Raw genomic sequence first — 230,686 nt, 5'->3', positions numbered from 1 at the left:
AACTGATGCTGGCCGGTCAGGACCTTGGGCAAATCAGCAACGCACAAATCCCGTTTCTGCGTCGTCAGATCGGCGTGGTGTTCCAGAATCACCAGTTGCTGTTCGATCGCACGGTGTTCAACAACATCGCGTTGCCCTTGCAGATCCTCGGCCTGTCCAAGCCCGAGATCGCCAAGCGGGTCGACTCGGCGCTTGAGCGGGTGGCGTTGTCCGACAAGGCCGAGCTGTACCCGGGTGACCTCTCTACCGGTCAGCAGCAGCGTGTCGGCATTGCCCGCGCCATTGTTCACCGTCCGGCCCTGCTGCTTGCCGATGAACCGACCGGTAACCTCGACCCACGCCTGGCGGCGGAGATCATGGGGGTGTTTGAAGATATCAACCGACTGGGGACCAGCGTGCTGATTGCCAGTCACGACCTTGCATTGATCGCCCGCATGCGCCATCGCATGCTGACCCTGCAGCGCGGTCGTCTGATCGGTGACGGGGAGGCCGGAGTATGAGTGCCACACGCAGCCCCAAGGTTTCAGAGCGCGTCGCGCCAAAAGCCGCCGATCCGGTGCCGCCTAAACAGAAAAAGCAGCGCCATGACCACGATGACGACGGCCCTGATTTCAGCGCGCTGCTGTCCGCCTGGCTGGAAAGCCATCGCTCCAGTCTGCTGGACAGCCTGCGACGTCTGGGCAAGCAACCGATTGGCAGCTTCTTTACCTGTCTGGTGATGGCGATTGCCTTGAGCCTGCCGATGGGCTTGTCGTTGCTGCTGAGCAATGTCGAGCGTCTGGGTGGTTCGTGGCAGCGCGCGGCGCAGATTTCGATCTACCTGAATCTGGATGCCAGCACCGCTGATGGCACCCGCCTGCGCGATGAAATCAAAGCGATGCCCGGTGTGGCAGATGCCGAATACATCAGCAGCGAACAAGCGTTGGGTGAGTTCAAGCAGCAGTCCGGGTTGGGCGAGGCGCTCAAGGAATTGCCGGAGAACCCGCTTCCGGGCGTGGTGCTGGTGACGCCGGACGAAGTGGACAAACCTGCGCTGGAAGCCTTGCGTACGCGACTGGCCGAATTGCCTAAAGTAGAGCAGGCGCAACTGGACCTGGTCTGGGTTGAAAGGCTGGCCGCGATCCTCAAACTGGGTGACCGTTTCGTTTTCGGCTTGACGGTTTTGCTGGTCTCGGCTTTGCTATTAGTAATTGGTAACACAATTCGTCTACACATTGAAAACCGCCGCATCGAAATTGAAGTCATCAAGCTGGTCGGCGGTACCGACAGCTACGTGCGCAGGCCTTTCCTTTATATGGGCGCGCTGTACGGCTTCGGGGCAGGCATCCTGTCCTGGGGCGTTCTGGCTTACGGCCTGAACTGGCTGAACGGCGCGGTTGTCGGACTGGCAGGTCTCTATGGAAGTGACTTTGCGCTGGCCGGTGTGCCGATGGGTGATGGTCTTTCCCTCTTGCTTGGAGCGGTTCTGTTAGGGTATATCGGTGCCTGGATTGCGGTGGCCCGACATCTTCGTGAACTGGCGCCCCGGTAGAGCCACATTATTGTTTCACCAGACTGGCCTCCGAATATCAAGGAACTTGGTTAGCGGTTCCGGGTCAATCTGGCTAATGCTGAACTGCACATTACCTGTGCGCTGGAGGTTTTTTCGTATGACCACTTCTTTGCAACCTGCTTATGCTCTAGTCCCGGGTGCGAACCTCGAGGCCTATGTGCACACGGTCAACAGCATTCCCTTGCTGACGCCCGAGCAGGAGCGTGAACTGGCTGAGAGTCTCTACTATGAGCAGGATCTGGACGCGGCCCGTCAAATGGTCCTCGCCCACCTGCGATTCGTCGTGCACATCGCGCGCAGTTATTCGGGTTACGGTCTGGCTCAGGCCGATCTGATCCAGGAAGGTAACGTCGGTCTGATGAAGGCCGTGAAGCGTTTCAACCCGGAAATGGGCGTGCGTCTGGTGTCTTTTGCTGTGCACTGGATCAAGGCCGAAATTCACGAGTTCATCCTGCGTAACTGGCGCATCGTCAAGGTCGCCACGACCAAGGCGCAACGCAAGCTGTTCTTCAACCTGCGCAGCCAGAAAAAGCGTCTGGCCTGGCTGAACAATGATGAAGTGCATCGTGTCGCAGAAAGCCTGGGCGTCGAGCCGCGTGAGGTGCGTGAGATGGAAAGCCGTCTGACGGGCCACGATATGGCGTTCGACCCGGCAGCCGAAGCGGACGACGACAGCGCCTTTCAGTCGCCGGCCAACTACCTGGAAGACCACCGCTACGACCCGGCGCGTCAATTGGAAGACTCCGATTGGACCGACAACTCCACCGCCAACCTGCATCAGGCGCTGGACGTGCTGGACGAACGCAGCCGTGACATCCTCTACCAGCGCTGGCTGGCAGAAGAAAAAGCCACGCTGCACGACCTGGCGCAGAAGTACAACGTCTCTGCCGAGCGTATTCGTCAGCTGGAAAAAAGCGCGATGAACAAGCTCAAGACGTCGATCGCCGCGTAAGGCTGAACGGCAACGAAAACGCCCCGAGATGATCGGGGCGTTTTTGTTTCTGGTGACAGCTATCGTGCGACTGCATAGTTTTGTAGGAGCGAACTTGTTCGCGAAAGGGCCCGTACAGTCGCAGAAGATTTGGTGTTGAAAACAAAGCCTTCAAGAACAAGTTCGCTCCTACAAAAGCCATCCGGCTCCCATGCCCAAACGTAGGAGCGAACTTGTTCGCGAAAGGGCCCGTACAGGCGCAGAAGATTTGCCGTTTGAAACAAAGCCTTCGCGAACAAGTTCGCTCCTACAAAAGCCATCCGGCTCCCATGCCCAAACGTAGGAGCGAACCTGTTCGCGAAAGGGCCCGTATAGTCGCAGAAGATTTGTCGTTCGAGACAATGCCTTCGCGAACAAGTTCGCTCCTACAAAGGCCCGTTCTCATGCTCGAACGTAGGTAGCGAGAGGCCATTGAAACCGAGCGCAAACATCACCACCGACGGCTGCTGTTCAGCCCCTGCAAATACTCATCCCCACCCAACTGACGCATCTGCTGACGAATCCAGCCTGCGCGGCGAGAGACGTAGCTGCTCGGGTGACTGGCGCTCCACTGGCGCGGGTTGGGCAGGACGGCGGCGAGGTAGCTGGCCTGCTGCGCCGAAAGCGCGCTGGCGTTGGTGCGGAAGTGATGTTGCGCCGCAGCCTGGGCGCCGAATACACCTTCGTCCCACTCGACACTGTTGAGGTACACCTCAAGGATGCGCTCCTTGGACCAGAGCAGCTCGATCAGCAGGGTGAACCAGGCTTCCAGCCCCTTGCGCAGGTAGCTGCGGCCGGACCACAGGAACAGGTTTTTCGACACCTGCTGGCTGAGGGTGCTGGCGCCGCGTATCGAGCCGCCACGCTCGTTATGCAGAATGGCCGCTTGAATCGCGTCGACATCGAAACCCCAGTGCTCGGCGAATTTCTGGTCTTCGCCGGCAATGACTGCGATTTTCAGGTTGTCGGAGATTTTGTCCAACGGTTCCCAGTCGCGTTGCAGGTCGATAGGCTCGCCGTCGAACCAGGATTCGACTTTGCGCTCGACCATCAGCGCGGTGCCCGGTGGCGGCACCCAGCGCAAAACCAGGACCACGAGAACACTGCCTGCGGCGAACCACAGCAGGGCTTTGAAGAGGCGACGAAGAATAGACTGCAGCATAGAGATGGCTTGGCCGAACCCGTTGAGCGGGCCATTATACAGACCGTGCGCCGTCCGACGATTTTTCACTGGAGTTCCTGATGTTTCGTAGCTTTTTGATGCTGGCCGCTTTCTTCGGCTTCACCGGTGTGGCCCTGGGCGCATTTGCCGCCCACGGCCTCAAGGAACGCCTGAGTGCCGAGTACCTGGCGGTGTTCCACACCGGTGTGCTTTATCAACTGATTCACGCGCTGGCCCTGCTCGGCGTGGCGATCCTGGCAACGCACATCCCCGGACGCCTGATAACCTGGGCCGGATTCTCCTTCGCGGTCGGCATTCTGCTGTTTTCCGGCAGCCTCTACGCCCTGACCCTCACCGGGTTCAGCAAGCTGGGCATCATCACGCCGTTCGGTGGTCTGGCATTTCTGTTCGGCTGGTCGATGCTGGGTCTGGCGGCCTGGAGGCTGGGTTCGCCTCCTTGAGTGTCTGCTCCCCGCAAAGCAAGCGCGCTTGAGACGAATGGCGTGGCTTTGCCTTGGTCATACAGGCTGATCGGGCTAGAATGCTGGCCCCCCAAAAATGATGGCTGCTCTCGCATGCACATTCAGTTGAACGGCGAACCCCATGAATTGCCCGATGGCGAAACCGTCGCGGCATTGCTGACCCGTCTGGACCTTGCAGGGCGCCGGGTCGCGGTAGAACTGAACCTGGATATCGTGCCGCGCAGTCAGCATGCGACGACCGTCTTGAGCGAAGGCGATCAGGTCGAAGTGGTTCATGCCATTGGCGGTGGCTAGTTCGCAATCCGCACTGCGCCCAACCCAATCTGCACGTTATGAGGATTTCCGATGAGCAATGTTCGCAGCGACAAGCCCTTCGTCCTGGCCGGTCGGACTTTCGAGTCGCGCCTGCTGGTAGGCACCGGCAAGTACATCGATATGGAACAGACCCGTCTGGCCATCGAAGCCTCGGGCGCCGAGATCGTGACCGTTGCCGTGCGCCGCACCAACCTGGGCCAGAACCCCGGCGAGCCGAACCTGCTGGACGTGCTGCCGCCTGATCGCTACACCATATTGCCGAACACCGCTGGCTGCTTCGATGCGACCGAGGCCGTACGCACTTGCCGCCTGTCCCGCGAATTGCTCGACGGCCGCAATCTGGTCAAGCTCGAAGTGCTGGCCGATCAGAAGACCCTGTTCCCGAATGTGATCGAAACCCTCAAGGCCGCCGAGATCCTGGTCAAGGACGGCTTCGACGTAATGGTCTACACCAGTGATGACCCGATCATCGCCCGCCAGCTGGCCGAAATCGGCTGTATCGCGATCATGCCGCTGGCCGGCCTGATCGGCAGCGGCCTGGGGATCTGCAACCCGTACAACCTGCAGATCATTCTTGAAGAAACCAAAGTGCCGGTGCTGGTCGATGCCGGTGTTGGTACCGCCTCCGATGCCACCATCGCGATGGAACTGGGCTGTGAAGCCGTATTGATGAACTCGGCCATCGCCCACGCCCAGCAGCCGGTGATGATGGCTGAAGCCATGAAGCACGCCGTAATTGCCGGCCGTCTGGCCTACCTCGCCGGGCGCATGCCACGAAAACTCTATGCCAGCGCGTCTTCGCCGCTGGATGGCCTGATCAAGTAAGAGCCCGTTGATGACTGATTCGCACGTTCCGCACCCAGAGTCGCCTGCTGTCGAAGAAGGCGAAGAGCGCCCACACCGCCGCATCAAGAGTTTCGTGATGCGAGCTGGCCGTATGACCGAAGGTCAGCAGCGCGGCCTCGATCAAGGCCTCCCGTTGTATGGCCTGTCGCTGACCGACACGCCGGTGGATTTCGATCAGGTGTTCGGTCGCTCTGCGCCGCGTACGCTGGAAATCGGCTTCGGCATGGGCCACTCGCTGCTGGAAATGGCCGCTGCGGCCCCCGAACACGATTTCATCGGTGTCGAGGTGCATTCTCCAGGCGTAGGCGCGCTGCTTAACGGCGTCCTGACCCAGGGGCTGACCAATGTGCGCGTCTATGATTGCGACGCCATCGAAGTGCTGAACCGCTGCGTCGCGGATAACAGCCTGGATCGCCTGATGCTGTTCTTCCCGGACCCGTGGCACAAGAGTCGTCACCACAAGCGCCGCATCGTGCAGCCTGAATTCGCCGCACTGGTGCGCAGCAAGCTGAAGGTCGGCGGGGTGTTCCACATGGCTACTGATTGGGGGCCTTACGCGGAATACATGCTGGAAGTGATGAGCGTTGCGCCCGGTTATCGCAACCAGGCTGAAGACAACCAGTACGTCCCGCGCCCTGCGGAAAGGCCGATCACCAAGTTCGAGCGCCGTGGCGAGAAGCTCGGGCACGGCGTTTGGGACCTGAAGTTCGAGAAAGTCGACTGACTGTGCTTGCGGGTTGCTGGCAACCCGCAATGTTGTGTCGCTTACTGAATCTCGTCCGGCTTTACGATCACCCAGTTCTTGTCGGCCGTGACCGGCAGCTTCTCTTTTGCCTGAGCTGCGGCATTGTCCTTGATCATGCCGTTCAGCTGGGTCATGTACTTGTCCTTGCGGTTGATCCACAAGTGCACGCCGCCCTTGCTCACGTCGACGCTGTGAAACAGCATGTAGCCGTCGCTGGTCGGGGTATCGCCGCCGACCAGGACCGGTTTTTTCCACTGATCGATGTAGGTCAGAATGGCCGCCTGCTTGCCCGCCATCCAGGTTGCCGGCGTCCACAGGTATGGCGTCAGCTCCAGACCCATGTTGCTTTTTGGATCGTATTTGCCCGCCGTGATCTGCTTGCGCGCGGTGGTCAGTTCGCCTGTCTTGCGGTCCTTGAGCAGCGTGCTCACGCCGATCACATTCTGTGGTTTGACGTTGTAGCCGTACTTCGGATCGGCAGCGACCATGCGTACCAGCTCTTCGGACGCCGCGGTCATCACATACACCTCGATGCCGTTTTCCATCAGCTTGTTGTACAGCTCGGTCTGCCCGGTGAATACCCGCGGCGGTTCGACATTGAGCTGCTTGACGGTGTCGCCTTCGTAGTAGGTCGCAGGGATCGGCTTTTTCAGGGCCATCAGCTCATCGACGTAACCCTTGAGCTCCTGAAGCGTAAAGCCGGAAAACACCTGCGCGACCCACGGGTAGCAGACCATGTCGTCTATTTCGCAAAGACGATAGTAGTAACTGAACAGGCTTTCCTTGTGCTCGGCGTTGTCTTTGAAGGGGATCAGCTTCAGCGAGGGATCGAGTTTTTCGCGGGTGATCAGGCCTTTGTTTTCCATGAACGGCAGCAGCGCCTCTTCGAGGTCGAAGCGGTAGCTGGTGTTGTCCATGTCGAAGACGGCGTAATTGCCCTTGTTGGCATTCGCCGCAATCATCGCGTCGAGCGCCTTGGCGGCAGGCTCGGGCCAATGCTTCAGTTCGGTGGCCGCGATAGCCTGGCTGGCAAGCCCGAAGCAGACGGCCGCGGCCAACAGTTTTGGCACGAGTTTCATAGGCGATTTCCCCTTGTCGAAAAAACGAAGGGGCAGACCGTAACAAATTATTGTGAAGGCAAAAGTACGTCAGCGACCCGAAAAAGGCCAAATGACGCCGTTTGCCCCTTTATTTGCGACAGTGAAACCAAAAACGACACTTTTGTTGCAGTTTTTCGTCAGCGGCCGCAATTGCTCCAGAAATTGCTGATCAGACCCGTTCCCACACTTCGAAGTTGTAAGCCGGTTTGTCATCGACGGCGGCGTTTTCGGTGTTGGATACCAGCGCCCACTGCGCCGTATTGAATTCCGGAAACCACGCGTCGCCATCAGGGCTCAGCGCCACGCGAGTCAGGTACAGGCGATCTGCCTGAGGGAGGCCTTGAGCGTAAAGCTGCGCGCCGCCGATCAGCATCACCTCGTCGACACCCTGTTCCTGCGCCCACTGCTCGGCCCGCACGACGGCGGCGTCCAGCGAAGCGAAGACTTCTGCGCCTTCAAGCTGCAGGTCGGTCTGGCGGCTGACCACCAGATTGAGGCGGCCGGGTAGCGGGCGGCCCAACGAATCCCAGGTCTTGCGACCCATGATGATCGGCTTGCCGAGCGTCGTTGCCTTGAAATATTTGAAATCCCCCGGCAAATGCCAGGGCATGGAATTGTCGACGCCAATCACTCGGTTTTCACCGAGGGCGGCAATCAGGCTGAGGGGCAGATGAGTTTTCATGTCGCGAGGATATCAGAGGTCGCAGGGCAGGCGAATGAACTGACATGCGCCGTGCTCAGTCCCATGACTGCGGTTATGCTCACCGCTGAATTCAATCAAGAGACACTGTGTGACTGCACTGACCCCCCTCGATACCCTTTGGCTGACCGAAGCCGTGCGCCTGCGTGAACAGCAGGCTGGCGTGCTGGATGATCTGGAAGCCAATCGCCGTGCCCGCGCTGCCGGAGGCGACCTGACTGCGCGCATTACCCACCGCGCCCTCGGCCTGGCGCAGCGCGACGGCATGCTTGGCGCACTGCACCACTGGAAGCAGGGCGCGCGGCTGGCGTTGATTGCGCTGGCGGTGCTCTCGGTCATCAGTGGCGCGGGCCTGGCGTTCGCCGCAATGGGCGACGGGCAGGCACCGGTCAATGTGTTCTGGGCGCTGGGCAGCCTGCTGGGGCTGAACCTCGTGCTGTTGCTGACCTGGGCGCTGGGCCTGATCTTCGCCGGGCGCAGTAATACCGGGCTGGGTCGAGTGTGGTTGTGGCTGAGTGAAAAGCTCGCCCGTGATGCCCAGGCCGCGCAGCTCGCCCCGGCGCTGGTTTTGCTGCTGCAACGCCAGCGCCTGAATCGCTGGGCGCTCGGTTTGGTGGTTCACAGCCTGTGGCTGCTGGCGTTACTCACTGCGCTGGTGCTGTTGTTGATGCTGATGGCGACCCGACGCTACGGGTTTGTCTGGGAAACCACCATTCTGAGCAGCGACACGTTCGTCAGCCTTACCCAGACGCTCAGTACGATCCCGGCGTGGCTGGGGTTCAGCGTGCCGGACGAAACCATGATTCGTGCCAGCGGCAATGGCGCGTTGAGTATCGAGAACGCGCGTCAGGCCTGGGCGGCCTGGCTGGTGGGTGTGTTGCTGGTGTACGGCATCGTGCCGCGGCTGTTGCTGGCCGGGTTCTGCCTGTGGCGCTGGAAGCAGGGCAGGGCAGCGCTGCGCCTCGATCTGGATTTACCCGAATACCTTGAATTGCGTGAGCGCCTGATGCCCAGCAGCGAGCGCCTGGGTGTCAACGATGCCGAGCCTGCTGCGCTGCATCAGGTGCAGTCCGGGGCAGGAGCAACCGAAAGCAACGGCGCGCTGCTGGTGGCCATCGAGCTGGATGATCAGCAGGTCTGGCCGCCAGCGCTGCCGTCGGGTGTGGCCGATGCAGGCATTCTCGACAGCCGTGAGTCGCGCCACAAACTGCTGGAGCAACTGACCCAGTATCCGCCTGCGCGCATGGTGATCGCCTGCGACCCGCGCCGCTCGCCGGACCGTGGCAGTCTGGCGTTGATCGCCGAACTGGCACGCTGCGCCGGTGCAGCGCGCATCTGGCTGCTGCCCGCGCCTGCCGGGCAGAGGCTTGACCCTGAGCGCCTCGGCGACTGGCACGTCGCGCTGGATCAATTGCAGTTGCCGCACGCCGACAGTGCGCCTTTGAACTGGCTGGAGACAGGCCATGACTGAAGCAGACAGCGTTCGTGCGATCAGGCTGGCGGTGGTCGGTCATACCAACGTTGGCAAGACCTCGCTGCTGCGTACCCTGACGGGTGATGTCAGCTTTGGCGAAGTGTCCCATCGCCCCAGCACGACTCGCCATGTCGAGGGCGCACGCCTTTCTGTGGACGGCGAGGCGCTGGTCGAGCTGTACGACACGCCTGGCCTGGAGGACGCTATCGCGCTGCTCGATTATCTGGAGCGCCTGGACCGTCCCGGCGAGCGTCTGGACGGACCAGCGCGACTGACGCGTTTTCTGGAGGGCAGCGAGGCACGCCAGCGTTTTGAGCAAGAGGCCAAGGTCATGCGCCAGTTGCTCGACTCGGACGCGGGTCTTTATGTGATCGATGCGCGTGAGCCGGTGCTGGCCAAATACCGTGACGAGCTGGCGGTTTTGGCAAGCTGCGGCAAGCCACTGCTGCCGGTGCTGAATTTCGTCAGTGCGCAGCAGCACCGCGAGCCTGAGTGGCGCGAAGCGCTTTCACGGTTGGGCCTGCATGCGCTGGTGCGTTTCGACAGCGTGGCGCCCCCGGAAGACGGCGGCCGTCGTCTGTATGAAAGCCTGGCACTGTTGCTGGAAAGCGCGCGGCCGCGGCTCGAACGTTTGATTGATGATCAGGAAAAACAGCGCACAGCCAAACGCCACAGCGCCGCTCGCCTGATCGCCGAACTGCTGATTGATTGCGCAGCTTGCCGGCGCAGTGTCGAAACCACCGCCGACCAGGAGCAGCAGGCGGTGGAAGCGCTGCGCAAGGCGGTTCGGCAGCGCGAGCAGCAATGTGTCGAGGCGCTGCTCAAGCTGTATGCGTTTCGCAAGGATGACGTGTCCAGCAGCGATTTGCCGTTGATGGACGGCCGTTGGGGCGATGACCTTTTCAACCCGGAAACCCTGAAGTTGATGGGCGTGCGCGTTGGCGGCGGTGTAGCGGCTGGTGCGGCGGCTGGAGCAGGTGTCGACCTGATGGTCGGCGGTGTGACGCTGGGTGCGGCGGCGCTGGTCGGGGCGATTGCCGGTGGTGCGTTATCCACAGCGCGCAGTTACGGAGGCCGGTTGCTCGGCAAGCTCAAGGGGCGCAGAGAACTGACCGTCGACGATGCGGTACTGCGCCTGCTCGCCCTGCGTCAGCGCCACTTGCTGCTGGCGCTGGGTGTCAGGGGCCACGCTGCCCTGCACAGCATCGAACTGACCACGCCGCAGGACAAGACCTGGCGCAAAGGCAAAATCCCCGAGCCCTTGTCACGCGCCCGCGCCCACCCGCAGTGGTCGACACTCAACCCGCAGCCCAAACCGAATCAGGCTGAGCGGCAGGAAGCGATTGATGAGCTGGCGGCTGTGGTTTTGCAGGATTGAACTGTTCCGGCGCTGAAGACCGGACGCAGAGCGTCCAGAACGGCATGCGACGCGCAGCGTCGCACGATAGTTGAAGAGCACGATAGTTGAGGTCATCGCTCCTCACGCTCCAGCGTGGCAATGCCTGTCGTGACGCTCCGCGTCACACATATGCGCCTTGACGCATCCTCCAGCACACCCGCATTCAGGCGCTTTTCAACGTGTCGCTTGCCGCTAAAACTGGGCACGGATTTTTTATTGATTGATCGTTCAATAAAAAATCTTTAGACTGGTCTCGTCTTTTCGTTACAACGATCACTGCAGACACCCGGGAGAACCGCGCCAATGCCCAAGGTCGGAATGCAACCCATCCGCCGCCAACAGTTGATCCAGGCCACGCTGACTGCGGTCGATCAGGTCGGTATGGGCGATGCCAGCATTGCGCTGATCGCGCGACTGGCAGGCGTATCAAACGGCATCATCAGTCATTATTTTCAGGACAAGAACGGCCTGATCGCCGCCACGATGCGGCATCTGATGAACGCCTTGATCCAGAACGTCCGCGAACGCCGTCAGGCGCTGACCGAAGACAGCCCCAGGGCTCACCTGCAAGTGATCATCGAAGGCAACTTCGACGCCAGTCAGGTCAGCGGCCCGGCCATGAAAACCTGGCTGGCCTTCTGGGCGACCAGCATGCATCACCCTTCGCTGCACCGATTGCAGCGTATCAACGACCACCGTTTGTATTCGAACCTGTGCTGTCAGTTCCGCCGCACCTTGCCACTGGAACAGGCACGCAGCGCCGCCCGCGGGCTGGCAGCCCTGATAGACGGGTTGTGGCTGAGAGGCGCGCTGTCAGGCGATGCATTCGACACCGAGCAAGCGCAACGGATCGCTTACGAGTACATGGACTTTCAATTGGCGAAATCGGCGAGCTGACGCTTTCGAAGCGCCTCACCGAACGACTGTATAAGCCCGTGCCGAACCACCCCGGCACACTGAAAACAGTCATCGTCCCCCACTGAATTTGCGAGGACTTTATGGCCCGTTTTGAACTGCAGAAACTCTACATCGATGGCGGTTATGTCGATGCCAGCAACCCTGAAACTTTCGACGCCATCAATCCGGCGAACGGCGAAGTCCTGGCGCAGATCCAGCGTGCAGGCAAGGACGATGTCGAGCGCGCCGTCGTCGCGGCCGAAAAGGGTCAGAAAATCTGGGCCGCCATGACTGCGGTCGAGCGTTCGCGCATCCTGCGCCGTGCCGTCGACATCCTGCGTGAGCGCAACGATGAACTGGCTGCTCTGGAAACGCTGGACACCGGCAAGGCCATCTCCGAAACCCGCTACGTGGATATCGTGACCGGCGCCGACGTGCTGGAATACTACGCAGGTCTGGTGCCCGCCATCGAAGGCGAGCAGATCCCGTTGCGCGATTCTTCCTTCGTGTACACCCGTCGCGAGCCGCTGGGTGTGGTAGCCGGTATCGGCGCCTGGAACTACCCGATCCAGATCGCACTGTGGAAATCCGCCCCGGCACTGGCGGCAGGCAATGCGATGATCTTCAAGCCGAGTGAAGTCACTTCGCTGACCACCCTGAAGCTGGCAGAAATCTACACCGAAGCAGGCGTACCGAACGGCGTATTCAACGTGCTGACCGGCAGCGGCCGTGAAGTCGGCACCTGGATCACCGAGCACCCGCGCATCGAGAAAGTCTCCTTCACCGGCGGCACCGACACCGGCAAGAAAGTCATGGCCAGCGCCTCGAGCTCGTCGCTCAAGGAAGTGACCATGGAGCTGGGCGGCAAGTCACCGCTGATCGTGTTTGATGACGCCGATCTGGACCGCGCCGCTGACATCGCGATGATGGCCAACTTCTACAGTTCCGGCCAGGTCTGCACCAACGGCACCCGCGTGTTCGTGCCGAACGCCCTGAAGGCCGAGTTCGAAGCGAAAATCCTCGAGCGTGTGAAGCGCATCCGCGCTGGCAACCCGGAAGACGAAAACATCAATTTCGGCCCGCTGGTCAGCTTCGAGCACATGGAAAGCGTGCTGGGCTATATCGCCAAGGGCAAAGAGCAGGGCGCACGTCTGTTGTGCGGCGGCGATCGCCTGACTGGCGGTGTGTTCGACAAGGGCGCGTTCGTTGCGCCGACCGTGTTCACCGACTGCACCGACGAGATGACCATCGTGCGTGAAGAAATCTTCGGCCCGGTGATGAGCATCCTCGGTTACGACACCGAAGATGAAGTGGTGCGCCGCGCCAACGACACCGACTTCGGTCTGGCCGCTGGCATCGTGACCCGCGACCTGAACCGCGCCCACCGCGTGATTCATCTGCTGGAAGCCGGTATCTGCTGGATCAACGCCTGGGGCGAGTCGGCGGCACAAATGCCGGTCGGCGGTTACAAACAGTCGGGCGTTGGTCGTGAGAACGGCATCAGCTCGCTGGCCCAGTACACGCGCATCAAGTCGGTACAGATCGAGCTGGGCGATTACGCCTCGGTTTTCTAAACACGTTTTCAGTGGCACGCGGCAGGCCTCAAGCAGACGCACTCAAAAGCTGCCTGCCGCACCCCATTTTCACGAGTATCGCCTGGCTGCTTCTGCTTGCGGCCAAGGCTTGAAACTCGCAGCTCTATGAGGGAGCCTCTATGACAACTCAATCCGAATACGACTACATCATCATTGGTGCCGGCTCGGCCGGTAACACCCTGGCAGCCCGTCTCACCGAAGACGCAGGCGTCACTGTTCTGCTGCTCGAAGCCGGTGGTCCAGACTACCGTCTGGATTTCCGTACCCAGATGCCTGCCGCCCTGGCATTCCCGCTGCAGGGCCGTCGCTACAACTGGGCCTACGAGACCGAGCCAGAGCCGCACATGAACAACCGCCGGATGGAATGCGGTCGTGGTAAAGGCCTGGGCGGCTCATCGCTGATCAACGGCATGTGCTATATCCGCGGCAACGCGATGGACTACGATGGCTGGGCCAAGGAGCCGGGTCTCGAAGACTGGAGCTACCTCGATTGCCTGCCGTACTTCCGCAAGGCGGAAACCCGCGACATCGGCCCGAATGACTACCACGGTGGTGAAGGTCCGGTCAGCGTGGCCACACCCAAGGCGGGCAACAATCCGCTGTTCCACGCGATGGTCGAGGCAGGCGTACAAGCCGGTTTCCCGCGCACTGACGACCTCAACGGTTACCAGCAGGAAGGTTTTGGTCCAATGGACCGCACCGTGACGCCTAATGGCCGTCGCGCCAGTACCGCCCGTGGTTATCTGGACGAGGCCAAGAAGCGCTCGACCCTGACTATCGTCACTCACGCGCTGACCGATCGCATCCTGTTCGAAGGCAAGCGTGCCGTCGGCGTGGCGTACCTGGTGGGCGACAGCGACACGCGCATCCAGGCCCGTGCCCGCAAGGAAGTGCTGCTGTGTGGCGGCGCAATCGCTTCGCCACAGATTCTCCAGCGTTCCGGCGTCGGCCCGGCCGAAGTGCTGAACAAGCTGGATATTCCGGTGGTTCATGACCTGCCGGGCGTTGGCCAGAACCTTCAGGATCACCTGGAGATGTACCTGCAGTACGCCTGCACCCAGCCGGTGTCGCTGTATCCTTCGCTGAAGTGGTGGAACCAGCCTGCTATCGGTGCCGAGTGGATGTTCCTCGGTACAGGTATCGGTGCGAGCAACCAGTTTGAAGCCGGTGGTTTCATTCGCTCCAGTGAAGCGTTCGAATGGCCGAACATTCAGTACCACTTCCTGCCGGTCGCGATTAACTACAACGGCACCAAGGGCGTTCAGGAACACGGTTTCCAGGCTCACGTCGGCTCCATGCGTTCGCCGAGCCGTGGTCGTGTGCAGGTCAAATCCAAAGACCCGCGCGAGTACCCGAGCATCCTGTTCAACTACATGGCCAGCGAGCAGGACTGGCAGGAGTTCCGCGACGGCATCCGCCTGACTCGCGAGATCATGCAGCAACCGGCACTGGACCCGTACCGTGGCCGCGAAATCAGCCCCGGCATCGACGTGCAGTCCGACGAGGCGCTGGATCAGTTCGTGCGTGAGCATGCCGAAACGGCTTATCACCCGTCCTGCTCGTGCAAGATGGGCACCGACGAGATGGCGGTTGTCGATGGACAGGGTCGCGTGCATGGCCTGCAAAGCCTGCGTGTGGTCGATGCCTCGATCATGCCGATCATCACCACCGGTAACCTGAATGCACCGACGATCATGATCGCCGAGAAAATCGCCGACAAGATTCGTGGTCGCCAGCCTCTGCCACGCAGCACGGCCGACTACTTCGTAGCAGGCGACAAGCCGGCACGCGGCAAGCCGCTGCGCGAGATCAGCCACCAGGCCTGATCTAACGCCCAGGCGTCCTTCCGGGACGCCTTTGATTGTGCATGCTCCAGCGTGGAATGTATTTCACACTGGAGCATTGGCACGATAGTTACGAGATTCTCGTTCCTCACGCTCCAGCAATGCATTTTCCTACGCTCCGCGTCGCAATGGGCGCGGAGCATAGTTACGAGCGCCGACTCGATTCAGACCCTCCTCCCGACAGACGCGAATTGCCACTACCCCTCCGCTCTGCCACAATCGCGAATGATTCTCTTTAGTTAGAACTTTCTCATCGAGGCCATTCGTGTCGTCAGTCCCAAGCACTCATAGCGAGATCGTTGGTGCGCTGTATCGCGATCATCGCGGCTGGCTGCTGGCCTGGCTCAGACGCAATGTCGCCTGCCCGCAACGTGCTCAGGATTTGAGTCAGGACACGTTCTTGCGTTTGCTGGGGCGCCATGAATTGCTTGCGCCCAGAGAGCCGCGTGCTTTCCTGGCAACCGTCGCCAAAGGGTTGATGTTCGATCACTTCAGGCGCGCTGCGCTGGAGCAGGCCTATCTCGGGGAACTGATGCTGGTGCCTGAGGCCGAGCAGCCCTCTCCGGAAAAGCAGATTCTTATTCTGGAAGACCTCAAGGCCATCGACCGCATGCTCGGCACGCTGTCCAGCAAGGCGCGGGCGGCCTTTCTGTACAGTCGCCTCGACGGCATGAGTCACGCCGAGATTGCCGAGAAGCTGGGCGTTTCGGTCTCGCGCGTCAGGCAGTACCTGGCTCAGGCCATGCGGCAGTGCTACGTGGCGCTCTACGGTGAGCCGACGTGAACACCAGACCGGTCTCTGCCCGTGTGCTCGATGCGGCCATCGAGTGGCAGTTGACCATGGACAGCAACGGCGGCAATGACGCCGAGCTGGCGCGCTGGCTGGCCGCCGACGAAGAGCATGCCCGGGCCTGGAGCCAGTTGGGCATGGTCAATCAGCGCTTTGCTTTGCCCGCAGGTCCGGCACGCAAGGCGTTGCAACAGTCACCGGGTGCCCTGCGACACAGTTTGCGCAAGCTCGGTGGCGGTCTGGCCGGAGTGTTCATGGCCTTGGGCCTGGCATTGTTCGTCGGCGACCGCTATCTACCGATAGATTACTGGCTTGCCGACCAGCGCACTGCCACCGGTGAACAGCGCGACGTGCGTCTGGCGGACAACACCCTGATTCGTCTGAACACCCACAGCGCAATCGATGTGCGCTTCGATGCGCAGCAACGTCGGGTCATTCTGCAGGACGGTGAAATACTGGTGCAGACCGGCGATCATGACGACCCGCGGCCCTTCATCGTCGAGACGGCGGATGGAAAGATGCGCGCCCTGGGAACGCGTTTTCTGGTCCGGCGTGAGTCTGATGGAACCCTGCTCAGCGTGTTGCAATCGGCGGTTGTCGCCCACCCGCGCAATGCTCCCGGTGAACAGGTTCTGCGCGAAGGCCAACAGGTGCTGCTGAGCCGCAACGGACTTGGCCCGTTGCTTGGCATGCCTTCCGGCGCCGATGCCTGGACGCACGGCATGCTGGTGGTGGACAACGCGCGGCTGGCGGACATGCTCGCTGAACTGGGGCGCTACCGGACAGGACATCTGGGCGTCGATCCGAAGGTGGCTGATCTGCGGGTGACCGGCACCTTCCCGTTGAATGACACAGACCTGGCGCTCACGGCGCTGCTGCCGACCTTGCCTGTGCAGATAGAACAACACACAGCGTGGTGGGTGTCCGTGCTGCCCAGGGATCAACAGCCCGGTAATCCTCCGGCAAAACTCTGAAACATACCTGTTCATGCAGACAGCGTATCGCCCTGACACTTTTTCGGTTTCGAGCGGCTTAGTCTTACAAGTCATTTCGGGGACGCGCTCAGCGCTGCGTCTCTTCGTCTGTGGATAAACCATGAAAAGCCAAACCGTGCGCCGCTGGTCCATCGTGCATACCTGGAGCAGCCTGATTTGCACCCTGTTCCTGTTGATGCTGGCTGTCACCGGCCTGCCGCTGATCTTTCATCATGAAATCGATCATCTGCTCGGCGACGCTCCGCATTACAAAGAGATGCCTGCCGATACGCCACGCCTGGACCTGGAGCAACTGGCCAGGGCTGCCGAAGCGCATCGCCCCGGCGAGGTGATGCAGTATTTTGGCTGGGACGACGAAGACCCCAATGGCGTAATGGCAATCACCGCTGCAACCGCCGGCACCGAGCCCAACTCGTCGCACACCTTCGCCCTCGATGCGCGCACCGGTGAGGCACTGGAGATGCCTTCTGCCAACGGCGGCTTCATGATGGTCATGCTGCGTCTGCATGTAGACCTGTACGCCAACCTGCCCGGCAAACTGTTGCTGGCGTTCATGGGCTTGCTGTTTGTGGTGGCGATCGTTTCCGGGACCGTGTTGTATGCGCCGTTCATGCGCAAGCTGGAGTTCGGCCAGGTGCGGGTCAATAAATCCAGGCGTACGCGTTGGCTGGACCTGCACAACCTGATCGGCGTAGTGACACTGACCTGGGCGCTGGTGGTCGGCGTGACCGGGGTGATCAGCGCCTGTGCCGATCTGCTGATTGCCTCCTGGCGCAATGACGAGCTGGCCACCATGATCGCTCCTTACAAAGACGCGCCGCCATTGAGCCAGCGCGCCCCGGCGACACGATTGCTGGAGATTGCCGAATCCGCTGCGCCCGGCATGCAGGCCGATTTCATTGCCTTCCCCGGCACGCGCTTCTCCAGCGAGCATCATTACGCGGTGTTCCTCAAAGGCAATACGCACCTGACTGCGCACCTCGCCACCCCGGTGCTGATCGACGCCCGGACCCTGCAAGTCACCGCCGTGGTCGAACGTCCCTGGTACATGGACGCACTGGGCATGTCGCAACCTCTGCATTTCGGTGATTACGGCGGCATGCCTATGAAGATTCTCTGGGCCGTGCTGGACGTGCTGACCATCATCGTGCTCGGCAGCGGCGTTTATCTGTGGTGGGTAAGGCGTCGTGCCGCGCGCTCGGTGAGCACTGTTCAGGCTCAGGTGGCGCAATGAGCTCCAGGCCATCGCGATTCTGGAAGACCTTTGCGATACCCACCGTGATAGCGCTGCTTATCGGCGTCGGCTTGTTCGCCGCGCTGCTGGGTGACGGCTGGTGGGATACGCTGGCGTGGCTGGGCATGGGGACGGCAGCCCTGTTGAGTATCAAGGGCTTGCTGGTGCGGCGGGGCTGATTGAAACGCTGATTGCAGACGCGTCACAGGCTGACTAGTCTAGGATCCTGTCTCATTCGAGGAATACCCATGTCAGCGCCCACGATGACGTTGTACTTCAACGCGGCTTCACCCTTCGCCCGCAAGGTGATGGTGATGCTGCATGAAACGGCTCAGCTCGATCGCGTCGAGTTACAGACCACAGTACTGACACCGGTCAGCCCGTCTGCCGAGCTCAACGAAGACAACCCGGCCGGCAAGCTTCCCGCGTTAAGGCTGGCCGACGGTAATGTCATTCATGACAGCCGGGTGATTCTTGATTATCTCGACCATCAGCACGTTGGCCTGCCACTGATCCCCCGGGAAGGCTCGGCCCGCTGGAGGCGCCTGACCCTGGCTTCGCTGGCCGATGCGTTGCTGGATGCGGCGGTGCTGATCCGCTACGAAACCGCCTTGCGTCCGCAGGAAAAACACTGGGACCAGTGGCTGGACAACCAGCAGCAGAAGATTGAACGCTCGCTGCATTACTTCGAAAGCGACGCGATCACCGAGCTCAGCACTTGCTTCGATGTCGCATCGATCAGCGTTGCCGTTGCACTTGGATATCTGGATTTTCGCCAGCCGGATCTCAACTGGCGCAGTACTTATCCGCGACTGTCCGCCTGGTACCTGGACGTCAGTCAACGGCCATCGATGATCGCGACCCAGCCGCCGGTTTGAGTCAATCTGCGCCGCGCCCTATGTTCAGGATAGGACGCAGAGCGTCCTGAACGGCATACCCACGCGGAGCATGGGCACGATGGTGTTCTTACGGTCACCTATCGTTCCTCACTCCAGCGTGGGAATGCCGTGGGTGACGCTCTGCGTCACAGATCTGCGGAGCGTCGTATGATCGCTGGGACTCTGAACAACCTCAGCAATCAGGCTCGTCAGCGGTGTAGCGACGGGCCGGATTGACCGCGGCGTCGAATTCACGCAGTGCCTTGGCACCGATCAACAGCGGGAAGTTGAAGTGGCTGCGGTCCACCAGATTGACCTCGACCGTGCGCTTCTTGTCGCCCAGGCACAGTTCCAGGTCAACGACAGGACGCTTGGCAGGGTTGATGCCTTCGTCATCATCGTCATCACCTTCGGCGCGTCCCTTGATCTTGCTGATCCGCGAGACCTTGTGCTCATACACCTTGTCGTCCGCACCCTTGGTTGCCAGGCGGAAACGTACCCAGTCATCACCATCGCGCTTGAACAACTCGATGTCCTTTGCCGACAGCGAGGCGGTCAGTGCGCCGGTGTCCATCTTGGCCTTGAAGGTCTGGCCTATTTCCGCAACCTTGATGTTCTCGTAGCGACCATACAACGTCGGTTCAGCAGCCATGACCGGCAGGGCCAGCAAAGACAATAGCGCCAGGATCGGTTTCACGTGAGAGGTTCCTCGCAATAGTCAGCGCCTGATTGGCGCCCGGGTTTAGACAGCGAACCTGCTGTAGGTTCGTCAGGATAAATATGACGTCAGCATAAAGGCCGAGACGTGAAACATTTGTAAGCACCTGTGTAATTGGCGTAAAACGCGTGGGTCTTTATTATTGCCGCCCCTGAACCTTCAAGAGTCCGTTATGCGCCGTCTGCTCACCGGCTGTTTTGTTGCCTTGCTGTTACTGATCAATACGCTGGTGCTGATCGGTCCGCTATTGGTTTTTGCGCTGCTCAAGCTGCTGTTCAGAGGCCGGATGCGCGATCGCTGTTCGGCTGCGGTGATGTGGATCGCCGAAACCTGGGCCGAGATCGACAAGGTCATCTTCGCCACCTGCATACCGACGCAGTGGGACATTCGTGGCGATGAAGGGCTGCGTGGTGACACCTCCTACCTGGTCATCAGCAATCATCAGTCGTGGGTGGATATTCCCGCGCTGGTCCAGGCACTCAACCGGCGCACACCGTTCTTCAAGTTCTTCCTGAAAAAAGAACTGATCTGGGTACCGTTGCTGGGCCTCGCGTGGTGGGGGCTGGACTACCCGTTCATGAAGCGCTACAGCAAGGCGTTCCTGGCGAAGCATCCGCAGCTCAAGGGCAAGGACCTGGAAATCACCAAGGCCGCCTGTGAGCTGTTCAAGCGCCAGCCGGTGACCATCGTCAATTACCTGGAAGGCACGCGCTTCACCGCGGCCAAACATGCGGCCCAGGGCTCGCCGTATACCCATCTGCTCAAACCCAAGGCCGGCGGCGTTGCCTTCGTGCTGGCGGCAATGGGCGAGCAACTCGATGCCATCCTGGACGTCACGGTCGTGTATCCCGAATCAGGCATTCCCGGTTTCTGGGACATGCTCTGCGGCCGGGTTTCCAACGTGATCGTCGACATCCGGACCCGCGAGCTGGACCCGGCGCTGTGGCAGGGCGATTACGAAAACGACCCTGTGTTTCGCGAGAAAGTGCAGGGTTGGGTCAATCAGCTCTGGGTCGAGAAAGATGCACGCATTGCGGCGTTGCGGCTGGAGTTGCCTGGGCACTGACAGTTCTGACAGGTAGACGAGGCGAAACTGGCGGGTGAGACTGGCCTTTAATATTGCCGGAATCCGCTCTCATGTCATCGCCCGACGTTTCGCTGATCGGCTCATACCGTTACGACGCACTGGACCGACTGGCAAGCCTGGCCCCTGCGCCGCCATGCGTTTGTCTAAAGGGCATGCTATCCCTGCAAACATCCGCACTGGGCGTACCCGGTTTTACAGGGCAGACGATTGATCCGATCACTGGATATTACTTGCTCGGCAATTACCTGAAGACCGCAGCACCGCCATGGTTGGCGCGGCCTTCAATTCAGCGGGTGCGTTGATCTCAGGCGCTATGCAAAAAAAGCAGTACAAAAGCGGAGATATATTGAGGGCGGCTACGCGTATAAGGTCCGGTTCAGCTCCCGGCACCCCATAACCCACTCAAACTCTGCAACGCCGAACCGCTGGCACCTTGCTGCCCCAGGTACTGCAGAATCAGCGGGGCAAACTGGCTGACCATTGTGCTGTCCATGCCCAACGCCTTGAAGGCGTTATTCACATCACCCATGCTCTGCACGTTGCCCAGCGCGCTGTTGAGCATCGAGCTATTGCCCGATTTGCCGCCCAGCAGGCTGCCCAGCCCGTTGGCGCCGCCCAGGCTTTCCAGCGCGGACGTTCCGGACATTTGCTCCAGTCCCGGAACCGATTTGGCCAACTGCGAATAATCGGTGCTGGTCAGTTTGTTTTTCGCCAGCCCCAGCAATGCGCCCGTCCCGCCAACCGCCTGTTCCGGGGTGACATTGAGCTGCGTACCGAGGGTATTGAGCAGCCCCGCGACTTCGGGTGCCGCCGTGGCTTTCTGATTGCCATTGGTGGCATTGGAGACCGCGTTCGCGGCGTCATTCAGATTGAAGGCGAATGCAGGGCTTGCACCCACCGCCATCAACGTTGCCAAAGCCATTGCGCGTGCAGTTTTCATTGCGTCACCTTTATCGAACCGGAACCGCCCGTGAGTGGGCGATGAAGCAGAGGGTTTGACTGGAGGAACAGAAGCTTGTTCCCGGTGTGCCCGGCGTTGTCATAGAACATCTATGTATTACCCGGCTTTTTCCGCGAAACAGCATGGTGTCGGTCATTTGGAATGCACGGAGCATCAGCAATGACCGACACCTACACCGCATCACTTCCTTCCATATCAGCTGCCGGCCGGGAAAGTCTTCAGCACATGCTGACAACTGAGGGTAGCGAGCAGCTGGCCGCCATTCTCCAACGGCCCCGGCCTGAAGGTTTCACGCTTCTGGACGAGATCCAGGTACTCGGAGCAGCCAGCTCGTTCGGGCGATGGGCCGACGACATCGAACTCCTGAATACCCTGAAATCAGTGCTGTTTGACGATGAGCTTAACGCGCTTGGCGACAGCACCGAACGTGTTGCCCGTTCCGTCGATTCGCCAGTATCGGATGCGGGCCCCGAGCACGAACTGGCCAAGGCGGTGTTCGATATTGCGCAGAGTCATCAGCGCGAGTCCCATTCGCCGAGCGTCCGAGCCGAGCGCATCGATCGCGCCCGGGGCGATTACCCCAGGTTGCTGAATACGCTGCGCGCACGCCTGCGGGACGTGAAGACCGGCACCTGTATGACCAACAGCGTGTTCATGGCCGTAGCTGACGACTCGCCGCTGTTTGCCGGCGTCGCTTTTGGCAGTTCGATATTGCAGCAGTTCAAGACGTTGCTGCGGGTTATCGCCCGCGTGGATCCGGCTGGCGATATCGATGAAGATCTGTTGCCCGGGGTACGCCGTAAAGACCTGCGCTACGTTCTTGATCTGGTCGACAAGACTCAGATGGATTTCAGACAGCCTTTCACCTGTGTGCTGCATGTCAGGATGAATGAAGGCAGGCCGGTTCACTTGCTGCAACTGCAGGGCGTCTCCAGAGGGCGGCAACCTGCGTATGCCACGCTGTCAGACCTGCACCTGCGGGTCATCCGTTTCACGGACAGCCTGACCCCGTTGGCGCCGCATCTGGAGTCGGCGGATGCCAGGTGCATTCTGGCCATTCGCGACGATCAAGCCGTTTCACTGCATGGTCTGCTCGATTACTACGGTGTCGACATTCCCTTGGCTGCCACACGAGACGATCTGCTGCAGGTGATCACTGCGCTGTTGCCCGGAGAGCGCGAAGCCCATCTCGCGATGCTTGCGCGCGCGTTGCCTTTCACCCTCGCAGAACACCAGCATTTTATGCTCGATACGTCGCAGGTCTACACCTTTCGGCAGCACAAGGTCCAGGCGCATGGAACTGACGATTACGGTGTCATCGACCTTGAGCTGGAGAAGGAGATGCGGTGGCATCTTGATCGATGTCGCACTTTGCTGAACAGCTACCGGCATTTCGGTGCATCGCTGCAAGACAACGAAAACGCGCTGCTGGCAATGTTCCAGCAAGCCGGTGGCATCACCCTGAAACTGGTTGTCTACGACAGCGACGGCCACCACGATGTCTACCGCGAGCAGCACACCGTCAATCCCTGGCGCGCGAAGGATCTTGCCGGATACTTCGACGCGGCGCGCCAGGAACTGTCGTCTTACATGATCAACACCATTCGCTATGGCGAAGCCGAGGGGGCGATCAATATCGAACGGCTGATCGTGGAAGTGATCGTGCCCAATCCTGTCCAGCGTAGCCATTCGCTGAGCGATATCGACATCGAAGCCTTCGATATCCGCAGCAAAGAACCTCCGTTTCTGTACGTGGATCCCCTTGCGCTTGGGGCTTATGACGTCATCAGGTCGCGGTTCGTGGAACTGACCGAGGAGTTGCGCGAGGTGCAATGGGACGTCGGCCACTCGGTGACATTGCAGCGCGCGGTCCGTTATCTGCTGGCCCATTACCAGGAGGACCTGCCGGCTTTGCCGCACGCGCAGCGTCAGGCGGCCTATGCGCGGCGCTTGAATGACGCAGTCAACACCTACTACAGAGTGATTGCGCAGAACCTCGAGGATCAACAGCGACTGCAAGTCGTTCTGCAGCCTACCCAGCCGGAGTTCGTGGCGCGTGAACTGTGTCGTTATCTGGGGCTGAACGAATCCTGTTGGCCGGTGATTGCGCGGTCTTCGTTCGATATCAGCTACCAGGCCGGCTGGATCAATACCGGCACGTTTTTCAAGCATGAAGAGTCGGCCGGTTATCGAACACTGCTGAGTGTGGTGTATGACGAAGACCTGCGCCGCGAGCTGGCGCTTGCCGACAATCGTGATGAACGGCTCGGGCGACTGGCTCAGGCGCTCGCCGATAAAACCCGTTACACAGCAAGTCTGGACGCCCTGCAAGCGAAGCTGACCGGCTTATTCGACGCGAACATTGCCTTCGTCAACAACGGCCAGCTGCCTGCTCGACTGACCGCGCCACAGGCAGCGTTCAAACTTGAGGCCGAGAATTACGCGATCCGGGCGACCGAAACCTACCGGGCGCTGGAGGCCGAGCGGCTCGTGCTGGTTTCAGGTACGGCCGCCTTGCGCCTGCAGACTCTGGAAGGGACTGCGCTGTCGGACAGTGACAGACCGGTTCATTGCATCGAGTTATTGAACGCCGACGAGAAGGTCCGGCTTGAAGCCAGTGCTCTGGCGTTCAGGCAGATGTTGAGCGCCCGGGCGAACGACGATGACATTCAGAACATGTCGACCAGCGCACAGCATGTGCTGCAACTGGTGCATCAGGTCGGCGGACTGATTCCTGTGCTGGGCAACTTCATCAACCTGGGATTCGATATTTACGACGGCAATGATGAAGGCATCGCGATGGATGCAGTCAACATCATTGCCGAGTTGGTGCTGTGCAAAATGCGCACGGTCCCTCCCAGGGTGCTGGGTGTACTGATGCTGCAAGGCACCAATATCTGGACGATGAGCCAGCAGGTCCAGGCCCTCGGCGAGTCGATCAAGGCCAACGACTACGAGGAGTCTGTGAAGAACTTCGGCTTTATGCTGGTCGGTCTGCATTCGGCGCTGCATTGCGGCATATCAGCGGTGAAGGGGCTCCGGTCCGCGAGACCGCATGATCAACCGACCGTCAGCCAGCACGCCGTGTCTGACCGGTCTGATCTGACCGAAACGGTTCGACACCCTGAGCACAGCGATGCCATCGAGGGCGAACACCTCGCGCGGCGTCGGCCGTCCACAAGCAGCTCTCACTGGCGGGTTTCCGAGGATGGGCAGATATCCGAGCGGCCGACGGGCAGAAAGGTCACGCGCCTCGACTGGAACGGCAACGCGATGGTCGAAGGTGGCGCTCGGGCGGTGCTGCTGGGTGGCATCAGCGAGAAGATCTACATGCTCAACGGCTTTGCCTGCCGGGCGGTCAGCGGGGTGGCAGGAACGGAATTGCGACCTCTGCATGCGCTGGACCTGGAAGCAGGGCAATGGCGCAGGCATCCGCAGTCAACGGTCGACGCCCCGCAGCTTTCACGTTTTGCCCACACCGAAGATTTTCCGCTTGGCTTCAGCGGTCGCCCGGAACGTTTTCTGGCTCCCGCTAACACGGTCAGCTGGTATGACAACTGCGTGGCGACGCTTGAAACAGTCTCCGTGCGGGTCATCGACGCAGATAGCAGGGTAAGCCAGCAGACCATGGCGCTTGGTGTGATCGAGCACAAATACGTCACCGAGCGTAATGGTCATGTCGAAGTACTCGAACATGCGGGCACCGATGTCGAGACGACCGCCTTCATTCGCGCTGACGGCAGCCGCATGGAAGTCGCCAGAATGTTGCCTGCCATACCGGCCTACAAGCCTGAAATCCAGGCAGAGATCGTCGCGGCTCAAGGCATGTTCGTGACCGTCCGGCTAAGCGACACGCTGCAAGGTCTGGTCGGCAGAAAGACCGTGGCGGGTGTCCTGGCGACGCTCAGTGATGGCAGCGGACAGGAACTGGTGATCGAAGCGGATCGCGGTGTTCACTACCGCGGCACTGTGCCCATCGAGAACTTCCTGGCGCTGGCGCCGGGCGAGACGTTGCACGACCAGCCACCTGTTGCTCTGACTTTGCAGAAAATCAGTCCGAAAGCAGATCCCAAGCGAGCGTTGCCCCACCTGTGGCGCGACCAGTCGGATTATCGCAACGGGATTGCCCATGATGACTTTGCGCTGGAGCTGTTCTACGGTTCGAAGGCAGCGAACGAAGCCTACGCACGCAACCCTCAGTGGGTTGCCAGGAACATCGACGCTGTGGCCAAAATCAAATCGCGGCTGCCCTCGTCCATTACCACGGTGGAAAATCCCTTTTATGTACTCGATACCCCCGCGGAACTGGCCATTCTTTTTGCTGCGCGTAACCAGGCGGCGCTGGCCAACACCTTGCTGGGCCATACCATTGAGTGGGGGGCGGCATCGAGATCTCGGGAGTTGAGCCTGGGGGAAAATATCCTCAAACAGCTTCGTTTGAACGAGCCGCTTCTGGCTGCACAGGAAAACATTCCGCCGCTCGCCAGCGAGCGGAGCGGCTTCGTCAGTCAGCTTCAGGAGAAGCTGGCCCGGAACAACCTGATGATGGCAGAAGTCAGCCTGAAGTCAGGCGAGAAAGCCTGGTTCGCCCATTCGCCTGCCAGGCATCTCGGCATGCTGGCGGGGCATCTCCACGACGAGTTTTACCTGAGTCATTCGGGGTCTGTCATCGATGATATCGAAGCCTGTTTTACCGACCCGTCGAGAATCGAAAGTATCGCGGTGCTGTCCCTTGATGATGTCTCGGAAACCGATGCGCGACGCATTTTTCTCTCCTCGCAGCGCGGCTATACCTATGAGTCGGTCACCAGCCTGGAGCAGCCGGCCGAGCATGCACATCTGAGCGGTGCGCAACTGCAACTGCACATCGACGACGCCCTTTATCCCGAGCGCACCCGAGGTGTGGGGATTGCCAGCGCGGCTGTCGACCTGACCGGTGCCGAGGCGATCAGCAGCGGGCCAAAGCGCGGCAGTTACTCGATTGAAGGGCGTGACTACATCAAGCTGGATAATGGCAGGATCTACCGGGCCGACTGGGATGAGCGCAACGGGGTGTTTCTGCTGGTGCCGCCGCAAGGCCGGTCGCGCGCCGAGACCCTGGCACTGCCCTGGGTGCGTCACATCGGCGGGCATGAGTTCACGCTGATCAACCGGCCAGCGCTCAAGGGCGGCAATGTCATCGATCAGATGATCTGCAGCATCCGCACCCGGCGGCCGGCCGGTAGTTTGGCAACCCACGAAACCCATTCCGCTCATGACACGGCGAGCGGAACGCTTCAGGTTCACCATGAAGACCTGCACATCATGAACGACGACGTTCTGGTGCCCGGCAAGCTCAATGTGCCATTGAGTCTGTTCCACTCCATCGCAGCGGATCGTGACGGTTATGTGAGGCTTGAAGCCAAGGCAGCGGTGCCTGAAAGCTGCATCTCCAGCACCGAATTTCTGGTCTCGAAATATGCCGGTGGGCAAGTCGCGTTCGATTACCGGGGCGAGAGCCTGGGCGATCCGACGCCCCTGGTGCCCAATGTCGAGGTCGTCGCCCTGCAGGATGGCCAGCCGGTGAGCCTGAATATCACGACAACAGCGCTCGATGACTGGATAAGTGCACGCGACCACTCTGACTACTTTGTCGGCGAGCAGTCATTTCCCGAGATCGGCGAAGGTATCGGTTTCATCGAGCGAGGTGGGCTGGAGGGCAGCCCGTCCTCTGACTACCCGTTTCATTTCATGTTCGTGGCCGGGAAAGTGCTGGACCAGAACGGGCAGATTACCGGCGTGCTGGCCTCGGATTTGTCCGAGCCTGCACGTGAGCCTGATCAAAATGGAGTCACGCCGCAATTGCCCGCCAGACGGAACTGGAACCTTGGTCTTTTCCCGTCAATCGACAGCATGCGCGGGTCGCCGGAACCTGACAGCAACGCCTACGTGCAGGAGCATTATTATTCGGTATGGGTGAGGGCTGTGCGGGAGTAGGGCGCGTCCCCGGCGTTTTTCGTCCTGCAGGCGGAACGGCCTAGTAGTTCTGCTAGCTGCGCGCAAGCAGGGAGTCAGCCCAGACTGGCTGCCATGGGTGACTTCAAAGGAGTGAAACCATGGCTTCGTCCGGGCAATCCGTGCTCTGCGTCTATCGCTACGACGGGTTGGATCGTCTGGCCGATTGTTCGCCTGCGGGGCAGGGCAGCACTCGCCTTTTTTATCAGAAGACACTCTTGGCTACGCAGATTCAGGGGCAGATCCAGCACACGCTTATGCGCACGGATGAGCATTTGCTGGCGTGCCTGAGCGCAGAAAATAATCAGCGCGACGGCGCGTTGTTGGCGACGGATCAACAGCATTCCGCGACCGCCGCTCAGGGGTTGGAATTTGCCTACACACCTTACGGACATCGTCATCCTTCAGGCTCCGCAAGCCTGCCGGGCTTTACTGGCCAGCGGGTTGACCCGGTGACGGGGCACTATTTGCTGGGGAATGGGTATCGGGCGTTTAACCCGGTGCTAATGCGGTTCAACAGCCCGGACAGTCTGAGCCCGTTTGGTGAGGGTGGGGTGAATGCGTATGGGTATTGTGGGGGGGATCCGGTTAATCGGGTTGATCCGAGCGGGCATATGTTCTCGCTTTTCAGGCCACTGGTGAACGTTATGCGTTTTTTCAAACCTAAACCGTTAAAAAATATGAAAATTGTCTCAGAGGGTTTAATAAGTTTTGAAGACACCGCCAACGGTGCGAAAAGAATTAATTTCTACGCGCACGGCTACAAAGTACCAATCAAAGAACATGGATATCATCAGATGAGAGCAGCGAACCAAGGCTTAGGTCCTGAGCAACTATACAACTCAGTGGTGGCGTCTGGTGTGAATTTTGATAAGTATAAGCAAATAAGGTTGGTTATGTGTTATTCAGCTACAGGGGGAGATAACTCCTTTGCGGCCTCTTTTTCGAAAATTACAAAAAAGCCTGTTAAAGGCTATATTTCAGAGGTGTTTGCCTATCCGGATCCGGAAAAAATTTCATCCATGATTGTTGGGAAGTCTGCCTCTATTCGCTGGCTGGGTAGCGGTAAAAATCGGTATGATCAAGGGCTGTTGCTTCTTAAAAGTAATATTCACGTGCCTGGCTCTTCCGAATATTCCAGCTTTAGTTATAATCCTGTTATCTATAAGCCTACTAAGCTTCGAAATAAGTAGCGTGAATGTTGTTGCGTATTGCTGCGTTGTGATAGGGGCGGGTAGCTATAGGTTACCCATACTGCAGGTGGTCAAGTTGTACCAAAAAACCAGGCAGATTAATAACAAAATTCTTCGTCACGTCCGCATCAAGCTCCACGATGGCGGGCGCTTCGGTCTGAGCGCCGGCGTGGCTGTGCCCAGCGCCTTTCGGCCTGGCACCTAGTAGTTCTGCTAGCTGGGCGCAAGCACGGAGTCAGCCCAGACTTGCTGCCATGGGTGATTTCAAAGGAATGAGACCATGGCTTCGTCCGGGCAATCCGTGCTCTGCGTCTATCGCTACGACGGGTTGGATCGTCTGGCCGATTGTTCGCCTGCGGGGCAGGGCAGCACTCGCCTTTTTTATCAGAAGACACTCTTGGCTACGCAGATTCAGGGGCAGATCCAGCACACGTTTATGCGCACGGATGAGCATTTGCTGGCGTGCCTGAGCGCAGAAAATAATCAGCGCGACGGCGCGTTGTTGGCGACGGATCAGCAGCAGTCCGTGATTGTGGCTCAGGGGGCGGCGTTTGCTTATACGCCTTACGGGCATCGTCATCCGTCAGCAGGGCCGATGAGCCTGCCTGGCTACGCTGGCCAGCGGGTTGACCCGGTGACGGGGCACTATTTGCTGGGCAATGGGTATCGGGCGTTTAACCCGGTGTTCATGAGGTTTAACAGCCCGGACAGTCTGAGCCCGTTTGGTGAGGGTGGGGTGAATGCGTATGGGTATTGTGGGGGGGATCCGGTTAATCGGGTTGATCCGAGCGGGCATTGGCCAACGGTTTTAGTGAAGTTTTTGAAAAGAGCAAGCAGTGTAAAAAAGCGTTTACTTGGTCGAAGAGGTAGCCAAGATTCTATGTCTTCCCCGTTGGTTACTTCTGCGGAGAGTTCCGGGTCCACACAGGTTGCTACTTCAACTAAGTCGGTGAGCGTACCTTTGTCTGCATCTGGTGTTATTGATGCGTCACACCTTGTTGTCCCACCACCCCGCCCTCCCAAGACAGGGCAGCTGAACGGCATTCCGCCGGCCCTTCCTCCCAAGCAAGGGCAACTGAGCGATATCACGCCGCCTGTTCCTCGTCGATATAACTACGTGGATGCGCATGGTAATGCAATAGACATTCACGGAGCTAATGAACTGCTTATTAAGCAGGTCCGAGATAATCAAGCAGTTGTTCGAAGAGATGGTCGGGTGCCGTATGTTATGGATAATGATCAAAAATATTATGAGAGGGTGGTTGGAAAACATCGGGGTGGCAATAAATCGTCCTAGAAGCCGATAGACGTGCCAAGTCGATTCCGATAAAGGCCAACCACCCAGTTGGTTAGAGGGTAGGTGGGGGCTTTTAATCATGAAGGTGATAATAAGGTGGCAGTGTTCAAGTCATACCCAACAACCCACACGGATCAATTACAAATTTCTTCGTCACGTCTGCATCAGGCTCCACGATGGCGGGCGTTTCGGTCTGAGTGCCAGCGTGACTGTGCCCAGCGCCTTTCGGCCTGGCACCTAGTAGTTCTGCTAGCTGGGCGCAAGCACGGAGTCAGCCCAGACTTGCTGCCATGGGTGATTTCAAAGGAGTGACAACATGGCTTCGTCCGGGCAGTCCGTGCTCTGTGTCTATCGCTACGATCCATTGGATCGCCTGGCCGATTGCGCGCCTGCGGGGCAGGATAGCACTCGCCTTTTTTATCAGAAGACACACCTGGCTACGCAGATTCAGGGGCAGGTCCAGCACACGCTTATGCGCACGGATGAGCATTTGCTGGCGTGCCTGAGTGCAGAAAATAATCAGCGCGACGGCGTGTTGTTGGCGACGGATCAACAGCAGTCAGTGACCGCCGCTCAGGGGTTGGAATTTGCCTACACGCCTTACGGACATCGTCATCCTTCAGGCCCCGCAAGCCTGCCGGGCTTTACCGGCCAGCGGGTTGACCCGGTGACGGGGCACTATTTGCTGGGTAACGGGTATCGGGCGTTTAACCCGGTGTTGATGAGGTTTAACAGCCCGGACAGTCTGAGCCCGTTTGGTGAGGGTGGGGTGAATGCGTATGGGTACTGTGAGGGGGATCCGGTTAATCGAGAGGATAAAAATGGACATATACCTAATATTTTTAAACCTATATTGAGAGCAGTGAGGGTGATTAAAAACCCGAGGCGCGTGTTGAATAATCACTATGAAAAAATAATTGCTGCCCGGAAAAATGTAGATCGTGCGAGCCAAGTCATAGCAAAGTATGATCAGAAAGGTTTGACCGTTCCCGGTGAGTTGAAAGAAGTTTACAAGGCACGGTTAGATCGACTTTCAAGCTCGGTCTATAAAGAAGATGTACCTCCGCCGAACTATTATTGGGCTATCGAAAATAAGCCCGTTCATGCGCCGGAAGCGATTCTTCCGACCTTTGAGCGGGCTATGAACAGCCTGCCAGGTAATGACTTGCTCGTTTGGCTACCTACTTATGGGAAAGATTTAAAAAATAAAACAATTAGCGAGTCTATTGAGTCTATACGTCGCTAGGGTGCAGAGTGGAATAATCCACATTGCACCCTAGGATTGATGAGGTAGATCAATGTTGCCAGTGCGAGACTAACTCCCGCCAAACAACCCATGCGGATCAATCACAAACTTCTTCGGCACGCCCGAATCGAACTCTCCATACCCCCGCGGAGCATCATCCAGACTGATCACCTCGACACCCACTATGTCGGCGATTTTGATGCGGTCCCACATGATCGCCTGCATCAACTGGCGGTTGTATTTCATGACCGGGGTCTGGCCGGTGTGGAAGCTGTGGGATTTGGCCCAGCCCAGACCGAAGCGGATGCTCAGGCTGCCCATTTTTGCGGCGGCGTCCACGGCTCCCGGGTCTTCGGTGACGTACAGGCCGGGGATGCCGATCTTGCCTGCGACGCGCACTACGCCCATCAACGAGTTGAGAACGGTGGCGGGTGCTTCGGCCTGAGCGCCAGCATGACCGTGACCGCGTGCTTCGAAGCCTACGGCGTCGATGGCGCAATCCACTTCAGGCTCGCCGAGCAAGGCAGCGATCTGTTCGTGCAAGGGAGTGTCCTGGGAAAGGTCGGCAATTTCGAAGCCCTGGGCCTTGGCATGAACCAGACGCGTCGGGTTCACGTCGCCGACGATCACCACGGCAGCGCCCAGCAAGCGTGCTGACGCCGCCGCAGCCAGGCCGACCGGGCCGGCGCCTGCAACATAAACCGTGCTGCCAGGGCCAACCCCGGCAGTCACTGCGCCGTGGTAGCCGGTGGGCAGGATGTCGGACAGGCAGGTCAGGTCGCGAATTTTCTCCATCGCCGCGTCGCGGTCCGGGAGTTTGAGCAGGTTGAAGTCCGCGTAAGGCACCAGCACGTATTCAGCCTGGCCGCCAACCCAGTCACCCATGTCGACATAGCCATAGGCACCACCGGGACGCGCCGGATTGACCGTCAGGCAGACGCCGGTGTTCTGTTCCTTGCAACTGCGGCAGCGACCGCACGCCACGTTGAATGGCACAGAAACCAGATCACCGACTTTCAGATGTTCCACGTCACGACCGGCTTCCAGCACCTCGCCAGTGATTTCATGACCGAGCACCAGCCCGGTTTGCGCCGTGGTGCGGCCGCGTACCATGTGCTGGTCGGAGCCGCAGATGTTGGTGGAGACCACGCGCAGAATCACGCCGTGTTCGATGCGCTTGCCGCGTGGATCTTCCATTTTCGGGAAAGGAATTGATTGCACTTCGACCTTGCCAGCGCCGAGATACACTACACCGCGATTACCAGACATACATGTCACCTCGCTTTTATTGTGGTGAAACAGATTTAGAGCAGAGAAGAACAGTTGCAAGCTTCAAGCGGCAAGAAATACGGATCGCTTGCAGCTTGCAGCTTGCAGCTTGCGCCTATAAAACCACCGTCCTGTTGGCGTTGAGGAACACCCGCCGTTCGATGTGATAACCCACCGCGCGGGCCAGTGTCAGTCCTTCGATGTCTCGACCCTTGGCGATCAGGTCTTCGGGATAGTGGCTGTGATCGACCACTTCCACGCCCTGGGCAATGATCGGACCTTCGTCCAGATCGTTGTTAATGTAATGCGCCGTGGCACCGACCAGCTTCACCCCCTTGTTGTAAGCCTGATGGTAAGGCTTGGCGCCTTTGAAACCGGGCAGTAACGAGTGGTGGATATTGATCGCCTTGCCGTCCAGCTTGCGACACAGGTCCGGAGACAGGACCTGCATGTAGCGGGCAAGAATCACCAGTTCTGCACCAGACTCTTCGATGACCTGCCAGACTTTGGCTTCCTGCGCGGGCTTGTCGTTGGGGTCCAGTGGGAAATGGTAGTACGCAATGCCGTGCCAGCCAGCCAGTGGCTCAAGATCAGGGTGATTGGACACCACCGCGACCACGTCCATGGACAGTTGATTGATACGCTGGCGATAGAGCAGGTCATTGAGGCAGTGATCGGCTTTCGAGACCATGATCACGACTTTTGGCCGGTAGTTGGGCGCCGTGAGTTCGAAGATCATGCCGAACGTTTCGCCGCGCTCACTCAGCCCGGCCCTGAATCCCTGTTCGTCGAAAGCCTCGGGCTGACGAAACTCCACACGGATGAAGAAGCGTCCCGAGAGGCGGTCATCGAAGGAGTGGTGTTCTGTGACGTAGCAACCCAGCTCGAACAGAAAGCGCGTCACTGCGTCTACCGTGCCCAGCATGCTGGGGCAGTCGGCGGTCAAAATCCATGTGTCGGGCGCGCGGCTCATTAAATGAATGCTCCAGAGTATTCGTTATCCGCAAATCTGACTGACAGTGTCAGCCAGCATGCTCAAGCAGGACGCAGAGCGTCCGGAACTGCATTCCCACGCGGAGCGTGGGGACGATAATCACCGTATCGGCTATCGTGCCAATGCTCCAGCAGGAGTCCTCATTAAGACTGACGCTAAGGTTTCAGCCCAGGTCCCCGGCGCTTCACGCCTGAATACTCAGCCCGTACTCGGCACTCGCATCCTGCAGCCACAGCCACCAGTAATCCGAGAAGCTGCGGCGGACCAGCAGCTCCCAGGTTTCTTCACCGGTCCGGCGGATCACCAGTTGCGACTTGGCGAACACAGTGCCGACTGCCTTGCCCACCGGGAAGTTGTCCGGGTGCACGTCGTAGCTGGTTGACTTCATCAGTACCTGGCGTACCTTCGGCCCGCTCAGTTCAAGGATTGACTGCCCGCCGCTGACATTGACGATCGCGATGTGCTGCCCGCTCAGTTCTTCACGCAGCTTTTGTTCTGCCGCGAACTCTTCGCCGCTCGGCACGATCAGCAGCCATTCATCCGGGCCAAGCCATTGCAGTGAGCTTTCGCCGTTGATGACCAGCATCAGCGCGGCGGGCAGCTCCATGCCCAGCGCCTTGTGTACGCCAGCGGCGAAGGCCGGATCGTGGGCATTGCCACGAATCGTCAGGTGCCCCAGCAGCTTTTTCTCGCGCAGGAAAACCCCCGGGCTGGCGCGCCCCTTGCCAATCAGGCTGTCGAGGTTTGCATGGAACAGCGGCGACTCGGCTTTGACGTCGGTGGTCGGGCGCTGCTGGTAAACGTTGGCTGTGCTCATGATTCACCTGCTTGAATTCTGTGTGCTGCGGATGATCGACTCATCGCGTGCTACTCGATGTTCTGCCGCTCGCCCTTCGGATCGAAGAACACCGAAGAAACGATCTCGGCTTCGATCACGCTGCCATCGGCCAAGGGTGCGAAGACCCGCTCGCCCATACGCGCCAGGCCGCCTTTGACCACGCCCATCGCGAACGAATAGCCCAGCGAGTTGTGCGCGTAACTGGAGGTCACGTGGCCGACCATGCTCATCGGAATCGTCTGTTTGGTATCGAACACCAGTTGCGCACCTTCCGGCAGCCATTTGGCAGGGTCCACCGGCTTGAGGCCGACCAGTTGCTTGCGCTGTTCGCGGACGCAGTCTTCGCGATTCATGCCGCGCCAGCCGATCCAGGAGAACGGTTTGGTACGGCCCACACACCAGCCCATATTCAGATCGTCGGGCGTCATCGAGCCGTCAGTATCCTGACCGACGATGATGAAACCCTTCTCTGCGCGCAGCACGTGCATGGTCTCGGTGCCGTAAGGCGTCAGGTTGTACTGCTTGCCTGCCTCGGCGATCTTTTCCAGAACGCCCATGGCGTAGTCGGCCTGAATGTTGACCTCGTAGGACAGCTCGCCGGTAAACGAGATACGGAATACCCGGGCCGGCACACCGGCGACCAGACCTTCCTTCCAGGTCATGAACGGGAAGGCTTCACGGCCCAGATCAATATCGGTGACTTCGCTGAGCAGCTTGCGGCTGTTGGGGCCGGACAGTGTCAGGGTCGCCCAGTGATCGGTCACTGAGGTGAAATACACTTTCAGGTCCGGCCATTCGGTCTGTTGATAGATTTCCAGCCATTGCAGGACACGCGCTGCGCCGCCCGTGGTGGTGGTCATCAGGAAGTGGTTGTCAGCGAGACAGGCAGTGACCCCGTCATCGAAGACCATGCCGTCTTCCTTGCACATCAGGCCATAGCGGGCCTTGCCGACGTCCAGTTTGGTCCAGGCGTTGGTGTAGATGCGGTTGAGGAACTCGCGTGCATCCGGGCCTTGAATATCGATCTTGCCCAGCGTCGAAGCGTCCAGCAGGCCAACGCTGTCGCGCACCGCCTTGCATTCGCGAGCGACGGCTGCGGGCAGGTCTTCGCCGTTTTTCGGGAAGTACCACGGCCGTTTCCATTGGCCGACGTCCTCGAACTCGGCGCCGTTTTTGACATGCCAGGCGTGCAGCGCGGTGAACCGCACGGGTTCGAAGATGTGTTTGCAATGACGCCCGGCTATCGCGCCGAAGGTCACCGGCGTGTAGTTGGGGCGGAACATAGTGGTGCCCATTTCCGGGATCGTCACGTTCAGTGAACGGGCGGCGATGGCCAGACCGTTGACGTTGCCCAGCTTGCCCTGATCGGTGCCGAAACCCAACGCGGTGTAGCGCTTGACGTGCTCGACCGACTCGAAACCCTCGCGGGTTGCCAGTTCGATGGCGGCGGCGGTGACGTCGTTCTGGAAGTCCACGAACTGCTTGGGGGCGCGTGCGGTGCCTTTTTCGTGCGGCACCTGGAACAGTGCCAGCGTCGGTTCTTCAGCACGGCTGAGGGCTTTGGGCATCACGCCTTCGACCACCTTGAAGCCCGCTTCACTGGCAGCGCGCACGCCGCCTTCGAAGCCATCGGCCAGGCTGTCAGCCAGGCTGTAGACGCCGTTGACTCCGCCTACGCAGATACGTTTCTGTGGTGCTTCGCCCGGTACGAAGCCGAGGATGTCCTCGCGCCAGACCGGCTTGCCGCCCAGGTGCGAGGCCAGATGCACGATCGGGCTGTAGCCGCCGGAGCTGGCAACCACGTCGCATTCAAGCCATTCGCCTGGGCTGGTCACGCTGTGCGTCTTGAGGTCGATGGCGGCAACGCGGGCAGCCGTCACGCGCTTGCTGCCGCGGACCTCTATGACCGCGCTGCCGGTCAGGATGCGAATGCCTTTGGCCCGCGCTTCTTCAACCAGCGGCCCGCGCGGGTTATGCCGTGCATCCGCAATCGCGACCACGTGCAGGCTGGCGTCGAGCCAGTCCAGAGCGACGCGATAAGCGTGATCGTTGTTGGTGGAAAGCACCAGTTTCTTGCCCGGCGCCACGCCATAACGACGAACGTAAGTCGATACGGCACCGGCCAGCATGTTGCCGGGCACATCGTTGTTGCCGTAGACCAGCGGACGCTCGTGAGTACCCGCGGCCAGCACCACACGTTTGGCACGTACCCGGTGCATGCGCTGGCGGACCATGCCGATCGGCGCGCGATCACCCAGGTGGTCGGTGAGGCGCTCGTGGATGGTCAGGAAATTGTGATCGTGATAGCCATTGACCGTGGCACGCGGCAGCAGGGTGACGTTGCGCAGGCTTTTCAGCTCGGCGACGACCGTCGACACCCATTCAGTGGCGGGTTTGCCGTCGAGGCTTTCACGGCTGTCGAGCAGGCTGCCGCCGAACTCTTCCTGTTCATCGGCAATGATCACTCGGGCACCGCTGCGACCTGCTGCCAGGGCAGCGGCCAGACCGGCCGGGCCCGCACCGACGATCAACACGTCGCAGTGCTGGTTCATTGCATCGTAGCTGTCCGGGTCGTTCTCGGTCGGCGAGCGACCGAGGCCTGCAGCCTTGCGGATGTACTTCTCGTAAGTCATCCAGAACGATTGCGGGTACATGAAGGTTTTGTAGTAGAAACCCGGCGGCATCAGCTTGCCGCCGACCTTGCCCAGAATGCCCATGACATCGGTATTCACGCTCGGCCAGCCGTTGGTGCTGGTCGCCACCAGTCCGGCATAGAGCGCCTGTTGCGTGGCACGCACGTTGGGGATCTGCGTCGCTTCGGTCGCGCCGATCTGCAGCACGGCATTGGGCTCTTCCGAACCCGCTGCGAAGATGCCGCGCGGGCGGGAGTATTTGAAGCTGCGGCCGATGATATCGACGCCGTTGGCGAGCAGGGCAGAGGCCAGCGAGTCACCTTCAAAGCCCTGGTAGGTCTGGCCGTTGAAGGTAAAGTTGAGCACCTTGCTGCGATTGATACGGCCGCCGTTGGGCAGGCGATGGGTCTGGCTCATACCTTGTCTCCCTGATCCGTGAACTGCGGCCTGGTACCGATCGGATAGGTCTCGAGAATCTCGTAGGTCACGGTATTACGCGTCATGTTGAAATACTGGCGGCAACCGGCGGCGTGTATCCACAGTTCGTGATGCAGGCCGCGCGGGTTATCGCGAAAGAACATGTAGTCGCCCCATTGCTCATCGGTGCAGGCACCGGGGTCCAGCGGGCGCGGGATGTGCGCCTGACCGGACGGGTGGAATTCCTCTTCGGAGCGCAGTTCGCCACAGTGAGGACAGAAGATATGCAGCATGGTCGGGTTCTCCTGTTAGTGGGCTACGGCTGCAGCGCCGTGTTCGTCGATGAGTGCGCCGTTGTGGAAACGGTCGATGGAGAACGGCTTGGCCAGCGGATGCATCTCGCCCTTGGCCAGACTGGCGGCAAATACGTTGCCCGAGCCCGGCGTGGCCTTGAAGCCGCCTGTGCCCCAGCCGCAGTTGAAGAACATGTTCGGCACCGGGGTCTTTGAAATGATCGGGCAGGCGTCCGGCGTGGTGTCGACGATACCGCCCCATTGACGATTCATGCGCACGCGGGACAGCACCGGGAACATCTCGACGATGGCCTGGACGGTGTGTTCGATCACCGGGTACGAGCCGCGCTGGCCGTAACCGACCCAACTGTCGATACCGGCGCCGATCACCAGGTCGCCCTTGTCGGACTGGCTGATGTAGCCGTGTACCGCGTTGGACATGATGACGCTGTCGATAATCGGCTTGATCGGCTCGGAAACCAGTGCCTGCAACGGGTGTGATTCGATAGGCAGACGGAAGCCTGCCAGCTTGGCCATCTGCCCGGAATTACCGGCGGTTACCACACCGACACGTTTTGCACCGATGAAGCCCTTGTTGGTTTCCACTCCGATGCACACGCCGTTTTCCTTGCGAAAGCCGATGACTTCGGTCTGCTGAATCAGGTCGACGCCCAGCGCGTCGGCCGCGCGGGCGAAGCCCCAGGCCACCGCATCGTGGCGGGCGACGCCGCCACGGCGTTGGACCGTTGCGCCGATGATCGGGTAACGGGTGTTTTTCGAGCAGTCCAGGTACGGGATTTCCTCGGCGACCTGCTGGCCGTTGAGCAATTCACCGTCCACGCCGTTAAGCCGGTTGGCGCTGACGCGGCGCTCGGAGTCGCGCATGTCCTGCAGGGTGTGGCACAGGTTGTAAACGCCGCGCTGGGAGAACATGACGTTGTAGTTAAGGTCCTGGGACAGGCCTTCCCACAGTTTCATCGCGTGTTCATAGAGGTGGGCCGACTCGTCCCACAGGTAGTTGGAGCGCACGATGGTGGTGTTGCGCGCAGTGTTGCCGCCGCCCAGCCAGCCTTTCTCGACCACGGCCACATTGGTGATGCCATGCTCCTTGGCCAGATAATAGGCCGTGGCCAGACCGTGCCCGCCGCCGCCGACGATGACCACGTCATAGACCTTTTTCGGGGTGGGCGTGCGCCACATGCGCTGCCAGTTTTCATGGTGGCTGAGGGAATGCTTGAGAAGGCCGAAGCCTGAGTAATGCTGCATGTGAGGCTACTCCTGACTCAGCGATAAACCGGAAAATCGGCGCACAGGGCGGCGACCTGGCTGGCGACGTCGGCCTCGACATCGGCATCACCGAGGTTGTCGAGGATGTCGCAGATCCAGCCTGCCAGCTCGACGCACTGGGTCACCTTGAAGCCGCGGGTGGTAACAGCTGGTGTACCGATGCGCAGGCCGGACGTCACGAACGGCGACTGCGGGTCGTTGGGCACCGAGTTCTTGTTGACGGTAATGTGCGCACGCCCGAGCGCTGCGTCGGCGTCCTTGCCGGTCAGACCCTGACGGATCAGGCTGACCAGAAACAGATGGTTGTCGGTGCCGCCGGAGACCACGTCGAAGCCCCGATCGATGAACACCTGCGCCATCGCTTGCGCGTTGTCGATGACCTGCTGTTGATAGACCTTGAAGGCGGGCTCCATGGCTTCTTTGAAACACACGGCCTTGGCGGCGATGACGTGCATCAACGGGCCGCCCTGACCACCAGGGAAGACGGCGGAATTGAATTTCTTCTCCAGCTCTTCGTTGGCCTTGGCCAGGATCAGGCCGCCGCGTGGACCGCGCAGGGTCTTGTGGGTCGTGGTGGTGACTACGTCTGCGTAGGGCAGCGGATTCGGGTAAAGACCGGCGGCAACCAGACCGGCGACGTGCGCCATGTCGACGAACAGGTAAGCGCCCACCTTGTCGGCGATTTCACGGAAGCGCGGGAAGTCGAGGGTCTTGGAATAGGCCGAAAACCCGGCAATGATCATTTTCGGCTGGCATTCGACGGCAATGCGCTCGACTTCGTCGTAATCGATCAGCCCGGTCGCGGTGTCGATGCCGTACTGCACGGCGTTATAGAGCTTGCCCGAGAAGCTGACCTTGGCACCGTGGGTCAGGTGGCCGCCGTGCGCCAGGCTCATGCCCAACACGGTATCGCCGGCCTGGAGCAGCGCCAGATAGACCGCTGCGTTGGCCTGACTGCCGGAGTGTGGCTGAACGTTGGCGTAGTCGGCACCAAACAGCTGTCTGGCGCGCTCGATGGCCAGCTGCTCGACCTTGTCGACGTGCTCGCAACCGCCGTAGTAACGCTTGCCGGGATAGCCCTCTGCGTACTTGTTGGTCAGACCGCTGCCCTGCGCCTGCATCACGCGTTTGCTGGTGTAGTTCTCCGAGGCGATCAGCTCGATATGGTCTTCCTGACGCTGCTCCTCGGCGTTCATCGCCGACAGCAGTGCATCGTCATAACCCTGGATCTGGTCTTGCTTGCTGAACATCGCGGATCTCCCAGCGGCGGCGCGGCGCCTGACTTGTCGTTCGGGCGGAACAGAGCCCTCTGAGAGCGATGGTAGGGCCGCACCGAAGACGCCAAATGCCTATGGACGCCACACAAAGGTGCGTTTACGACATGGGGGCTGAGGGAGCAGAAATAGCGGTAGGGGGAGTTGCCCGGGGGACAAGGCTGTGGACGAAAAAAAGCCCGCTCCCGGCTGGATGAGTCCAGCGCGGTGGAGCGGGCTTGTCGGTTACAGGCCTTGTCAGCCGTGGTTTTTGCCCAGCAACGCGTGATACAGCTCGGTATCACCCAGAATGCCGACCACTTTATTGCCTTCCTGCAGGACCAGTTTGTTACCGGTCTGGTAGCGGATCTGCAGCGCGTCGCGCATGCCGATGTTGGAATGCACAAGTGTAGGGCGTCGATCCAGAGTGGCGACGTCCTGACCGGGGGCCCAGTTCTGCAGATCGAGGGCCGTAGCACCTTGCCGCGCGCCTTTGATTACGTTGCCGTCGGCCAGATCGAGCCATGAGTCGCCGCTCGGGTCCAGGCACACCGAACCGTTGACGTGGGTGCACTCGTCGACGGTGCGCATCAGACTGCGCCCGCACAGCACGTTGAGCGGGTTGGTGTGTGCAACGAAGGTGCGCACGTATTCATCTGCCGGATTGAGCACGATCTGCTCCGGCACGCTGTATTGCACGATACGGCCGTCTTTCATGATAGCGATCCGGCTGCCGAGCTTCAGTGCTTCATCCAGATCGTGGCTGACGAACACAATGGTCTTGCTCAGCTTGCTTTGCAGGGCGAGCAGTTCGTCCTGCAACCCCTGGCGGATCAGGGGGTCGAGCGCCGAGAACGGTTCGTCCATCAGCAGGATGTCGGCATCCATCGCCAGTGCCCGCGCCAGGCCCACTCGTTGCTGCATGCCGCCAGACAGTTCGTCGGGCTTCTTGTTGCGCCATTGGGTCAGGCCCACCAGCTCGAGCTTTTCATCCACCAGCTTGCGCCGTTCCTTTTCGGGGCGACCCTGCATCTCCAGGCCGAAGCTGATGTTCTCGCGCACCGTCAGCCAGGGCATCAGGGCGAACTTCTGGAAGACCATGGCAATGCGCTTGGTGCGCATCATTTTCAGTTCGGCTGCGCTGCAGTTGGCGATGTTGATCTGCGAGCCTTCATGCTCGACGAACAGTGAGCCACGGCTGACGGTGTTGAGGCCGTTGATACAGCGCAACAGGCTGGATTTGCCGGAGCCCGACAGGCCCATCAGGACGCAGATTTCGCCTTTTTCGATGTCCAGACTGGCGTTCTCGACGCCGACGATCTGTCCGGTTTTCTTGAGGATCTGGTCACGCGTGAGGCCTTCGTCGAGCAGCTTGAGGGCTTCACGCGGGTCCTTGGAGAAGATGACGTCTACCTTGTCGAACTTGATGATACTCATGCGTCGGACCCTACCTTGGCTTCGGGTTGTTTGCAGATGCGGTCGAGCATGATGGCCAGCAATACGATTGCCAGACCGGCTTCGAAACCGAGCGCGATGTCGGCCGTGTTCAGCGCGTTGACCACTGGTTTGCCCAGGCCGTCGGCACCGACCAGGGCCGCGATGACCACCATCGACAGCGACAGCATGATGCACTGGGTAATCCCGGCTGCAATGCTGGGCATCGCGTAGGGCAGTTCAATGCGCGTCAGCAACTGGCGACGTGACGAACCGAAGGCCTTGCCGGCATCCAGCAACTCCTGAGGCACATCGCGAATACCCAGGTAGGTCAGGCGAATCGGCGCGGCAATGGCGAAAACCACCGTCGAGATCAGGCCGGGTACCACGCCCAGACCAAACAGCGTGAGCGTCGGAATCAGGTAGACGAAAGTAGGCACGGTCTGCATCAGGTCGAGTATCGGCCGGATGATGGTGTAGAACAGCGGCTTGTGCGCGGCAATGATGCCCAGCGGCACGCCGATGACGACACACACCAGCGTGGCGAAGAGCACCTGCGCCAGGGTTTCCATGGTTTCCTGCCAGTAATGCAGGTTGAGGATCAGCAGAAACGAAAGGATGACGAAAACCGTCAGGCCCCACTTGCGCTGGATGAAGTGCGCGAGGGCTGCGATAAGGCCGATCAGTACGAATGGATTGAACCAGGTCAGCGCGAAAGTGAACCCGTGGATCATCATTTCCAGTGTCGAGGCTATTGCGTCGAAGTAATCGGCGCCGTTGGCCGTCAACCAATCGACAAATGCGGCGATGTACTCGCCCAGAGGGATTTTATGGTCAGTCAGCATGATTTCGGGTGTCCGCTTGCGGAAGGTGAAGAGGGCAGCAGGCGGGTCAGCCCCGCCTGCTGTCGGCTTACTGGGTCAACTTGGCTTTGGCGGCCTCCAGGCCTGGCTTGCCATCGACGGTGGTCACGCCTGCGAGCCAGGTGTCGAGTACTTGAGGGTTTTTCTTGATCCACGCCTTGGCGGCGGCATCAGGCTTCATTTTGTCGTCCAGCACGTTACCCATCAGGGTGCTTTCCATGTTCAGCGTGAAGGACAGATTCTTGAGCAGCTGACCTACGTTGCTGCACTCCTGACTGTAGCCTTTGCGGGTGTTGGTGTAGATCGTCGCCTGGCCATAGTTGGGGCCGAAGAAGTCATCGCCACCAGTCAGATATTTCATCTTGAAACGGGTGTTCATCGGGTGCGGTTCCCAGCCGAGGAACACCACATCGTTTTTGCGTTTCACGGCGCGGTCGACCTGCGACAGCATTGCGGCTTCGCTGGACTCCACGACCTTGAAACCTGCGTCTTTGAGGCGGAAGGCGTTCTTGTCGATCATGCTCTGGATCAGGCGATTGCCGTCATTGCCAGGCTCGATGCCGTAGATCTTGCCGCCCAGTTCCTTCTTGAATTTGGCGATGTCGGCGAAGTCATGCAGACCTTTGTCGTAAAGCGCTTCCGGCACCGCGAGGGTGTACTTGGCGTTCTCCAGATTGGCACGCACGGTTTCGACGGTCCCTGCTTCGCGATAGGGCTTGATGTCGTTTTCCATGGTCGGCATCCAGTTGCCGAGGAACACGTCCATGTTCTTGCCGTCGGCCAGCGACTTGTAGGTCACCGGTACGGAAATCATGGTGGTTTTGGTCTTGTAACCCAGTGACTCGAGTACGGCGCTGGTTACCGCAGTGGTGACGGTAATGTCAGTCCAGCCGACATCGGAGAAGTTGACCGTATGACAGGCCTCTGGCTCGGCTGCCTGGGCTAGCACCGGCATACAGAGCGTAGCGGCCAACAGCAACGATTTGGAACCTTTCATGGGGTGGACTCCTGTGAGTTTCTTTTAGTCATCAGCAGGTGAACGCTGACGCGGCTTATGGGTTGGCGAGGCTTTTCGCGAAGCTCCATCACTGCGCCGGGCGATCGAGTCGGAACCGATCATGTAACAGGGAAAATCAAACGCCTACAGGGGGCGTCGTATCCAGTGCAGGAGGCGTCGTATCCAGTGCGCGCAAGGTCGCTTACAGATTCGTTGCATCGTACGCACGCCCGGTTGCAGTGTCGGAACTGCGAAAAAACGGCCAGTACGTTACACAGTCGCTGCGCAGATCGGCAGCGGTCGGTTGGCAGGTCGGTGCCTGCGCGAACGCGGTGTTTTGGAGGGGAGTAACGCCGACAAGTTCATTATCGGGTCGGATCCGGCAGTGGTCACGCCATGTAGGGTGTCATTTTTGGTGGCTGCGCGCTTTTCGATCACGCGCCCTGCAGGCCGCCACTTTTTAGCGCGAGCGTCTACCCTGCGCAGCGTTTCCTCGAGGTGTGCCTTGAGTAGCACTCGGCGTGACAAGACCCTTTGGTCGTTTCCGTCAAGTGCTACCGAACTGCTCATCGAGCTGCGCGATCCGCGGCCTCGCTGTCGCAAACAGGTAAGTGGGTCGCAGCCGGTTAGACGCTTCGCGACGTCGCTTTCGGGTGTTCTTGAATGAGCGATCAAATTCCGGCATGGGATTTGCGATGTCATCACAGCGCCTTCAGTGACGAGGGCTACAACAAGAGCCTGTACTGGGGCCAACCGTATGCCATATGAGAGGAGATAGTGTGATGACATCGTTCAATCAAGGGACTCAACCCCAGAATCGCGCGCCACAGTCCATCGGCTTTCTGCTGCTGGATAACTTCACCCTGATCTCCCTCGCATCGGCGGTAGAACCCCTTCGCATGGCCAACCAGCTGTCGGGCCGCGAGTTGTATCGCTGGACCACGCTGAGTGTCGACGGCGGCCAGGTCTGGGCCAGCGATGGTCTGCAGATCACGCCGGATGCGGCGATGCACAAGGCTCCTTTGCTCGATACCGTCATCGTCTGCGGCGGTGTCGGTATTCAACGCTCCGTCACGCGTGAACATGTCAGCTGGCTACAGGGCCAGGCGCGTCAGTCGCGTCGTCTGGGCGCCGTGTGCACCGGCAGTTGGGCGCTGGCGTGTGCGGGTTTGCTGGATGGTTTCGAGTGCAGCGTGCATTGGGAATGTCTGGCCTCGATGCAGGAAGCCTTTCCGCGCGTGTCGATGAGCACCCGGCTGTTTACGCTGGACCGCAATCGTTTCACCAGCTCGGGCGGCACCGCACCGCTGGACATGATGCTGCACCTGATCAGTCGTGATCATGGGCGCGAGTTGTCGGCAGCCATTTCCGAGATGTTCGTCTACGAGCGCATTCGCAACGAACAGGACCATCAACGCGTGCCGCTCAAGCACATGCTGGGCACCAATCAGCCGAAGCTGCAGGAAATCGTGGCGCTGATGGAAGCCAATCTTGAAGAGCCGATCGATCTTGACGAACTGGCTGTGTATGTCGCCGTTTCGCGCAGGCAGCTGGAGCGGTTGTTCCAGAAATACCTGCACTGTTCGCCTTCGCGCTACTACCTGAAACTGCGCCTGATTCGCGCCCGACAGCTGCTCAAGCAGACACCGATGTCGATCATCGAAGTGGCGTCGGTGTGCGGCTTCGTGTCGACACCGCACTTCTCCAAATGCTACCGCGAATACTTCGGCATCCCGCCACGTGACGAGCGCGTAGGGTCCAACACCGCACAGCAGGTCGCGATGATGCCAATCCCGCAGGCCCTGGTGCTCGCTCCGTTGTCCGGGCCGATGTCGGCTCTGAGTCAGGCGCGTAATGAGTCGACGTTTGCGAGTGTGAGGCTTTAAAAAAGTCCGGTTTGCAAATGCCCACGACGAGAAAGCATCTCTCACAGGCTGTAAAACATTCGCTCTGCTCATCGCCCTACAGACGCTAAGGTTCAACGTTGAACCGGTTCTGGAGGGCGATGGAATGCCTGATTGCGCAACGACACGACACCTGCGCAAAGGCAGATACTCGGCAGTCGGTCAGATTTACATGGTCACTTCAGTGACGAAGGGCCGTGTACCTGTGTTCGCCGAAATGCAGCTGGGACGGCTGCTCGTACGAGAAATGAAGCGTTGCGAAGAGCAGGGGCTGGTCAAGTCTATGGCATGGGTAGTCATGCCTGACCATCTCCACTGGCTTTTTGAACTCAAGGCCGGTGATTTGCCCAGCTTGATGAAATAATTAAAGGCCCGAAGCTCGATTGCAGTTGGAAAACGGTGTGTCCGTCGTCACGCTTTGTGGCAATCCGGGTACCACGACAGAGCAATCCGCGACGAAAAGGATATTGCGCCGATAGCCCGTTATATCGTGGCCAATCCTTTACGTGCGGGCTTGGTTAAAAAGCTTGAGGATTACCCGCTGTGGGATGCTATCTGGGTTTGAGGCACGGGCAGCTTTCGCGAACAAGTTCGCTCCTACGGCCTGCGGCCAGAAGCTGGGGATCACGGTTTGCTTCTGCCGTAGGGCGTGAGTGTTTTTCGCGAACAAGTTCGCTCCTACGGCCTGCGGCCAGAAGCTGAGGGATCACGGTTTGCTTCTGCCGCAGGGCGTGAGAGTGTTTTTCGCGAACAAGTTCGCTTGTATGGTAAGACTTGAAGGGAGGAGGAGGGACTTAGTTCGCTTCTGACTGTTCGCGCAGTACAGACCCGTAGGAGATTTCACCCCTCCTCCTTTCACCCAAGCGCCGATAAAGAATGCTTAAGGCTCACAACCTACGATAGAAACAAGCCTGCGCCTCTGGGTGGCCCCTTCAAGTCTGTAAACCTTATCCCCGAGGAGGCGTTATGGCAATGCGGGTTACTCTGCAAAAACCGATCATCGGTGTAGATGTCGCCAAGAATGAGCTGGTGATCTACCACGATCAATATGATCGACTTGAGGCAATCCCCAATACCAAAGTCGCCATCACCCAATGGCTGAAGGCCTTGGCGAGCAGCTGCGCCATCGCCATCGAAGCCACTAACGTCTATCACGTCCTGTTCGCGGATGCGGCCCACGAAGCAGGCTGTGACATTTATATGGTGGATGGCTATCAGCTCAGTCATTACCGTAAAGGCGTCAACATACGCGCCAAAACCGATGCCCAAGATGCTCGTTTGTTGGCCCGATACCTGAAAAACGAGCTTGATGAGTTGCGGCCCTGGATACCTGCGAGCCCGCTTTATCGGCAGCTTCTGAGCCTGTTCCGACGTCGTGCAGCCTTGGTTCAGGCTCGTACTGGCCTGGTACAAAGCTGGACCAACGAGCCTTTTCTGAGAACAGCGTTCGCCAATCAGGTCAACTCGATGAAACGATTTGAGGCGCTCGTTGAAAAGAAGATTCGCGATGTACTGCAGGAAGCCGGGCTGATGAGGCAGGTCAACCGCTGTATGAAAGTAGAAGGGATCGGCTTTCTGACTGCAGCTCGCTTGGTCACTTCTTTTCAGCGAGGCGAGTTCAGCGGAGCGAACGCCTTTATCGCGTTTCTTGGGCTGGACCTGAGAGTATCCAAATCAGGGCAAAGTGATGGACCTCGTCGATTGACCAAACGCGGCGATCCAGAAGCCCGACGGTTGCTGCACAACGCGGCTATGTCCGGGAGCCGTACGCCGGCCTGGAAGCCTTTTTATGAAGAGCAGAGAAAGCGTGGCTTTAGTACAACTCAAGCGCTGGTCATGCTCTCCCGAAAGTTGGCTCGAGTAGTCTTCGCTCTGTTAAAGAACCAGAGCGAATATCAAACAAAAGTGGCTTGAGGGCTTTGCCAAAACCATAGAATCTCCTACGGCCTGCGGCCAGAAGCTGGGGGATCACGGTTTGCTTCTGCCGCAGGACGTGAGAGTGTTTTTCGCGAACAAGTTCGCTCCTACGGCCTGCGGCCAGAAGCTGAGGGGTCACGGTTTGCTTCTGCCGTAGGGCGTGAGAGTGTTTTTCGCGAACAAGTTCGCTCCTACGGCCTGCGGCCAGAAGCTGAGGGCTCACGGTCTGCTTCTGCCCGAAGGGCGTAGGAGCGAACTTGTTCGCGAAGACTGGCTTTCACACAACATAGCTTCCGGAAATAAAACGCCCGTTTTCAAGCATCAAAGCGCGAAGCGCGCCACCATGCCATTGAGGTCGATTGCCAGGCGTGACAGCTCGGTGCTGGCTGCGCTGGTCTGGTTGGCGCCGTTGGTGGATTGTGCCGACAGGTCGCGGATGTTGACCAGGTTGCGGTCCACTTCGCGGGCGACCTGTGCCTGTTCTTCGGCGGCGCTGGCGATGACCATGTTACGTTCGTTGATCTCTTCGACCGCGCTGTTGATGGTGTTCAGTGCCTGGCCCGCGCCCTTGGCGATGTTCAGGGTCGATTCGGCGCGTTCAGTGCTGTTGCGCATCGAGCTGACAGCCTGTTCCGTGCCGGTCTGAATGCTGCTGATCATGCGTTCGATTTCGCTGGTCGATTGCTGGGTGCGGTGTGCCAGGGCACGCACTTCGTCGGCGACGACGGCAAAACCACGTCCAGCTTCACCGGCACGTGCGGCTTCGATGGCGGCGTTTAATGCCAGCAGGTTGGTCTGGTCGGCCAGGCCGCGAATCACGTCGAGCACCTTGCCGATGTCACGCGACTCATTGGCCAGGCTGATGATCAGCTCGGCAGTGCCTTGCACGTCGCCACTCATGCGCTCGATGGCGCTGACGGTTTCCTGAACCAGGTCGCGGCCATCGCCTGCAGAGGTCGCCGCGCTGCGCGAGGCCTGCGAGGTGCTGGTGGCGTTGCGCGCCACTTCTTCCACGGCGCTGGTCATCTGGTTGACCGCAGTGGCAGCCTGTTCTATTTCATCGTTCTGCTGCACCAGCCCGCGTGCGCTTTCGTCAGTGACGGCGTTCAGCTCCTCGGCTGCCGAGGCCAGTTGCGTGGCCGAGCCGGAAATACCCTGCAAGGTATCGCGCAGCTTGTCCTGCATGGTTTTCATGGCCAGCAGCAGACGACCGGCTTCATCGCTGCCGTCGATACTGATCGGCTTGGTCAGGTTGCCTTGCGCAATGGTCTCCGCTGCTAGCAGTGCGGTGGCGATCGGTGTGGTAATGCTCTTGATCAGCATCCAGGCAAACACGATCGTCAGCAGTGTGGCGGCGATCAGCAACCCGATCACCATGTTGAATGCCGAGTCATACTCGACGGAGGCCTGTTCTTTGACCGCATTCAACTGCGTTGTATTGATCTCCACCAGTTTGCGCAGCACAACGTTCATCTGGTCGGAGTTGCTGACCATTTCGTTGTTGAGCAAGCCCTGCAGTTCGTCGATGTTGTTGGCACGGGTCAGCGTTTTCAGGCGCTCTTCAAGCTGGCGATACTGGCCCAGCAGCTGCACGTACTGGCTATAGAGGTCGCGCTCGTCGGGGCCACTGATCAGCTTCTCGTAAACGGCCTGAGCGTCAGTGATCTGCTTGTTGCGCATCGCCATGAGTTCGATGGTTTTCTGCTGGGTTTCCGGATCGCGGTTGACCAGCAATCGGTAGGACAGCACCCGCAGACGAATACTGACTTCAGCGAAGCGATCGAGGCTCTTGATGCTGGGCACATTGCTGTCGGCCAGCACCTCGGTGGCGCTGCGAATCTTGCTCATCTGTGACAGCGCAAAGACGCCCAGAATCAGCATGAGGGTGCCGATCATGGCAAATCCAAGAAACGCTCGGGGCGCGATGTTCATATTTCGCAGGGACATAGAAAGCTTCCAGGGTCATTGACGCGTTCCATGCGATTTAGAGACGGGGATAAAGCCGTAAGTGGGGTGCCTATCGGACGTGCGACTAAAGTCTTGAGCCGATAGGCACGTATTGGGCGTGACTTAATCGTGACGATTTCTTCATTTCTCTCCCGGGTCGGGCGCAAGCCCTTGAAAAAACGGGGCGTAGGCTTTTTCCGAGATGGCAGTCTGCCCATAGCCTGCGCGCACTTGTCGCAGTTTCAGACGGTCTGACGAACAGCAGGAACCGGATACCGAATAAGGAGTCACAAGCCCCCTACGCGTCTACGTTATCGATGTGTCGATGTGATGACAGAGCGGTGAGCGCTGGTATGCGCAGCGACTTTTCTTTATCGTACGCGCCCGTTGAAATTTGCTCGAGAAATCAAAATGTTGGAAGCCTCCCTTAGCCAATTGGAACAACTTGTCGGCGATCTGGTGCAGCAGAACCAGGCCCTTCAGGAAACAAATGCACAGCTCAGTGCCGAGCTGGCAAAAGCCAAGGACGAGAACGAGAACTTGCAACTGAGTCTGATGGAGCAGGAAGAGAAGCATGGCAGCACTGCCGCGCGCATCCAGGCACTGGTTGATCGCGCGACCAGCGCAAGTGCTGTCGGCGCATGAACGTCGATGGCAGCGGTGTAACCGTTCTCACCATTCTGGGCAATGAGTACTCGGTCAAGGCGCCGGCTGGCGAAGACCTGACGCTCATGAAGGCCGCTGCGATGCTCAATGCATCGCTGGCCGACACCAAGCGCAAATACCCGACGTTGATCGGTGACCGTCTGCTGGTCCTTGCTGCGCTGAACCTTTGTTCGCAGCAGATCGAGCTTGAGCAACTGCACAAGGTCGAGCTCAAGCGCTACCGGGAGCAGGTCGAAGCGACGGTGGATGTGATCGCCAAGACCATCGCCCCGAACTGAACGTGAGGCGCTGACGCAGTCGCAGTCAGAACGAATGCGACTGTCTGCGCCTGCGCCACTGCCCGAGTGCTTCCTCCAGCCGCAAGGGGCTGTCGATCTGCTGACGACGGGCGTGGCTGAACAGGATCAGCGCCAGTTCTGCGGTGACCAGCGCATCGGCGCTGGCATGGTGACGCTCTTCGGCATGCAGACCAAAGAAACGAGTCCAGTCATCCAGCCCGGCATGACGCAGGTTGGCGTGTTCGCACAGCATCGGGGCTATTTCGGCGACGTCGAAAAACGCATGCTGCAAGCGATAGCCCAGGCTTTCCTTCAAGGCGCGTGACAGCATGTGCTGATCGAATGGCGCATGAAAGCCGAGAATCGGGCTGTCACCGACGAACTCCATGAAGTCCAGCAAGGCTTCGACCGGCTCACTGCCAGCGGCAATCGCGCTAGGCGCCAGCCCATGAATCAGAACGGCCGGACTGATCTTGTGGTCGACGCGCAATAGCGTGCGCTCGAACTGCTGGCCCAGATCGATGGCGCCGTCTTCAATCACTACCGCACCAATGGACAGCACCTGATCACGGTTCATATTCAGGCCGCTGGTTTCCAGGTCGAGCACGACCCAGCGCTGTTCACGCAGTGACCTGTCGCTGAGGTTCGCGCACACCGGCAGCCGCTCCAGGCGATCCAGTTGATGCGCGTGCAAGGGTGTCTTTTTCGGCCGTGGTTTGAGCCATTCGAACAGGTTCATAGTTGATAACGCAGGGTCAGGCTGGTTTGCAATCGCTGCGCCTGGCGAAACGATTCGCGCAGAATACGCCGGTCCAGATGGTTGAGTGTGTCCGGGTCGATGCGGTTGGAATACGCCAGGTTCTGGCGGCTTTGCAGTTGGTGCTGCTGCATGCGAGTCTGCTGAATGAAGTGATAAGCCTCTTCATACGCGGCACCGTCAAGCGGGTCGATGACTTCGCGCTCGACCAGTTGGCGCAAGCGTTCCTGCGTGTTGCTCACGCCGATACCGTTGGCCAGCGCCAGCAGGCGCGCACCGTCGACGAAGGGCGTCAGGCCTTCGACCTTGAGGTCCAGCGTGTCCTTTTCACTGCCTTTGCGGGCCAACACGAAATCCTTGAAACGACCCACTGGCGGACGCTGGCGCAATGCGTTGTCAGCCATCATGCGCTGGAACAGCCGGTTATCTGCGACCTGATCGAGAATGCTGCGGCGCAGTTGCTCGCCGCTGCTTTCATCACCCCAGACCACGCGCAGATCGAAATAGATACTCGAGGCCAGCAGGTTCTCCGGCGTCGCCTCGCGAATAAACGTCGAGAAGCGCTGCGACCATTCGAGTCGGGACAGGCACAGTTCGGGGTTGCCGGCCATGATGTTGCCCTTGCACAGGGTAAAACCGCACTGCGCGAGGTTCTGATTGATGCGTTCGGCAATCGGCAGCAGTACGTTGCGAATCTGCTCTGCCTCGGCTGCATCACGCGCTTCGAACAGAATGCCGTTGTCCTGATCGGTATGCAGCGTCTGCTCGCGACGGCCTTCGCTGCCAAAGCACAGCCAGCTGAAGGCAATGCCAGGGTCGCCTTTCTCTGCAAGCGTCAGCTCGATCACCCGGCATACGGTGTGGTCGTTGAGCAGGGTGATGATCTGGGTTATCTGGGTTGAAGACGCGCCGTGGGCGAGCATGCGATCGACCAACTGGACGATATCGCCCCGCAAGCCGGCGAGCGCTTCAATACGTGGCGCGTTGCGGATGGTCCGCGCCAGGTGCACCAGGTCGACCCGTTGCAGGGAAAACAGATCCCGCTCCGACACCACGCCGCACAATCGCCCGTCGCGGACCAGGCACACGTGGGCGATGTGCCGACCGGTCATGGCGATGGCGGCGTCGAAGGCACTGGCGTCCGGGCTCAGGTGGAAAGGCGACAGGCTCATGGTGTGCCTGACCGGCGCGCTGAAGTCGGCATTCACATCGGCAACCGCCTCACGCAGGTCGCGCAGGGTAAAGATCCCCAGCGGCGACTGCCGCTCGTCGACAATCACGATGCTGCCTACTTGCTGCTCGTGCATCAGCCGCACGGCGTCGCGCATGGGCGTTTCCGGGCTGCACATCACCGGATGGCGCATGGCAAGTTCACCCAGCCGGGTGTTCAAAGAGTACTGCGTGCCGAGGGTTTCGACAGCGCGCTGCTGGACCTGTTGATTGACTTGGTCCAGCAAGCTGCTGACACCGCGCAGGGCAAAGTCGCGAAAGGTTGTGGAAAGCGCGAACAGTTTGATGAACGCCTGCTTGTTCAGCTGTAGGCAGAAGGTGTCCTCGGCAGCCAGATGCTCGGTGCGCGTGGCGCGCTCGCCGAGCAGGGCGGCGAGCGGAAAACACTCGCCTGTGGTTATTTCAAATGTCGTTTCCGTACCGCCTTTGGCAGAATGCGGACGCTCGCCGACGATGCGACCCTGCTTGACGATGTAAAAGTGCTCCACCGGCCCGTCGCCAGGCTTGATGATGCTTTCACCTGCAGCGTAGAAGCGCAGATGACACTGCTCGACCAGATACGCCAGATGAGCGTTTTCCATCTGATTGAACGGCGGGAATTTTTGCAGAAACTGCATGGTGCCGTGTATGTTCTGCAGCACGGCTGTCTTGCCTGCCTGGGTGAAAGCATCTGCCTTGCTCATGGCCTGTTCCGCGTTCTTGTTATTGGTGCTCATGGTCGGCCGCTTGCAGCCAGGTGCCCATTGGACGTAAGTCTTACCTTGAACCCCGTGACACCGCCGTGCTGCTTGCGACATAACTGATTTGACGAGCGCAATGGATTGCGAGCGAAGACTGGCCAGGATGCCGACGAAATGCATCGCAGATTGACCCGTATCTGCTGTCGGATTAGTTCAGGGAATGATGAGACTGCAATGATTGACCACGATATTCTGAGCGACGATGAGCGCGATGCCCTCCATGAGGTCATGCTCACGCCCGACCGCAGCGCCCCGCAACGGGTCCTGATCGTCGATGACGACAGCGACGCGCGCGAACTGCTGGCCGAAATTCTGAGCCTCAATGACATCAGCTGCATGACCGCGCCCGGTGGCGATACTGCGCTGCAGATGATCCACTCGCGTCAGTCCATCGGACTGCTGATCACCGACCTGCGGATGGCTCCTTTTGACGGGCTGGATCTGATTCGCAAGGTTCGTGAGTCGGACCGCGCCGAACTGCCGATCATCATTGTTTCCGGCGACGCCAACGTGCGCGATGCCATCGATGCCATGCACCTGAACGTGGTGGACTTCCTTCTCAAACCGCTCAATACCAGGCAGTTGGTGAAGCTGGTCAAGCGGGAGTTGGGGATAAGTTGAGGCGGTGAGCCGTTGCAGGTTCTGGTCCGGTGAGCACCAGAACCTGCAAGGAAGGTGTGCGACGCGTTACAGGCCGTTGATGGCCTTGAACTCCCGACGGCGACGATGCAGTACCGGCTCGGTATAGCCATTAGGCTGTCGCGTGCCTTCGATCACCAGTTCGACCGCCGCCTGGAAGGCGATGTTGTTGTCGAAGTCGGGTGCCAGCGGGTGATACAGCGGGTCGTTGGCGTTCTGGCGATCCACCACCGGGGCCATGCGCTTGAGGCTTTCCAGAACCTGAGCTTCGCTGACGACACCATGACGCAGCCAGTTGGCCATATGCTGGCTGGAGATGCGCAGCGTGGCGCGGTCTTCCATCAGGCCGATGTCGTTGATGTCCGGTACTTTCGAACACCCCACGCCTTGATCGATCCAGCGCACAACATAACCAAGAATGCCTTGTGCGTTGTTGTCCAGTTCGTTCTGGATTTCTTCCGGGGTCCAGTCAGCGTTCGGTGCCAGCGGAATGGTCAGAATGTCATCCACCGAGGCTTGCTCGCGTTGCGCCAGTTCGGCCTGCCGGGCGAACACGTCGACCTTGTGATAATGCAGGGCGTGCAGCGCAGCCGCGGTAGGCGAGGGGACCCAGGCTGTGTTCGCACCCGCCAGTGGATGAGCGATTTTCTGCTCCAGCATCGCCGCCATCAGGTCCGGCATGGCCCACATGCCTTTGCCGATCTGTGCGCGACCTTGCAGGCCGCATTTCAGGCCGATGTCGACGTTGGAGTTCTCGTAAGCAGCGATCCACTTCTCGGCTTTCATCTGTGCCTTGCGCACCACCGGACCCGCTTCCATGGAGGTATGGATTTCGTCACCGGTGCGGTCGAGGAAACCGGTGTTGATGAACACCACGCGCTCGCTGGCGGCCTGAATGCAGGCTTTGAGGTTGACCGTAGTGCGGCGCTCCTCGTCCATGATCCCGACCTTCAAGGTGTTACGCGGCAAACCCAGCACCTGCTCGATACGCTCGAACAGTTCGTTGGTGAATGCCGCTTCTTCCGGGCCGTGCATCTTCGGTTTGACGATGTACATCGAGCCGCTGCGGCTGTTGCTGCGCGAGGTGTTGCCGTTGAGGTTGTGGATGGCGGCGAGGCTGGTCAGCAGCCCATCGAGAATGCCTTCCGGCACTTCGTTGCCGTGTTTGTCGAGAATCGCATCGATGGTCATCAAGTGGCCCACGTTGCGAATGAACAACAGCGAGCGACCGTGCAGGGTGACTTCGCCGCCCTCTGGCGTGGTGTAGACGCGGTCCGGGTTCATGGTGCGGGTGAAGGTTTCTCCGCCCTTGGACACCGACTCGGCCAGATCGCCCTTCATCAGGCCCAGCCAGTTGCGGTAGACAACCACTTTGTCGTCGGCATCCACAGCGGCGATGGAGTCTTCGCAGTCCATGATGGTGGTCAGCGCAGCTTCCATGAGGATGTCTTTCACGCCCGCCGGATCGGTCTGACCGACCGGGCTGGCGGCGTCGATCTGCAGTTCGAAGTGCAGGCCGTTGTGCTTGAGCAGCAAGGCAAACGGCGCCAGGGCATCGCCTTGAAAACCGACCAGTTGAGCGTCATCGTGCAGGCCGGTATTGCTGCCACCCTTGAGACTGACGACCAGCTTGCCGTCGATCAGCTTGTAAGCCGTCGAGTCGGCATGTGAACCTGCTGACAGAGGCGCTGCCTGATCGAGAAAGGCACGAGCGAAAGCAATCACCTTGTCGCCACGCACCTTGTTGTAGCCTTTACCCTTTTCCGCGCCACCTGTTTCGCTGATGGCGTCGGTGCCGTAGAGCGCGTCATACAGCGAACCCCAGCGGGCGTTTGACGCATTGAGCGCAAACCGGGCGTTCATCACCGGCACGACCAGTTGCGGACCCGCCATGGTGGCGATTTCTTCATCGACGTTTTGCGTGGTGATCTGGAAGTCCGCTGCTTCTGGCAGCAGGTAGCCAATCTCTTGAAGGAAGGCTTTGTAGGCCGAGGCGTCGTGAGCCTGCCCTGCATGCGACTGGTGCCAGGCGTCGATTTTCGCCTGTAACTCATCACGTTTGGCGAGCAGTGCCTTGTTCTTCGGCGCAAGGTCATGGATCAGTTTGTCTGCACCGGCCCAGAACGCAGTGGCGTCGACGCCGGTTCCGGGGGTGGCTTCGTTCTGCACGAAGTCGAACAGGACTCTGGCGACTTGCAGGTCACCGACTTGAACGTACTCAGTCATTGCACTTGCCTCACTCTGCTCAGCAGGGTCGAGCACACTCGGGGAGCGCTCTGTTATTGATCCGGGTGTCATGTAGTGCGCGATTCGGGATACTACATGAGCCGTCGTCGCGTGAAAACGTCGCTGAATATGTCACTAAACGACTGGATATTCATATCGGGTCACGATGATTATTCAGCGTGTTCCCAAAAGCATTCAGGATTGTTCCATAAAGCGTGGCAAACGGTACACGATTTACCGTGTGCGAGCTGCCCCCAGGGCATGCCTATACTGGTATGACCGACGCTGTCTCCAAACCATCTGTGCAGAAAGAGGAATTGACCGTGGATCATCTCGTCGTAACGCTGGTTGCCCCCGATAAACCGGGCCAGGTCGAACGCATCGCGCGGTGCATTGCCGAGCATGGCGGCAACTGGCTGGAAAGCCGCATGTCGCGCATGGCCGGGCAATTTGCCGGGATCCTCAAGGTAGGTGTCGAGGCCGAAAAGTATGACGACCTGATCAAGGCGCTGAACGGCCTGTCAGCCCATGGCATCCGCATGTTGCTGGCCGAGAGCGTGGTCGAGACGTCCGATACCACCCGCCTGATCAGCATGGAACTGGTCGGCAACGACCGCCCCGGCATCGTGCGCGACATCACCCGTTTGCTGGCCGGGCAGGGCGTCAACGTCGAACACCTGATCACCGACGTGTCCCCCGCGCCCATGAGCAGCGAACTGCTGTTCCAGGCCAAAGCAGTGCTGGGCGTCCCGCAGGAATTGTCCCTGGATGACCTGCAAACGGCGCTCGAGACCCTGGCGGATGATTTGATGGTGGAGTTGGTGCTGGGAGCCAAGGAGTAAGCGGTTTCTGGTTATCCAAGTTAATCGTGCACCTGCCTGTGGATAACCTGGGGGAATAGCCTTGCGCGCCACACCCGCCGTGGCCTGGCGTGTATTGATCAAAAATTCAACAGTTTCAATGGCTTGTGCACAGATAAGGTCAGTCTGCCTGTGGATAACCTTTGGAGAACCTCTTGCAGCCCACGTGCTGCGTGGTCTGCGAGGTGTTGACTGTTTTTTGATCAGTGACGGCTGCGGGATTTCAGCCAGATATCCACACTGTAGATGGCCAGCCCCGTCCAGATGAAGGCGAAGGTGATGATGGTGCTGGTGGTCAGGTGTTCGCCATACAGCAGCACGGCCAACAGCAGTACCAGTGTGGGCGCGATGTACTGCAGGAAGCCCAGGGTGGTGAAAGGCAAATGGCGTGCGGCGGCGTTGAAGCACACCAGCGGTACCAGCGTGACCGGGCCGGCAGCGGCGAGCCAGATCGCTTGGGTCGTTGTCCAGAATTCTGGCTGGGCGCTCACGGCCGTCGGGTTGAGCGTCAGCCAGATCAGCGCCAGCGGCACAAGCATCCAGGTTTCCACCACCAGGCCGGGGAGGGCGGCGACCGGGGCTTTTTTACGGATCAGCCCGTAGAACGCGAAGGTCAGCGCCAGCGCCAGTGACACCCACGGCAGGCTGCCAACGTGCCAGACATGCTGGGCAACACCAATGGCGGCGAAGGCGACCGCCAGCATTTGCAGGCGTCTGAGGCGCTCGCCCAGCAGCAACATGGCGAGCAGCACATTGACCAATGGGTTGATGTAATAGCCCAGGCTGGCCTCAAGCATGCGTCCGTTGTTCACCGCCCAGACATAGACGATCCAGTTCGCAGCGATCAGCGTACCGCTCAATGCCAGCACCGCCAGGCGTTGCGGATTGTTGCGCAGGTCGCGCCACCAGCCGGGATGCTTCCAGAGCATCAGCACAATCGAGCCGAACAGCGCCGACCAGAGCGCGCGATGGATGATGATCTCGATGGCCGGAACCGCGGCGATGGCTTTGAAGTAGATGGGGAACAGGCCCCAGATGATGTAAGCACTCAGGCCCAGAATATATCCACGGCGTGGATTGGCAGCTTGCATGGAGCGTCGTCCCTTTAATACAGAAAATTCCGGTTTTATTATGGGGTGATGCGGTGGATGGTTTTGATTGTACTGACGCTGGAGCGCTCGATGTTATACACAGGTTCGACTGATTCTCGATATTTGTGCCGCGCCGCTTGCTCAGGATCGGACGCAGAGCGTCCAGAACTGCATGCGACGCACGATAGTCGGGGTTATCGTTCTGCACGCTCATCAGGTCAAAACAGTTTCAACGGCTCTTCATTCAGTGCGGCCATCTGCTCGCGCAGGGCCAGGATATGGTCGCCCCAGTAACGCTCCGTGCCGAACCACGGAAAGCTGTGCGGAAAGGCCGGGTCATCCCAGCGACGGGCCAGCCAGGCGCTGTAGTGCATCAGGCGCAGGGCCCGCAGCGGTTCGATCAGGGCCAGTTCGCGAGGGTCGAAATCATGGAATTCGTTGTAGCCGTCCATCAGCTCCGATAGCTGACCCAGACGTTCCTGGCGGTCGCCGGCCAGCATCATCCAGATATCCTGAACGGCAGGGCCAAGGCGGCAATCGTCCAGATCGACGATGTGGAACATCTCGTCGCGGCACATCATGTTGCCGGGGTGGCAGTCGCCATGCATGCGGATGTTGGTGTGCGGTGTGGCTGCGTAAACGTCTTCGACACGTTTGAGCAGGTCGCGGGCCACCGACTCGTAAGCCGGCAGCAGGCTGCGCGGGATGCAGTCGTTTTCCAACAGAAAATTGACCGAGTCATGACCAAAGTTCTTCACGCCCAGGGCTTCACGGTGGGCGAACGGTTTGGTCGAGCCGACGGCATGCAGACGCCCCAATAACTGGCCCAGGCGATACAGCTGATCAAGGTTGCCCGGCTCTGGCGCTCGTCCACCGCGACGCGGGAACAGCGTGAAACGAAAACCGGCGTGCTCGAACAGGGTTGCGCCGTTGTGCACCATGGGTGCGACCACCGGCACTTCGACCTCGACCAGTTCAGCGGTGAAGCTGTGCTCTTCAAGGATGGCTTCGTTGCTCCAGCGCTGTGGGCGATAGAACTTGGCGATCAGCGGTTGGCCGTCTTCGATACCGACCTGATACACGCGGTTTTCGTAACTGTTGAGCGCCAGGATGCGGGCATCGCTGAGAAAACCGATGCTTTCGACAGCATCCAGAACCAGATCGGGAGTAAGTGTTGCAAACGGGTGAGCCATGACTACTCCTGCGCGCAGCAGGTTGCCGCGTCGGAACGCTGATGGTAACGCAGACCGGTCCCGCTTCGCCAAACCCCGTCCGTTTAATCTGCCTTGGTTCTCTTTTGTCATCAAAAAGTCATGAGTCGTTAGCGAGATAGCCATGTTCGGCGCCTAGAGTCGCCGTCAATGAGATCGATCTCAAGCGAGTGACAATGACTGATCTGAAAGAGGTAGCGCATCTGGCCGGGGTTTCCCGAGCCACGGCGGCACGTGCCTTCGCAAGCCCCGACGTCGTGCGCTTGGAGACCCGCGAGCGGGTATTCGCCGCGGCCCGCGCCTTGGGTTTTCGTCCCAACCGGCTGGGCCGCCAGTTGCGTCTGCAAACCACCAATCTGATTGGCGTGGTGGTGCCCAACCTGCTCAACCCGGTGTTTGCCGAGCAGTTTCAGGCCATGGAGCGGGCGGCTCGGGCGCGGGGTTATAACCTGCTGCTGGCAACCACCGACTACACCGCAGAGCGTGAAAGCGCCGTGGTTGAGGAATTGTTACGTCAACGGGTCGACGGGCTGGTGCTGACGGTGACCGACGCCGAGCACAACCGAGTGCTGCAAGACCTGATCAGTGAAGACACCCCGTTCGTGCTGGCCTATCACCAGACCGACAATCCTGATTACAGCTCGGTGTCTGTGGATAACCGCGCGGGGATGGCGCTGGCTACTCGATACCTGATCGATGCAGGCCATCAGCGAGTCGCCATGGTCGCAGGCCCGGCCATGCAGTCCGACCGCGCCCGACTGCGTTATGAAGGTTATCGCGACGCCATGGCCGAGTGTGGGCTTGAAGCTCGCCCGGTGATTGAAATGCCTGCTCATACCAGCGCCGATTTCGCTGCACTCGAACCGCTGCTACGTGGGTCGGACGCGCCCAGCGCGCTGGTCTGTTCCAACGATCTGCTGGCCATCAGCCTGATTGCCGAATTGCGCCGCAACGGCTGGGGCGTTCCCGAGCGCCTGTCGGTGATCGGCTTCGACGGTATCGCCCTCGGCACGCAGATGCACCCGACCTTGTGCAGCGTGGTTCAGCCCATCGCCGAGCTGGCGCACATCGTCATCGACCAATTACTGGCACGGATTGCTGGCGCAGTACCTGTTTCTCATTGTCTGCCGTGCCACATCCGGCCCGGCGAAAGCACCCAGCCCTACCAGGAGATGCTTCATGCTCAGCCTCAGTAAAACCCTCGCGGCACTGCTGTTATGCGGTGCGGCCAGCCTCGCCCAGGCCGCCGAAACCGCCATCTGCTACAACTGCCCGCCCGAATGGGCCGACTGGGGAACGCAGCTCAAGGCGATTGCCGACAGCACCGGTGTGCAGGTGCCGCTGGATAACAAGAACTCCGGCCAGGCGCTGGCGCAGATCGTTGCCGAGCAAGCCGCACCAGTCGCTGACGTGGTCTATTACGGCGTGACATTCGGCTTGCAGGCGCAGAAGGCCGGCGTGGTCGACACCTACAAACCCAAGCACTGGGACGAGATTCCGGCAGGCCTGAAAGACCCCGAAGGACACTGGTTCGCCATTCACTCCGGGACCCTCGGCATCATGGTCAACGTCGACGCACTGGGCGGTCTGCCGGTGCCGCAAAGCTGGGCGGACCTGCTCAAGCCCGAGTACAAGGGCATGGTCGGTTATCTCGACCCGTCCAGTGCGTTCGTCGGTTACGTTTCTGCTGTGGCGATCAACCAGGCCATGGGCGGCACGCTGGACAATTTCGGTCCGGCCATCGACTACTTCCAGAAACTGGCGAAAAACTCGCCCATCGTGCCCAAGCAAACCGCTTATGCACGCGTGCTGTCCGGCGAGCTACCGATTCTGGTCGACTATGACTTCAATGCCTATCGTGCTCGCTACAAGGACAAGGCCAACGTCGCCTTCGTGATTCCCAAGGAAGGCACCATCGGCGTTCCGTATGTGATGAGCCTGGTGGCCAAGGCACCGCATCGTGCCAACGCCGAGAAGGTGCTGGACTTCGTATTGTCCGACGAAGGGCAGGCGCTGTGGGCCAAGGCCTATCTGCGTCCAGTGCGCTCGAAAATGCCTGCCGAAGTGGCTGCACAGTTCCTGCCGGACAGCGATTACGCCCGCGCCGGTGTGGTGGACTACCAGCACATGGCCGCGGTTCAGGAAGCTTTCGCTGCCCGTTATCTGCGTGAGGTGAAGTAATGTCGGCCTCGCCGGAACAAGCGCTGCCTCTGCGCAAGGGCGGATTTTTCAGGCTGCGGCTGCGCCCGACCGCTGCGGTGGCGTTGGCCCCGGCGATGGCCGTATTGCTGGCATTCTGGCTGCTGCCGCTGACCCACCTGATCATGCTCGGTACGCAAGGGTCTGATGGCAATGGCAGCGGTTACTGGCAGGTCCTGAGCAGTGCTCAGTACCTCGGCAGTCTGCTGCAAACCTGCCTGCTGGCGCTGGTGGTAACGCTCGCGGCGTTGCTGGTCGGCGGCATCAGCGGTGTGTTTCTGGCCCGCAACCACTTTTTCGGACGCTCTGCGCTGGTGGCCTTGCTGACCTTCCCGCTGGCGTTTCCCGGTGTGGTGGTCGGCTTTCTGGTGATTCTGCTGGCCGGTCGACAGGGCATCTTCGCCGCGCTCGGGCTGCACCTGGCGGGCGAGCGCTGGGTGTTCGCCTACTCGCTGACCGGGCTGTTCATCGGCTATCTGTATTTCTCGATTCCGCGCGTGATTCTGACAGTCATGGCCGCTTGCGAAAGCCTGGACCGCAGCCTTGAAGAAGCTGCGCATTCGCTGGGTGCCGGTCATTGGCGGGTGGTGTGCGATGTGATCATTCCGGGGCTGGCGCCCGCGCTGGTGTCCTGCGGCGCGATCTGCTTCGCCACGTCGATGGGCGCCTTCGGCACGGCCTTTACCCTGGGCACGCGTCTGAACGTCACGCCGGTAGCGATCTACAACGTGTTCACCAATTACGCCAACTTCACGGTGGCCGCTGCGCTGTCAGTCATCCTCGGGCTGGTTACGTGGGCAGTGCTGTTGCTGGCGCGTCGTATGGTCGGTAAATCGGGAGTTGTCCTGTGAAACGTTCACCGTTGTTCGTGGCGCAACTGGCGTTCACCCTGTTGGTCTGTGCGTTCATGCTGGTGCCTGTGGTGCTGTCGCTGCTGGCCGGCCTGACGCGCAATTATTTTCTCGGTCTGTCGAGCGGTCTGACCTTCGACTGGCTGGTACAGGTCTGGCAGGCCTATTCACCCACCGTCTGGCTGTCGTTGCAACTGGCCGTGGCCTGCGCAATCTGCGTGTGCCTGGTAGGGGTTCCGGCTGCGTATGCACTGGTGCGCATGAACAATCGCTTCAGCCGGGCCTTCGAGGAATTGATGGTCTTGCCCGTCGCCATGCCCGGTCTGGCCAGCGCCCTCGCGTTACTCCTGACCTACGGCCAGTTCGGCGGCTTTCGCAGCAGCTGGTTGTTCATTCTGGTCGGCCACGTGTTGTTCACCCTGCCGTTCCTGGTGCGTCCGGTCATGGCGGTGATGCAGCGTCAGCAACTGCCGGTGCTTGAAGAGGCGGCCGCCAGTCTGGGCGCCGGGCCGATCAAGCGTTTCTTCAGTGTGGTGGTGCCTAACTGCCGAGCCGGCATTCTTGCCGGTGTGCTGATGGTTGTGACCCTGTCGCTGGGCGAATTCAACCTGACCTGGATGCTGCACACGCCGATGACCAAAACCCTGCCGGTCGGTCTGGCCGACAGCTACGCCTCGGCGCGACTGGAAGTCGCCAGTGCCTACACCCTTCTTTTTCTGTTGCTGATTGTGCCGCTGCTGATTGCGTTGCAGGCCATCAGCGCGCGTCTTGCCCGTGGAGAGAGCCGATGAGCGGAACCACCATTCGCCTGAAAGGCTGCCGCAAGGCATTTGCCGACGGCACCGTTGCTGTAAAGGATCTGCACCTGACCATCGAGCCCGGCGAAACGCTGGCGATTCTCGGTCCGTCCGGTTGCGGCAAGACCACCACCTTGCGGCTGATTGCCGGGCTTGAACGTCCGGACGTCGGGCAGGTGTTGTTCGATGATCAGGACGTGACACGTCTGCCCATCGAGCGGCGCGACGTGGGCATGGTGTTTCAGAACTACGCGTTGTTTCCCAACCTCGATGTGGCCGGCAATATCGTTTACGGCCTGAAGATTCGTGGTCTGTCGGCTGCCGAGCGCAACAAGCGTTGCGATGAGTTGCTGGAACTGGTCGGTTTGACCGGCCACGGCAATCGCCGCGTCAACGAGCTGTCTGGCGGGCAGCGCCAACGGGTCGCTCTGGCCCGTGCGTTGGCGCCGCGTCCTAGGGTGCTGTTGCTCGACGAACCGCTGGCGGCACTGGACGCGCAGTTGCGCGAGCGCTTGCGCAGTGAGCTGGACCAGTTGCTGCGTGGGCTGGGCATCACCTCGGTGTTCGTCACCCACGATCAGGGCGAGGCAATGGCTCTGGGCGACCGGATTCTGGTCATGGAAAAAGGCTGCGTCTCGCAATTGGCGACGCCGAGGGAAATCTATCAACAACCTGCCAATGCGTTCGTCGCCGGGTTTGTCGGCAATCTGAACGCGTTCAGCGTGGTCGAGCGCACCCCGTCAGGCCTCAAGGTGAGCGGTGGCGAGCTGCCGTGGCACGGGCCTGACGTACCGGGCACGGTCTACTGCCGCCCCGAGCACCTGCGTTTGATGTCTGGAAACGGCCATCTTCATGGGCGTCTGGTCGGGCAGTTTTTTCAGGGCGCGCAAAGTCGCTTGCTGGTCGATGTCGGTGGCCCGCAGCCGCTGCTGGTGGACAGCACCGACAACGTGATTTACGCCGCCAACGCAGTCATTGCCCTGAGTGTCGACCCGCAAGTGCTGTTTACCCTGCATTCGTGAACTCGTTTTTCGTAGAGAGATTATTTTGAATCGTTCGTTTCTCATTGCTCAGATCAGTGACCTGCACCTCAAAGCCGACGGCCGCCTGACTTATGGCGTGGTCGACACTCTGAGTGCGTTGCGCCGCGCTGTCGCGCACATCAATGCCAGCAAGCAGCGCCCCGACATCGTGGTGATCAGCGGTGACCTGGTGGACTTCGGTCGCGAAGACGAATACGCCGTACTCAAGCCAGAGCTGGAACGTCTGCAGATGCCGTTTTATCTGGTGCCCGGCAATCATGACGATCGGCACAACCTGCTGGCTGCGTTTGCCGAGCAGGTGTACCTGCCGTTGTCGGCCAGCGGACCTCTGGACTGGGTGGTGGAGAAATACCCGGTGCGCCTGATCGGCATGGACACGACCATTCCCGGCGAGCATGGCGGGCAACTGGATTACTGTCAGCTGGACTGGTTGCACGCGCAGCTGTCCCGTCGTCCTTACGTGCCGACCGTGATCGTCATGCACCATCCGCCGTTCATTACCGGCATAGGGCACATGGACCGCGAACCCTTCGGCAACGCGTCGGCGCTTGAGCGCGTGATCGCCCAGCATCCGCAAGTGGAGCGTTTGCTGTGCGGACATTTGCATCGACCGATGCAACGACGTTTCGGAGGCAGCCTGGCAAGCATCTGTCCTGGCACCTCACATCAGATTGTCCTCGACCTCGACGAAGCCGCGCCTGCGCATTTCAATCTGGAACCGGCAGGCTACGTGCTGCACCGCTGGCATTCGGAGCAGGGGTTTGTCAGCCATAACGCCGTGTTCGGCGACTATGAAGGGCCGTACCCGTTCTACGATGTGAACGGGTTGATTGATTAATTGATTACTCATCGCTCCCACGCTCTGCGCCCGGCGTGATACTCGAGTCTTGATGAGCCCGGAAAGCGGGGCTCGACGCGCAGTATCAGGCGGAGTAAAGATCCTTGTGGGAGTGAGCTTGCTCACGAAGACGGTGTTTCAGTCGATGCATTTTCGACGATCATACAGCCCTCTTCGCGAACAAGTTCGCTCCCACGGCCTCCGGCCAGAATCAATAGCAGACCTTTATATAACGATGAGCGATCTGCGTCCTTTTCCTGATTGCCGATCAGGCGCCGATAACGCCGCCATCTTCCCGGGTGATGACCATCACCGATGAGCGCGGTTTGCCGTTGGGCAAATGCTCGGGGAAGGTAGAGCCGCCGTTCTCACCAGGATGCTGGATGCCGATAAACATCGTCCGGTAGTCAGGCGCAAAGCTGATACCGGTGATTTCGCAACCGACCGGGCCGACCAGGAAGCGACGAATCTCGCCGCTGGCAGGGTCGGCACAGAGCATCTGGTTGTTGCCCATGCCAGCGAAGTCGCCCTTGTTGCTGGAATCGCCATCGGTCTGAATCCACAGGCGACCGGCCTGATCGAAACTCAGGCCGTCCGGACTGTTGAACATGTTCTGCGCGTTGATATTGCTCGACCCGGCTTGTGGGGTGCCAGCATGCACAGTCGGGTTACCCGCGACCACGAACAGGTCCCATTCGAACTCCATCGCCGAGGGGTTACTGCCTTCTTCACGCCAGCGCAGGATCTGACCGTACTGATTCTTGGCACGAGGATTCGGCCCGCCAACCGGCTGACCTTCATCGCCGCGCTTGATGTTGTTGGTCAGGGTGCAATACACCTGGCCATCCTTGGGGCTGACCACGATCCATTCCGGGCGGTCCATGCGCGTGGCCTTGACCACGCTGGCCGCCAGGCGCGCATGAATCAACACTTCGGCCTGATTGTTGAAACCGGCAGCGGCATCCAGGCCGTTCTTGCCGTGGGTCAGCTCAACCCACTGGCCTTTGCCTTTCGGATGGTCGGGGTTGTTGTCGCCAGCGTCGAATTGCGCCACGTACAGCGTGCCATGATCGAGCAGGTCGCGATTGGCTTTCGGGTTCTGGTGATCGATTTTGTCACGGCTGATGAACTTGTAGATGAATTCGCCACGCTCGTCGTCGCCCATGTACACCACGGCGCGACCGCCCTTGGTTTGGGTGAACGCCGCATTCTCATGCTTGAAGCGGCCGAGCGCGGTGCGCTTGACCGGCGTCGATTTGGGATCGAATGGATCGATCTCGACCACCCAGCCATGCCGGTTGATCTCGTTGGGGTTCTTCGCCACGTCGAAGCGCGGGTCGTGCGGGTGCCAGTTGATCTCCTTGCTGGCGGCGACAACGCCATAGCGCTTCATGCCCGCATCGAATTTCTGCTCCGCATTGCTGCTGCCGAAGCAGTCAGTGAAGTTCTCCTCGCACGTCAGGTACGTGCCCCACGGTGTTTGCCCGCTGGAGCAGTTCTGGAAAGTCCCGAGCGCATGCGTGCCGGTCTTGTCGGCCTCGGTCTTGAGCCAATCGTGACCGGCTGCCGGGCCACTCAGGTCGATCGGCGTGTTGCCGTGCACGCGACGGTTGTATGGCGAGTCCTGCACGAACTGCCATTTGCCGTTTTTCTGCTGGACTTCGATGACCGACACGCCTTCGGCTGCCAGCGCCTTTTGCACTTCTTCAGCCGATTGCGGCTCTTTGCCGTGATCAAAGAGGTAGCGGTAATTGGTGTACTCGTTGTTGATCGCCATCAGCGCGCGGTCTTTGTGACCTGGCATCGGGAACAGGCACATGCCGTCGTTGTTGTCGCCGAACTGCACTTCCTGGGCCTTGGCGGTGCCTTTGCCGATCGGGTCGAATGCCGGGCCGCCGGCCTGCAACGGCTGGCCCCAACTGATCAGTACCGAGGATGTGTAACCTGCCGGCAGGTTGATGCTGTCGGCGGTGGCAGCAGGAATGCTCTGAAAGCCGAGCAATGTGCCAGACGCCGCGCTGACGCTGTCCGCCAGGACGGTGCGGCTGAGCAGGTTGCCGCCCAGAAACATCGCTGCGCCACACAGGGCACCGGCGCTGATGAAACCGCGGCGGGTGAGGCCGACCTTGTCTGCGCCGACCATGTTTTCCAGATCGGTGGTTTGGTTTTCTTCTAATAGTTTCATCATCACGGCTCCCTCGAATATGGCAGCCACCTTAGTGCGCGCATATGACGAAAATGTGTCGCGGTGATGACCTGCCAGCGCTTACAACGGTATACCCAGCAACACCAGTGAAGCTGCGAATCTTGCCTGCACCGTGGCGCCGGTTTTCAGCTGCTGTGCATGCAGGTGCTCAGGTGTCGCCAGGGCGCACAGCGTCTGGCCGCCGGGCAGTGTGATGCGTACTTCGCTTGGGCCATCTTCAGCGTCGGTCACGCTGTCGATTCGGCCGATCAGGCAATTGTTTCCATTTGTTTCTTTGCTGTTGTCTGCATGCAGTTCCAGCCAGCCGGCCTTGATCAGTGCAACCACCTCCGTGCCGTTTTCCAGCTCCATACGCAGGGTGCTGTCATGGGTGACCTGCGCTTCGATAAACACCTCGTCAGCCAGTTGCAGGCGAACCTGATCGTTGTGCCCCTGACGGGTGATGCTGACGATCCGCCCCAGCAGCTGGTTGCGCGCGCTGGTGCGCAGGGTCAGGCGATTGAGCAAGTCCAGATCGCTGCTGTCTTCGGCGGCTTCCAGCACCTGGGCCTGCAATGCCTGGACGCGCTGATAGAGACGCAGCACTCGCTGGCCCTCGACCGACAACTTCGCGCCGCCACCGCCGCGCCCGCCGACACTGCGCTCTACCAGCGGTTTTTGCGCCAGATTGTTCAGCTCGTCGATGGCGTCCCAGGCCGCTTTGTAACTCAGCCCTGCGCTTTTCGCCGCACGGGTGATCGAGCCCTGTTCGGCAATATGCTGCAACAGCGCAATGCGTTGCGGGCGGCGGACCATGTGTTGCGTCAGCAAGGTGGGTAGGGACATGGTCATCCAGAGCGGTCGAGTGGGAGAGGGCAGTATGATCGCTCACGTGCATGACGTCGAAAACCGGACGCGGAGCGTCCCGAAAGGCATTACCACGCTGGAGCGTGGGAGCGATATTAAAGCAGGCGCGCAGGGGCCATTAGTCACCCGGCTTTGGCGTTCGTGCCAGGCAATACACGTCGACCCGCCGCGCACCGGCGTTGCTCAATAGACGTGCAATGACGTCGGCTGTCGAGCCCGTGGTGAGCACGTCATCGACCAGCGCCAGATGCCTGCCTTGTACCCAATCGGGATCAATCAGAGTGAAGGCGCCGCGCAGGTTGCGTTTGCGGGCTTTGGCGTCCAGGCCCTGTTGTGCGGTTGTTTCCCGGCTGCGCAATACGTGCTCTTCGTCGACGGGGAGTTGCAGCTGTTTACCCAGCCAGCCGGCCAGCATTGCCGCCTGGTTGTAGCCGCGCTGGCGTAAGCGTTTGATGGCCAGCGGCACCGGAATGAGGCAGTCGGGACGTGGCAGGTCTTCCTCGAAACGGTGCTGCAGATAGTGCGCGCACAGTTCCGCCAGCAGTCGTCCCATGGGCCATTTACCGTTATGTTTGAAGCGGGTGATCAAGCCGTCGACCGGGAAATCGTACAGCCAGGGCGCGATGACCTGAGTAAAGCCAGGCGGTTGCTTGCAGCATTGCGCGCAGCTCATGCCTGAACGGGGTAACGGCAGGGCACAGCACACACAGGCGTTGCCCAGCCACGGCAGCTCTGCTTCGCACGGCACGCAGATAGGCGTGGGCACCTCACTGCGTTCATCACATAACAAACAAGATTGTTTGTTTTTTAACCAGATGTAAACCTCGTGCGGGTAGTTGGGTTGACAGCGCATGGCTCTTCCTTAAATATGCCCGACATCCGTGTAGCGCCTGGGGTCTTTCCCGCCCTCGCGCATTGCCCAGAAACACCAAGGAGCCGCCCGATGAGCGCCAGCACCACCGCCACTTTGCGTCACGACTGGACTTTAGCCGAGGTCAGGGCGCTGTTCGTACAGCCATTCAATGACCTGCTGTTTCAGGCGCAAACGGTGCACCGCGCTCATTTCGACGCCAACCGCGTGCAAGTCTCCACGCTGCTGTCGATCAAGACTGGCGCCTGCCCGGAAGACTGCAAGTACTGTCCGCAGTCCGGCCACTACAACACCGGTCTTGAGAAAGAAAAACTGCTGGAAGTGCAGAAGGTGCTTGAAGAAGCCGCGCGTGCCAAGGCCATTGGTTCGACCCGCTTCTGCATGGGCGCAGCCTGGAAGCACCCCTCCGCCAAGGATATGCCTTACGTGCTGGAGATGGTCAAAGGCGTGAAAGCCATGGGCATGGAAACCTGCATGACCCTGGGCCGCCTCGATCAGGAACAGACCGAAGCGCTGGCCACTGCCGGGCTGGATTACTACAACCATAACCTCGACACCTCGCCGGAGTTCTACGGCAGCATCATCACCACCCGTACCTACGCCGAACGCCTGCAAACCCTGGCGTACGTGCGCGATGCGGGGATGAAGATCTGCTCCGGTGGCATTCTGGGCATGGGCGAGTCCCTCGATGACCGCGCAGGTCTGCTGATTCAACTGGCCAACCTGCCAGAGCACCCGGAGTCGGTGCCGATCAACATGTTGGTCAAGGTCGCCGGCACGCCGCTGGAAAACGCCGAAGATGTCGACCCGTTCGATTTCATTCGCATGCTCGCCGTGGCACGGATTCTCATGCCGAAATCCCACGTGCGCCTGTCCGCCGGTCGCGAAGCGATGAACGAGCAAATGCAGGCACTGGCGTTTTTCGCCGGGGCCAACTCGATTTTCTACGGCGACAAGCTGCTGACCACCGCCAACCCGCAAGCCGACAAGGACATGCTGCTGTTCTCGCGTCTGGGCATCAAGCCCGAAGCGGGCGAAGGGCATGCCGACGAAGTGCACCAGGCCGCTATCGAACAGGCGCTGGTCGAACAGCAAAGCAGCTCGATGTTCTACGACGCCGCCTCTGCCTGATTCGTTGCACGGGCCGGACTGTTCCGGCCCGTTTTGAATTGTCATTTTCCGGACCGGGGCCTGCATGTCTTTCGATCTCCGCACGCGCCTCGATGCCCGTCGCGCCGCCCACCTCTATCGTCAGCGTCCGCTGCTGCAAAGTCCGCAAGGGCCGCAGGTCATCGTCGACGGCCAGCCTTTGCTGGCGTTCTGCAACAACGATTACATGGGGCTGGCCAATCATCCCGAGGTGATCGCTGCCTGGCAGGCGGGTGCCGAGCGCTGGGGCGTGGGCGGCGGGGCTTCGCATCTGGTGATCGGCCACAGCGCGCCACACCACGAACTGGAAGAAGCGCTGGCCGAGCTGACCGGCCGTCCGCGCGCACTGTTGTTCTCCAATGGCTACATGGCCAACCTCGGCGCGGTGACGGCGTTGGTCGGACAGGGCGATACGGTGCTGGAAGACCGTCTCAACCACGCCTCGCTGCTGGATGCCGGTCTGCTCAGCGGCGCACGGTTTTCGCGCTATCTGCACAACGATGTGAGCAGCCTGGAAGCCCGCCTGGAAAAATCCGTGGGCGATACCCTGGTGGTGACCGACGGGGTGTTCAGCATGGACGGCGACATCGCCGATCTGCCCGCGCTGGCCCGGGCGACGAGGGCCAAAGGGGCCTGGCTGATGGTGGATGATGCCCACGGCTTCGGCCCTTTGGGTGCCAACGGCGCCGGTATCATCGAGCATTTTGGCCTGAGCATGGATGACGTGCCCGTGCTGGTCGGCACCCTGGGCAAGTCGTTCGGCACTTCCGGGGCGTTCGTGGCCGGCAGTGAAGAACTGATCGAAACCCTGATCCAGTTCGCCCGGCCTTACATTTACACCACCAGCCAGCCCCCCGCGCTGGCCTGCGCCACCTTGAAAAGCCTGCAGCTGCTGCGTACCGAGCATTGGCGTCGCGAGCATCTGACCCGGCTGATCCAGCAGTTTCGGCGCGGTGCCGAGCAGATCGGGCTGCAACTGATGGACAGCTTTACCCCGATCCAGCCGATCATGATCGGTGATGCCGGTCGCGCCTTGCGCCTCTCGCAATTGCTTCGCGAGCGCGGCCTGCTGGTCACCGCCATTCGCCCGCCCACCGTGCCTGCGGGCAGCGCGCGACTTCGTGTGACGTTGTCTGCCGCGCACAGCGAAGCCGACGTGCAGCTATTATTGAACGCTCTGGAGCAGTGCTACCCGCTGCTGGATGCCAGCCACTCCTCGGAGCCTGTTCATGCGTGATCGTCTGATTCTGTTGCCAGGCTGGGGCCTTGGCGTTTCGCCGCTGGAGCCGCTTGCCGCTGCGTTGCGCGGGCTGGATGAGCACCTGCGGGTTGAAGTCGAGCCATTGCCGGATATCGACAGCTGCGATTTGCCAGACTGGCTCGACGAACTGGACACCAACCTGCCAGACGACGCCTGGCTGGGCGGCTGGTCATTGGGTGGCATGCTCGCGGCTGAACTGGCAGCGCGTCGCGGCGACCGTTGCTGCGGGTTGCTGACGCTGGCCAGTAACGCCTGCTTCGTCACCCAGGGGGCGTGGCCGAATGCGATGCCCGCGCAGGATTTCGAGGCGTTTCTGGCTGGCTGTGCCGATGATCCGGACCTGACCCTCAAGCGCTTCAGCCTGTTATGCACGCAAGGCGCAGAGGACCCGCGCGGTCTGGCGCGGCTGCTCAAGGCCAGCGCACCGCACCTGTCGAAAACGGCGTTGATCGACGGCCTGAAAATACTCCGGCAACTCGACACCCGCAGTGCGCTGCAAACCTATCGTGGCCCGCAACTGCACCTGTTCGCCGGGCTGGATGCCTTCGTGCCCGCCGAGGCCGCAGGTGATCTGCTGGCCTTGTTGCCGGATGTCGAAGTGGGTTTGATCGAGCAGGCCAGTCATGCATTCCTGCTGGAAAACCCTCATGGGGTGGCGGCCGCGATCCACGCCTTTCTGCACGAGCTGGACGATGACTGATCTTTCAATCCCCAAACCACCTTCTGCCTTGCCTGACAAACGTCAGGTCGCCGCATCGTTTTCCCGCGCGGCAGACAGCTATGACAGCGTTGCCGAACTGCAGCGCAACGTCGGTAATGAGCTGCTGGCGCGTTTGCCTGCGCAATGCAAGCCGTCCCGCTGGCTGGATCTGGGCAGCGGCACCGGCTATTTCAGCCGGGCGCTGGCGCAGACGTTCACTGGCAGCGAAGGTATTGCACTGGATATCGCCGAAGGCATGTTGCGTCATGCCCGACCCTTGGGTGGCGCACAGCACTTCATTGCGGGTGACGCCGAGCACCTGCCGCTGCGTGACCAGAGCTGCGGGCTGATTTTCTCCAGCCTCGCGGTGCAGTGGTGCGCCGATTTCGCCTCCGTACTCAGTGAAGCTCAGCGCGTATTGCAGCCAGGCGGCGTATTCGCCTTTGCCAGCCTGTGTGTCGGTACGTTGTACGAGCTGCGCTACAGTTGGCAGGCTGTGGACGGCCGGGTGCATGTGAACCGTTTTCGTCATGAGGACGACTATCGCCAGCTGTGCGCGGCGAGCGGCTTGCAAGTACGCAGCCTCGATGTTTGCCCGCAGGTTCTGCATTACCCGGATGTGCGCAGCCTGACGCACGAGTTGAAGGCGCTCGGTGCGCACAATCTCAACCCCGGACGGCCAAATGGCCTGACCGGGCGCGAGCGGATCATGGGCATGGTTAAGGCCTATGAAGGCTTCCGCCAGGACGCCGGACTGCCCGCCACCTATCAAGTGCTGTACGCGGTGCTTGAAAAAAACTGATGGACTGACAGGAAAGACTGCTGAGATGACTGCCGCCTACTTCATCACCGGAACCGATACCGACGCTGGCAAGACCACGGTGGCTGCCGGTTTGCTGCATGCCGCCCGTTCGTCCGGCCTGAGCACGGCGGCCGGCAAGCCCGTTGCGTCCGGTTGTTTTGTCACGCCACACGGGCTGCGCAACCCGGATGCCCTGGCGTTGCTGGCCGAGTGTTCTGTCGAGCTGGATTACGCTGAAGTCAATCCGCTGGCCTTCGAGCCGGCCATCGCTCCGCACCTGGCAGCACGCGAAGCTGGCGTCGCGTTGACGGTCGACTCGGTGCTGCACCCCATGCGGCATATGCTCGCCAGACAGGCCGACTTCACCCTGATCGAAGGGGCGGGCGGTTGGCGCGTGCCGCTGTCCGGACAGAGCACGCTGTCCGATCTGGCCATTGCTCTGGATCTGCCGGTGATTCTGGTGGTGGGCGTGCGCCTGGGCTGTATCAATCATGCGGTGCTGACTGCTGAAGCCATTGCCCGTGACGGTTTACGGCTGGCAGGCTGGGTGGCCAACATCGTGGATGCCGACACCTCGCGGCTTGAAGAAAACCTCGCCACGCTGGTGGAGCGTCTGCCTGCACCTTGTCTTGGGCAGGTGCCGCGCTTGAACGAGGCAAGTGCCGAAAATGTGGCGCAGTATCTCGATTTAAAGGTACTGAGCTGACAGCGCCGCTATGTCGCTGACCGGTAAGACAGTTTCGGATTTTCAAGAGTCAGTCTATCGTGCGGCCTAGTGCCATTAGTCTGTTTGTCGAGTATTTCCGGGCAAATGCTGCTTCAATGGGCGTGTTCGTTTTTTGAACTGAGGATCGGCTTATGCAAATCACCATGAACAACACCCTCTACCCAGGCCTTAGCGCAATGCAGGTCGGGCAAAGTCGTGTGGATCAGGCGGCCACCCAGATTGCCAGCTCCAATATCGAAGTGTCGGGCAGAAGCCAGTCTTCTGACTTTCAGCTCGAGAACCTGCGCTCTGTTGATCGCAGCCAGCGTTCCGACTTGCCGTCCAACATCGTCGAACTCGAGGCTGGAAAGGATCAGTTTGCAGCCGGACTGGCTGCGCAGAAAGCCAGCAATGAAATGCTCGGCACGCTGATCGATACCTACGCCTGATTTTCGCGTCAAATCCCGCCGTGCCATCCGCGCACGGCGTTGCTTCCTGAATTTCTCCGCATCATTGTCCTGTATCTCACCTGCACCCGGTTTCGCCCTCCACTAGACTTTTGCTTACGCTTCTCTCGCCCCCGCACGACGTACGCCTGCGTGGCTTATGCATGGGCCGTGGACGAATGGTGCGTGCTTCGCTATTGACAAGGTTTGGGCGTAAACGTATGTTTCAAACACCTGTTTGACCGCGAGGCATACGAGATTGTCTGGCGCTTGAGGGTATCTCTCCAGCGACCGCCCGGTCATTCGTTCCAGGATTCATCAGCAGAGGTTATCGCTATGCCTGACTACAAGGCCCCCTTGCGTGATATTCGTTTTGTTCGTGATGAACTGCTCGGCTATGAAGCGCACTATCAGAGTCTGCCAGCCTGTCATGACGCCACTCCGGACATGGTCGACGCCATTCTGGAAGAGGGTGCCAAGTTCTGTGAGCAGGTGCTGGCTCCACTGAACCGCGTGGGCGATACCGAGGGTTGCACCTGGAGCGAGTCGGGCGTGAAGACGCCGACCGGCTTCAAACAGGCTTACAAACAGTTCGTCGAAGGCGGCTGGCCGAGTCTGGCGCATGACGTCGCGCACGGCGGTCAGGGGCTGCCCGAGTCGCTGGGCCTGGCGGTCAGCGAGATGATCGGCGAAGCCAACTGGTCGTGGGGCATGTACCCGGGCCTGTCGCATGGCGCGATGAACACGATCTCCGAGCACGGCACGCCCGAGCAGCAGGACGCGTACCTGACCAAGCTGGTATCCGGCGAATGGACCGGCACCATGTGCCTGACCGAGTCGCATTGCGGCACCGACCTGGGCATGCTGCGTACCCGCGCAGAGCCTCAGGCTGACGGGACCTATAAGGTTACCGGCACCAAGATCTTCATTTCTGCTGGCGAACACGACATGGCCGATAACATCGTCCACATCGTGCTGGCCCGCCTGCCGGACGCACCGGCTGGCACCAAAGGCATTTCGCTGTTCATCGTGCCCAAGTTCCTCTCGGCTGCCGATGGCGGCATCGGTGAGCGTAACGCGGTGAATTGTGGCTCCATCGAGCACAAGATGGGCATTCACGGCAATGCCACCTGTGTGATGAACTTCGACGGCGCTACCGGCTACCTGATCGGCCCGGCCAACAAGGGCCTGAACTGCATGTTCACGTTCATGAACACCGCGCGTCTGGGCACGGCACTGCAAGGTCTGGCGCACGCCGAAGTCGCCTTTCAGGGTGGTCTGCAATATGCCCGTGACCGTCTGCAAATGCGTTCGCTGACCGGTCCCAAGGCACCGGAAAAAGCCGCTGACCCGATCATCGTTCACCCTGATGTGCGTCGCATGCTGCTGACCATGAAGGCGTTCGCCGAAGGCACACGTGCCATGGTGTACTTCACGGCCAAACAGGTCGACATCGTCAAGTACAGCGAAGACCCGGAGCAAAAGAAAGCCGCTGACGCATTGCTGGCGTTCATGACCCCGATCGCCAAGGCGTTCATGACGGAGGTGGGCTTCGAAGCTGCCAACCACGGCGTGCAGGTTTACGGCGGCCACGGCTTCATTGCCGAGTGGGGCATGGAGCAGAACGTTCGCGACAGCCGGATTTCGATGCTGTACGAAGGCACTACCGGTATCCAGGCGCTCGACCTGCTGGGCCGCAAGGTGCTGATGACCCAGGGCGAAGCGCTCAAGGGCTTCACCAAGATCGTTCACAAGTTCTGCCAGAGCAACGAAGGCAACGAAGTTGTGCAGGAGTTTGTGACGCCACTGGCTGCGCTGAACAAGGAGTGGGGCGACCTGACCTTGAAAGTGGGCATGGCGGCGATGAAGGATCGCGAAGAAGTGGGTGCTGCATCGGTGGATTACATCATGTTCTCCGGCTATGCCTGCCTGGCGTATTTCTGGGCCGACATGGCGCGTGTTGCGGCCGAGAAGCTGGCGGCCGGTGCGTCGGACGAGGCGTTCTATCGCGCCAAGATCCAGACCGCGCGTTTTTACTTCCAGCGCATCCTGCCGCGTACTCGTACCCACGTGGCGGCCATTCTGTCGGGTGCTGCCAACCTGATGGACATGAAAGAAGAAGACTTCGGCCTGGCTTACTAAGCTTCGCTGGCGTCATGAAAACCGCCTGATCGCTGATCAGGCGGTTTTTTTATGGGTGCGTTTTAGCGCATGGCTGTATTCGAATTCCCGGCGAGACCTGAGAAGGCGCTCAGGCCCCGCGCATAGTCACGATGTTCTCCAGGACACCTCTCGTTCCTCACGCACGCGTGGGAATGCAGTTCGTGACGCTCTGCGTCATACGGCGGTTCTGCGATGTCAGTGATGTTTGTTTCTGGCTTGAGCTTCCTTTTCGCCCCTCGGCGACCTACTTTGATGGGGACAAAGTAGGCAAAGCCCGCAGCTCCGTTTCCGGCCCGACTTCGTCGGGTTCCTTCGCCCTGTCACTGATCCGGGGGTCGCCGCAACGGGCCCTCCATGGCCCGGTGCGGCTAGCCTGGCGTCCTGCCAGGCTACCCCCGGATCAGCGCCAGGACTCAGCCGTCACTTACGTCGCAATTTGCGTCGTCAGTAACATCGCGATAAAAAAGCGCTTTTAGGTGCAGTGATGACAGGCAAAGCATGACGTTGCAGCACGACGCGGAGCGTTACCCAATGCATGCCAACGCATGGGCGCTAGACGCCCGCAATAAACATTTCCCACTTCCTGCCGTTACAGAAATTAAGTTGTTTGTTGATCCTGCCGATGCATTGTTTGCTGGGGAGGGGCACAATGCCATCAGCCCAGCCAGTCATCCAGATGCCGGGTAGGAGATAACCCCTTTTGTTGCGTCCATCAGCTGCACGCTTGAGTCATTTTCTGCCTTCACTGGGTTTGCTGGTGGCGGGGCTCGCGGCTGCGTACGTAAAAGACCTGAACGTCTTCTTCACTTCGTTGTTCAATGTGCTTCCGACCCTGGTTCTGCTGTTGGGCGGGGCGTACTGCTTTGTTTATCGACGTCAGCGCGAGCTGTTTCTGATGCTCACGGTGTATATCGCCTACTACCTGCTAGACACTCAGACCGATTACTACCGTGACCATGGCAAGGTCCGCGAAGATGCGGCGGTGATCTTTCACTTGGTCTGCCTGCTGCTGCCGGTGCTGTTCGGGCTGTATGCGGCATGGGAGGAACGAACCCATCTGTTCCAGGACATGGTCGCGCGGCTCGCGGTGCTTGTAGCGCTGGGAGGCGTGGCGGTGGGACTGGAGCAAAGTTATCCGGTCGAGCTGCAAGTCTGGCTGGCGGACATCCGCTGGCCTGCCCTGCATGGCGCATGGATGAGCCTGATTCAACTTTCTTATGCGATGTTTCTGGTGTCCTTCGCGGTGCTGATCTGGCAATACCTGGAAAAACCGCGACCGCTGCATGCGGCGCAGATTGTCGGCCTGCTGGGTTTGTTCTGGGCATTGCCGAAAACCTTTATCCTGCCGTTCACGCTGAACATCCTCTGCAGTCAGGTGATGCTGATGATTGCTGCTGCGGTCGCTCACGAGGCCTATCAGATGGCCTTCCGTGACGAGCTCACCGGGTTACCTGGGCGTCGGGCGCTCAATGAGCGCATGCAGCGTCTGGGTCGCAACTATGTGCTGGCGATGAGTGACGTGGATCACTTCAAGAAATTCAACGATACCCACGGCCACGATGTGGGCGATCAGGTGCTGCGTCTGGTGGCCAGCAAGCTGTCGAAAATCACCAATGGTGGCGGCAAGGCCTATCGCTACGGTGGTGAAGAGTTCGCCATCGTGTTCGCTGCCAAGAGTATCGATGAGTGCATGCCGCACCTGGAAGCCATCCGCGAGACCATCGCCAGCTACGAGATTCAGCTGCGCAACAAGAACGATCGTCCCCAGGACGATCAGCAAGGCCGGCAGCGTCGCAGTGGCGCGCAGGCTGGCAGCGTGTCGGTGACGGTGAGTATCGGCGTTGCCGAACGCCAGCCGGAGCATCGCACGCCTGAAGAAGTGCTCAAGAGCGCCGACCAGGCGCTGTATGCGGCCAAGGGTGCCGGGCGCAATTGTGTGGTGGCTTACGGGCAGTTGAACCGACGCGGCGCTGTGCGCACAACTGAAGCCGCAACCTGATCAAACCCTGGCACTTCCCGTGACCTGTTATGACTATTCAGTCATGACACGACCCTATGTCTCTGAAATGTTGTTCGGTTAGACTCGTGGAACTCGACTGCTGATCTGCGTCGCTGGATGTATCGATCGGCTTCCCAAAGCATTTCGATCCGTGTTCACGAGGTTTGCCATGGCTGACTATAAAGCGCCACTGCGCGATATGCGCTTCGTCCTCAATGAAGTCTTCGAGGTGTCCAAGCTCTGGGCTCAACTGCCCGAGCTGGCCGAAACCGTCGACGCTGAAACGGTCGAAGCCATTCTCGAAGAAGCCGGTAAAGTGACCAGCAAGACCATTGCGCCGCTGAGCCGCAACGGTGACGAGGAGGGCTGCCACTGGAAGGACACCGTCGTCACCACACCTGCAGGTTTTCCCGAGGCCTATAAGATCTACGCCGAAGGCGGCTGGGTCGGTGTGGGCGGTAACCCCGAATTTGGCGGCATGGGCATGCCCAAGGTGGTGTCGGCTCAGGTCGAAGAGATGCTCAACTCTGCCAGCCTGGCGTTCGGTCTGTACGCGATGCTCACCTCCGGCGCCTGCGTGTCGATAGACACCCACGCGACCGAAGCGCTCAAGACCAAATTTCTGCCCAATATGTATTCAGGCGTCTGGGCCGGGTCGATGTGCCTGACCGAGGCTCACGCCGGTACGGATCTGGGCATCATTCGCACCCGCGCCGAACCCCAGGCGGACGGCGCTTACCAGATCACCGGCAGCAAGATTTTCATCACCGGTGGCGAACACGACCTGACCGAAAACATCATCCATCTGGTGCTGGCCAAGTTACCGGATGCACCGCCCGGCCCGAAAGGCATCTCGTTGTTTCTGGTGCCCAAGTTCATGGTTGGCGACGACGGCAGCATCGGCGAGCGCAACACCGTCAGTTGTGGCTCGATCGAGCACAAGATGGGCATCCAGGCGTCGGCGACGTGCGTGATGAACTTCGATGCCGCCACCGGTTACCTGATCGGTGAGCCGAACAAGGGCCTGGCGGCGATGTTCACGATGATGAACTACGAGCGCCTCGGCGTGGGTATCCAAGGGCTTGCGTCTGGCGTGCGTTCTTATCAGGCCGCCGTTGAGTATGCGCAGGACCGTCTGCAGAGCCGTGCCCCGACCGGTGCGCAGAACAAGGACAAAGCCGCTGACCCGATCATCGTCCACCCTGACGTGCGTCGCATGCTGTTGACCATGAAAGCCTTCAACGAAGGCGGCCGGGCCTTTTCCAGCTATGTCGCTCTGCAACTGGATATTGCCAAGTTCAGCGAAGACGATACCGCGCGCAAGCGTGCCGATGATCTGGCCGCGCTGCTGACACCGGTCTCCAAGGCGTTCCTGAGTGATATCGGTCTGGAAACCACCATCCATGGCCAGCAGGTATTCGGCGGCCATGGCTACATCCGCGAGTGGGGCCAGGAACAACTGGTGCGTGACGTGCGTATCACGCAGATCTACGAAGGCACCAACGGCATTCAGGCGCTGGACTTGGTCGGGCGCAAGATCGTCGGTTCGAATGGCGCGCTCTATCAGTTGTTCTCCGATGAAGTCCGCCAGTTCATCAACGGCTCAAGCAACGCGCTCAGCGAGTTCACTCAGCCGCTGAGCAAAGCCTTGAACATGCTCGATGAACTGACCGGCTGGGTGCTGGATCGCTCGCGCAACAACCCCAATGAAATTGGCGCAGCCTCTGTGGAATATCTGCATCTGTTCGGTTACACGGCGTATGCCTACATGTGGGCCATGATGGCCAAGGCAGCACTGGGTAAAGAGCAGCAGGAGGAGTTCTACGCAAGCAAACTGGGGACCGCACGCTTCTACTTCGCACGTCTGCTGCCGCGTATTCACTCGCTGGATGCCTCGGTGCGCGCGGGCAGCGAGTCGCTGTACCTGTTGAAGGCGTCACAATTCTGACCCGGAAAAGTCTTGTAAGCATTTGCTTACACTACGTGACGCCAATTGGCCTCTTCCCAAGAAAGGGATCCAAAGTTAATCTTTGCTCATGGACGTAGCGCAGGAAGCGCAACAAGACATAACAGGGACACGTAGGGAAGCCTGCCAGGATGGCGGGGTGAAAGGGAAATCAGGGAAACAGTCTGGAAAGCCCCGCTTCGGCGGGGTTTTCTTTGTTTGCGTTTTGACGATTCTGTTTTCTTTCCGCTCGCAGCACACGCTGCTGTGTCCGCATTGCAACGCTTGTCCTGAGCCCCTCCCGCTAAAGAATAATGGCGCGGTGCCAGAGCCGGTTGAACCCTCACCGCCGGCCAGGGTCGATTAGCTGTATGGCCAATCAGAGCCAATCAATCAGGAGCTTTTCATGGACATCATTCGTATCATTTTCGCCATTCTGCTGCCTCCGGTAGGCGTGTTCATGCAAGTAGGCTTTGCTGGCGCTTTTTGGCTGAATATCCTGCTGACCCTGCTGGGTTATATCCCGGGCATCATCCACGCGATCTACATCATCGTTTCGCGTAAGTAATACCTCGTCGCACTCGCTGATCGTTCCCTGATGCGGGAACGATCACACGGCCTGATCAGGCATCCAGCACATCCCTATAGAAACGCCATTCCTTCTCCAGCGCATCTGCCAGGTTATTTGCCTTGCGGAACCCATGATGCTCGTCCGCATAGAAGTGCGCTTCGGTCTTGATACCGTTGTCCTGCAAGGCCTTGAGCATGGACCGGGTCTGTTCCGGAACCACCACGGCATCCAGTTCGCCCTGAAAGAAAATGACCGGCACGCTGATGCTGTCGGCGTGCAGCAGGGGCGTACGAGCCTGATAGCGCTCTATGTCCTTGTCGGGATCGCCGATCAACCAGTCCAGATAATCACCCTCGAACTTATGGGTCGCCCTGGCCAGTGCCACCGGGTCGCTGACCCCGTACAGACTGGCACCTGCGCGGAATACGTCGTGGAAGGCCAGCGCGCAGAGCGTGGTGTAGCCACCTGCACTGCCGCCGCGAATAAAAGCCTGTCGTTCGTCAATCAGGCCGCGCTCGGCCAGATGTTTCACGACTGCACAGGCGTCTTCGACATCCGCCACGCCCCAGGTGAGGTGCAGGCCTTGCCGGTACACGCGACCGTAGCCGCTGCTGCCGCGATAATTGAGGTCTGCGACGGCGAAGCCTCGGTGTGTCCAGTACTGAATGCGCGGGTCCAGCACCGGGTAGCAGGCAGATGTCGGGCCACCATGGATGAACACCACCAGCGGCGGTTTTTCTGCGCCGGTCATGGCCGGATAGAAGTAGCCATAAGCCTCGGCCCCGCCACTGGGGTAACGCAACGTCTGAGGACGGCTGATCTGGTCGGCCGGCAGCGGCGACCCGCCTCCGGCAAGTACGTGAACACTGGCGTCGTGGCGAGAAATGGCCAGTACCGCAGAGGTGCGTATGGCCGAGGCCGCAATGCAATAGACGAACTCTTCATCAATGGCGAGGCTGCGAAAGCGACTGTAGCCTGCGCTGAAATCCTCGACGCTGCCGTCGGCCTGGCACAGCCCCAGAACACTTGAACCGTCTGCAAACCAGCTCGCCAGGTAACCATCGTTGATCGGCAGCCAGGTGCAGCTGCCCATTTGCCAAGGCGCTGACGCATGATCCGCCGGACGGGCGGGAAGTGGCGCAAACCCGGAAGGCGATTCGCCCCACGGCTGCCAGTAACCTGCACGATCAGTCAGGCAATACAGACGCCCATGGGCATCGAAGCGCGGTTGTTGCAGAGACTCTTGCGCACCGTCACCTGCGATGCACTGCGCAGTGGCCCAACTGCCGTTGTCCTGTTTCGTCGCACACATCAAGCGAGTGCTGGTCCACGGCTGATGCGGGCGCTGCCATTCGATCCAGGCCAAGCGTCCGCCGTCGGCACTGACAATCGGCGATGAGTAGAAATCAGCGCCTTCGGCCAGCAACTGGCGCTTGCCGTCAGCCAGCCCGATAGCCACCAGTCGATGCGTGTTGCGGTCCTCTTCAACGGCCAGAATCTGGCCGCCGCTGAAGAACACGCCGCCGTAGCGCTTGTCGCCCTCGGTCAGCGCCACCGGCTCGCTGGCGTCCAGTGCCTGTCGATACAGTTGCTGGTCGCGCTCATTGACGAACACGACGGCGTCGTCGGCGAGGCAGAACGAACCACCGCCATACTCATACACCCGGCTGCGTACGCTGAAGCCTTGTGGCGTCAGGCAGCGCTTGCTGTTGGCGTACCAGTGCCAGATGCGGCTGGCGCCGTCTTCGGGGCGGTATTCGTTCCAGAACAGGCCCGCCGAGCTGACATCCAGTTCGGCGAAGTCAACGCCTGCCGCGACCGCTTGGGCGGCGCTCAGGCGTTCAGGAGGATTTTGCGATGAGTCGTGAGTTTCGGTCATTGCGAAAGGCCAGCTCTTCAATGGTTTGAGTAGCGGTTTCGGACTCGTCACGAGCCTGAGTGATGATCCCGTGGTGATAGGATTTGCTGCACACCGGGTCGGCATTGGCGGCGTCGCCGGTCAGCATGAAGGCCTGGCAGCGACAGCCGCCGAAGTCCTTTTCCTTCTCGTCACACGAACGGCACGGCTCGGGCATCCAGTCGTAACCGCGAAAGCGATTGAAGCCGAACGAGTCATACCAGATGTGCTGCATGCTGTGATCGCGCACATTGGGGAACTGGATCGGCATCTGCCGCGCCCCGTGGCAGGGCAGCGCCGTGCCATCCGGTGTCACGGTCAGGAAGATATTGCCCCAGCCGTTCATACAGGCTTTGGGACGCTCTTCGTAATAATCAGGAGTGACGAAAATCAGTTTGCATGGATGATTCTCTGCCTCTAGCCGGACGCGGTATTCGTTGGTGACGGCTTCGGCGCGGACCAGTTGATCTTTGGTCGGCAGCAGGCCGAGGCGATTCAGGTGCGCCCAGCCATAGAACTGACAGGTCGCCAGTTCGACGAAGTCCGCTTCCAGCGCGAGACACAGCTCGATGATCTTGTCGATGCGATCAATGTTGTGCCGGTGGGTGACGAAGTTCAGCACCATCGGGTAGCCGTGCTTTTTAACCGCCTTGGCCATCTCCAGCTTCTGCGCGAAGGCTTTTTTCGAGCCGGCGAGCATGTTGTTGACCTGCTCGTCGCTGGCCTGAAAGCTGATCTGGATGTGGTCCAGGCCTGCTTCCTTGAAGGCGATGATCTTCTCTTCGGTAAGGCCGATGCCCGAGGTGATCAGGTTGGTGTAGAAGCCCAGACGCCGCGCCTCGGCGATCAGTTCGGCGAGGTCCTGGCGTACCAGCGGCTCGCCGCCGGAAAAGCCGATCTGCGCCGCACCCATTTCCCGCGCTTCCTGCATGACCTTGAACCACTGCTCGGTGCTCAGCTCCTGGCCCTGTTTGGCAAAATCCAGGGGGTTTGAGCAATACGGGCACTGCAGCGGGCAGCGATAGGTCAGCTCGGCGAGCAGCCACAGTGGCAGGCCGACCTCGGGAGTGGGCGGTATGTACGGGGTGTTAGTGACGGGTGCTATGTCAGACAAGATCGATCCAGTTTTTCTTTTTGGCGCCTTCCATGAACTCGTCGACGTCCATGCCCAGTTCGGGAACATTGGGGAACTGCTGATGAAGCTCGTGAATGATGGCGGCGATGCTGCGCTTGCCATCGATCAACCCGCCAATCAGGGCCGCGCTGTCATTGAGTTTGATCATGCCCTCAGGGTAAAGCACCACATGAGCCTTTTGCGCAGGCTCGTACTGGAAGCGATAGCCCTGATGCCATTTGGGTGTCAACGCTCGGAACTGCGGATCGTGCTTCATAGCGTAATCCCCTTATGCCAGACCCTTTGGTCTGTGACGCTGTGATACGGCGGGCGGTTCAGCTCATAGGCCATGGACATCGCATCGAGCATGCTCCACAGGATATCGAGTTTGAACTGCAGGATTTCCAGCATACGCTGCTGACCTTCGTACGTAGTGTAGTGCTGTAACGTGATGGCGAGGCCGTGCTCTACATCGCGTCGGGCCTGACCCAGGCGAGTGCGGAAATATTCGTAGCCGACCGGATCGATCCACGGGTAGTGCTGCGGCCAGCTGTCCAGACGCGACTGGTGGATCTGCGGTGCGAACAGTTCGGTCAGCGAGCTGCTGGCGGCTTCCTGCCAATTGGCGCGGCGGGCGAAGTTCACGTAGGCGTCGACGGCAAACCGCACGCCTGGCAGCACCAGTTCCTGCGAGCGCAGCTGGTCCGGGTCCAGTCCCACGGCCTGGCCCAGGCGCAGCCAGGCTTCGATGCCGCCGTCTTCGCCGGGCGCACCGTCATGATCGAGCAGGCGCTGAATCCACTCGCGACGGATCTCGCGATCCGGGCAGTTGGCCAGAATCGCCGCGTCCTTGAGTGGAATGTTCACTTGATAGTAGAAACGGTTGGCGACCCAGCCCTGAATCTGCTCGCGGGTCGCTCGGCCCTCGTACATCGCCACATGGAACGGGTGATAGATGTGGTAATAGGTACCCTTGGCGCGCAAGGCCTGTTCGAATTCGGCGGGGGACAGCGCAGTCGCGTCGCTCATGTCAGCTCCTAAAGCTCGATGCTCATGCCATCGAAGGCCACTTCGACGTTGCGACGAACCAGCTCCGCACGTTCCGGGGAGTCTTCGTCGAGAATCGGGTTGGTGTTATTGATGTGGATAAGCACCTTGCGCTGCTCGGGGAAGCCTTCGAGGACTTCCAGCATGCCGCCGGGGCCGTTCTGTGCCAGATGGCCCATCTCCCGGCCGGTACGCGTGCCCACGCCACGGCGTTGCATTTCGTCGTCGTCCCACATGGTGCCGTCGACCAGCAGGCAGTCGGCGTCACGCATCTTCTCGGCCAGTGCTTCATCGACCTTGCCCAGGCCTGGGGCATAGAACAGCTTGCCGCCAGTGCGGGTGTCTTCGACCAGCAGGCCGATGTTGTCGCCCGGGTGCGGGTCGAAACGGTGTGGCGAGTAGGGCGGGGCGGCGCTGCGCAGCGGGAAGGGCGTAAAGCGCAGGTTCGGGCAGGCCGGAATCACGAAGCTGCCCTGCAACTCGATGCGGTTCCAGGTCAGGCCGCCGTTCCAGTGCTTGAGCATTTCGAACAGCGGGAAGCCGGTGCTCAGGTCCTCATGAACCATGTCGGTACACCACACCTGATGCGGGCAGCCTTCACGCAGGCTGAGCAGGCCGGTGGTGTGGTCGATCTGGCTGTCCATCAACACGATCGCGCTGATGCCGGTATCGCGCAATGCGCGCCCGGGCTGCATCGGCGCAAAGCCCTGCAATTGCGCGCGAATATCTGGTGAAGCGTTGCACAGCACCCAGTTGATACCGTCGTCGGACAGCGCAATGGACGACTGGGTCCGCGCATGGGCACGCAGGCTGCCGTCGCGAAAACCTGCGCAATTGACGCAGTTGCAGTTCCACTGGGGGAATCCACCGCCAGCAGCAGAACCTAGAATCTGGATGTACATGACAGCTCCCGGGACACGCTCTGAAATAAAAAACAGCCATAACCATAAAAAAAGCCCCGGCGAACCGAGGCTTCACAGCGCACTGAAATCAACGGCTTGCGAAGTACATGGTGACTTCAAAACCGATACGCAGATCAGTGTAAGCAGGTTTAGTCCACGACATAAAAATCTCCTCGGATAAGTGCAGCGTTGGGTGACTACATCTTAGTGCATCGCTGGAGGCATACGTTCAGATGCTTAGGGAGCTATGTTACTCAATTTCACAATTGGACAGGTTCGGAATCTGCAGAAAAGACCGTTACTGTTCAGGTAAGGATTGCGGAACGGCCGCGCTGGCAGGGCGATTGGCCACGATCAGCCAGCCCCCTTTGGCGCTGATCAACTGATCCGCAGAGGCCAGCAACGAGTGTGTATCCAGATTTGACAGAGCCCCCTGCAAGGTCTGCGCATGGTCACCCCGGTGCCCGGCAAGTTGAGCCTGCCACTGAAGGTCGGCACGCTGTTGCTGCGGCAGGCTCGACGGCTCGAACTGCGCTGCAAGGGCGCTTGCCTGTTCAGGCAAATCTGCATCGCGAATCAGTTGCGGCAATTTGCCGATAAAGGCCTCGATGTGCGCAAACAGCTGTTGGGCACTGCTGGTGGGTGATTGCACGCCGAACAGCAAACCGGTCCGTCCGTCGATCTGCCTGAGGCCACTGAACACCGCGTAGCCCAATTGCAGTTCGACCCGCAGCCGCTGATAGAACGGCGCTTGGGCCAGGTGCGCGAGCAGACGCCAGGCGGCTTCATCTTCGATGGAAGTCGTGGGCGCGGGGCAGAACACCAGCACGGCGTCTTCCGAGGAGGACGATGCTTGCGTCGCCCAGTGCTTGCCAGCGCGAATGGTCGGCAGATCGGGCGGGGAGGTTTGCCGAACGCCGGGTGCCGCATTCAACACCGCGTCCAGCATTGACTGGCGGGCCGGGTCGAAACCGCTGGTTAAACTGATCCAGCGCGAAGCCGCCCATACGTCTGGCAGGTCGCTTATGGCCACCTCCGGGTCACTGCGCAGGTAGTGATCGGCAAGCTGCTTGAGCAACTGACGAATCGGGATCAATACCGGCTCGTCGTGTTCCAGCGTGTGTGCATCGGGGTGCTGCAAGCGCTGCAGGCTTTGTTGCAGGACCGCCACCATCGGTTCGCGCAAGCCGTTCAATTGAAGCTGCCAATAAGGGCCGTACGCAGTGAAGGTCAGGGTGACCCCGGCCTGACGTGCGTCTTCGGCCAGTGGTTTGAGCGCCGCATCGAGTATCCGCCAAAAAGCGGGCTGCGGGGACGGCAGTTGCCAGCGCAGGTACAGCGCGGCTTCAGCGGGGTCGTCCGCTGCCCTGTCAAGAAACGGATTCGGCGCTGGCAGGCGCCAAGTGAGCGGCTCTGGATCGAGGTTCTCCACATCAGCGGTGAGTTTCGACAGTAATACGCTTAAGGCTTTTTGGCCTTGCTCGCTCCACTGCGCGGGCGTTTCGCGACAGTGATGGTTTGCCAGAGCCAGTGCTCCGCACATCTGCAGACGGCGTTGTTCGAGACGGTGGTATTCCTCGATTCGCGTTGGCCAGTGAGCCTTGAAAAAGCCGAGCCAGCTGAAAAGCAGGCTGCTGATAGCGGTCGCGTTCGCCGGGTCGCCCGTAAACTCTATATCCAGCAAAAGCTGCCCGCCGAACTGGTAAAGCGGTGCGGCGTGCAGCGAGGTGCAAAGGCCCCTGCGGATCAGCTCGGCAACCAATCCGCCAGGCTGCGCTGCATTGAGCCAGTGACAGAAGAAGGCCACCGCTTCGTCAGCCTTGTCCGGCAAGTCCTCAACAGCAAACAGCAGATGGTTTCGCTCGCCAGCCTGTCGAGCGCCGGCCATCAATGCTGGAGGCGGGCGCTGTTTGAGCTTCACCCCGCTGGCGAAAACTGCGCCGTGGTTTGTCGCCAGCGCCTGTAATTCAGCCATTGGCAGCGGGCCAGTCAGGCACAGGGTCATCTGTCCGGCTTGATAGAAGCCTCGATAAAAGTCTTTCAACGCTTGCTGAAAAGCCGGGTTGGGCACTGGCAGGCTGTAGCGATTGCCGGCGTGAAAGCCACGCAACGGATGCTGTGGGTTGATCGCTGTCAGCAGGCGCGCCTGATCGCGGGATGCGCTATCGCCGAGCCAGGCGATGAATTCGGCGTGCAGCACTTCGCGTTCGCGCAATTGATCTGCGATGTCCATGCGCGGCTTGGCAAGCATGTCGCACAGGCGCTCCAGCCCTTGGGCGAAGTCGGCTTGCGGCAGTTCGAAGAAGAAGTCAGTGGTGCGCTCGCGGGTGCTGGCATTGACCTGCCCGCCATGAAGCTGCACGAAGGTCATCAGGTTATCCCCGGCCGGGAAGCGTTCGGTGCCGAGGAAAAACAGATGCTCCAGAAAATGCGCCAGCCCAGGCCAAGCCCGAGGCGCGTCGTGACTGCCCGCTGCCACACGCAACGAGGCCGCACAGCGCTTGAGCCGTGGCTCGTGACACAGCACCACATTCAGACCGTTGGCCAGCGTGAGGCGTTGAGTGTCAGTGGCGTGTGCGGCAGGCATGAGGGGCGTCCGGAAAGCTGTGCGAGGCGAAGCGTCATGCTAGCGGATTAGCTGACCTGATCGCGAGCCTGCTGCTCAAAGCTGCGAAATAGAGGACGCAAAGGGGCCGCCAGGCTTTCCGAAAATGCATCGCTTGAAAGACCGTCTTCGCGAACAAGTTCGCTCCTACCCCTCAGGCAGAAGGCTGTTTTTGATTCTGCCCAACGGGCGTAGGAGCGGACTTGTCCGCGAAGGGGCCGTTAAGCTTCCCGACAATGCATCGCTTGAAAGACCGTCTTCGCGAACAAGTTCGCTCCTACCCCTCGGGCAGGAGGCCGTTTTGATTCTGCCCAACGGGCGTAGGAGCGGACTTGTCCGCGAAGGGGCCGTCAAGCTTTCCGAAAATGCATCGCCTGAACGACCGTCTTCGCGAACACGTTCGCTCCTACCCCTCAGGCAGAAGGCTGTTTTTGATTCTGCCCAACGGGCGTAGGAGCGGACTTGTCCGCGAAGGGGCCGCCAAGCCTTCCGAACATGCATCGCCTGAACGACCGTCTTCGCGAACACGTTCGCTCCTACCCCTCGGGCAGGAGGCCGTTTTTGATTCTGCCCAACGGGCGTAGGGAGCGGACTTGTCCGCGAAGGGGCCGCCAAGCCTTCGAACATGCATCGCCTGAACGACCGTCTTCGCGAACAAGTTCGCTCCTACCCCTCGGGCAGGAGGCCGTTTTTGATTCTGCCCAACGGGCGTAGGAGCGGACTTGTCCGCGAAGGGGCCGTTAAGCTTTCCGAACATGCATCGCTTGAGCGAGCGTCTTCGCGAACAAGTTCGCTTGTATGGTAAGACTTGAAGGGAGGAGGAGGGACTTAGTTCGCTTCTGACTGTTCGCGCAGTACAGACCCGTAGGAGATTTCACCCCTCCTCCTTTCACCCAAGCGCCGATAAAGAATGCTTAAGGCTCACAACCTACGATAGAAACAAGCCTGCGCCTCTGGGTGGCCCCTTCAAGTCTGTAAACCTTATCCCCGAGGAGGCGTTATGGCAATGCGGGTTACTCTGCAAAAACCGATCATCGGTGTAGATGTCGCCAAGAATGAGCTGGTGATCTACCACGATCAATATGATCGACTTGAGGCAATCCCCAATACCAAAGTCGCCATCACCCAATGGCTGAAGGCCTTGGCGAGCAGCTGCGCCATCGCCATCGAAGCCACTAACGTCTATCACGTCCTGTTCGCGGATGCGGCCCACGAAGCAGGCTGTGACATTTATATGGTGGATGGCTATCAGCTCAGTCATTACCGTAAAGGCGTCAACATACGCGCCAAAACCGATGCCCAAGATGCTCGTTTGTTGGCCCGATACCTGAAAAACGAGCTTGATGAGTTGCGGCCCTGGATACCTGCGAGCCCGCTTTATCGGCAGCTTCTGAGCCTGTTCCGACGTCGTGCAGCCTTGGTTCAGGCTCGTACTGGCCTGGTACAAAGCTGGACCAACGAGCCTTTTCTGAGAACAGCGTTCGCCAATCAGGTCAACTCGATGAAACGATTTGAGGCGCTCGTTGAAAAGAAGATTCGCGATGTACTGCAGGAAGCCGGGCTGATGAGGCAGGTCAACCGCTGTATGAAAGTAGAGGGGATCGGCTTTCTGACTGCAGCTCGTTTGGTCACTTCTTTTCAGCGAGGCGAGTTCAGCGGAGCGAACGCCTTTATCGCGTTTCTTGGGCTGGACCTGAGAGTATCCAAATCAGGGCAAAGTGATGGACCTCGTCGATTGACCAAACGCGGCGATCCAGAAGCCCGACGGTTGCTGCACAACGCGGCTATGTCCGGGAGCCGTACGCCGGCCTGGAAGCCTTTTTATGAAGAGCAGAGAAAGCGTGGCTTTAGTACAACTCAAGCGCTGGTCATGCTCTCCCGAAAGTTGGCTCGAGTAGTCTTCGCTCTGTTAAAGAACCAGAGCGAATATCAAACAAAAGTGGCTTGAGGGCTTTCCCAAAACCATAGAATCTCCTACGCCCCTCGGGCAGGAGGCCGTTTTGATTCTGCCCAACGGGCGTAGGAGCGGACTTGTCCGCGAAGGTGCCGTTAAGGTTTCCAAAAATCTATCGCCTGAGCGAGCGTCTTCGCGAACAAGTTCGCTACGGGCTCCGGCCAGAATCAAAAGCGGGCTTGTGTATGACGATGGTCGCGGAGCGTGGGCACGATAGTTATAGGATTATTCCGCACGCTCCTGCGTGGGAATTATCCATCCGGCTAATCTGATCAAGTCAGCGACGTATAAAGCGCCGGGCGGCGATCCATGAAGTAGTCGTTCGCGGTTCTGGCCTGGGCCAGCAGTGACTTGTCCAGCGTGCCGACCAGCAGCGCTTCGTCCTGACCTGCCAGCAATGGGCGGCTGCCATCCGGCGCGCAGAGGCTGCTGAGCCCGCAGTAACGAATCGCGCCCTCGCTGCCGCAGTAGTTGGCATACACCACGTAGCAGTGATTCTCGAAGGCCCGCGCCCGAACCGTCACGTCGCAGACGAAATCGTAAGGCAGCATGTTTGCGGTGGGGACCAGAATCAACTCGGCCCCTGCCAGGGCCAGCCGACGGGTGTTTTCAGGGAATTCCACGTCGTAGCAAATCAGCAGGCCCAAGCGCCAGCCATTCAATTCGACCACCGGGTAATGATCGTCGCCTGCGGCGAACATCGACTTGTCCAGATCGCTGAACAGATGCGTCTTGCGGTAGTTGCACAGGCGTGTGCCCTGGCTGTCGATCAACTGCACAGCGTTGTAGATCTGCCGATCGGCAGCGCGTTCCGGATAGCCGTAGAGGATCGCAATGCCGCTGGCCTGTGCGATGGCGGCAATGCGCGTCGCTGCCGGACCGTCCTGCGCCTGCGCCAGCTCACCAACAGCCTGAGCGCCGATGTTGTAGCCGCTGAGGAACATTTCCGGACAAATCAGCACCTGTGCCCCTTGCTCGGCGGCGGCCTGAGCCTGCTGTTCCAGGCGAGTCAGGTTGCCGCTGACATCCAGCGGCAATGGCGGGCATTGATACAGCGCAACGCGCATGGGGTTTTCCTTCTGTCAGTCGCCCAGTGCAATCGGACCGATTTCGTGGAACACATCACCGGGGCCGGGGTTCTCGGCGTGAGTCTTGCCGCCGAAGTGGTTCATGATCCCCCACACGGCGTTCAGTGAAGTCTGCACAGCGCCTTCGACCCACGCCGGTGTCCAGGACACATCGTCGCCGGCGATGAACATGCCGCGCTGCTCGCTGGGCATATCCTGCTGCATGAAGTGTGCGTACATGCGCTGGTTATAGCGGTAATGGCCCGGCAGCGCACCCTTGAACGCACCCAGGAAGTGCGGATCGGCTTCCCATGACACGGTAATCGGATCACCGATGATCCGCGCTGCGATGTCCACTTTCGGGTAGATCTTCTTCAAGGCGTCCAGCGCCAGCTTCACCCGCTTCTCGATGGGCTGCGGGAGCATCTTCAGAGCATCGCCCATCCAGGAGTAGGACAGGCAGATCACGCCGGGTTTGTCGTCGCCGTTATCGAACAGGTAAGTGCCACGGGTCAGCCGGTCGGTGAGGGTCATGCTCATCAGGTCGCGGCCGGTTTCCGGGTCCTTGTCCTTCCAGAATGGGCGGTCAACCATCACGAAGGTCTTCGAGGACTGCATGTAGCGGGTGCGGTCCAGGGCCATCCACATTTTCTGCGAAAACAGCGACTCTTCGCACTCGATCTGCGTGGTCAGCAGCCAGCTCTGGCAGGTGGTCAGCACGGCCGCGTACTGCCGGGTGTCGCCCCAATTGTCAGTCACCGCAAAACTGCCATCCTCGGCGCGTGCAATGCGCTTCACGCCGGGACGTGGTGCGCCGCGGTGCAACGACGACAGGCTGGTGCCCTTGGGCCAGTGCGCGCAATGCTCGGGTACATGGCTCCACAAGCCAACCGGCACTTGCTGCACGCCGCCGACGATCAGATGCTGGTGCTCATCGCAGTTGGTCATCACCACGCGGAAGATTTCCAGCATCGAGTTGGGGAAGTCCGAGTCCCAGCCGCCCGTGCCGAAGCCCACTTGGCCGAATACTTCGCGGTGAAAGAAAGACAGCTTGGCGAAGGCCTTGGAGGTCGCGACAAAGTCATAGAACGTGCGGTCGTCCCATAACGGCACCAGCTTGTTCCACAGTTCTTTGAGGCGCGGCACATCGCGATCGCGGATGGCCTGCTGGATGTCACCGAACTGCGAGCCGCTTTCCAGGGCGTCGGCCCAGGCGTCGGCGACTTCCTGAAAAAGCGCCGGCAGGTCCGAGAGCATCTGTGCGTAGTAGGTGGTGCCTTCCAGGTCGATAACGGTGCTGCCGGACGCCGCAGTCAGCGGGTTGGGGAAGGGCCTGGACTCAAGGCCCAGCTTGTCGACGTAATGGAAGAACGCTGTCGAGGACACCGGAAAGCGCATGCCGCCCAGTTCGGCAATGATGCCTTTGGCGCCTTCGAACTCCTGCGAGCGCAGGCGGCCACCCATTTTCGAGGCTTCGTACACCACCGGCTTGAGGCCCATCTTCATCAATTCGTAGGCCGCCACCAGACCGGCTATCCCGGCACCGATAATTGCCACCTCAGCGCCGTGGTTCTCCACAGGGATGCTGCCCAAGCCTTTCGGGTGCTCAATCCAGTCATCGAAGGCGAAGGGGAAATCGGGGCCGAACATGGTGATTGGCTTTTTGCCGTTGGCGGGGTGACGGTTGTTCTTCATGACGGACCTTGATGGGCAACGGCGAAAAACAACAGTCTAGAGAAGGGCGGACACGTTAATAAGACGCAAAGTGTCGTCGATATGCTGTTTGTTTTGGCTAAGTGACGAATCTGCTGGTCGGTTTGTATGGTTGATCGATCGAGGCGTTCAGTTACACCGGCTGGCCGCGGTCGATCTTGCTGCTGAGGATGATCGAGGTCGTGGTCTTCTCGACACCATCCACGCTGCCGATCAGGTCCAGTAACTGGTCCAGTTGCTCGGGAGAATCCGTGCGCAGCCAGGCGACATAATCGAACTCGCCACTCACCGCACAGAGTTGCTGAACCTGCGCCATGGCACTGAGGCGCCGCACCACTTCCTTGCCCGAGCGGGGTTGCACGGTGATGCCGACATACGCCTGCAACCCGCCACTGACCACGCGCTGGCCAAGGCGCACGCCGTAACCGGTAATCACTTTGCTGCTTTCCAGGCGTGCGAGCCGCGATGTGACGGTGGTGCGGGCGATGCCCAGTTGCCGGGCGAGCATGGCGACGCTTTCGCGCGCGTTGATTTGCAGCGCGGCAATCAGCTGGCGATCGATTTCATCCAGCACAGGCGGGCGGGTATCGGGCACGGGCGGTTCCTTAAAACTTCCAGCGTTTGGCGGTCTTGGCCAGACGCGCCTGCAGGCCGTCGAGGTTGAGCGCCAACTGCTGGGTCATCAAGTGGTAGCCCTTCAGCTCGGTAGGGATGACGGCCTTCACTGCAGGTGTCGCTGGTGTCTCTGGTGTTTCCGTCGTACGTTCCAGACGCTCGGTGGCCCCGGTTTGCAGGGCGCGCGCCATGCCGATCAGTTGCCGGCGAATCTGGCGGTAGTCAGCGTCCAACGAGGCCTTGAGTGGCTCGTCAGCAAGCTGATTCAGGTTCGCCGGGCGAATATTGGCGAGAATCTCCAGGGTGCTCAGACACATGCGGAAGTGACCCTGAATGGCGTCCAGTTCGACCATGGACATCTTCACTTCCTTGGACACCGACGGCAGCAGCGAGCGCAATTGCAGCATCGTGCCGTTGAGCCTGGCGGTCAGTTTCAAATGCTCGTCAGCGGTAACCGGCTGGCCCTGCACGATGCGCCCGTAGACCTTGGCGCAGTCACGCAAACCACTGGCCAGGTTGTAGCGCCATGAAAACACCGCATACAGCGGCAGGGCGAAGGAGAACGCCAGGGCCAACGCGATACCAATCAGGATATCGACGGTACGCCACAGGCCGTCACTGATCGGGTTGTAACCATGACCGGCAACGATGAACAGCGTGATCGCCGACAGCAGCGCGGTGTAACCGCCTTTGCCAATGGCGTGATAGGCGAAGAAACCGCACATCACCGACATCATTGCGTAGGTCAGCAACGGCATTTCCAGATAGCCCTGCTGGACCACCACGATCAGACCGAGGCCGGCACCGATCAACGTTCCATAGGCCCGTTCGACCGACTTCTTGCCGATATTGCCGTGATGCTGCAAACCGCCGATCACGATCAGCATGGTCACCGACGCCCACTCGCCATGGGGCAGGTTGAGGCCAGTGGTCAGCAGAATAGTCACCAGCAGGCCCACCGCAATCCGCGCCGCGTGGATCAGCCGCGCATGCCGATAACGGCGATACGGGTCCAGCAAAGGACGCAGAACAGGGCGAAGCCAGGAGGGTATGAAAGCAGAGCGCGAATTCGTCATGCGTTAAGAGACCGCGAGGGTAGGGAAGAGATTCCCTGATTGGATGATGGCAGTCCTCAGTAAGCCACATTTTGATGGGGGATGGGTGGGGTATGTCGATGATCAGTGACGTGGCATTGCGCACTTAAGGTGTAGGAATGAAGCGCTGAGGGCAGTGATCACGATTTTTATGTGTAATTAAGATGTCACTTAATGGCACTTTATGAGGGTTAATGTGTTCTTTCGTGATCTATTATTTTCGGGTCCACGTAGCTATCCGTGTTACTTTGTTTTTTCTCGAACTCCTGCGCCTGCCCGCTGGTAACTGCTCATGAAGGCTTTTTTCCCCGTTCAGTGCACCGACACGCTTTTGCGCATTGCCCTGCTGGTAAAGCAGACCAGATTGCAGCAAGGCATCCGCCAGGTCGATCTTGCCGAAAGGCTGGGCATCTCGCTTCGTACGTTTCGACGTATCGAGGCAGGCAATGCCGAAGGCGTATCGCTGCGTGACTTTATGCTGGTGGTCTGGGGGCTGGGGGTGTCGGAGCGATTGTTTCAAGGGCTTCGGGATGACGAGTCGTTCAGTGTCGAGCAGCTTGAAGCTGCCGACCGAAAGCGTGTCCGCCTGCCTCGACACAAGCCGGAGGACTTCTGATGGCCCAGGCTTATATCTACATGGAATGCCCTGTCAGCGGAGAGACACTGACGCTGGGCAAGCTGACGATTCAGGCTGGCGTCGGAACATTCCAATATGCACCGGATGCGGTGCAGGAAAACATCTGGGTGCCGGATCCTTTCAGGTATCCACTGTCCACGCGATCCTACACCGTGACTAAAAATGGTGGCGTCCCGGGTTTTATCGATGATGCCATGCCCGATGGTTGGGGAGAGCGGTTGCTGCATCGGGTTGAAAAAGGCCCGTTGGACTCGATACAGCTGCTGCTCAAATCGCCCAACAGCGACAGAGCGGGCAATATCATGGCCGGCCTGTCGCGTGTCGCGCAGGACGGGCTGGGCCAGACGCCTCCCAAGGCCTTTCGTGCCAAAGGGCTCGATCATTTCATCGATGCCTGTGAAGCGATCTATGACAGCCAGCTCAGTGCCGAGCAGCTGGAGGTTCTGAAGGTAAGGGATCAGCGATCTTCCGCTGGCGGCGCACGCCCCAAGCGAACTTATCTGGGCGACAGAAAACTGATTCTGGCCAAGCCTCGCGACAAATTCGATCACTATGACCTGCCCTCCGTTGAGCACGCCTGCATGACCTTCGCAGGGCTTAAAGGGTTGCAGGCGGCCAACACCTCTCTGTATCGCGGCGAGCGGATCAATACACTGTTGGTCGAGCGTTTCGACCGCGCTTTTGATGAGCAAACCCATCGCTTCCGCCGACTGCCGATGCTCAGCGGCTTGACCTTGCTGGACGCCGAGTGGAAGGCCCGTACGCACCTCGACTGGCAATATGCGGCACTCGCCGATGAGCTGTATCGTCGTGGTGCGCCTGACGTTGATCGGCATGAGCTGTATCGGCGCATGGCCTACAACGTGCTGGTCGGCAATGCCGATGACCATCCCCGTAACCATGCAGTCATCTGGAAAGAAGGTGGCTGGAGGTTATCGCCGATGTACGACGTACTGCCCATTCTGGACGAAGGGCCTGCTCAGGCACTTGCCATGTCAGTCGGCATCGAAGGGTCGCGGCTCAACCGAGGCAATCTGCTCAGTCAGCACGCTCACTTTGCCTTGAGCAAGGAACAAGCCGAGGCGGCGCTGGACGAGGTGGCCGGTTGGGAAACCGAACTGCATGATTACTACAGCCAGTTTCTGTCCGGTGCGGAACTGGATGCTACAGTCGATGCGACCAGTGGCTCACGTCTGAAGCGCTAGCAGCTCCTTCTGCTGTGTAGGGTTCTACGGCAAGGGCAGATTGATCTGGTAGCGAGTGCTTCGGCCTCCACCGGGTAGGCGAACCAGGCAGTTTTTGGCAAGCAGATCACTTAAGTGGCGGGTAGCAGTGGCCTTTGAGACCTTAGCCACTGCCTGATACTGCGCTGCGCTCAGACCGTTTTCAAAGCCACGCTCGCCGCCATCCAGCAGTCGATTCAGCACCTTGACCTGTTCGGCGCTCAGGTCGTTGTCGCGATGTAATTGCCAAAATCGCGTTTTGCCCAGTACTCGTTCTATATGAACCAAGGCGTTTTCAATGCTTTTCAACAATGTGCGCAGGAACCATTCCAGCCACTCGGTGATATCGGTCGTGCTTTTCTGACTGGTCTCCAGAACGTGGTAATAGCCGGCGCGGTCAGCAAGGATGCTGGCGGACATGGCAAACAGTCGTATGGCTTGCTGATCGCCCTGAGTCAGCGCCAGGTCTGTAATGGCCCGAGTCAGGCGACCATTGCCGTCGTCAAACGGATGCAGGGTTACAAACCAGAAATGCGCGATACCTGCCCGCACGAATGGATCGAGCGTCGGATCACTTTGACTGCTGGCAAACCAGTCGAGAAAATCCTCCAGCTGCCGCTCAAGTCCAGCCCGCGGTGGCGCTTCAAAATGCACGATGGGTCGATCAAGTCTCCCTGAGACCACTTGCATAGGTTCGTCGCTACGCAATTGACCAACCAGGATGCGAGCAGACACAAAGCTGTCCTCTTCCGGGAACAGCCAGCGATGCCAGGTACACAGACGTTGCAAGTCAAGTGGCTGATCATGACCACGTGTGGCGTCCAGCATCAGCTCGGCCAACCCCTCGCTGCGAGGGCTATGCTTGCCGTCATCGGCGATCCCCAGGCGGCGTGCCAGCGACGACCTGACAGAATCTGCATTCAGTCGCTCGCCTTCGATGGCGGACGAAGTGACGATATTCTGCAGCAGGGCATTCAAGCCCTCGCACATTTGCGCATCGCCACCCACTGCACCGCTCATACCCAGCAAGCGACCTTGAGCCTTGGCGCACGCTCGTATCAACGGTGCAAGGCGTTCTTCGCGCCAATGGAAGAGCGGCCAGTTCGGCTGTTGCCAGATCCAGAGATGTTCGGACATCGTATCCGCCTATGCAGTGAGCCGAATAAAAAGTTAATCGGCTCATGGAGTGAGCCGATTGTGGTGATTATTCGGCTCACCGTCTAGATGTGCTCATCGAGGCGGCACGGATTACGTGAGAGCTCATCACGGTCTGTGAGTCATTGAACCCGAAGTGTGAGGCGTCTGCTGTAACTCGCGCAGCAATGTGGCGGGTGACTCTCACATCGCATTCCTGCTGGATCAACCGGACCGGCGTATAGCTGTAGCCCCGGACCAGGGCGCCGTTCAACGACCTCTGCTTTTTTGCAAGTCCGACACATGAACACCTGGTGGGCAATCCGCCACCTTCGTTTTGTTGTTCAAGATTCGTACAGCCAGCCTTTGCCATATTCGCCTTGCCAGCCTGTTCTCTTGCCTCGGTGAGAGCTGCAGCGCTCCAGCCAAAATGTATCAAAACGGACATATTCCGGACACGTAACCACCACAGAATTCGCGCCAATCGCTGACGGACCGGCTCATAACCAGAAAATCTCAGGCACCTCCTTCAGACGAGCTAATACCTGCTGCCATGAATAACCTGAACCTGTCGACGCTAGGCCAGAACGAACAATCGCTGGACGTGATTTACGGTCCTATTCAACCTGAGCTGCTACGTGAGGAAGTGCTGGCCGATCTGCTGGAAGCCAGTGCCCGGCGCAATCCGCAGCATGTGGCATTGATCTTCGGCGAGCGTCAGATCAGTTATGGCGAGCTGGACCAGCAGGCCGATCAGGTGGCTTCTGCGCTGATCAGCGCGGGTCTTCGTCCGGGGGATATCGTCGGTCTGTGGCTGCCACGCGGCATCGAGCTGTTGGTCATGCAGGCCGGTATTGCCAAGGCGGGCGCTGCCTGGCTGCCCTTGGATCAGGACACGCCGGTGGAGCGCCTGCAGATTTGCCTGGACGACGCCAGCGCAGTCGGGCTGGTTTCCTGTGATGCGTTGATGCCGGTGTTGGCCGATACCGGCTTGAAGGTGTGGACTGCCGAACACCTGCTGACGCCGACCGACGCAGCGTTGGTGCGCCGCAGTGGTGTGCTTCCCGACCATCCTGCCTATGTCATCTATACCTCCGGCTCTACGGGCAAGCCCAAGGGCATTGTGATTTCCCAGCGCAGCATCTGCCATTTTCTGCGCAGCGAGAACGCGATACTCGGCATTCGGGCAAGCGACCGGGTTTACCAGGGCTTTTCCGTGGCCTTCGACATGTCCTTCGAAGAAATCTGGATTGCCTATCTGGTGGGCGCGACGCTGTGGATAGGTCCGAAGGAAACCAGCGGTGACCCGGAAACCCTGCCGCGTTTGCTGAATGAGCAGCGCATCAGCGTTTTGCATGCGGTGCCCACTTTGCTGGCGCTGTTCAGCGAAGACGTTCCCGGCCTGCGCCTGATCAATCTGGGCGGCGAGATGTGCCCTGAATCGCTGGTCGATCGCTGGGCAACGCCGAACCGGCAGATGTTCAACACCTACGGCCCTACCGAAGCCACTGTATCGGCCAGCCTGGCGCGTCTGTCGCGTGGTCGCCCGGTGTCGATTGGCACACCGTTACCCAATTACGGGCTGTTGGTCATCGCCAACGACCCTGCGGTCGGGAGCACCCTGGCGCCCAGCCTGCTGCCGCGTGGCGAAGTCGGCGAGCTGTGCATCATCGGCCCCGGCCTGGCTGAGGGATATCTCGGTCGGCCGGACCTGACCCAGGAAAAATTCCTGCCGAACCCATGGTCCACCGGCTATCACGATGCGCGCTTGTATCGAACCGGCGATCTTGCCCGGATCGACGATGACGGGCAGGTGCAGTGCCTCGGGCGGGCCGACGATCAGGTAAAAATTCGGGGCTTTCGCGTCGAACTGGGCGAGATTGAATCGCTGTTGGCGCAACAGCCTGGCGTGGGCACCGTTGCCGTCCTGTTGCGCAACGAGGCGGGCGTTGATCAGCTGATTGCCTACCTGGTGAGCGACACCTCGACGCCTTCCGCATTCACGAGTCAGTTGCGCAAAACCCTGCAGGCGCAGTTGCCGCCGTACATGGTCCCGGGACACTTCGAACTGCTCGACAGCATGCCGCGCCTCACGTCCGGCAAAATCGATCGCAAAACGCTCAAGGCCCGGCCGTTGACGGTCGATGCCAAGGCCGCCAGCGCAGAGTCCGATGTGGCGCAAACCGAAGGTGAGATTGCACTGTTTGCCGCGCTGAGCACGCTGTTCCCCGGCATGCCGATCCGCCGCGATGCGGACTTTTTCACCGATCTGGGTGGGCATTCCTTCTTTGCTGCGCGTCTGGCCTCGGCACTGCGGGCCAATCCTCGTTTCGCTCAAGTCACGGTGCGCGACATTTACCAGCATCGGCGTATCGGTGCGATTGCCGAAGTGCTGGACCAGGCGCCACAAGAGATGGACGCGCCGGTGGACTGGACGCCTCCGTCAGCCTGGCGTCGCTGGCGCTGCGGCGTGGCCCAGGCGCTGGCATTGCCGGTCATGGTCAGCCTGCGCATGACCCAATGGCTCGCACCGTTCTTTACCTACCACTTGCTCACCGGCTCGCCTGACGACTCTGTCGCGTTGGCGACGCTGGCGTCGATCTCGGTGTTTCTGATTGCCACCGTTCTGCAGTTTTTCATCGCGCTGGCAGCCAAGTGGCTGATCGTCGGCCGCCTGAAGCCTGGGATCTATCCGCTGTGGGGCGTTACTTACTTTCGCTGGTGGGCCGCAGACCGCATGGTCGAGTCGGCGCCGACTTATCTGCTGAGCGGTTCTTCACTTTATCCTCTGTGGCTGCGCGCACTGGGCGCGAAAATCGGGCAGGACGTGATTATCGGCGGGGCTACAGTACGGGCTCACGACCTGCTGGAAATCGGCGACGGGGTCAGCGTCGGCAACGGTGTCAGCTTCGAAAGTGCGCGCGTTGAACGGGGCCAGTTGCATTTGGGGCGTATCGCCTTGCAGGACAATGCTTGTGTCGGCTCTTACGTGATCATGGAAGGCAATACGGCTGTAGGCCCGTGGGGACATCTGGAAGCCCAATCGGCCATGGCCGACGGTCGGGAAGTTCCCGCTGGGCGCATCTGGCAGGGCTCGCCAGCGCGTGATGTCGGCGCGTTCGATACGCTCGGTCAACCGGCGCGGCCTGTGACCAGCCCTGCGCGTTTGCGGGCAGAAAAACTGTTCTTCGTCTTCGGCGTACTGCTGATCGCGACGTTATTCTTTATCCCGGTCTTCCCGACCTTCTTCCTGATCGACTGGTTCGACACGCAGAACGTCTTGCCATGGTTCGAGGGCAGCGGACCACTGGGACAACTGGCGCGCTATTTCCTGATCGCCTTCCCGGCCAGTGCGTTGCTGATTGTCGCGACCGTCCTGGCGTCGGCGGCATTGCGCTGGCTCGTTTTCCCGCGCCTCAAACCGGGCCGTTATGAGGTACACAGCAATACCTACTGCGCCAAATGGCTGATCAGCCAGATTCAGGAAGCGAGCCTCAACGTGCTGTCCGGCATCTACGCCACGGTGTATTCGCCCTTCTGGTATCGGCTGTTGGGCGCGAAAGTAGGGCGCGACGCCGAGATCTCCAGTGCACAGGGCGTCATCCCGGACATGCTGACCCTGGGCGATGAAACCTTTATCGCCGATGCGGTGATGCTTGGTGATGAGCGCATCGACGGCGGCTGGATGACCATGCAACCCACTGTCGTGTCCCATCGCAGCTTTGTCGGCAACGGCGGATACATCGCTGATGGCACGGTGCTGCCGGAAAACGTCCTGATCGGCGTCCATTCCTGCGCACCGCACAACAGCAAAATAGTCGACGGCGACACCTGGCTGGGCTCCCCACCGATCCACCTGCCGGCCCGCGAGCAGGTCAGTGGCGCTCCTGAATCGCTGACGTTCAAGCCATCACGGCTGCGCCGCCTGGCCCGCGGCCTTGTCGAAGGCGTGCGCATTGTCACGCCGCACGCGGTGGTGATCGCCGTTGGCTACACGGTGATGCTTGACCTGATGCCACTCGCTGACAACGATCGCTGGGGCGCCGTGCTGGCCTACCTCGCCGTCATCGGCATGGCGTACAGCGTGGGTAACTTTCTGCTGATCGTTGCCTTGAAGTGGTTGGTCATGGGCCGCTATCGCAAACGCGCTGACCTGATGTGGACGCCCTTCGTATGGCTTTCAGAGGGCATCACCAGTCTGTATGAAGGCATGGCCGCGCCAAACTTCATGCGCTACCTGCGCGGCACACCGTGGTTGCCACTGGCGTTCAATGTGCTCGGCTGCAAGATTGGTCGCGGGGTTTACATGGACACGACCGACATCACCGAATTCGACTGCGTCAGTATCGGCGCAGACAGCGAATTGAACGCCGGCGCTTGCCCACAGACCCACCTGTTCGAAGACCGAGTCATGAAAATCGACCACGTCAGCATCGGCGAACGCGTGTACATGGGCCCGCGCAGCGCCGTGCTCTATAGCGCGGTCGTCGGCAACGATGCGCACCTTGGCGCACTGACCCTGGTCATGAAGGGCGAACACATCCCTGCCGGCAGCCGCTGGGCCGGTTGCCCCGCGTCACCTGACAGGGCATGAAACGCGGGGCGAGCTGGGCATTCGATGAAGATGGCCGGCTTGCCCCGCCAAAGCCTTTCCCTCGGCAGAACGTATTACTGGTCAGCTGCGTCACCCGACCGGGCGGTGCAAGGGATGAAGCCAGAAAACGCATTCGGGCTTGTGTGCGTACCGCCGTGGAACAGTGGCTCGAATTGCCATCCGGGGCGATCACGTTCATCAGCGCCCCAGGTGTCGCGCCGCGATTGCTTATCGACGGGCTGCCGGTGCCAGGGTTTTCCATCAGCCACGAGGCTGGATTCTCTCTGGCTGCCATCAATCTTCAAGGCGCAGTGGGCGTGGACTTGATGCAGGTTCAGACGGTGCCGGACTGGCATGCTGTCGCGCAGGATTATCTGGGGGCTGAGGTTGCTACCGGCCTGTCAGGCTTGCCCGAGTCGGTTCGCACGATTGCGTTCGCCAAGGCATGGTGCAGGCGCGAAGCGTTTTTGAAGTTGCACGGGTTGGCGCTTGAGGAATGGACGGCAGTGGGCGGGTTGCGGGGTATGGGGGTCGAGGTTGAATTGGGGGAGGGGATGGTGGGTGTGGTGGCGTTGAGTCAGGTTTCGATGGAATACATGAATCAGGCTGAGCGGCGTACGGCACCTTGATTGATCTCGTCCTCTGAGCTCAGGCGGTGCTCTCCGCTATTGGGGTTTGCGGCCTGTTGAGGCGCATTGATACTCACCCCCGCAGAACCTGCGGTCGTCATCTCTTATGACCGCAGCGTCTGTATGGAGTAGGACCGGATTATTCCGATGTTTGCGCGCCGCTGGTCCTGGACATTTCAACAGGCTTGGTCGCCGCGTTGAAGAAGGCCAAGTGATAAGCCAGGCCGACGAACACCGCGCCGCCCACCGCGTTGCCCAAAAATACCGGAACGAAGTTGTCGCCGAACTGCGCCCAGCTCAAGGCGCCGGCAAAGATCGCTGCAGGAATGACGAACATGTTGGCGACGATGTGCTGAAAGCCGATCGCTACGAATGCCATCACCGGAAACCACATGCCGACCACTTTACCGATCACGTCCTTGCTCGCGTAGCTGAGCCACACCGCCAGGCACACCAGCCAATTGCAGCCAATACCCGAGATGAAAGCCTGTTCGAAGCTGGCCCCCACCTTGGCATTGGCGATGGCCACAGTCTTGGCCATGAAGGCGCCTTCAGTCAGCCCCACCACATGGCCGAAACAATAGGCGACGAACAGCGCGCCGATCAGATTGGCCAGCGTCACCAGCACCCAGTTGCGCACCAACTGACCCAGACCGATACGCCCGGCGAACAGCGCCATGGGCAGGCTCATCATGTTGCCGGTCAGCAACTCACCGCCAGCCAGCACCACCAGAATCAGCCCGACCGGAAACACCACAGCGCCAAGCAGATTGCCCAGCGACGCCCACTCGTGAGGGATCATGGTGCTGACATGAATATCGAGAAGAAACCCGAGGGCGATGAAAGCCCCTGCCAGAAAGCCCAGGATCATCAACGACGGCAGGCCCAAGTGGGCTTTCTTGACGCCGCTTTCGACGGCAATTTCAGCGATTTGCTGCGGGGTGTTCAAAGACATGGTGTGCTCGTGCGTGGTCGTGGGCTGAGCGGGGGGATTAAAAGCTCAAGCGGTGCGCGCATCTGTCGCACCGGGAAACAACGTTACGGAATGTTTCGGAGGATGGCTAATCGGATGTTTTGATCGGGTGATTGAGAGGGTCGATGAGTGGGCAGGTTTGCGCGGGGATTGGGCTTATAGTTGTTTGGTTGGCAGGTTTGTAGTGGGTCAACTAAACCCGATTACTGAGTTGTCAGCGACCGAGCCACCTTGGAAACGCTGACTCAAGCGCTCAAGCCAGCGGAGTCTGACGCAACTGCAGGCAACGGAGCAAGGCGCCAAGGCTTCTGTAAAACGTTTACTCGTTCCGCAACACGATCCTGTTTTTTACTTCATCCGGCTTGGTATTGCCCGGCATCACCCCATAACTATCCCTGTCTCCATAAACCGCAAGGACAGACCATGACCAACCCAACCGAAACCGCCATCCTTGCCGGCGGCTGCTTCTGGGGCATGCAAGATTTGTTGCGACGCTACCCCGGCGTGCTGCATACGCGAGTCGGCTACACCGGTGGTGACGTACCGAACGCCACCTACCGCAACCACGGCAACCATGCCGAAGCGATTGAGATCGTGTTTGACCCGGCGGTAATCAGCTACCGGCAGATTCTTGAGTTCTTTTTCCAGATCCATGACCCGAGCACGCCTAATCGGCAGGGCAATGATCTTGGGCCAAGCTATCGTTCGGCGATTTACTACCTGAGCGAACAGCAAAGGGATATTGCCGAAGATACCGCGGCTGACGTGGACGCCTCCAAGCTGTGGCCGGGGCGTGTGGTTACGCAAATCGAGCCCGCGAGGGAGTTCTGGGAGGCGGAGCCGGAGCATCAGGATTATCTGGAGCGGATACCGAACGGGTATACCTGCCACTTCATCCGGCCGAACTGGAAGTTGCCGAAGCGGGCTTGAACCTGAATCGCACCGGGAAAGGCCGCGATAGGGGAGAGCGCAAAAGCTGACCTGCCCCTGTCATGCAGGCAGCTGTAGTGGTAATCAGACACTTCTATCTGGCGATATTCTCGCCTGAATGAGTGTCTGGAGTTAGACCACTACAGGACTGTATCTGAGAGGACCTCACCAAAAACACAAAAGCCGCGCAATGCGCGGCTTTGAGTATGGTGGGCCCACACGGACTCGAACCTTTATGTGGTGCGTAAATTTCCGGTTTAAGTACTGTCCGTCCGGTCTTGGGGCATGTAATCTCTAGAGAAATGGGCGTTTTTTGTAAGCTGACAGACTCGGTGGAAGCGTATTTTAAATACCACCTGGGTGTCGCATTTGAATAGCCGCCACCTCATCCCGGATTTCAGTTATCTGTTGCACCGACAACGCGAGGTATTCGATTTTTGCCCAGCAGGCGCCCTTCGGAGCGTATTGGGAATATCCTAGTATTGTCAGGGGAGGCGCCGCCTGAATTCCTCAGACGCAGCCGAATGGAACCCAGCGCTTCATCGCCGATGTCGCCAACCATGCACTGGAACCCAAGTGGTCATACAAAAATCCCGACCTTAACCAATGACTGGTAGCCAGCGGATAAATCATGAGCATGGCGTCTGCACCCAGGTCAATTGATCTCTGTACTGGTCTCCAAACGCTGCACGCAACCTTTAAAAAATGATCGCGTTGGTCACAGCTACCCTGCTGGCATCCAGCATAGGCTTTTCGGATAAGCTTAGAAGGTGGTTTTGCTCTTTGGCTACCTCTCGGAGGAGACTGTCCATTGCTACGGATAGATGCAGCAAGCCATTGAATTTGTCCTCGGTATTAAAGATAAAGCGGGAGCCATCAGGTACTACTATTCGCCTCGCTTCTTCCTTATTGTTCCACAAATAATCCAGATATCTTTGGGTCTCGGCCAATATCGCTAGTTCATAGTAGGCGCCAGCGGAGAGGCTATGCATGTTGGCATGGTACATTATTGAGGCAATATCAAAGCTTGAGATCGTTACAGGTTTTCCCTCTGCTTCGAGCTCTGCCCTTATGTTTTTACATAATCTTATTGACTTGCGGAGCCCACCACCCGTGGTTTCACATCGTTCTCGTACCTTTTTGATGTGCAGGAAAGGCCAGTTTTCAATCGTGGTACTTTTATGCGAATCTAGGATAGTGACCGCGCGGTCATATTTCTGACCAGAGGCTTGATAAGTGATGGTGTCATGCCAGTGGGAAGGCACGACATCTACTGGACGTGCTAATGACCCTCCTTGCAATTTGATGGCTTTAGAGCCAGAGGTGTCAATTGTCGCAGCGGGAAACGCATCACGAAGAGCTTTACTAATTTCCCCCCTGCGAGCGGTTAACACTCCAACTGAAGTGCGTGAGGTCGGTGAGCGGTACTGACCCGATGTACTCATGTTCCCACGGGCATCATAGGTATGAAAGTCAGCTTCTATCGCTAGAAGATCGACATCACTGACCCCTCGAATATGGACATTCAGTGGTACTGATCCCTGAAGCTCGAATTCGAGATTGCCGCTTGTCCTCTTCGACAACTGGTTGCTAACCCGTTCTGCGGTTTCGATGCTGATGCGGGTGTAGGTAGGATCTACCTCCTGCATCGCTCCTAAAGCAAACGTTGTATTCGGCTTGTCTTTAACCCTATGTTCCCACGCCTCTTTTGTGAGGCTTCGGTTCACGATGAAATCCTTCGCATCCATCGCGATCACAGAGGATCTATCAAGGCCCGAGCGTCTGGAGCGTAGACGGCTAATTCGTTCATTAATTGATGTGTTCATTCTTTCTCCTTAGCTCCATTCGCCCATAGGTGGGCCGACCGTAACCGTTAAAATAGTCACCCTGTGCGCAATCTAGTGATTTAGTAAACAAAAGGTTTGCGCTGCCAACATGTCCCCGAAGCTCAGGTTCGCCGGGATTAGGATCATTCCGATAGTTATAAAGAAGGCGGTATCCGTCAGCTTCGTCGTGAACCAACGCCGCAGTGATACTGTTGGAGCCTGATTGATCTGTCTTCAAACGCACTCTAATCTTGTCCCAAGTTTGACAAATATATACATCAGCTTTCCAGGAGCGAAACGGATTTCCTTCGGTGTCCAGCGTGGTTCCAGTGCACTGCCACTCTCCCGACAGGTCTGGAACTTTTAGATATTTAACTGCCCAGCGCCATTTCCAAATTGTCTTATTGAACAGAGCATATAACAAGGCAAAGACTATACCTGCGCCAATGAGCGACAGGGCTGTCGGTGGAAGATTTACAGGTAGGTTATACTTTTCAGCCAGGTCTGCAGCTGATAGCAGCAAAAATACCGCAATGCCGGAAATCGCGCTTGCCAGGATTGTCAAATATCTGCCAATAAGAGCTCGATTGATTCCTCCCAACAAGCTGTATTCGTGATCATGAATCATGAGACGCAACCTTCAATAGACTTAATGTCCCGGAACCCCATCAACCTGAAAAGATGGGCAGCAGTAAAGCCGCCCAGAGCCCCTGATGAGACTTCAAAAATTACTGGGTATGACATACCAAGGAACACGTCCGACAGCCGTTCGATTGTCGGTAGGTGTTGCGAGCCTGGCGAACAGCGGTCGCACAGGTGGTGTGATAGCCAAGATCAAGGCGATTGTGAACTGCCGGCAAATAGATGCACGTACTGGTATGCACCTCGTGGTCACCGTTGGTCTGTGCGTTGCGGTTGACGAAATATTGAGCCATTTTACTTACCCCGCTCTTTGTTCGATTGGGCGAGTACCGAGGCAGCTAAGGTCTTGGTGGTGGCGTTGTACTTGTTGCTGTCGAGAACATGACTGGCTTTAGTCTCCATATCGGAACCGGTTTGCTTGCCGGTCGAAGCTTGAGCCATGGCCGACCCTGCCAATTCCTTCTGGATGGCCGAGGAGCTGTCACTACGCAGGATTTTGGAGGCCAAGCTGGCCACGGGAGACGAAGTTTGTTTAGGATTTTTCGGCACGTTTAGGTGCTCCTGTATCTAGAAAAAATCGAGTAGGCAGGAGCGACTCTTGAGCGGAAAACCGAGCTGAATGGTTGACATCCAAAGTCGGGTTTTCTCTAATGCGCGTCCCACCAGTGTCCGCATTGGCTCAGGGATTGGCGGGTATGTGTGCTCGGCGTCCAAACTTTGCACGCATATCCGCTGTGTTCACTGAAACCTCAGCCTCTCGCAAAAACACAACATGTAGTGCTGATGTCGAGATGACCTACAAGATAATGGGGTCAAAATGACATTGCAAGATAACAACCCTGTGGATAACTTGTGCGCAAATCGTTGCTTGGATCCATTTTACCCCTGTATGTATGCCCAGCCCTTCTAGATCGGGGGTAGGACGTTTCGTCATTGAAACAATTTGAAACACACTCTACTCGCATGCCGGTGTTGCGTTGTTGAACAGCCATCCTAAGTATTCAAAAGTGACAATTTAGTGGCGTCATTTCTCCATTAGCTCTAGTTTGGTTTTACCGTCAGTTGCTGTTCCTGAACTCTTTCCACGGCCAGTGGGCGATGCCAAAAAACGTCCATTGAAACATTCGGGCGGGGTATTGCGGGGCTATTTCCTCTGTCATATGATCACGCTAGGCGGTGATGGTCGCCTGGCGCCTGTTTCGCGAAGCAATAGCCCATCTGTGACACCTTCAGTTTTACATCGGCATGTCCCTAACCAGACGCTGCCCGGTGAACAGGCAATCGGACACCTAAGCGTCGTTGATTTAGGAACCTTTGCCATGTCTGATTTTTCCCCGCTAAACATCTTCAAATCCCAAGCTAAACAGCTTGCTCGTGATCAGGGCCTGAAGCTTTCTATCGCTCAAGAAACCCTTGTGCAAAAAGCGGGCTTCGCTGATTACCATGAGCTTTCTGTCGTCGCTCAACGGAATCCCAAGGATCCGCGTCTGATGTTGGCCGTTTTTGGGATCAAAGACTTTTCCCAAGCGATCCATGAGGATGATGTCTACGCCGACCTGGATCTAGAGCTGGAGGATCAGCTCTCCGGTGCGATTGCGGATACTAATGCAAGTGGATTCACGATTGATGCTCTTGAAGTGGAAGCCGCCGACTATAGCGATACAACCGGGAAGCTCACATTGGGGCTCTCCCTTACGTACCAGGGGCAGCAAGATCAGGAAAGGATGTATCACGGTGCAGCGTTCTTCCTCAATGCAACGGTTGAGCTACTGCGCCGCCAAGGTAAGTGGCTGCTGGCTGAGGAGGGCGTTTCCATCATCAGCGGTGAATCTGATGCTAATCGCGACCGTAGATCTGAGCAGGAGTATTGGGCAACAGTGGAAGAAGCCCAGAGTAGTAACCGGATGTCCATGGCTCAAGCCCTTGCGATTGAACTCGGGATATCTGCCGACGACGCCGAGCTCTTGTCCGGAGCAGAGATCACGACCAACGAATCGGATGACGGACTCGTATATAGCTACTGGATCAATCTCGAACCGGAAGCTGAAGGCGAACTGAGAGCAGACCTGCTGGCGCGATTCGGCTCTTTGGAGTACGAGCTAGGCCCGAACTTCTTCGACGATATTGAGCACGAGTTCTGAGATTGATGAGGTGGTGGCCAGATGAAAGCTGGCCATTCAAAACAATAACCCTCATCTCCCTGTTCACAAAACTGGCCCCTATTAACAGGATTTCCCTATCTTCTGGCCGGCAGCTATCAGATCGACCTTTCGTTAACGTCCCGCCAAGCAGATATGCCCGGGGGAACGTGCAGCCGGCTTCCGTTACCCTTGCTCAAAAAATTGCGGACGGCTCTGCCATCGCTGTCTTCATCGGCGCCGGCGCGTATCGGCGGAAAGTGACATTCTTATTCGGGGATGCGCTGAAGGGCTGTGTGAGGGCTTCGATCCCGTCAACTGGAGACACCAGCGACACTTTCCCGCTGGAGCAAGAAACCGGCCCGGTAGACCGGCTTTCTTAGTCATCTAAACTTTACGAACTGGGGATGAGCTTGCTGAAGGTAGTCTTTGACAAGCCCCGTGATGAACTGGTGGCCTTCATCAATCGTCATCGATATGCGTCCGGCCAACACGCCTTCAAAATTTATTAACTGGGATTATGGTGGCTGCGTATAGCCGAGCTGCTGTCGTCTAACCGGAACCGCTCGGCGAAGGTAGAAGCGCACGCTTACACAGCCTATCCGGGCATAAACATGGCTCATGGGGTGACAAGGGCAGCCCTGTCGCTCGGGCTCTACCTGCAATGCCGCTTGACCTCCACAAATGCGCGGAAATCACCGTAGGGGATGGGCAGTTTACCGTGGAAGAAAATGGACGATGCATGGTTGTAAAAGCCGTGCGGTGATTTCACATACGCTTTTGCTTTAGCTCGGGCTGCACGAATCATTTCACGATTACGGTACCCGGCTTTCGCAACCTGGTCAGTGACGATCTGCTCTACGACCTCAGCACGCCCTGCGGCATTGAAGCTGTTTACCATAAAGGTGGCCAGGGTTTGGTAAAACCATTCTCCGCAGTGGAATAGCTTCAGAGGGGTAGCTAACAGGGCAAGCCCTGCCTGCAAATCGCCAGACTGAACGACGGACTTGTAGAAATCTGGAATGACGTCCCGAAGGTAGCCAGCTTGTACCTCATCAGGTGCGGCGATGAGATAGTTGAATGGGCAAGGTGCCGTGATGCTCGCAAACTTCGAAATCTCAAACCCGTGGCACACAGCTAACACCACGCCCGTGTTATTGCGGGTCGCCCGGTTGATTGCCGCAATCTCTTGGACAAGCTCTTCCCATCCGACATATTCCTTGCTGGCGTGGAGGAAGATCCCTTTCGCCGGGTCTCCATGGCACTCGAAATGGAGCACGGGAAAGAGGACGCCTGATCTGCATTCAGCGTGCACCAGCCTCAGGGCTGCAATCAGCATCTGCTTGCTTTTGATCTTGTGGAAACTGCAGTACCCAGCCCGGCCAATGGCAGTGGAGTGGTCGAGCAAGTCCTCATAAAGCCGGCGCCCAGTCTGCATTTCGCCTTCACCGAGCGCATCGAAAATGATCAAGCCGTTGTTTTGACATATCGAGGTGTAAACCAGCTCTTCCATAGTCACCATTATCCAGATGGGACGGGTTGCCTATCATTGCTTCTGCGCCCTAGCGAAGCACGCAACACGTCTGCCACATTTACGAAGTATCGAAAGTCGGTACCTTGATCGAAACACCGAAACTTGTGTATTCGTCTTCGACATCGCCATTGCGACCTACCGGTAGTAGTACGCAGATGAGCCTCTGGGGCCGTTATGAACTCCATCTGTATTGAGTTAGATACCTGACTCCTAACACTGTGCTGTCCCTTTGTACAAGCCCCGTTCGATTCCGACGGTCTCCACGGGCTGAATGCCGCCGACATCGAGGTTGCGTACCAGAGATGCAATGCGGCCCAGGCGGGCTCTTGGATTCAAAACGGGCCTGCAGTATTTCAAAGGTAACGAGATTAAGGAGCCGGCTTCACCAATGGCGTGCAGCGGTCGATTTTGCAATCCCCATCAGCCGGGAGATCTCTGCCTTGGTGTGCCCAAGCGCTTTCAGGCGCTGTACTTCATCGCGCACTTTTTCCGCCTCAATGATCCGAGGATGTGTAGCAGGCTGGCCATCGAGAACGATTGGCTGAAAAAGCCCATCGAGAGATTCGAGCTCCTGACGGACGCGCTCCAGCAGCTCTGCCGGCGGAATCTGCTCACTAGCTCCCCATGTAAGAGTAACCAAAGTAAGTGGGTGCACGTTCAGGTGCGCGGCGATCTCTTCTAGTCTCTCCAGCGTGACACTAGATTCACCTCTTTCCAGGCGACTGATGTGGGATTGCGAAACCCCGCCTTCAAAGTCAGCCTGGAGGACGGAGCTGTGGCGGCGCATGAACCGCAATGTTGAGGCAAGCGCTATTCGGAGCATGAGCGACCGATACCAGGAAATCGGACTATATGCCGCGTTTGCATGGTTCGACTCAAACCCGTATATTCATATACGAAAGCAGAGCTGTCCGCTCATGAGTCCACGGTAGGCCGCTGAGGCACGGCGAGCCTGTCCGCACCGGGTCAATATTCCGGTAAAGCCTTGCATGCATTGGCTTGGTGGACGAACGCCCCTGCCTGCAGCATCAATATATCGGGAAAGTCTTCTAGACCCCCTCAACCATGAGTTGGAGACCTGCTGTTGAAAGCCCGCATCTACTCCGACCTCCATCTAGAGATCGAAGCGCAACTTGGCTTGATCCCAAGGAACGCGAGCAACGATGCTGATCTTGTGATCCTTGCTGGCGACATCCACACCAAAGGGCGAGGGGTGACCTGGGCCCAGGAAGTATTTGATGTCCCGGTAGCCTATGTATGTGGAAACCACGAATTCTACAAAGGCCACATCGACCGCACCCTTCAATCGATGAAGCAGTTGGCGGCAGGCAGCAATGTGCATGTTCTTGAAAATGAGTCTCTCGTGATAGGTAACGCGCGCATTTTGGGTGCTACAGCTTGGACAGACTTCGCGACGGGTGAAAGCGTGTACCAAGCATCGCAGGAGGCTAGGCGAGGCATGAACGACTTCCGCCTGATTCGTGCAGGCGAGGGATACCGCGCATTGAGTATCAGTGACGTTATCAGTCGAAATCATCGAACCTACGAGTGGCTCAAGGAAGAGCTAGCCAAGGAGTTTGATGGGCAGACCATTGTCATCACTCATCATTGCCCACTGGTCAACTACTGCGGGCCAGAGCAGGGCTCACCCCTAATGCCGGCCTATTCAAATGACTGGCCAGAACTCGTTCGTCAGGCCGATGTATGGGTCTTTGGGCACACGCATAGCCATGTTGACGTGATGGTGGAAGGATGCCGGCTCATTAGTAACCCAAAAGGTTATCCGGGTGAGCAGTGCGGTTTTAGTGGCGACTTTATGATCGATATTAACTAGTTGGCTGGATTTATATGCGTAATTTTCTAGAGCTGCTGGCTGAAGCTGCTCAGCAAGATTTCAAGCGAGTAGTGACCGGTTTTTTACTGGACGCACGGCCTAAGGGTGATGGAGTTCGAGCGGCGATATTTAACGACCGTCTGAATCGCTTTGAAGATGGTGAAGCGTTTACTACAAGCCAGATCGTTGAAACATATCAGGAAGCCGGATACACGCTGTTGTTGACGGAAAGCGGTTCCTGCTACGTGATCGTCAGCCACCTAATGTTCATTGAGGATGTTATAGGTGGTGTGCCACAGACTATGATCCTTCGAGCCAGTTGATACAGGACTGTCGAGTGCTCAGTCAGCCGAAAGTGAAACTATCGCGATATCGCCAGATATTAGTCCAGCAATGCTCAAGGAAAATGCATGTCTGATCTTAAGAAAATGACAGTGGTTGTGAAGAATTTCAACTTGCGGGCCTCTGGAGATATTGATGCGCTTTACAGCCGTGTGCGGCTTGAGGATGAGGAGGGCAAGACGTTTTATTTTAAAGAAGTAGTAGTGCCAAAGTATCTATCTGATAAAGGAGCGCTCCGTACAGATACGCCGAGAACTTGGTATTTTAAACACCTTGGGAAGAAGTCGATCATTGTTGTTGCGTTCGAGAACATGCACGGCAAGGTTGAGTACGACCTCGGTGATATGCGACTCATTGTCAGGTCGACTGTAATCAAAGGAGTGCTGTATTCACTTGGGTCAATTCCTGGAGGCTTCATTGCGGCGACTGCTACCTTCGGCTTAGGCCTTGCGCTAATTCCTTGGGGGGTATGGTACGGCTATCAAAATATCTTCAAGGTTCCGGCCATGCTAAGTCGCAAGCGGTTGCTGGAGGACTTTTCTAAACATGGAATTGTCGTTAAATAACGTGGGGGCTAATGGGTTGCGTTCACCTGTTGATGGCAAAACACCCCAAGAAGTGATCGAGGCATCCCGGATTGATTTTGGGGTAGCGATCACTGCGTATCTGGATCAGCCTGAGATAATGGGTTTTTCGCTGGTAGGGCAAATTTACTTTGATCACAAAGATCGATTCGCCAGTGGGCGGCTGATCAGGACGTCCGACGTTTCAGAGTTCCTGGAGCGCTCAGGCTATCTCCTGGCATTCACTCTGACCCAAAGCGCATACGTCCTGATCTGCCCGAGCTCTGAATTGTCGAGGGTGCTCAAAGATGAAGATCGTGCGCATGTGGCCCATTGCTAAGGTGCCCATTGTGAGGATGAAATGAGTAGCTGGGTCGACGTACTGCAGCCAACATTCAGACGCTACGCGCCCCGCAAGTAGCGTTGTGAAGCAGCGTCGCTCTCAGGCCAGAAGCGCAGAAATTCCCTTGGCTTGAATCTGAATCGTGCCTCTTTTGGATATGAATCGATGAACTATCGAGCAGTGCTAGTTGATGCGTTCGGAACGATCGTTCGAATTCGATCTGCCACGCATCCATACCGCATGCTTCTGAAAGAGGGGCTGCGGGCCGGTAGGCTTCCCAGGCCAGGTGACGTTCGAACGCTCATGACGTTCGATGGCGACCTTGCTCAGGCTGCCGAGCTTCTGCAAATCACGGTTCTGCCAGAGCGGCTTGCTCAGATCCAAGATGCCCTTGATCGCGAGATTCACAGCATTGAGGCTTTCTCTGATGCCGTTGAAGGCATTCAAGCCTTACAGGCACAGAAGGTGCGGCTAGGCATTTGCAGCAATCTTGCAGCGCCATATGGCTCTGCCGTAAAGCGTCTTTTTCCAACCCTGGACGCATATGCACTGAGTTATGAGATCGGAGCGCTCAAGCCGGATCCAGTGATGTACCGCAGCGCCTGCAAACTGCTCGGAGTGAGCGTTGGCGATAGGTTTGGCGAGGAGCGCGTGGCGATGGTGGGGGACTCCCTGCGCTGTGACTGCCACGGGCCTAGAGCGGTTGGCATCAATGGGCTGCACCTTGACCGATCAGGCGCTGGAAAGATCACGAATCTGATGGGTTTTGCTTCGCTGATACTTGCCGATTAGGTCTCAACGATTGACCTTGGATCGAGCTTTCGTAGGATGTAAACCCTGTTTCTGACTTGTTAACCTCACGGGTTTACAACACAAAAAAGTGGTTAACACGTCTTGCTCGCTGACAGAAGGGTTCGAAGTCCTTAACTGGGTCAAGGATAAGCGCAGCTGTGGTAACTGAGCAGTCACATGCCATGCCTTGTTCGCATGCGGGCGGATGACATATTCGTGCACCTGTATTGGCCTCATCCTAGTGGCCATCACCTCTCAGATGTTATTCAGGGGTTTAGACATCCAATACGCAGAGGCGGCTGTCCTGGGACGGTCTTACTCTTGCGAAGCCGGGTTCATTTCTCAGAGGTAGTACAGACACGGGGCCGGGTGCCGTGAAGCGTGGTGATTTCGTCACCAAAAACTATTCCATGGATAGATCTTAGGTTGTCAATTCGTTTCTTCGTCATGTTTGGCATTCGACCAAATCAGCCGTCCCTACTATCCCCAGCGTGGCGAAGATGAGTCGACCATTGGTGAGAACGAAGAGGTTTTGGCTATGCGCCGGCACTTAGACTTCCTGTTCAATAAGACCGCTGCACAGAAGGACTTACAGGTGCTGCTCATCGAGCACGCATTTTTCGGTGATGATCGCCCTTTGGATAGCTAGTACGCTTGATACATCGAAGATGCCATAAGCCAACAAACGGCGTGATTACATTTCCGTAAGCTGGGCGGCATCAGCAATGGTGCTTCTGCTTTTCAGTCGTGGGCTTTTCCTGTGCAACATCTTCTTGCGCTTCAGAGGCTGATTTGCGGTTCTCCAGTGCGGCCACACGAGCTTTCTCCGTGCGCTCATAGGTGCGATCGCCGCCGCCCTCGGCAAGGGCCAGTGACGACATAGCCAAACTGAGTGTAATAACCACAACGTTGATAGCTTTCATGATGCATCTCCTCAAAGGGACTGACTCTCGATGAATCTAGAGAGTTTGAGCGTCGGCTCGGTGCGGATGATGAAGGGGAGCACCTGTCAGCCCGCTTAGCGGGTGATTACACTTTTGAAAGCAACTTAAGGGAACTGGTATCTCCATTCCGTCCCCAAGTAGGCGGCGAGCATCGGCAAACCGTTACGCTCAAAGCAGATACCAATTGACTTCTTGGAACACCTAATTGCCCGGATTTGATCACTCCTAAGCACTGACCTGGCCCGTGAGCCCCAGAGTGATCGTTAGGTTTTGGTAGCAAAAATGAAGAGTGGTATTTCAACAGGCACTTAGCCCACCTGTCTCAGTTTTGGTCACAACGATCGGTGTTACGCCTGTGGCTTGGTTCTCAGGAAAAAGTCGTTCGACAATCACGCAGTCAATCCAACGACCGTCAAGGCAGGCGTGTTTCTCATACACCCCCACCTCACGGAAACCGCACGCCTCACACAATGCTAGGCTGGCACGGTTGAAGGTAAATACGCGGGAGAGGACTTTCCAGAAACCCCGTGCTTGCGCCTCTTTAAGCAGTGCTTGAAGCAGATGCTTGCCCAGCCCTTGGCCTCGAACCTCACGGCTCAAGTAAATAGAAAAGTCAGCGATGCCGTCATAGCATGCGCGAGCGCGATAGCCGCTCAGGCTTGCCCACCCTACAACCTGATCGTGCTCGTCAAGCATTACCAGCACAGGATAACGATCACCTCCTTGGAGTCGTTCAAGCATGTCAGCTGGGTTTCGAGGCGCGGTTTCAAACGTCGAGCTCCGTTCCTCAATTCCTTGGTTGTAGATGGCAGCTATCGTTGGTGCGTCATTGGGCTCAGCAGGACGGATGCGCATGATGGAGTTCCTTTTGTTGGTAGTAACAACATGTTGGTCAAAAAAACCTTTCTTAGCTAGATTGCTTGGAATCTGAGCAAGTCTCACTGGTGAGGCCACACCGTTTTTCGGTAGCTCGTGTGAGTTGTCTGAGCAGGGTCAGCGCTCCCTGCCTGGCTTCGGCTGAAAGGTTTTCGATCATTATTTTCTCTTCAGCGACGAGGCCGTTCCTAATTTTCTCGTAAAGCTCCCTGCCAGCCCCCGTGGCCTGGATCTTCACAGCGCGGCGATCTTCATCATCCTCAACGCGTGACACGTACCCTTTGCGTTCAAGCGCATCTATTACCCGGCTCGCCGTGCTCTTGTCCAAAAACATCTCTTCAGCCAAGACCTGAAGACGCAGAGCTCCTTTCTTGACCAGCGTTTCGACCGCGTAACATTGGGTGACCGAAACGTCGTAACAGCAGATTCGGTCTCGGTCTCGAAACTGGTAAACGCGGACGAGCTGGTTTAGCGCCTCGTACAAATCTTCGGCATCCTGAGACAACTGATCTTTTTTCCGCTTCGGCATAATCGTCACAAATTTGTTGTTACATGCAACAATAATCTCGGGAGTGCTGAACCGTCAACGAAGCTCCATTGGCTGACGGCAGAAACCCATCGCGCCAGTTTGCTCCTAACCAACTAAAACGAGTTCAGCTAGTGAGTTTTCCCGAGGCGTTACACCCTGTGGTCAACCGAACCAGGCTCGTCTGGGCCATGGGCATCATCCAGATCCTTGCGTGGGGCTCTACCTACTATCTGCCTGCGGTTCTCGCCGCCCCGATTGCGAGGGATACGGGCTGGTCAATCACCAGTGTCGTTGGCGGTCTGTCGTGGGGGATGTTGGTCGCGGGAGCAACATCCCCCACCGTAGGGCGGCACATCGACCGACACGGGGGCCGTGTGGTGATGGCGCTCAGCTCATTTCTTCTCGCTGGGGGCATTGCCACCATGGGGCTCTCCGAAAACCTAGCGACGTATTATTTCGCGTGGAGTTTGATTGGCATCGCTATGGCGGCAGGGCTTTACGATGCAGCCTTTTCAACCCTGGGTAGGCTTCTCGGCGAAGGGGCTCGAACATCGATCACAGGGTTAACCCTGCTGGGTGGGTTCGCCAGTACGCTGGGCTGGCCCGCAATGGCCGCCATGGAGGAGTGGCTCGGCTGGCGAGGAACCTGCCTTTGCATTGCCGCCGCCCACCTGCTTGTCGGATTACCTGTCCATGCTCTGATGATCCCCGGTAGCGCAAGGCAACCTCTAAGGCCTGTAGTCCTCAGAAACGACGACATGACGACGCGTACCCCAAGACAGTCCAGCGCTCTGTTTCTGCTCATCGGCATGATGCTGACCCTCCTCGCGCTGGTCGTATCGAGCGTCTCGGTGCATCTTCTGGACACCCTTAAGCAATTGGGGATCATGACCGCCGTGGCGCTGGCGATCGGGATGGTGATCGGCCCCGCCCAAGTCGCAGCGCGGATCGCAGAGTTTTCAGTCGGCAGAAACCTGCATCCCACGTGGTCGGCACGTGTGGGCGTGCTGCTTTGTCTGTTCGGGCTTGGCTTGCTGATCTCGGGAAGACCGTGGCTCTCGTTCGTTGCAATTGCCCTGTATGGAGCAGGTAACGGCATTCTCACCATTGCTCGCGGCACACTGCCGCTGGCCTTGTTTGGAGCTCAGGGGTACGGCTCACGAATGGGATTACTTGCCCGACCGGTTTTGGTTGCTCAGGCATGCGGCCCTATCCTAGCCGCCTTAGTGTTGGACATGTTCGGCCCGGCACTGCTGTTGAGCGTGCTTTGCTGCTTGTTGATGGTTTGCTTGGTAATCAGCTTTCGCCTGCCGGCAAAAAGTCATCCGACGGTCTGAGTGCAAAGCGTTCCACTACACAGGGAAATAGCATCATCGGAAACATATGCTTTACTGAATATATGATAATGCGTATATTCGGTTTTCCGCATGTGTGGTGGCTGCCATGACTCAACCAAGCAAAGTCCTTTTCGTCTGCGTTGCCAACTCTGCTCGTTCCCAGCTCGCGGAGGCCCTGTTACGTCATACCGATGCGCGTTTTGCTGCGTACAGCGCGGGTTCCCAGCCGTCCAGTGTTGATCCGCGAACTGTCGCCGCGCTTGAAAACTTCGGGGTGGACGCGTCCGGACTACGGAGCAAGTCCATCGACGAGTTCCAGGGAGAGCGGTTCGATTACGTCATTACGCTGTGTCATAAGTCCGCCCAAGAATGCCAGGCGATGCCTAATGCTGGTGAGGTCATCGCCTGGGATTTCCCCGACCCAGTCACGAGCAATGATCCCGGCGCATTTCGGCACACCCTTCAAGATATCCATGAACGCATCAAACTTTTTGTGTTGGTGAAGACAAAGCATCTGGAGGATGTATGACTGACCCCATGACTCCTACCGCGTTGTTCAAATGCCTGGCTGATGACACTCGCACCAAAATCACGTTGCTGATCGTGAGAGAGGGTGAGCTTTGCGTCTGCGAACTGACCGCCGCCCTTGACCAGAGCCAACCCAAAGTGTCCCGTCATCTCGCACTGCTTCGCTCGGCGGGTCTGCTGATGGATCGCCGCCAGGGACAGTGGGTTTACTACCGACTGCGTCAAGACCTGCCGGAATGGGTGACCGCTCTGCTGAAAGGCGTCGTCGATGCGAACCAACAGTGGCTTCACGACGAGACAATCCGCCTGTGTGACATGGATGGTCGCCCTGTCAAACAAGCGGTGTGCGACTGATCCACGCCCCTTTATGAGTGCTTGATATGCTTCTCGCCGTATTGATTTTTGTCATCACCATCGTGTTGGTCATCTGGCAGCCTAGAGGCTTGGGAGTCGGATGGAGCGCGACCCTTGGCGCTGTTCTGGCCCTGCTAACTGGCGTCGTCAGCCTTGGGGACATCCCAGAGGTCTGGCACATTGTCTGGAATGCCACTGCGACCTTCATCGCGGTGATCATCATCAGTTTGCTGTTGGATGAAGCAGGCTTTTTTGAATGGGCCGCACTTCATGTCGCTCGCTGGGGGAAAGGGAGCACCAGAAAGCTCTTCGCATTCATCATATTGCTGGGCGCCGCCGTATCAGCGCTTTTTGCCAATGACGGTGCAGCGCTGATCCTGACCCCCATCGTGATCGCGATGCTATTAGCCCTCCGGTTTTCTCCGGCAGCCACTTTGGCATTCGTTATGGCAGCTGGATTCATCGCTGATACTGCGAGCTTGCCGTTTGTGGTCTCCAACCTGGTCAACATCGTTTCTGCCGATTACTTCAACATCGGCTTCACCGAATATGCCTCCGTGATGGTGCCGGTGAACGTTGTCAGCGTTGTAGCGACATTGGTAATGCTGCTGTGGTTCTTCCGAAAGGAGTTGCCGGCTACCTATGATCTTGCCCAACTGCATGCGCCTTCTGAAGCAATTCGCCACCGGCCAACATTCATTGCGGGCTGGCTAGTCCTGGTGATGTTGCTGGTGGGGTTCTTCGTGATCGAACCTCTAGGCGTTCCGATCAGCGTCATTGCTGCAGTCTGTGCGCTCATCCTCTACGTAGTCGCTGCCCGTGGTCATGCTATCGACACCGGGAAGGTGCTCAAAGGCGCACCGTGGCAAGTGGTGGTCTTTTCCTTGGGCATGTATTTGGTTGTCTACGGGCTCAAGAATGCTGGGCTAACGGATCACATCGCACAGATCCTCAACGTCTTCGCTGGGTACGGTATCTGGGGTGCTTCGCTTGGCACCGGCCTGCTAACGGCGTTTTTGTCTTCCATCATGAACAACATGCCGACCGTCCTGGTGGGGGCTTTGTCGATTCATGCCGCCGAAGTCGATGGCGTCGTCCAGCAAGCCATGGTGTACGCCAACATTATTGGCTGCGACTTGGGCCCGAAAATCACTCCAATTGGTAGCTTGGCTACGTTGTTGTGGTTGCACGTGCTGGCTAAGAAAGACATCAAGATCAGCTGGGGTTACTACTTCAAAACCGGAATCGTGCTGACCCTGCCGATCCTAATCGCCACTCTATCCGCCTTGGCACTGCGCCTCAGTATTTGAAAAGGAGTCTTTTGATGAAAGTCCTGTTCATGTGTACCCATAACAGCTGCCGCAGCATCCTGTCCGAGGCGCTGTTCAATCACTTGGCGCCCGAGGGCATAGAAGCGGTCAGCTCGGGAAGCTTTCCAAGCGGTCGAGTGAATCAGCGGGCACTGCAGACGCTGGAAGCAGCGGGCATTTCCACTGCTGGCCTGAGCAGCAAGGCGTCGGATGCTTTTGAGGACTCGCCTCCAGATATCGTGATCACCGTTTGTGATCGGGCTGCGGGTGAAGCTTGTCCCATCTTTTTCGGGCCAGCTTTGAAAGCGCACTGGGGCTTAGCCGATCCGTCCGAAGCCACTGGGTCGGAAGCCGAGATTACCGAAACGTTTGAGGCCACCCTCGCCAAAATTCGTGAACGCGTTACGGCCTTTCTTGAGCTTCCGCTGAAGACGATGAGCGGTGACCAGCTGAAAGCTGAACTGAACCGGATCGGTTCGCTTTAAAGATCAACCGAGGCGGCGCCCCATTTCGCGCTGCTGTAGGAGTTTATATGCAAGACGCATTGCCGAACGTACAGGCCGAACTAATCGACATCCCTTCGCTGGAGCAACTGGAGCCGCGTACACCCTCGCACCATAAACCTCGAATTTTGCTTCTGTATGGATCGACGCGGGAGCGTTCTTTCAGTCGGCTGGTGACTCAGGAAGCAGCACGCCTGCTGGAGGAGTTTGGCGCCGAAACCAAAATCTTCGACCCCTCGGGTCTTCCGCTGCCGGACGATGCTCCCGATACACATCCCAAGGTCGCGGAGTTGCGCGAACTGATGCAATGGTCTGAGGGGCAGGTGTGGTGTTCCCCCGAGCGACACGGCTCTATGAGCGCGGTTTTCAAAGCCCAGATTGATTGGGTTCCGCTGGCGATTGGCGCTGTACGACCTACGCAAGGAAAGACCCTTGCGGTGATGCAGGTCTGTGGCGGTTCGCAATCGTTCAACGTGGTCAATCAGCTGCGCGTACTGGGTCGGTGGATGCGGATGTTCACCATCCCAAACCAATCTTCAGTGGCCAAGGCGTTCACCGAATTCGATGAGACAGGCCGTATGAAGCCGTCCTCCTACTACGATCGTCTGGTGGACGTCATGGAAGAGCTGATGAAGTTCACGCTGCTGCTGCGGGATCGCCAGGACTACCTGGTTGATCGCTACTCGGAGCGTAGAGAGTCTGCCGAAGAATTGTCCAAGCGCGTCAACCAGCGCTCCATATAACGCCAGCGTGAGGAACCTGTATGAGCCAGATCACGATCTACCATAACCCCAACTGTGGCACCTCTCGCAACACTTTGGAGTTGATCCGTAATAGCGGAGAAGAGCCGACAGTCATCGAGTATCTGCAGACTCCACCTGATCGCGCCACGCTTATCAGGCTGATTAAGGATATGGGAATTGAGGTGCGAGCCCTCTTGCGTATCAAAGGCACTCCACACGAAGAGTTGGGACTGGGCGATGCATCTCTGACGGACGAACAGCTCATCAATGCCATGATGGCTCACCCTATTCTGATCAATCGACCCATTGTCGTGACGCCACTGGGCACACGCTTGTGTCGTCCGTCAGAGGCCGTTCTTGATCTTCTTCCTCAAGCGCAACGCGGCAGTTTTGTCAAAGAAGACGGGCAAGTCGTCATTGATGAGAATGGCCACAGGATTTGAACCGATACGAAGCAGATGGGCCTGGAGGGATGCTGGTGAATCAAAACCCAATACTTGATGTTGTGGTCATCGGTGGTGGCCAGTCTGCGCTGACCGCCGCCTACTTTCTCAAGCGCTCAGGTCTTTCCTACGTGTTACTCGATGCCGAGGCTGCACCTGGAGGGGCATGGCGACATGGATGGGATTCGCTCCGTCTCTTTTCTCCGTCTGCATGGAGTTCAATTGCGGGCTGGCCGATGCCTGCTGTATCGGAAGAAACGCCTCATCGTGACGATGTCGTCGACTATCTCACCCAGTACGAGCGTCGCTATGACTTTCCCATCGTCCGCTCCACGCGGGTAAGCCATGTCGAAAAAATCGAAGGCGGACTGCGCGTTGTCTCCGAGGATGGCTGCTGGGATGCCAGGGTAGTCATCAGCGCAACGGGCACTTGGGGCTGCCCGTTTATTCCAACCTACCCGGGGCAAGAAGTGTTCAAGGGGCAGCAGATCCATTCCGCCCAATACGTGGGGCCGAGTGAGTTCGAGGGGAAGAAGGTTCTTGTCGTCGGCGGTGGCAACTCGGGTGCCCAGATTTACGCTGAGGTTTCAAAAGTTGGTCAGGCCACCTGGGTGACTAACGAGGCACCGAAGTTTCTTCCAGATGACGTCGATGGCCGTGTCTTGTTCGAGCGAGCCACCGCTCGGCTGAAGGCGCAGCAAGAGGGGGTGGAGCCCCAGCAGTCCGTGGGAGGGCTGGGCGACATCGTCATGGTGCCACCGGTATTAGAGGCTCGTGAACGCGGTGTCCTGAGCGCAGTACGGCCATTCACGCATTTCACTTCATCAGGTGTCGTATGGCCGTCGGGAGCTGAGACGAAGGTTGATGCCGTGATCTGGTGCACCGGATTTTCTCCAGCGCTCGACCACCTGAGCAACCTAGGTATCGTCGATCATGACGGCAAAGTAGCCGTAGACGAAAACCGAAGTGTTGATTTACCCAATCTTTGGCTGGTGGGTTACGGGGATTGGACAGGGCTCGCATCGGCCACATTGATCGGAGTAACCCGCACCGCCCGAGATGTAGTCAAGCGAGTGCAAATCTATCTCACGGGTGTAGTCTGAAGTCGTAAACCGCTGCTGCCAAATCCGAAAACTGGCTGGTAGCGTAGGCCCAAACATACCCATGGGCTCACAGCATGGGTGAATCATCCTCGATAAACACTCGATAAACACTCGATAATGTGAGGCAACCCCCAGCAGTTGATGGCTCGCTCCTGATCGACAGTCGGCTGCTTTTTTAGCGTGAGAAGCCTCAGTTGTCTGTCTATAATCCGCGCATGTTGAATCCGAACGAAATCCGCCCAATTCTCAAGCAATGGGTCGCGAAAGCGATGCCCCATGAGGAAACTGACGTCTTCATAGAGGAGCTATGCTTCATCGATAAGGCAAGACGCGCTGATCTGGTTCATGCAAATGGAAAGCTCACCGCTTTCGAAATCAAATCCCACGCAGACACCCTGGCACGTTGGGAGGGCCAGCAAGAGGCCTACATGGCGTGCTTTGACGAGGTTTGGCTGTGCTGCCACTCCAAGCACCTTGTAAAAGCACTGGAATCTTGCCTTCCCCATGTTGGCGTGCTCGTCGTTGATGATTACTCGGGCATGGCGATGATCCGAAAAGCCAAGCCCAACAAGTTTCAAGACAAGTTTCACCTTACGGGCTTTCTGTGGCGTAATGAATTGGATGCACTTGCCAGCAAGCATGGCGTGCCAACGAAGAGTCGTGACCTTATAAAGGAAGTTCGCCGCCAGCTTAGCGACGCCCTTCCTATAGGCGAGATCAGATCACACGTATTAGCGTGCTTGAAACAACGGTACCGTTAGAGCAGGTCATCGGGATCAAGGTCATCAAAATCATTATCAGCATCTTCGATGGACTGAATCATCGCGCAGATATGCTGGTTGATCCTGTACCCGTTCCAAGTGCCGTTGTTACCGTAATTGGTAGATGTGGCGACGATCCTGGAATATTCACGAGTAGCCCAGCAGAAATCGTCGCCGTGATAACCCGGTAGAGTTCTGATTTCCTGAGCAATTTCCACGTATCTCACAAATTCCTTGTCAGAGCCTTTGCGCCGTTGCCACCACTCCGTTGGTGTGTAATAGCAGGCAAATGGAAGTACGGGCATGCCTCGAATATATTCCATCGGGGCGGTAGGGTTTGTTGCCGCATAATCGCCATAGATTATATTTGACTCTATGCCACTGGTATCAACCCTTGATTGCCACGCTACATCGTAACAAGCTGAGGAGCGAGAGGTGTTTGATGCCGGTTTATCGATAGGGAACGAAGTGCTCGCCAGAACCAAATTCCTGATCCGATAGGTGTTGAGGTGCCTCAGCGATAAATTGAAATCTGATCCTGATGCAGTATTGGCTGGGCTGGTTGCACCGAAGTCTAAAATCACCGTAGCGGTCTCGGGGCTTTCAAGGGCGTCCAAGATGGACAATAGTCTGTTCCAAGATGTGGCGGTGGGTTTTTCTGGGCAAGTAACTCTGATGGCAATATTCTGAAAGGTGCCTTGGAGAGCAAGTGCACTTTGAATTACCGCTCGCTGCGGGTCATCATCAACCCAAGATATGACAGGAATCAGGTTTTGGTTGATGGCTGCTACATCTGCAAAAAACTGCCGTTTATTTTGAAACGCGCCATCGGAGTTATGCAAATCATTATTAGTGATGAAAAGCTCGGCAACATCCTTGGCTACCCGTGAAACGTCTAGGAAAAATGGGTGTTCAGTCCAATTTGCCAAGAAAGTTTGTAGGTGCCTATCGTCATCACATCGCATATCTAATAAAGGCGCTACGACGTCCCGCCTTGGGGCTTCCAGATTTATCAGGGCTTTAACGTCATTCTGACCAACTCGTAAACAAGCCACGTACTGCATATTGCACTCCTTGCATGATGTGTAATGGACAACTAGACCGTACTGCCGGGTACACAGCGCACTTTAGCCCGGCATCCAATGCGAACCGCGACATGTCGGACATATCAGGGGACATTGCACGGATACCGGGCCTTGCCCATGCTCCTGGCGAAGCGGCGGGTGGGAGCCTGAACGATAGCACTTCAATATCTTAGGGCCAGTCGCTTTGGTGGTATTTTTTCGGGCGATCAAAGCGTGCCCCGCGTGTACCCTGGTGTTTGCTCCGCACGTTACTCGTAGTGCAACTCGCCAAATAAACCGATCATGAGATCGCCGTCCAGGATCTCGAAAGGAAGGGTGACGTATTGGTCGGGGTGGCGTGGCAGCGCCTTTCCGTCGTGTGCTGAGTTCTTCGTGTGGCCCTGGACGTGCTCGCCGTTTTCCTTAACGTACGGAAGCACTACGATGCGGCCATGGTTTTTCGACAGAATGGTGCCTTCATGCCAAAGGGTAGTGCCTTCGCCGCCAATGGATTCGCCACCCGTGCTCTTCACAACCCATTGAGGCCCGCCATCCTCTTCATACCAGAAGACGAAGCCTCCAATCACAAGCACGCTTTGTCCTCGGCTCCTCGCCTCGGCCAGTAATTGTCTGACGCTGGCCAGCTGAAGCAGCTTATTTGCCCGAGGAAGCAATCGTTCGCGAATCAGTGCTTTTGTTTGGCCCCAATGATCGAATCCCGAATAACCGTAGCCCCTGGCAATCGACTCACGAAAGCATGCCTGCGACAGCTTTGTGTTCAAAGCCCCAAGGTATTCCCATTTCAGTTCCCCAGTACGGTGCAGGCAGGCTTTGAATTCTGGAAAAGCTGCGAGGTGAAGGTATGGAGCGACGTCGAGTTGCTTTGATAATGGCTCACGTAGGCGCTCGATGCCTTTGGGAAGTTCAAGGTCTTGACTGGCCGGGCGAGGTAGCTGGGCATTTCGCTTTATGACCTCGCGCTCCATCAGCTCTTCCTCATCTCGAATTCGGCGCCCAGCTGTCAGGGCTTTCTCAACTTTCAGGATGGTGGAGGTTTGGAGCTGTGGGTCTTTTACGGCCTTGCTCACGCGGTCATGAATGCCTTGGTTGAACTCATCAGCAGCGCTCATGGCCTCGGCATAGGTTGTGAACACCGCTCCTCGGGCATGTCCGCTCCCGTTATCAAAAAAGTATCGCTTCCACGCTAGCTGCGAGTCGGGGAAGAGTTTCAAGGCGCGCAGGTGCCATACCCAGCCGATGTGGAATCGGCGGAATGGTAGTACCGCCAGGGTGGGCGCAGAGTGGTAAGGCATCTGATCGAGTCGCATGGTTTCCTCCTTGAATTGCGTTGCTCAGGCTACCATTTGGCCACTAAGGCAGGGAGGTTTGTAATTGCCTTAACGGCGACTTAAGGCGGTTGTTACGTGGGTTTTACCCGCGATACGCGCAGGGCTCCCGCCATCGCGGCTGCTGGCCTGAACGGAGATACGGCTGCTGTCGTCCCGACGTCATGCCGAAAAGCCTACACAGAGGGTGTCACTTCGGTTTGGTCGAGCCACTACCTGCTGCAGAAGATCTTGGGTGCTAAGGATCAGGGCCAGACGCTTTGATCGCGAGATGCCGGTGTAAAGCATGCTGCGTTCCACAAATTCGCTTTGGGTCAGGGAGCAAATAATAGAGGTGTGGTACTCGCTGCCTTGCGCTTTGTGGATTGAGATAGCGTAGGCAAGATTGACCCCAAGCAGGAACAAGTCCATACGAGATAGGATCACTTCCGATCCATTAAAGGTGAAAATCCCAGCGCTCTCACCATCAAGGCTAGTTATGCCGGACATTACGCCAGTGTTTCCGTTGAACAGGTTATGATCGTAGCTGTTCTGGGTGATGATGACGGGATCGTTTACGCGCAACCAGAATTTGCCCATCTTGATGCCCCGCGTCTCGTCTGTCTGCTGAAGAACGCTTTGAAGATGGTTGTTAATTTTGTGGCCTGAATCGGGCATGCGGTCGGACATGTGGGGCGTCAAAACCTGAGCATCTGGGATTATCTGCTTGAGCCTGGACAGGTGGTTAAGCAAATCCTGAGTGTTGGTGCAGTGGATCAAATAAACGCCATCCCGCTCGCCGTTCCAGCTTGGGAGGGTGTTGAGTTCTCCTGATCGAATCTGGATAGCGGTCTTCTGCAGATGACTATCGCCAACCGTCCTGTGAACCTTAGTTAGGTGAGTGGACGGTATCGCTGTCGATTTGGCAATCGCGTGAAAGAAAATGCCATACCCTACCGGGGATAGTTGGCCGGTGTCCCCTACGAGTAAGAGTGACAGCTCTTTCTTAGCAAATGCATTCAGAAGCTTGAGCATCAATGCGATGTCCACCATGCTGGCTTCGTCAACCACCACCAGCGGGTCAGAGTCACTGTTGAGGTTGGGTTCTCTGCTCCTGACTTTGATCAGGAAGCTGTGAATCGTATGAGTGTCTCGACCAATAGCCTCCTTTGCCCGCTCCTTGGCTTTTCCGCTGAGTGCCAGGACATGTACTGGGCGGGATTCGGATGCGATGTCAACAATGGCTCTTAGCACTGTCGTCTTCCCGGTTCCTCCAAACCCGGTGAGCGTACTGATTCGGTTCGTGAGCGCCATCAGCACCGCATTTTTTTGCCCTGGCGTGAGCGAATGTCCAGAGGCCAGCTCCCGGCGCGAACAGTAGTCCTCAATCGCCTGAGCCAGTTCCTGGGGTGAGCCGTGGAGTAGTGACGTCGGCGCAGACGTTAGGCTCGCCACACGCTGCTCCAGTTGGCTCTCGACGAGGGCGGCACCCAGCGGCTGGATCAACGTTGCGCCATATAGTTTCTTTACGCACACCGCACGCCTGTCAAGAGCAGACGTTATTGCGAGATCAACCAGTATAGGAGTGCGCAGCTTCAGAGCCAGCTCAGTTTTTAGGTCGTCAACCGGGCACGCGGTATGTCCTTGATCCAGGCGGACATAAAGAAGGTGCTCGACAAGCCCAACCAATCTCCGTGGATCATTGGGAGAAATACCCAGCTTGGATGCGGTGGCCTCCACAGTTTTCCACAGGTTCGGATGGACACCTTGAAAAGCTACCAAGCTATATGGGTTGCGCTTTAGCCTTTCCACTGTATCGGTCTGACAGACTCTCAGGATGCTTTTCGCAAGGCCTGGGTCGAAATGGTGTTCCATGAGGAATTCAATAGTAGAAATCTCGTTCTGCAGCGTCATCCAAGCGTCCACGATCTTCTGAGCCAGGTCGGGGTTGATCACCTCTGCTAAGGTGCCAACTCTTCCCTCAGTCAGGGTCTGGGCTAGATTTTCCGCTCCGAGTTTTCTGATCAGTCTCGTAACTTTTGCTTTGCCAAATGAAAGCCCACGGAACGCCGGATGCTTAACAAGCAACCGCTCAACGTAAGCAGCCACTGGCAGGTTCACAATGTGACAGCTTTCAACCAGAACAAAGTTTCGGAATTGATCGCGACTTACGATCGAGCCATTGATTTTCCAGCATTCGCCTGGCTGTGGGACGCGAGTGATTACCTTGTAACTTGCCTTGCATGTATAGACTTCGTTCTCGCCAAGGATGCGTCCTGAAAAAATGGCCCCTCCAAAGCTGCCCACTTTCACCGAACTAACCTGAATGACACTGCACAGACTGCTCATAAGCTAAATGACCGCCCCGAATCTATCATCAGTTCCTGCTGGCCACTTATTTCGGCCATATTCGTCCGAAGCAAGCGCACCTCAGCCGATAGACGTTCAACCTGTTCGCGAAGTAATTCGTTTTCCTTAAGCTTTTGCTCCAGTATGGCTCGCAAGCGGTTCGACTCTCGGTTTGTTGACTCCGCCATGTCCAAGAGAACAGGCTCGTGGTTCTTGGGCGCAAAAAACTCACTGCCAATTTTTCGAATATCTTTGGCAATAACCTGTTCTAAGGTATCGCCATTGGAGCAAAAGATCTTCTTGGCACTTTCGGAAAACCATTGTCGGCGACTGCCGCACTCATCAGCTATTTTGCTGAAGTTGATATCCCCGAACTGATTCACAGGGAACTTCTTGCCAGCTTGTTCCAGGCGCATGACATAGTCTCTGTAGCGCTCAAAGGGTGAGCGCTTCCGGTCAGTCGCCGTCATGATCTTTCTCTTTGGATTGCATCCAGCTGATAAATGGTTCAATGAGCTCTTTCGGTGCAAGTCCCTCTGCTGGTTCCAGGTCATTGTAAGCACAGCTTATTTTTTTCGCCTGAATGTCAGCCGTAAACATCCCATCACTCGCATCGAGTACGAGCTTTAAAACACGGCAGGTTTTGTCAAACTTTGCCATGAAACCTTCATCGTTGATCTTTCCCTCCGTCAAGGCAGTAGGCGAGGCGCCATGAGCCCGCAGCGCCGCTCGAAGGGCTTTGACTTCTTTCTCCAGTCTTCCTATATCAGCTTGAAGGCGGTCTGCCCGCTGAACAGCCAGCTTACCAACTAGGCTGTCCTTCTTGGATTCCATGTTGTTGGATGAATCCCAGTATCTGTAATAGATAGGCCCGACGAGCGACCAGTACTCACTATTCTGGACGAGCGTTCTATATCCGATCTTTTTTTCATTTACAGCAAGGCCATCATTGTACAACTCGGCACAAAATTGGGAGAAGGGTGTTACGCCGACAAAGGATGTTTTCCCTACAAAAGCTTTCAGCCTCGGGATCACTTCGTCTTTGATTCGTGTGAGCCTATAATCAAGACTGCGTTTCTGAGCACCCGCAAATCGGTTCTGCCCTGGCTTCGCTCCTTTGGTCATACAGGGGTACTCTCAGGCTTTGATATCAGCTTCAGAATCGAGTTGGGGCGGTCAAGGGCCATGGGCTTACTCATCGCTTCACCCAAATCATGTAACGACAAGCCAAGGACTTCACAGGCAGATCTAATCAAGCCTCTGAATTCGTCGATCAATGTGAATCCGATGGGGGCTTCTTGCAGAATGCGGTTAAAGTCCCCTGTGAATGCCAAGAGCTTGTGACGTGCGGCCATGATCTGATGTTTCAACTGAGGAGTGAAAAATTCTGCATGTGACTTGGCTTCAGCGGTACGTGCAATCAAGTTGGAGAGGGTGTTTTCTTGAAACTCTAAGCGATCCAGATGTCCGGATACGATTTCAGGCTTTTCCACCAAGAAGCTCGAACGCATCTTGATTTCGTTGTGCATTTGCTCAAGGCAGTGAGCGGTAACGCTCCAGGAAATAATCTCTGAAGCTAAGAATTTTCGATGGTTGGCTTTCGGCACTAAGCTTTCGGAAGATGCGCCATTGCGTTTGGCCTCGGAAATATGGCTTTCCAGTTCGCTGCACTCGTCAGTTAACACGCGAATAAGCCCATAAATCCTAGGCAGGTGGTCGACAGTCTTGATCGAATAATAACAGCCACCGCAAGGCATCCTTGAGCCAGGCACAGCGCCTAGGTCTTTGATGACGTCCTCTGTACATTGGTTGCCAAATGGGCAGATATGGGTCGGCATGAAGGCAAGCGAATCAACAGGCCGCTGCTTTGCAGCCTTGATGCCTGACAGCACATTATTATCAGTTTCTCGGTCGAATGAGATTGCGCCGAAGTCGATAAGGGACTTGTCCTTGTCTCGGCGGAATGCTTGTTGCAGCGTGGAGGCGACGTCTTCGGCCTTGATGGAAGACATTGCTGGACGGTCAAGAAGCCAACCGTGTTCAATACTGAGTTTCTGATGCTGCGCCACAGCCTTGAGGTATGCAGGATCGAGCTTTGCGTAGTACATGACGTGTGCATCTGTGGCCTGACCTGTGATGAAAGCCCCGATGATGTGGGGTGGTAAAATCCTGATGTACTCGGATACCACAGATACCCTACAAGAATGAGGGGTATGTTCGATCATTTTGTAAGCTTCGGCTCCCAGCTTGACGGCTGCTAAGTAGTCGTGTGGATCATCGATTGACTCAAAATCGGCCAGGGCCTTCGGCATCCGATTAGTAGAGTTGACTCTTAGCTGGAATCGGCAGAACAAGTCGAAGGAGTAAATGAGTCTCCTGAAATATTTCGCATACGAGTCTGCAGCCAGTACTCCAGGGGTGCCGCCTTTTGAAAAAATGCTAATAACTTTTCCAAATGGGCTATCCTCGTGATTGTCATACCATACGGCACTTTCCATTGAGGGGTCGCCGATTTGCAGTATCATTTTTTTCTGTCGATCTAGCACCTCAATGACATTTCGTGAAACAGTAGCATCCCAAGGCCCGTTGGCCTTATCTGTGTTGATATGTAATTTGCAGATTGGGGGTAACGGCCTTGACCGATCTATATGTTTATCATATGTGCGCTTATCCAACCAACGAATGTGTAAGCTTCGGACGCCAGTTTCCAGAGCAACTATGTTGTGCCGAATATGGTTTAACTGAGGATAGTGAGTCCAGTCGTCATTGCGCTCAACATGTGGAAATAGGACTCTTGGGAGAAGGCGCAGGGCTTCGTACATAATCGGCGAGTTTGATACCGATTTTGGCTGCGAAGTATCAAAATTAGGATTGCGGTAAAAAACTAGTGGGACGTAGCCATGTTTTTCAGTTTGCACCACCCTATGGGCATCGTTCCAGTTTTTAGTCTCGATATCTGCCCTGTATTTTGGATCATACAAGCTTTCTTTCTCTTCAAAAACCTTGTCGGAAAGGTATGTTGAAAAGGATTCAATTGCATAGCAATACTGCAGCAGGTATGGGAAGTGTTCAGATCCGAAAGCCGGCTTGTTGGATCCGGCTTTCCTTTTGACTACCGGGTAGTCGATGTCCGAAATCGGATTTATGAACCCGGTAAGGTCGTTGTCGATTGTGGAGTTTACTACGAAGTAATTAAAAAGTGCGTCTATTCTGTACAAGGTGTTCTTAACTGTTCCCTTCGTCCTCCCCCTATGTAGATAGGAAATGAAACCCTCAAATCCGTCACCTTCAATATGCCGACGAGTAAACTCCTTTGGGACTGGTGGGGCTTTTTTTGTCGATTCGTACAACTCGCTAAACAAATATGTGTTGAGAATGGAAAAGCTCTTCGCATACTCAGCATATTTTTTCAATCCGCGAGTCTTAAGCAGGTTGATGAATTTGTCTTGGTGTTTTAACCATGTCTCAACTATCGTTTTGTGCTCCGGAGGATATGCGAACTCACCAGAAATGAGCGCGTTTCTATTTGCATGACTGGAATTCTTGATTGGTCTCTCTAAGTCGCCCTGCCTGCAGCGATCAGGATACAGACGTTGTATATAGCCCCAAAAGGCGGCAGGGGCGATAGGGTACTTGAACCAACTCACACCACCATTTCGTGATGAAACCAAGTGACCCACCAAGGCTGAAATGTCGACAGGATCAATATCCTCGATCCTGTGCCAGTCTGTGGAGCGAATCATCCTCCACGCATTCCATTCGAAATTGCTAACGGCAGTGGGGTTCATTACGGTGGTAATGTCTGGTATGCCTGTGTAAGAAACGTGAGACACAAAAGGCAACCTAACTAGTGCTAGCACTTCAGTATAATAGGCTGCTGCGACCTCGAAAAAGTTTGTCTCGGTTCTAGGGTTGCCAACGATAGGTTTCTTCATGTCCGCCGGGAGGAGCACCGCTTTCTCCTGCCAGAGGAAGTGAAGAATTAGCACACAGTCTCTGCTCAGCCTTTCCAGCGAAGCCTTGGTTAGCCAGTCATGAGCGGCTTTTGGAATTACCTCCTTTGCGATCTCAGGCTCAGGTGTCTTCTTTGAGCATGTATAGGCATTCTGTACCCAGGTTTCGTCGTACACTGGGACGTTTACCGTGCTGAGATGGCCGTCGAACAGTCGCATGATAGAAGCAGTATAGAATTCGTTGCGAGGCGAGCTTGTAACTTTGCTAGGAGGCACATGCTTAGCTTGGAAAAGCTCTTGGCAGATGCAATCCTTAGCCTTGGTGATAGCTGACTGGATTGATCTCGCCAGGTCATCTCCCGATTGAACGATGATAATGCCCTTGGTAAGATTAATCATTTTTGGTTCCTTTGATACGTTGGGCTTCGTCTCTCAATAGCTCAAGCTGACGAGCATGGAACTCTTCGCGGATTGTTCTAAGGGAGTCCTCCCCCCGCTGAGTTACATACTGATTTGCGTGCTGCAAGTAGGCCTCGATAATATCGGTGTCATGTTTGGCATACTTCATTGTAGAGGTGACGCTGGAGTGCCCCATGAGAATTTTCACATATGTAATTGGGAAGCCTGGAGTGCTCTGGCCCGGTACTGGCATGTAGTTAAGGGTGTAGGTTCCGTACATATGCCTAAGTGAATGGGGGCTGATACCAGACACGTCCATCAAACCTGCTTTCTGGGCGTATTTCTTGAAGGTTTTGTCGCGGCTGCTTCTATCGCTAGCGAAAAAAGGCCTGGCGTCAGAATTCTGAAACACAAAATCATGGTCTACGCTAGAGTTGTATTCCAGAGCCAAATACTTTTCCAAACTTTCCCAAAAGATCTTGGCGAATGGTTCGATCATGTAAGTCAGCTCCGTGTCACGGCCTTTCCATGAGAGAAGCTTATATTCGCTTTCAGTAATGCCGGGAGTCTTCCTGGCAAATGGGTCTCGAAGGAAGACTGCAAACGTATCAGCATCGATGTCGGGCATTCTGATTTGGAGCGCCTCGCTGCTACGAGCACCGGTCGCAGCGAGCAGGGCGTAGAAAGTCATGTCCCGATAAAAAGTTTTTGACCTCCTTGGCTTCGGCTGCCTAACCAAATCAACGGATCGCTCGATGGGGTAGGCAATAGTCTTGAATCCCTGCTTGTCGTTCTTCCTGTCCCTGCGCTTCGCCTGCGGAAACAGTCTGCCTTTTTTTTCCTTTGGCAGGACGGATTTGAGTGAGTCACTGATGACTGCAGCCAGCCAAGATTTAGCCTTGTGGGCAGAAACTTCCGATTGGCTTCGGTATTCGGCACGATTGAGATAGAACGGGCTGAATAATACGTCGGGAGCAATGCTGTTCTTGGCCTCTAAAACTTTGAGGAACCAGTAGATCGATGATTCGATAGTCTGTGCGAGGGAGTTATGGCTGGTAAGTTTCTCTTTCCCAAGGCTCTCAGCCAGCGTGCTTGCAATGGGGTTTGATGCTCCTTTGCCGAATAGCAGGTAAGCCTGGTAGCTGTAAATGATGGTCTCAGTCGTGAGCTCGACATCAACCGGGAATTGGGTGTGTGCTGCTTCGTACACATAGTCAATAAACCGGCCAACGTGCTCTGCGTATAGTTTCGCAGTGTTCGGAGCGTAACCCCTCCGTGCTAGCCATAGGCTGTAATGAGAAAACGGTTTGAATTCCCTGCACTCATCCGGAAGGTCTGGGTCGAGATGGAGCAGAAGATAGTTTTCCTCGGTCGTCAGGGGGGCTTCGACCAAAATGAAGTGTTTCATTTCCACCGTTCCAGACATCAATAATTTCTATTGAAGCTAAATCATGGGCCAATTAGTTTCAAGAAGTATTTATCACAAGTGAAATTCACTCATTATTATCAGCAGTGTGGATATAAAATGTCCTTACAAATCAATCGTTTATCGTATGTATGATCGATTATGGCGTATATTGCAACTTGACGTTGTGCTCATATTGAAGCGGCCCATAGCTCTCAGAGCTCGCCGGGCCGTAGTTCTCATAGCATCTGGATTGTGCAGGATAGTTCACATCTGGTTTTTTCTCTGCGCGCAACTAACTCAGCTTTCAGATACGAAATCGGTCTCCGTGCAGGAGTAATAGAGGTTCGAGCGCAGAGCCAAAATCTGACCTTCCCGATAAGTTGGAGGTATATCTTATTCTCTGTAGTCGGTTCTCAGTGATCATTCTTGTTGGATTGAGAGCCGCTTTGATAGGAATTAGTTTCGCTTGCTATTAGCGGAAAAAACTTTCTGGTATTTATATGGGTTTGGAAATACCTGGGCGTGGGCACCCCGGGCAGGTGAAGGATTGTGAGAAGTGTATCGGCGATGAGGTATCTATCCCATCAGGGAGCTCGCGTCGCGCATACCCTTCATTGCAGTGGGAGGATCGCGCGCCTAAAACATTTACACCCTGCAAGATTCATCCGGTGGCTTTGGCAAACATCGCGGTGTGAGAGCCTCAAATCGCCCGCTATCCGCGAGCGCTTGGCGAAATGTGGCATGGCCGAGTAGAGACGAAAACCGGGAGCCTTGATGCGGATTAAGTAAGAAACCTCAACTAGATAAGAGATCGCTCCAAGCCAGCCACGGACGAAAATGAGGCGACCTCACCGGAGCCCTAATGGTGCCGTTCACCGATAAGTGAGCGGTTAGCCTAGGGAGCGTGAGATAAAAAGGGGATCTTTTAATGAAAACCGCACTCATGGAGTGCGGCTTTTGAATTGGTGGGCCCCCCCGGAGTCGAACCGGGCACCAACGGATTATGCGTACCACTTCAGTTTTCACTGCCTCTTTCGAGTTCGTGGTCTGGACTGTCTCTTACCTTTCGGCTCGCCCGTACAGTCTCTACACCTTCCTTGAAATCTCAAGGCTTGGCTCGGGATTACCACGCTGATGCAGAGGCTTCCCCGAATTTGAGCGATTCTACCAAGGGACAGAGTCAACTTATCCCAGGGCAACCCATTTGCTCATCACCATGCCCTGCGAAGGGGGGAGGTTCTGAGCCGTTAAGTCCGCTGCTCTAACCAACATGAGCTAGAGGCCCGAATTTGCTGCGTAAAGCTATCAAATCCACGGTTCAAATACCACACTGTGATCCATACCACATAAGAACCGTGGACCAAAGGATTATGAGTCCTCTGCTCTAACCAACTGAGCTATGGGCCCTCAGTAGGTCGCGGATTATAACGGCGGTTTCGCGGCTGTGCTATCCGAAAAGTCCGAAAGATTCATAAGAAGAAATCTTGCGCGGAATTCTTCGGCGTCGAGGGGCAGGCTGACGATGTAGCCCTGGATCTGTTCGCAGCCTTCGCTGGTCAGAAATTGCTGCTGTTCGCTGTTCTCCACGCCCTCGGCGATTACGGTCAGTTGCAGGCTGCGCCCAAGGGCGATGATGGCGCGGACGATGGCGGCGTCGTGGGTGTCTTCCGGCAGGCCGCGGACGAAGGACTGGTCGATCTTGAGGATGTCCAGTGGCAGGCGTTTGAGGTAGCTCAGTGAGGAGTAGCCGGTGCCGAAGTCGTCGATCGCCAGTTGCACGCCGAGTGTCTTCAATTGGTGCAGCACGGCCAGCGCTTCCTGGGTCTGGCTCATGATGAAGTTTTCGGTGATCTCCAGTTGCAGGCAGCCGGGTTCCAGGCCGTTGTCCGTGAGCAGCTGTTCGATGCGTTCCAGCAGGTTGGTCTGGCGCAGTTGCGCGCCTGCCAGGTTCACCGAGAGCGGGCCGAACGGCTGACAGGTCTTGCGCCATACGCCCATCTGGCGGCAGGCCTGCTCCAGCACCCAGTCGCCGATCTGCAGGATCATGCCGTTTTCTTCAGCCAGGGGAATGAAGTGCTCGGGCGGCACTTCGCCAAAGGTCGGGTGGTTCCAGCGGATCAGGGCTTCTGCGCCTGCCAGTGTGTGGGTCGTCAGGTTGATTTTGGGCTGGTAGGCCAGTGTCAGTTGATTGCGCTCCAGGGCTCGTCTCAGTTCCTGCTCGAGGGCGATGCGCTCACTGGCCTGCTCACTGAGGTCGCAGGTATAGCTTTCGACGCGGTTGCGGCCTTTTGCCTTGGAGCGGTACATCGCCGCGTCGGCATTTTTGACCAGCGTGGCCACGTCGGTGCCGTCGGTGGGGAACACGCAGCTGCCGATGCTGGGACTGATGTAGAGCTCATGTTCGCCAGCCTCGAAGGGCGTGTTGAAGCAGGCCAGTAATTTATTGGCGATGGCCTGCGCATCGCTGGCTTGCAGCAGGCCGGGCAGCAGAACGATGAACTCGTCGCCGCCCAGGCGTGCGACGGTGTCGATGTCGCGCAGGGTCTCCTTGAGGCGGTGTGCGATGCCTTTGAGCAGCAGGTCGCCGACCGGGTGGCCCAGGCTGTCATTGATGTGCTTGAAGCGATCCAGATCGAGAAACAGAACTGCGCCGAGACTGCCGGATTCTTCGCTGTGCAGCAGGGCGGCCTGAAGCCTGCTCTCGAACAGTATTCGGTTGGGCAGGCCGGTGAGCGGGTCATGGTGGGCCTGATAGTCGAGGCGCGCCTGCGCGTGTTTGAGGCTGGAGATGTCGGCGAAGACGGCGACGAAGTGGGTCAGGAGGTCGTCTTTGTTGCGCACGGCACTGATGGTCAGCCAGCTCGGGTAAAGCTCGCCGTTCTTGCGGCGGTTGCTGATTTCGCCCTGCCAGTGGCCCTCGGCCGCCAGTTGATGCCACATTGCGGCATAGAACGCGCTGTCATGTTGGCCAGAGGCAAGCAGGCGAGGGGTCTGCCCGATGGCTTCACTTTCGCTGTAGCCAGTGATTTCCGTGAACGCGCGGTTGACGGCGCTGATGCTCTGGTCGGTATTGGTGATGAGCACACCTTCGGCAGTGCTCTCGAAAACAGTCGCCGCCAGATGCAGTTTCTCCTGCATTTGCCTGCTTTCGGTGATATCCCGTGTAATCGTCAACAGACAGTCTTCACCGGCAATGATGAGGGGTTGAGAGGACAGTTCGCACAGTCGAATATCACCATTGTTGTGACGAATCCGGACCCGCATGTCCTTGACGAAGCCATGCTTTTTCATGCGTTCGATGAGCCTTGAGCGCTCGCTCAGGTCAACCCAGATGCCCAGGTCAAATGTCGAGTGGTCAAGGCAGTACTTTTCGCTGTACCCGGTCTGACGGCAAAACCCTTCGTTGACCTCCAGCAGCATGCCGTCCTGTTGCCGGGTAATCGCCATCCCGTCAGGCGAGGCATGAAAGGCTTTGGCGAACTTCTCTTCGGAAAGCTGCAGTTGTTGGCGGGCCAGTTTGAGCTGGGTGATGTCACGCACTATCACCAGCACGGCAGGTATCGGGCTATGCTCGAACGGTTGGGCGGACATGAGCCCTGAAAAGGTTTCGCCGTTTTTGCGCCGAAAGGGTATCTCCAGATTATGGATATCGTCGGTCTGCAATTGCAGCAAGACTTTTGGGCCGATGCCTGGCACTGCCCACAGATTCAGTTCTGTCGGTGTCTTGCCAATCACTTCATCAAGGGGGAGGCCGGTTCGCTCTACGAACGCCTCGTTGGCGTCCATGATGTGCCCGTCAGCAAGGCTGACGATAAGCATGGCATCCGGACATTGAGCGAAGATCGAGGCGAATTTTCCCTCGGACAGGCACGACGCTTCCCGGTCACTGTTGTTGATTACTCCACGCATATGCGGCTTACGTCCGTGTCTGACTATCGCTGGTGATGGTGTGGCGTAACCTTGTAACTTCAATGATCCAAGGCTTGGTTCGAAGAGCGCTGGTGTCTGGTGTGATACATAGTTGTAGGTCAATTCTTCAGGAGCTGCAATTAGACTGATGTCTGACCTCTTCTTGATTGGGTCAATTGACAACTGAGCCTGCAAACTTTGAATTTTCTTTTGCCCCGAAAACGCAAAACCCCCGGCATGCCGGGGGTTTTGTTGACTCGCTGGTGCGATTACTCGTCGAGGAACGAGCGCAGGTGCTCGCTTCTTGTCGGGTGACGCAGCTTGCGCAGTGCCTTGGCTTCGATCTGACGAATCCGCTCGCGGGTTACGTCAAACTGCTTACCAACCTCTTCAAGCGTGTGATCGGTATTCATGTCGATGCCGAAACGCATGCGCAGAACCTTGGCTTCACGGGCGGTAAGGCCCGACAGCACTTCGCGTGTCGCTTCCTTCAGGCTTTCAACAGTGGCGACATCGATTGGCGACTGCATGGTCGAGTCTTCGATGAAGTCACCCAGGTGCGAATCTTCGTCGTCACCGATCGGGGTTTCCATGGAGATCGGCTCTTTTGCGATCTTCAATACCTTGCGGATTTTATCCTCAGGCATTTCCATGCGTTCGCCCAGCTCTTCCGGGGTCGGTTCGCGACCCATTTCCTGCAACATCTGCCGGGAAATGCGGTTGAGCTTGTTGATCGTCTCGATCATGTGCACCGGAATACGAATGGTGCGTGCCTGGTCGGCAATCGAGCGAGTGATCGCCTGACGGATCCACCAGGTGGCATAGGTCGAGAACTTGTAGCCACGACGGTATTCGAACTTGTCCACAGCCTTCATCAAGCCGATGTTGCCTTCCTGGATCAGATCGAGGAATTGCAGTCCACGGTTGGTGTACTTCTTGGCGATGGAGATCACCAGACGCAAGTTCGCTTCAACCATCTCTTTCTTCGCGCGGCGGGCCTTGGCCTCACCGATCGACATGCGACGGTTGATGTCCTTGATCTCGGCGATTTTCAGGCCGGTCTCTTCTTCCAGTGCGGACAGCTTCTGCTGGCAACGCTGGATGTCAGGCTGCAGGCGACCGATGGCTTCGGCGTATTTGCTCTTGCCCTTGGCCAGTGCGTCAGTCCAGCTTTCGTCAACTTCGTTGCCCGGGAACTGGCGCAGGAAGTCGGCGCGCGGCATACGTGCATCACGTACACACAGCTGCATGATGGCGCGTTCCTGGGCACGAAGACGCTCAAGAGCACCGCGTACACGCTCTACCAGACCTTCAAACTGTTTTGGAACCAGTTTGATCGGCATGAACAGTTCGGCCAGCGCAACCATTTCGGCAATGGCGTGCTTGTCGTCGCGACCAAATTTCTTCAGGGCCTTGCGGGTGATTTCCATTTGATCGGAAACCGCACCGAAGCGCTGCTGGGCGATGACCGGATCAGGACCGCTCTCGACTTCGTCTTCTTCGTCGCTGGCGTCTGCCGACTCTTCCTCGTCGTCATCGGCCCCTTCTGCCTTCGCGGCTTTGGGGTCGACAGGCGGCGGGACTTCGGCAGGCGGCGCAATGCCGTCGTCCGGGTCGATATAGCCGCTCAGGACATCGGAAAGGCGACCGCCTTCACTGGTGACGCGTGTGTATTCGGAGAGAATGTGGTCAACCGTGCCTGGGAAGTGCGCAATTGCGCCCATCACTTCACGGATGCCTTCTTCGATACGTTTGGCGATTTCGATTTCGCCTTCACGGGTCAAAAGTTCAACGGTACCCATTTCCCGCATGTACATACGAACAGGATCGGTGGTACGCCCGATGTCGGTCTCGACCGCTGCCAACGCTGCAGCCGCTTCTTCTGCGGCTGCCTCGTCGGTATCGGCGTCGGCCAGCATCAAGGCGTCCGCATCCGGAGCACTCTCGTGTACCGGGATCCCCATGTCGTTGATCATGCGGATGATGTCTTCCACCTGCTCGGGATCTGAAATATCCTCGGGCAAGTGGTCGTTGACCTCTGCGTAAGTCAGATACTTCTGCTCACGACCCAGGGTGATCAACTCTTTGATACGAGATTGCTGTTGCGCTTTTCCGGACATAACACCCTATCCACTGAAGGTCTTGGCGGGCAAAAAACAAGCCGAGGATTATACCCGAGCTATGACCTCACGCGCCAGTTGAGGTCGGGGTTTGTGCGGGAACATTGCGATTTAGCAGTTCCCTAAGCTGAATTTTCTCTTCTGCGCTCAACTCGGTCTGCCGAGCCTTGCTGATCAGATGTTCCAGACTGCGCTCGCGTTGGCGAGCGGATAAGCTAGTTATAGTGTCGAAAAACTGTTGTTCAAGGTTATCGGCCTCAATCAGCCATTCCTTTTCTGCCAGGGCACGCAGCAAGCGGCCCTGTTCAGTACCGTGCCATCGCGCTATCAACTGTAACGACCGAAGGTTCGGATTCTTTTGCCGGGCTTCGATAAGAGCGACCAGCAGTTGTGCGTTGGATTGGTCTTCTGCAGCGAAATGGCTGGCATTTTCGACCTTTTCCGCCAATTCGGGGTGATGCAGCAGGGTTCTCAGTGCGGCCTGCATAGGCGGCTCGACGGCGGTGGGTACACGCGGCGTTCGAGGTTCGAAGTCCTGGCGCTTGCCTTTTTTGCCCCAGGATTTGTTGTCCCATTTTTTTTGATTCGGACCGCCGGTTTTCTTCTGCGTCCATTCCTGCTGAGGCTCATAACCGCCTTGTGGCTGGTAATCGGCAAAATCAGGCATGGCGTCGTAGTCGACATACGGGTCGTAACTCGGTGGTGCCTCTGCCGGCGTGCTCTGCACCAGCTGGCTGACGGCTTCGCCGGTCAGTCCGGTAATTTCGGTCAGGCGCTGACGCATCAGAATACGCAGGTTCGCGCCGGGTACCTTGTCGATCAATGGCGCCGCGAGGGTGGCCATGTGCGCCTTGCCCTCCAGCGAGCGCGGATCGGACTCTTTGGTCAGTTGCTCGAAAAAATAATCGGCCAGCGGCTGCGCGTGCTGATTGATGCGTGCCTTGAACGCGTCGGTGCCTTCGGAGCGCACCAGCGTGTCCGGGTCTTCGCCTTCGGGAAGAAACAGAAAGCGCGCCCGGCGTCCGTCCTGCAGGTTCGACAGGGTCGCTTCCAGCGCACGCCATGCAGCGTTGCGTCCGGCCTGATCGCCGTCGAAGCAGAACAGTACGTTAGGCACGACCCTAAACAGACGCTTCAAATGCTCTTCGCTGGTTGCAGTACCCAGCGTGGCCACGGCATTGCGCAACCCTTGCTGGGCCAGGGCGATGACGTCCATGTAGCCTTCAACGACGATGATTTCATCGAGGTTGCGATTGAATTTGCGCGCCTCGAACAGCCCGTACAGCTCCTGACCCTTGTGGAAGACCGGTGTTTCCGGGGAGTTCAGGTACTTGGGTTTATCATCGCCCAGTACGCGGCCGCCAAAGGCGATGACGCGCCCGCGTGAGTCACGGATCGGAAACATCACCCGGTCGCGGAAGCGGTCGTAGCGTTTGCCGGTTTCGGCGTTCTCGATCAGCAGGCCGGCATCGATCATCACCTTTTGCTGCAATGAGTCGCTGCTCAGGTGCTTGTACAGGTTGTCCCAGCCGGGAGGGGCGAAGCCCAGGCCAAAGTCTCTGGCGATTTCGCCGGACAGCCCGCGGCCCTTGAGGTAATCCACCGCAGCCTTGCGTGACGGGTGGCTTTTCAGGGCCTGGCGGTAGAACTCGGCGGCGGCGGTCAGCAGCGGGTAGAGCGGGGAATCGGTCGGCTGTCGGGGCTTCTGGCCTTTTACGCTCTGTTCGCGAGGCACTTCCATGCCGGCGGCCTTGGCCAGGTCTTCGACGGCCTGGGGGAAGTCCAGGTTGTCGTGGTCCATGATGAAGCCGAGCGCGTTGCCACCTGCGCCGCAACCGAAGCAGTAATAGAACTGCTTGTCCGGGCTGACGCTGAAAGAGGGTGTTTTCTCTTTGTGGAACGGGCAGCACGCGGTGTAATTCTTCCCGGCTTTCTTGAGCTGCACGCGCGAACTGACAACATCGACAATATCGGTGCGGTTCAGAAGGTCGTCGATAAAGCTCTGGGGAATCAGCCCGGCCATGGCGTTCTCATCATTCAAGCGTGGTGCAAAAGTATCGGATGACTCTACGAGCGTTCCGTCAGCCTGTCAGCCGTCTTTTTGAAGACGTCGGCAATAAACGGGCACGTCTTTGCATCCGAAGGACGGTGTTGGCCTGAAAGGAATAGATCTGATCCCGCGAGTGGATCAGAAATGCCACAAGCTTTTTTGCCCACGGTGAGTGGTCAGAGCCTGAGGACACGGAAGACGCTGCCTTGGCTGAGCTTCTTGCGAAGTCATCAAGGCATACTCGTCTTGTCATCGGTCGATGTGCTGCCCGAGTGGGCATGACCGATGTAGCCTGTGAACAGGCCGGGACGTGCTTGACTGAATATCCGAGTCGCATGTGCGGCCTGGACAGGGTCAATCAATAAAGCAAACGCAAAACAGCGAGGCTGTAACTGCCGACAGCCCGGCTGGTTGGCCGGGCAAGGCAGAAGCTTGCGACGAAGGTCTGTAAATTAATACAGACGAACGGCGCGGCGCTGTTCGCGCTGGACTTTCTTGGCGTGGCGTTTGACAGCAGCTGCTGCCTTGCGCTTACGCTCCGAAGTCGGCTTCTCGTAAAATTCGCGGCTACGAACTTCAGCCAGAACACCGGCTTTTTCGCAGGAGCGCTTGAAACGACGCAGAGCTACGTCGAAGGGTTCGTTCTCTTTAACTTTGACGGCTGGCATCCAGAGCTACCTTCATTCATTACCGGGGTCAACGCTCAGTGCAAACACTGCACAAAAGTACGTCGGTTTTTAAGGGTTGCGGATGTTAACCCCTCATTGAGAGGAATGCAAAGCCTCTGATCGAAAACCGCTGGTCGGCACCTCGGTCGGCGACTATTATGCGCGCCTTCAAATCTGCCCCCTACAAGGCGCAACCCCATGCTAGTACTGGGATTAGAAACCTCCTGCGACGAAACCGGCGTCGCGTTATACGACAGCGAACGCGGTTTGCTTGCGGACGCATTATTCAGCCAGATCGACCTGCATCGTGCCTATGGCGGTGTGGTACCGGAGCTGGCTTCGCGCGATCACGTCAAGCGCATGCTGCCCCTGATTCGCCAGACACTGGCCGAGGCGGACTGCGTGGCCACTGATATCGACGCCATTGCCTATACGGCCGGCCCTGGGCTGGTCGGCGCCTTGCTGGTCGGCGCTTCGTGCGCTCAGGCACTGGCGTTCGCCTGGGATATCCCGGCGCTGGGCGTGCATCACATGGAAGGTCATCTGCTGGCCCCTATGCTGGAAGAAAACCCGCCACAGTTCCCGTTCGTCGCCTTGCTGGTGTCCGGCGGTCATACGCAGTTGGTGCGCGTCGACGGCATCGGTCAGTACGAGCTGCTGGGCGAGACGCTGGATGATGCCGCAGGCGAGGCGTTCGACAAGACCGCCAAGATGATGGGCATGCAGTACCCCGGCGGTCCGGAGATTTCAAAGGCGGCCATGCAGGGCGTGGCAGGGCGTTTTGTCTTCCCTCGGCCGATGACTGATCGTCCCGGTCTGGAATTCAGCTTCAGCGGCCTGAAAACCTCTGCGCTCAGTACCTGGCAGCAATGCCGGAGCGCTGGAGACGACAGTGAGCAAACCCGCTGCGACATCGCTCTGGCCTTCCAGCAAGCGGTAGTAGAGACTTTGACCATCAAGTGCAAGCGTGCGCTCAAGCAGACCGGTCTCAAGAGCCTGGTGATTGCCGGTGGCGTCAGCGCCAACAAGGCGCTGCGCGCTTCGCTGGAAAGCATGCTTGGCGACTTGCGCGGCCATGTCTATTACGCACGGCCCGAGTTTTGTACCGATAACGGCGCCATGATCGCTTTTGCCGGGTGCCAGCGTTTGCAGGTCGGGCAGAAGGAAGATTTGAGCATCAGCGTGCAGGCGCGCTGGCCCATGGAGCAGTTGTCGGGGCTGTGACGGCAGACGAGGCGGGTTACGCCTCAGAAATGTCGTTCGCGCCCGGCGAGCAGGTCGCGTAGATTGCCGCGATGGCGCCAGACGATGAGCAGGGTCAACACGCTCATCGGCAGCAAAGCATGAGGCTCCTGCCAGGCCAGCAATGGCAGGGTCAGGGGTGTGGCAATCAGGGCGGCAAGCGAGCTGGTGCGGGTCAGGTACAGCGTCAGCAGCCAGGCGACTATCGCCAGGGCAGCGGCGGGCGGATACAGGCCCAGCAGCACACCGGCGGCGGTCGCTACGCCTTTGCCACCGCGGAAGCGGAAGTACAGCGGGAACAGATGGCCCAGCACTGCGCAGACGCCGATCCAGCCCTGTTGTGCGATGTCCATGCCCAAGGCGCTGGTGATCAGGATCGGCACCAGGCCTTTGCAGAGGTCGCCGAGCAGGGTCAGGATGGCGAGTTTTTTCCCGGCCAGACGCAGCATGTTGGTCGCGCCGGCATTGCCGGAGCCACTGGCGCGCGGGTCCGGCCTGCCGCTCAGGCGGCTGAGCAGGATGGCGAAGGACAGCGAGCCAAGCAGGTAGGCGAAGGTGGCCAGTAACCAAAACATGCGAACCATTCCGGGCGAGGATGCCCTGATTCTAACGGCGCATCGCGCCCTTGTCGTGCAGTGGAGAGTAGTGCTTGGACAGAGTTTTCATCGAGGGCCTTGAGGTCGATACGGTCATTGGTGCCTATGACTGGGAGCGCGGCATTCGTCAGTGCCTGCGTCTGGACCTCAGCTTTGCCTGGGACAATCGCCCCGCAGCCGCAGGGGACGATCTGAGCAAGGCCCTCGACTACGCCAGTGTCTCGACACGTATTCAGGCGTTCGCCGAGCAGGCACAGTTCCAGTTGGTGGAGACCTTCGCCGAGCGACTGGCCGAAGTGCTGATGGGTGAATTCAATATTCCCTGGCTGCGCCTGAAACTGACCAAGCCCGGTGCTGTAGCGGCCGCAGCCGGTGTGGGCGTGGAGATCGAGCGCGGATGTCGCTGACGCGGATTTTCCTCGGCCTGGGGAGCAACATCGAGCGTGAGCGCCATCTGGTTGCGGGGCTCGATGCGCTGGATAGCTTCCTGACCGACCTGAGCTGTTCGCCGGTTTTTGAAAGCCATGCCGTGGGTATCAAGAGCGGGCCATTCTTCAATCTCGTGGTGTCGGCACTGACCGATCTGCCCTTGATGGAGCTGGATCGTCGCCTGAAATTCATCGAAGCGGACAATGGCCGTTATGCCCCGGATCGCAAAGGGTTGCCGCTGGATATCGATGTGCTGCTGTACGGCGAACAGGTCGGTAATTTCGACGGGCTGATCTTGCCGAGGGCAGAAATTCTGAAGAATGCCTTCGTACTGCGTCCATTGGCGTTGATTGCCCCTGAACGTCTGCATCCCGGTGTGGGGATTTCTTTCAGCAAACTCTGGGCTGATGCGCAGATCGATCAGCAGCTTTGGCCGGTGGCGTTCGAGTGGCGCGGGCTGGCACTGACGCCTGAGGATTTGCTGCGTCGCTGAGCTTGTCCGCGCCTTCCAGCTCTGACGCTTCTCGTGCCAAAGCTGAAGATCGGATGCAGAGCGTCCAGGGCTGCGCTACCACGCGGAGCGCGGGAGCGATAACCGTGCACGAGAGGCTGTCAGGCGAGGTGCTCGACCTTGTAGGTTTTCAGTGCCTTCAAGCGCTCGTTCTTCAGTGCGTCACCCAGTTCCTTGCCTTTCAGGCCCTGTTCCAGCAACGGCTGTACTGATACTGCGCGTGCGACCTCGGCGGCGCCGCGCAGATAGTCGGCCTGTGGATAACTGCGTTGTTCGAAGCCGTGACGTCCCCGTGCGTCCATCTCGCAGGCGGCAATAAACTCTTCAAAGCGCTGCGGGCGGCGGTAGACGTCGAAGCTTTGCAGCAGCTCCAGCAGGGTCGAGGGTTTCAGCTCCAGCGCACGGTGGCCGTGAGTGTGGTACTGGCCGACCAGCAGCGCCAGTTCCTGGCAGTCCCGTGGTACACGAAAACGCTCGTTGACCGCTTTTATCAGGCGCAGGCCGGTGTGTTCATGGGCGATGTGCCTTGGCCATTCGGCTTCCGGCGTCAGCCCTTTGCCGAGGTCGTGCAGCAGGCAGGCCCAGCGCACTGTCAGCGGGTGTTTGTGGCGCGCGGATTGCTCGAGGACGCTGAGCACGTGCACGCCAGTGTCTATTTCCGGATGATGCGCCGCCGGCTGCGGTACACCAAACAACGCTTCGACTTCGGGCATCAGCTCTTTGAGCGCGCCGCAGTCGTGCAGTACCTGGATGAACACCTGAGGCTGTTCTTCCATGAGTGCGCGAGAGATTTCCTTCCAGCTTCGCTCGGCAGTCAGCGCCTTGAGTTCGCCCGATTCACTGAGCTGTCGCATCAATTCCAGGGTCTCGGGCGCGATGGTAAAACCGTAACCGGCGTAGCGCGCTGCGAATCGCGCCACACGCAAGACTCTGAGCGGATCTTCGGCGAATGCGGGTGAAACGTGACGTAATATCCGCGCTTCCAGATCCTCCTGGCCGTTGTAGGGATCGGTTAAATTACCGTCCTTGTCTTCAGCCATGGCATTGATCGTCAGGTCGCGCCGAATCAAATCCTGCTCGAGTGTCACCTCGGGGCTGGCGTGGAAAACAAAGCCCCCGTAGCCCACACCGCTCTTGCGCTCGGTGCGCGCCAGCGCGTATTCCTCATTGGTCAGCGGATGCAGAAACACCGGGAAATCTGTACCGACCGGGCGATAGCCCTTGATCAGCATGTCCTCGGTGCTTGCGCCGACTACCACCCAGTCGATGTCCGTGACAGGTTGACCCAGAAGACGGTCGCGTACAGCACCGCCCACTTTATAAATCTGCATAAAAAGCCTCCGTAAGCGCGACAGGATAAACCTTGTGTCGTGCTTATGGAGGCTAAAGCTGTATAAGCAAGCGTTTAACGCGCTAGTGCCCTAGCGCTTAAAGGTGGACGACCGCCATATCAAGCCGGGGATACTCACTGTCGGCATGCTCGCCTTTCGGGGGTACGTGATGAGTCTTGACCACCTGATCGCCCTGCAAGGTTTCCAGGTGGATGTCAAAGCCCCACAGCCGGTGCAGGTGTTTGAGCACCTCGTCTGTCGAGTCACCAAGCGGTTTGCGATTGTGCTGTTGATGGCGCAAGGTCAGCGAGCGGTCGCCTCGGCGGTCGATGCTGTAGATCTGCACATTGGGCTCCCGATTGCCCAGGTTGTACTGCGCAGCGAGTATTTCGCGGATGGTCCGATAGCCGTTTTCATCATGAATGGCGGGCACCAGCAGGTCGTCCTTCTGGTCGTCGTCCATAATGCTGAACAGCTTCAGGTCGCGAATCACCTTGGGCGACAGGTACTGGAGAATGAAGCTCTCGTCCTTGAAGCTGGTCATCGCGAACTTGATCGCCGTCAGCCAGTCGCTGCCGGCAATTTCCGGAAACCATTGGCGATCCTCATCGGTAGGGTGTTCGCACATCCGCCGGATGTCCTGATACATGGCAAAGCCCAGCGCATAGGGATTGATGCCGCTGTAGTAGGGGCTGTCAAAACCGGGCTGGAAAATAACGCTGGTGTGCGACTGCAGGAACTCCATCATGAAGCCGTCGGTGACCAGCCCTTCGTCGTACAGGTCATTCATCAGCGTGTAGTGCCAGAACGTCGCCCAGCCTTCGTTCATCACTTGGGTTTGGCGCTGTGGATAGAAATACTGCGCGATCTTGCGCACGATGCGCACCACTTCGCGCTGCCATGGTTCCAGCAGCGGGGCGTGTTTCTCGATGAAGTAGAGAATGTTTTCCTGCGGCTCGGCCGGAAAGCGCGCGTTGTCTTCCTTGCTGCTCTTGTCGGCACTTTTCGGGATGGTGCGCCAAAGATCGTTGATCTGTCGCTGAAGGTGCTCCTCCCGGTCCTTCTGCCGACGCCGCTCTTCTTCGGCTGAAATCGGGTAGGGGCGCTTGTAGCGGTCCACACCGTAGTTCATCAGCGCATGGCAGGAGTCGAGCAAGTCCTCCACAGCATCGATGCCATGGCGCTCCTCGCATTGCATGATGTACTGCTTGGCGAACACCAGGTAATCAATGATCGAACTGGCGTCAGTCCAGGTGCGGAACAGGTAGTTACCCTTGAAGAAGCTGTTATGGCCATAGCACGCATGGGCCACCACCAGCGCCTGCATGCAGATGGTGTTTTCTTCCATCAGGTAGGCAATGCACGGGTCGGAGTTGATGACGATCTCGTAGGCCAGGCCCATCTGGCCGCGAGAATAGGATTTTTCCGTGCTGAGGAAGTGTTTGCCGTAGGACCAATGGTGATAGCCCAGTGGCATGCCCACCGAGGCATAGGCGTCCATCATCTGCTCGGCCGTGATCACTTCGATCTGGTTGGGATAGGTGTCCAGCGCATACCGCTCGGCAATCCTGCCGATTTCGCGGTCGTAGGCGCGGATCAGTTCGAATGTCCACTCTGACCCCGTGGAAAGGGGTTGGCGCTTCTGCTCTCTGGCGGTCATGACACTAACCTTCGCTGAAAGAGTTCGCGGAATACCGGATAGATATCACCGGCAGAGACCAGCTGTTGCTGGGCAAACGTGTCGGCAAAATCTTCACCGATGCGTTCGTATTCGTACCACAAGGCCTGGTGCTCACGCGGCGTGATTTCCACGTACGTGTAGTACTGCACGAAAGGCATGATCTGTTTGGTGAGGATTTCCCGGCAAATGGGCGAATCGTCGTTCCAGTTGTCGCCATCCGACGCCTGTGCCGCGTAGATATTCCAGTCGCTGCTCGGGTAGCGTGCGGCCATGATTTCCTGCATCAGTTTCAATGCACTGGAAACGATGGTGCCGCCGGTTTCCCGGGAATAGAAAAACTCTTCCTCGTCCACTTCGCGGGCGCTGGTGTGGTGACGAATGAAGACCACGTCGATCTTGTCGTAGTTACGCTTGAGGAACAGGTACAGCAGGATGAAGAAGCGCTTGGCGATGTCCTTGGTCGCTTGGGTCATGGAGCCGGAGACGTCCATCAGGCAAAACATGACCGCTTTTGAGCTGGGGTTGGGTTGCTTGACCAGCAGGTTGTACTTGAGGTCGAAAGTATCGAGATAGGGCACACGACGAATGCGAGCCTTCAGTCGGTCGATTTCTACTTCCAGTTCCTGAAGGTCGCCGAAGTTATCCGGCTCTTCGCGCTTCATGCGCTCAAACTCGGCAGTCGCTTCCCTGAGTTTCGCGCGACTGCTACCGGACAGTGCGATGCGGCGTGCATGCGCCGAACGCAGGGTGCGGATGATGTTGATCCGTGACGGGTTGCCTTCGTTGCTGATCCCGGCGCGTACGGTCTTGAAGGTGTCGGTGCCGGTCAGGTTGCGCTTGACCAGGTTCGGCAGCTCCAGGTCTTCGAACATGAACTCGAGAAACTCTTCCTGGGTAATCTGAAACGAAAACTCATCCATCCCTTCGCCGGAATTACCCGCCTTGCCGGGGCCTTTACCGCCGGCGCCGCCTTGAGGGCGGGCGATGTGCTCACCGGTGGTGAATTCCTTGTTGCCAGGATGAACAACGGTCTGCTTGCCGCCGCGACCGTGGTGCAGGACCGGTTCGTCGATGTCACGCCCGGGAATGCTGATCTGTTCGCCGTGTTCCATGTCAGTGATGGAGCGCCGGCTGACCGCTTCCTCCACTGCCTTCTTGATGTGATCACGGTAACGCCGCAGAAACCGCTGGCGGTTTACCGTGCTCTTGTTCTTGCCGTTGAGACGTCGGTCGATCACATAGCTCATAGGCTCCTCCGGGGAGCTTCAAGTTGTAAGCCTCAAGCTGCAAGCGAGCAAACGATCAATCCCGAGACCGGGTGTTGATCGCTTGTCGCCTGCAGCTGATAGCTTGAAGCTTGCAGCTGCTTTACTGCGATTTCCGCACGCGCAGATACCATTCGGAAAGCAAACGTACCTGCTTGTCCGTGTAGCCCCTCTCGACCATTCGTGTCACGAAGTCGTTGTGCTTCTGCTGATCTTCTTTGCTGGCCTTGGCATTGAAGCTGATGACCGGCAGGAGGTCCTCGGTGTTGGAGAACATTTTCTTCTCGATCACCACCCGCAGCTTCTCGTAGCTGAGCCAGGTCGGGTTCTTGCCATTGTTGTTGGCGCGGGCACGCAGCACGAAGTTGACGATTTCGTTGCGGAAATCTTTCGGGTTGCTGATGCCAGCCGGTTTCTCGATCTTTTCCAGCTCCTCGTTCAAGGCCACGCGGTTGAGGATCTCGCCGGTTTCCGGATCGCGGTATTCCTGATCCTGAATCCAGAAGTCCGCATACAGCACATAGCGGTCGAAAATGTTCTGACCGTACTCGCTGTAGGATTCCAGGTACGCCGTCTGGATTTCCTTGCCGATGAACTCGATATAGCGCGGTGCCAGGTATTCCTTGATAAAGCGCAGATAACGCTCGCGCGTTTCGGCGGGGAACTGCTCCTGTTCGATCTGCTGTTCCAGTACGTAAAGCAGATGCACCGGGTTGGCCGCAATTTCGTGCGGATCGAAGTTGAACACCTTGGACAGAATCTTGAACGCGAAGCGGGTAGACAGACCATTCATGCCTTCGTCGACGCCCGCACTGTCGCGGTACTCCTGGATCGACTTGGCTTTAGGGTCGGTGTCTTTCAGGTTCTCGCCGTCATACACGCGCATCTTGGAGTAGATGTTGGAGTTGTCCGGCTCTTTGAGGCGCGACAGCGTGGTGAACTGCGCGAGCATTTTCAGGGTGTCCGGCGCGCAGTGCGCCTTGGACAGCGAGCTGTTGAACAGCAGCTTGTCGTAGATCTTGATCTCGTCGCTGACACGCAGGCAGTACGGCACCTTTACGATGTAGATACGGTCGATGAAGGCTTCGTTGTTCTTGTTGTTGCGGAAGCTGTGCCACTCCGATTCGTTGGAGTGCGCCAGCAAAATACCGGTGAACGGGATCGCGCCCAGCCCTTCGGTACTGTTGTAGTTGCCTTCCTGGGTTGCGGTGAGCAGCGGGTGAAGGACCTTGATCGGGGCCTTGAACATCTCGACGAATTCCATCAGGCCCTGGTTGGCCCGGCACAGCGCGCCCGAGTAGCTGTAGGCATCGGCGTCGTTCTGCGGGAATTCTTCCAGTTTGCGGATATCCACCTTGCCGACCAGCGCCGAGATGTCCTGGTTGTTTTCGTCGCCGGGTTCGGTTTTCGCCACGGCAATCTGGTTGAGAATCGAAGGGTAGAGCTTCACCACCTTGAACTGGCTGATGTCGCCACCGAACTCGGCCAGGCGTTTGGTCGCCCAGGGCGACATGATGGTGCTCAGGTAGCGTCGCGGAATCCCGAAGTCTTCTTCGAGAATCGCGCCGTCCTCCGTGGCGTTGAACAGGCCCAAGGGCGACTCGAAGACAGGCGAGCCCTTGATGGCGTAGAACGGGACTTTTTCGATCAGTTGCTTGAGTTTTTCCGCCAGGGACGATTTACCGCCACCCACCGGGCCGAGCAGATACAGGATTTGCTTTTTCTCTTCCAGGCCTTGGGCGGCATGGCGGAAATACGAAACGATCTGGTCGATGCACTCTTCCATTCCGTGGAAGTCGGCAAAGGCCGGATAGCGGCGTATGACCTTGTTAGAGAAAATGCGCGACAGCCTGGAGTTGGCGGAGGTATCCACCAGTTCAGGCTCGCCGATGGCCAGCAGAAGACGTTCTGCGGCAGAGGCGTAGGCGCTGCGATCCTGTTTGCAGAGCTCCAGATACTCCTGTAGCGAGAGCTCTTCTTGCCGCGTGCTTTCGAAGCGTTGTTGGAAGTGGCTGAATATACTCATGACGTCACCTCGCTCGATACGTGGAGCCGGCGGCGGATCGTCAGTCGATGCTGGCAGCGACCTAACCACGGCCGCTGTTTCCCCCCAGAACACCCTAGGCTCTGTACGAAAAGTGGCTGCGCTCGGTGATGCTTCGTTAAAAACAGGCTCGGAATGCTCATTTACAACACGTAGACTCCGCTTCCTCGCCTGTTTTTGCCTTGCCTGACCTTCGCTCGCCAACTTTTCGTACAGAGCCTTGTAACTACCGATGACCCACGCGCCGGTGTACCGGCTCTCCCCTGAATACGGATGGCCTAGGCTAAGGATAGTTCGGATTCGGAAAGATAAAGAAGGGATGCGCGAGAAGACGGGCTGACCGTTCGTCAGATGGCTCGCGAGCCCGCGTAGAACGCGGGATCAGCTGTCATAAAAATATTTTCTATCAGCCTTGCACGGTTTCTTGCGGGTAAGTGGCGCGCCACAGCTCGAAACCGCCGTCCACGCTGTACACATCGGAGAAACCCTGGCCGACCAGATAGGCTGCAGCGCTCTGGCTGGAGTTGCCGTGGTAGCAGACGACCACCAGCGGCTTGTCCAGATCGGCTTCGCGGATGAAGTCGGCGATCGAGTGGTTGTCCAGATGCACGGAATCGGGAATGTGATTGCTCTCGAAAGCCTGTGGGTCCCGAACGTCGACCAGCACGGCGCCTTGCTCGCGCAGAGCCTGGGCCTGTTCAGGGGGGATACGTTTGAATTCAGTCATTGCCTGGGCTCCTGAGCCTGAGGTTACGGAAGGGGAGTAGCGCCGGGTTGCATGCGGGTAACAAGCCCGTCGGCGGCATTGCCGATAGCATCGCAATTGCACTGATGACGTTCAAGCGTATCGACATTGAGCAGCGTCATCGAGCCGCCCCAGACACATCCGCTGTCGAGGGCGAAGACGTCAGGTTCGTCGCAGCGACCTTCAAGCGCAGCCCAATGGCCGAAAATGATTTTCACGTCGCGGGTCTTGCGGCTCTGGTGGCTGAACCAGGGCGCATAGCCAGGTATCGCGGTGCCGACCCCTTCCTTGCTCTTCAGATCGAGCTTGCCGTCGCTGGTGCAGAAGCGCATGCGGGTGAAGTAGTTGGTGATGACCCGCAGACGCGTCACGCCTTGCAGGTCGTTGTCCCACTTGGCCGGTTCATTGCCGTACATGCCGTCGAGAAAGGCGCCGTACAACGTGTCGTCCTGCAGCGCATGCTCGACTTCGGCAGCGTGCTTCAAGGCCTTTTTCAGCGTCCACTGTGGCGCGATACCGGCATGCGCCATGGCGACATTGCGTTCTGCGTCGTAATGCATGAGCTTCTGCCGACGCACCCAGCCAAGCAGGTCGTCACGGTCTGGCGCTTCAAGGATTTCAAGCAGCGTGTCGCCCTTCTTCAGCAGCTCTCTTTTACGGGCCACTGCCAGCAGGTGCAGGTCATGATTGCCGAGCACGCACACCAGCGATTCGCGAATGCTGTACAGATAGCGAAGTGTTTCCAGCGATTGCGGGCCACGATTGACCAGGTCACCCACCAGCCAGAGGCGATCCTGCTCCGGGTTGAAGTGCACGTGCTCGAGCAGGCATTGCAGAGGTTCAAGGCAGCCTTGCAGGTCACCGACCGCGTACACCGCCATCAGTGCAGCGAGCCCGGAACGGCCAGACGGAAAGGCTCGATAACGGCATCGAAGCGTTTGCCGTCTTCGGCCAGCATCTGGTAAGTGCCCTGCATATTGCCGACTTTGGTGGTCATGACCGTACCACTGCTGTAGGTATGGCTTTGGCCGACCTTGATCAGTGGCTGCTGGCCAACCACGCCTTCACCACGTACCTCCTCGACATTGCCATCACCGTCGGTAATGACCCAGTGCCGCGACAGCAGCCGGGCAGGGAGCTCGCCATTGTTGTGCACGGTAATGGTGTAGGCGAAAGCGAAGCGGTTCTGCTCGGGTTGCGACTGCTCCGAGAGGAAGCGTGTGACGACGCTGACGTCGACCTTGTAACGAGAATCGGGCATGCAATAGGCCTTGAAATCCATAGCTGCGAAAAAAGGGCGTGTGCGGCAGGTAGATCAGTCTAGGACAAGTAAGCGGAAAATGAAGACTGAGCCTGCCGTTTACTTGTCCCCAGGGTTCACTCTGTCACAACTTTTTCGCTGAGAGTGTCTGCCAGACGAACGAATGCAGCCAGATCGAGCTGCTCGGGACGCAAGCTGCCGTCTACTCCGGAAGCGGTGATCTCATCGCTGGTCAACAGCAGCTTGAGGGTGTTGCGCAGGGTCTTGCGACGCTGGTTGAACGCTTCACGCACGATGCGCTCCAGCACACGGTGATCCTTGGCAGGGTGCGGCAGTGTTTCGTAAGGGACGAGGCGCACAATGGCCGAGTCCACTTTCGGCGGCGGGTTGAATGCACCCGGTCCGACGTTGAACAGGTGTTCGACGCGGCAATGGTACTGGACCATGATCGACAGACGGCCCCAGTCACCACCGCCGGGTCCGGCAGCCATGCGCTCGACCACTTCCTTTTGCAGCATGAAGTGCATGTCGCGGATCAGGCTGGCGTTCTGCAGCAGGTGAAAAATCAGCGGTGTCGAGATGTTGTACGGCAGGTTGCCCACCACCCGCAGGCTGCGCGGTTCGGCGCCGAGGGTGTTGAAGTCGAATTTCAGCGCATCGCCCTGATGCAGGTTGAAGTTCGGCTTGCTGGCGAACTGGCCGTTCAGGATCGGGATCAGGTCCTTGTCCAGCTCGACCACGTCCAGCTGAGCGCCGCTGTCGAGCAGGCCCTCGGTCAGTGCGCCCTGGCCCGGCCCGATTTCCAGCAGCCGGTCTTCAGGTTTGGCACGGATGGCACGCAGGATCTTGTCGATAACGCCTGCATCGTGCAGGAAGTTCTGCCCGAAGCGCTTGCGCGCCCGGTGTTGGTATTGCTCGGTCATGAATGGGTCTCGGCCATCTGGTAGGCGGTTTGCAGTGCGACGTGCAGGCTGCCGGTGTCGATGTTTGCAGTGCCGGCCAGGTCCAGCGCCGTGCCGTGATCGACAGAGGTGCGGATGATTGGCAGGCCGAGCGTCACATTGACCGCTGCGCCGAAACCTTTGTATTTCAGCACGGGCAGGCCCTGATCGTGGTACATCGCCAGCACTGCGTCGCAGTGCTCCAGATATTTGGGGGTAAACAGAGTGTCTGCAGGCAGCGGGCCGCGCAAGTCCAGGCCTTCGCTGCGCAGGCGCTCCAGAGCAGGTTCGATGATGTCGATTTCCTCACGACCCAGATGCCCGCTTTCGCCGGCATGAGGGTTGAGGCCGCAGACCAGAATGCGTGGATGGGCAATGCCGAACTTGTTGACCAGGTCGGCGTGCAGGATGCGTGTCACGCGCTCCAGACGATCCGCTGTGATGGCGTCGGCCACATCGCGCAACGGCAGGTGAGTGGTCACCAGTGCTACGCGCAGGTCGCCGGTTGCGAGCATCATCACCACCTGTTCGGTGTGAGTCAGTTCAGCGAGAAATTCGGTGTGTCCGGAAAACGCGATACCGCCGTCGTTGATCACGCCTTTGTGCACCGGGGCGGTGATCATGCCGCTGAACAGTCCGTCCAGGCAGCCCTGGCCCGCGCGAGTCAGGGTTTCCAGAACAAATGCAGCATTGGCTTTGTTCAGCACGCCGGTTTCCACCGGAGCGGCCAGTGGCGTATCCCAGACGTACAGACTGCCGGCAGGCGCAGGCAGGTCGGGAAACGCGTCGGGCGTGACCTTTATCAGACTGACCGACACACCCAGTTGCGCGGCCCGCTCAAGGAGCAGGTCGCGGCTGGTGATGGCAATCAGGGGGTATGGCTGAGGCTGCGTGGCGAGCAGCAGGCAAAGGTCAGGACCTATGCCGGCCGGCTCGCCGGGTGTCAGTGCGAAACGCTTGGGTTTCACTGTGCAGCCTGGGTCGCGCCAGGGAGTTTGATCTCAACGTAGGCTTCGTCGCGGATCTGACGCAGCCAGGTTTGCAGCTCTTCGTCGTACTTGCGGTTGCGCAATACGTTCAGCGCCTGCTGTTCCCGAGCCTGATCGGTAGCGTCCTTGGAGCGACGACCGAGCACTTCTAGGACATGCCAGCCGTACTGGGTCTGGAACGGTTTGGACAAGACGCCTTGTGGCGTTTCGCTCATCACCTGACGGAATTCCGGAACCAGAGAGTTGGGATCAACCCAGTTCAGATCGCCGCCATTGAGTGCAGAGCCCGGATCTTCCGAGAAGCTTTTCGCCAGCTCGGCGAAATCTTCGCCGTTTTGGATGCGGTCGTAGATCTTCTCTGCAAGACGCTTGGTCTCTGCCTCGTTACGAATTTCGCTTGGCTTGATCAGGATATGACGCACATGCACTTCATCACGCATTTGCGCCTCACCCTGGCCGCCGCGCTTTTCCAGCAGCTTGAGGATAATGAAACCGCCCGGCGTACGCGCAGGAGGCGTCACGTCACCGACAGGCATCGAACTGAGCATGTCACCGAAGGGCGGTGGCAATTGTGCAGCCTTGCGCCAGCCCATGTCGCCGCCTTCCAGTGCGTTCTCGCTGGACGAGGAGGTGGCTGCGAGACGGGTGAAGTCAGCACCTTTCTTCAACTGGTCGTAGATGCCCTTGGCCTTGACCGCAGCAGCCTGGATGGCGTCCGAGGAAGCGCTGTCAGGTGTGGCGATCAGAATGTTGGCCAGGTGAAACTCTTCAGACAGCTGAGCCTTGCCCATATCGGAGGCGAGGAAGTTCTTCACTTCCTGCTGGGACACCTGGATACGTTCGGCCACCCGGCGCTGACGCACGCGGCTGATGATCATTTCCCGGCGCACCTGTTCGCGCGCATCGTTATAGGACAGGCCGTCATGCGCCAGCGCGGCGCGGAACTGCTCCACGCTCATGTTGTTGCGCTGGGCAATGGTGCCGATGGCCTGGTTCAGTTCTTCGTCGGAGACACGAATGCCAGAGCGTTCGCCCATCTGCAACTGCAGGTTTTCCAGGATCAGACGATCCAGAACCTGTGGTTGCAGGGCTTCTGCAGGCGGTACACCAGAGCCGCGCTTGGCAATGGTCTGCTGAACTTCACGTACACGCTGGTCCATCTGGCTTTTCATGATCACATCGTTGTCGACGATAGCCACGACACTGTCCAGAGGTTGAACCGCAGCATGCACTGCACCGCTCAGGAGTAACGCGCCCAGCATCAGCGGGCGCAGACAATCAGAAAGCTTGGTCTTCACGTTCACGATAACCTTGAATGCCTTTGTCGAGGAAGCTGTCTACCTTGGCGCCAGTTACACCGCCGAGCCCCTTCAACACGATTTGTAGGAATATGCCGCGGTCGCCTTTCTCGTTCTGAGGTGCTGCCTGGCTGAACTCGTCGTAGTCGATCCAGTAGCGATTGACCAGACGCATTTTCCAGCAGCAGTTGTCGTACTCGAACCCGCCGAAAGCTTCGATGGTGCGTTCACGGTTGTAGTCATACTGCCAACGGCTGATCAGGCTCCACTGAGGCACGATCGGCCAGATGACCGAGAAATCGTGCTGCTGAATCTTGTAGTAGTCCTTCACGTAGTTTGGCGAACCCGGGGTGCCGTAGTCACCACCCCCCACGACCCAACGGCCGGTGCTTTCGTCGTAACGAATCTGGTCGTTGCGATAGCGATAGCCGAGGTTGACGATCTTGTTCGGATTGTCTTCAGGCTGGTAGTGGAACATCGCGCTGCCCGAACGGGTGCTTCGGCTGTCCGGATCCCAGTTGAAATCGGAATTGAAGCGCCAGTCGCGGTTGAAGCGGTATTCGTATTCCAGTGCATAAGGCGAGACTTTGGAGCGCGCATCGTCACGGTCAGCGAACGCGACACCAGGGAGTTGCACTTTACGGTCTTCGAAATACAGTGCCTGACCAATGCTGAAGCGTTGACGTTCGAAGCCGTTGTCTTCGATCCAGCGGTTGGTGACGCCCAGCGACAGTTTGTTCTCGTCGCCGATGCGGTCGGAACCGGTGAAGCGGTTGTCACGGAACAGCGAGGAGAAGTTGAACGTGCTTTCGCTGGTGTCGAATACCGGGATGTCGGTCTGGTCTTTCTCGGGAACATAGAGATAGAACAGGCGCGGCTCCAGGGTCTGGCGGTAATCCTTGCCGAACCAGTTGGTATTGCGATCGAAGTACAGGCCGCTGTCGACGCTGAAGATCGGTACGCTGCGGCTTTGGCTGCTGTTGTACTCTTCGCCGGCCAGCAGGGTGTTTCTGCCCTGACTGTCCAGATCCAGATCGTATTGCGTGTAGACATACTTCAGCTTCGGCGTCAGGAAGCCATAGGTCCAGTTCATCGGCAGGCTGACGGACGGTGCCAGGTTCAGGCGATCGCCGTTGGCGCGAGCCAGGCCGGAGATGTTGTTGTCCAGGCGTGTCTCGGAGTTGCCATCTTCATCGATGAACGCGCCGCTGCGCAGATCACGTTCGAAACGCACCGCTTCGGTCTGGTAATCGAACTTCAGACCACCGGGGTTGTAGGGCAGCGTACCGTTGAGCGTCAGCTGAGGCAGGCGATTGTACGGCGTAACGTTGGCAACCGTCGCCAGCTTGTAGGCCTGAGCATTGAGCACTGCCGAGAAGCTGTCGCCACGGTAGGTCAAGGAGCCTTGCTGGTTGAGGAAGTCGGTTCTTTTCACGCCGATCTGATCGGTTTCCAGATCCTGGAAGTAGTACGGATCGCTGATGTCGGTGTAATCGACCTGGGTCAGCCAGCGCGTATCAAGCCCGCCCTTGTGCTGCCAGTTGATCATCCAGCGGGTCTTGTCGTAGTCCGACTGCTGTTTGCGGTCGTCATTCTCGTCGTTCAGGTACGCGCCGCCGAACTGACCTTCGCTGCCCTTGGTCAGGTAGCGGAACTCGCCTTCCATCAACAAGCCACGATCAGCCATGTAACGCGGGTACAACGTGGCGTCGTAGTTCGGCGCCAGGTTGAAGTAGTACGGGGTGACCAGCGTGAAGCCGTTGTCGCCACCTGCTGCAATGGTTGGCGGCAGGAAACCGGACTGGCGACGGTCGTCGATCGGGAAGTAGATATACGGCGTGTACAGAACCGGTATGTCCTTGACCCGCAGGGTAACGTTGGTCGCTGTACCGAAGCCGGTGGCCGGGTTCAGCGTGATGTTGTTGCCCTTGAGCGTCCAGGCGTTGCTGTTCGGCTCGCACGTCGTGTAGGTACCGTCCTTGAGCCGGATGATCGCGTTCTCTGCACGCTTGGCGTACAGGGCGTTACCGCGAATATTCGACTTGTGCAGGACGTACTCGGCGTTGTCGACACGGGCTTCGCCGGTATCGAGTTGCAGTTCGGCCTTGTCACCGACGATCAGCGCACCGTTGTCGCGCAGACGGACATCGCCGTTCAGCTCGCCACGGTTCTCGGCCTGATGCAGTGCAGCCTCCTGGGCCTGCACCTGCATGCTGCCCTGACGCATCACGACATCACCCGCCAGCGTGGCGACCTGCGCTTCCTGTTCGTAACGCGAAGCCTTGGCTCCCACGAACATTGGCGCGTCTTTCATCGGCGTCTTGTCGTCCATGCCAGGACGAATCGGCTCGACGTAGGCGCCCGAGCAATACGGGCCGGTCTCGGCCAGTTGCGCTGCGGTAAGCTTTTCGCGAGGAACCCAATCGAGGTGGCTGTAGTCAGCACTACGCGACTTCAGACCTTTGCCCTTGGCTTCAGTGACCAGTTGCGTACCCGCAGACTGTTCACCCGAAGAGGTGCCTTGTGAGGTGACCGTGCCGTTGGAACTGACCGACGTCGTGTCATGCACGGGGCGCGGAGGCAGATCCACTGCAGCAGCATTGGATTTCGGCGCACAGTTCCAGGCACCCGAAGCAGAGACTGAGCAGTCATACTGTTCCGCGGCGACCACGAACTGAGTGGCCAGAGGTTGCATCGCCAGCAGACTGCCGGTTACGAGCAACGGAAATTTTTTACGAAACGCGGGGGATTTCAATGCCATCTTATTAGTCCGGGCTTCCTGCGCGCCATCTGCCCGCGGGGGGGCCGCACGCCTCTCGATGGGCTGAAAAAGATTCCGGATAATAAAGCATGACCCGCTTGACGGCTAGCGCCGTCGGAGACCCTTGTAATGTCAGATCAAGATATACGCCTGCAATCCCTGAAAGTTTGGCTCGATGAGCAGTTGCCGGCGCTGTTTTTGGCGCACGGTTGGGGCGCCGTGCCCCCGGCTACATTGACTGCGGCCAGTAGTGACGCAAGTTTTCGCCGTTATTTTCGCTGGGAGGGTGCGGGTCGAACTTTTATTGTCATGGACGCCCCTCCACCGCAGGAAAACTGCAAACCGTTCGTGGATATCGCTCATTTATTGGAAAAGTCGGGCATTAATGTTCCAAAAATTTATGCCGAAGACCTGACACAAGGCTTTTTGCTGCTCAACGATCTGGGCCGTCAGACTTATCTGGATGTCATTGACGACAACAATGCCGATGCCTTGTTCGCCGATGCTATCCAGGCGTTGCTGGCTTACCAGCAACTGCCTATGGACGCGCCATTGCCCAGCTATGACGTCGCGTTGCTGCGTCGTGAGCTGGAGCTGTTTCCTGAGTGGTACGTGAAGCGGCACTTGGGTGTCGAGATGGACGAGGCGCAGTTGAGCGACTGGCAGCAGGTCAGCGAGCTGTTGATCAACAGCGCCCTGGCACAGCCCAAAGTGCTGGTGCATCGCGACTATATGCCGCGAAACCTGATGATCAGCGAGCCCAACCCTGGCGTGCTGGATTTTCAGGATGCGGTCTATGGCCCGGTCACCTATGACGTGACATGCCTGTTCAAGGACGCATTCCTGAGCTGGCCACAGGAGCGCGTCAGTGACTGGCTGCGCACCTACTGGGATCAGGCGCAGGCCCTCGGCATTCCGGTGCAGGAAGATTTTGCCGCATTCGAACGCGCCAGTGATCTGATGGGCGTACAGCGACATTTGAAGGTGATCGGTATTTTTGCCCGCATTTGCCACCGGGATGGAAAACCTCGATACCTGGAAGACGTTCCGCGCTTTTTCGCTTATATAGAAGCGGTGTTGTCACGTCGCCCAGAACTGGCGCAGCTCGGGCAATTGCTTACCAGTCTGCAGCCGGTAGACGCCGCTGTCTGAAATGACAGAGACGGCCCACGTCATAGACAGCCCGTTTTATACAGGGCCGCTTTGAAATATGGCCATTTTGGAAAAGATCTTGATTGTGTCGAAGAGGACTGCATGAAAGCGATGATTCTCGCCGCCGGTAAAGGCGAGCGAATGCGCCCGTTGACCCTGCATACGCCCAAACCGCTGGTACGTGTCGGGGATGTACCGTTGATCGAATACCACCTGAACGCCTTGCGCGATGCAGGGTTTCACCAGTTGGTCATCAATCATGCGTGGCTGGGCCAGCAGATCGAGGATTACCTGGGCGACGGTCAGCGTTTCGACCTGAGCATTCGTTACTCCCCCGAAGGCCTGCCGCTGGAAACCGGCGGTGGCATTCAGCGCGCATTGCCGTTGCTTGGCCTTGAGCCCTTCGTGGTGATCAACGGCGATATCTGGACCGATTACGACTTCAGCGCATTGCGTGTACCGCTTGCGGGCCTCGCTCACCTGGTCTTGGTCGATAACCCCGCGCATCACTCGACGGGTGATTTCTCGCTGGTCGATGGTCAGGTGCGCGACGACGATTCGGCGGGTCAGCGGCTGACGTACAGCGGTATCGCCATCCTTCATCCACAGCTGTTTGCCAATTGCGAGCCCGGCGCGTTCAAGCTTGCGCCGCTGTTGCGCGAGGCGATGCATAAGGGACTGGTCACGGGCGAGCACTACAGAGGGCGCTGGGTCGATGTCGGTACCCACGAGCGCCTGGCTGAAGCCGAGCAGATGCTTGCGGAGACTCGCTGAATGCTTTGGCCCGGCACACTGATCGGCGCTGGAGTCGGTTACGCAATTGCCAGTATTCCAGGCGCACTGCTCGGTGCTCTGTTGGGGCAGGCGCTGGACCGGCGCCTGAAACTGCAGAGTTGGGCGCATCTGCGTGAGCGCCTGGGTGGACGTGCAACGGTCCACAAGGACGATCTGCTGTTTGTGTTGCTGGGCCGTCTGGCCAAAAGTGACGGACGGGTTCTGGCCAGCCATATCCATCAGGCACGTACCGAGATGCGCCGTTTGAACCTGAACGAGGCGGATCAGTTGCGCGCCATCAACGCCTTCAAACGCGGCCGCGACGGCACCGATGGCCTGCGCAGTTATCTGCGTGACCTGCAAGGCCAGCCTGATATTGCCGAAGATATGTTGCGCGCCTGCTGGCGGATGGCGTGGGCGGACGGCAAGGCTTCTCGGGTCGAGCGCGAGCTGATCGGGGTGTGGGGCATGTGGCTTGGCTGGACAGGTCCACAGATCGAGGCGCTGGCTGCTGACCACGACCCTATGAAGCGCTCGCCGATCAGCAGCAGCGGCGGCGACTACAAAAGTGCGATGACGCTGCTGGGGATAAAGTCGGACACCGATCCTTTGAGCATCAAGCGTGCCTACCGGCGCCTGCTCAGCCGGCATCACCCTGACAAGATTGCCGGCTCGGGCGCCAATCCACAGCAAGTGCGGGTGGCGACCGAGAAGACCAGTGAATTGCACAATGCCTATCGGGTGGTGAAAGCCCGACGCGGGTTCAACTGAGCCGGCGCTTACTTTTCCTCTTTGGCGTCTATCCAGCCGCGAACGCGGCGGAATAGCTGCTCTTGTTCGGTATCTCCGCTGCCGGCGATGTTGATCAGGCCGATTTGGGTAAAGCCCGGCCCCTTGGTGCGTTTGCTGGCCTGCAGACGGGCCTTTGCAGCCTCGTCAGGCGAGTTTTTGTAGATGAAATCGACGGCTTTTACTTTCAGCTGAGGCACCATGTCCAGCAGCGAAGGCTTGGCATTCAGAGGTTCACGCGCCGCCAGCATCACCAGTTTCTGCACCACAGGCGACGTCCGTTCATTGAGGAACCTGGCCGCCCAGTACGCGCCGCTGCTGTGGCCGATCAACACGATACTGCGTGCCTTGTTCTGCTGCGCAAAGCTGATCGCGCTTTCGATCCGCGCGAAGATGCGCTCGGCCTGAGCCTTGTTGAGCTCTTCGTCGGCAGCAGCCTTGGCTGTTTCAGCCGCAGCCAGCGCCTCTGTTTCTGCGGCCGGGTCTTTTGCTGTCTCCGTGGCGTCTTTGGGTTTTTCCTTCGGTGCCTCAGTGGCTTTAGCGGCGTTTGCATCTGCCGGGGCGACGTCGGGCTCGCGTGCTCCCGGCGTGTTGTCGAGCGGATCCGGCATGGTGATGCTCAGGCTTGACCAGCCTACATCCGGAAACTTGCGTCGCAGCGGGCCGACAGCGTCGGGCCAGTCCGGGGACTCGGCTTCGCCAGGCACAATGATGACCGCGCCTTCAGGGGCCTCAGTGTTGGCGGGTTTCCAGAGCGCGAGAAAGCTGTCGTCTCCGGCCTGAAGTTGCTGCTGATCTTCGCGCGGCAATTGACGTTCCAGCGCTATTGCGTCTTCCTGCGAGCGGCTGAGCAGCGGGGCTCTTTCGACGGGCGCTTGCGCAGCAGCGTCCTTGGCCGGGTCAGGGGTCGGGTCGGCTGCGAGGGCAGGCAAGGCGCAAGGCAGTATCAATGACAGAAACAATGCAGGAAACGTTGCGCGAAAGGTGTAGGACATCGGATATTCCAAGCCAGAAACTATCCCGGCAGCCTAGTGGGTTGATCGGCTTTTGTCAGGCCTGAGCCTGCGCGGCACACGGCCGTGATACGCACACACGAGAGCGACATACTGATGATTCGTCTTCTGCGCACCGGTTTTATCGGCTGCCTGGCCTTGCTCTTGATGGCTCAGATGGCGAATACGCAGGCTGACGAACCTGAAACACCTGCCGTTGCGCAGTTGAGTTCAGCACAGCGCAACTGGCTCGACCAGCACGGCCCCTTGCGCGTAGGGCTGGTACTGCGCGCGCCTTACGCGCAGTTCGATCAACGCTTGCAGCAGTTGTCCGGCGCCAACGTCGACCTGATGAATGCGCTGGCTGCGACGCTGCCGGTCGAGTTGCTGTGGCGGAATTTTCCTGACCAGAGCGCGTTGGAGAACGCGCTGGCCAAGGGTGAAATCGACGTTGCGCCCGGCTTGATGCAAACACCCGCAGGCCTGCGTCTGTGGTTGTTTTCCGACCCGTATCTGCGTGTTTCGCAGCTGTTGATCGGCGAACGTGATGGCAGCACTGCCGTGGACCTGGAGAAACTCGACAGCCTTTCCCGCGTCGCGGTACGCATGCCAAGCACCACGGCCGACTACCTGCGTAGCAACTTTGCGCACCTCAACTTGCAAGGGGTGCCGCTGGAGCGCCAGGCCTTGCAATTGTTGCTCAGCCAGCAGGCACGTTATGCCGTGGTGGACGAAGCGCAACTCAGTCGTTTGCTGCGCGAGCCGGAGTTCGCCGGGCTGGCGGTGGTGGGGGATATCGGGCTGCCGCAATTGTTGCGGGTGGCTTCACGTCGCGACATGCCGGAGCTGGCCGCCATCGTCAGCGAAGCCTTGCGGGCGATCCCTGCCAAGGAGCTGGAGCAGCTGCATGCGCGCTGGATGCCGCTGACCCCGTCCCATTTCATCGAGTCGACCAAACTCTGGAAGAACCTGTGCATTCTGCTGCTGGTGATGTTGCTGGCGTGTTTCGCCATCGTGATCTGGCAACGTCGCCAGCAGCAGGCGCTGGAGCAGGAGCTGCTGGCTGCGCGTGAAGAACTCGCCCGCCGTGTCGAAGAGGAGGAGGCGCTGCGTCTGGCGCAGTTTTCCATTGATCAAAGCACCGTCGGCATCCTCTGGGTCAACTGGGACAGCCGGGTGCGTTACGCCAACCGGGCGGCGGAATCCATGCTGGGCTATGCGTCGGGGCAGGTGGTCGAGCGCCCGCTGATCGATTTCGAGCCCGGTCTGCACATGGATCGCTGGCTTAACCTGTGGAAGAACGCACGCTCCAGCGAAGACAGCCCGCAAGTGTTCGAGACCCATTGCCTGCGCGCCGATGGCAGCCTGCTGCCTGTCGATGTCTCGTTGAGCTTCCTGCGCTTTCGCGATGCTGAATACCTGGTGGTGTTCCTCACTGACGTCAGCGAGCGCCGCCGCGCACATGAGCAGTTACGTGACTTGTCAGCGCATCTGGAAAGCGTGCGTGAAGAAGAGAAGGCGCATATTGCCCGCGAGGTTCACGACGAGCTGGGTCAGATGCTGACGGTATTGAAGCTCGAGACTTCGATGTGCGAGCTGGCCTATGCCGACCTCGACCCTGGCCTGAGCGAGCGGCTGGAGAGCATGAAGCGTCTGATTGCTCAGTTGTTTCAACTGGTGCGCGATGTTGCCACGGCCTTGCGGCCACCGATTCTCGACGCTGGTATTGCATCGGCCATCGAATGGCAGGCGCGCCGTTTCGAGGCGCGCACGCAGATCCCGTGTCTGGTGCAGGTGCCGGACAATCTCCCGGCGCTCAGCGATGCCAGGGCCACAGGCATGTTCCGGATCCTTCAGGAGGCGCTGACCAATGTGATGCGCCATGCCCAGGCACACACGGTAGAGATCAGCCTGACGCTGCAGGACGGCATGATGTGCATGAGCATCGCCGATGACGGGCAGGGCTTTGCCATCGAGTCGGGCAGGGCGGTTTCGTTCGGTCTGGTCGGGATGCGCGAGCGGGTGCTGATGCTCGGCGGCCGACTTGAGCTGGACAGCGAGGTGGGTGAGGGCACAACCTTGCGCGCCTATATCCCGCTGGACACCCTCGCACAGGAGCAAAAACAGTGATTCGTGTTTTGGTAGCCGAAGACCACACCATCGTGCGTGAAGGGATCAAGCAATTGATTGGTCTGGCCAGGGATCTGCTAGTGGTGGGCGAGGCCAGCAATGGCGAACAGTTGCTTGAAACCCTGCGTCATGTGGCCTGCGAAGTGGTGCTGCTTGATATCTCCATGCCCGGCGTCAATGGCCTTGAGGCGATACCGAGGATTCTCGCATTGACCAACCCTCCGGCCATTCTGGTGCTGTCGATGCACAATGAGGCGCAGATGGCTGCGCGTGCATTGAAGGTCGGCGCGGCAGGTTATGCCACCAAGGACAGCGACCCGGCGCTGCTGCTCACGGCCATTCGCCGGGTGGCGGCCGGCGGGCGTTATATCGATCCGGATCTGGCCGACCGTATGGTCTTTGAAGTTGGCCTCACCGACAGCCGGCCTTTGCACTCGTTATTGTCGGAGCGCGAGTTTTCGGTATTCGAGCGCCTCGCTCAAGGCGCCAACGTCAACGACATCGCTCAGCAATTGGCCTTGAGCAGCAAGACCATCAGCACCCACAAGGCCCGGCTGATGCAAAAAATGAAACTCAACTCGCTGGCCGATCTGGTCAAGTACGCGATGGAGCACAAGCTGCTCTGAGTCTGAAAACGACACCCGACACCCCGCGCCCCTTTGCGACGCAGAGCGTCGAGACCTGCATTCCCCACGCTGGAGCGCTCATCGTTGTACACAAGTCTGATTTGGATTCTGGCCGAAGGCCGTAGGAGCGAACTTGTTCGCGAGAGGGCCGGTATGATCGCCGAAAATGAATCGTCTGAAAAACTGTCTTCGCGAACAAGTTCGCTCCTACGCCCTTCGGGCCGAAGCCTTGAAGCCCTTTATCCTGCGCTTTCTAGGACTTGTGTATAACGATGAGTGCTCCACGTGAGTGCGCCGTCGAGAAGGATGCCTGAGCCGACATGTCCAATCGCGCCATCGCTGTAGGGAAATCCCTACCCCTGGCCTTCCAGCCGGCCTAGGCGATTCTCTCCCGGCCCCCGATTTGCGGGGGCTTCGGGCTGCTCTAGGCTTGAGCCCACGCAGACAAAACAAAGGTGTGGGTAATGAGCGACGTCGATACAAGCGCTGGAGCAAATGATGTTCTGGTCAGCTTTCGTGGTGTGCAGAAGAGCTACGACGGCGAAGCACTGATCGTCAAAGACCTCAACCTGGACATTCGCAAGGGCGAGTTCCTGACCCTGCTCGGTCCTTCCGGCTCTGGCAAGACCACCAGCCTGATGATGCTGGCCGGTTTCGAGACTCCGACGGCCGGTGAAATCCTCCTCGGTGGCCGCGCCATCAATAACGTGCCGCCGCACAAACGCGACATCGGCATGGTGTTCCAGAACTACGCCTTGTTTCCGCACATGACCGTGGCCGAGAACCTGGCGTTCCCGTTGTCGGTGCGTGGCATGAGCAAGACCGACGTCGGCGAGAAGGTCAAAAAGGCACTGGGCATGGTTCAGCTCGACACCTTTGCGCATCGCTACCCGGCGCAGCTGTCCGGTGGCCAGCAGCAGCGCGTTGCACTGGCGCGTGCGCTGGTGTTCGAACCCCAACTGGTGTTGATGGATGAGCCGCTCGGCGCCCTCGACAAGCAGCTGCGCGAACACATGCAGATGGAGATCAAGCACCTGCACCAGCGCCTGGGCGTAACCGTGGTCTATGTGACCCACGACCAGGGCGAAGCCCTGACCATGTCCGACCGGGTTGCCGTCTTCCATCAGGGCGAGATTCAGCAGATAGCGCCGCCCCGCAGCTTGTACGAAGAACCGAAGAACACCTTCGTGGCCAACTTCATCGGCGAGAACAACCGCCTCAATGGACGTCTGGTCAGTCAGGACGGCGATCGCTGTGTGGTCGAACTCGAGCGTGGCGAGAAAGTCCACGCGCTGGCGATCAACGTCGGCCAGCCTGGCGGTCCGGTGACCCTGTCGATCCGTCCCGAACGCATTAACCTCAATGGCCGCAGCGAGAGCTGCGCCAACCGTTTTTCCGGTCGTGTGGCCGAGTTCATCTATCTGGGTGACCACGTTCGCGTGCGCCTGGAAGTGGCCGGCAAGAACGACTTCTTCGTCAAACAGCCGATTGCCGAACTGGACCCCGGCCTGAGCGTGGGCGACGTGGTGCCCATCGGCTGGCAAGTCGAGCACGTCCGAGCGCTCGACCCCATGCAGCAAGTGCATTGATCTACCGACAAAAGCAATAACAGAGGCGACCTGATCGCCCATCCCAATCGCTTACCAACACTGCTCGTGGAGAAAAGAACACATGTTGAAATCTTTGAAGTTCACCGCCATCACGTTGGGCATGATGTGCGCGGCGCAAGCCATGGCAGCCACCGACCTGACCGTCATCTCCTTTGGCGGTGCCAACAAGGCCGCTCAGGAAAAAGCCTTCTACGCGCCTTGGGAAAAGGCCGGCAACGGCAAGATCATCGCCGGTGAGTACAACGGGGAAATGGCCAAGGTCAAAACCATGGTCGACACCAAGAGCGTTTCCTGGGACCTGGTAGAAGTCGAATCGCCGGAACTGGCGCGTGGCTGCGACGAAGACATGTTCGAGGAGCTGGACCCGAAACAGCTGGGCAATGCCGCTGACTTCGTGCCTGGCGCCATCACCACCTGCGGTGCCGGTTTCTTCGTCTGGTCCACCGTGCTGGCGTACAACGCTGACAAGGTCAGCACTGCACCCAGCGGCTGGGCCGATTTCTGGGACACCAAGACATTCCCGGGCAAGCGCGGCCTGCGCAAAGGCGCCAAGTACACCCTGGAATTCGCCCTGATGGCCGACGGCGTTGCGCCGAAAGACGTCTACAAGGTATTGGCCAGCAAAGACGGCCAGGACCGCGCGTTCAAAAAGCTGGATGAGCTCAAGCCAAACATTCAGTGGTGGGAAGCCGGCGCCCAGCCGCCACAGTACCTCGCTTCCGGTGACGTGGTGATGAGCTCGGCCTACAACGGCCGGATCGCCGCCGTGCAGAAGGAAAGCAACCTCAAAGTCGTGTGGGCTGGCGGCGTGTATGACTTCGACGCCTGGGCCATCCCGAAGGGCTCGAAAAACGCCGATGCCGCGAAGAAGTTCATCGCCTACATGCTGAGCCCCGAGCAGCAGAAGACCTACTCGCAGAACATCGCCTACGGCCCGGCCAACACCCAGGCGGTCAAGCTGCTGGACAAGGAAACCCTGCAGAACATGCCGACCACGCCTGAGAACATCAAGGATCAGGTGCAGATGGACGTGGCGTTCTGGACCGACAACGGCGAATCCCTTGAGCAGCGTTTCACTGCCTGGGCTGCCAAGTAATCCGTTTGCGTTGAGTCAGAACCGGGCGCTCCCTGAAACGGGGAGCGCCCCCTCGTTGAAAGATTCCGGAGTTCGCTATGGTCATCGCCGTGCCCTTGACTGAAGGCGCCAGCCCCAACTTGAAGCAACGTCTCGCTCGCGCCGAGCGGGTCAACCGCTGGAAGGCCCAGGCATTGATCGCTCCGTTGGTGATTTTCCTGCTGTTGGTGTTTCTGGTGCCCATCGCTGCGCTGCTGTACAAGAGCGTCGGCAACCCCGAAGTCGTGACTGCGCTGCCGACCACCGTGGTCGAAGTGCAGAAGTGGGATGGTAAAGGGCTGCCGCCCGAGTCGGTCTACAAGGCAATGAGCCTGGACCTGGCCGAAACGCGCAAGAATTCCACGCTGGGCGATCTGTCCAAGCGTCTGAACATCGAACTGGCCGGATACCGCAGCCTGCTGAGCAAAACAGCACGCGCGCTGCCGTTCAAGACCGAGCCTGCCTCTTATAAAGAAGCGCTCGAAGCGCTGGACGAGCGTTGGGGCGACCCGGCCTATTGGCAGGCGGTGCGCCGTAATACCAGCAGCATCACCCCGTATTACCTGCTGGCTGCGGTCGACCATCGCATCGACGACCTCGGCGAAATCGCCCCGGCGACCCCGGACCAGGCGATCTATCTGGACATCTTCGCCCGCACGTTCTGGATGGGCCTGGTGATTACCGCGATCTGTCTGGTGCTGGCTTATCCGCTGGCCTACCTGCTGGCCAGCCTGCCTGCGCGGCAGAGCAACCTGCTGATGATTCTGGTGTTGCTGCCGTTCTGGACCTCGATTCTGGTGCGCGTGGCTGCCTGGATCGTGTTGTTGCAGTCCAGCGGTCTGATCAACAGTGCGTTGCTGGCGATGGGCATCATCGACAAGCCGCTGGAACTGGTCTTCAACCGCGTCGGCGTGTACATCTCGATGGTGCACATCATGCTGCCGTTCATGATCCTGCCGATCTACAGCGTGATGAAGAGCATTTCCCCAACCTACATGCGCGCTGCGATTTCGCTGGGCTGCCACCCGTTTGCGAGCTTCTGGCGGGTGTACTTCCCGCAGACCTACGCCGGGATCGGGGCCGGCTGTCTGCTGGTGTTCATTCTGTCGATCGGCTACTACATCACCCCGGCATTGCTGGGCAGCCCGAACGACCAGATGGTCAGCTATTTCGTCGCGTTCTACACCAACACCAGTATCAACTGGGGCATGGCCACCGCGCTTGGCGGGCTGCTGCTGTTGGCGACCATCGTGCTGTACCTGATTTATAGCTGGCTGGTCGGCGCCAGCCGCCTGCGTCTGAGCTGAGGAGCGTGACCATGCTGAACCCTTACACATCGCCGATCGAGCGCCTCTGGTATTACGCCTTGCGCATCATCTGCACCCTGGTGCTGCTGTTTCTCGTGCTCCCGGTACTGGTCATCGTGCCGCTGTCATTCAACTCCGGCAGCTTTCTGGTCTATCCGCTGCAAGGCTTCTCGTTGCAGTGGTATCAGGACTTCTTCAACTCCGCCGAGTGGATGCGCGCGCTGAAGAACAGCATGATCGTCGCCCCGGTCGCGACCCTGCTGGCGATGGGTTTCGGCACGCTGGCAGCGATCGGCCTGACCCGCGGCAACTTCCCCGGCAAGGCGCTGGTCATGGCCCTGGTGATTTCGCCGATGGTGGTGCCGGTGGTGATCGTCGGTGTCGCCAGCTACCTGTTCTTCGCGCCGCTGGGACTGGGCAATAGTTACACCTCACTGATTCTGGTCCATGCGGTGCTGGGCGTGCCGTTCGTGATCATCACCGTGTCGGCGACGTTGCAGGGCTTCAATCACAACCTGGTGCGTGCGGCTGCCAGCCTCGGCGCATCGCCACTGACCGCGTTCCGGCGCGTGACCCTGCCATTGATTGCGCCAGGGGTGATTTCCGGCGCGCTGTTCGCCTTCGCGACCTCGTTCGACGAAGTGGTGGTCACGCTGTTCCTCGCCGGACCGGAACAGGCGACCTTGCCTCGGCAGATGTTCAGTGGCATTCGCGAAAACCTCAGCCCGACCATCGCCGCCGCTGCGACCCTGCTGATCGGCTTTTCGGTGGTCTTGCTGCTGGTGCTGGAGTGGCTGAGGGGGCGCAGCGAAAAACTCAGAACGGCGCAGTGACTGCAAGCTGCAAGCTACAAGCTACAAGCTACAAGCTGAAAGCTACAAGCAGAAGCAAATCAAGATGCTTGAAGCTTGAAGCTTGAAGCTTGAGGCTTACCGCTCCTGGCGAAGCTTGGCGTACAATCCGCGCACCGTGATTCTGCTCAAACAGGTGCGTCATGCAGCCCTTCGTTATTGCCCCATCGATTCTTTCCGCTGACTTCGCCCGTCTGGGTGAGGAAGTCGACAACGTGCTGTCCAGCGGCGCCGACTTTGTCCACTTCGATGTCATGGACAATCACTACGTCCCGAACCTGACCATTGGTCCGATGGTGTGCAGCGCGCTGCGCAAATATGGCGTCACTGCACCGATTGACGTGCACCTGATGGTCAGCCCGGTGGATCGCATCATCGGCGACTTCATCGAGGCCGGTGCCACCTACATCACCTTTCACCCGGAAGCGACCCAGCACATCGACCGTTCGCTGCAACTGATCCGCGAGGGTGGCTGCAAGGCGGGCCTGGTGTTCAACCCGGCCACGCCGTTGAACCTGCTCGAATACGTCATGGACAAGGTCGACATGATCCTGCTCATGAGCGTCAACCCCGGTTTTGGCGGGCAGAAGTTCATCCCCGGTACGCTCAACAAGCTGCGTGAAGCGCGCGCCCTGATTGATGCTTCCGGACGCGACATCCGCCTGGAAATCGACGGCGGTGTGAACGTCAACAATATCCGCGAAATCGCAGCGGCAGGTGCTGATACGTTCGTCGCCGGTTCAGCCATTTTCAATGCGCCGGACTACCGCGAAGTGATCGAAAAGATGCGCACAGAACTGGCGTCATCCCGCGCATGAGCGGCTTCGAGCAGCTGTTTGCAGGCAAACTTCCCAAGCTGATCATGTTCGACCTGGACGGCACTCTGGTGGACTCCGTGCCCGATCTGGCCGTGGCGGTGGACACCATGCTCGCCGAGCTGGGGCGCCCGATCGCCGGGCTGGAATCGGTGCGGGCCTGGGTGGGTAACGGTGCGCCTGTGCTGGTCCGCCGCGCGCTGGCCAACGACCTCGACCACAGCGGGGTCGATGACGCCCTGGCCGAGCAGGGTCTGGAAATCTTCATGCGCGCTTATGCGCAAAAGCATGAGTTCACCGTGGTCTATCCCGGCGTGCGTGAAACCCTCAAGTGGCTGCAGAAAATGGGTGTCGAAATGGCCCTCATCACCAACAAGCCGGAGCGCTTCGTCGCGCCGCTGCTGGACGAGATGAAGCTGGGGCGTTTCTTTCGCTGGATCATCGGCGGTGACACCATGCCGCAGAAAAAGCCCGATCCTGCTGCACTGTTTTTCGTGATGAAAATGGCCGGTGCGCCAGCCTCGCAATCGCTGTTCGTCGGCGACTCGCGCACTGACGTGCAGGCGGCCAAGGCTGCCGGTGTGGCCTGCGTCGCGCTGAGCTACGGTTACAACCATGGGCGGCCGATTGCCGAGGAAAACCCGGCGATGGTGATTGATGATCTGCGCAGACTGATTCCCGGTTGCCTGGACATGGACGCTGAGATACTGTTGCCCGACATCAAACGTCCCTCCTCAAGAGAATCCATCGTGGTGGTCACTCGCAAACTCTGGATGAAAGTCATCAAGGCCCTGGCCCGCTGGCGTTGGCGCGCCTGACCTGATTCTGGCCGGCCTGCCGGCACGTTTGCCTACCTGACCGTTTTGTCCTCAAACCACGAGGTTGCTCATGAACCGTGAAGAATTCCTGCGTTTGGCTGCCGAAGGCTACAACCGCATCCCGCTTGCCCGCGAAACCCTGGCCGACTTCGACACGCCGCTGTCGATCTACCTCAAGCTTGCCGATCAGCCCAACTCCTACCTGCTGGAGTCGGTTCAGGGCGGCGAGAAGTGGGGGCGTTATTCGATCATCGGCCTGCCATGCCGCACCGTGATGCGCGTGCATGGCCATCACGTCAGCGTGACCCATGATGGCGTCGAGATCGAAAGCCTGGATGTCGAAGACCCGCTGGACTTCGTCGAGACCTTCAAGGCGCGCTACAACGTGCCGACCATTGCCGGGCTGCCACGTTTCAACGGCGGGCTGGTGGGCTACTTTGGCTATGACTGTGTGCGCTATGTCGAGAAGCGTCTGGCCAACTGCCCGAACCCTGACCCGCTGGGCGTGCCGGATATCCTGTTGATGGTGTCTGACGCGGTCGTGGTGTTCGACAACCTGGCGGGCAAGATGCACGCCATCGTGCTGATCGATCCAGCGCAACAGGACGCCTACGCAAGTGGCGTGGCGCAACTCGATGAACTGATGCACAAGCTGCGTCAGCCGATCACGCCGCGCCGTGGCCTTGATCTGGACCGGCCGCCGGCGGCCGACCCGGTGTTTCGTTCCAGCTTTACCCAGGACGATTACGAGGCGGCGGTCGATACGATCAAGCAGTACATCCTCGCCGGCGACGTGATGCAGGTGGTCCCGTCGCAACGCATGTCCATCGATTTCAGCGCCGCGCCCATCGATCTGTATCGGGCGCTGCGCTGCTTCAACCCCACGCCTTACATGTATTTCTTCAACTTCGGCGACTTCCACGTGGTGGGCAGTTCGCCGGAAGTGCTGGTGCGGGTCGAGGACAATCTGATTACTGTGCGTCCGATCGCCGGGACTCGTCCTCGCGGCGCCACCGAAGAGGCGGATCGCGCGCTGGAAGAAGACCTGCTCTCCGATCACAAGGAAATCGCCGAACACCTGATGCTCATCGATCTTGGCCGCAACGATACCGGTCGGGTGTCGGAGATTGGCACGGTCAAACTGACCGAGAAAATGGTCATCGAGCGTTATTCCAACGTGATGCACATTGTGTCCAACGTCACAGGCCAGTTGAAAAGCGGGTTGACGGCGATGGACGCGCTGCGCGCGATTCTGCCGGCGGGCACTTTGTCCGGTGCGCCGAAGATCCGCGCCATGGAAATCATCGACGAACTGGAACCGGTCAAACGTGGCGTCTACGGCGGCGCAGTGGGGTATATGGCGTGGAACGGCAACATGGACACCGCGATTGCGATCCGCACTGCGGTGATCAAGGACGGTGAGTTGCATGTACAGGCCGGTGGCGGCATTGTCGCCGACTCCGTGCCAGTGCTGGAATGGGAAGAAACCCTGAACAAACGCCGCGCCATGTTCCGCGCCGTAGCCCTGGCCTCGCAAACTGCCGAGGACTGAGCAGGCTTGCTGCTCTGCGTCTCAAAGCGGACGCGGAGCATCGCACGATAGTGAGGCCGTCCAGCAGCCTGTCTAGAAACTCAGACTCAACGCAACATTCACCCCTTGCTGGGTCACGTCGTCGTTTTTGCGCCAGTTGTAATTGCCGCGCAGTGTCAGGTCCTGAGTCAGCTTCTGGCTGACACCCAGCGTGGCCCGGTTCAGGTCGCGTTGCGGCGTGTAGCCTTGCAGCGTGAAGCCGACGGACTGGACGCTGTTGAGCGCCTTGGTCACGTCCTGCTGATCGGTCTCGAACTCCCTTTCATGGGCCACTTCGCCCATACCTGCGTACTCGGTGTCACCTGGAATTTGCCCTGCACACCCACGCCTGCACGCCGCGATTTGCGCGTCTGGTCACTGAAGGTCAGCGCGGTCGATCGATCGCCTTTTTCCGAGTAGCCATCGACATCGATGTGCGCGTAATCGGCGCTGACGAAAGGCGACAGATGCCAGCGGCTGGTCGGGCCCGCGATGTCGAAACCGACTCGCCCGCTGGCAGCCCACATTTCGCCGTCGGTATCGCCTTTTTCCTGACCCTCGCTGACGCCCAGCGCGAATTTGCGCTCGGCATTTTCGTAGTCCAGCTTGCCGCCCGACACCGACAGATCACCCCACCAGTGGTTGGCCTGATACTGCAGGAACGCAGTGGCGATGTAGCTATTGAGTGTGTAGTCCGAGTCCCGTGGCCCTGCCTCAAGACTCTGGCGATATGCCCCGGCGACAACCCCTGTGCGCCAGTTTTCGGCAAATCGATAGCTGCCGCCGATGGTCAGGTTATAGCCTCTTCCGTCAGCGTCAGCCGAGTTGTCCTGCGCGTCGAAGTCCATTTTCTGACCGCCTGCCGAAAGCATGCTCTGCCACTGCCCGACGCCTTGCCAGTTGCCCCAGTCGCTGAGCCACTGGGCGCGGATTTCGTCCTGATGCATGCGCAGTGTGCCATTGGCCATTTCCGGCAGCAGGGAGATTTCCCAGGGTGCCGAAAGCAGTGAGTAGGCGTAGTCGGCCAGCAACCTCTGTCCGGCTTCGGTCGGGTGCACGCGATCGTTGAAGAACAGCCGGCTCGGATTCGGCGTCGCACTGGACCTGCCGTTGGTGGTGCTTTCCCGGCAGCTGTCGCCGCTGAAACAGGTACTGACCAGATTCTCGTTGGGATCGAACCCGAAGCGTGCCGGTTGAGCGAGGATTTCATTGATCAGCAACGGAACATTCAGCGGAATGATCTGGGCATTGATCTGTGCCAGTCGGCTGACCAGTTGCTGATTGAAGCCCGCGCTGAGTGCGGAAGTCGCTGAGGCCAGCGGCGAACCGCTCAAGGCTGGCGTTTTACCGATATCCGGCAGCAACCAGACCATGATGTAGCGCGCACCGGCCTGTTGCAGGGCTTGCGCGCTGTCAGCCAACTGATTGGCAGCTTGCGCGGCGCTGCCGGCACTCAACACACGACCCTGCAGGAAGTCGTTGCCGCCCCCGGTCAGGTAATAAAGAGCGTTGGGGTCGGCGCGAAAACTGTTGGCGGGCAGGTAACCTGTCCGGCTGCGTAGCAATGTGCCGGTGTTCGGGTCGACGACGGTGGATTGGGAATTGATCGAGTCAAGAATCTGGTCGGTCCGATAACCACCGACTGCCCAGTTGTTGCCATCGGGTGCGCCCAGCGCAGCATTGACCGGCGACGTCGAGGCCGCCAGATCTCCTGCCGGCACACCGAGCATCCTGCCGATCAGCGTCGACGAGTTCAGGTTGAACGCTTCACCGCTGCCGTCCTGATAAGTGGGGCCGCCACGATTGGTGAACCTGAGCGTGGAGCCCCTGGGCCCTGCGGTGTCGGGAAACTGCCCGGCATCGGCCAGGCTGTCACCGAACACCACCATGGTTGAATAGGGCGCAGCGGCAGCGGTGCCGCAGGCAAGCGATAACAGGCAGACCGCGAAGGGCCAGCGCCTCGATGTCTTGGTCATGAAAGGATCCCGATTGTTTTTATTTTGTACCGGAAACGTAGCAAGATTTTTCATGACTGCAAAGTTCGATGAACATTATCGCGCTGCGGCGGTGCTTTTTTGACCTCAAGCAGCCCTGTTGGTCACGATGGCGCTCAGGTAGTTGGCCAGGTCGTGCAGATACACGAAGGGGTGGCCCTGACGACTGCCGCCTGTACGGCTGACCTTCAAGTCGATGCGCCCTGCGTTGATCTTGCGCAGCAGATTCCTGTCGTTCGACAGGTGCGAAAAATAACGCTCTCTGACGGCGCTCAGCGAAGGGCACGGCGTGGCGAATTCTTTGCGAAGTTGATCCAGTATTTCGTTCATTCCATGACTCCCTGTGGTTTGCATGTGAGTACTCCCGAGATGGGGTGCAGACAAACAATACGATATGTAGCGCTTCGTGACAATACAGTTTGTATTTTAAATACAATTTGTATCGTTCGTCTCACAGGGAATCGATGTACCAGGACACTTGAGCAGTGCCGTTTTCCGGGTTGCGGGTCACGCTGATGCCTTCGGCCTCGCTGATCTGATCCATGATGCGCTCCCAGTGGGCCACCGACTCGCCAGGCTCCCTGATCAGCAGGACCTGATGCTCGATCTGGGCCTTGTCACCGGTGATAGCGTCCTGAATGCGCTGTGCCAAGGCCAGGTAAGCGTCATGTTGCGAGGTGTCGGGGAACTGCTTGAGCATGAGTGAACTCCTTTTTGCTGTATGTGCATACAGTAATTGAGGGGTGTTTCTCACGCAAGCTACAAATGTTTCCTACACGGACACATGCCAGGGCTGAAACAAATCGCATGAAAAAGCCCCGATTATCGGGGCTTGGGCGGGCGTGCTTGAATTCAGAGACGCATCGTCATCTGCCTGATGACACCGATCAGTTTGCACTCATCGGTCACCGCAAGGGTCGGGTAGGCGGGGTTCAGCGGCTTGAGAAAGTAACGTCCGGCGTCTTCGACCAGTTTTTTGAACGTGGCCTCGTTGCTTTCCGGCAGCTTGGCGATGACCAGCTTGCCGGCAGTGGGCTCGATTCCGGTGTCGACCAGAATCAACATGCCTTCTGGAATGCTCTGGCCTGCGGGCGCGGTCATCGAATCGCCACGGACCACCAGCCAGAAGGCTCTGCCCTTGGCTTTATAGTCGCTGATCTCGAAGGTGTCCGAATAGCCGGCAGGGTAGGGCTCGACGGCTTCACTCCAGCCACCGGCCTCGACCCAGCTGATGACCGGGTAGCGATAGAAACGCGAAGGCTGCACCGTGGGCTCCACGTTGTGCATGCCGGGTTCGCTGGCCGGGATGGAGGTGGTGAGAATCGGCAGGCCCAGCTCGGTCAGAAATCGATTGATGACCTCGATCTTCGGCTCACGCTTGCCATTCAGCCAATGCCCTACCGCGCCGGGCGTCACGCCCATCCGCTCAGCCATTTCTTCCTGGCTGATTTCCTGGGTTTCCATGACCTGTCTTGCGACTTCATACCATTTTCTGTTCATGCGTCGAATCATACAGGCTGTAGGGTGTTGAGCAATATACATAATGTAATGCTTCGTTGTGTCATAAAAATACAAAATGTATTGTAAGGCCTTGGTTCTGTGCAGCGAAAGACGCTGCGCAGCGTTTCGGAAAGGTCCTACAGGAGAGACACGATGATCGAGAAAATAGAAGCCGTGATGCAGCACTGGGGTGAACAGCGCATGCGCATCGGCCTGGGCGGCGGACTGAGCAGCCCGATGGCGGGGATCATGGAATGGGGCGCGTACATTCCGCGTCGCACACCCGGCTCGCGCGCGCTGGTGGGTAATGGCAGCGGTCTGGACTATATAAGCAGCGAAGTGGAGGCGGCCATTGCGCAGCTGTCACGCAGCCCGGCAAAGAGCCGCGGGCCTGAACTGGCCCAGCTGGCGACATTGCGTTATGTCGAGTCGTTGCCAGTGCGCGAGCAGATGCGCCTGGTGGGCATTAATGAGGGCGCAGATCGCACCTATCGCAACTGGATCAACAAGCTTCACCAGCAAGTGCTGGCGATTCTCGCCGAGCGCAGCGCTTCCAGAAGCAACAACGCCGTCGCCGACAAAGCTGCGCAAGGGTGAATGAAGACACGGTTTCACGCCGTTTATCCGGGTCGATTGCACAGCTGTGGCCGAACTCGTGTTGAACTCCGGTCAAACTCGACCCACCCCGAAACTGCCCCTTCCCAGGCTTTCCGGAGGGGGGTAAAAAGGTCCCACGATATGCGATTTGCGCCCCAGGGCAGCAGCCGGAAACAGGCTGATCAACAGCCACAACCGGTCACTCGCGACCCACCTCGAACCCCGCCTTGGCGGGGTTTTTTATTGGGTCAGACACACGGAGGCCAATGTACATATTGAAAGACTTTCGATGCGGGCAGTGCTGGAAACTGCTGACTCGCATGGGTGACCATACTGAGCTCCAGATCAAGTCTTCCCGATGCGGAGCGCTGAGTCGTGTGAAGGCCGCGAGCCATGAGTCATCGCCTTTGAGGCTACACAAAAAAGCGGAATCCTCCGCGAACATCAACTAATAAAAGGTAAAACCAATGCCCATTGAGCTTCCTCCGACGTACATCACCCCTTATCCTGAGATTAGTACCGGCGGTAATGGTACCTACCGTGGTCAAGATCTTAGTGCTGGTCAAAGCTTTCCGCGGGGTATGCAGAATCCTGTAGCGACTGTGCTGCTTCTTCAGGGTGATTTGTATTGCAGCCCCAACTGCCTTGCCACGTTTCAGGATCAAGCGATGCGAGACAGCTTCGGGATTCAATCCAGGGTTGCTTTAAAGACCCTAGCAGCGGCCGATCAGCGTGAGGCTGAAGGGCGCGACCTTCGAACGGCTTACAACGAAATCGCGACTGACATAGGGAGAACTCAGCAGATCAACGAACATATCATCAAGTATCCGCCAGCCAACCATGTGTTATCTGGGGGCCTTATGACACCATTTCATGCACTGGCTCATGGCATGTTTGGTTTGGGCGCACCCGTTATGTTCCCCATTCAAAATGTCGGGCTTAACGTCGATATCCGTGGTATCCCTGATGTAATGAATGCTATCCAGAGCGCACGCCCAGTTGGCACCAGCTCGCTCGATGTCAACTTCGCCTATGATGTCGGCAAGGATTCCAACGCGTCTTGGCTGACGCTGGGGAACATTACACTCAGGCTGGTGGGAACTATTGATAAAAGCTCGAGTGGAGCATGGACATTCTCGGGCGAGATTCGCGCCTTCAATGATGTCTACGATGCCAATCCGTCCAATCATCGGGGATGGCTGGGTGAAAATCTTACTTCGGTGTTGAGTGCCGTTCCGTTTACTCCGTACTCGATCGAAATTCCCGGTTCGTTGCCGGTTACGGTCAGTGGCAACTAGGCCAAAGGCATGACAGGTAGTGCTTAAGCAGTGGCGTAGCCAGCGTTGACTGATCTGTAAAAAAGACAGGCAGGCGTGAACTGTTTTTCTAGTCGTTCGGACCTCTTTTCATAGGGATTGACAATGGCTGCGTTGCGCAGGAATTTTGTTTTTTTATCATTTCCACTCGCTCTAGGTGTTTTAGGCTTATCAATTAGCGGGAGCAGTGAAAATCCGCTACAGCCTTCTGATACCTATGGGCTGCCACCGGTGGCTATTTACTTTGTTGCGCTTGTTGGATTTGGAGCCCTATCTTTTCTCCTGGCTGTGGCCGGAAGATTATTAGAGTGGTTCACCTCCAGTGTCAGCAGAATGGGGAGGGTGATTCGATTCGCTCTTTTCGCGCCTCTGCTGCTCTCGACCTGTCTCGCCACGTTGGTAAGCGCCGGTTACGCTTTGGATTCACTGAGTGGAGTCTTTGCCTGCTTGTTATCACTGATATCGACCCTCGGTGCTTATTCCTTGTTTTCAAAAAAGAAAGATTTGGGCTAGCGTCTGATTTCAGGTGCTTTTTTCTCGAGCTCAAGTTTCTGCTTTACGTGCAGTTGAACATTGATTTGACACGCACGGCTATCCCAGGCCTCGGCATCTGCCGGGGCTTTTTCGTATCTGGAGTACCCATGGACCCAACCGACCTAGGCCCAGGCACAGCTACCTGGCTGGGCGGCACGGGCACAATTCTGCTTGGCGGCTTTTTATGGCTGCGCAAGTTTCTTTCCAGAGATGCAACAGACCGGGCGATGGACAACGCGGACATCGGCACGGTTCGCCGTCTCAATGAGCTGCTCGACTCCGAGCGCCAGGCGCGCAAGGAAGCTGAAGCGCGGGCTGACCAGTTCGCCAAGGAGCGCAACGAGCTCGCTGCCGCGGTTGGCCGGATGGAAGGCAAGATTGAAGCCCTCACCAGCCACATCGTCCAGCTCACCGACAAGGTCACCACGCAAAGCGCTGAAATCGCCCGGCTTCGATCTCAACTCGGAGGTGCAAACGATGCACAGATGCGCAATTGATTTCATCGCTCGTCATTGGTGGCGGCGCCTGGAAATCTGGCTGATTTCCATGCTGCTGATCGCTGGCTGCCTGATGCTCGGTTTTCAGGCCGGGCAGTGGTCGGCGAATGCCGAGCATACGCAGCAGCTAGCCGAGGTTCGCAATGCCTACGACGCAGCACTGGGCAAGCGCGACCGGCGCCTGGACAGGCTGGCCGAAACCACTACCCAGGTGGCGGACAGGGTCGAGAGTGCTGCATCGATTGCCAATCAGGCCGCTCACGCGGCCAGCCGTGCTGCAGACAAGGCTGATGAGGCGTTGTGCAAGGCTAACCAGTAGGCGTTTCCCACGCCGCAATCAACCTTCAACACACGCGGAACCCCTCATGAAGATAACCCCGATAGTTGCCCATTTGCAGGCGACCTGCCCCAGCTTTGCCGGGCGAATCAGTGCCGGTATCGACTGGGCTGCGGTCGCCCTCGGCGATCAGCTCGCTCACCCGTCGGCGTACGTGATTGCCACTGGCGATCAGTCCACCGCCAACGATTTGCAGAACGTCATCCGCCAGAGCATCACCGACACGATCGATGTCGTGGTGGTGCTCGATGGCGGTGACAAACGCGGGCAGGAAGCCAGCGAGCAACTGCATGCCCTGCGCGCCGAACTGTGGCGTGCACTGGTGGGCTGGAACCCGGATCACGATTACGACGCGATGCAGTACACCGGTGGCGCGCTGGTGCAGATCAGCGGTGACCGGGTGACGTATCGCTTCGGGTTTGCAGCGCAGTTTCAACTGGGCCGCAACACCTCCGATCAGCCTGCCGAGACCTGGCACGAAGCGTATCTGGATGGTTTGCCCGGGTTTACCGGCGCCACCATTGAGATGGACTGCGTTGACCCCGCAGATCCGAACCTGAAGTCCCCCGGCCCTGATGGCCGTATCGAAGCGAAGTTCACAGCAGAGGTAACCCCATGACTCAACGCATCACTGTAGTACCGGCCGAGGGCCGCACTGTGCCGGATCCGGAGGCGGGCGATTTGCTGCCCGTCGAAGGCCGGCAGGTGACCTTCAACGCCTGGTGGCAGCGTCGTCAGAACGACGGCGACATCACCCTTCAAACCGAGCAATCCACCACCACCCATCAAGCCTTCACGGCTTAACCAAGAGGGAGCCAAACAATGGCTATCAGCTTTAACAACATTCCATCCGATGTTCGCGTTCCGCTGTTTTATGCGGAGATGGACAACTCGGCCGCCAACAGCGCGTCGGCCAGCATGCGTCGACTGATCGTTGCGCAGGTCAACGACGATGTGTCCGGCCCCGAACTGGGTTCTCTGGTGCTGGTGCCGAGTGTGGCGCTGGCGAAAAACATCGGCGGTCAGGGCTCCATGCTGGCCTCGATGTATGAAACCTGGCGCAAGGCGGACCCCACCGGCGAAGTCTGGTGCCTGCCGCTGCTCAATACCGAAGGCGCCAAGGCCGGCGCGAAAGTCACCCTCACCGGGGCGGCGACCGAAGCCGGTCTGCTGAACCTGTATGTCGGCGGCATGCGAGTGCAGGCCACTGTCGTTAATGGTGCAACCGATGCCCAGGCTGCTACTGCGCTGTCGGTGAAGATCAATGCCACGCCTGACCTGCCGATCACCGCGGCTGTCGAAGCGGGTGTGCTGACCCTTTCCTGCAAATGGAGCGGGGCGAGCGGCAATGACATCCAGCTGGAATTCAATCGCCAGGGCAAGACCAATGGCGAAGTCATTCCTGCCGGCCTGACGGCGGCAGTCACCGCCATGACTGGTGGCGTGGGTACGCCTGATCAGCTCAAGGCACTGGCTGCGCTGGGCGATGAGCCGTTCGAGTTCATCTGCATGCCCTGGACCGACACCGCCACGCTGGATGCCTGGAAAGCGGCAATGGACGACAGCACCGGTCGCTGGAGCTGGGCGCGTCAGCTGTACGGTCACGTTTACAGCGCCAAGCGCGGCACGGTCGGTACGCTGGTAGCCGCAGGTCAACTGCGCAACGATCAGCACATCACCCTGCAGGGTGTGGAAAACGGTGTTCCGCAACCGGTCTGGCTGCAAGCCGCTGCACTGGCTGCGCGCACGGCGGTGTTCATCTCTGCCGACGCCAGCCGTCCTACCCAGAGCGGCACCATGCCTGGCATCGATCCGGCTCCGGCCAGTCAGCGCTTCACCCTGACCGAGCGTGAGTCGCTGCTGCGTTACGGCATCGCCACGGCGTACTACGAAGGCGGTTACGTGCGCATTCAGCGTTCGATCACCACCTACCAGAAGAACGCTTACGGCCAGGCGGACAACTCGTACCTGGACAGCGAAACCATGCACCAGTCGGCGTTCATCATCCGTCGTCTGCAAGGCATCATCACCAGCAAGTACGGCCGCCACAAGCTGGCCAACGATGGCACGCGCTTCGGTGCCGGCCAGCCGATCATCACGCCGAGCACCATCCGTGGCGAGTTGATTGCGCAATACGCACGTCTTGAAGAAGAGGGTCATGTGGAGAACGCCGAAACGTTCGCCCAGCACCTGATCGTCGAGCGTGACGGCAATGACCCAAGCCGCGTGAACGTGATGTTCCCGCCTGACTACATCAACGGCCTGCGCGTGTTCGCGCTGCTCAACCAGTTCCGCTTGCAGTACGACGAAGCGGCATAAGCCTAACCAACCCTTTCAAGCCCGCCTCGTGCGGGTTTTTTCATTCTGGAGATAAACAACATGGGTCAGAAAGTTGCGGGTACCTGCTACATCAAAGTGGATGGCACCCAATTGACCATCAGCGGCGGCGGCGAAGCGCCTCTGATGAACATCAAGCGCGAGACGGTCGTGCCTGGTTACTACAAGGAAACCGAAAAGGCTGCCTGGTTGAAATTCACCGCCGTGCATACCGCGGATCTGCCGCTCAAGCTGCTCACTACCGGTGTGGATATGACCATCACCTGTGAGTTCAAGAACGGCAAAACCTACGTCCTGTCCGGCGCCTACCTGGTCGATGAGCCGAGCAGCAAGGCTGACGACGGCACCATCGAACTGCAATTCGACGGCAATCAGGGGAGCTGGCAATGAGTGAAGTCATCGACCTGGCCAGCCCGATCGAAGCGCACGGTGAAACCCTTTCGCAACTGACATTCCGGCGTCCTACTGCGCAGGAAGCGCGGGCCATCAAGGCCCTGCCGTACAGGATCGACAAGAACGAGGAAGTTTCTCTGGATCTGGACGTGGCGGCGAAGTACATCGCCGTCTGCGCCGGCATCCCGCCCTCGTCGGTCAATCAGATGGACCTGTGCGACATCAACACGCTGAGCTGGAAGGTTGCGAGTTTTTTCATGGCAGCGGCATCAGCGACCTCGAAGGACTGATCGCCGTCGTTTACGACCTCGCGTACTTCTGGAAGACCGATCCCGAACTGATGATGTCCAGGGAGCTGGACGTCATCACCGAGTCGATCTTGCAGACGCAACGCATCAACCAGATCCTGCAGGGGGAGTGATGGCAGACACTATCAAGACGCTGATTACCGGCGTCGACAAGCTGTCTCCAACGCTGGCAACCATCCGCAACAACGTTGAAGGCTTCGAGACCAGGCTTAAAGGCTCTGGTCTTGGGAACGTCGAAGTGGGCGAGATGATCAAGGGCAATGCTTTGGCAGAGCCCTTGATTGCCGGGGTAAAGGCAGCGATCGGTTTCGAGACCAGCATGGCCGGCGTGAAACGATCGGTCACCTTTGAAACACCGCAACAGTTCCAGCAGATGAGTTCCGACATTCTGGACCTCAGTGAACGACTGCCGGAAAGCGCCAACGGTATCGCGGCGATTGTCGCCGCGGGTGCCAAGGCCAATGTACCGCGCGAAGAACTGACCGGGTTTGCCAGCGACGCCGTGAAAATGGGCGTCGCATTCGATCAGACAGCGGCCGAGTCGGGCGACATGATGGCCTCGTGGCGGTCATCGTTTCAGATGACTCAGCCGCAGGTCGCGGCGTTGTCCGAGAAGATCAACGTGCTCGGCGGCAACAACCTGGAAAAGAAAATCGCCACCATGGTCACTGCAATGGGCCCGCTCGGGCCGGTTGCGGGGATGGCCTCCGGGCAACTGGCGGCAATGGGTGCGACCCTGGCCAGCGTCGATGTGCCGGCCGATGTGGCCGCCAGCGGCATGAAGCGTTTCATGCAATCGTTGATTGAAGGGGGCGCGGCGAAAGCCGGGGCGTTCGAGGCGTTGCAGCTCGACGTCAACCAGCTGACCCAAGGCATGCAGAGTGACCCGTCCGGGACCATTGAAAAGGTTCTGACGGCGGTTTCCAGTGTTGATCCCGGCAAACAGTCGAACGTCATCACGCAGCTGTTCGGTGCCGAATCGCTGGGCGCGATCACGCCGCTGCTGGCCCACCTCGATGTGCTCAGGTCCAACCTGGCCAAGGTCGGGGAGGGCGTGCAAAACAGCGGCTCCATCGAGAAGGAGTTCGCAGACAACTCCCAGACCACGGCCACTGCCATCAAAGAGATGACCAACCGTGTCGATCGTCTGAGCATCAATATCGGCAGTATGTTCCTGCCGGCGATGAACGACGCAATGGCCGTGATCGGGCCGATGATTTCTCAGGTCGCCGCGCTGGCGGCCGAACATCCAGAGGTGATCAAGGGCGTCGTGGGCGCCGCGATTGCTTTCGGCGTACTGCAAGTCGCCGTTCTCGCTGCGACGAGTGCCGCCGGGCTGCTGGCTGCGGTCATGGGCATGTCCCCGCTCGGCCTGATCGTGCGCGGCCTCGCGCTGGCGGCAGGTTTTCTGATCGCCAACTGGTCGACCGTCGCGCCTTATTTTCAGGCGGTCTGGGAGGCGATTCGCGGACCGGTGATGGCGCTGTGGGATGTACTCAAAGCGGTCTTCGCCTGGACGCCGCTGGGCATGATCGCAGCCAACTGGCAGCCACTGACCGAATTCTTTGCTGCGCTGTGGGACGTGATCAGGGCGCTGGCCACGCCGGTTTTCGATTTTCTGCAAACGCTGTTTGCGTGGTCGCCGCTGGGCATGGTCGTGGCCAACTGGCAGCCGTTGTCCGAGTACCTGGCCGGGCTATGGGAAACCATCAAGGCCGAGGCGCAACCGTTTACCGATGTGCTGGCCACGCTGTTCAGTTTTTCGCCGCTGGGCATGGTCATCGAGAACTGGCAGCCGATCAAAACCTGGTTCGCAGGTCTGTGGGCGGACATCAAGCCATTCATCGAGCCGATCATGAGCTGGTTTGGTGGCGACACGAATAAGACCGTCCTGCAGCGGGCGACCGAGAAGGCCAATCAGTTCGCGGAAGAACAGCGGATACGCAACGCAGGGCCAGGCGGCGGGACCGGGGCGTTTCTGGCGGCCGGTGCCGTCGAGAACGTTCGCATGAATCAGCAGTTGCTCAATCAGGCCACTGGCGTGCCGTCGACCAGCCAATTGCTCGGCGTACCCACCCCGCTGGCCCCCGGCAGCCTGTTGTTGCAGCAGGGCGCAACCGGGGCCGGCCCGCGACTTGAGGGCGAGCTCAACATTCGCTTTGAAAACGCGCCGCCGGGCATGCGTGCCGGGCAAGTGCAAACCAACCAGCCGGGTTTGACGATATCGCCAAACGTCGGTTATCGAACCCTCGGCGCAGGAGCCGGATCATGAGTACATGGCGTGACAGCCTGCTGCCAGCGTCTTTCCGGGGCGTCGGTTTTTTCATTGAAAAAGCCGTCGTCCCGGCAGGCCGCAAGGGGCAGTTGCATGAGTTTCCACAACGCGACGAGCCTTATTTCGAGTCGCTGGGCAAACAGTCGAAAGTGCATACGCTGACGGGGTTCATTGTCGGTCCCGACTGTTTCGAACAGCGAGACAGACTGCTGCAGGCACTGGAGCAGGAGGGTGCCGGCGAGCTGGTGCATCCGTGGCTGGGGCGCGTGCAGGTCCAGGTTGGCGAATGTGGCGTCACACACAACCTGAGCGAAGGCGGACTCGTCCGGCTGGACCTGAAATTCTATCCGGCCAACCCGCTCAAGTTTCCCGTGTCGACCCTCAATACGCGACGGCAGTTGCTGGGCGCGTCCGAGGGCCTGCTGGACTCGGCGCTCAGGCGCTACCGCTCGGTGATGGCCACAGTGGACGCTGTGCGTATCAATATTCAGGCGCTGCGCAGCGCCCTGTCGGGTGTATTCGCGACCATTCAGCGGCAGTTCACACCGTTCATGACGATCTATTCGGATGTCACCGCGCTGGTGCATTCGCTGGTTAATGCGCCGTTGACGGTCAGCACGCTGTTTACCACGTTCTTCGCCAGTTTCGACGGTGACAGTCGTCGAGCCAGAAGAGCGAATGGCACCAGCAGTATTGGCGGGGCGAGTACCGGAACGAATGCCGGGTCAGGTTCCGGCAGCTCGACAGGGGGCGGCTCAGGCAGCGGATCCGCGAGTGGCAGTAACGGCACCGCTGCGAGCAGCGCGGCAGCAAGGTCCGGCAGCAATGGCGGCGTGTACTCTGTTGAAACGGTCGATTACCGGTCGGTGATTTCCGAGGCCACGCAACAGGCGGAAGCGGTGTCCGGCATCAATCTGGTCAGTCAGAGCAGCGGGCGGGACACCGGCGTGACGGCTCAGGCCGCGGCCAATCTGGTTCAGGATGCTTTGTTGGTCAAGGTGGCGAAAATCGTCGCGAGCATGCCGGTTGCGACGACCGTCATGCCGCTCACGGTGGTGCCGTCGCTGGATCAGCAAGTGACGCAAGCGCTGCAACGCGTCGATGTGCCGGTTGCCGATGATGTGATCGAACTGCGTGACACGCTGAGCTCGGCGATCTGGGAAGCGTCGTTGAAAGCTGACCCTGAACATTACCTGGCGCTCAACACGTTGCGTCAGGCCTTGATCAGGCACCTCAACGCGGTGGCGGCCTCCGGCGTACGTCTGGTGGACATGAAAGTGTCCGAGTCTTTGCCCTCGCTGGTGCTGGCCTATCGCCGATTCGGTGACGCCAGCCGGGCGCAGGAAATGGTGCAGCGCAATCGGCTGGCCCACCCGGGGTTCGTGCCGCCCGGCACGCTGAAGATTGCTCAGGAGTGACCCATGATCGACCCTAACATTGTCACCCTGACCGTTGACCAGCACGACTATGCCGGCTGGAAGTCGGTGGAAATCTCTGCCGGGATCGAGCGTCAGGCGCGCAGCTTTGACGTGAGCATTACCTGGCAGTGGCCGGGCACTGAAATCTCGCATCCGATCACGCCCGGCGCAGCGTGCGAAGTGCGTATCGGCGGCGAGTTGATTCTGACCGGCTGGGTGTTTGCCGCGCCGATCAGCTATGACGGTAAGCAAGTCACGCTAAAGATTTCCGGACGCTCGAAAACCGCCGACCTCATCGACTGTTCGGCCATCAACAGGCCGAGTCAGTGGAAGGAGGTGGGGGTGCTGAAGATCGTTGAGGCGCTGGCTGCTCCCTATGGTTTGTCGGTGATCAGCGAAATACCGGAAACCTCGAAGATGGCCGATCACACCATCGAGCCTGCCGAAACCGTGTTCAAGTCCATTGACCGGCTGCTGACCCTGTTCCGGATTTTTTCCACCGATGACGAATACGGCAATGTGGTGCTGGCCAGGCCGGGCAGTCGCGGGCAGAGCGCAGACGCGCTCGAACTCGGCAAGAATGTGTTGAGCGCCGTCATCGCGCGGGACTTTTCCGGGCTTTTTTCCGAGTACCGGGTCATCGGTCAACAGACTGGTAATGACCAGACGTTCGGCAAGGAGTCGTCGGAGGTCTCGGCAGAAGTCACGGATGACCGGCATGACGACCCCGCGCATAAAAAGCGTCTTCGCGTACTGGTCGTTCATGAGGATGCGCCGATCACCCCCAAGCTCGCCCTGAGTCGCGCCAATTGGGAGCGTGGTCAGCGGGCCGGCAAGGCGCTGCTCACCACCTACAAGGTCCAGGGCTGGCGGCAGTCCAACGGGGCGCTCTGGCGGCACAACACCATGGTCCGGGTGATCGATCCGGTTATTGGTTTTACGAGCCGGAACATGCTGATTTCAGCCGTGACCTACTCGCTGAGCGACCAAGGCACGATCACCACACTGGTGGTCGGTCCGCCTGAAGGTTTCCAGGCCGAGCCAGGTGACCCCAACAAGCGCAGCAAGGTGCAGGTCAACCAGGACGCTTACTCCTGGCTGCTGCCCATCGACGAGGAAACAACCTCATGAGCTTACTCAATCGCATGCTGGTGCGCGGCACGGTGGTGCTCGCCAGGGCCAGCAGCAAAATGCAGGCGCTGCAAATGCGCCTCACCGCCGGAGAGGTCAAGGACGACATGGAGCACTTCGAACCCTACGGCTTCACCAGCAACCCGCTGGCCGGCGCCGAGGGCATTGCCGCGTTCATTGGTGGCGACCGGTCGCACGGTCTGCTGCTGGTGGTGGCCGACCGGCGCTATCGCCTCAAGGGGCTGGAGTCCGGCGAAGTGGCGATCTATACCGACGAGGGCGACAAGATTCACCTCAAGCGCGGCAAGGTCATCGACATTGAAACCGACACCTTGAACATCAAGGCGACGGTGGCCGTGAACTTCGACACTCCACAGATCACCCAGACCGGAAAGATCGTCTCCCAGGGCGACCAGCTTGCCGCTGGCATCAGCCAGATCAGCCATCTGCACGGCAACGTGCAGGGCGGTAATGGCCAGAGCGGGCCGCCCGTTGGAGGTGCCGGATGATTATCGAAGGCTCTCTGCAGGCGTCCTTGCTGCGCTCGGTGGTCATCAGCCTGTTCACCTGGCGGCGTGCCGAAGCGGACGACCCGTTCGACGATGCCGAGCGCTATGGCTGGTGGGGCGACACCTACCCGGCACAGGCCAATGACCGAATCGGTTCCAGGCTGTGGCTGCTGCGCCGGGTCAGGCTGACTGCCCAGACCCAGCGCGATGCCGAGTTCTATGCCCGCGAAGCGCTCGACTGGCTGATCGAGGATGGCCAGGTCAAGCACATCAACATCCTTACCGAACAGGTTCAGAGCAACCGCCTGAACCTGGGCGTCGAGCTGGTCGTCTCGGACGGTCAGCTCGTGCGTTTCAACCCTTCTGAACAGTGGCAGGTGATTTATGCCGTTTGAAACACCTACGTTACCGGCGCTGATCAACCGAACCCAGGTCGACCTCGCCGACGAAGCGCTGCGTCAGTCCGATGCTCGGGTATTGTCCCGCGCACACAGCGGTGCGGCCTATGGGCTGTACGGCTATCAGGACTGGATCGCCGACCAGATTCTGCCGGACACCGCCGACGAGGAAACCCTCGAGCGGCAAGCCATCCTGCGCCTGAGGCAGCCGCGCAAGGTGGCACAGGCCGCCACCGGCACGGTGCGCTTTACCGCTGCAGCCGGCGCGGTGCTGGATGCGGACACTGTGCTGCAGTTCAGTGATGGACGCTTCTACCGCGTCACCAAAGGCGTCACCACGGTTGCGGGCAATAACACCACCACGGTCGAAGCAGTCGATGCCGGTGTTCTGGGTAATGCGGATGCCGGTCTGGTGATGACTGCCGTGCAACCGGTCGAAGGCATCGACAGCACCTTCACCGTCATTGCCGACGGACTTTCCGGCGGCATCTCGCAGGAAAGTATCGAGTCGTTGCGTGCGCGTGTCGTGCGTTCCTACCGGGTCATCCCGCATGGCGGCAATCAGGATGATTACGTGACCTGGGCGCTGGAAGTGCCGGGCGTGACGCGCGCCTGGTGTGTGCGCCGTTTCATGGGGCCGGGGACGGTAGCGGTGTTCTTCATGCGTGACGACCAGGCCGATCCCATTCCTGACGCCGAGCAGCTCGCCGCGGTCGCGGCGTATATCGAGCCGCTGCGTCCGGTCACGGCTGATGTGTATGTGCTGGCGCCGGTGCAGAAACCGGTGGTCTACACCATCCGGCTCACCCCGGACACCTCCGCCGTTCGGGCGGCGGTCGAGGCGCAGTTGCTGGACCTGCACAACCGTGAGGGCGGACTGGGCGAAACCCTGTTGCTCACGCACATCGCCGAGGCCATCAGCCGCGCGACGGGCGAAACCGATCATGTGCTGGTTTCGCCAGTGGCCAATGTTACTGCCGCGGCCAACCAGCTGCTCACGTTCGGGGGTATTCAATGGTCGTCATAAGAACCGCCGAACACTACGCCGGACAACTGCAGGCGCTGTTGCCACCCGGTCCCGCATGGGATCCGGAGCGGGTGCCGGAATTGCAGCAGGTCATTACCGGCCTGTCCCGCGAGTTCGCACGCATCGATGGCCGCGCGTTCGACCTGCTCAACGAGATGGACCCCGCCACCGTCAGCGAACTGGTCCCGGACTGGGAGAGGGTGATGAACCTGCCTGATCCGTGCCTGGGGCTCAAACCCTTGTTCGCAGACCGGCGCCTGTCGGTGCGCCAGCGGCTTGTGGCGACAGGAGGGCAGAACGCGGCGTTCTACATCGACATTGCCATCAGCCAGGGCTACCCCGATGCCACCGTGACCGAACACCGAGCGCCCCGTATGGGGCGTTCGCGTTTTGGCCAGGCGTATTTCGGCACCTGGAGCGCGCAATTCATGTGGACCCTGAACACCGGCGGGCGCCAGCGCCTGGGCCGACGCTTCGGGGCCAGCTACTGGGGCGAGCGGTTCGGGGTGAATCCCGGGCTCGCAATCGAATGTTTGATCCGTCGAGCAGCACCGGCGCACAGCGTCGAATTCGTAAACTTCAACTGAGGAACACAATGTGGATTATCCCAAGAGTGTGCCGGGCGTAGGCTTGGCAAGCGGCAAGTTTGTAGACGAAAACCCGGCGACCGGCATGCCCGGTTCGCTTATTCCTGCGGCATGGGGAAACTCGGTGACGCAGGAGATTTTGAATGCGATGGCAGCCGGTGGTGAGCAGCCTGATGAAACCAGAACAGACCAGCTCGCAACCGCAATTACACAGATTGGTTCGCAGGTCAGGCAGGCCTACAAAGGTGCCGGGTTTGGCTACACCGCTTCTGAAACTCTGCTGCCCGGAGCGGCGGGGCATTGGCACAGAATCAACCTTGGGGGCATCACGCTGACCTTGCCTCCCAAGGCGAACGTAGTGGTAGGTAAGTCGATAACCTTTCATAACGCATCGCCAGCAGCGGCAACTATCAAGGCCAATGGTGCTGAGGTCATCTCTCTATTCGGTGCCGGCAGCAATACCTTGAAGCTCAATGCGGCGGAGTGGGTAGAGCTTGTTTTTAACACTGACGCAATCTACATCACCAAGCGCGGCAAAATCACAGAGGTAAAGGAGGTCGACTCTCAAAAAGTGTTCTCTTTCAATACCGATACAGTTTTTACAAGAGACCAGATGGAGTTGCTGCTACTGGATGCTACTGGCAGCAATCGTGCATTCACACTGCCCTCTTCAAATGCGGCACTAGGCGTCAAGGACGTCATTGTTCGCAGGATCGACAGCAGTGGCAACCGGCTGACCGTGAATGCAAGTGCCGGGGAAAAGATCAGGTTCCACACCCATTTAAATGCTGCTGGTTATTCCTTTCTGGTTCTGATGGGGGCTGGCGATTGGTGGCACCTGCGCAGCGATGCTGCTGGAAGCTGGTGGCCAATAGGTCGATATGACAGCACCCCATTGGGGCGACCTGTTTTCGAGACAACTACATCGTTCAGCCCAGGAGGATATGGAGCGTTGAACGGTGGGCTTCTTAATCGCGCCGACTGGCCGTGGCTTTGGGATCACGCGCAAAAGTCCGGGATGCTTTACACCGAAGCAGCTCGTACCGGCAAGGAAGGTGGATGGAGCAGTGGCGACGGCGCCCTGACCTTTCGAGGGCCTGAAGGTAGGGGCGAGTTCCTGCGGGTACTGGATGAGTCTCGTGGGGTCGATGCGTCGCGTGTCGCCGGCTCTTGGCAGGACGGCACTTGGCTCAGGACGGTGGCTCAGGAGTGGAGCGGCTCTGATGTAGAGACTGGCACCTACCTGCTGGGCAGCGGTCATGCGCAGGCGGATGGGCGCTTGAACTCTACAGGCCCGGGTGGCTTGTTGCCGCCAGGCGCATTGGTCCCGGCTGGCGGTTCGGCATATCTGCCAGAAACAACGGACAACGGCGTTGTGGCGACTGTAATGAGAGACCAGCAACCGATGAACAACTGGATTCGTTTCCGTAGCCGCAACATGGCCTATCCCGGCCGTATCAAACTGATCTGAGGACGTTATGCCTACTTACTTGATAGATGATGTCGGGGCCCTTATCGGTCCTGTCGAATTACCGGTTATCCCTGGGCTGGGCGAGCAAACTCCCAGCAATGCGGTGAGCTTGCCGGAGTTGCTGAACCCGCCGAACACGGGCTTTGCCTGGACGATGGTCAATAATGAGCTGCAACAGGTCGCGGATCGTCGAGGCCCTATGTATCGAATAAACGACGGCTCTGAGGAAGAATGGAGCAGTCTGGGTGAGCCTCCTGAAAGGCTCACTACCAAGCAATGGCCTGGCAAATACTATGTATGGAGAGAGGGGGACTGGGTTCTTGATACCGAAGCGCAGAAGGCCGCTTTGGCTTCCGCTGCTCTGCTGGTTCGTGACCAGCGTTTGCAGGACGCAGCTACACGTATCGCCCCGTTGCAGTATGCCGAAGAACTGGGAGATGCCACCGAGGCGGAGAAGGCAAGTTTGCTTGAATGGAAACGCTATAGCGTGGAACTGAACCGGATCGAGCAAACCCCGGATTACCCTCTCCAGATCAAATGGCCTTCACCGCCCTCGGATACAACTGCCCTGTAGACATGACCGCGAGAGCGGTTTTTTTTTGCCCGCTTTTCGAGACCGCTGCGTGCGTTTTTAGGCGCGTGCCAAATCCTCACAGACTCTGCATACAAAAGGTGCTGAGTCGTTAATAAAACGTGATTCATAACGCCACACAGCACTGACCTTCCGCATCGCTAACTCAGGCGTTATCGGCAGAGGCGTCTGGTATGCACATAAATCGTCATCCCGTAATAACAGCACTCTCTTAATACGCAACATGAAGGAATTAACCATGAACATAGTACCCGTCTCCCGTAACCCGCAATGGACCGATCAGGCCCACACCTCCATGACACTGTGGGTGATCATTACTGAACCCGGCTATATGGATCGTCAGGACGTTATATCGGTCTCTGCCAATCATCCGGATCCGCAATACGCAGCATTGTTCAGCCGCGCAATCGCCGGTGAGTTCGGTGAGATTCTCGAGCCGAGTGAGCAGATGATCCTTATCAACGTCAATGCGGAGCGCGGTATCTACCTGGACAACGCTACCAGGAGAATCAACGAGCTGGACTTTCAACTGACCATTGTGCAAAACGCCATCGCATCGGGGGCGGCCACAGTCGCGCAAATCGAGTCCCGGCCTGCGCTGCAAGCCGAGCTTGATGCGTATTCGCTTTACCGGGCACAGCTCTCCAATCTGAGTTCGCTCCCGGGATTCCCTACTTCTTTCGCCTGGCCGGTTCCTCCTGCGACTCCGTTTGTTTACGTAAAGCCGCCGGAAGTGACTACACCGCCTACAGGCGTGAGCGAAGATGAACTGCCTTGGATCATGACAAGCATTCGCAGTCCTCGCTGGGCTGATCGTGCCCGTCTGTCTATTGTTCTTTTGATCATCTTTGAGAAAACCAAAGATCTTCATGGTGAGGAGGAAGTCACTGTTTCAGCTACTGGCAAGCCGCAGGCCGTAGAGCTTTTCAACCGGGCAATCGCCGGGGCTTTTGGACCGATTCTTGATCCGATCGAGCCAGTGGACACGGGCGATGTCGAGGGACAGCGCAGCCTCTATTCGGCGATGGCTGCGGCGAAAGTCGATTCACTGATCAGCAGGCTGGATACCTTGCAAAGTGCCATTGAAGCTCAACTGAAAATCCTGCCTGCGCTGCAGGCCGAGCTTGATGCGTATTGGCTTTACCGTGTGCAGCTCGCCCAGCTCGATGCGCAGCCAGGCTTTCCAGAGTCGTTCGTGTGGCCCGTCCCGCCAGCGTCGCCGTTTTTATATGTAAAGCCGACCGAACAGCTGGCACCGGTTAGGGGCGTAAGTGCAGACGAGCTGCCCAAGTCCTGACGCCCTGCTCTGAGGGGGCGTTGTTTTATTCGCCATTTAATCTTTTGAACAGAAGAGCCTTATCGGCTCATGGGATGGGCTCATCCCGCAAGCCCCAGAGGAGGATCAATGCCTCTCGACCAGCAACAACAACTGAACATCATCCCTGACGCCGGCCCCACCGCCGGCGTTTTAGTTCCTGCCATCAAACGAAACGGGAGGTCCGCTGACGCCCGCAAGCGTCAATCATTCATAAACCCATACTCTCTCAATAGAAAACCAAAGGTATTCATATGTACACAGTAATAAGCGCTCGTGATCCACGTTGGTCCGATATGACACACACATACATTAATCTGTGGGTGTTGTTTGCAGAGTTTAAAGACACTTACGGCGAGGTGCCTTTTAGTGCGTCTCCCAACGACTCCGCTGCTCACGGCGTCGATCTGTTTAACCGTGCCCTCGCCGGTGAGTTCGGCCCGGTTCTCGAGCCGACCGAGGAGGCGGTCCTGCAGCTGGTGACGAGTCAGCGGAATAACTTATCAAGTAACGCTACTTATCGAATCCACTCGTTGCTGGACGAACTGGATATTCTTCAAGACGCCATAGCAATGAATCTGGCGACCGAAGAGCAATTGAAATCCGTGCCAGCAATAAACGCTGAGCTGTACGCGTTCCGTCTTTATCGCGTGCAGCTTTCCCTAATTGACACATTGCCAGGTTACCCAAGGAAGTTCGACTGGCCAGTGGCGCCTGCGCAGCCTTTTGTGTATGTGCCACCTTCTGAGTAGTTAGCCATTTGGCAGGGCGTGCGCGAAAACGAATTGCATCCGACGCCAGCTATGAGGCTGGAGTTGTTGTTTCTGCTTTCGCTATGGCCGCGACCTGCCGATATGACTGCTGCTAACGACTCAGGTCAATGATCGGTTGTTTTTTACCCCTAATGCGCGTCGCTCTTGAGTCACGAGAGCTTCGTCGATTGGGGACACTGACGAGCGTCATAAGCAAGGCAGGAGTAACCATGCCTATCAACCAGCAACAACTATTACAAATCCTCCCCAACGCCGGCCCTAAAGCCGGCGTTTTCGTTCCTGCTCTCAACATCGCCATGGCCCGTTACGCCATCGACACCCGCCTGCGTATCGCCGCGTTCATCGCTCAGATAGGGCATGAGTCCGGGCAGCTTCGTTATATGCGTGAGCTGGGCAGTGACAGCTACCTGGCGAAGTACGACACGGGGCAGTTGGCGCTGCGTCTGGGCAATACGCCAGAGGCAGATGGCGACGGTCAGCTGTATCGGGGCCGTGGGCTGATTCAGGTGACGGGGCGGACCAACTACGAGGCGTGCGGGGAGGCGCTCGGGCTGGACTTGCTTGCCCAGCCACAACTGCTCGAACAACCCGACCACGCCGCCATGTCGGCGGCGTGGTTCTGGGATCGGGCCAACCTCAACACGCTGGCAGACCAGGGTGATTTTCTGATGATCACCCGCCGTATCAACGGCGGTACCAACGGCCTGGCGGATCGACAGGCGCTTTACCAGCGCGCATTGGAGGTGCTGCCGTGAAAGTGCTGGATATGCGATGCCTGATCCTCGCATTCGTGCTGGGGTCAGGGCTGGGTACATGGGCCGCCTGGAAATGGCAGGCGGCCCGCTATGGCCTGCAACTGTCCACGCAAGCACTGACGTGGCAGCGCGAGCGCGAGCAGGCGGCGCTCGCGGTCGTCGACTGGCAGAACGCCGAGCAGGCACAACGACGGGCGCTGGAAGTCCGTTTGCACACCAACGATTCAACCATCCACAAGGAATTGAGCGATGCACAGACTGCTCAGGCTCGTTTGCGTGATCGCCTGGCTACCGCTGATTTGCGCTTGTCAGTCCTCCTCGCCAACAGCCCCGCCAACCGTGATGGCGTGCCAGCCGGCACCGACACCGGCGGCGTGGTTCATGGAAGCTCGCGAGGCGAACTTGACCCAGCGGCTGCTGGACGAATTGTCGCCATCACCGACTACGGCGATCAGGGATTGATCGCTTTGAAGGCCTGCCAAGCCTACGTGCGCGAGATTGCGCACTGATGTTCCTCTCGGCTCCCCACCCCTTAGGCCATCGTGCCCCTGCCTCAATCCCGCCTCCGCAAGGAGGCGCGGCCCTCTTTTCAGCCTTTAACTGCTTTTCAATCGGAGCGGCCCGGTACATTCATATTGCACCGGCCGATTCGGTACGCTAATGTCCTGAAACGTACCGATGAGACCCCTTCCGTGACGACAGTCAGCAAGCTTTTGATGCGCGTTATCAAGGCTCACGCCCGTTGGCGTTGGCGCGCCTGACTATTTCCTTGCCGGCCCTGCCGGACCCGTACCTGTATGCCTTCGATTTTTTGATGCTTTTCTCCGTCCCCCGGCCTTGTGGCTGACGAGGGGATGCATGAGTGAAGCAGAATCCGGAAGGCCTGAATCAAGTCAGTAAATCAAAAGGTTGATAGCAAAATGCTGCTGATGATCGATAACTACGATTCGTTTACCTACAACGTCGTGCAGTACCTCGGTGAGCTGGGGGCGGACGTCAAAGTCATTCGCAATGACGAACTGAGCATCGCCGAGATCGAAGCCCTGAACCCGGAGCACATCGTGGTCTCGCCTGGCCCGTGCACGCCCAATGAAGCCGGTGTCTCGCTTGACGTGATCAAGCACTTCGCGGGCAAGCTGCCGATTCTGGGCGTGTGCCTGGGGCATCAGTCCATCGGTCAGGCCTTTGGCGGCGACGTGGTTCGTGCGCGTCAGGTCATGCATGGCAAAACCAGCCCGGTCATTCACCAAGACGGCGGGGTGTTCGATGGTTTGAATCATCCGTTGGTGGTCACCCGCTACCACTCGTTGGTGGTCAAACAGGATACGCTGCCCGACTGCCTGGAAGTGACGGCCTGGACTGCGCTGGAAGACGGTTCGGTCGATGAGATCATGGGCCTGCGCCACAAGACACTGAACGTCGAAGGGGTGCAGTTTCACCCCGAGTCGATCCTGACCGAGCAGGGCCACGAGCTGTTCGCCAATTTTCTCAAGCAGAGCGGCGGCCATCGTCAGGGCTAAGGATTTTTTATGAGTACCCCCATGGATATCAAAAGCGCGCTCAATCGCGTGGTCAACCAGCTGGACCTGACCACTGAAGAGATGAGCGATGTGATGCGCGAAATCATGACTGGCCAATGCACTGAAGCGCAGATCGGTGCGTTTCTGATGGGCATGCGCATGAAGAGCGAAACCATCGATGAAATCGTCGGTGCGGTTTCGGTGATGCGCGAGCTGGCCGGCAAGGTCGAACTGAAAACCCTGGATGGCGTGGTCGACATCGTGGGTACGGGCGGCGACGGCGCGAATATCTTCAACGTGTCGACGGCGTCTGCTTTCGTCATTGCCGCCGCAGGTTGCACGGTGGCCAAGCACGGTAATCGTGCTGTCTCGGGCAAAAGCGGCAGTGCTGATCTGCTCGAGGCCGCCGGGGTTTACCTGAACCTCACGCCTGTTCAGGTGGCGCGTTGCATCGACAGCGTGGGCATCGGTTTTATGTTCGCCCAGTCTCATCACACGGCCATGAAGCACACAGCCGGGCCGCGTCGCGAGCTGGGTCTGCGCACACTGTTCAATATGCTTGGCCCGCTGACCAATCCGGCGGGCGTTCGTCATCAGATCGTCGGCGTGTTCAACCAGGCGCTTTGCCGCCCGCTGGCCGAGGTGCTGCTGCGTCTGGGCAGCAAGCATGTGCTGGTGGTCCACTCGCAGGACGGCCTGGACGAATTCAGTCTGGCCGCACCGACCTTCGTCGCCGAGCTGAAAAACGGTGAAGTCACCGAATATTGGGTACAGCCCGAAGACCTGGGTATCAAAAGCCAGAGCCTGTACGGCCTTGCCGTGGAAAGCCCGGCGGCTTCGCTGGAGCTGATCCGCGATGCACTGGGACGTCGCAAGACCGAGAACGGTCAGAAAGCTGCGGAAATGATCGTGCTCAATGCCGGCGCCGCGCTTTATGCTGCAGATCACGCCACAAGCCTGAAAGAGGGCGTGGCCCTGGCGCACGATGCGCTGCACACGGGTCTGGCGCGGGAAAAACTGGAAGAGCTGGGTGCCTTTACGGCGGTATTCAAGCAGGAGAACGAAGCATGAGTGTGCCAACCGTACTGGAAAAGATCCTTGCCCGAAAGGCCGAGGAAGTCGCGGCTCGTCGTGCGATTGTGAGCCTGACCGAGCTTGAACAACAGGCCGCCCGGGCGGACGCGCCACGTGGCTTTGCCAACGCATTGATCACTCAGGCCAAGGCAAAGCAGCCCGCCGTCATTGCGGAAATCAAGAAGGCTTCGCCGAGCAAGGGCGTCATCCGCGAACACTTCCTGCCGGGCGAGATCGCCAGAAGTTATCAGGCCGGTGGCGCGACCTGTCTGTCGGTGCTGACCGACGTGGACTTCTTTCAGGGCGCCGATGCCTATCTGCAGGAGGCCCGTGCGGCGTGCAACCTGCCGGTGATCCGCAAGGACTTCATGATCGACCCTTATCAGGTGGTCGAAGCACGTGCTCTGGGCGCTGACTGCATTCTGCTGATCGTGTCGGCACTGGATGACGTGCAACTGGCTGAACTGGCTGCCGTTGCCAAGGGCCTGAAGCTGGATGTGCTGGTCGAGGTGCACGATGGCGACGAGCTGGAGCGTGCACTCAAGACGCTCGATACACCGCTGGTGGGCATCAACAATCGTAACCTTCATACCTTTGAAGTGAGCCTGGAAACCACGCTGGACTTGCTGCCGCGTATCCCGCGTGATCGCCTGGTCGTCACCGAAAGCGGCATTCTCAATCGTGCGGATGTCGAGCTGATGGAAATCAGCGATGTCTATTCGTTTCTGGTGGGTGAGGCCTTCATGCGTGCCGAGCACCCTGGCGCCGAGCTGCAGCGGTTGTTCTTCCCTGAGCGCAAGATGGCGGTAAGCACGTCGTCCAGCGACTGAGCGCATTGAGCTGAACACCCTTACGAGGTCCGACGTGCAAGACTCGATCATCGACATTTGTGTCGAACAAGGCCTGCAGGCCGAGCAGGATCTTCTGGCGTCGGTCTGCTCCGGTGCGGCGGATCATGGGCTGTTGTTCTGGCGGCCCAATGATCGCGCGCTGGTGATGCCTCGGCGGATGAGCCGGTTACCGGGTTTTGCCGAGGCCAGCGAGACCCTGTCGGACAATGCATGGCCTGTTCTCTTGCGTGAAACCGGCGGCGAGCCAGTGCCGCAGTCCTCTGCCACGCTGAATATCGCGCTGGTCTACGCGCAACCGTCCACTGACGTTGATCGTGACCGTATAGAAACCGCCTACCTGCGATTTTGTCAGCCGATTCTCGATCTGTTGACCGAGTTGGGCGGGCAGGCTTCGCTGGGTGAGGTGGCTGGCGCATTCTGCGACGGCCGCTTCAACGTCAATCTCGATGGTCGCAAGATGGTTGGAACGGCTCAGCGCTGGCGTCAGAGTCAGGGCGGAACGCGTCCTGTAGTGCTGGCGCACGGTGCCTTGCTGCTAGAAAACGAGCGCGTTCAGATGGCGGTTGCGGTAAATCGCTTCAATGAGCTGTGCGAGCTTGAGCCGCGTGTTCAGGCTGAAAGCCACATTGCCCTGTATGAAGCGTTTCCTGGCGCTGATGTCCTGGAGCGTCTGGCGCAGACTTACCGGAAGCTGCTCGCTGCGCTCTGAATACCAAGGGCTCAGCGTGTCCCGTAGACCACCATGGTCTTTCCTTTGACGTTGACCAGGCTCTGTTCTTCAAGGGCCTTGAGCACACGTCCGACCATTTCCCTCGAGCAGCCGACGATGCGCCCGATTTCCTGGCGGGTAATCTTGATCTGCATGCCGTCCGGGTGAGTCATTGCATCCGGCTGCTTGCACAGCTCGAGCAACGTGCGAGCCACTCGCCCGGTGACATCAAGGAACGCCAGATCACCGACCTTGCGCGTTGTATTGCGCAGACGCTCAGCCATCTGGCTGCAGAGCGCATACAGGATTTCCGGCTCTTGCCTGGTCAGCTCGCGGAACGTGTCATATGAAATCTCGGCCACTTCGCATTCGGTCTTGGCGCGCACCCAGGCGCTGCGTACCGACTCCTTGCCCGGTTGCTCGAACAGACCCAGTTCGCCGAAGAAATCCCCGCTGTTGAGGTAGGCGACGATCATCTCCCGGCGCTCGTCATCCTCGATCAGGACAGTGACTGAACCCTTGAGGATCAGAAACAACGATGCGGAGCGGTCACCGGCATTGATGATGTTGGTTTTCGCGGGGAGGCGGCGGCGTTCTGCATGGGGCAGCAGCTTGTCCAGACTGTTTGCTTTGGGCGTAAAGGTTATTGCGACCATGCGAGACTTCCGAAATAAGGTGTATGGCCAAATGGCATACCTATAGGTATCGGCTGAGCCTTTATTCTCGCCAGCTTTTCCAGACGTGTAGGAAGCTATTTGCGAACATTCCTACGCATTTCCTACAAAAGGCATTTCTTCCGGGCAGCTTTTGGCCCTGTGCTAAGCTGGCGACCCCTTTTTTTACAGTGGAGTCTTGGCGATGAAGGCACGCATCCAATGGGCTGGCGAAGCCATGTTCCTAGGCGAATCCGACAGCGGTCATGTGGTGGTAATGGATGGTCCGCCGGAAAGCGGTGGTCGCAATCTGGGCGTACGCCCGATGGAAATGGTCTTGATCGGTCTGGGTGGCTGCAGCAACTTTGACGTTGTGAGCATTTTGAAAAAGTCGCGCCAACCTGTTGAAAGCTGCGAGGCATTTCTCGATGCCGAACGTGCCGATGAAGACCCGAAAGTGTTTACCAAAATCCATCTGCACTTCGTCGTCAAAGGACGAGGATTGAAAGAAGCGCAGGTCAAGCGAGCGATCGAACTGTCTGCAGAGAAGTATTGCTCGGCCTCGATCATGCTCGGCAACGCGGGTGTGAAGATCACCCACGATTATGAAATTGTCGAACTGGGCTGAACGCCAGACATCCAACGATCATAAAAACGGCGCACACTCTGGCAGACGGCTTCGGACGTCTGCATAATGCGCCACTTTTTACGGGCGCAGCATGTATTGGTTTTCTGCTGCCGGTCCGAACAGACAACCAAAATCGCCAACGCGAAGAGGTGTTAACCGTCCTACGCAGATGAGCCGGGCTCACCTGACGGGCATGCTTGATCACGCGGCTGGCGCCGCACCCATATAGAGAGTTTTTAACGGTGAAAAGCAAACTCAAGCTCCACGGGTTCAATAACCTGACAAAGACCTTGAGCTTCAACATTTATGACATCTGCTATGCGGAAACCCCGCAGGACCAGCAGGCGTACGTCGAGTACATCAACAGTGTGTACGACGCAGAACGCTTGACGCGGATTCTGACTGATGTTGTCGATATCATTGGTGCCAACATCCTGAACATTGCGCGTCAGGATTACGATCCACAAGGTGCCAGTGTGACCATTCTGATCTCGGAGCAGCCGGTGACGCCTACCGAAAGCCAGATCGAAGAGTCGCCAGGTCCACTGCCGGAAACCATCCTGGCGCACCTGGACAAGAGCCATATCACGGTCCACACCTACCCGGAAATTCATCCGGTTGACGGTATTGCCACGTTCCGCGTGGATATCGATGTGTCGACCTGTGGCGTTATTTCACCGCTCAAGGCGTTGAACTACCTGATCCATAAGTTCGAGTCGGATATCGTGACCGTCGATTATCGCGTGCGTGGCTTTACCCGTGACGTGGAAGGCAAGAAGCACTTCATCGACCACGAGATCAACTCGATCCAGAACTACCTGTCCGAAGACACGCGCAACGGTTACCAGATGACCGACGTGAACGTGTATCAGGAAAACCTGTTCCACACCAAGATGCTGCTCAAGCAGTTCGAACTGGACAACTACCTGTTTGGCGACGCCACCAGCAACTTGTCTCCCGAGCAGCGTGAGCAGGTGACCGCCAAGGTCAAACACGAAATGCTGGAAATCTTCTACGGCCGCAACGTAGCCGTATAAACCCGGATTCCGGACATTAAAAAGGCGCCTGATGCAGGCGCCTTTTTTATGGGCGTTGTATACGCATCGTCAGATGCGATAAGTCGACTTGGTCATGACCTTGGCCAGCACACCCATGCCGAACTTGACCGGTGCCGGAAAGCGAAAACCGCCTGCCTCCAGTGCGGACTCAGCGTGGTGTTCTTCATCGCTGAGCATCTGTTGCAGGATGGCCCGGGACTTGCCGTCTTCGGTCGGCAGTTGCTCCAGATGTTCAGCCAGGTGCTTGCAGACCTGATCTTCGGTCGCCGCGACGAAACCCAGGCTGACCCGGTCGCTGATGACGCCGGCTATCGCGCCTATCCCGAAGGACAGGCTGTAGAACAGCGGGTTCAGCACACTGGTATGACTGCCAAGCTGATGGATGCGCTGTTCGCACCAGACCAGATGATCGATTTCTTCTTCAGCCGCATGCTCCATCGCCTTGCGCACCTTGGGCAGCTTTGCCGTCAGCGCCTGGCCCTGATAAAGCGCCTGGGCGCAGACTTCGCCGGTATGGTTGATGCGCATCAGACCCGCGACGTGGCGCGTGTCGACGTCGCTCATCTTGTGTTCAGGCTGAACAACCGCGGGGGAAGGGCGCTGCGAGTGCGCGCTGGACGGCAGCAAGGTGCGCATCGCGCTGTCGGCTTGCAGTAACAGACGGTCGAGGGGGGAGTATTGACGTTCGGTAGCCATGGGCACCTCCGGAAGATCATGCGGGCAGTTTACCCCAATCGGCCGGAGCGGGCAGGGCTTGTGTCATCCGACCAGCGCTGCTCACACGCGCTGGTCGGCCGGGAAGCCCGAAAACGCTGGCTCAGCCCGGTGGCCAGTTCATCTGACGCTGACCGAGTACGTGCATGTGAATGTGGTAGACGGTCTGCCCGCCCAGCTCATTGCAGTTCATCACCACGCGGAAGCCTTCTTCGCAGCCCAGTTCGAGGGCCAGACGCTGCGCCGTGAACAGGATATGTCCGGCCAGGCCTTTGTCTTCCTCGGTCAGATCGTTCAGGGTGCGGATAGGCTTTTTCGGGATAACCAGAAAATGCACGGGTGCCTGTGGGGCGATGTCGTGAAAGGCCAGGACCTGATCATCTTCATAGATGATCTTCGCCGGGATTTCCCGATTGATGATCTTGGTAAACAAAGTGTCCACAGCCGTTTGCTCCTTGTCGGTTGATGGTCGTCACAGGGTATCGCTGTGCTTCAGCGCGTCCGAGTGTACTGAGCGAGACGCGGTTCGCCCAGCCGTTTGTCGGTCAGCGTGGGCAGTATTTCTTGTTGATGTAGCCGCTGATCTGACGAGCCAGCCAGCGTGAAACCAGGCGCGGGCTGAGCGTCCACAACCGGTTACTGAAACCGGGTGTGATCACTGCGCGGTTTTTTGCCAGTGCGCGAACGGTATACAGCGCCACTTCTTCAGGGCTCATCAGGCTATCCACATTGACCTGCAACTGCGCGGTGCGGAAAAAAGCCGTCCTGGTCGGGCCGGGGCACAGCACCGAGACCTTCACCCCGGCCTTCTTCACTTCCTCGCGCAGCCCCTCGGAAAAATGCAGGACATACGCCTTGCTTGCGTAATAAGTGCTCATCCATGGCCCGGGCTGAAACGCCGCCACCGAGGCAATGTTGAGTATCTGGCCGCCGCCCTGAATGGCCATCAGATTGCCGACCGTGTGGCACAGGCGCGTGAGGGCCAGAATGTTCAGATCGATCAGGTCCTGCTCGGCGCTCCAGTCCTGAGCCAGAAAAGGTCCGCACGTGCCGATGCCCGCAGCGTTGACCAGCAGATCGATCTGGTGGGCACCGTCTTCCAGCTCCAGCAGAAAGCCCGAGAGCCTCAGTGGCTCGCCCAGATCGCAGGCTCGAAACAGCACTTCCACGCCAAAACGCTGAGTCAACTCCAGTGCAATTGTTTCCAGCAGATCGCGCTGGCGGGCGACCAGGATCAGGTTGCGACCGCGACGTGCCAGCGCTTCGGCCATCGCCAGGCCTATGCCGCTGGACGCGCCGGTGATCAGGGCGTAACGGGTCATGCAGTTCTCCATTGAGCGTGTTGCGACCGGCAGTCTGCCGAACCGTGAGCAGTCTATTACTTGTCGCTTTGTTCTTCGGACTCTATGTTGACATCCGCTGGCGCGGTCAAGGCACTGTCACGGCTTTCTTCGTCGTCATAGGGGAGGGATTGCTCGTATTCATCGGTCTGCAATTCCAACTCATCGCGCAGCATGCCTCCGCCGCCAGCGGTGAGCCCGATCACGACTATGGGGATGAGTAACACCCACAGAACGGCCAGAGTCTTAACACCTCTGGAATTTGGTGGCGACGGCGGGCCAAAAGCGTTTGGGCCTTTTGTTCCGGGCAGCAGGATCATCAGAAACGGGAAGACGCTGCCTACGAATGGCACCATGGTGAGCAGCAGAAGCCAGCCCGACCAACCCAGATCGTGCAGCCGCTGAACGCCGATCTGCGCTCCGATGACCGCGAACGCGACGAGCACCACTGCCATCAGCAGGCCGCCGGCGACCAGCGAACCGTTCATGACCAGCAGGCACACACCTACCAGCATCAGCGTCGCGGCGCTCAGTACCATGCTCCACGCCAGATAGCGCAAGCGCCCGATACGTCCATTGATACTCAGCACCTTCAGCGTTGAATGACCAGGCTGATCAGCGCCGACCTGTGCCTTGGGCGGTGCGTAGGGCGATATTTCCAGATGCGCGGGTTTAGGGGAGGGCTGGCTGACCACTTCGTCCAGACTCAGGCTGATTTCAATGTCCGGTTCGATACGTGCTTCGACGCCCGCATCGTTCAGCGCCTTCAAGTAGCGTTCCGCATCCTGGTAAGTAATCCCGCGCTTGAGCGCAACGGTTTGACCGCTGAACAGCTTCTGCACTGCAGACGGTTCGCTTTTGAACAGCCCCGCCAGGTTGGCCTTTGCGGTGTCGAGCTCGACGCCTTCACGCACCTGCCCTTCAAACACAATCTTGAAGTGTGAATCGGCCATACGGGGCTTCCTTGTCTTTAAATGGAAAACAGTGCCGGGCGCCTGCCTGAGACAGAGCGCCCTGTCGCGTTACTGATGAGGCCGGGCGAAGCTTGGAATCAGAAGGGTTTGACGATAACCAGAATGACGATGGCGATCAGGATCAGTACCGGGATTTCATTGAACCAGCGATAAAACACATGGCCGCGGCCATTTTCACCACGGGCAAAGCGTTTCATCTGTGCGCCGCAGACGTGGTGATAGCCGATCAGCAGGACAACCAGTGCGAGCTTGGCGTGCATCCAGCCCTGACTGAAATAACCGCTGGGGTCGAAGCTGATCAGCCAGCCGCCGAAGACCAGCGTTGCAATCATTGCTGGGGTCATGATGCCACGGTACAGCTTGCGCTCCATGACGATGAAACGCTCGCGGCTGACCGTGTCCTCACTCATCGAGTGATAGACGAACAGTCTTGGCAGATAGAACAGGGCTGCAAACCAGCAGACCATTGAAATGACATGAAGCGCCTTTATCCATAGATAGAGCATTTTTGATTATTCCCAGGTTCACGGTGGCCGAATAGTAGTGTCTTGTGCGCCCCTACGTCACGTTGTCGGTTGTCGCAGAGGCGATAGGCTCCTATTATCGACCGCTTTCCAGTTGTTTCGTTGAGGGCAGGTTATGGTCAAGGTCGGTATCGTCGGCGGCACGGGTTACACCGGGGTCGAGTTGCTGCGTCTGTTGGCACAGCATCCGCAGGCAGAAGTAGTGGTCATTACCTCGCGCTCGGAGGCCGGCATGCCAGTCGCCGACATGTATCCGAACCTGCGCGGGCACTACGACGGCCTCGCGTTCAGCGTGCCTGACGTGAAAACTCTGGGGGCCTGTGACGTGGTGTTCTTCGCCACGCCCCACGGTGTCGCTCATGCTTTGGCCGGTGAACTGCTCGCGGCAGGCACCAAGGTGATCGACCTGTCTGCCGACTTCCGTCTGCAGGACCCTGTCGAATGGGCCAAGTGGTACGGCCAGCCTCATGGCGCTCCGCAGCTGTTGGAAGACGCGGTGTACGGGCTGCCGGAAGTCAATCGCGAGCAGATCAGGAACGCGCGACTCATCGCCGTACCGGGTTGCTATCCGACCGCTACCCAGTTGGGTTTCCTGCCGCTGCTTGAAGCCGGTATTGCCGATAACACTCGTCTGATTGCCGACTGCAAATCTGGCGTGAGCGGTGCGGGCCGTGGTCTGAATATCGGTTCGCTGTACTCGGAAGCCAATGAAAGCTTCAAGGCCTACGCCGTGAAGGGTCACCGTCACCTGCCTGAAATCACCCAAGGGCTGCGTCGTGCTGCCGGTGGCGACATCGGCCTGACGTTCGTGCCACACCTGGTGCCGATGATTCGCGGCATTCACTCCACGCTCTATGCAACGGTCACTGATCGCTCGGTGGACTTGCAGGCACTGTTCGAGAAGCGCTACGCCGACGAGCCATTCGTGGATGTGATGCCAGCGGGCAGCCATCCCGAAACCCGCAGTGTGCGTGGCGCCAACGTGTGTCGCATCGCGGTGCATCGTCCGCAGGGCGGCGATCTGGTCGTCGTGCTTTCGGTAATCGACAATCTGGTCAAAGGTGCGTCCGGTCAGGCGGTGCAGAACATGAACATCCTGTTTGGCCTTGATGAGCGCGCCGGGTTGTCTCATGCGGGCATGATGCCCTGAGGGAGGCAGCTTTGAGCTTCAAGCGGCAAGCTTCAAGTTGCAAGGCAAAGGCGGGCCGGCCATGCTCTTGTAGCTTGTAGCTTGTAGCTTGTAGCTTGTAGCTTGTAGCTTGTAGCTTGTAGCTTGTAGCTTGTAGCTTGTAGCTTGTAGCTTGTAGCTTGTAGCCGCTCCCGATCAAATAGTTGACCGATTTTCTAGGAGAAGCGGATAATGCCGTCATTACGCATTACGACGGCTAACGCCGGGAGATATCAGACATGAGTGTCGAATCCTTCACGCCTACCGCTTTGGAGTTCACTCCAAATGCAGCGCACAAGGTGAAAACCCTGGTCGACGAAGAGGGCAATGATCGTCTCAAACTGCGTGTATTCGTTACAGGTGGCGGTTGCTCAGGTTTTCAGTACGGTTTTACTTTCGATGAAGATGTGGCAGACGATGACACCATCGTCGAGCGCGAGGGCGTAAGCCTGGTTGTCGATCCGATGAGCTTTCAGTACCTGGCTGGCGCAGAAGTCGATTATCAGGAAGGGCTTGAAGGGTCGCGATTCGTGATCAAGAACCCGAATGCCTCCACAACCTGTGGCTGTGGCTCCTCGTTCTCGATCTGATCGAAGCTTGCTGTACACAAAAACGCCGCTCATTGAGCGGCGTTTTGCATTACAGCAGGTATCAGGCGGGGTAGATCGCGCCCAGAACACGTCTGCCCTTGGCGCCGGTTACCGTCGGACGGTTGGCCGGAACGCCTTCGAGGCAGCAATGAGCCAGCCAGGCAAAGGCCATCGCTTCAACCCAGTCAGGGTCTACGCCGAACTTCTCGGTACTGCTGACCTCGGTGCCGGGCAACAGCTCTGCAAGACGTTTCATCAGCGCCTTGTTATGCGCACCGCCACCACAGACCAGAAGCTCCCGGGTAATGGCTTGGGCCGATTGCAGGGACTCGGTGATCGTCAATGCTGTCAGTTCCAGCAGAGTGGCCTGCACGTCCTCTGGAGCCAGTGTTGGCAACTGGAAGAGATGGTGGTGAACCCAACCCAGGTTGAATACTTCCCGGCCTGTACTCTTGGGGCCCTTGGTCAGGAAAAACTGATCGCTGAGCAGTTTCTTGAGTAGCGCCGAATCAACCTTGCCACTCGCCGCCCATGCGCCATCCTTGTCGTAGCTCTCGTGGCGCTGCGACTGTATCCACGCATCGAGCAGGACGTTACCGGGTCCGCAGTCGAAGCCTTCGACCGGGCGATCGGACTCGATCAGGCTCAGGTTGCTGAACCCGCCGATGTTCAATACAGCGCGATGATCCTTGTTGTCGTCGAACAGGGCTTCATGGAAAGCCGGTACCAGAGGTGCGCCCTGGCCGCCTGCTGCGATATCGCGACGGCGGAAGTCGCTGACCACGGTGATTTCAGTCAGCTCTGCCAGCAGCGCGGGGTTGCCGATCTGAATGCTGTAGCCGCGCGCAGGCTCATGACGAATAGTCTGGCCGTGGCTGCCGATGGCGCGAATCTGAGCAGGCACCATGTTTTGATCTTCCAGCAAGGTCTGCACGCCCTGTGCGACCAGCCTGCACCACTTTTGCTCCGCAATGGCCGCACGCGCAAGCTCATCCGCGCCGCTGGAGCAAAGCCCCAGCAGCTCGGCATACAGGTCTTCGGGCATGGGGATGTAGTGAGTGGCCAGAAGCCTTGATCGGTCATCCTGCTTCAAAAGGGCGATATCAATCCCATCGAGACTGCTGCCAGACATCACACCTATATAGAAGAAGTCCATGGATTACCTTTTATTCGAGGCCAGCGTGGTGGCTTTTTCCTGATCCATGCGCGCCATTAACGGCTGGCTTTGCTGCATGAACCGCTGTTTTTCGGATTTGGCGATCGGGTCCGCCATCGGAAGCTTCTGGCCCAGTGGGTCTACGTGAACGCCATTGACCTGAAACTCGTAGTGCAAGTGCGGGCCTGTGGACAGGCCGGTAGTTCCAATATAGCCGATAACCTGACCTTGCTTGACAGTGCCGCCGGTCTGTATGCCTTTGGCGAAGCCCTGCATGTGGCCATACAGCGTACGGTAAGTGTCGCCGTGCTGAATGATGACGGTATTGCCGTATCCGCCACGGCGGCCGGCGAGCAGGACCTTGCCATCGCCGGTTGCCTTGATCGGCGTACCACGTGGCGCTGCGTAGTCGACGCCTTTGTGGGCGCGGATCTTGTTGAGGATCGGGTGCTTGCGGCCCATCGAGAACATCGAGCTGATGCGGGCGAAGTCTACCGGGGTGCGGATGAACGCCTTGCGCATGCTGTTGCCGTCAGCCGTGTAGTAATTGGTATTGCCCTGCTTGTTGGTGTAGCGAACGGCGGTGTAGGTCTTGCCCCGGTTAGTGAAGCGGGCGGACAGGATATTCCCTGTGCCTACGCTCTTGCCGTTGACCACTTTCTGCTCGTATACCACATCGAATTCGTCACCCTTGCGGATGTCCTGCGCGAAGTCGATGTCGTAGCCGAAGATATTGGCCATGTCCATCGTCATGCTATGAGTCAGGCCGGCACGTTGTGCGGACTGCGACAGGGAGCTGTTGATCACCCCGTGTACGTAGGCGTTACGCACGTTGGGCTTGCTGATCTCGCGATTGAATGCGTAACCGCCAGTTACTGTCTTCGACAGGCTGATGGACTCGACTTCGCTGAGCTTGGTATGCAATTGCTTGAGCTGGCCATCCGGCGTCAGCTCGAACTGCAGCGTCTGTCCATTCTGCAGCTTGCTGAACTGCTTGGCTTGCTTGTCGCTGGCCAGTACTTCATGAACGGTAGCAGCTGGCAGCCCGACCTTTTCAAACAGAGTCGACAGCGTGTCGCCCTTGCTGACAGTGACTTCCCTGTGAGCAGGATCCTTCGCAGCGGCTGGCGCGGGTTTTTCTGCCTGAGGCTGTGCACTGGCGGTGTCTTGAGCCTGATCGTCGGCATTGTCGATCTGGGCAAATGGCGATTCGGTGGTTTCAGGTGTGGCTTGAGTGGCTTGTTGAGCGTCTTGATCTTGTACGTCCTGATCCGGTGCCTCCAGATCAAGCGGAATGTTGGTTCGTTTGGCTTCGACTTCGCTGGATGGAAAAACCAGGAGAGCCAGGCTCAACAATGCGGCGATGCCGCTTGCAGCGAGCAGGTGACTCTTCGGATAAAGCGGGGGCGCTTTAGGCGGTGTGTCTTTCATAGGTAATTTGACTTTGAAAAAGGTGAAATGGAAAAGATGAATGACATGATGAAGATGAAATAACTGTATAAAATATAACCAAAACCTGCTCGAAGCAACCCTTCCCGCGTATCGGTCACTGATTCGCAGGCAAACGCTGGGCAAAACTTGTAATTGGGCTCTGATCTTGTAAGGTTGGCTCCCTTTGAATTGGGGACTGAAATGAAGTCGGTTGAAGAGCAGCTGGCGCTGATCAAGCGCGGTGCAGATGAACTCCTGGTCGAGGCCGAGCTGGTCGAGAAGCTGAAGCGTGGCCAGCCACTGCGTATCAAAGCTGGTTTCGATCCGACTGCACCTGATCTGCACCTTGGGCACACCGTGCTTATTAACAAGCTGCGGCAGTTCCAGGATCTGGGGCATCAGATCATCTTCCTGATCGGTGATTTCACCGGCATGATCGGCGACCCGAGCGGTAAAAGCGTCACGCGTCCGCCGCTCACCCGTGAGCAGGTCCTCGACTACGCCGAAACCTACAAGTCTCAGGTCTTCAAGATTCTCGATCCGGCCAAGACCGAAGTTGCATTCAACTCGACCTGGATGGACCAACTGAGTCCGGCTGACTTCATTCGCCTGTCTTCGCAGTACACGGTCGCGCGGATGCTCGAGCGTGACGATTTCGACAAGCGCTATAAAAGCAATCAGTCCATCGCCATTCACGAATTCCTTTACCCGCTGGTGCAGGGCTATGACTCCGTGGCTTTGAAGGCCGACGTCGAGCTGGGCGGCACCGATCAGAAATTCAATCTGCTGATGGGGCGCGAGCTTCAGCGTGCTTATGGACAGGAGCCGCAGTGCATTCTGACCATGCCGTTGCTGGAAGGCCTGGATGGCGTGAAGAAGATGTCCAAGTCGCTGGGCAACTACGTCGGCATTCAAGAAGCGCCAGGCATTATGTATAGCAAGCTGGTGTCGATTCCTGATTCCCTGATGTGGCGTTACTTCGAGCTATTGAGCTTCCGCTCGATGGAAGAGATCGACGGCTTGAAGGCTGACTGCGAAGCGGGTGCCAACCCTCGCGACATCAAGATCAAGCTGGCCGAAGAGCTGGTCGCTCGTTTCCATGGTGAGGAGGCTGCGGCCAATGCGCATCGTTCTGCGGGTAACCGTATGAAGGAAGGCGAGCTGCCGGATGATCTGCCGGAGATATCGGTGGCTGCTGCCGAGGACATGCCGATCTCTGCGGTCCTTAATAAAGCAGGCCTGGTAAAGAACGCAGCAGTCGCTCGTGATCTGCTGGCTTCTGGCGGTGTGCGTATAGATGGTGAGGTCGTGGATCGCAGCTTTGTATTCAAGCTGGGTGCCACCCATGTTTGCCAGGCCGGCAAGAAGGCTTTTGGGCGCGTTACGCTGGTTTCCGAAGAAAGTTCAAATTAACGGTTGACGCCCTCTGTCAGGTGTCTATAATTCGCCCCACTTCCGGCGCAGACGTAAACGAAAAAGCCTTGTAGATCAATAGTTTGCAAGGTTTTTAAGTGAAGAGTCAGCGAGGAAGGAGGTCGGGTCTGGATTGATCGACAGTGGTGAGAAAAAAGAGTTTGACACGCGGTTGTAACGCTGTAGAATTCGCCTCCCGCTGATGAGCAACTCAAGAGTTGATCGCAGCGCAAGTGGTTGAAGTTGCAAAGGAAACTTTGAAAGCTTCTTAAAATAACCGCTTGACAGATACAGAGGGCGCTGTAGAATGCGCGCCTCGGTTGAGACGAAAGGTCTTAACCAACCGCTCTTTAACAACTGAATCAAGCAATTCGTGTGGGTGCTTGTGGTGTCAGACTGAAGTCAACAGATTATCAGCAACCCAAGTTACTCCGCGAGAAATCAAAGATGTAACCAACGATTGCTGAGCCAAGTTTAGGGTTTTCTCAAAACCCAGTTAGATGTTTGAACTGAAGAGTTTGATCATGGCTCAGATTGAACGCTGGCGGCAGGCCTAACACATGCAAGTCGAGCGGCAGCACGGGTACTTGTACCTGGTGGCGAGCGGCGGACGGGTGAGTAATGCCTAGGAATCTGCCTGGTAGTGGGGGATAACGCTCGGAAACGGACGCTAATACCGCATACGTCCTACGGGAGAAAGCAGGGGACCTTCGGGCCTTGCGCTATCAGATGAGCCTAGGTCGGATTAGCTAGTTGGTGAGGTAATGGCTCACCAAGGCGACGATCCGTAACTGGTCTGAGAGGATGATCAGTCACACTGGAACTGAGACACGGTCCAGACTCCTACGGGAGGCAGCAGTGGGGAATATTGGACAATGGGCGAAAGCCTGATCCAGCCATGCCGCGTGTGTGAAGAAGGTCTTCGGATTGTAAAGCACTTTAAGTTGGGAGGAAGGGCAGTTACCTAATACGTGATTGTTTTGACGTTACCGACAGAATAAGCACCGGCTAACTCTGTGCCAGCAGCCGCGGTAATACAGAGGGTGCAAGCGTTAATCGGAATTACTGGGCGTAAAGCGCGCGTAGGTGGTTTGTTAAGTTGAATGTGAAATCCCCGGGCTCAACCTGGGAACTGCATCCAAAACTGGCAAGCTAGAGTATGGTAGAGGGTGGTGGAATTTCCTGTGTAGCGGTGAAATGCGTAGATATAGGAAGGAACACCAGTGGCGAAGGCGACCACCTGGACTGATACTGACACTGAGGTGCGAAAGCGTGGGGAGCAAACAGGATTAGATACCCTGGTAGTCCACGCCGTAAACGATGTCAACTAGCCGTTGGGAGCCTTGAGCTCTTAGTGGCGCAGCTAACGCATTAAGTTGACCGCCTGGGGAGTACGGCCGCAAGGTTAAAACTCAAATGAATTGACGGGGGCCCGCACAAGCGGTGGAGCATGTGGTTTAATTCGAAGCAACGCGAAGAACCTTACCAGGCCTTGACATCCAATGAACTTTCCAGAGATGGATTGGTGCCTTCGGGAACATTGAGACAGGTGCTGCATGGCTGTCGTCAGCTCGTGTCGTGAGATGTTGGGTTAAGTCCCGTAACGAGCGCAACCCTTGTCCTTAGTTACCAGCACGTTAAGGTGGGCACTCTAAGGAGACTGCCGGTGACAAACCGGAGGAAGGTGGGGATGACGTCAAGTCATCATGGCCCTTACGGCCTGGGCTACACACGTGCTACAATGGTCGGTACAGAGGGTTGCCAAGCCGCGAGGTGGAGCTAATCTCACAAAACCGATCGTAGTCCGGATCGCAGTCTGCAACTCGACTGCGTGAAGTCGGAATCGCTAGTAATCGCGAATCAGAATGTCGCGGTGAATACGTTCCCGGGCCTTGTACACACCGCCCGTCACACCATGGGAGTGGGTTGCACCAGAAGTAGCTAGTCTAACCTTCGGGGGGACGGTTACCACGGTGTGATTCATGACTGGGGTGAAGTCGTAACAAGGTAGCCGTAGGGGAACCTGCGGCTGGATCACCTCCTTAATCGACGACTCAGCTGCACCATAAGCACCCACACGAATTGCTTGATTCATTGAAGAAGACGATTAGAAGCAGCTTTAAGCTCCAAGCTGATAGCTCAACGCTAGCGGCTACAAGCTCGAAATTGGGTCTGTAGCTCAGTTGGTTAGAGCGCACCCCTGATAAGGGTGAGGTCGGCAGTTCGAATCTGCCCAGACCCACCAATTTTGTGTGGGAAACGCCTTTAGAAATACGGGGCCATAGCTCAGCTGGGAGAGCGCCTGCCTTGCACGCAGGAGGTCAGCGGTTCGATCCCGCTTGGCTCCACCACTTACTGCTTCTGTTTGAAAGCTTAGAAATGAGCATTCCATTGATCCTGACGATCAGTGCCTGAATGTTGATTTCTAGTCTTTGATTAGATCGTTCTTTAAAAATTTGGGTATGTGATAGAAAGAAATATAGACCGGGCACCTCTTTCACTGGTGCGTGTCCGGGCTAAGGTAAAGTTTGTGAAATGCAAACTTTCGGCGAATGTCGTCTTCACAGTATAACCAGATTGCTTGGGGTTATATGGTCAAGTGAAGAAGCGCATACGGTGGATGCCTTGGCAGTCAGAGGCGATGAAAGACGTGGTAGCCTGCGAAAAGCTTCGGGGAGTCGGCAAACAGACTGTGATCCGGAGATGTCTGAATGGGGGAACCCAGCCATCATAAGATGGTTATCTTGTACTGAATACATAGGTGCAAGAGGCGAACCAGGGGAACTGAAACATCTAAGTACCCTGAGGAAAAGAAATCAACCGAGATTCCCTTAGTAGTGGCGAGCGAACGGGGACCAGCCCTTAAGTTGTATTGAGATTAGCGGAACGTTCTGGAAAGGACGGCCATAGTGGGTGATAGCCCTGTACGCGAAAATCCCTTTGCAATGAAATCGAGTAGGACGGGGCACGAGAAACCTTGTCTGAATATGGGGGGACCATCCTCCAAGGCTAAATACTACTGACTGACCGATAGTGAACCAGTACCGTGAGGGAAAGGCGAAAAGAACCGCGGAGAGCGGAGTGAAATAGATCCTGAAACCGTATGCGTACAAGCAGTGGGAGCCCACTTTGTTGGGTGACTGCGTACCTTTTGTATAATGGGTCAGCGACTTATTTTCAGTGGCGAGCTTAACCGAATAGGGGAGGCGTAGCGAAAGCGAGTCTTAATAGGGCGTCTAGTCGCTGGGAATAGACCCGAAACCGGGCGATCTATCCATGGGCAGGTTGAAGGTTGGGTAACACTAACTGGAGGACCGAACCGACTACCGTTGAAAAGTTAGCGGATGACCTGTGGATCGGAGTGAAAGGCTAATCAAGCTCGGAGATAGCTGGTTCTCCTCGAAAGCTATTTAGGTAGCGCCTCATGTATCACTGTAGGGGGTAGAGCACTGTTTCGGCTAGGGGGTCATCCCGACTTACCAAACCGATGCAAACTCCGAATACCTACAAGTGCCGAGCATGGGAGACACACGGCGGGTGCTAACGTCCGTCGTGAAAAGGGAAACAACCCAGACCGTCAGCTAAGGTCCCAAAGTCATGGTTAAGTGGGAAACGATGTGGGAAGGCTTAGACAGCTAGGAGGTTGGCTTAGAAGCAGCCACCCTTTAAAGAAAGCGTAATAGCTCACTAGTCGAGTCGGCCTGCGCGGAAGATGTAACGGGGCTCAAACCATGCACCGAAGCTACGGGTATCATCTTTTGATGATGCGGTAGAGGAGCGTTCTGTAAGCCTGTGAAGGTGAGTTGAGAAGCTTGCTGGAGGTATCAGAAGTGCGAATGCTGACATGAGTAACGACAATGGGTGTGAAAAACACCCACGCCGAAAGACCAAGGTTTCCTGCGCAACGTTAATCGACGCAGGGTTAGTCGGTCCCTAAGGCGAGGCTGAAAAGCGTAGTCGATGGAAAACAGGTTAATATTCCTGTACTTCTGGTTATTGCGATGGAGGGACGGAGAAGGCTAGGCCAGCCTGGCGTTGGTAGTCCAGGTTTAAGGTGGTAGGCTGAGATCTTAGGTAAATCCGGGATCTTAAGGCCGAGAGCTGATGACGAGTGTTCTTTTAGAACATGAAGTGGTTGATGCCATGCTTCCAAGAAAAGCTTCTAAGCTTCAGGTAACCAGGAACCGTACCCCAAACCGACACAGGTGGTTGGGTAGAGAATACCAAGGCGCTTGAGAGAACTCGGGTGAAGGAACTAGGCAAAATGGCACCGTAACTTCGGGAGAAGGTGCGCCGGTGGAGGTGAAGCATTTACTGCGTAAGCCCCTGCCGGTCGAAGATACCAGGCCGCTGCGACTGTTTATTAAAAACACAGCACTCTGCAAACACGAAAGTGGACGTATAGGGTGTGACGCCTGCCCGGTGCCGGAAGGTTAATTGATGGGGTTAGCGCAAGCGAAGCTCTTGATCGAAGCCCCGGTAAACGGCGGCCGTAACTATAACGGTCCTAAGGTAGCGAAATTCCTTGTCGGGTAAGTTCCGACCTGCACGAATGGCGTAACGATGGCGGCGCTGTCTCCACCCGAGACTCAGTGAAATTGAAATCGCTGTGAAGATGCAGTGTATCCGCGGCTAGACGGAAAGACCCCGTGAACCTTTACTATAGCTTTGCACTGGACTTTGAATTTGCTTGTGTAGGATAGGTGGGAGGCTTTGAAGCGTGGACGCCAGTTTGCGTGGAGCCAACCTTGAAATACCACCCTGGCAACTTTGAGGTTCTAACTCAGGTCCGTTATCCGGATCGAGGACAGTGTATGGTGGGTAGTTTGACTGGGGCGGTCTCCTCCTAAAGAGTAACGGAGGAGTACGAAGGTGCGCTCAGACCGGTCGGAAATCGGTCGTAGAGTATAAAGGCAAAAGCGCGCTTGACTGCGAGACAGACACGTCGAGCAGGTACGAAAGTAGGTCTTAGTGATCCGGTGGTTCTGTATGGAAGGGCCATCGCTCAACGGATAAAAGGTACTCCGGGGATAACAGGCTGATACCGCCCAAGAGTTCATATCGACGGCGGTGTTTGGCACCTCGATGTCGGCTCATCACATCCTGGGGCTGAAGCCGGTCCCAAGGGTATGGCTGTTCGCCATTTAAAGTGGTACGCGAGCTGGGTTTAGAACGTCGTGAGACAGTTCGGTCCCTATCTGCCGTGGACGTTTGAGATTTGAGAGGGGCTGCTCCTAGTACGAGAGGACCGGAGTGGACGAACCTCTGGTGTTCCGGTTGTCACGCCAGTGGCATTGCCGGGTAGCTATGTTCGGAAAAGATAACCGCTGAAAGCATCTAAGCGGGAAACTTGCCTCAAGATGAGATCTCACTGGAACCTTGAGTTCCCTAAAGGGCCGTCGAAGACTACGACGTTGATAGGTTGGGTGTGTAAGCGCTGTGAGGCGTTGAGCTAACCAATACTAATTGCCCGTGAGGCTTGACCATATAACACCCAAGCAATTTGCGTCGAACGACCAGATTGCGGTGACTGTGAAGATGACACGAACCGAAAGTTTGCGTCACGAATGACACCTGAACCAGCTTGCTATCACATACCCGATTTGCTGAAGCGCGCCGCAGGGCACGATTCGGTACCCGAATTTCTTGACGACCATAGAGCATTGGAACCACCTGATCCCATCCCGAACTCAGTAGTGAAACGATGTATCGCCGATGGTAGTGTGGGGTTTCCCCATGTGAGAGTAGGTCATCGTCAAGATTAAATTCCAGAAACCCTCATCGCTTACGCGTTGAGGGTTTTTGTTTGTCTGGTGCCTGCAAAAAACCAGCGTGAAAACACGTTTTCGTTTCTATGCATCATGCTTCTGCGTGGCTATGATGCGTGCCTTATTGCCAGGCGATTCCAAATGCTGACCTTGTTAAAGCTTCTTGCCGATGGTGCGTTTCATTCTGGGCAGGTATTGGGCGATGCCCTCGGCATAAGTCGCAGTGCTGTCTGGAAGCAGCTTCAGCAGCTTGAGGCGGACCTGGGCATAGATGTCCACAAGGTGCGTGGTCGTGGCTATAGACTCGCAACGCCCATTTCTCTTCTAAGTCCCTACGGTATCGAGCAGTCAGGCTTTCCTGCCAACTGGTCTGTACGCACTTACGATTCCATCGACTCTACCAACGCTGAGGCCGCACGTCTGATCACTCAAGGCGTTGCCATGCCTGTACTGGTGGTGGCCGAGCAGCAGACCTCCGGAAGAGGGCGGCGTGGTCGAAAGTGGGTAAGTCCATTTGCTGAAAACCTGTATTACAGCCTGGTCCTGCGCATCGATGGAGGGATGCGTCAGCTGGAAGGCCTCAGCTTGCTGGTGGGGCTCGCGGTAATGAATGTGCTGCGTGATATGGGCGTGCAGGGCGCAGGCCTTAAATGGCCAAACGACGTGCTCGTTGGCAGGCAGAAGATCGCCGGCATTTTGCTCGAACTGATTGGCGATCCGGCGGACGTGTGTCATGTGATCATCGGAATAGGGGTGAACGTAAACATGCGCTCCACCAGCGAGGTCGATCAGCTGTGGACGTCGGTCAGACTCGAAACAGGCGGCCTTGTTGATCGCAATCAGGTCGCTGCTCGTATAAGCACACAGCTTGAGGCTCTCATGACGGTTCATCGCAAGGAAGGCTTTGCGGCATTTCAGAAGGAGTGGGAGCGCGGGCATTTGTGGCAGGGGGCTGCAGTCAAGTTGCTCTCGGGAGTAGGTGTCGTGGAGGGAGTGGTGTTAGGGGTCGACTCGCTTGGAGCGCTGCGGTTGGAAGTCAATGGTGTGGAAAAAAGCTTTAGTGGTGGAGAGCTGAGCCTGAGGTTGCGAGATGATTCTTGAGCTCGATTGTGGCAACAGCTTCATCAAGTGGCGTATTACCGCTAAAAGCGATGCAGCAGTGGTCAGCGTTGGTGTCGTTGACTCTGACGCAGCCTTGTTGGAGCACCTGCGTAATTTACCGGACACAACGTTCAGCGACTGCCGTCTGGTAAGTGTCCGAAGTGCCGAAGAAACGGCGCGTCTGGTTTCCGTGCTGGCTGACGCGTTCTCCGTTGCCCCGGTCTGCGCAGTGCCTGCCCGTGAGCTGGGAGGAGTGATTAACGGCTATGACGATTTCGAGCGCCTCGGCCTGGATCGCTGGCTGGCTTTCGTGGGTGCGTACTACCTTGTCAAGCGTGCATGCCTGGTGATTGATCTGGGCACCGCAGTGACATCTGATTTCGTCGACGCCGACGGCGCGCATCTTGGTGGTTTCATCTGTCCAGGGATGCCCTTGATGCGCAATCAGTTGCGCACCCATACCCGTCGCATCAGATATGACGATACAGAGGCGGAAAGGGCTTTGGTTCGTCTCGTTCCCGGGCGTGCAACCGCAGAAGCCGTAGAGCGTGGTTGCTCGCTGATGCTTCGGGGGTTCGCAGTGACTCAGGTCGAGATAGCTCGTGGGTATTGGGGTGAGGACTTTGCTATTTTTGTGACTGGCGGGGACGCTGCCTTGGTTGTGGATGTGCTGCCGGGAGCTCGTATCGTTCCTGATCTGGTCTTCGTGGGGCTGGCTCTCGCCTGCCCTTTGCGCTGAGGTCTCTATGCGTTGGTTATTTCTTCTGCTGTTGATGCTTAATGCCTTTTATTACATCTGGCATCAGCAGGAGGCTCCGCTCAGGGCCAAAGAGGTCATGCCCTTGTCGTTGCACCGTGCTTCTCAGCAGGATATTCGTCTGCTCAGCGAATCGGATGCCGGGCGGGTGTCCCACGATCGTGACGCCCAATGTCTGTACGTCGGTGGCTTTGCCAGGCAAGAGGATGCGCGCCTGGTAGAGCAGCGATTGAACAGTCTGGATATCCAGTCTCAATTTCAGCCCTTGCAAACGAGTGGGGCGACCGCCTACTGGCTGAAAATCGCCCCGGAAAGTCGACGCCTTGTCGAAGCTGGCTTGATCAGTCAGCTGGGTCAGGATTTCCCGCAATTAAAAAATCAAATAATGTCGTGCGAGGGCATTGCAACTGCTGATTAGTTTACATAGAATGGCGCCCGCTTCGCAGTGAGGTGAAAGTCTCACGAACGGAGTGGTAGTAGTCAACGCATGTAACCTCAGGTTTTTACTGAGAAAAAGGTTGACAGAAGGGTAGCATGAGTTGAGAATGCTGCCTCGCTTAGGAGGGGTTCCCGAGCGGCCAAAGGGATCAGACTGTAAATCTGACGTCTACGACTTCGAAGGTTCGAATCCTTCCCCCTCCACCAGATTTAGCGCGAGCTGCAAGTTATGCGGGTATAGTTTAGTGGTAGAACCTCAGCCTTCCAAGCTGATGATGCGGGTTCGATTCCCGCTACCCGCTCCAGGCTTGTGGTTCATGCGCAGTGTTTTGCTCTTGTAGCTCAGTTGGTAGAGCACACCCTTGGTAAGGGTGAGGTCAGCGGTTCAAATCCGCTCAAGAGCTCCATTGATAAAGGCAGATATGAAAATATCTGCCTTTGTTTTAGGCGGTTCTGCACTGTGTGCGCCGTCTAAATCTTGTTCGGAGTAAGCTGCCTGTTAGGTGCTCTTCGAATAAGGTGTTGAAAAACTCTCGTCAGGTCCGCATAATGGTCGGCCTGATTTTGCTTTTAGGTCAGTAGCTCAATTGGCAGAGCGACGGTCTCCAAAACCGTAGGTTGGGGGTTCGATTCCCTCCTGACCTGCCAGATTCCCTAGATGTAATCTGGCTTTCTTTTCACAGGATCTCCGTAGATGAATCCCAAGGCTGAAGCATCAGACTCTCGCTTTGATATGCTGAAGTGGCTCCTGGTAGTCGTTTTGGTTGTCGTGGGTGTTGTCGGCAATCAGTATTATTCTGCTGAGCCGATCCTGTATCGCGTTCTCGCTCTCCTTGTGATTGCCGCAGTTGCTGCGTTTGTAGCGCTGCAGACAGGCAAAGGTAAGGCCTTCTTCGTTTTGGCGAAAGAAGCGCGTGCCGAGATCCGTAAAGTCGTATGGCCTACTCGCCAAGAAACCACTCAAACCACGTTGATCGTTGTGGCTGTTGTGCTGGTTATGGCGTTGCTGTTGTGGGGGCTTGATTCCCTGCTCGGCTGGCTTGTTTCCTTGATAGTTGGCTAAGGGTGTCCCGTGGCTAAGCGTTGGTACGTAGTGCATGCTTACTCGGGTTACGAGAAGCATGTCATGCGCTCGTTGGTCGAGCGTGTGAAGCTGGCAGGCATGGAAGATGGCTTCGGCGAAATTCTGGTTCCCACTGAAGAAGTGGTTGAAATGCGTAATGGCCAGAAGCGCAAAAGCGAGCGCAAGTTCTTCCCTGGTTATGTGCTTGTTCAGATGGACATGAATGAGGGTACTTGGCACTTGGTCAAGGACACCCCGCGTGTCATGGGCTTCATCGGCGGTACCGCTGATAAGCCAGCTCCCATCACTGATAAAGAGGCAGAAGCGATTCTGCGTCGCGTCGCTGACGGTAGCGACAAGCCGAAGCCGAAAACGCTGTTCGAACCAGGTGAGGTTGTTCGCGTCACCGACGGTCCGTTCGCCGATTTCAATGGCACGGTCGAAGAAGTTAACTACGAAAAGAGCCGGATTCAAGTGGCGGTGCTCATTTTCGGACGCTCTACTCCGGTAGAGCTGGAGTTCAGTCAGGTCGAAAAGGCATAACTGAGCTGGAATCCCATACCCCGCAGCCTAAGGCTGTGGGGTTTTTTCGTCACTGGGATATACGCGTAAGTAACCGGGGAGCCTTTGTTGGCGCTTGAACCCGTAATTGGAGTGCCTCATGGCCAAGAAGATAACCGCATACATCAAGCTGCAAGTGAAAGCCGCTCAGGCTAACCCAAGCCCGCCAGTTGGTCCTGCTCTGGGTCAGCACGGTGTGAACATCATGGAATTCTGCAAAGCGTTCAACGCCCGTACTCAGGGTATTGAGCCAGGCTTGCCGACTCCAGTGATCATCACTGTATACAGCGACCGTAGCTTCACTTTCGAAACAAAAAGTACCCCTGCATCGGTTCTGCTGAAGAAAGCTGCAGGCTTGACCAGCGGCTCGGCTCGCCCGAACACCGTTAAAGTTGGCACCGTGACTCGTGCTCAGCTGGAAGATATCGCTAAAGCAAAAAATGCGGATCTGACTGCAGCTGACATGGAAGCGGCCGTGCGTACCATCGCCGGTTCCGCTCGTAGCATGGGCCTTAACGTGGAGGGTGTGTAATGGCTAAGCTGACCAAGCGTCAAAAGGCAATCGCCGAGAAAATCGAAGCTGGCAAGTCTTACAATTTTGTAGACGCCGCTGCGTTGCTCACCGAGCTGTCGACTGTCAAGTTCAGCGAGTCGATCGACGTCGCTGTCAACCTGGGTGTTGATCCTCGTAAATCCGACCAGGTCGTACGTAGCGCTACCGTACTGCCGCACGGCACCGGTAAAACTGTACGCGTTGCAGTGTTCACCCAGGGCCCTGCTGCTGAAGCTGCTCTGGCTGCCGGCGCTGACCGCGTTGGTATGGACGATCTGGCCGCTGAAATGAAAGCTGGCGATCTGAACTACGACGTCGTTATCGCTTCCCCTGACGCAATGCGCGTTGTGGGTCAGCTGGGTCAGGTTCTCGGTCCTCGCGGTCTGATGCCTAACCCGAAAGTCGGCACCGTTACTCCTGACGTCGCTACCGCCGTCAAGAACGCCAAGGCTGGTCAGGTTCGTTATCGCACCGACAAAAACGGCATCATCCACACTTCCGTTGGCAAGGTCGGTTTCGACGCTGTCAAGCTGAAGGAAAACGTTGAAGCCCTGATCGCTGATCTGAAGCGTATCAAGCCTGCTTCTTCGAAAGGTATTTACGTCAAGCGCATCACCCTGAGCACCACTATGGGCCCAGGCCTGGTCATCGACCAGGGTTCGTTGGAAGCGTAAGACAAAATGGTACGGTGATCGATTGCCGTACCGTTTGAAAGATTGGGGTCCCTGCCTGGCGGGGGCTATCCAAGACCGTAGGCGACGCAAGTCTTAAACCACAAGCCTACGCAGATGGTGCTCCCGGTTCCTTACCGAATCAGACACCAAAACGACATCTGGCTTCGGTCGGATGAAACGGTAACAAGCAGGAGTTAAACCCGTGGCAATTAAACTCGAAGACAAGAAGGCCATCGTCGCTGAAGTCAACGAGGCTGCCAAAGCTGGTCTGTCCGCTGTTGTGGCTGATGCCCGTGGCGTGACGGTTGGCGCAATGACCGGACTCCGTAAAGAGGCTCGTGAAGCTGGCGTTTACGTACGCGTTGTACGTAACACCCTGCTCAAGCGCGCCGTTGCTGACACTGAATTCAGTGTCCTCAACGACGTGTTCACTGGCCCGACCTTGATCGCGTTCTCCAACGAACACCCCGGCGCTGCTGCCCGTTTGTTCAAGGAATTCGCTAAAGGTCAGGACAAGTTCGAGATCAAGGCAGCTGCGTTCGAGGGCAAGTTCCTCGCAGCTAATCAGATCGATGTACTGGCAAGCCTGCCGACCCGTAACGAAGCAATTTCTCAGCTGATGAGCGTGATTCAAGGCGCTACCAGCAAGTTGGCTCGTACTCTGGCGGCTGTTCGCGACCAAAAAGAAGCAGCTGCAGCCTAAGGCTGAGTCAGATCTTTTCGCGTATTTTTGTTTATTTTGATGGTCGCGTAGGCCGTCCCCCAATTCAGGAAATTGAGTCATGTCCATCTCTCAAGACGATATCCTTAACGCCGTAGCTGAAATGTCCGTTCTGCAGGTTGTAGAGCTGATCAAGGCTTTCGAAGAGAAGTTCGGCGTTACTGCTGCTGCCGGCTCTGCTGGCCCAGCTGCTGCAGCTGCTGTTGTTGAAGAACAAACTGAATTCAACGTCATGCTGCTGGAAGCTGGCGAGAAGAAAGTAAACGTGATCAAGGCAGTTCGTGAACTGACCGGTCTGGGCCTGAAAGAAGCCAAGGCTGTAGTTGACGGCGCTCCTGCCCAGGTTCTGGAAGCAGTGTCGAAAGACGCAGCTGACAAAGCAAAAGCTACCCTGGAAGAAGCAGGCGCTAAAGTCGAGCTGAAATAAGCATCGATTTTGAGTGTCCAGCCCACGCGTTTAGCGAAAGGCTGATGGCTGGTGGCTTTTGCCACCGGCCTTTTTCCGTTATAGACGATTGGCGCTGTCAACGTCTGTAACGTGTGGCATCCACCGATGGCGGTGGCGCAAACCAAGGGGTTTGCAAGATTTTCTGGCTGCTTCCGTCGGGAGGGAGCCAAACAAGCAGGTGACCAAGCTGGGGAACGCTGATGGCTTACTCATATACTGAGAAAAAACGTATCCGCAAGGACTTTAGCAAGTTGCCGGACGTAATGGATGTGCCGTATCTCTTGGCCATCCAGCTGGATTCGTATCGCGAATTCCTGCAGGCGGGAGCGACCAAAGATCAGTTCCGCGACGTCGGTCTGCATGCAGCCTTCAAATCCGTTTTCCCGATCATCAGCTACTCCGGCAATGCTGCGCTGGAGTATGTAGGTTATCGCTTGGGCGAACCGGCATTTGATGTCAAGGAATGCGTGCTGCGCGGTGTGACTTACGCAGTACCTCTGCGAGTCAAGGTCCGTCTGATCATTTTCGACAAAGAATCGTCGAACAAAGCGATCAAGGACATCAAAGAGCAAGAAGTCTACATGGGTGAAATCCCCCTGATGACTGAGAACGGTACCTTTGTAATCAATGGCACCGAGCGCGTTATCGTGTCTCAGCTTCACCGTTCGCCTGGCGTATTCTTCGACCACGACCGTGGCAAGACGCACAGCTCCGGCAAGCTGCTGTACTCCGCTCGTATCATTCCTTACCGCGGTTCGTGGCTGGACTTCGAGTTCGATCCGAAAGACTGCGTATTCGTCCGTATCGACCGTCGTCGTAAGCTGCCTGCGTCCGTACTTCTGCGCGCTCTGGGTTACACCACCGAGCAAGTGCTTGATGCTTTCTACACCACCAACGTATTCCATGTGCGCGGTGAAAACCTGAGCCTGGAGCTGGTGCCTCAGCGCCTGCGTGGTGAAATTGCCGTTCTGGATATCCTGGACGACAAGGGCAAGGTCATTGTCGAGCAGGGTCGTCGTATCACTGCCCGTCACATCAACCAGCTGGAAAAGGCCGGGATCAAAGAGCTGGAAGTGCCTCTGGACTACGTCCTGGGTCGTACTACAGCCAAGGTCATCGTGCATCCGGCAACCGGTGAGATCATTGCCGAGTGCAACACCGAGCTGAACACCGAAATCCTGGCCAAGATCGCCAAGGCTCAGGTTGTTCGTATCGAAACGTTGTACACCAACGACATCGATTGCGGTCCGTTCGTCTCCGACACACTGAAGATCGACTCCACCAGCAACCAACTGGAAGCGCTGGTCGAGATCTATCGCATGATGCGTCCTGGCGAGCCGCCAACCAAGGATGCTGCTGAAACACTGTTCAACAACCTGTTCTTCAGCCCTGAGCGCTACGACCTGTCTGCTGTAGGCCGTATGAAGTTCAACCGTCGTATCGGTCGTACCGAAATCGAAGGCTCGGGCGTGCTGTGCAAGGAAGACATCGTAGCGGTCCTCAAGACCCTCGTTGATATCCGCAACGGCAAAGGCATCGTCGATGACATCGACCACCTCGGTAACCGTCGCGTTCGTTGCGTCGGCGAGATGGCCGAGAACCAGTTCCGTGTAGGTCTGGTCCGTGTCGAGCGCGCTGTTAAAGAACGTCTGTCGATGGCAGAAAGCGAAGGCCTGATGCCTCAGGACCTGATCAACGCCAAACCTGTTGCGGCGGCGGTCAAAGAGTTCTTCGGTTCCAGCCAGCTTTCCCAGTTCATGGACCAGAACAACCCGCTGTCCGAGATCACGCACAAGCGTCGTGTTTCCGCACTCGGTCCTGGCGGTCTGACGCGTGAGCGCGCCGGCTTTGAAGTTCGAGACGTTCACCCGACTCACTACGGCCGTGTGTGCCCGATCGAGACGCCTGAAGGTCCGAACATCGGTCTGATCAACTCCCTGGCGGCCTATGCCCGCACCAACCAGTACGGCTTCCTCGAGAGCCCGTACCGTGTGGTCAAGGAAGGTCTGGTCACCGAAGAGATCGTCTTCCTTTCGGCGATCGAAGAAGCGGACCACGTCATTGCCCAGGCTTCGGCCGCAATGAACGACAAGCAAGAGCTGATCGACGAGCTGGTTGCTGTGCGTCACTTGAACGAATTCACCGTCAAGGCGCCAGCCGATGTCACCCTGATGGACGTTTCGCCCAAGCAGGTAGTCTCGGTAGCCGCATCGCTGATTCCGTTCCTCGAGCACGATGACGCCAACCGTGCGTTGATGGGTTCGAACATGCAGCGTCAGGCTGTTCCTACTCTGCGTGCCGACAAGCCGCTGGTAGGTACTGGCATGGAGCGCAACGTTGCTCGCGACTCCGGCGTTTGCGTCGTGGCTCGTCGTGGTGGTGTGATCGACTCGGTTGACGCCAGCCGTATCGTTGTTCGCGTTGCCGATGATGAAGTTGAAACAGGTGAGGCGGGTGTAGACATCTACAACCTGACCAAATACACCCGTTCGAACCAGAACACCTGCATCAACCAGCGTCCGCTGGTCAGCAAGGGTGACCGTGTTCAGCGGAGCGACATCATGGCTGACGGCCCGTCCACCGATATGGGTGAACTGGCGCTGGGTCAGAACATGCGCATCGCGTTCATGGCCTGGAACGGTTTCAACTTCGAAGACTCCATCTGTCTTTCTGAGCGTGTCGTTCAGGAAGACCGCTTCACCACGATCCACATTCAGGAACTGACCTGTGTGGCGCGTGACACCAAGCTTGGGCCAGAGGAAATCACAGCTGACATCCCTAACGTGGGTGAAGCTGCTCTGAACAAGCTGGACGAAGCGGGTATCGTTTATGTAGGTGCCGAAGTCGGCGCCGGCGACATTCTGGTCGGTAAGGTCACTCCGAAAGGCGAGACCCAGCTGACTCCGGAAGAAAAACTGTTGCGCGCGATCTTCGGCGAGAAGGCCAGCGACGTTAAAGACACCTCCCTGCGTGTACCAACCGGTACCAAAGGTACTGTCATTGACGTTCAGGTCTTCACCCGTGATGGTGTCGAGCGTGATGCGCGTGCCCTGTCCATCGAGAAATCGCAACTCGACGAGATCCGCAAGGATCTGAACGAAGAGTTCCGTATTGTCGAAGGCGCTACTTTCGAACGTCTGCGCTCTGCGCTGGTGGGTCGTGTAGCTGAAGGCGGCGCTGGCCTCAAAAAGGGCCAGGAAATCACCAACGAAGTGCTTGATGGTCTTGAGCATGGTCAGTGGTTCAAGCTGCGCATGGCTGAAGATGCTCTCAACGAGCAGCTCGAAAAGGCTCAGGCCTACATCGTTGATCGTCGCCGTCTTCTGGATGACAAGTTCGAAGACAAGAAACGCAAACTGCAGCAGGGCGATGACCTGGCTCCAGGCGTTCTGAAAATCGTCAAGGTCTACCTGGCAATCCGTCGCCGCATCCAGCCGGGCGACAAGATGGCCGGTCGTCACGGTAACAAGGGTGTGGTCTCTGTGATCATGCCGGTTGAAGACATGCCGCACGATGCCAATGGCACGCCGGTCGATATCGTCCTCAACCCGCTGGGCGTACCTTCGCGTATGAACGTTGGTCAGATTCTCGAAACCCACCTGGGCCTCGCGGCCAAAGGTCTGGGCGAGAAGATCAACCGCATGCTCGAAGAGCAGCGTAAAGTTGCTGAGCTGCGCAAGTTCCTCAACGAGATCTATAACGAAATCGGCGGTCGTCAGGAGTCTCTGGAAGACCTCACCGACAACGAGATTCTGGACCTCGCGAAGAACCTGCGTAACGGCGTACCGATGGCTACCCCGGTTTTCGACGGTGCCAAGGAAAGCGAAATCAAGGCAATGCTCAAGCTGGCAGATATGCCGGAAAGCGGCCAGATGCAGCTGTTCGACGGTCGTACCGGCAACAAGTTTGAACGTGCTGTAACGGTTGGCTACATGTACATGCTGAAGCTGAACCACTTGGTGGACGACAAGATGCACGCGCGTTCCACTGGTTCGTACAGCCTGGTTACCCAGCAGCCGCTGGGTGGTAAGGCACAGTTCGGTGGTCAGCGTTTCGGGGAGATGGAAGTGTGGGCGCTGGAAGCATACGGCGCGGCGTACACTCTGCAGGAAATGCTCACAGTGAAGTCGGACGATGTGAACGGTCGTACCAAGATGTACAAAAACATCGTGGACGGCGATCACCGTATGGAGCCGGGCATGCCCGAGTCTTTCAACGTGTTGATCAAAGAAATCCGTTCGCTCGGTATCGATATCGATCTGGAAACCGAATAACACGTGACGCGAATCGGGGGCAGGGCGGTACTGCCTGCTCCCTGCTCCGCCAGGAGGAAAAGCCTTGAAAGACCTACTGAATTTGCTGAAAAACCAGGGTCAAGTCGAAGAGTTCGACGCAATCCGTATCGGACTTGCATCGCCTGAGATGATCCGCTCTTGGTCGTTCGGTGAAGTTAAAAAGCCGGAAACCATCAACTACCGTACGTTCAAGCCTGAGCGTGACGGTCTGTTCTGCGCCAAGATCTTTGGCCCGGTAAAAGATTACGAGTGCCTGTGCGGTAAGTACAAGCGCCTGAAGCACCGTGGTGTCATCTGCGAAAAGTGCGGTGTTGAAGTAGCACTGGCCAAGGTTCGTCGCGAGCGCATGGCTCACATCGAGCTGGCTTCGCCTGTTGCCCACATCTGGTTCCTGAAATCGCTGCCGTCCCGTATCGGTTTGCTGATGGACATGACCCTGCGTGATATCGAACGTGTTCTCTACTTCGAGAGCTACGTCGTTATCGATCCAGGCATGACCACCCTTGAAAAAGGTCAGCTGCTGAACGACGAGCAGTACTTCGAAGCCCTCGAAGAGTTCGGTGACGACTTCGATGCCCGCATGGGTGCCGAGGCTGTTCGCGAGCTGCTGCACGCTATTGATCTGGAACACGAAATTGGCCGCCTGCGCGAAGAAATTCCGCAAACCAATTCCGAGACCAAAATCAAGAAGCTGTCCAAGCGTCTGAAATTGATGGAAGCCTTCCAGGGTTCCGGCAACCTTCCTGAGTGGATGGTGCTGACCGTTCTGCCGGTTCTGCCGCCAGATCTGCGTCCTCTGGTTCCGCTTGACGGTGGCCGTTTCGCGACGTCCGACCTCAACGATCTGTATCGTCGAGTGATCAACCGTAACAACCGTCTGAAGCGCCTGCTGGATCTGTCCGCTCCCGATATCATCGTGCGTAACGAAAAACGCATGCTGCAGGAAGCGGTCGATGCACTGCTCGACAACGGCCGTCGCGGTCGTGCGATCACTGGTTCGAACAAGCGTCCTCTGAAATCCCTGGCTGACATGATCAAGGGTAAGCAGGGTCGTTTCCGTCAGAACTTGCTCGGTAAGCGTGTTGACTACTCGGGTCGTTCGGTAATTACCGTAGGTCCGACCCTGCGTCTGCACCAATGCGGTCTGCCGAAGAAGATGGCTCTCGAGCTGTTCAAGCCGTTCATTTTCGGCAAGCTGGAAATGCGTGGCCTGGCTACGACCATCAAAGCTGCCAAGAAGATGGTCGAGCGCGAGCTGCCAGAGGTCTGGGACGTTCTTGCTGAAGTGATTCGCGAACACCCGGTGCTTCTGAACCGTGCGCCTACGCTTCACCGTCTGGGCATCCAGGCGTTTGAGCCGGTACTGATC

General features: G+C 58.1%; 207 protein-coding genes, 6 tRNA genes, 3 rRNA genes and 3 pseudogenes (2 of these 219 running past the window's edge). 137 read left to right on the top strand and 82 right to left on the bottom strand.

The genetic code is table 11. The features are described from left to right. From ftsE to rpoH, 3 genes are all read left to right on the top strand, one after another. Nucleotides 1-500, top strand: partial view of a cell division ATP-binding protein FtsE gene (gene ftsE / locus V476_RS08990; RefSeq protein ID WP_002555631.1) — the 3' portion only. The gene continues 172 nt to the left of window position 1, outside the view; 500 of the gene's 672 nt are visible here — the last part of the coding sequence; its start codon lies off the left edge, out of view; its stop codon occupies nt 498-500. Continuing rightward, the gene (gene ftsX / locus V476_RS08985; RefSeq protein ID WP_003393643.1) at nt 497-1,531 is read left to right on the top strand and encodes a permease-like cell division protein FtsX; all 1,035 of its coding nucleotides are present in this window, start codon (nt 497-499) and stop codon (nt 1,529-1,531) included. Before ftsE ends, ftsX begins: the two co-directional genes overlap by 4 nt. A gap of 118 nt (nt 1,532-1,649) precedes the next feature. After that, nucleotides 1,650-2,504, top strand: coding sequence for an RNA polymerase sigma factor RpoH (rpoH, locus tag V476_RS08980; RefSeq protein ID WP_002555629.1), 855 nt, complete (start codon nt 1,650-1,652; stop codon nt 2,502-2,504). Nucleotides 2,505-2,973: 469 nt separating this feature from the next. Here rpoH and mtgA read toward each other — a convergent pair whose 3' ends face one another. Further along, nucleotides 2,974-3,684 carry a monofunctional biosynthetic peptidoglycan transglycosylase gene (mtgA, locus tag V476_RS08975; protein WP_010407207.1) on the bottom strand — a complete coding sequence of 237 codons (711 nt, stop codon included), beginning with the start codon at nt 3,682-3,684 and terminating at the stop codon, nt 2,974-2,976. Nucleotides 3,685-3,764: 80 nt separating this feature from the next. Between mtgA and V476_RS08970 the strand changes: the two genes are divergently transcribed. The 4 genes from V476_RS08970 (at nt 3,765) to trmB (ending at nt 6,051) form a co-directional block, all read left to right on the top strand. After that, on the top strand, nt 3,765-4,145 hold the full coding sequence (locus V476_RS08970; RefSeq protein WP_024961234.1) for a DUF423 domain-containing protein: 381 nt from the start codon (nt 3,765-3,767) through the stop codon (nt 4,143-4,145). A gap of 114 nt (nt 4,146-4,259) precedes the next feature. Continuing rightward, nucleotides 4,260-4,460, top strand: a complete 201-nt coding sequence (thiS, locus tag V476_RS08965; RefSeq protein WP_003341343.1) for a sulfur carrier protein ThiS — start codon at nt 4,260-4,262, stop codon at nt 4,458-4,460. A gap of 51 nt (nt 4,461-4,511) precedes the next feature. Further along, entirely contained in the window at nt 4,512-5,306 is a 795-nt protein-coding gene (locus V476_RS08960; protein WP_003304387.1) for a thiazole synthase, read from the top strand. 97 nt (nt 5,307-5,403) lie between these two features. Then, entirely contained in the window at nt 5,404-6,051 is a 648-nt protein-coding gene (gene trmB / locus V476_RS08955) for a tRNA (guanosine(46)-N7)-methyltransferase TrmB (protein WP_213582310.1), read from the top strand. Nucleotides 6,052-6,092: 41 nt separating this feature from the next. On the opposite strand, the gene V476_RS08950 is transcribed toward trmB, so the two are convergent. Together V476_RS08950 and V476_RS08945 are read right to left on the bottom strand one after the other, a co-directional pair. Beyond that, nucleotides 6,093-7,151, bottom strand: coding sequence for an HAD family hydrolase (locus V476_RS08950; RefSeq protein ID WP_024961235.1), 1,059 nt, complete (start codon nt 7,149-7,151; stop codon nt 6,093-6,095). A 190-nt stretch (nt 7,152-7,341) separates the two neighbouring features. Continuing rightward, nucleotides 7,342-7,854 carry a dihydrofolate reductase gene (locus tag V476_RS08945; RefSeq protein WP_024961236.1) on the bottom strand — a complete coding sequence of 171 codons (513 nt, stop codon included), beginning with the start codon at nt 7,852-7,854 and terminating at the stop codon, nt 7,342-7,344. Nucleotides 7,855-7,963: 109 nt separating this feature from the next. Between V476_RS08945 and V476_RS08940 the strand changes: the two genes are divergently transcribed. From V476_RS08940 to V476_RS08895, 10 genes are all read left to right on the top strand, one after another. After that, nucleotides 7,964-9,343 carry a DUF2868 domain-containing protein gene (locus V476_RS08940; protein ID WP_024961237.1) on the top strand — a complete coding sequence of 460 codons (1,380 nt, stop codon included), beginning with the start codon at nt 7,964-7,966 and terminating at the stop codon, nt 9,341-9,343. Further along, complete coding sequence (locus V476_RS08935; RefSeq protein ID WP_024961238.1) at nt 9,336-10,724, top strand: GTPase/DUF3482 domain-containing protein; 1,389 nt, start codon at nt 9,336-9,338, stop codon at nt 10,722-10,724. The genes V476_RS08940 and V476_RS08935 overlap by 8 nt, the downstream gene beginning before the upstream one ends. Before the next feature lie 324 nt (nt 10,725-11,048). Then, nucleotides 11,049-11,642 (top strand): transcriptional regulator BetI, encoded by a 594-nt coding sequence (gene betI, locus V476_RS08930; protein ID WP_002555619.1) that lies wholly within the window; start codon nt 11,049-11,051, stop codon nt 11,640-11,642. Between the two features lie 101 nt (nt 11,643-11,743). Next, the gene (gene betB / locus V476_RS08925) at nt 11,744-13,216 is read left to right on the top strand and encodes a betaine-aldehyde dehydrogenase (RefSeq protein WP_003393629.1); all 1,473 of its coding nucleotides are present in this window, start codon (nt 11,744-11,746) and stop codon (nt 13,214-13,216) included. 140 nt (nt 13,217-13,356) lie between these two features. Next, the gene (gene betA, locus V476_RS08920) at nt 13,357-15,063 is read left to right on the top strand and encodes a choline dehydrogenase (RefSeq protein WP_003316138.1); all 1,707 of its coding nucleotides are present in this window, start codon (nt 13,357-13,359) and stop codon (nt 15,061-15,063) included. A gap of 283 nt (nt 15,064-15,346) precedes the next feature. Then, nucleotides 15,347-15,865: an RNA polymerase sigma factor gene (locus V476_RS08915; RefSeq protein WP_024961239.1), complete on the top strand. Its 519-nt coding sequence runs from the start codon at nt 15,347-15,349 to the stop codon at nt 15,863-15,865. Next, nucleotides 15,862-16,845 (top strand): FecR domain-containing protein, encoded by a 984-nt coding sequence (locus V476_RS08910; protein WP_024961240.1) that lies wholly within the window; start codon nt 15,862-15,864, stop codon nt 16,843-16,845. Before V476_RS08915 ends, V476_RS08910 begins: the two co-directional genes overlap by 4 nt. A 121-nt stretch (nt 16,846-16,966) precedes the next feature. Beyond that, a complete protein-coding gene (locus V476_RS08905) occupies nt 16,967-18,100 on the top strand; it encodes a PepSY-associated TM helix domain-containing protein (RefSeq protein WP_024961241.1) in 1,134 nt (377 codons plus the stop codon). Continuing rightward, complete coding sequence (locus V476_RS08900; protein WP_003316145.1) at nt 18,097-18,279, top strand: hypothetical protein; 183 nt, start codon at nt 18,097-18,099, stop codon at nt 18,277-18,279. The genes V476_RS08905 and V476_RS08900 overlap by 4 nt, the downstream gene beginning before the upstream one ends. 69 nt (nt 18,280-18,348) lie before the next feature. Continuing rightward, nucleotides 18,349-18,978, top strand: coding sequence for a glutathione S-transferase family protein (locus V476_RS08895; protein WP_004415666.1), 630 nt, complete (start codon nt 18,349-18,351; stop codon nt 18,976-18,978). Between the two features lie 193 nt (nt 18,979-19,171). Here the strand turns inward: V476_RS08895 and rloA2 are convergent, their stop codons facing one another. Continuing rightward, a complete protein-coding gene (rloA2, locus tag V476_RS08890) occupies nt 19,172-19,675 on the bottom strand; it encodes a retropepsin-like aspartic peptidase RloA2 (RefSeq protein ID WP_003393621.1) in 504 nt (167 codons plus the stop codon). A 193-nt stretch (nt 19,676-19,868) separates the two neighbouring features. Between rloA2 and V476_RS08885 the strand changes: the two genes are divergently transcribed. Together V476_RS08885 and V476_RS26895 are read left to right on the top strand one after the other, a co-directional pair. Then, entirely contained in the window at nt 19,869-20,762 is an 894-nt protein-coding gene (locus tag V476_RS08885) for a 1-acylglycerol-3-phosphate O-acyltransferase, YihG family (RefSeq protein WP_003341312.1), read from the top strand. 71 nt (nt 20,763-20,833) lie between these two features. Beyond that, nucleotides 20,834-21,085: a hypothetical protein gene (locus tag V476_RS26895; RefSeq protein WP_235810973.1), complete on the top strand. Its 252-nt coding sequence runs from the start codon at nt 20,834-20,836 to the stop codon at nt 21,083-21,085. 74 nt (nt 21,086-21,159) lie between these two features. Here V476_RS26895 and V476_RS08880 read toward each other — a convergent pair whose 3' ends face one another. Then, nucleotides 21,160-21,723, bottom strand: coding sequence for a DUF2780 domain-containing protein (locus tag V476_RS08880; RefSeq protein WP_024691901.1), 564 nt, complete (start codon nt 21,721-21,723; stop codon nt 21,160-21,162). A gap of 180 nt (nt 21,724-21,903) precedes the next feature. On the opposite strand from V476_RS08880, the gene V476_RS08875 reads away from it, so the two are divergent. The 4 genes from V476_RS08875 to V476_RS28835 all read left to right on the top strand — a co-directional run bounded on the left by V476_RS08875 (nt 21,904) and on the right by V476_RS28835 (nt 31,474). Further along, nucleotides 21,904-27,720, top strand: coding sequence for a hypothetical protein (locus tag V476_RS08875; protein ID WP_024961242.1), 5,817 nt, complete (start codon nt 21,904-21,906; stop codon nt 27,718-27,720). 119 nt (nt 27,721-27,839) lie between these two features. After that, nucleotides 27,840-28,931, top strand: coding sequence for an RHS repeat-associated core domain-containing protein (locus V476_RS28840; protein WP_024961243.1), 1,092 nt, complete (start codon nt 27,840-27,842; stop codon nt 28,929-28,931). 280 nt (nt 28,932-29,211) lie between these two features. Beyond that, on the top strand, nt 29,212-30,228 hold the full coding sequence (locus tag V476_RS26890) for an RHS repeat-associated core domain-containing protein (protein WP_080278620.1): 1,017 nt from the start codon (nt 29,212-29,214) through the stop codon (nt 30,226-30,228). Between the two features lie 316 nt (nt 30,229-30,544). Then, nucleotides 30,545-31,474: an RHS repeat-associated core domain-containing protein gene (locus V476_RS28835; RefSeq protein ID WP_024961246.1), complete on the top strand. Its 930-nt coding sequence runs from the start codon at nt 30,545-30,547 to the stop codon at nt 31,472-31,474. Between the two features lie 69 nt (nt 31,475-31,543). Here the strand turns inward: V476_RS28835 and fdhA are convergent, their stop codons facing one another. The 10 genes from fdhA to V476_RS08805 form a co-directional block, all read right to left on the bottom strand. Beyond that, nucleotides 31,544-32,743 (bottom strand): formaldehyde dehydrogenase, glutathione-independent, encoded by a 1,200-nt coding sequence (gene fdhA / locus V476_RS08850; RefSeq protein WP_003420021.1) that lies wholly within the window; start codon nt 32,741-32,743, stop codon nt 31,544-31,546. A 115-nt stretch (nt 32,744-32,858) separates the two neighbouring features. Next, on the bottom strand, nt 32,859-33,716 hold the full coding sequence (purU, locus tag V476_RS08845; RefSeq protein ID WP_024961247.1) for a formyltetrahydrofolate deformylase: 858 nt from the start codon (nt 33,714-33,716) through the stop codon (nt 32,859-32,861). Nucleotides 33,717-33,921: 205 nt separating this feature from the next. Further along, entirely contained in the window at nt 33,922-34,554 is a 633-nt protein-coding gene (locus V476_RS08840) for a sarcosine oxidase subunit gamma (protein WP_003411878.1), read from the bottom strand. Nucleotides 34,555-34,604: 50 nt separating this feature from the next. Further along, nucleotides 34,605-37,625, bottom strand: a complete 3,021-nt coding sequence (locus tag V476_RS08835; RefSeq protein ID WP_024961248.1) for a sarcosine oxidase subunit alpha — start codon at nt 37,623-37,625, stop codon at nt 34,605-34,607. Further along, a complete protein-coding gene (locus V476_RS08830) occupies nt 37,622-37,918 on the bottom strand; it encodes a sarcosine oxidase subunit delta (RefSeq protein ID WP_003316160.1) in 297 nt (98 codons plus the stop codon). Before V476_RS08830 ends, V476_RS08835 begins: the two co-directional genes overlap by 4 nt. Before the next feature lie 15 nt (nt 37,919-37,933). Next, complete coding sequence (locus V476_RS08825; RefSeq protein WP_024961249.1) at nt 37,934-39,184, bottom strand: sarcosine oxidase subunit beta family protein; 1,251 nt, start codon at nt 39,182-39,184, stop codon at nt 37,934-37,936. A 17-nt stretch (nt 39,185-39,201) separates the two neighbouring features. Next, nucleotides 39,202-40,455, bottom strand: a complete 1,254-nt coding sequence (gene glyA, locus V476_RS08820) for a serine hydroxymethyltransferase (RefSeq protein WP_024692062.1) — start codon at nt 40,453-40,455, stop codon at nt 39,202-39,204. A gap of 261 nt (nt 40,456-40,716) precedes the next feature. Beyond that, on the bottom strand, nt 40,717-41,895 hold the full coding sequence (gene choV / locus V476_RS08815; RefSeq protein WP_003341293.1) for a choline ABC transporter ATP-binding protein: 1,179 nt from the start codon (nt 41,893-41,895) through the stop codon (nt 40,717-40,719). Then, nucleotides 41,892-42,740, bottom strand: a complete 849-nt coding sequence (choW, locus tag V476_RS08810) for a choline ABC transporter permease subunit (protein WP_170855970.1) — start codon at nt 42,738-42,740, stop codon at nt 41,892-41,894. The genes choV and choW overlap by 4 nt, the downstream gene beginning before the upstream one ends. 64 nt (nt 42,741-42,804) lie before the next feature. Next, the gene (locus tag V476_RS08805; protein ID WP_024961250.1) at nt 42,805-43,752 is read right to left on the bottom strand and encodes a choline ABC transporter substrate-binding protein; all 948 of its coding nucleotides are present in this window, start codon (nt 43,750-43,752) and stop codon (nt 42,805-42,807) included. A 782-nt stretch (nt 43,753-44,534) separates the two neighbouring features. Here V476_RS08805 and gbdR point away from each other — a divergent pair. The 3 genes and pseudogenes from gbdR to V476_RS08790 all read left to right on the top strand — a co-directional run bounded on the left by gbdR (nt 44,535) and on the right by V476_RS08790 (nt 47,570). Further along, nucleotides 44,535-45,638 (top strand): choline metabolism transcriptional regulator GbdR, encoded by a 1,104-nt coding sequence (gene gbdR, locus V476_RS08800; protein ID WP_003402189.1) that lies wholly within the window; start codon nt 44,535-44,537, stop codon nt 45,636-45,638. A 124-nt stretch (nt 45,639-45,762) separates the two neighbouring features. Further along, nucleotides 45,763-46,221: pseudogene (locus V476_RS08795) on the top strand (REP-associated tyrosine transposase). 401 nt (nt 46,222-46,622) lie between these two features. Further along, the gene (locus tag V476_RS08790; RefSeq protein ID WP_024961480.1) at nt 46,623-47,570 is read left to right on the top strand and encodes an IS110 family RNA-guided transposase; all 948 of its coding nucleotides are present in this window, start codon (nt 46,623-46,625) and stop codon (nt 47,568-47,570) included. Nucleotides 47,571-47,894: 324 nt separating this feature from the next. Here V476_RS08790 and V476_RS29285 read toward each other — a convergent pair whose 3' ends face one another. Both V476_RS29285 and V476_RS29280 read right to left on the bottom strand, forming a co-directional pair. Then, nucleotides 47,895-48,758: a methyl-accepting chemotaxis protein gene (locus tag V476_RS29285; RefSeq protein WP_404944186.1), complete on the bottom strand. Its 864-nt coding sequence runs from the start codon at nt 48,756-48,758 to the stop codon at nt 47,895-47,897. Further along, nucleotides 48,750-49,505: pseudogene (locus tag V476_RS29280) on the bottom strand (MCP four helix bundle domain-containing protein); the annotation flags it as partial. The gene V476_RS29285 and the pseudogene V476_RS29280, both read right to left, overlap by 9 nt. Before the next feature lie 426 nt (nt 49,506-49,931). Here V476_RS29280 and V476_RS08780 point away from each other — a divergent pair. Continuing rightward, nucleotides 49,932-50,165, top strand: a complete 234-nt coding sequence (locus tag V476_RS08780; RefSeq protein WP_003402183.1) for a hypothetical protein — start codon at nt 49,932-49,934, stop codon at nt 50,163-50,165. After that, on the top strand, nt 50,162-50,464 hold the full coding sequence (locus V476_RS08775) for a cell division protein ZapA (protein WP_003316170.1): 303 nt from the start codon (nt 50,162-50,164) through the stop codon (nt 50,462-50,464). Before V476_RS08780 ends, V476_RS08775 begins: the two co-directional genes overlap by 4 nt. A gap of 25 nt (nt 50,465-50,489) precedes the next feature. On the opposite strand, the gene V476_RS08770 is transcribed toward V476_RS08775, so the two are convergent. Both V476_RS08770 and V476_RS08765 read right to left on the bottom strand, forming a co-directional pair. Continuing rightward, entirely contained in the window at nt 50,490-51,203 is a 714-nt protein-coding gene (locus tag V476_RS08770; RefSeq protein ID WP_024961459.1) for a 3'-5' exonuclease, read from the bottom strand. Beyond that, nucleotides 51,200-53,134: a DUF294 nucleotidyltransferase-like domain-containing protein gene (locus V476_RS08765; protein WP_024961460.1), complete on the bottom strand. Its 1,935-nt coding sequence runs from the start codon at nt 53,132-53,134 to the stop codon at nt 51,200-51,202. The genes V476_RS08770 and V476_RS08765 overlap by 4 nt, the downstream gene beginning before the upstream one ends. 231 nt (nt 53,135-53,365) lie before the next feature. Between V476_RS08765 and V476_RS08760 the strand changes: the two genes are divergently transcribed. After that, nucleotides 53,366-53,812, top strand: coding sequence for a response regulator (locus V476_RS08760; protein ID WP_003316174.1), 447 nt, complete (start codon nt 53,366-53,368; stop codon nt 53,810-53,812). Nucleotides 53,813-53,878: 66 nt separating this feature from the next. Here V476_RS08760 and V476_RS08755 read toward each other — a convergent pair whose 3' ends face one another. Continuing rightward, the gene (locus V476_RS08755; protein WP_024961461.1) at nt 53,879-56,056 is read right to left on the bottom strand and encodes a malate synthase G; all 2,178 of its coding nucleotides are present in this window, start codon (nt 56,054-56,056) and stop codon (nt 53,879-53,881) included. Nucleotides 56,057-56,379: 323 nt separating this feature from the next. Here V476_RS08755 and V476_RS08750 point away from each other — a divergent pair, with 323 nt between their 5' ends. Further along, the gene (locus V476_RS08750; RefSeq protein WP_004415689.1) at nt 56,380-56,898 is read left to right on the top strand and encodes a glycine cleavage system transcriptional repressor; all 519 of its coding nucleotides are present in this window, start codon (nt 56,380-56,382) and stop codon (nt 56,896-56,898) included. A 221-nt stretch (nt 56,899-57,119) separates the two neighbouring features. On the opposite strand, the gene rarD is transcribed toward V476_RS08750, so the two are convergent. Next, on the bottom strand, nt 57,120-58,007 hold the full coding sequence (rarD, locus tag V476_RS08745) for an EamA family transporter RarD (RefSeq protein WP_024961462.1): 888 nt from the start codon (nt 58,005-58,007) through the stop codon (nt 57,120-57,122). A gap of 218 nt (nt 58,008-58,225) precedes the next feature. Further along, nucleotides 58,226-59,200 carry a serine/threonine protein kinase gene (locus tag V476_RS08740; RefSeq protein WP_003411854.1) on the bottom strand — a complete coding sequence of 325 codons (975 nt, stop codon included), beginning with the start codon at nt 59,198-59,200 and terminating at the stop codon, nt 58,226-58,228. Nucleotides 59,201-59,394: 194 nt separating this feature from the next. Between V476_RS08740 and V476_RS08735 the strand changes: the two genes are divergently transcribed. Genes V476_RS08735 through V476_RS08710 form a run of 6 tightly spaced genes read left to right on the top strand, consistent with a single transcriptional unit; the run spans nt 59,395 to nt 64,946 of the window. After that, nucleotides 59,395-60,414: a LacI family DNA-binding transcriptional regulator gene (locus tag V476_RS08735; RefSeq protein WP_024961463.1), complete on the top strand. Its 1,020-nt coding sequence runs from the start codon at nt 59,395-59,397 to the stop codon at nt 60,412-60,414. Continuing rightward, nucleotides 60,398-61,399 carry an ABC transporter substrate-binding protein gene (locus tag V476_RS08730; RefSeq protein ID WP_003411850.1) on the top strand — a complete coding sequence of 334 codons (1,002 nt, stop codon included), beginning with the start codon at nt 60,398-60,400 and terminating at the stop codon, nt 61,397-61,399. Before V476_RS08735 ends, V476_RS08730 begins: the two co-directional genes overlap by 17 nt. Continuing rightward, entirely contained in the window at nt 61,399-62,268 is an 870-nt protein-coding gene (locus V476_RS08725) for an ABC transporter permease (RefSeq protein WP_003393586.1), read from the top strand. The genes V476_RS08730 and V476_RS08725 overlap by 1 nt, the downstream gene beginning before the upstream one ends. Further along, nucleotides 62,265-63,059: an ABC transporter permease gene (locus V476_RS08720; protein WP_003316181.1), complete on the top strand. Its 795-nt coding sequence runs from the start codon at nt 62,265-62,267 to the stop codon at nt 63,057-63,059. The genes V476_RS08725 and V476_RS08720 overlap by 4 nt, the downstream gene beginning before the upstream one ends. Next, complete coding sequence (locus V476_RS08715) at nt 63,056-64,087, top strand: ABC transporter ATP-binding protein (protein ID WP_004415692.1); 1,032 nt, start codon at nt 63,056-63,058, stop codon at nt 64,085-64,087. The genes V476_RS08720 and V476_RS08715 overlap by 4 nt, the downstream gene beginning before the upstream one ends. A gap of 25 nt (nt 64,088-64,112) precedes the next feature. Then, entirely contained in the window at nt 64,113-64,946 is an 834-nt protein-coding gene (locus V476_RS08710; RefSeq protein ID WP_004415694.1) for a phosphodiesterase, read from the top strand. Between the two features lie 268 nt (nt 64,947-65,214). Here V476_RS08710 and V476_RS08705 read toward each other — a convergent pair whose 3' ends face one another. The 3 genes from V476_RS08705 to V476_RS08695 form a co-directional block, all read right to left on the bottom strand. Beyond that, nucleotides 65,215-67,131: a PhoX family protein gene (locus V476_RS08705; RefSeq protein WP_024961464.1), complete on the bottom strand. Its 1,917-nt coding sequence runs from the start codon at nt 67,129-67,131 to the stop codon at nt 65,215-65,217. 81 nt (nt 67,132-67,212) lie between these two features. Further along, nucleotides 67,213-67,977 carry a TOBE domain-containing protein gene (locus tag V476_RS08700; protein ID WP_024961465.1) on the bottom strand — a complete coding sequence of 255 codons (765 nt, stop codon included), beginning with the start codon at nt 67,975-67,977 and terminating at the stop codon, nt 67,213-67,215. A gap of 139 nt (nt 67,978-68,116) precedes the next feature. After that, nucleotides 68,117-68,851: a ComFC family protein gene (locus V476_RS08695; protein WP_016569167.1), complete on the bottom strand. Its 735-nt coding sequence runs from the start codon at nt 68,849-68,851 to the stop codon at nt 68,117-68,119. A gap of 90 nt (nt 68,852-68,941) precedes the next feature. Between V476_RS08695 and bioB the strand changes: the two genes are divergently transcribed. From bioB to V476_RS08640, 10 genes are all read left to right on the top strand, one after another. Further along, on the top strand, nt 68,942-70,000 hold the full coding sequence (gene bioB / locus V476_RS08690) for a biotin synthase BioB (protein WP_003316190.1): 1,059 nt from the start codon (nt 68,942-68,944) through the stop codon (nt 69,998-70,000). Nucleotides 70,001-70,064: 64 nt separating this feature from the next. Beyond that, nucleotides 70,065-71,255, top strand: coding sequence for an 8-amino-7-oxononanoate synthase (gene bioF, locus V476_RS08685; RefSeq protein ID WP_024961466.1), 1,191 nt, complete (start codon nt 70,065-70,067; stop codon nt 71,253-71,255). After that, nucleotides 71,248-71,979, top strand: a complete 732-nt coding sequence (locus tag V476_RS08680) for an alpha/beta fold hydrolase (RefSeq protein WP_024961467.1) — start codon at nt 71,248-71,250, stop codon at nt 71,977-71,979. Before bioF ends, V476_RS08680 begins: the two co-directional genes overlap by 8 nt. Continuing rightward, on the top strand, nt 71,972-72,781 hold the full coding sequence (gene bioC / locus V476_RS08675) for a malonyl-ACP O-methyltransferase BioC (protein ID WP_024961468.1): 810 nt from the start codon (nt 71,972-71,974) through the stop codon (nt 72,779-72,781). The genes V476_RS08680 and bioC overlap by 8 nt, the downstream gene beginning before the upstream one ends. A 25-nt stretch (nt 72,782-72,806) precedes the next feature. Next, the gene (bioD, locus tag V476_RS08670) at nt 72,807-73,487 is read left to right on the top strand and encodes a dethiobiotin synthase (RefSeq protein ID WP_024693541.1); all 681 of its coding nucleotides are present in this window, start codon (nt 72,807-72,809) and stop codon (nt 73,485-73,487) included. 152 nt (nt 73,488-73,639) lie between these two features. Next, the gene (locus tag V476_RS08665; RefSeq protein ID WP_003316196.1) at nt 73,640-73,936 is read left to right on the top strand and encodes a hypothetical protein; all 297 of its coding nucleotides are present in this window, start codon (nt 73,640-73,642) and stop codon (nt 73,934-73,936) included. A 333-nt stretch (nt 73,937-74,269) separates the two neighbouring features. Next, on the top strand, nt 74,270-76,075 hold the full coding sequence (locus V476_RS08660; protein WP_024961469.1) for a phenylacyl-CoA dehydrogenase: 1,806 nt from the start codon (nt 74,270-74,272) through the stop codon (nt 76,073-76,075). 721 nt (nt 76,076-76,796) lie between these two features. Further along, complete coding sequence (locus V476_RS08650; protein WP_003422647.1) at nt 76,797-78,095, top strand: GGDEF domain-containing protein; 1,299 nt, start codon at nt 76,797-76,799, stop codon at nt 78,093-78,095. Nucleotides 78,096-78,264: 169 nt separating this feature from the next. Beyond that, nucleotides 78,265-80,043, top strand: a complete 1,779-nt coding sequence (locus V476_RS08645) for an acyl-CoA dehydrogenase C-terminal domain-containing protein (RefSeq protein ID WP_003422649.1) — start codon at nt 78,265-78,267, stop codon at nt 80,041-80,043. Nucleotides 80,044-80,446: 403 nt separating this feature from the next. Next, complete coding sequence (locus V476_RS08640; protein WP_002555565.1) at nt 80,447-80,608, top strand: YqaE/Pmp3 family membrane protein; 162 nt, start codon at nt 80,447-80,449, stop codon at nt 80,606-80,608. Nucleotides 80,609-80,663: 55 nt separating this feature from the next. On the opposite strand, the gene V476_RS08635 is transcribed toward V476_RS08640, so the two are convergent. The 7 genes from V476_RS08635 to pqqF all read right to left on the bottom strand — a co-directional run bounded on the left by V476_RS08635 (nt 80,664) and on the right by pqqF (nt 88,158). Further along, nucleotides 80,664-82,490 carry a S9 family peptidase gene (locus V476_RS08635; RefSeq protein ID WP_024961470.1) on the bottom strand — a complete coding sequence of 609 codons (1,827 nt, stop codon included), beginning with the start codon at nt 82,488-82,490 and terminating at the stop codon, nt 80,664-80,666. Beyond that, nucleotides 82,453-83,622: a pyrroloquinoline quinone biosynthesis protein PqqE gene (pqqE, locus tag V476_RS08630; RefSeq protein ID WP_024961471.1), complete on the bottom strand. Its 1,170-nt coding sequence runs from the start codon at nt 83,620-83,622 to the stop codon at nt 82,453-82,455. The genes V476_RS08635 and pqqE overlap by 38 nt, the downstream gene beginning before the upstream one ends. Next, a complete protein-coding gene (gene pqqD / locus V476_RS08625) occupies nt 83,615-83,899 on the bottom strand; it encodes a pyrroloquinoline quinone biosynthesis peptide chaperone PqqD (protein ID WP_024961472.1) in 285 nt (94 codons plus the stop codon). Before pqqD ends, pqqE begins: the two co-directional genes overlap by 8 nt. Then, nucleotides 83,896-84,651: a pyrroloquinoline-quinone synthase PqqC gene (gene pqqC / locus V476_RS08620; protein WP_024961473.1), complete on the bottom strand. Its 756-nt coding sequence runs from the start codon at nt 84,649-84,651 to the stop codon at nt 83,896-83,898. The genes pqqD and pqqC overlap by 4 nt, the downstream gene beginning before the upstream one ends. An 8-nt stretch (nt 84,652-84,659) precedes the next feature. Beyond that, the gene (gene pqqB, locus V476_RS08615) at nt 84,660-85,571 is read right to left on the bottom strand and encodes a pyrroloquinoline quinone biosynthesis protein PqqB (protein ID WP_003411817.1); all 912 of its coding nucleotides are present in this window, start codon (nt 85,569-85,571) and stop codon (nt 84,660-84,662) included. Nucleotides 85,572-85,659: 88 nt separating this feature from the next. Beyond that, nucleotides 85,660-85,734, bottom strand: a complete 75-nt coding sequence (gene pqqA, locus V476_RS26870; RefSeq protein WP_003422658.1) for a pyrroloquinoline quinone precursor peptide PqqA — start codon at nt 85,732-85,734, stop codon at nt 85,660-85,662. Nucleotides 85,735-85,869: 135 nt separating this feature from the next. Then, complete coding sequence (gene pqqF / locus V476_RS08610; RefSeq protein ID WP_024961474.1) at nt 85,870-88,158, bottom strand: pyrroloquinoline quinone biosynthesis protein PqqF; 2,289 nt, start codon at nt 88,156-88,158, stop codon at nt 85,870-85,872. A 1,018-nt stretch (nt 88,159-89,176) separates the two neighbouring features. On the opposite strand from pqqF, the gene V476_RS08605 reads away from it, so the two are divergent. Continuing rightward, nucleotides 89,177-90,124 (top strand): IS110 family RNA-guided transposase, encoded by a 948-nt coding sequence (locus tag V476_RS08605; RefSeq protein ID WP_024961480.1) that lies wholly within the window; start codon nt 89,177-89,179, stop codon nt 90,122-90,124. Nucleotides 90,125-90,402: 278 nt separating this feature from the next. Here the strand turns inward: V476_RS08605 and V476_RS08600 are convergent, their stop codons facing one another. The 4 genes from V476_RS08600 to V476_RS08585 all read right to left on the bottom strand — a co-directional run bounded on the left by V476_RS08600 (nt 90,403) and on the right by V476_RS08585 (nt 94,601). Continuing rightward, nucleotides 90,403-91,197 carry a carbon-nitrogen hydrolase family protein gene (locus V476_RS08600; protein ID WP_024960731.1) on the bottom strand — a complete coding sequence of 265 codons (795 nt, stop codon included), beginning with the start codon at nt 91,195-91,197 and terminating at the stop codon, nt 90,403-90,405. A gap of 15 nt (nt 91,198-91,212) precedes the next feature. Beyond that, nucleotides 91,213-92,892 carry a flavin monoamine oxidase family protein gene (locus V476_RS08595; protein WP_024960732.1) on the bottom strand — a complete coding sequence of 560 codons (1,680 nt, stop codon included), beginning with the start codon at nt 92,890-92,892 and terminating at the stop codon, nt 91,213-91,215. A gap of 151 nt (nt 92,893-93,043) precedes the next feature. After that, nucleotides 93,044-93,505, bottom strand: coding sequence for an Lrp/AsnC family transcriptional regulator (locus V476_RS08590; RefSeq protein ID WP_003395085.1), 462 nt, complete (start codon nt 93,503-93,505; stop codon nt 93,044-93,046). 10 nt (nt 93,506-93,515) lie between these two features. Next, entirely contained in the window at nt 93,516-94,601 is a 1,086-nt protein-coding gene (locus V476_RS08585; RefSeq protein WP_024960733.1) for an FUSC family protein, read from the bottom strand. Between the two features lie 310 nt (nt 94,602-94,911). Here V476_RS08585 and V476_RS08580 point away from each other — a divergent pair, with 310 nt between their 5' ends. Together V476_RS08580 and V476_RS08575 are read left to right on the top strand one after the other, a co-directional pair. After that, nucleotides 94,912-95,235, top strand: coding sequence for a helix-turn-helix domain-containing protein (locus V476_RS08580; RefSeq protein WP_003316216.1), 324 nt, complete (start codon nt 94,912-94,914; stop codon nt 95,233-95,235). Further along, nucleotides 95,235-96,461: a type II toxin-antitoxin system HipA family toxin gene (locus V476_RS08575; protein WP_024960734.1), complete on the top strand. Its 1,227-nt coding sequence runs from the start codon at nt 95,235-95,237 to the stop codon at nt 96,459-96,461. The genes V476_RS08580 and V476_RS08575 overlap by 1 nt, the downstream gene beginning before the upstream one ends. A gap of 24 nt (nt 96,462-96,485) precedes the next feature. Here V476_RS08575 and V476_RS08570 read toward each other — a convergent pair whose 3' ends face one another. Further along, nucleotides 96,486-97,616, bottom strand: coding sequence for a Fic family protein (locus V476_RS08570; protein ID WP_024960735.1), 1,131 nt, complete (start codon nt 97,614-97,616; stop codon nt 96,486-96,488). Between the two features lie 550 nt (nt 97,617-98,166). Between V476_RS08570 and V476_RS08565 the strand changes: the two genes are divergently transcribed. Both V476_RS08565 and V476_RS08560 read left to right on the top strand, forming a co-directional pair. Next, the gene (locus V476_RS08565) at nt 98,167-102,207 is read left to right on the top strand and encodes a Pls/PosA family non-ribosomal peptide synthetase (protein ID WP_024960736.1); all 4,041 of its coding nucleotides are present in this window, start codon (nt 98,167-98,169) and stop codon (nt 102,205-102,207) included. Further along, nucleotides 102,204-102,836 carry a 4'-phosphopantetheinyl transferase family protein gene (locus V476_RS08560; protein WP_027903019.1) on the top strand — a complete coding sequence of 211 codons (633 nt, stop codon included), beginning with the start codon at nt 102,204-102,206 and terminating at the stop codon, nt 102,834-102,836. Before V476_RS08565 ends, V476_RS08560 begins: the two co-directional genes overlap by 4 nt. A gap of 139 nt (nt 102,837-102,975) precedes the next feature. On the opposite strand, the gene V476_RS08555 is transcribed toward V476_RS08560, so the two are convergent. Then, nucleotides 102,976-103,791: a formate/nitrite transporter family protein gene (locus V476_RS08555; RefSeq protein ID WP_024961416.1), complete on the bottom strand. Its 816-nt coding sequence runs from the start codon at nt 103,789-103,791 to the stop codon at nt 102,976-102,978. Between the two features lie 441 nt (nt 103,792-104,232). Here V476_RS08555 and msrA point away from each other — a divergent pair, with 441 nt between their 5' ends. Next, the gene (gene msrA / locus V476_RS08550) at nt 104,233-104,739 is read left to right on the top strand and encodes a peptide-methionine (S)-S-oxide reductase MsrA (protein ID WP_024693084.1); all 507 of its coding nucleotides are present in this window, start codon (nt 104,233-104,235) and stop codon (nt 104,737-104,739) included. A 698-nt stretch (nt 104,740-105,437) separates the two neighbouring features. Here msrA and V476_RS08545 read toward each other — a convergent pair. The 3 genes from V476_RS08545 to V476_RS08540 all read right to left on the bottom strand — a co-directional run bounded on the left by V476_RS08545 (nt 105,438) and on the right by V476_RS08540 (nt 107,756). Then, a complete protein-coding gene (locus V476_RS08545; RefSeq protein WP_024961415.1) occupies nt 105,438-106,565 on the bottom strand; it encodes a nucleotidyltransferase-like protein in 1,128 nt (375 codons plus the stop codon). Beyond that, a complete protein-coding gene (locus tag V476_RS26850; RefSeq protein ID WP_024961414.1) occupies nt 106,549-107,193 on the bottom strand; it encodes a Cap15 family cyclic dinucleotide receptor domain-containing protein in 645 nt (214 codons plus the stop codon). Before V476_RS26850 ends, V476_RS08545 begins: the two co-directional genes overlap by 17 nt. Before the next feature lie 308 nt (nt 107,194-107,501). Then, nucleotides 107,502-107,756 carry a hypothetical protein gene (locus tag V476_RS08540; protein WP_024961413.1) on the bottom strand — a complete coding sequence of 85 codons (255 nt, stop codon included), beginning with the start codon at nt 107,754-107,756 and terminating at the stop codon, nt 107,502-107,504. Between the two features lie 770 nt (nt 107,757-108,526). Between V476_RS08540 and V476_RS08535 the strand changes: the two genes are divergently transcribed. After that, nucleotides 108,527-109,348, top strand: a complete 822-nt coding sequence (locus V476_RS08535; RefSeq protein WP_024961412.1) for a hypothetical protein — start codon at nt 108,527-108,529, stop codon at nt 109,346-109,348. A gap of 652 nt (nt 109,349-110,000) precedes the next feature. Here V476_RS08535 and V476_RS08525 read toward each other — a convergent pair. Together V476_RS08525 and V476_RS08520 are read right to left on the bottom strand one after the other, a co-directional pair. Beyond that, a complete protein-coding gene (locus V476_RS08525) occupies nt 110,001-110,858 on the bottom strand; it encodes a hypothetical protein (RefSeq protein WP_024961410.1) in 858 nt (285 codons plus the stop codon). A 403-nt stretch (nt 110,859-111,261) separates the two neighbouring features. After that, nucleotides 111,262-111,666: a helix-turn-helix domain-containing protein gene (locus tag V476_RS08520; RefSeq protein ID WP_235810969.1), complete on the bottom strand. Its 405-nt coding sequence runs from the start codon at nt 111,664-111,666 to the stop codon at nt 111,262-111,264. A gap of 297 nt (nt 111,667-111,963) precedes the next feature. On the opposite strand from V476_RS08520, the gene V476_RS08515 reads away from it, so the two are divergent. From V476_RS08515 to V476_RS08490, 6 genes are all read left to right on the top strand, one after another. Continuing rightward, nucleotides 111,964-112,713, top strand: a complete 750-nt coding sequence (locus V476_RS08515; protein WP_024961408.1) for a metallophosphoesterase — start codon at nt 111,964-111,966, stop codon at nt 112,711-112,713. A gap of 14 nt (nt 112,714-112,727) precedes the next feature. Then, nucleotides 112,728-113,036: a hypothetical protein gene (locus tag V476_RS08510; protein WP_024961407.1), complete on the top strand. Its 309-nt coding sequence runs from the start codon at nt 112,728-112,730 to the stop codon at nt 113,034-113,036. A gap of 87 nt (nt 113,037-113,123) precedes the next feature. Then, the gene (locus V476_RS08505; protein WP_024961406.1) at nt 113,124-113,621 is read left to right on the top strand and encodes a hypothetical protein; all 498 of its coding nucleotides are present in this window, start codon (nt 113,124-113,126) and stop codon (nt 113,619-113,621) included. After that, nucleotides 113,602-113,958 carry a hypothetical protein gene (locus V476_RS08500; protein ID WP_024961405.1) on the top strand — a complete coding sequence of 119 codons (357 nt, stop codon included), beginning with the start codon at nt 113,602-113,604 and terminating at the stop codon, nt 113,956-113,958. The genes V476_RS08505 and V476_RS08500 overlap by 20 nt, the downstream gene beginning before the upstream one ends. A 168-nt stretch (nt 113,959-114,126) precedes the next feature. Then, nucleotides 114,127-114,753 carry an HAD family hydrolase gene (locus tag V476_RS08495; protein WP_032629762.1) on the top strand — a complete coding sequence of 209 codons (627 nt, stop codon included), beginning with the start codon at nt 114,127-114,129 and terminating at the stop codon, nt 114,751-114,753. A gap of 451 nt (nt 114,754-115,204) precedes the next feature. Beyond that, the gene (locus tag V476_RS08490) at nt 115,205-115,402 is read left to right on the top strand and encodes a DUF3732 domain-containing protein (protein WP_024961402.1); all 198 of its coding nucleotides are present in this window, start codon (nt 115,205-115,207) and stop codon (nt 115,400-115,402) included. A gap of 70 nt (nt 115,403-115,472) precedes the next feature. Here V476_RS08490 and V476_RS08485 read toward each other — a convergent pair whose 3' ends face one another. From V476_RS08485 to V476_RS08475, 3 genes are all read right to left on the bottom strand, one after another. Further along, nucleotides 115,473-115,676: a co-regulatory protein PtrA N-terminal domain-containing protein gene (locus tag V476_RS08485; protein ID WP_024961401.1), complete on the bottom strand. Its 204-nt coding sequence runs from the start codon at nt 115,674-115,676 to the stop codon at nt 115,473-115,475. A gap of 318 nt (nt 115,677-115,994) precedes the next feature. Then, a complete protein-coding gene (locus V476_RS08480) occupies nt 115,995-116,552 on the bottom strand; it encodes an arsinothricin resistance N-acetyltransferase ArsN1 family A (RefSeq protein WP_024961400.1) in 558 nt (185 codons plus the stop codon). A gap of 52 nt (nt 116,553-116,604) precedes the next feature. Beyond that, nucleotides 116,605-117,102 (bottom strand): MarR family winged helix-turn-helix transcriptional regulator, encoded by a 498-nt coding sequence (locus V476_RS08475; RefSeq protein WP_024961399.1) that lies wholly within the window; start codon nt 117,100-117,102, stop codon nt 116,605-116,607. 131 nt (nt 117,103-117,233) lie between these two features. Here V476_RS08475 and V476_RS08470 point away from each other — a divergent pair, with 131 nt between their 5' ends. The 9 genes from V476_RS08470 (at nt 117,234) to V476_RS08430 (ending at nt 124,184) form a co-directional block, all read left to right on the top strand. After that, nucleotides 117,234-118,439, top strand: a complete 1,206-nt coding sequence (locus tag V476_RS08470; protein ID WP_024961398.1) for an MFS transporter — start codon at nt 117,234-117,236, stop codon at nt 118,437-118,439. A 106-nt stretch (nt 118,440-118,545) separates the two neighbouring features. Next, the gene (locus V476_RS08465; protein WP_024961397.1) at nt 118,546-118,968 is read left to right on the top strand and encodes an arsenate reductase ArsC; all 423 of its coding nucleotides are present in this window, start codon (nt 118,546-118,548) and stop codon (nt 118,966-118,968) included. Continuing rightward, the gene (locus V476_RS08460) at nt 118,965-119,321 is read left to right on the top strand and encodes a metalloregulator ArsR/SmtB family transcription factor (RefSeq protein ID WP_024961396.1); all 357 of its coding nucleotides are present in this window, start codon (nt 118,965-118,967) and stop codon (nt 119,319-119,321) included. Before V476_RS08465 ends, V476_RS08460 begins: the two co-directional genes overlap by 4 nt. Nucleotides 119,322-119,347: 26 nt before the next feature. Then, entirely contained in the window at nt 119,348-120,631 is a 1,284-nt protein-coding gene (locus V476_RS08455; RefSeq protein ID WP_024961395.1) for an arsenic transporter, read from the top strand. A 14-nt stretch (nt 120,632-120,645) separates the two neighbouring features. Next, nucleotides 120,646-121,116: an arsenate reductase ArsC gene (locus tag V476_RS08450; protein ID WP_024961394.1), complete on the top strand. Its 471-nt coding sequence runs from the start codon at nt 120,646-120,648 to the stop codon at nt 121,114-121,116. Between the two features lie 47 nt (nt 121,117-121,163). Beyond that, nucleotides 121,164-121,877, top strand: a complete 714-nt coding sequence (gene arsH, locus V476_RS08445) for an arsenical resistance protein ArsH (RefSeq protein WP_024961393.1) — start codon at nt 121,164-121,166, stop codon at nt 121,875-121,877. 20 nt (nt 121,878-121,897) lie between these two features. Continuing rightward, on the top strand, nt 121,898-122,320 hold the full coding sequence (arsC, locus tag V476_RS08440; protein WP_024961392.1) for an arsenate reductase (glutaredoxin): 423 nt from the start codon (nt 121,898-121,900) through the stop codon (nt 122,318-122,320). Nucleotides 122,321-122,349: 29 nt separating this feature from the next. Continuing rightward, a complete protein-coding gene (locus V476_RS08435; RefSeq protein ID WP_024961391.1) occupies nt 122,350-123,423 on the top strand; it encodes an ArsO family NAD(P)H-dependent flavin-containing monooxygenase in 1,074 nt (357 codons plus the stop codon). 194 nt (nt 123,424-123,617) lie between these two features. After that, the gene (locus V476_RS08430) at nt 123,618-124,184 is read left to right on the top strand and encodes a sce7726 family protein (RefSeq protein WP_169737586.1); all 567 of its coding nucleotides are present in this window, start codon (nt 123,618-123,620) and stop codon (nt 124,182-124,184) included. Here the strand turns inward: V476_RS08430 and V476_RS08425 are convergent. The 11 genes from V476_RS08425 to rpsU all read right to left on the bottom strand — a co-directional run bounded on the left by V476_RS08425 (nt 124,181) and on the right by rpsU (nt 143,429). Next, entirely contained in the window at nt 124,181-125,248 is a 1,068-nt protein-coding gene (locus V476_RS08425; RefSeq protein ID WP_024961389.1) for a beta family protein, read from the bottom strand. The genes V476_RS08430 and V476_RS08425 overlap by 4 nt on opposite strands. A gap of 269 nt (nt 125,249-125,517) precedes the next feature. Beyond that, nucleotides 125,518-126,576, bottom strand: coding sequence for a hypothetical protein (locus tag V476_RS08420; protein WP_024961388.1), 1,059 nt, complete (start codon nt 126,574-126,576; stop codon nt 125,518-125,520). A 180-nt stretch (nt 126,577-126,756) separates the two neighbouring features. Continuing rightward, nucleotides 126,757-128,886 carry an AAA family ATPase gene (locus tag V476_RS08415; RefSeq protein WP_235810968.1) on the bottom strand — a complete coding sequence of 710 codons (2,130 nt, stop codon included), beginning with the start codon at nt 128,884-128,886 and terminating at the stop codon, nt 126,757-126,759. A 32-nt stretch (nt 128,887-128,918) separates the two neighbouring features. After that, nucleotides 128,919-129,392: a hypothetical protein gene (locus V476_RS08410; RefSeq protein ID WP_024961386.1), complete on the bottom strand. Its 474-nt coding sequence runs from the start codon at nt 129,390-129,392 to the stop codon at nt 128,919-128,921. Next, nucleotides 129,379-130,047 (bottom strand): hypothetical protein, encoded by a 669-nt coding sequence (locus V476_RS08405; protein ID WP_024961385.1) that lies wholly within the window; start codon nt 130,045-130,047, stop codon nt 129,379-129,381. Before V476_RS08405 ends, V476_RS08410 begins: the two co-directional genes overlap by 14 nt. After that, nucleotides 130,044-133,274, bottom strand: a complete 3,231-nt coding sequence (locus V476_RS08400) for a hypothetical protein (RefSeq protein ID WP_027903022.1) — start codon at nt 133,272-133,274, stop codon at nt 130,044-130,046. The genes V476_RS08405 and V476_RS08400 overlap by 4 nt, the downstream gene beginning before the upstream one ends. After that, complete coding sequence (locus V476_RS08395; protein WP_024961383.1) at nt 133,267-134,682, bottom strand: tyrosine-type recombinase/integrase; 1,416 nt, start codon at nt 134,680-134,682, stop codon at nt 133,267-133,269. The genes V476_RS08400 and V476_RS08395 overlap by 8 nt, the downstream gene beginning before the upstream one ends. Nucleotides 134,683-136,104: 1,422 nt before the next feature. Beyond that, entirely contained in the window at nt 136,105-138,591 is a 2,487-nt protein-coding gene (locus V476_RS08390; protein WP_024961382.1) for a bifunctional diguanylate cyclase/phosphodiesterase, read from the bottom strand. Nucleotides 138,592-138,860: 269 nt separating this feature from the next. Continuing rightward, on the bottom strand, nt 138,861-140,711 hold the full coding sequence (gene rpoD / locus V476_RS08385) for an RNA polymerase sigma factor RpoD (protein WP_003316235.1): 1,851 nt from the start codon (nt 140,709-140,711) through the stop codon (nt 138,861-138,863). Nucleotides 140,712-140,778: 67 nt separating this feature from the next. After that, complete coding sequence (gene dnaG, locus V476_RS08380) at nt 140,779-142,734, bottom strand: DNA primase (RefSeq protein ID WP_024961381.1); 1,956 nt, start codon at nt 142,732-142,734, stop codon at nt 140,779-140,781. Between the two features lie 479 nt (nt 142,735-143,213). After that, the gene (rpsU, locus tag V476_RS08375) at nt 143,214-143,429 is read right to left on the bottom strand and encodes a 30S ribosomal protein S21 (RefSeq protein ID WP_002551877.1); all 216 of its coding nucleotides are present in this window, start codon (nt 143,427-143,429) and stop codon (nt 143,214-143,216) included. Between the two features lie 198 nt (nt 143,430-143,627). Between rpsU and tsaD the strand changes: the two genes are divergently transcribed. Then, the gene (gene tsaD, locus V476_RS08370; RefSeq protein ID WP_024961380.1) at nt 143,628-144,653 is read left to right on the top strand and encodes a tRNA (adenosine(37)-N6)-threonylcarbamoyltransferase complex transferase subunit TsaD; all 1,026 of its coding nucleotides are present in this window, start codon (nt 143,628-143,630) and stop codon (nt 144,651-144,653) included. Between the two features lie 23 nt (nt 144,654-144,676). Here tsaD and plsY read toward each other — a convergent pair whose 3' ends face one another. Next, nucleotides 144,677-145,246, bottom strand: coding sequence for a glycerol-3-phosphate 1-O-acyltransferase PlsY (plsY, locus tag V476_RS08365; protein ID WP_024961379.1), 570 nt, complete (start codon nt 145,244-145,246; stop codon nt 144,677-144,679). 74 nt (nt 145,247-145,320) lie between these two features. Between plsY and folB the strand changes: the two genes are divergently transcribed. Further along, nucleotides 145,321-145,674: a dihydroneopterin aldolase gene (gene folB, locus V476_RS08360; protein ID WP_003316242.1), complete on the top strand. Its 354-nt coding sequence runs from the start codon at nt 145,321-145,323 to the stop codon at nt 145,672-145,674. Then, complete coding sequence (folK, locus tag V476_RS08355) at nt 145,665-146,189, top strand: 2-amino-4-hydroxy-6-hydroxymethyldihydropteridine diphosphokinase (RefSeq protein ID WP_003394966.1); 525 nt, start codon at nt 145,665-145,667, stop codon at nt 146,187-146,189. Before folB ends, folK begins: the two co-directional genes overlap by 10 nt. A 119-nt stretch (nt 146,190-146,308) precedes the next feature. Here the strand turns inward: folK and V476_RS08350 are convergent, their stop codons facing one another. The 11 genes from V476_RS08350 to V476_RS08300 all read right to left on the bottom strand — a co-directional run bounded on the left by V476_RS08350 (nt 146,309) and on the right by V476_RS08300 (nt 160,523). Next, a complete protein-coding gene (locus V476_RS08350; RefSeq protein WP_024961378.1) occupies nt 146,309-147,538 on the bottom strand; it encodes a multifunctional CCA addition/repair protein in 1,230 nt (409 codons plus the stop codon). 97 nt (nt 147,539-147,635) lie between these two features. Next, nucleotides 147,636-149,198, bottom strand: a complete 1,563-nt coding sequence (locus V476_RS08345; protein WP_003419771.1) for a SpoVR family protein — start codon at nt 149,196-149,198, stop codon at nt 147,636-147,638. Then, nucleotides 149,195-150,466: a YeaH/YhbH family protein gene (locus V476_RS08340; protein ID WP_003316246.1), complete on the bottom strand. Its 1,272-nt coding sequence runs from the start codon at nt 150,464-150,466 to the stop codon at nt 149,195-149,197. Before V476_RS08340 ends, V476_RS08345 begins: the two co-directional genes overlap by 4 nt. Nucleotides 150,467-150,587: 121 nt before the next feature. Beyond that, a complete protein-coding gene (locus V476_RS08335) occupies nt 150,588-152,510 on the bottom strand; it encodes a PrkA family serine protein kinase (protein WP_003341169.1) in 1,923 nt (640 codons plus the stop codon). 424 nt (nt 152,511-152,934) lie between these two features. Then, the gene (gene glpE, locus V476_RS08330; RefSeq protein ID WP_003341167.1) at nt 152,935-153,255 is read right to left on the bottom strand and encodes a thiosulfate sulfurtransferase GlpE; all 321 of its coding nucleotides are present in this window, start codon (nt 153,253-153,255) and stop codon (nt 152,935-152,937) included. 23 nt (nt 153,256-153,278) lie between these two features. After that, on the bottom strand, nt 153,279-154,154 hold the full coding sequence (locus V476_RS08325) for a symmetrical bis(5'-nucleosyl)-tetraphosphatase (RefSeq protein WP_024961377.1): 876 nt from the start codon (nt 154,152-154,154) through the stop codon (nt 153,279-153,281). Further along, a complete protein-coding gene (apaG, locus tag V476_RS08320) occupies nt 154,154-154,534 on the bottom strand; it encodes a Co2+/Mg2+ efflux protein ApaG (RefSeq protein WP_003316251.1) in 381 nt (126 codons plus the stop codon). Before apaG ends, V476_RS08325 begins: the two co-directional genes overlap by 1 nt. Nucleotides 154,535-154,650: 116 nt before the next feature. After that, nucleotides 154,651-155,457, bottom strand: a complete 807-nt coding sequence (gene rsmA, locus V476_RS08315) for a 16S rRNA (adenine(1518)-N(6)/adenine(1519)-N(6))-dimethyltransferase RsmA (protein WP_003422719.1) — start codon at nt 155,455-155,457, stop codon at nt 154,651-154,653. Next, complete coding sequence (pdxA, locus tag V476_RS08310; RefSeq protein WP_003394953.1) at nt 155,454-156,443, bottom strand: 4-hydroxythreonine-4-phosphate dehydrogenase PdxA; 990 nt, start codon at nt 156,441-156,443, stop codon at nt 155,454-155,456. The genes rsmA and pdxA overlap by 4 nt, the downstream gene beginning before the upstream one ends. Next, the gene (locus V476_RS08305) at nt 156,440-157,762 is read right to left on the bottom strand and encodes a peptidylprolyl isomerase (RefSeq protein ID WP_003341160.1); all 1,323 of its coding nucleotides are present in this window, start codon (nt 157,760-157,762) and stop codon (nt 156,440-156,442) included. Before V476_RS08305 ends, pdxA begins: the two co-directional genes overlap by 4 nt. Further along, on the bottom strand, nt 157,743-160,523 hold the full coding sequence (locus V476_RS08300; protein ID WP_024961376.1) for an LPS-assembly protein LptD: 2,781 nt from the start codon (nt 160,521-160,523) through the stop codon (nt 157,743-157,745). Before V476_RS08300 ends, V476_RS08305 begins: the two co-directional genes overlap by 20 nt. Nucleotides 160,524-160,652: 129 nt before the next feature. On the opposite strand from V476_RS08300, the gene V476_RS08295 reads away from it, so the two are divergent. From V476_RS08295 to V476_RS08285, 3 genes are all read left to right on the top strand, one after another. Continuing rightward, complete coding sequence (locus V476_RS08295; RefSeq protein WP_024961375.1) at nt 160,653-161,675, top strand: aminoglycoside phosphotransferase family protein; 1,023 nt, start codon at nt 160,653-160,655, stop codon at nt 161,673-161,675. 102 nt (nt 161,676-161,777) lie between these two features. Further along, complete coding sequence (gene murU / locus V476_RS08290; RefSeq protein ID WP_024961374.1) at nt 161,778-162,449, top strand: N-acetylmuramate alpha-1-phosphate uridylyltransferase MurU; 672 nt, start codon at nt 161,778-161,780, stop codon at nt 162,447-162,449. Continuing rightward, nucleotides 162,450-163,220: a TerB family tellurite resistance protein gene (locus V476_RS08285; RefSeq protein WP_024961373.1), complete on the top strand. Its 771-nt coding sequence runs from the start codon at nt 162,450-162,452 to the stop codon at nt 163,218-163,220. It begins immediately after the preceding gene. An 8-nt stretch (nt 163,221-163,228) separates the two neighbouring features. Here V476_RS08285 and V476_RS08280 read toward each other — a convergent pair whose 3' ends face one another. Then, nucleotides 163,229-164,233 (bottom strand): alpha/beta hydrolase family protein, encoded by a 1,005-nt coding sequence (locus tag V476_RS08280; RefSeq protein WP_024961372.1) that lies wholly within the window; start codon nt 164,231-164,233, stop codon nt 163,229-163,231. Nucleotides 164,234-164,347: 114 nt separating this feature from the next. Between V476_RS08280 and V476_RS08275 the strand changes: the two genes are divergently transcribed. The 9 genes from V476_RS08275 to trpE all read left to right on the top strand — a co-directional run bounded on the left by V476_RS08275 (nt 164,348) and on the right by trpE (nt 175,053). Further along, entirely contained in the window at nt 164,348-166,360 is a 2,013-nt protein-coding gene (locus tag V476_RS08275; RefSeq protein WP_024961371.1) for a PAS domain-containing sensor histidine kinase, read from the top strand. Continuing rightward, on the top strand, nt 166,357-166,986 hold the full coding sequence (locus tag V476_RS08270) for a response regulator (RefSeq protein WP_024961370.1): 630 nt from the start codon (nt 166,357-166,359) through the stop codon (nt 166,984-166,986). Before V476_RS08275 ends, V476_RS08270 begins: the two co-directional genes overlap by 4 nt. A 464-nt stretch (nt 166,987-167,450) precedes the next feature. Then, nucleotides 167,451-168,575 carry an ABC transporter ATP-binding protein gene (locus V476_RS08265; RefSeq protein ID WP_003394921.1) on the top strand — a complete coding sequence of 375 codons (1,125 nt, stop codon included), beginning with the start codon at nt 167,451-167,453 and terminating at the stop codon, nt 168,573-168,575. A gap of 82 nt (nt 168,576-168,657) precedes the next feature. Next, nucleotides 168,658-169,692, top strand: a complete 1,035-nt coding sequence (locus V476_RS08260) for a polyamine ABC transporter substrate-binding protein (protein ID WP_024961369.1) — start codon at nt 168,658-168,660, stop codon at nt 169,690-169,692. Nucleotides 169,693-169,769: 77 nt separating this feature from the next. Then, entirely contained in the window at nt 169,770-171,017 is a 1,248-nt protein-coding gene (locus V476_RS08255; protein WP_024961368.1) for an ABC transporter permease, read from the top strand. Between the two features lie 11 nt (nt 171,018-171,028). Further along, entirely contained in the window at nt 171,029-171,850 is an 822-nt protein-coding gene (locus V476_RS08250; RefSeq protein ID WP_024961367.1) for an ABC transporter permease, read from the top strand. A gap of 161 nt (nt 171,851-172,011) precedes the next feature. Beyond that, nucleotides 172,012-172,686, top strand: a complete 675-nt coding sequence (rpe, locus tag V476_RS08245) for a ribulose-phosphate 3-epimerase (RefSeq protein ID WP_003304938.1) — start codon at nt 172,012-172,014, stop codon at nt 172,684-172,686. Beyond that, the gene (locus V476_RS08240; protein ID WP_003341132.1) at nt 172,683-173,501 is read left to right on the top strand and encodes a phosphoglycolate phosphatase; all 819 of its coding nucleotides are present in this window, start codon (nt 172,683-172,685) and stop codon (nt 173,499-173,501) included. The genes rpe and V476_RS08240 overlap by 4 nt, the downstream gene beginning before the upstream one ends. 70 nt (nt 173,502-173,571) lie before the next feature. Next, the gene (trpE, locus tag V476_RS08235; RefSeq protein ID WP_003422740.1) at nt 173,572-175,053 is read left to right on the top strand and encodes an anthranilate synthase component I; all 1,482 of its coding nucleotides are present in this window, start codon (nt 173,572-173,574) and stop codon (nt 175,051-175,053) included. Nucleotides 175,054-175,125: 72 nt separating this feature from the next. Here the strand turns inward: trpE and estP are convergent. The 4 genes and pseudogenes from estP to V476_RS08215 all read right to left on the bottom strand — a co-directional run bounded on the left by estP (nt 175,126) and on the right by V476_RS08215 (nt 178,529). Then, nucleotides 175,126-177,047 (bottom strand): annotated as a pseudogene (gene estP, locus V476_RS08230) (esterase EstP). 105 nt (nt 177,048-177,152) lie between these two features. Then, complete coding sequence (locus tag V476_RS08225; RefSeq protein WP_003316268.1) at nt 177,153-177,395, bottom strand: pyocin activator PrtN family protein; 243 nt, start codon at nt 177,393-177,395, stop codon at nt 177,153-177,155. A 121-nt stretch (nt 177,396-177,516) separates the two neighbouring features. Continuing rightward, nucleotides 177,517-177,765 (bottom strand): DUF1654 domain-containing protein, encoded by a 249-nt coding sequence (locus V476_RS08220; RefSeq protein WP_024961366.1) that lies wholly within the window; start codon nt 177,763-177,765, stop codon nt 177,517-177,519. 152 nt (nt 177,766-177,917) lie between these two features. After that, complete coding sequence (locus tag V476_RS08215; protein WP_024961365.1) at nt 177,918-178,529, bottom strand: LexA family protein; 612 nt, start codon at nt 178,527-178,529, stop codon at nt 177,918-177,920. Nucleotides 178,530-178,718: 189 nt separating this feature from the next. Here V476_RS08215 and V476_RS08210 point away from each other — a divergent pair, with 189 nt between their 5' ends. The 29 genes from V476_RS08210 to V476_RS08085 all read left to right on the top strand — a co-directional run bounded on the left by V476_RS08210 (nt 178,719) and on the right by V476_RS08085 (nt 201,289). Continuing rightward, nucleotides 178,719-179,162, top strand: a complete 444-nt coding sequence (locus V476_RS08210; RefSeq protein ID WP_003422750.1) for a hypothetical protein — start codon at nt 178,719-178,721, stop codon at nt 179,160-179,162. Between the two features lie 266 nt (nt 179,163-179,428). Continuing rightward, nucleotides 179,429-179,614 (top strand): Com family DNA-binding transcriptional regulator, encoded by a 186-nt coding sequence (locus tag V476_RS26835; protein WP_161780176.1) that lies wholly within the window; start codon nt 179,429-179,431, stop codon nt 179,612-179,614. Between the two features lie 15 nt (nt 179,615-179,629). Continuing rightward, nucleotides 179,630-180,460 carry a lipid II-degrading bacteriocin gene (locus tag V476_RS08205; RefSeq protein WP_024961364.1) on the top strand — a complete coding sequence of 277 codons (831 nt, stop codon included), beginning with the start codon at nt 179,630-179,632 and terminating at the stop codon, nt 180,458-180,460. 123 nt (nt 180,461-180,583) lie between these two features. Further along, nucleotides 180,584-180,991: a hypothetical protein gene (locus V476_RS28045; RefSeq protein ID WP_146050769.1), complete on the top strand. Its 408-nt coding sequence runs from the start codon at nt 180,584-180,586 to the stop codon at nt 180,989-180,991. 128 nt (nt 180,992-181,119) lie between these two features. Further along, complete coding sequence (locus V476_RS08200) at nt 181,120-181,509, top strand: hypothetical protein (RefSeq protein ID WP_003411734.1); 390 nt, start codon at nt 181,120-181,122, stop codon at nt 181,507-181,509. After that, nucleotides 181,490-181,828: a hypothetical protein gene (locus V476_RS08195; protein ID WP_003394900.1), complete on the top strand. Its 339-nt coding sequence runs from the start codon at nt 181,490-181,492 to the stop codon at nt 181,826-181,828. Before V476_RS08200 ends, V476_RS08195 begins: the two co-directional genes overlap by 20 nt. A gap of 46 nt (nt 181,829-181,874) precedes the next feature. Further along, complete coding sequence (locus tag V476_RS08190; RefSeq protein WP_003316276.1) at nt 181,875-182,465, top strand: phage tail terminator protein; 591 nt, start codon at nt 181,875-181,877, stop codon at nt 182,463-182,465. Beyond that, nucleotides 182,462-182,650 carry a DUF2635 domain-containing protein gene (locus V476_RS08185; RefSeq protein WP_002551914.1) on the top strand — a complete coding sequence of 63 codons (189 nt, stop codon included), beginning with the start codon at nt 182,462-182,464 and terminating at the stop codon, nt 182,648-182,650. The genes V476_RS08190 and V476_RS08185 overlap by 4 nt, the downstream gene beginning before the upstream one ends. A gap of 18 nt (nt 182,651-182,668) precedes the next feature. Beyond that, a complete protein-coding gene (locus V476_RS08180) occupies nt 182,669-184,165 on the top strand; it encodes a phage tail sheath subtilisin-like domain-containing protein (protein WP_024961363.1) in 1,497 nt (498 codons plus the stop codon). Nucleotides 184,166-184,225: 60 nt separating this feature from the next. After that, nucleotides 184,226-184,573: a phage tail tube protein gene (locus V476_RS08175; RefSeq protein ID WP_003316279.1), complete on the top strand. Its 348-nt coding sequence runs from the start codon at nt 184,226-184,228 to the stop codon at nt 184,571-184,573. Beyond that, entirely contained in the window at nt 184,570-184,866 is a 297-nt protein-coding gene (locus V476_RS08170) for a phage tail assembly protein (RefSeq protein ID WP_003316280.1), read from the top strand. Before V476_RS08175 ends, V476_RS08170 begins: the two co-directional genes overlap by 4 nt. After that, nucleotides 184,791-184,997 carry a hypothetical protein gene (locus V476_RS28580; protein WP_103689574.1) on the top strand — a complete coding sequence of 69 codons (207 nt, stop codon included), beginning with the start codon at nt 184,791-184,793 and terminating at the stop codon, nt 184,995-184,997. Before V476_RS08170 ends, V476_RS28580 begins: the two co-directional genes overlap by 76 nt. Continuing rightward, nucleotides 184,997-187,156, top strand: coding sequence for a phage tail tape measure protein (locus V476_RS08165; RefSeq protein WP_024961362.1), 2,160 nt, complete (start codon nt 184,997-184,999; stop codon nt 187,154-187,156). The genes V476_RS28580 and V476_RS08165 overlap by 1 nt, the downstream gene beginning before the upstream one ends. Continuing rightward, a complete protein-coding gene (locus V476_RS08160) occupies nt 187,153-188,577 on the top strand; it encodes a DNA circularization protein (RefSeq protein WP_024961361.1) in 1,425 nt (474 codons plus the stop codon). The genes V476_RS08165 and V476_RS08160 overlap by 4 nt, the downstream gene beginning before the upstream one ends. A 3-nt stretch (nt 188,578-188,580) precedes the next feature. Further along, a complete protein-coding gene (locus tag V476_RS08155) occupies nt 188,581-189,708 on the top strand; it encodes a phage baseplate assembly protein (protein ID WP_024961360.1) in 1,128 nt (375 codons plus the stop codon). Then, the gene (locus tag V476_RS08150) at nt 189,705-190,217 is read left to right on the top strand and encodes a phage baseplate assembly protein V (RefSeq protein ID WP_003372720.1); all 513 of its coding nucleotides are present in this window, start codon (nt 189,705-189,707) and stop codon (nt 190,215-190,217) included. Before V476_RS08155 ends, V476_RS08150 begins: the two co-directional genes overlap by 4 nt. Beyond that, the gene (locus tag V476_RS08145) at nt 190,214-190,612 is read left to right on the top strand and encodes a phage GP46 family protein (RefSeq protein WP_003394886.1); all 399 of its coding nucleotides are present in this window, start codon (nt 190,214-190,216) and stop codon (nt 190,610-190,612) included. The genes V476_RS08150 and V476_RS08145 overlap by 4 nt, the downstream gene beginning before the upstream one ends. Beyond that, nucleotides 190,602-191,642, top strand: a complete 1,041-nt coding sequence (locus V476_RS08140) for a baseplate J/gp47 family protein (protein WP_003372716.1) — start codon at nt 190,602-190,604, stop codon at nt 191,640-191,642. Before V476_RS08145 ends, V476_RS08140 begins: the two co-directional genes overlap by 11 nt. Continuing rightward, nucleotides 191,630-192,229, top strand: coding sequence for a YmfQ family protein (locus tag V476_RS08135; protein ID WP_024961359.1), 600 nt, complete (start codon nt 191,630-191,632; stop codon nt 192,227-192,229). Before V476_RS08140 ends, V476_RS08135 begins: the two co-directional genes overlap by 13 nt. A 10-nt stretch (nt 192,230-192,239) precedes the next feature. Beyond that, nucleotides 192,240-193,700 carry a phage tail protein gene (locus V476_RS08130; RefSeq protein ID WP_024961358.1) on the top strand — a complete coding sequence of 487 codons (1,461 nt, stop codon included), beginning with the start codon at nt 192,240-192,242 and terminating at the stop codon, nt 193,698-193,700. Between the two features lie 7 nt (nt 193,701-193,707). After that, nucleotides 193,708-194,274: a tail fiber assembly protein gene (locus V476_RS08125; RefSeq protein ID WP_010439016.1), complete on the top strand. Its 567-nt coding sequence runs from the start codon at nt 193,708-193,710 to the stop codon at nt 194,272-194,274. A 241-nt stretch (nt 194,275-194,515) separates the two neighbouring features. Further along, nucleotides 194,516-195,589, top strand: coding sequence for a phage tail assembly chaperone (locus V476_RS08120; RefSeq protein ID WP_235810971.1), 1,074 nt, complete (start codon nt 194,516-194,518; stop codon nt 195,587-195,589). Nucleotides 195,590-195,861: 272 nt separating this feature from the next. Next, on the top strand, nt 195,862-196,359 hold the full coding sequence (locus tag V476_RS08115; protein WP_024639973.1) for a tail fiber assembly protein: 498 nt from the start codon (nt 195,862-195,864) through the stop codon (nt 196,357-196,359). A gap of 230 nt (nt 196,360-196,589) precedes the next feature. Further along, the gene (locus tag V476_RS08110; protein WP_024961356.1) at nt 196,590-197,135 is read left to right on the top strand and encodes a glycoside hydrolase family 19 protein; all 546 of its coding nucleotides are present in this window, start codon (nt 196,590-196,592) and stop codon (nt 197,133-197,135) included. After that, a complete protein-coding gene (locus tag V476_RS08105) occupies nt 197,132-197,644 on the top strand; it encodes a lysis system spanin subunit (RefSeq protein WP_024961355.1) in 513 nt (170 codons plus the stop codon). Before V476_RS08110 ends, V476_RS08105 begins: the two co-directional genes overlap by 4 nt. Nucleotides 197,645-198,055: 411 nt before the next feature. Beyond that, nucleotides 198,056-198,655, top strand: coding sequence for an aminodeoxychorismate/anthranilate synthase component II (locus V476_RS08100; RefSeq protein WP_004415847.1), 600 nt, complete (start codon nt 198,056-198,058; stop codon nt 198,653-198,655). A gap of 21 nt (nt 198,656-198,676) precedes the next feature. Continuing rightward, nucleotides 198,677-199,726 (top strand): anthranilate phosphoribosyltransferase, encoded by a 1,050-nt coding sequence (gene trpD / locus V476_RS08095; protein ID WP_003316297.1) that lies wholly within the window; start codon nt 198,677-198,679, stop codon nt 199,724-199,726. Continuing rightward, nucleotides 199,723-200,559: an indole-3-glycerol phosphate synthase TrpC gene (trpC, locus tag V476_RS08090; RefSeq protein ID WP_003316298.1), complete on the top strand. Its 837-nt coding sequence runs from the start codon at nt 199,723-199,725 to the stop codon at nt 200,557-200,559. The genes trpD and trpC overlap by 4 nt, the downstream gene beginning before the upstream one ends. Before the next feature lie 34 nt (nt 200,560-200,593). Then, entirely contained in the window at nt 200,594-201,289 is a 696-nt protein-coding gene (locus V476_RS08085) for a lipoate--protein ligase family protein (protein ID WP_024961354.1), read from the top strand. 11 nt (nt 201,290-201,300) lie between these two features. Here V476_RS08085 and crp read toward each other — a convergent pair whose 3' ends face one another. Further along, nucleotides 201,301-201,945, bottom strand: a complete 645-nt coding sequence (gene crp / locus V476_RS08080; RefSeq protein WP_003316301.1) for a cAMP-activated global transcriptional regulator CRP — start codon at nt 201,943-201,945, stop codon at nt 201,301-201,303. Between the two features lie 202 nt (nt 201,946-202,147). Between crp and V476_RS08075 the strand changes: the two genes are divergently transcribed. Then, nucleotides 202,148-202,570 carry an OsmC family protein gene (locus V476_RS08075; RefSeq protein ID WP_003316302.1) on the top strand — a complete coding sequence of 141 codons (423 nt, stop codon included), beginning with the start codon at nt 202,148-202,150 and terminating at the stop codon, nt 202,568-202,570. A gap of 242 nt (nt 202,571-202,812) precedes the next feature. Then, nucleotides 202,813-203,607: an adenosylmethionine decarboxylase gene (gene speD / locus V476_RS08070; protein WP_003316303.1), complete on the top strand. Its 795-nt coding sequence runs from the start codon at nt 202,813-202,815 to the stop codon at nt 203,605-203,607. Between the two features lie 69 nt (nt 203,608-203,676). Here the strand turns inward: speD and coq7 are convergent, their stop codons facing one another. The 5 genes from coq7 to hemJ all read right to left on the bottom strand — a co-directional run bounded on the left by coq7 (nt 203,677) and on the right by hemJ (nt 207,162). After that, a complete protein-coding gene (gene coq7, locus V476_RS08065; protein WP_024961353.1) occupies nt 203,677-204,324 on the bottom strand; it encodes a 2-polyprenyl-3-methyl-6-methoxy-1,4-benzoquinone monooxygenase in 648 nt (215 codons plus the stop codon). A gap of 121 nt (nt 204,325-204,445) precedes the next feature. Continuing rightward, the gene (locus V476_RS08060; protein ID WP_003316306.1) at nt 204,446-204,784 is read right to left on the bottom strand and encodes a histidine triad nucleotide-binding protein; all 339 of its coding nucleotides are present in this window, start codon (nt 204,782-204,784) and stop codon (nt 204,446-204,448) included. Nucleotides 204,785-204,887: 103 nt separating this feature from the next. Next, on the bottom strand, nt 204,888-205,664 hold the full coding sequence (locus V476_RS08055; RefSeq protein WP_003341077.1) for an SDR family NAD(P)-dependent oxidoreductase: 777 nt from the start codon (nt 205,662-205,664) through the stop codon (nt 204,888-204,890). Between the two features lie 56 nt (nt 205,665-205,720). Continuing rightward, entirely contained in the window at nt 205,721-206,635 is a 915-nt protein-coding gene (locus tag V476_RS08050) for a DUF805 domain-containing protein (protein ID WP_017279832.1), read from the bottom strand. A 98-nt stretch (nt 206,636-206,733) separates the two neighbouring features. After that, nucleotides 206,734-207,162 carry a protoporphyrinogen oxidase HemJ gene (gene hemJ, locus V476_RS08045; protein ID WP_024961352.1) on the bottom strand — a complete coding sequence of 143 codons (429 nt, stop codon included), beginning with the start codon at nt 207,160-207,162 and terminating at the stop codon, nt 206,734-206,736. 133 nt (nt 207,163-207,295) lie between these two features. On the opposite strand from hemJ, the gene argC reads away from it, so the two are divergent. Together argC and erpA are read left to right on the top strand one after the other, a co-directional pair. Next, a complete protein-coding gene (gene argC / locus V476_RS08040) occupies nt 207,296-208,330 on the top strand; it encodes an N-acetyl-gamma-glutamyl-phosphate reductase (RefSeq protein WP_003411695.1) in 1,035 nt (344 codons plus the stop codon). A 257-nt stretch (nt 208,331-208,587) separates the two neighbouring features. Beyond that, nucleotides 208,588-208,938, top strand: a complete 351-nt coding sequence (gene erpA / locus V476_RS08035) for an iron-sulfur cluster insertion protein ErpA (RefSeq protein ID WP_002551953.1) — start codon at nt 208,588-208,590, stop codon at nt 208,936-208,938. Nucleotides 208,939-208,999: 61 nt separating this feature from the next. Here the strand turns inward: erpA and V476_RS08030 are convergent, their stop codons facing one another. Beyond that, complete coding sequence (locus V476_RS08030) at nt 209,000-210,094, bottom strand: anhydro-N-acetylmuramic acid kinase (RefSeq protein WP_017279833.1); 1,095 nt, start codon at nt 210,092-210,094, stop codon at nt 209,000-209,002. 3 nt (nt 210,095-210,097) lie between these two features. Continuing rightward, nucleotides 210,098-211,525 carry a peptidoglycan DD-metalloendopeptidase family protein gene (locus tag V476_RS08025; RefSeq protein WP_024961351.1) on the bottom strand — a complete coding sequence of 476 codons (1,428 nt, stop codon included), beginning with the start codon at nt 211,523-211,525 and terminating at the stop codon, nt 210,098-210,100. Between the two features lie 201 nt (nt 211,526-211,726). Here V476_RS08025 and tyrS point away from each other — a divergent pair, with 201 nt between their 5' ends. From tyrS to rpoC, 21 genes are all read left to right on the top strand, one after another. After that, complete coding sequence (gene tyrS / locus V476_RS08020) at nt 211,727-212,938, top strand: tyrosine--tRNA ligase (RefSeq protein ID WP_024961350.1); 1,212 nt, start codon at nt 211,727-211,729, stop codon at nt 212,936-212,938. Between the two features lie 506 nt (nt 212,939-213,444). Then, nucleotides 213,445-214,983, top strand: a 16S ribosomal RNA gene (locus V476_RS08015). 123 nt (nt 214,984-215,106) lie between these two features. After that, a tRNA-Ile gene (locus tag V476_RS08010) sits at nt 215,107-215,183 on the top strand. Between the two features lie 30 nt (nt 215,184-215,213). Next, nucleotides 215,214-215,289: transfer RNA gene (locus tag V476_RS08005), tRNA-Ala, on the top strand. A gap of 242 nt (nt 215,290-215,531) precedes the next feature. Continuing rightward, nucleotides 215,532-218,425 (top strand): 23S ribosomal RNA (locus V476_RS08000). A 158-nt stretch (nt 218,426-218,583) separates the two neighbouring features. Continuing rightward, a 5S ribosomal RNA gene (gene rrf, locus V476_RS07995) occupies nt 218,584-218,699 on the top strand. The 16S, 23S and 5S rRNA genes sit together here with 2 tRNA genes alongside, the layout of an rRNA operon. A 148-nt stretch (nt 218,700-218,847) precedes the next feature. Continuing rightward, on the top strand, nt 218,848-219,807 hold the full coding sequence (birA, locus tag V476_RS07990) for a bifunctional biotin--[acetyl-CoA-carboxylase] ligase/biotin operon repressor BirA (RefSeq protein WP_003344198.1): 960 nt from the start codon (nt 218,848-218,850) through the stop codon (nt 219,805-219,807). Next, nucleotides 219,797-220,546 (top strand): pantothenate kinase, encoded by a 750-nt coding sequence (locus V476_RS07985; RefSeq protein ID WP_024961320.1) that lies wholly within the window; start codon nt 219,797-219,799, stop codon nt 220,544-220,546. The genes birA and V476_RS07985 overlap by 11 nt, the downstream gene beginning before the upstream one ends. A 7-nt stretch (nt 220,547-220,553) precedes the next feature. Beyond that, a complete protein-coding gene (locus V476_RS07980; RefSeq protein ID WP_003391762.1) occupies nt 220,554-220,982 on the top strand; it encodes a hypothetical protein in 429 nt (142 codons plus the stop codon). 142 nt (nt 220,983-221,124) lie between these two features. Further along, a tRNA-Tyr gene (locus V476_RS07975) sits at nt 221,125-221,209 on the top strand. Nucleotides 221,210-221,233: 24 nt separating this feature from the next. Then, nucleotides 221,234-221,307: transfer RNA gene (locus V476_RS07970), tRNA-Gly, on the top strand. Between the two features lie 26 nt (nt 221,308-221,333). Beyond that, a tRNA-Thr gene (locus V476_RS07965) sits at nt 221,334-221,409 on the top strand. A 165-nt stretch (nt 221,410-221,574) separates the two neighbouring features. Next, nucleotides 221,575-221,650, top strand: a tRNA-Trp gene (locus tag V476_RS07960). A gap of 46 nt (nt 221,651-221,696) precedes the next feature. Next, nucleotides 221,697-222,065 (top strand): preprotein translocase subunit SecE, encoded by a 369-nt coding sequence (gene secE / locus V476_RS07955; protein ID WP_024961319.1) that lies wholly within the window; start codon nt 221,697-221,699, stop codon nt 222,063-222,065. A 9-nt stretch (nt 222,066-222,074) separates the two neighbouring features. Further along, nucleotides 222,075-222,608 (top strand): transcription termination/antitermination protein NusG, encoded by a 534-nt coding sequence (gene nusG / locus V476_RS07950; RefSeq protein ID WP_003317113.1) that lies wholly within the window; start codon nt 222,075-222,077, stop codon nt 222,606-222,608. 118 nt (nt 222,609-222,726) lie between these two features. Continuing rightward, nucleotides 222,727-223,158 carry a 50S ribosomal protein L11 gene (gene rplK / locus V476_RS07945; protein ID WP_002555500.1) on the top strand — a complete coding sequence of 144 codons (432 nt, stop codon included), beginning with the start codon at nt 222,727-222,729 and terminating at the stop codon, nt 223,156-223,158. Then, complete coding sequence (rplA, locus tag V476_RS07940; RefSeq protein ID WP_003317112.1) at nt 223,158-223,853, top strand: 50S ribosomal protein L1; 696 nt, start codon at nt 223,158-223,160, stop codon at nt 223,851-223,853. Before rplK ends, rplA begins: the two co-directional genes overlap by 1 nt. Nucleotides 223,854-224,055: 202 nt before the next feature. Then, entirely contained in the window at nt 224,056-224,556 is a 501-nt protein-coding gene (gene rplJ / locus V476_RS07935) for a 50S ribosomal protein L10 (RefSeq protein ID WP_002555498.1), read from the top strand. Between the two features lie 79 nt (nt 224,557-224,635). After that, nucleotides 224,636-225,001: a 50S ribosomal protein L7/L12 gene (gene rplL / locus V476_RS07930; RefSeq protein WP_003317111.1), complete on the top strand. Its 366-nt coding sequence runs from the start codon at nt 224,636-224,638 to the stop codon at nt 224,999-225,001. Between the two features lie 221 nt (nt 225,002-225,222). Beyond that, nucleotides 225,223-229,296 (top strand): DNA-directed RNA polymerase subunit beta, encoded by a 4,074-nt coding sequence (rpoB, locus tag V476_RS07925; RefSeq protein WP_003317110.1) that lies wholly within the window; start codon nt 225,223-225,225, stop codon nt 229,294-229,296. Between the two features lie 64 nt (nt 229,297-229,360). Next, nucleotides 229,361-230,686, top strand: the 5' portion of a protein-coding gene (rpoC, locus tag V476_RS07920; protein WP_003391781.1) for a DNA-directed RNA polymerase subunit beta'. The gene runs 2,874 nt beyond the window's last position; 1,326 of the gene's 4,200 nt are visible here — the first part of the coding sequence; it begins with the start codon at nt 229,361-229,363; its stop codon lies off the right edge, out of view.

Origin of the sequence: Pseudomonas syringae KCTC 12500 (assembly GCF_000507185.2) — a bacterium.
GTDB lineage: Bacteria > Pseudomonadota > Gammaproteobacteria > Pseudomonadales > Pseudomonadaceae > Aquipseudomonas > Aquipseudomonas syringae.
The sequence above is the reverse complement of the archived record's forward strand: the minus strand, read 5'-3'. Positions and strand labels throughout refer to the sequence as shown.

Bases quoted from the DNA above. Each gene is read 5' to 3' on its own strand.
- V476_RS08205 (WP_024961364.1), top strand. From the start codon at position 179,630: ATGCCCATTGAGCTTCCTCCGACGTACATCACCCCTTATCCTGAGATT.
- rpoD (WP_003316235.1), bottom strand. From the start codon at position 140,711: ATGTCCGGAAAAGCGCAACAGCAATCTCGTATCAAAGAGTTGATCACC.
- betB (WP_003393629.1), top strand. From the start codon at position 11,744: ATGGCCCGTTTTGAACTGCAGAAACTCTACATCGATGGCGGTTATGTC.
- V476_RS08450 (WP_024961394.1), top strand. From the start codon at position 120,646: ATGAAAGTCCTGTTCATGTGTACCCATAACAGCTGCCGCAGCATCCTG.
- V476_RS08895 (WP_004415666.1), top strand. From the start codon at position 18,349: ATGTCAGCGCCCACGATGACGTTGTACTTCAACGCGGCTTCACCCTTC.
- V476_RS08025 (WP_024961351.1), bottom strand. From the start codon at position 211,525: ATGAAAGACACACCGCCTAAAGCGCCCCCGCTTTATCCGAAGAGTCAC.
- trmB (WP_213582310.1), top strand. From the start codon at position 5,404: ATGCGAGCTGGCCGTATGACCGAAGGTCAGCAGCGCGGCCTCGATCAA.
- arsH (WP_024961393.1), top strand. From the start codon at position 121,164: ATGCAAGACGCATTGCCGAACGTACAGGCCGAACTAATCGACATCCCT.
- V476_RS08475 (WP_024961399.1), bottom strand. From the start codon at position 117,102: ATGCCGAAGCGGAAAAAAGATCAGTTGTCTCAGGATGCCGAAGATTTG.
- V476_RS08605 (WP_024961480.1), top strand. From the start codon at position 89,177: ATGGCAATGCGGGTTACTCTGCAAAAACCGATCATCGGTGTAGATGTC.
- murU (WP_024961374.1), top strand. From the start codon at position 161,778: ATGAAAGCGATGATTCTCGCCGCCGGTAAAGGCGAGCGAATGCGCCCG.
- crp (WP_003316301.1), bottom strand. From the start codon at position 201,945: ATGGTCGCAATAACCTTTACGCCCAAAGCAAACAGTCTGGACAAGCTG.
- V476_RS08660 (WP_024961469.1), top strand. From the start codon at position 74,270: ATGCCTGACTACAAGGCCCCCTTGCGTGATATTCGTTTTGTTCGTGAT.
- V476_RS08520 (WP_235810969.1), bottom strand. From the start codon at position 111,666: ATGCGCCGCCACAGCTCCGTCCTCCAGGCTGACTTTGAAGGCGGGGTT.
- V476_RS08420 (WP_024961388.1), bottom strand. From the start codon at position 126,576: ATGCGACTCGATCAGATGCCTTACCACTCTGCGCCCACCCTGGCGGTA.
- V476_RS08510 (WP_024961407.1), top strand. From the start codon at position 112,728: ATGCGTAATTTTCTAGAGCTGCTGGCTGAAGCTGCTCAGCAAGATTTC.
- V476_RS08875 (WP_024961242.1), top strand. From the start codon at position 21,904: ATGACCGACACCTACACCGCATCACTTCCTTCCATATCAGCTGCCGGC.
- V476_RS08215 (WP_024961365.1), bottom strand. From the start codon at position 178,529: ATGGAAACCCAGGAAATCAGCCAGGAAGAAATGGCTGAGCGGATGGGC.
- V476_RS08780 (WP_003402183.1), top strand. From the start codon at position 49,932: ATGTTGGAAGCCTCCCTTAGCCAATTGGAACAACTTGTCGGCGATCTG.
- pqqD (WP_024961472.1), bottom strand. From the start codon at position 83,899: ATGAAGCACGATCCGCAGTTCCGAGCGTTGACACCCAAATGGCATCAG.
- V476_RS08175 (WP_003316279.1), top strand. From the start codon at position 184,226: ATGGGTCAGAAAGTTGCGGGTACCTGCTACATCAAAGTGGATGGCACC.
- pqqB (WP_003411817.1), bottom strand. From the start codon at position 85,571: ATGTACATCCAGATTCTAGGTTCTGCTGCTGGCGGTGGATTCCCCCAG.
- rpe (WP_003304938.1), top strand. From the start codon at position 172,012: ATGCAGCCCTTCGTTATTGCCCCATCGATTCTTTCCGCTGACTTCGCC.
- V476_RS08155 (WP_024961360.1), top strand. From the start codon at position 188,581: ATGATCGACCCTAACATTGTCACCCTGACCGTTGACCAGCACGACTAT.
- dnaG (WP_024961381.1), bottom strand. From the start codon at position 142,734: ATGGCCGGGCTGATTCCCCAGAGCTTTATCGACGACCTTCTGAACCGC.
- bioC (WP_024961468.1), top strand. From the start codon at position 71,972: ATGACTGATCTTTCAATCCCCAAACCACCTTCTGCCTTGCCTGACAAA.
- V476_RS26850 (WP_024961414.1), bottom strand. From the start codon at position 107,193: ATGATTCATGATCACGAATACAGCTTGTTGGGAGGAATCAATCGAGCT.
- V476_RS08825 (WP_024961249.1), bottom strand. From the start codon at position 39,184: ATGCAGCATTACTCAGGCTTCGGCCTTCTCAAGCATTCCCTCAGCCAC.
- V476_RS08555 (WP_024961416.1), bottom strand. From the start codon at position 103,791: ATGTCTTTGAACACCCCGCAGCAAATCGCTGAAATTGCCGTCGAAAGC.
- birA (WP_003344198.1), top strand. From the start codon at position 218,848: ATGCTGACCTTGTTAAAGCTTCTTGCCGATGGTGCGTTTCATTCTGGG.
- V476_RS08300 (WP_024961376.1), bottom strand. From the start codon at position 160,523: ATGGCATTGAAATCCCCCGCGTTTCGTAAAAAATTTCCGTTGCTCGTA.
- rplK (WP_002555500.1), top strand. From the start codon at position 222,727: ATGGCCAAGAAGATAACCGCATACATCAAGCTGCAAGTGAAAGCCGCT.
- V476_RS08680 (WP_024961467.1), top strand. From the start codon at position 71,248: ATGCGTGATCGTCTGATTCTGTTGCCAGGCTGGGGCCTTGGCGTTTCG.
- rpoB (WP_003317110.1), top strand. From the start codon at position 225,223: ATGGCTTACTCATATACTGAGAAAAAACGTATCCGCAAGGACTTTAGC.
- V476_RS08325 (WP_024961377.1), bottom strand. From the start codon at position 154,154: ATGGCGGTGTACGCGGTCGGTGACCTGCAAGGCTGCCTTGAACCTCTG.
- glpE (WP_003341167.1), bottom strand. From the start codon at position 153,255: ATGACTGAATTCAAACGTATCCCCCCTGAACAGGCCCAGGCTCTGCGC.
- V476_RS08950 (WP_024961235.1), bottom strand. From the start codon at position 7,151: ATGAAACTCGTGCCAAAACTGTTGGCCGCGGCCGTCTGCTTCGGGCTT.
- V476_RS08030 (WP_017279833.1), bottom strand. From the start codon at position 210,094: ATGGACTTCTTCTATATAGGTGTGATGTCTGGCAGCAGTCTCGATGGG.
- V476_RS08645 (WP_003422649.1), top strand. From the start codon at position 78,265: ATGGCTGACTATAAAGCGCCACTGCGCGATATGCGCTTCGTCCTCAAT.
- V476_RS08125 (WP_010439016.1), top strand. From the start codon at position 193,708: ATGCCTACTTACTTGATAGATGATGTCGGGGCCCTTATCGGTCCTGTC.
- V476_RS29285 (WP_404944186.1), bottom strand. From the start codon at position 48,758: ATGCAGGACAAGCTGCGCGATACCTTGCAGGGTATTTCCGGCTCGGCC.
- V476_RS08945 (WP_024961236.1), bottom strand. From the start codon at position 7,854: ATGAAAACTCATCTGCCCCTCAGCCTGATTGCCGCCCTCGGTGAAAAC.
- V476_RS08150 (WP_003372720.1), top strand. From the start codon at position 189,705: ATGAGCTTACTCAATCGCATGCTGGTGCGCGGCACGGTGGTGCTCGCC.
- V476_RS08180 (WP_024961363.1), top strand. From the start codon at position 182,669: ATGGCTATCAGCTTTAACAACATTCCATCCGATGTTCGCGTTCCGCTG.
- bioD (WP_024693541.1), top strand. From the start codon at position 72,807: ATGACTGCCGCCTACTTCATCACCGGAACCGATACCGACGCTGGCAAG.
- V476_RS08755 (WP_024961461.1), bottom strand. From the start codon at position 56,056: ATGACTGAGTACGTTCAAGTCGGTGACCTGCAAGTCGCCAGAGTCCTG.
- V476_RS07980 (WP_003391762.1), top strand. From the start codon at position 220,554: ATGCGTTGGTTATTTCTTCTGCTGTTGATGCTTAATGCCTTTTATTAC.
- V476_RS08640 (WP_002555565.1), top strand. From the start codon at position 80,447: ATGGACATCATTCGTATCATTTTCGCCATTCTGCTGCCTCCGGTAGGC.
- V476_RS08185 (WP_002551914.1), top strand. From the start codon at position 182,462: ATGACTCAACGCATCACTGTAGTACCGGCCGAGGGCCGCACTGTGCCG.
- betA (WP_003316138.1), top strand. From the start codon at position 13,357: ATGACAACTCAATCCGAATACGACTACATCATCATTGGTGCCGGCTCG.
- V476_RS08735 (WP_024961463.1), top strand. From the start codon at position 59,395: ATGACTGATCTGAAAGAGGTAGCGCATCTGGCCGGGGTTTCCCGAGCC.
- V476_RS08250 (WP_024961367.1), top strand. From the start codon at position 171,029: ATGCTGAACCCTTACACATCGCCGATCGAGCGCCTCTGGTATTACGCC.
- V476_RS08505 (WP_024961406.1), top strand. From the start codon at position 113,124: ATGTCTGATCTTAAGAAAATGACAGTGGTTGTGAAGAATTTCAACTTG.
- V476_RS08495 (WP_032629762.1), top strand. From the start codon at position 114,127: ATGAACTATCGAGCAGTGCTAGTTGATGCGTTCGGAACGATCGTTCGA.
- rpsU (WP_002551877.1), bottom strand. From the start codon at position 143,429: ATGCCAGCCGTCAAAGTTAAAGAGAACGAACCCTTCGACGTAGCTCTG.
- V476_RS08570 (WP_024960735.1), bottom strand. From the start codon at position 97,616: ATGTCCGAACATCTCTGGATCTGGCAACAGCCGAACTGGCCGCTCTTC.
- V476_RS08135 (WP_024961359.1), top strand. From the start codon at position 191,630: ATGGTCGTCATAAGAACCGCCGAACACTACGCCGGACAACTGCAGGCG.
- V476_RS28840 (WP_024961243.1), top strand. From the start codon at position 27,840: ATGGCTTCGTCCGGGCAATCCGTGCTCTGCGTCTATCGCTACGACGGG.
- thiS (WP_003341343.1), top strand. From the start codon at position 4,260: ATGCACATTCAGTTGAACGGCGAACCCCATGAATTGCCCGATGGCGAA.
- V476_RS08345 (WP_003419771.1), bottom strand. From the start codon at position 149,198: ATGACCGCCAGAGAGCAGAAGCGCCAACCCCTTTCCACGGGGTCAGAG.
- V476_RS08425 (WP_024961389.1), bottom strand. From the start codon at position 125,248: ATGCAGTACGTGGCTTGTTTACGAGTTGGTCAGAATGACGTTAAAGCC.
- V476_RS08595 (WP_024960732.1), bottom strand. From the start codon at position 92,892: ATGAAGAACAACCGTCACCCCGCCAACGGCAAAAAGCCAATCACCATG.
- V476_RS08960 (WP_003304387.1), top strand. From the start codon at position 4,512: ATGAGCAATGTTCGCAGCGACAAGCCCTTCGTCCTGGCCGGTCGGACT.
- trpC (WP_003316298.1), top strand. From the start codon at position 199,723: ATGAGTGTGCCAACCGTACTGGAAAAGATCCTTGCCCGAAAGGCCGAG.
- V476_RS08285 (WP_024961373.1), top strand. From the start codon at position 162,450: ATGCTTTGGCCCGGCACACTGATCGGCGCTGGAGTCGGTTACGCAATT.
- V476_RS08695 (WP_016569167.1), bottom strand. From the start codon at position 68,851: ATGCGCTGTCAACCCAACTACCCGCACGAGGTTTACATCTGGTTAAAA.
- V476_RS08900 (WP_003316145.1), top strand. From the start codon at position 18,097: ATGAGCTCCAGGCCATCGCGATTCTGGAAGACCTTTGCGATACCCACC.
- V476_RS08225 (WP_003316268.1), bottom strand. From the start codon at position 177,395: ATGAACGAAATACTGGATCAACTTCGCAAAGAATTCGCCACGCCGTGC.
- V476_RS08485 (WP_024961401.1), bottom strand. From the start codon at position 115,676: ATGAAAGCTATCAACGTTGTGGTTATTACACTCAGTTTGGCTATGTCG.
- V476_RS08160 (WP_024961361.1), top strand. From the start codon at position 187,153: ATGAGTACATGGCGTGACAGCCTGCTGCCAGCGTCTTTCCGGGGCGTC.
- V476_RS08100 (WP_004415847.1), top strand. From the start codon at position 198,056: ATGCTGCTGATGATCGATAACTACGATTCGTTTACCTACAACGTCGTG.
- V476_RS08210 (WP_003422750.1), top strand. From the start codon at position 178,719: ATGATCGAGAAAATAGAAGCCGTGATGCAGCACTGGGGTGAACAGCGC.
- V476_RS08585 (WP_024960733.1), bottom strand. From the start codon at position 94,601: ATGACGAATTCGCGCTCTGCTTTCATACCCTCCTGGCTTCGCCCTGTT.
- V476_RS08410 (WP_024961386.1), bottom strand. From the start codon at position 129,392: ATGACGGCGACTGACCGGAAGCGCTCACCCTTTGAGCGCTACAGAGAC.
- V476_RS08835 (WP_024961248.1), bottom strand. From the start codon at position 37,625: ATGAGCCAGACCCATCGCCTGCCCAACGGCGGCCGTATCAATCGCAGC.
- pqqF (WP_024961474.1), bottom strand. From the start codon at position 88,158: ATGCCTGCCGCACACGCCACTGACACTCAACGCCTCACGCTGGCCAAC.
- mtgA (WP_010407207.1), bottom strand. From the start codon at position 3,684: ATGCTGCAGTCTATTCTTCGTCGCCTCTTCAAAGCCCTGCTGTGGTTC.
- V476_RS08535 (WP_024961412.1), top strand. From the start codon at position 108,527: ATGTCTGATTTTTCCCCGCTAAACATCTTCAAATCCCAAGCTAAACAG.
- V476_RS08880 (WP_024691901.1), bottom strand. From the start codon at position 21,723: ATGAAAACTGCACGCGCAATGGCTTTGGCAACGTTGATGGCGGTGGGT.
- secE (WP_024961319.1), top strand. From the start codon at position 221,697: ATGAATCCCAAGGCTGAAGCATCAGACTCTCGCTTTGATATGCTGAAG.
- V476_RS08805 (WP_024961250.1), bottom strand. From the start codon at position 43,752: ATGAAAGGTTCCAAATCGTTGCTGTTGGCCGCTACGCTCTGTATGCCG.
- purU (WP_024961247.1), bottom strand. From the start codon at position 33,716: ATGAGCCGCGCGCCCGACACATGGATTTTGACCGCCGACTGCCCCAGC.
- rplL (WP_003317111.1), top strand. From the start codon at position 224,636: ATGTCCATCTCTCAAGACGATATCCTTAACGCCGTAGCTGAAATGTCC.
- apaG (WP_003316251.1), bottom strand. From the start codon at position 154,534: ATGCCCGATTCTCGTTACAAGGTCGACGTCAGCGTCGTCACACGCTTC.
- V476_RS08350 (WP_024961378.1), bottom strand. From the start codon at position 147,538: ATGCAGATTTATAAAGTGGGCGGTGCTGTACGCGACCGTCTTCTGGGT.
- choV (WP_003341293.1), bottom strand. From the start codon at position 41,895: ATGAGTATCATCAAGTTCGACAAGGTAGACGTCATCTTCTCCAAGGAC.
- V476_RS08265 (WP_003394921.1), top strand. From the start codon at position 167,451: ATGAGCGACGTCGATACAAGCGCTGGAGCAAATGATGTTCTGGTCAGC.
- V476_RS08770 (WP_024961459.1), bottom strand. From the start codon at position 51,203: ATGAACCTGTTCGAATGGCTCAAACCACGGCCGAAAAAGACACCCTTG.
- V476_RS08145 (WP_003394886.1), top strand. From the start codon at position 190,214: ATGATTATCGAAGGCTCTCTGCAGGCGTCCTTGCTGCGCTCGGTGGTC.
- V476_RS08885 (WP_003341312.1), top strand. From the start codon at position 19,869: ATGCGCCGTCTGCTCACCGGCTGTTTTGTTGCCTTGCTGTTACTGATC.
- folK (WP_003394966.1), top strand. From the start codon at position 145,665: ATGTCGCTGACGCGGATTTTCCTCGGCCTGGGGAGCAACATCGAGCGT.
- V476_RS08840 (WP_003411878.1), bottom strand. From the start codon at position 34,554: ATGAGCACAGCCAACGTTTACCAGCAGCGCCCGACCACCGACGTCAAA.
- msrA (WP_024693084.1), top strand. From the start codon at position 104,233: ATGACCAACCCAACCGAAACCGCCATCCTTGCCGGCGGCTGCTTCTGG.
- V476_RS08395 (WP_024961383.1), bottom strand. From the start codon at position 134,682: ATGAAACACTTCATTTTGGTCGAAGCCCCCCTGACGACCGAGGAAAAC.
- V476_RS08240 (WP_003341132.1), top strand. From the start codon at position 172,683: ATGAGCGGCTTCGAGCAGCTGTTTGCAGGCAAACTTCCCAAGCTGATC.
- V476_RS08790 (WP_024961480.1), top strand. From the start codon at position 46,623: ATGGCAATGCGGGTTACTCTGCAAAAACCGATCATCGGTGTAGATGTC.
- V476_RS08525 (WP_024961410.1), bottom strand. From the start codon at position 110,858: ATGGAAGAGCTGGTTTACACCTCGATATGTCAAAACAACGGCTTGATC.
- rarD (WP_024961462.1), bottom strand. From the start codon at position 58,007: ATGCAAGCTGCCAATCCACGCCGTGGATATATTCTGGGCCTGAGTGCT.
- V476_RS08165 (WP_024961362.1), top strand. From the start codon at position 184,997: ATGGCAGACACTATCAAGACGCTGATTACCGGCGTCGACAAGCTGTCT.
- arsC (WP_024961392.1), top strand. From the start codon at position 121,898: ATGAGCCAGATCACGATCTACCATAACCCCAACTGTGGCACCTCTCGC.
- V476_RS08760 (WP_003316174.1), top strand. From the start codon at position 53,366: ATGATTGACCACGATATTCTGAGCGACGATGAGCGCGATGCCCTCCAT.
- V476_RS08455 (WP_024961395.1), top strand. From the start codon at position 119,348: ATGCTTCTCGCCGTATTGATTTTTGTCATCACCATCGTGTTGGTCATC.
- V476_RS08600 (WP_024960731.1), bottom strand. From the start codon at position 91,197: ATGCGCGTTGCGCTGTATCAATGCCCGCCATTGCCGCTGGATGTCAGC.
- V476_RS08700 (WP_024961465.1), bottom strand. From the start codon at position 67,977: ATGTCCCTACCCACCTTGCTGACGCAACACATGGTCCGCCGCCCGCAA.
- tsaD (WP_024961380.1), top strand. From the start codon at position 143,628: ATGCTAGTACTGGGATTAGAAACCTCCTGCGACGAAACCGGCGTCGCG.
- V476_RS08110 (WP_024961356.1), top strand. From the start codon at position 196,590: ATGCCTATCAACCAGCAACAACTATTACAAATCCTCCCCAACGCCGGC.
- trpE (WP_003422740.1), top strand. From the start codon at position 173,572: ATGAACCGTGAAGAATTCCTGCGTTTGGCTGCCGAAGGCTACAACCGC.
- V476_RS08170 (WP_003316280.1), top strand. From the start codon at position 184,570: ATGAGTGAAGTCATCGACCTGGCCAGCCCGATCGAAGCGCACGGTGAA.
- gbdR (WP_003402189.1), top strand. From the start codon at position 44,535: ATGACATCGTTCAATCAAGGGACTCAACCCCAGAATCGCGCGCCACAG.
- V476_RS08255 (WP_024961368.1), top strand. From the start codon at position 169,770: ATGGTCATCGCCGTGCCCTTGACTGAAGGCGCCAGCCCCAACTTGAAG.
- V476_RS08190 (WP_003316276.1), top strand. From the start codon at position 181,875: ATGAAGATAACCCCGATAGTTGCCCATTTGCAGGCGACCTGCCCCAGC.
- bioB (WP_003316190.1), top strand. From the start codon at position 68,942: ATGAGCGCCAGCACCACCGCCACTTTGCGTCACGACTGGACTTTAGCC.
- V476_RS08565 (WP_024960736.1), top strand. From the start codon at position 98,167: ATGAATAACCTGAACCTGTCGACGCTAGGCCAGAACGAACAATCGCTG.
- V476_RS07985 (WP_024961320.1), top strand. From the start codon at position 219,797: ATGATTCTTGAGCTCGATTGTGGCAACAGCTTCATCAAGTGGCGTATT.
- tyrS (WP_024961350.1), top strand. From the start codon at position 211,727: ATGAAGTCGGTTGAAGAGCAGCTGGCGCTGATCAAGCGCGGTGCAGAT.
- bioF (WP_024961466.1), top strand. From the start codon at position 70,065: ATGTCTTTCGATCTCCGCACGCGCCTCGATGCCCGTCGCGCCGCCCAC.
- V476_RS08260 (WP_024961369.1), top strand. From the start codon at position 168,658: ATGTTGAAATCTTTGAAGTTCACCGCCATCACGTTGGGCATGATGTGC.
- V476_RS08665 (WP_003316196.1), top strand. From the start codon at position 73,640: ATGCAAATCACCATGAACAACACCCTCTACCCAGGCCTTAGCGCAATG.
- V476_RS08730 (WP_003411850.1), top strand. From the start codon at position 60,398: ATGCTCAGCCTCAGTAAAACCCTCGCGGCACTGCTGTTATGCGGTGCG.
- plsY (WP_024961379.1), bottom strand. From the start codon at position 145,246: ATGTTTTGGTTACTGGCCACCTTCGCCTACCTGCTTGGCTCGCTGTCC.
- V476_RS08705 (WP_024961464.1), bottom strand. From the start codon at position 67,131: ATGAAACTATTAGAAGAAAACCAAACCACCGATCTGGAAAACATGGTC.
- V476_RS28835 (WP_024961246.1), top strand. From the start codon at position 30,545: ATGGCTTCGTCCGGGCAGTCCGTGCTCTGTGTCTATCGCTACGATCCA.
- V476_RS08295 (WP_024961375.1), top strand. From the start codon at position 160,653: ATGTCAGATCAAGATATACGCCTGCAATCCCTGAAAGTTTGGCTCGAT.
- V476_RS28045 (WP_146050769.1), top strand. From the start codon at position 180,584: ATGGCTGCGTTGCGCAGGAATTTTGTTTTTTTATCATTTCCACTCGCT.
- rsmA (WP_003422719.1), bottom strand. From the start codon at position 155,457: ATGACCGAGCAATACCAACACCGGGCGCGCAAGCGCTTCGGGCAGAAC.
- V476_RS08580 (WP_003316216.1), top strand. From the start codon at position 94,912: ATGAAGGCTTTTTTCCCCGTTCAGTGCACCGACACGCTTTTGCGCATT.
- V476_RS08280 (WP_024961372.1), bottom strand. From the start codon at position 164,233: ATGTCCTACACCTTTCGCGCAACGTTTCCTGCATTGTTTCTGTCATTG.
- V476_RS08340 (WP_003316246.1), bottom strand. From the start codon at position 150,466: ATGAGCTATGTGATCGACCGACGTCTCAACGGCAAGAACAAGAGCACG.
- V476_RS08435 (WP_024961391.1), top strand. From the start codon at position 122,350: ATGCTGGTGAATCAAAACCCAATACTTGATGTTGTGGTCATCGGTGGT.
- betI (WP_002555619.1), top strand. From the start codon at position 11,049: ATGCCCAAGGTCGGAATGCAACCCATCCGCCGCCAACAGTTGATCCAG.
- erpA (WP_002551953.1), top strand. From the start codon at position 208,588: ATGAGTGTCGAATCCTTCACGCCTACCGCTTTGGAGTTCACTCCAAAT.
- V476_RS08740 (WP_003411854.1), bottom strand. From the start codon at position 59,200: ATGGCTCACCCGTTTGCAACACTTACTCCCGATCTGGTTCTGGATGCT.
- V476_RS08545 (WP_024961415.1), bottom strand. From the start codon at position 106,565: ATGAACACATCAATTAATGAACGAATTAGCCGTCTACGCTCCAGACGC.
- V476_RS08055 (WP_003341077.1), bottom strand. From the start codon at position 205,664: ATGACCCGTTACGCCCTGATCACCGGCGCGTCCAGCGGCATAGGCCTG.
- coq7 (WP_024961353.1), bottom strand. From the start codon at position 204,324: ATGGCTACCGAACGTCAATACTCCCCCCTCGACCGTCTGTTACTGCAA.
- V476_RS08140 (WP_003372716.1), top strand. From the start codon at position 190,602: ATGCCGTTTGAAACACCTACGTTACCGGCGCTGATCAACCGAACCCAG.
- V476_RS08635 (WP_024961470.1), bottom strand. From the start codon at position 82,490: ATGACCGAAACTCACGACTCATCGCAAAATCCTCCTGAACGCCTGAGC.
- V476_RS08075 (WP_003316302.1), top strand. From the start codon at position 202,148: ATGAAGGCACGCATCCAATGGGCTGGCGAAGCCATGTTCCTAGGCGAA.
- ftsX (WP_003393643.1), top strand. From the start codon at position 497: ATGAGTGCCACACGCAGCCCCAAGGTTTCAGAGCGCGTCGCGCCAAAA.
- rplA (WP_003317112.1), top strand. From the start codon at position 223,158: ATGGCTAAGCTGACCAAGCGTCAAAAGGCAATCGCCGAGAAAATCGAA.
- rpoH (WP_002555629.1), top strand. From the start codon at position 1,650: ATGACCACTTCTTTGCAACCTGCTTATGCTCTAGTCCCGGGTGCGAAC.
- V476_RS08405 (WP_024961385.1), bottom strand. From the start codon at position 130,047: ATGACCAAAGGAGCGAAGCCAGGGCAGAACCGATTTGCGGGTGCTCAG.
- V476_RS08970 (WP_024961234.1), top strand. From the start codon at position 3,765: ATGTTTCGTAGCTTTTTGATGCTGGCCGCTTTCTTCGGCTTCACCGGT.
- V476_RS26895 (WP_235810973.1), top strand. From the start codon at position 20,834: ATGTCATCGCCCGACGTTTCGCTGATCGGCTCATACCGTTACGACGCA.
- V476_RS08200 (WP_003411734.1), top strand. From the start codon at position 181,120: ATGGACCCAACCGACCTAGGCCCAGGCACAGCTACCTGGCTGGGCGGC.
- V476_RS26835 (WP_161780176.1), top strand. From the start codon at position 179,429: ATGTACATATTGAAAGACTTTCGATGCGGGCAGTGCTGGAAACTGCTG.
- V476_RS08775 (WP_003316170.1), top strand. From the start codon at position 50,162: ATGAACGTCGATGGCAGCGGTGTAACCGTTCTCACCATTCTGGGCAAT.
- V476_RS08715 (WP_004415692.1), top strand. From the start codon at position 63,056: ATGAGCGGAACCACCATTCGCCTGAAAGGCTGCCGCAAGGCATTTGCC.
- V476_RS08050 (WP_017279832.1), bottom strand. From the start codon at position 206,635: ATGGCCGATTCACACTTCAAGATTGTGTTTGAAGGGCAGGTGCGTGAA.
- trpD (WP_003316297.1), top strand. From the start codon at position 198,677: ATGGATATCAAAAGCGCGCTCAATCGCGTGGTCAACCAGCTGGACCTG.
- V476_RS08560 (WP_027903019.1), top strand. From the start codon at position 102,204: ATGAAACGCGGGGCGAGCTGGGCATTCGATGAAGATGGCCGGCTTGCC.
- V476_RS08115 (WP_024639973.1), top strand. From the start codon at position 195,862: ATGTACACAGTAATAAGCGCTCGTGATCCACGTTGGTCCGATATGACA.
- argC (WP_003411695.1), top strand. From the start codon at position 207,296: ATGGTCAAGGTCGGTATCGTCGGCGGCACGGGTTACACCGGGGTCGAG.
- V476_RS08390 (WP_024961382.1), bottom strand. From the start codon at position 138,591: ATGCGTGGAGTAATCAACAACAGTGACCGGGAAGCGTCGTGCCTGTCC.
- V476_RS08765 (WP_024961460.1), bottom strand. From the start codon at position 53,134: ATGAGCAAGGCAGATGCTTTCACCCAGGCAGGCAAGACAGCCGTGCTG.
- V476_RS08905 (WP_024961241.1), top strand. From the start codon at position 16,967: ATGAAAAGCCAAACCGTGCGCCGCTGGTCCATCGTGCATACCTGGAGC.
- V476_RS08120 (WP_235810971.1), top strand. From the start codon at position 194,516: ATGAAGGAATTAACCATGAACATAGTACCCGTCTCCCGTAACCCGCAA.
- V476_RS08500 (WP_024961405.1), top strand. From the start codon at position 113,602: ATGGAATTGTCGTTAAATAACGTGGGGGCTAATGGGTTGCGTTCACCT.
- V476_RS08480 (WP_024961400.1), bottom strand. From the start codon at position 116,552: ATGCGCATCCGTCCTGCTGAGCCCAATGACGCACCAACGATAGCTGCC.
- V476_RS08575 (WP_024960734.1), top strand. From the start codon at position 95,235: ATGGCCCAGGCTTATATCTACATGGAATGCCCTGTCAGCGGAGAGACA.
- pqqC (WP_024961473.1), bottom strand. From the start codon at position 84,651: ATGAGCGACGCGACTGCGCTGTCCCCCGCCGAATTCGAACAGGCCTTG.
- V476_RS08335 (WP_003341169.1), bottom strand. From the start codon at position 152,510: ATGAGTATATTCAGCCACTTCCAACAACGCTTCGAAAGCACGCGGCAA.
- V476_RS08465 (WP_024961397.1), top strand. From the start codon at position 118,546: ATGACTCAACCAAGCAAAGTCCTTTTCGTCTGCGTTGCCAACTCTGCT.
- V476_RS08725 (WP_003393586.1), top strand. From the start codon at position 61,399: ATGTCGGCCTCGCCGGAACAAGCGCTGCCTCTGCGCAAGGGCGGATTT.
- V476_RS08460 (WP_024961396.1), top strand. From the start codon at position 118,965: ATGACTGACCCCATGACTCCTACCGCGTTGTTCAAATGCCTGGCTGAT.
- glyA (WP_024692062.1), bottom strand. From the start codon at position 40,455: ATGTTCAGCAAGCAAGACCAGATCCAGGGTTATGACGATGCACTGCTG.
- V476_RS08275 (WP_024961371.1), top strand. From the start codon at position 164,348: ATGATTCGTCTTCTGCGCACCGGTTTTATCGGCTGCCTGGCCTTGCTC.
- hemJ (WP_024961352.1), bottom strand. From the start codon at position 207,162: ATGCTCTATCTATGGATAAAGGCGCTTCATGTCATTTCAATGGTCTGC.
- V476_RS08195 (WP_003394900.1), top strand. From the start codon at position 181,490: ATGCACAGATGCGCAATTGATTTCATCGCTCGTCATTGGTGGCGGCGC.
- fdhA (WP_003420021.1), bottom strand. From the start codon at position 32,743: ATGTCTGGTAATCGCGGTGTAGTGTATCTCGGCGCTGGCAAGGTCGAA.
- V476_RS08400 (WP_027903022.1), bottom strand. From the start codon at position 133,274: ATGATTAATCTTACCAAGGGCATTATCATCGTTCAATCGGGAGATGAC.
- V476_RS26890 (WP_080278620.1), top strand. From the start codon at position 29,212: ATGGCTTCGTCCGGGCAATCCGTGCTCTGCGTCTATCGCTACGACGGG.
- V476_RS08935 (WP_024961238.1), top strand. From the start codon at position 9,336: ATGACTGAAGCAGACAGCGTTCGTGCGATCAGGCTGGCGGTGGTCGGT.
- V476_RS08830 (WP_003316160.1), bottom strand. From the start codon at position 37,918: ATGCTGCATATCTTCTGTCCTCACTGTGGCGAACTGCGCTCCGAAGAG.
- V476_RS08220 (WP_024961366.1), bottom strand. From the start codon at position 177,765: ATGCTCAAGCAGTTCCCCGACACCTCGCAACATGACGCTTACCTGGCC.